Here is a 230686-nt window from a genome sequence, read left to right on the forward strand (position 1 = left end):
CAAATTCAGGTCAACGCCCAATGACCGTACTCGTGAAAGTGCTGTGTTGGTATTGTTTTATCCTTCCGATGGCGAAATTTATTTGCCTTTAATTTTACGTCCAGCCTACGATGGTGTACATGGTGGCCAAATGGCTTTTCCAGGTGGGAGAAAAGAAAAAGAAGACGAAAACCTGATAAGAACTGCTATGCGAGAAGCTCAGGAAGAAATCGGTATTCGGCTAACCGATGTCAAGGTGTTGGGGCAGTTATCGAAGCTCTACATTGCAGCCTCCAACTTTTATGTACAACCTGTAATAGGTGTTATGAACTTCAAGCCCGATTTTTATCCTGACCCACGTGAAGTAGACCACGTGATTGAAGTTCCTTTAAAGGAATTACTCAATCCATCTATTATAGGAAGAAAAATCCTACAAGTACGTGGTAATGAAGTGGATGCCCCATTTTATGACATCCAAGACCATACCGTTTGGGGAGCTACCGCTATGATGATTGCAGAAATTATTGCGTTGATAGAATAATAAAAACCGTTATTCGTCGTATTATTGTAGTATTTTTAATCTCAAGTATCGCCGAATGACACCGACTCTTAAACTCAAAAATCTATTAACCCTTTTTTTATTTTTTTGTTTTGTAGTTATAAACTACCATTTTGCCTATAACTTTTTCTATGCTGACGACTATCACCTTATTCGATATGTAACCGACCAGCAAGATGCTCAAGGCTTTCTTAACCAATGGAACTTGTTGTTTGACCTGCACAACGAACATCGCATCATCTTTCCTCGACTCTTTACCTTATTGCATTATTGGCTCAATGGCAATAGTATCAACTGGCAAATATTTAATAGTATTTCGCTGTTGTATTATTTAGGTATCTGTTGGCTTTTTTATCAGTTTTTTACACAACTCAAACTTTCGTACTGGTACTTTTTGCCTATACCTTTCTTGCTTTTTCAGCCACAAGCATACGAAAATATTTATTGGACTATCTCGGTTTTACAACAAGTAGGCAATTTGTTTTGGGCGATGTTGCTTTTTTGGCTTATTTGTACCCAAAAACCTCAACATTTTATCTGGGCCTTTATTATTGCGTTTGTCTTGACCTTTACCCACGGAAATGGCTTATTTGGCATTTTTGTGGCAGGAGTAATATTATTGCTTCAAAAAAGATACAAGCAACTTTATATTTGGGTAGCCTATATGCTGCTCTTATTTGTTTTGTATTTTGTTACTTACAAAGCTGGTCAAAACTCCAATATCAAGGGTAGTCTAAGCAACCCAATTCAGCTATTTAGGTGTATGTTTGCCTTCTGGGGTAGTTTTGTTTGGGAAACTATCAAAAGCTCGTTTACCAATAACATTTCGGCTGTATTAACAGGTATGGTACTTGTTGGCACTATGGCATTTGTTAATATTCGTTTTGTCTTACAAAAACTTTTTCCTATAAAATATCAAATAGCCGACCGCCAAGTTTTCTTAATGGCTTGTTTTTTGTATTTGCTTATCACTTCGCTATTGGTGGCTTTAAGTAGGTCGTGGATTGGGGGCGACTCAGGTATGGATATACGCTATATGCACAATTCTATTTGGGCTACGGTATTATGGTATCTAACGGTTTTGTCCAATACCAAAGCTCCTCTACAAAAATATTTGATGGGTAGTTTTGTGATATTTGGTATAGGCTTCAACCTTTTGTCGTGGTACAACCATGTCGATAGGCTCGAATACCAGTACCAAGCCAACCGTGCCGAAGCTTTCAATTATCGTAATTATGGCACTATTGTTCGTGAAACAATTGCCTTTAACCGAAACATAGAAAAAACATTGCAGGCATCCTTCCAAAAAGGAGTAAGCCAGTATACCGATAGAGATTTGGATAGAATTTTACAAAGTAATGCTATCACTATTACACAAGACACCTTATTATTGCAGATAAAACAGCAAGTACAATACCTCCAAGACCCCAAAAATCCACATCGAATGGATAGCTATTATATCGATAATAACACCTTGCCTTATTCAAAAGATGCGTTGTTTGTGCTAAAATCAAATACTCGTACTTTGCTCGTACCCATGCTATTTAAAAGGACTTCCAAAGGACAATTTATCAGAACATGGCAGTATTTTGACAAAGGGTTTATTACCTCCTTTATTACAGAATCTATTCCGTCAGACAATTATCAATTGGGTATTTTGACACAAAAAAACGACAAATATCATCTGCATTTGTTGAAGAATAGTATAGCAATTTAAGTTTCAAGCAATTAGAAAACAGGAAGCTTCCCCAAGCCAAAGTTGAACGTATTGCTGTTAGATTAAATATTTTTTTACACCGCAATTTTTCCGTAAATTAGGGTTTTGATATAACCACAATCTTCCTAATCTTGGGAAATACGCTGTAAATGGAAAACGAGAATCAGACAGAAAATTTCGACGAAAACAACAACACAAAGAACGGGGAGGCATTACATGAGCAAGTAGCTGTGGCTGGTTTGTACGAAAACTGGTTTCTGGAATATGCTTCGTATGTAATTTTAGAACGTGCCGTACCAGCCGTAGAAGATGGCCTCAAACCTGTACAAAGAAGAATATTACATGCCCTTAATGAAATGGACGATGGCCGTTTCAACAAAGTTGCCAATGTAATAGGTCAAACCATGCAATATCACCCGCATGGCGATGCCTCTATCAACGAAGCTTTGGTAAATATGGGCCAAAAAGACCTACTCTTTGATTGTCAGGGCAACTGGGGTGATATTCGTACGGGCGACAGTGCCGCTGCTGCTCGTTATATTGAAGTTCGCTTATCTAAGTTTGCTCATGAAGTAGTATTTAACCCTCAGACTACCGAATGGCAACTCTCTTACGACGGCCGTAAAAAAGAACCGATTACCCTTCCTGTAAAATTCCCCCTTTTATTAGCACAAGGAGTAGAAGGTATTGCTGTTGGTTTGGCTACCAAAATTATGCCTCACAATTTTTGTGAACTCATTGAAGCGTCTATTGATATTCTGAAAAATAAACCTATCGAAATCTTCCCCGACTTTATGATGGGGGGCTATGTCGATGTTACCAATTACAACGATGGCCAACGAGGTGGCAAAATCAGAATCAGAGCCAAAATCGAAGAATTCGATAAAAAAACACTCATTATCAAGGATATTCCTTTTAGTACCACAACCACAAGTTTGATTGATTCGATTATCAAGGCCAACGATGCTGGAAAAATCAAAATCAAAAAGGTAATTGACAATACCGCCAAAGACGTAGAAATACAAGTACAGCTTGCCCCAGGTACATCGCCCGATGTTACTATCGATGCCCTTTATGCTTTTACCGATTGTGAAATCTCTATTTCGCCCAATGCCTGTGTGATCATTGGCGATAAGCCTCACTTTGTGGGTGTAAGCGAAATATTAAAGGTATGTACCCACCAAACTGTACAGTTACTTGAACAAGAGCTTCAGATTCGTAAAGGTGAATTAATGGAAAAAATCTTGTTCAGCTCTTTGGAAAAGATTTTTATCGAAAACCGTATTTACCGTAAAATAGAAGCTTGCGAAACTTTTGAAGAGGTACTCGAAACAGTTGATAAAGGATTGAAGCCTTTCAAAAAACAGTTTTATAGACAAATCGTTGAGGAGGATTTGCTCCGTTTGCTCGAAATCAGAATCAAGCGTATTTCTAAATACGACTCCTTCAAAGCCGACGAGTTGATGCTTCGTCTTGAAGAAGAATTGCGTGAGGTAGAAGATAACCTAGCCAATATTATTCGCTATTCTATCGACTATTATAAAAACCTTTTGAAAAAATATGGCAAAGGGCGTGAACGCAAAACCGAAATTCGCAACTTCAATACTATCTCGGCTGCAGTGGTGGCTGCCGCCAACCAAAAACTGTATGTTGACCGTGAAGGAGGCTTTATTGGCTATGGCCTAAAGAAAGAAGAATATGTCATGGACTGCTCGGATATCGACGATATTATTATCTTTAGAAAAGATGGACATTGCCTAGTCACTAAAATACAGGATAAGGTTTTCGTAGGAAAAGACATAATTTACTGCTCGGTATTCAAAAAGAACGACGACCGCAAAGTTTACAACTTGGTGTACTTCGACGGAAAGTCGGGCATTAGCTATATAAAACGTTTTAAAGTAACAGCCGTAACCCGTGACCGCGAGTATAACCTAACAGCAGGAAACCCTAAATCGAAGGTGTTACACTTTACAGCCAACGACAATGGCGAAGCCGAAGTAATATCGGTAAACCTAACAGCATCGTGTACAGCTCGTGTAAAACAGTTTGATTTTGATTTTAAAACCTTGCTTATCAAAGGCCGTGACTCGATGGGCAACGTATTAACCAAATATCCTGTCAGAAAAATAACTATCAAATCGGCAGGGGTTTCTACATTGGGTGGACTCGACATTTGGTACGACCCAACTATCGGTCGATTAAACCGTGATGAGCATGGCAAATACTTAGGGAATTTTGAAGCTAAAGATAACATCTTGGTAATTTACAACAATGGGCAGTATGAACTCACCAATTTTGAACTTACCAATCGTTATGAACCTAAAGATATTGCTGTTTTAGCAAAATTTGTCCCAGAGAATATTATCACAGCGGTATATTTAGATGGTGGAACAAAACAATATTTTGTTAAAAGATTCAAGATAGAAACAACGACTGTCGATAAGAAGTTTTTGTTTATTTCGGATGAAAAAGGTTCTAAACTACAATTTGCCTCAATTGATGTATATCCGAGAATCCAACTTTCGTATAAAAAAGACGAGAAAGGGGCAGTTGTCGAAACCGAAGACCTTAATTTAGATGAATTAGCCGACGTAAGGGGCTGGAAAGCACAAGGTAGCAAACTAACTCCGTACAAAGTGCAGCTTATAAAACCATTAGCATCTAAAGTAGTTGAAATAGAGACTTCTAGCGATGAACCCGAAGGTGCAAATGCTATCGTAGTAAATATTCCAGTGGCAGATAAATTAACCCCTCCCGAAGAAATCGAGTTTCCAGATACTGTAGACTCATCGACGGGCGAACAGCTAGGGTTGTTTTAGTGAGTTAGTGAATTGTGAGTTAGGTGATTAGAGTAGTTCGAGGTAAATAATTGATAGCATTCATTATTGTTAGTGATTGAGTATGTACTTGATATGCTTTAATTGGAGTTATCGAATGTACCAGAAATAGCCTTGTTGCAAAATACTCATTCACTAACTCGCAATTCACAACTAAAAGCTATTATATGAAAAATACGCTTGAAATATCTATTCAAGAGCCTATTAATATTACTCGGTTTGTCAAAAGGGTAATAAAAGGCTTAATCGCTATTATTTTTTTAGCGATAGTAGGTATTTTATTGTGTAATATATGGATTGTTCTTACCACAGCTAATCGCAATTACTACGACATTAATAGTTTGCCACCCAACGACTTTGCATTGGTGTTGGGTACAAGCAAATCAGTACATCGGGGCAAAGAAAATCTGTTTTTCAAATACAGGATGGAAGCCGCTGCCCGCCTTTTTAAAGAAGGTAAAGTTAAATTCTTGATTTTGAGTGGCAATCACGATTCGGTATTTTATAACGAACCTGCTGATATGCGAAACGCTCTTTTGCAATTAGGTGTACCTGCCAATGTCATGATTTTAGACTTTGCAGGCTTTCGTACCTACGACTCTATTTTTCGTTGTAAAAATGTTTTTAGTCAACATCGGTTTACCATTGTTTCGCAACCAACGCATAATGCCAGAGCCTTATTTCTGGCCGAACAATTAGGCGTAGATGCCGTAGCTTTTGCTGCACAAGATGTACCTTCGGGCTACAAAACCTACATTCGTGAGTATTTGGCCTGTCCTAAAGCTATTCTTGATGTCTATTTCCTCGAAACATCTAAGTATTCAAAAGATAACTAATGTTTTTTATAAGAAAAACAATGTTCAAAAACCGTCTTTCACCCCTGTTTATATCCAATAATTCATGCTTTATTACGGTATCATTAAGGTTCTTTGAAAGAAAATCAATAAATTTGTCTATTAACTCTATAGAGTATAAACTTTATCACCCGCTGAAACTTTTATAGAATGATATATTCCATCTTGAATGTTCCTGGATTAGCCAATTCAGGGCCAAAACATTGGCAAAGTATATGGGAAAAACAATACCCTCAATCTTTTTTGAGAGTACACCAAGACAACTGGGATTTGCCAGTATGTGAAGATTGGGTATATCAGCTACAACAAACTATTGCTAGCCTCACTCAGCCCACCCTTATTGTGGCACATAGCCTTGGGTGTATTACGGTGGCTCATTGGGCAGAAAAGTTCTATTCTCCTTTTATTGAAGGAGCATTGTTGGTAGCTCCAGCAGATGCCGACCGACACAAAAAGAATATTCTCGACTTTATTGTAGGTTTCAATCCTATTCCTACCAATCCTCTTCCTTTCAAATCGGTAGTAATAGCCAGTACCAACGACCAATACGCTACTATTGAGCGGGCAGAACAAATGGCTCGGCAATGGCAAAGTACTTTTGTAAATATCGGCGAGAAAGGGCATATCAATGCCAATTCGGCCTTGGATGATTGGAAAGAGGGAAAAACTTTACTCAAAACGCACTTTGCCAGACTTTCATTCGACTTTCAGTAATACATGACACATATCCAATCATATAATTATACATTTGTATCTTAGAAAAAGAAACAAAACAATGAATAATAAGAGAAGAAATTTTATTAAAAAAAGCATCGGTACAAGCTTATTGACGGTTTTGGGTACAGAAGTGGTATTTGCCAAGCATCTCCCTGAAGGGATTCAGCCTATAATACTGGACGAAAAGCCCACCGAAGCCCCTGGAAAACATAAAGAGATGTTGGTGCTAAACGAACGCCCTTGGAATGTTGAAGCCCCTCCTCATTTGCTCGACGATGCCATTACTCCTGTCGATAAAATGTTTATTAGAAATAATGGTAATGTACCCGAAGACATCAACCCCGATACTTGGACATTGACCATTGAGGGGGAATCGGCTAAAACTCGTAAGGTATTTACGTTGGCAGAACTCAAAAAGAAATTCAAACATTATACCTACCAAATACAACTCGAATGTGGAGGGAATGGCCGTAGTGGTTTTGCTCCCCAAACAGCTGGTAACCAATGGAAAGAAGGTGCTATTAGCTGTGCCGAATGGACGGGGGTACGAGTAAAAGATGTATTGGCAAATGTAGGTATCAAAGACGATGCCGTGTATGTGGGCTATTATGGCAAAGACCGACACCTCAGTGGCGATACTACCAAAGTGCCTATTTCGAGAGGTGTACCTATCAAAAAAGCCTTGGAAGATGAAAGTTTGATAGCTTGGGCTGTCAATGGACAAGATATTCCTGTGATGCACGGTTTTCCTCTAAGACTCATATTTGGGGGCTGGGCAGCATCGGTTTCGGGCAAATGGGTCGAAAAAATTGTGATTAGAAACAAAGTTCATGATGGCGAAAAAATGGATGGTACACATTACCGTGTTCCGATATTCCCGATTGAACCGGGTAGCAAAGTACCCGACAACGAGTTCAAAATTATTGAATCGTTGCCCGTAAAATCTATTATTACTTATCCTAAAAGTGGTGCTATTATTGAAGAAAGTAGAACCCTAGAATTGCGTGGTCATGCTTGGGCGGGCGATTTGGCTGTTTCGACGTTACAAATCTCGATCGACTTTGGTGCTACATGGCAAAATGCCGAGCTTCTTGCTCCTAAAAATCGTTTGGCATGGCAACACTGGTCGGCCAAAGTGAAATTCCCAAGAAGAGGCTATTACGAAGTTTGGGCAAAAGCTACCGACACAGCGGGTACTTCTCAGCCAATGGTTATGCCAGCATGGAACCCAGCAGGATACCTCAATAATTCTTGTCATCGTATTGCCATTAAAGTGGTGTAAAATTACAATATTATGAAAAATATAGTCAAATTGAGTATGTTATGCTGTTTGCTATATCTGACTTTTGGTTTTAAAAGCCCGCAAATACCCCAAGGTCATTCTACCCAAATGATGGTAGATTCGGCAAAGGGTATCGACCCCGAAACAGGCTTAATCATTGCCAAAGAACTAGATATGGTAAAAGCTCAGTGTACAGGTTGCCATTCAAGCAAAATGATTACCCAATTTAGAGCAACACGTGAAGGTTGGCTAGAACGGATTCGTTGGATGCAAAAAACCCAAAAACTATGGGATTTGGGCGAAGCCGAACCTATTGTATTAGACTATCTTGCAAAATACTATGGCCCTAGCAAACAGTATCAACGTCGAGCTCCACTAAAAGATATTCAGTGGTACAAACTTGATAAATGATGTACAGCTATCAGCCAATGATTGTAGGATTTTGTCAATCGCTTTTCAAATCTTACAATCATTGGTTATTTATACAACCTCTACTCTAATTATTTTGGCAGGTATACCTTATCTATCATTTCTTGATATTCTGATCTGGCATTGGCAAAAATGGTAATTCCCCCACCGCTTTTAAATACCTTGCCATGGGGTGTTTCTTCAATAAACCGAATCATGACGGCACTATCCAAATTTTGTCCATCAAATAGGCCAAATACCCCTGTATAATAGCCCCGTTCGTATCCTTCGGCAGCTTTGATAATCTCTTGGGTTTGAGGCTTGGGAGCTCCAGTAATAGAACCCGCAGGTAGCATTTTGAAAAATAAAGTACCCAATTGTTCATAATAATTGATAGGGAGTTTACCACAAATTTCTGAACTAACTTGTAATAATTCTCCTTCATGTGTAGCGACTTTGTCGATATACCGAAACCTTTCAACCCAAACTTTTTCGGCTATCATACTAATATCATTTCTGATTAAATCTACAATTGTAGCATGCTCGGCCAGTTCTTTTTTATCTTTCAAAATAAGCTCTTCGGCATCGGGTATTTGTGCCGAAATAGTACCCTTCATAGGGTGCGAAGAAATAATGCCATGATTGATTTGTACAAAAGTTTCTGGAGAAAAAAGCACAAAGTCGTCTTTGAAAAGCAACTGATATTTAGAGGTATTTCTCGCAAAAATCTGAGCTAAAGTAAGGTTTACCGAAATAGGCGTTGGCTTGGTTAAATTGACCAAAAAGCTATCGCCCCTTTGCAAATGTTGATGTACTTTATCAAACGATTGCTGGTACTCATCCAACGAAATAGGATATTTATCTAGCTGTATATCAACCGCTTCACTCTTATTAAAATCAAAATTAGTTACATCTCCTATTTTGAAATAAATTCCAGTATTCGCAACTTCGGTCAGTGGTAAAATAACGGGTTTTTGCATTTCATAATCAATCACAAACAAAAACGGAGTACGAGATTGTCCTAATTGATTCATCTTGTCAATGGCTAGTAAGGCAGCCGAAGGAAGTATTTGTTTTTTGTAATTCATTTACTAAGGCCAAAGGCCGAAATATTATTATTTTCTATTCCGAAACTCAAATCGCTAACTATATTACAATAGAAAGACCTGTAAGGTTTCGCAACCTTGCAGGTCTTTTTTAGTATTTCAACAAAAAAATGGTAAGTCGTTATGCTACAAAAGTTCTTCCTTTTTCGATAGCCTTTGCCAAACCGCTTGCATCCGAGCCTCCAGCCGTTGCAAAAAACGCCTGACCGCCTCCTCCACCTTTTACTTCCTTGGCCAATTCACGTACAATCTGACCAGCATTCAACCCTTTTTCTGCTACCAAGTTGTCGGCAATCATAACCGCCAATTGTGGTTTTCCTGCAATTTCTGCTCCCAAAACACAATACAAATCACCTACTTTTGCTTTCAGTTCATAAGCCAATTGCTTGAGGGCATCGGCCGATGCTACTTCTACTACTTCTACAATAGTATTTACAGTACCCACTGCCACAATTTTGTTGAGTAGGCGGTCTTTGGTAGCTTGTAATTTTTCTTGCTCAAAAGCCTCGATTTTTTTGCTAAGTGTATTCTTTTCTTCCAAAAGAGTAGCTACTGCTTTTACCAAATCTTTGGGTGCTTTCAGTAAGTCGTTCAGTTGGTCTAAAATGATTTCTTGCTGACGCAAAATTTCAAAAGCTTTCTCTGACGTAACAGCTTCGATACGGCGTACGCCTGTTGCTACCGAGCTTTCAGCAACAATCTTGAACAAGCCGATATTGCCCGTAGCAGGCACATGCGTACCTCCACAAAGCTCTACTGAATAGTTTTTGTCGAAAGTAATAACACGAACAAAATCGCCATATTTTTCGCCAAACAAGGCCATTGCACCACGTGAAGTAGCCTCTGCAATTGGCACGTTACGTTCTTCGAGCAATGGAATATTTTCACGGATTTTTTGATTAACGATTTCTTCTACCTTGGCTATTTCCTCGTCGGTTACTTTCTGGAAATGCGAGAAGTCAAAACGCAATACTTCGTCATTGACCAATGACCCTTTTTGATTGACATGCGTACCCAATACTTGCTTGAGGGCAGCCTGCATCAAGTGCGTTGAAGTGTGATTGTTATTGGTTAATTTACGACGAGACAAATCAATACTTGCTTTGAGTGGTTCGTCCGACACCAATTCTTCAAAACGCTTGTCATTTACCAAGTGAACAATTAGGTCATTTTCCTTTTTGGTATCTACTACTTGCAAAGCTACACCGCCCAAAGTGATTGTACCTTTGTCGCCAACTTGTCCACCCGACTCGGCGTAGAAAGGCGTTTTGTCCAATACCACTTTGTATTGTGTACCTTGTTTGTTTTGTACTTTTTGGTATTTTACGATAGAAGAAACTGTTTCAAATTCGTCGTAACCCACAAATTCGATTTTGTCAACCTCTTGTAAAATTACCCAGTCTTCGGCCGAAGTGGTAGCATCTTTACGAGAACGTTCTTTTTGAGCTTGTAAAGCCGCCTTATAGCCCTCTTCGTCGATTGATAAGCCATTTTCACGAGCAATCAAGGCTGTTAGGTCGACAGGGAAACCGAAGGTATCGTTGAGCTCAAATACTACTTCGCCATTAATAATGGTTTGGTTAGTAGCTTTTAGGTCAACTGTAATTTTATCTAATAACTTCAAGCCATTTTCGAGGGTACGCAAGAAAGAATTTTCTTCTTCCAAAATCACTTTAGCCACAAAGTCTTGTTGCGAAATTAATTCAGGAAATACGCCATCAAATTGAGCCGACAACAAAGGCACAATTGAATGCAAAAACGGTTCTCTAAATCCTAAATAAGTATATCCATAACGCACAGCACGACGCAAAATACGACGAATTACGTAGCCCGCTTTGTTGTTGGATGGTAACTGGCCGTCGGCAATAGCAAAAGCAATAGCACGAATATGATCGGCAATTACCCGAAGGGCAATATCAGTCCATTTTTCTTGTCCGTAAGTTTTACCAGCTTTGCCAGCAATAAACTGGATAGTACCTTGAAAAACGTCGGTATCGTAATTAGACTGCTTGCCTTGAATAGCCATACAAAGGCGTTCAAAGCCCATACCTGTATCGACGTGCTTGGCAGGAAGAGGTACTAACGAACCATCGGCCATGCGTTCAAACTGCATGAATACGTTGTTCCAGATTTCGACAACCTGAGGGTGGTCGGCATTAACCAAATCTTTCCCTGGTGTATTGGCTACTTCGTCGGCATTGCGTAAATCAATATGGATTTCAGAACAAGGGCCACAAGGACCTGTTTCGCCCATTTCCCAGAAATTATCTTTTTTGTTTCCAAGAATGATACGGTCTTCGCCTACAATGGCCTTCCAGATATCCCAAGCTTCTTGGTCGAAAGGAACGCCGTCTTTTTCGTCGCCTTTAAATACCGAAACATAGATTCTATCTTTGGGTAACTTATATACTTCTGTAAGTAACTCCCAAGACCAAGCCAAAGCCTCTTTTTTGAAATAATCACCAAACGACCAATTGCCCAACATTTCAAACATGGTATGGTGATAGGTATCAAAGCCCACATCTTCGAGGTCGTTGTGCTTTCCCGAAACTCTCAAACATTTTTGGGTATCGGCAATACGCTTTGAAGGTGGAGTACCGTTACCTAAGAAAAAATCCTTGAATTGAGCCATACCCGAGTTGTTGAACATCAAGGTTGGGTCGTTTTTTGCTACTAGTGGAGCGGAAGGAACAATCAAGTGACCTTTTGATACAAAAAAGTCCAAGAACTGCTGTCTTATTTCTCTGGAAGTCATTTGTAATTTTATGATTAAAAAATAGTGATTTTCAGATGATATATGTCACACATATTCACTATTTATATTTTTGTACGAATATGATTCCTTGATTTTTCGATAAAAATTTTATCTTTGCTTAAAATCAATTTTTTGCAAAATTAGTTGTTTTCAAGATGAAGAACGATATTGTTGGTCAATCATTTTCAGTATTGGCTGTACTTTTTATCTGAGCATCTATATTAACCGCTTATAATGAGAATATTAGCACTAAAAATACTTATTCCTAGCGAGTTTATTTTATTGCAATTTTTACTTTGAATAGAGAGAATCAAAGCTATCCATGACTTTATACCCATAGGTTCCTCTCGAATATTTGATATTATGCAAAATCTTACAAAGCGTTATTACTCTATTTCGGAGGTAGCTCAGATGTTTAATATCAACATCTCGAAGCTGCGTTTTTGGGAAGAACAGTTCCCTACGCTCAACCCAAAACGTGACCGTTCTGGGGATAGAAAATATACACAACAAGATATTAATCATTTGAAAGAAATCATTCAACTCGTTAATGAGGATGGACACACGATAGATGGTGCCAAAAAAGCCCTCGAAAGAAATAAGCAACGAAAAACAACTAATCAAAATGTAGTGGATACATTGGTTGGGCTTCGGGATTTTTTTAAAAAACTAAGAGACTCTTTGGATGAAAATGGAGAGGAAAATGACGAACCTTTTTTATAAAAATTTAGTATTATCACCTATTCCTACACAATAATTGATTGATCAAACTTTCTACAAGCATTCAATATTTCTATACCTGACTATGATGTCCTCAGAAAAAATTGCCCAAGTGGCCTTATCGTTAGTTCCTAAAATTGGCGATGTTCTTGTTAAACAACTCATTAGCTATTGTGGCTCGGCCGAGCAGGTATTCAAAACACCCAAGGCAAAGCTCTTGAAGATTCCAAATATAGGCGAAACCCTCGCTCAAAATATCCAAGCTAAAGCCATTTTTGAAAAAGCAACTCGTATTGTAGAACAGGCTCAAAAAGAGCAAGTTGATATTATATTTTATACAGACGAGCAATATCCAAACCGCCTCAAAACTTTGTACGATGCTCCTGCTATTCTGTATTTTAAAGGCAAATGTTCATTGAATACTCCCAGAACAATTGCTATAGTAGGCACTCGACAAATTACCGAGTACGGCAGGCATATTACCGAACAAATCGTTGGAGATTTGGCACAACACAATATCCTTTGTATTAGTGGGCTAGCCTTTGGGGTTGATATTGTGGCTCATAAAGCTTGCCTAAAATACCAGATTCCGACTTTGGGTATTATGGCCAATGGCATCAATAAAGTGTATCCTTTACAGCATAAATCTACCGCTTTACAAATGCTAGAAACAGGGGGTGTTTTGTCGGAACATCCGTTTGGAGTAGAGCCAGAGCCTCCTTATTTTCCTAGAAGAAATAGAATTATTGCGGGAATGTCGGATGCCACCATTGTGGTAGAGGCCGCCATAAAGGGAGGTGCATTAATTACGGCTGAATTTGCTAATAATTATCATCGAGATGTTTTTGCAGTGCCTGGCCAAATCGGGAAATCCTTTTCGGAAGGTTGTAATAAGTTGATTAGAAATAATAAAGCCCAGATTTATACGCAGGTCAATGATATAGTAGAAGCCCTAAATTGGGATTTGGCTAGCCCCAATACCTCGCTACAAATTCCTATTCCCGACTTTTCGGGCTTGTCTACCGACGAAAGCCAAGTAATGGCATTGCTCCACAAAAATGGCACAATGCACATTGACGAACTAAGCTGGCAATCACAAATATTTATGGCAAAGCTTTCTTCTATTTTATTAAGTTTAGAATTTCAGGGCTATATCAAATCACTCCCTGGCAAAAAATATAGCGTTACTTAGCGAAAAGTAAACTGCTTCAAAAACTCGTCTTTATAATTACGACTTAGTGGTATAGCTACGTTGTCTATCATGAGCTCTTGTTCGGTAAATGATTCTACTTTATCTAAATGAATCGCATACGAACGATGTACCCTTACCAGTTTTTCGTAAGGAATGCGTTCTAAAATAGTATTCATAGTAAGCCTAACTACAAATTTTCGTTGGGTTGTTACAATAATAGTATAACTATTGTTGGATTCTAAATAAAGAATATCTACCAAACGCACTTTTACAAATTGATAATGTTGTTTGATAAAGATATAATCGTCTATTTGTAAAATACATTCACGCCCTATTTTGTCTTTTTCTATTTCTAAAGCATTTATAGGCAACTTTTTATGTCGCATTTGGTTATTGTACGCAGCCAAATGAATAGCAATACCGAGGTTGTCATACAAAAAAGGTTTGGTAAAATAGGCCGATGGTAATGTTCTAAGAGCCGCTTTGAGGGTATCTTTATTAGAGCTTTCGACCAAATAAATCAATGGGATTTTCTTCAGTTGTAGCAATTGTTCGCAAATCAGCATTCCTTTTCTCTCTTGTTCATTGGTAATATCACATAATAGCACATCTACCTGATTATTCCGAAATAAATCCATTGCCTTGCTGATTTGATTGGTACAAGCAATAATTTGGCATTGTTCATTTTCTAAAAAATCTATTAGTTTAGAGTCGATAGGAATGTCATCTTCTATAATAAGGATTTTGACATTATCTGTTTTCATGAGTGTGTTATTTTATACTTGCCAGTATCAAGTGAATAATTTAAAACCTTGTCTTTGCAATTGTTTCGGCTTCACTACTTTTATGCTATGATTAAAAACAGGGATTTTTGATTGAAACTTATCAAGCTGAACAATGGTTATTCAGCATCTTCATAAAAATAACTATGCGACAAGGTACTTCCAATTACTACTTTGCTGTATTGATTCAATTTGATATAAAAATACCAAGCACTTTTATAAATATGTTGAATTGCTCAACAATTTTATTTCACAGAATTGGGTGAAGTACTATTGACTATCAAATACTTACAGGCTATTTAGTATTTACTAATTTAGTTAAAATATTGTTATTTAGATAATATCATTATGAGGCAATTTTCAATTGGTCTTTTGGAATATATAGCGTAAAAATTGTGCCATTCTGGTTATGGATATGGTATGTACCCGAAACCTGCTTGCTCAACGAAACGATCAACTGTTTGCCAAAAGATACCCCCTTTTGATTCCATTTGGCTAGGTCAATTCCAATACCATTATCGGCAACATTTAGTGTAATGCCATCGCCAACTTTGAAGCTAATGCTCAAGCTTGGTTTTTGAATACCCTGATAAGCATATTTAAAGGCATTGGTAATTAGCTCATTAAGAATCAGCCCCAAGGGTATTCCCAAATCTACGTCTACTTCTTCCTGTACTACCTCTAGGTTGAGGGTAAAATTGTCACGGTCGTAGCCATAGGAATCCATGATATTTTCTACCAAATCAACGATATATTCTCGCATATTGATAGTGGTAATATGTTCGGTTTGGTATAGTTTCTGGTGAATTAGCGACATGGCTTCTACCCTTCTTTGTCCAGTTTGTACAGCCCTGATGGCATTGTCATCTTTTAGTCCGTATGTTTGTAAGTTGAGCAGACTCGATACAATCGACAAATTATTTTTTACTCGATGATGTAACTCCTTCATCATCAGCTTTAATTTGTCGGCTTGTTCCTGAATTTTGGCGTTTTGTACTATAAGTAAGTCGTTTTTTTGCTCAATTAGCCTTTTTTGCTTGAAAGATACCAATCCAAAAAAGACCAAAATACCAATCAAAATAGCGGCTACTACTAAGAAAACCATTTTTATTTGGTTTTCTTGGTAAAGGTTAGAAATTTGGTGTTCTTTTTTATCGTTTTCATATTTGGTTTGTAATTCGGCAATACGTTGCGAAACATCCTCATTGCGAATACTGTCGTTCAAGGCTGTTTGTTTTTTATGGGCTTGCAACGATTTTTCAAAATCCCCCTGATTTTCGTACAATCTCGACAATACATCATAAGCATCGGCCTGAAAGTATTTGCGTTCTTTAATATTATTGGCCAATTGAATACCTGTTAGTGCCGATTCAATCCCTTTGTCGAAATCTTTTTTACCTAGCAAAGCCCAAGCCATATTGATATATATAGCCGATTGAGAAAAGGTATCATCTGGGCCTATACTGGATAATGCTTTGCGGTATTGTTCAATGGCATTGTTGTATTGATGAAGGTTTTTATAGTGTACTCCTACATTTATCAAACCACTGATATATTCTTCGTTTAAATTTGCCTTTTTCAATAAGGGTAACGCCTTCAGCCCATAGTCGAGTGCCAAATGCGATTTGCCTTGTTTGTCGGCAATAATTCCCAAACTATTATACGCATACCCCAAGATTTCGGGAATTCTGTATTTGCTACCCAATTCTTTGGCTTGGTTATATATTTTAGTGGCTTCATCGAGGGTTTCCTGTCGGTCGTACACATTTCCGATTTTAATCAGTGTACGCCCCATCATGAGGCGGTCGTTCTGTTCCTCAAAAAATGACAAAGCTTTTTGTAAATATTTTAGGGCATCGGCATGTTTTTCTTCGTTGGCTTCGAGTGTACCTAACTTATAATAGGCAGATGCTTCTAAACTTTTCAAGTGCTTTTTTTCACTTATATTCAAGGCTTCATTTAGCAGCCTTACACTATTAACATAATCATGTTTTTTCTCGTGTTGGTCATAGTAGTTTAGTATTGTTTCTACTTTTTCCCTATCAGAAGAAATGCTAGCCAATGCTGTATTTAAGCTATCATAATTTTGGGCTAGCCCGCCCAAGCACCACAATAGGCCCCCTAAAAATATACTTAACTTTCTCATATCAAAACCCTTAAAATACTTAATAATCGTTTTCCAATAGCCCAACAAGTACCCATTACTTGCTATAACCTCAAGCTTGTATTTCAAGTTTTGGAATTATTGACTAGACCTTCATATTTCTATCATATTCGTATTACCATAGGCAATTACCCATCGTATTTATAGAATTCTAGAAATGAAAGACTTACTTTACTTAGGATATAAAACACCTTTACAACAATGAGACGGTATATATGAAAGTGGATGAAGAGTAAAACAAATATATTACTACTACGTACAACAAGGCAATAATATTATATATTAATGAAGAAAAAAATACACAAATGAACAATGCCCTATTAAAGCAATGGTTATTTTCGCTATTACTTTAATAGGACTGTTTTTTATATTGTAATGCTTATACACCCCAAGTAGCAGGGTCATGACGCCATTCTTGTAGAGTAATCAGTTGGCTTTCAGAAACATATTTTTTCTTTACAGCTTCTTCCAACAAGGTTTCGTAGTCGCTCAAAGTATAGAATTTCAAGCCTTTTGCTCCAAAGTTTTCGGTGGCTACCGAAAACCCATAAGAAAAAATAGCTACCATACCCAATACATCTGCACCAGCCTCGCGAAGAGCCTCAGCAGCTTTCAGTGAGCTTCCGCCTGTCGATACCAAGTCTTCGATAAGTACTACTTTTTGGCCTTTTTTAATTTCACCCTCAATCTGATTGCCCATACCATGTTTTTTAGGCTCAGGACGAACATAACAGAAAGGCAGGTCAAGCCAATCAGCAACCAATGCCCCTTGTGCAATACCCGCTGTAGCTACCCCTGCAATAATTTCGGTTTCGGGCCAGTAAGCTTTTACAGCCGCAGCCAATCCGTTTTTGATAGCAGTACGTACTTTTGGATAAGATAATGTGATACGGTTGTCACAATAAATGGGAGAATTCCAGCCAGAAGCCCACTTAAATGGCTTGTCGGGGCTTAATCGTACGGCTTTTACTTCTAGTAGCATAGAGGCTACATCTTGTGCAAGAGTTGCTTGTGTCATGTTTTTACTTTATTTGTCTTGGGCTTTGTTGTTTTTCTATTTGGCTAAAAGAAAATTAGGCAAACCGAATTAATTGACTTACCTTATGTTTACAACGTGATAAATTGAACAGCCTTCTTATCAACTTAAATGCAAAAATAGAAAGAGTCGACCATGTTTTGATAACAAAAATGTAAATTTGCTTTTAATATAGTTTTATATTGTCGCTTTTAAGGCAAACTATATACCAACTAAATAAGACATCAACCCGATAAAATGATTATTTTCATTGATGACCGACCTGTCAAAGTTATAGGTCAAAATAAGGCAAAATCTCTGACCACAACAGAGTTTGACCATTTGATTGATGCAAAACTAGAAGCTATACGCCCTGAAAAATTACATGGCCATGTTCTAATTTTGAATGTATTATTACCAACCATTAATAGACTTTTTTCTATTCTAAAAGAGCATGACTTACCTCATTTTCAATCTATTACGCTTGTTACCGCCGATAGGGATATTACAGAAGAGCAAATCAAAAACCAGTATAAGGTAATTAAAGCCGCTGGTGGGGTGGTTCGCAACGAAAAAGGACAAGTATTGATGATGTACCGTTTGAAAAAATGGGATTTGCCAAAAGGGAAATTAGATAAAGGCGAAAAAGCCAAAGCTGGGGCTGTCAGAGAAGTAGAAGAAGAATGTAATGTAAAAGTAAAGCTCGAAGAAAAAATCTGTACTACTTTTCATACTTATACTTACAAAAACGAGCATATTCTTAAACAAACAAAGTGGTACTCGATGGAATTAATCGATGATTCTAAAATGAGTCCACAAATAGAAGAAGATATTGAAAAATTAGAATGGATGGACCGAAAGCAAATCCATACTGCTTTGATTAACTCGTATTCGTCGATTAGGTATGTAGTAAAAAGATATTTCTATGAAGGCGAAGACCGATGGGATATTTAATAACTATGTAGGGTTACACCCGAAAGTTTATTTTACCATGAAAAAGGCGTTCGAACAACTAGCGTCGAACGCCTTTTTCATGAATAGTCCCTAAATTTCTATTAGTTGAGCAATTGTAAGTCTCTTCGATGTTCTTTTGACAACCTTATAAAAATAGGGGGTGACTCATGTTTTATGGAATATTACTTTTGTTACAACTGGCTTATTGCCTGCTCAATATCGGCCTTTATGTCGTCGATATGCTCAATCCCTACCGAAATCCTCAAGGATGTTGGCTGTACGCCTGCACTAATCTGTTCTGCTTCTGAAAGCTGCGAGTGCGTTGTTGAAGCTGGGTGAATAATCAATGTTTTTGAGTCGCCCACATTGGCTAAATGACTGATTAATTGAAGGCTATTCACAAATTTTTCGGCTTTAGCTCTGTCTCCTTTTAGCTGAAATGATAGCACACCACCAAAGCCACGAGTCAAATACTTTTTGGCTAAGAGGTGATACTTACTACTTTCTAAACCTAAATAATTCACACTTTCTACCTCTGGATGTGCCTGTAACCACTCGGCCAAGGCCAAAGCATTGTCGCCGATTCTCTCTACACGCAATGAAAGTGTTTCGAGTCCTTGCAACAATAAAAATGAATTGAATGGACTCTGTGCTGGGCCCCAGTCTCTTAAACCCTCTACCCTAGCCCGAATAATAAACTGAATGTTGCCGAAAGGCCCACCAACCCCAAATACATCGTTGAGTACCAACCCATGATAACTTGGCGATGGCTCAGTAAACTGTGGAAATTTACCATTTCCCCAGTTGTAAGTACCTGCATCTACAATTACGCCACCCATAGTAGTACCATGTCCACCAATCCATTTGGTTGCAGATTCTACCACTACATGAGCCCCGTGCTTGATAGGCTGAGCAATAGCTCCTCCTGCCCCAAAAGTATTGTCGACTATAAGTGGCAAGTCGTATTTGTTGGCCAAAGCCGCAAAAGCTTCAAAGTCGGGTACACTAAAACTTGGATTTCCGATGGTTTCTAAATAGATAAACTTGGTTTTGTCGTCTATTAGTTTCTCAAAACTCGAAACATCGTCGCCATCGGCAAAACGAGCTTCTACCCCAATATTTTTGAATGAGTTTTTAAATTGATTGTATGTGCCACCATACAAAAATGAAGTAGTAATAAAATTGTCGCCAACGGTAGTAATATTGTTGATAGCCACAAACTGGGCTGCATGACCCGAACCTACAGCCAAAGCAGCTACACCACCTTCTAAGGCGGCGATTCTTTTTTCAAATACATCGCTCGTAGGGTTCATTATACGAGTATAAATATTCCCAAATTCCTTCAATGCAAACAGATTAGCACCATGCTCGGCATTATTAAAGGTATAAGAGGTAGTTTGATAAATAGGTACAGCACGAGAATTGGTAGTTGGGTCTACTTGCTGTCCAGCATGCAATTGAAGTGTTTCAAATTTCATATTTAAACGGTATTTGGATTGTTATTATGGTATTGTTTCTATATCAACCTTTTCAGGTCTTTGATTATTGTTTGTAAAGCTATTGTATAAACAAAAATACTCATTCCTTTTTTATTCTACAAAAACTATAGATTAAATATCTTGTTTTGATAAATATTTAATCTATCCAATAGTGCTGAAATACTATTTTGGGGCAATCGGTAATTATTACCATTGATAGTCGGTTTTGCACCATACTTACTTCCTTTTTCTGCTATACCTTTGGCATATCAAACAAATCTTAATTGTTGTACTTAAGCTTTTGAAATACTCAGTAGTTTGATTAGTAGATTTTTGAATACAACAACTCATACATTGTTCAATTACTTAAATATGTCTGTTACCAAACCTAATATTCCCCTTGTTGATATTTGCACTTTGTCGGAACACAAGGAAGATGATTTTTTGGTGAGTCGTTTTGGGAGCTATCTGGCCAAGCACAAAAACTTGCATTTGGCACACCGTCATAGCTTTTATCATTTGGTATTTTTTACACAAGGTGCTGGCTTTCATACAATTGACTTTAGCCAGTTTGAGGTAAAACCTTATCAGATTTATTTCATGATTCCGGGGCAGGTACATAGCTGGAGTTTTGAGGGGCCAATAGATGGCTATGTGGTCAACTTTTCTCCTGCTTTTTTTCAGTCATTTTTGCTACGCCCTGACTATTTAGACGCATTTTCTTTTTTCAATAATATTGTACAAGACAGTGTTATCAATCTTGAGTTTCCACTTAACCAAAAGATAAAAGGGCTTTTTGAGGAAATCATTGAACATAATACCACAAATGATACTTTTCAGTGGGACATTATAAGGGCTTTGTTGTTACAAATGTTTATTCTGATTGACCAGAAAAACCTTGCTCAAAAACCCCAGAATATCCCTGCTTATAATTACACTTTACTAAAAAATTTCCAGAAGCTGATAGAAAAACATCATACTACGTTAAAGCTCCCTATGGAATATGCTGATTTGCTGTACATTACACCCAATCACCTCAATGCACTCTGCAAAGAGCACCTTGGAATGCAAGCAGGGGAAGTCATCAGAAATAGGATTATTCTGGAAGCAAAAAGACTTTTGATTAATAAGAATACCAGTATTTCGGAAATAGCCTATTTGCTAAATTTTAAGGACAACTCGTATTTCTCTAAGTTTTTCAAAAAACAGGTAGGTATTACCCCCGAAGAGTTTAGGAAAAAAGTTCATTAGTAAGTGAATAGAAAAGATTGACGAGTCAATGAAATAAAACCGTTGAAAGCGTTTTTTATCTTGAATATATCAATCATTATTTCTGTAACCCGGTAATTAATAATTTGTTATCAATATATTTTAGTAGTAATACAAATAAATTTCAAGCTCATGGATTCATATAATAATATTCGTTTTGATGGAGAACGTTCTCGTTTACAGGCTATTGCCGAGTTACGTTGCCCGCAATGTCGTCAGGGAAAGATGTTTAAATATTCTAACTGGCGTATCGACAAGTTTGATGATATGCACAAAAATTGTCCCGTGTGTAATTTACATTTTGAAGTAGAGCCGGGCTTTTGGTATGGTGCTATGTTTGTGAGTTATGGCTTTTCAATCCTTATATTATTGGTATTAGGACTTACCATTTACTGGGGTTTTGGCGACCCATCTATTTGGGGTTATATTATTCCTATTCCGATTGTTTCGTTGCTAGCTGTGCCTTTCAACTTTAGGATGTCGAGAAGTGTGTTTTTGCATTTATTTGGCTTTGTCAAGTACAAACCCGAGTTAGGAAAGGTAGTATTATAAGCAAACGTGAGTTATCCCAACTTGAGTGTTAGCGATACAATTCTTTATGGCTAAAGATATGCCATTCAGATATTTAACATATAAAAGGCGTTCAAAATTAGTTTTTCGAACGCCTTTTCATGAATAGCTACTAAATTTCTATCAGTTGAGCAATTGATAAGCCTCTTCAATATTCACTTGACAACCTGATGAATCCCTACAAATAGGTGGTCTATTACTACCTAAAATTCGGGATGACTCATATTTCATTGTGGGCATTGAGATACGCTTTTTTGAAGCCCTATTATTTACTGATTTCGATATATTGCAAAGGATAATTCCAGCCCTCTACCGATACCTGAGTTTGGGTTTGGGTTGGCTTATAATCTAATATTACCGTTTTTTCAGCTCCAGCAACTACCGATATATAGTTGTTGTCATAAAAAACGGGCAAGATACGTTCTTTTGTTGCGGCATCTACCAGAGAAATTCGGTTGAAAAATGCAACAGGATTGTTACTTGGATTACGTAGTGTCACTTGAATTTTTCCTACACCTATTTGTTTGGCCGATATTGTCAATTTATTGGCCGTAGGTAACTTTTGCAAGCCAGCATAAACGCCCTTGCTATTAGGATACCAATAAAAATTATCACTAACCACTTGTTGTTTTTCATCGAGTAATTGTAACGATAAAAATGACCCATCTTCTGCTCCCATTTCATCCAAAATATTTTTTACAGATAAAATTTTCTTGACAGAACTTGCTTCTATATAAGTAAATACTTGTGTAATAAGCTTTTCTTCACCTTTCATGTTATAGGCTTTGGCCACCAACATCAAGTTGCGATGAGCCTTGAAGTCGTTGTTGACCATCATGAGCATTCCATCTATTGGATTAGCCATAATATGTACCAATTCGCTACCATTTCTTAAACCATACAAACAGGCATTGGGGTCGAGGTAATAATCGTACATCTGGCCACGCATAGCTGTCCATGGGTTTTGGGTTTTCCAGATAATAACACCCGTGTACCAATCCCAAATATGAGCACTAAAGCCCTCAATTAAGCCCCGATACTGGTCGTAATTGACCAACTGAGCCTTCAACCCAAAATCTTTAATATCTTTTGGTTTGCCATAAGGGTCTATAAAATCGTTGTAGCCAACGCCTGTGTAAGTATGGTATGTCCATACGCTATCGGGTTTTGTTTGAGCATCGGCGTATGGAACTTTCATGTTTTCTTTTGGAATAAAACGCCTCAACGATTCATAGTCGCCTGTACCTACCGAACCCACTTCGGAGTTGAAAGGAAAAGTACGTTGTTCCCAAAAAACTTTTAGAGGCTGAATACCATAAGGGCCATCACCATTGCCACCTAATGAATTGTACGACATGGCATCGGAATTAGAATAATCTACAAACCAGCGAGTTCCATCAAGTTTTGGAAGAATTTCATCTCTGAGTGGTACTAAAATATCTTCGGGAGGTGTAATTTCATTGCCTCCGCACCACATAGCCAACGACGCATGATTTCGTACCATTTTAATCATATCGGCAGCCGACTCTAAGAATAATGGGTGATTGTCGGGGTACTGACGACGTGTCCATTGGTCTTCTTTTTTCATCGGGTCTATCCAACGGCCATTGCAGTCACCTGACATCCAAAAATCTTGAAAAACCAATAAGCCATAGCGGTCGCAGGCCTCATAAAACTCTGGACGCTCTACCAATGCTCCGCCCCAGATCCTGATCAAATTGAGGTTCATATCACGATGAAATCTAATTTCGGCATCATAGCGTTCATCCGAAAAACGTAACATTGCATCCGAGATAATCCAGTTACCTCCCTTTATAAACACCTTTTGGCCATTGACATATACCTGACGGCTTTGTGTTGTACTATTCCAATCGGTCTGAATTTCACGTACGCCAACTTTTACTGTTTCTTGGTCGGAAAGTCCTTTTCCTTGTTCAAAAAACTCAAATTTGGTAGTATATAGCTCTTGTTTTCCATAACCTGCTGGCCACCATAATTTTGGATTTTTCAGTGTATAGTCCGACAAAGCTACTGTGGTTGTGGTATGCGGAGCTAGGCTTACATGGGCCGAAACCTTCTGGCCATCGATTGAATAAACCAATGTACCTTCAATTTTTTTATCCGAAGTATTTTCTAGGTCGGCAGTAGCTTTTATAATCGCTGGTTTTTGTACACCTTCGGGGGTTCTTTTCTCAGGAACAAGCGTTATAATGTGCGGGTCTTTTAGGTTAACCTTTCCCGTTTTTTCGATATATACTTTGTCCCAGATACCTGTATTTCTATCACGAATTGGGCGAATCCAGTCCCAGCCAGCAGTATATTGAATAGATACGTTTTTGGCAATAGTACCATCGCCACCTTGTCCTCCATTCGGATTACCAACAGTAGTTGGCGGATATACCACTACAGCAAGGCGATTGTTGCCGTCTTTTGCCAACAATTTGGTAATATTGAATGCCCGACGAAGAAACATTCCCTCAAAAGGTTTTTCATTAACCTTTTTACCATTCAAATAAATATCGCAACTGTAGTTGATACCTCTAAATTTTAACCAAATGGTCTGCCCTTCGACTGCTGAAGTTTCTTTGAAATCTTTTACAAACCAATAAGTATAATACTCACGCCCTATGTGATAAATATCAGGGATTTTTTCGTTATTCAAGCCATAAAAAGGGTCTGGTATTTCTTTGTTGGCCAGCATAGTTGTAAGCACCGTACCGGGTACAACCGCAGGTTTCCAAGTATTCAGCGAAAAGTTGGGGCTAGAAATAGCCTGCCCATTTTCTTTGATATTTTTGATAGGAGCACATTTCCAACCGCTATTTAATTCATATTGATTTTGGGCAAATATGCCTTGCGAAAGCAATAGCAAGCCTATCAAATGAAGAGGTTTGGAAAAAGATGAGGTAATTTTAGATAAATTGAACATTTTTAGAATAGAAAATTGAATAGTTAATTTTGAGAGTGAAGACACCACGCCGTTATTTAGGGTACTAAATAGGGTTTGCCCGCATAAATTTAACAAATAAAGCCTTGTTTTGAGGTATTTGAGCCTATCTCCTCTTAAAAATGAGTAAAAACCATTAGCTATTTTTCAAACTTCGGCAATATATTTCTTAATCTACTTTTTTTATCAAAATACTCTATTCATTTTGGTGGCCATGACCTGTGTTATCATGCTAATATTGGTAATATAGTCGGGTGTTATACAGCAATACCTTATATTTACCCCATAAACTTACCCTTCTTTCTATGAAATCTTTTTCTTTTTTCCTCAAAACCCTATTAGCTGGCAGTTTTTATTTACAGACTTTGACAGGCTTTGCTGAGGTGGTCAATCTGCAATGCGAGCATTTGGTTGCTCCTATTGGGTTAGATGCAACACAACCTAGGTTTTCTTGGCAATTAAAGGCATCACAATCGGGGGCCAAACAAACAGCCTATCAGATTAGTGTAAGCACCGATTCGCTGGCCTTACTAAAGGGGCCTGGTAATATCTGGCAAAGTCCCAAAATATTATCGCAAGATCAATTGGTAATTTTTCAAGGAAAAAACCTTATTCCTTTCACAAAATATTTCTGGAAAGTTACTATTTGGGGAAGTAACGGGGTACAAAGTGCTATTGCCAGTTTTGAAACAGGAATGATGCAAAGCAAAAATTGGCAAGGTGCATGGATTAGCGACTCGCAAGATAGTCAAAATAAAGTAGCTCCGTATTTTCGGAAAACTTTTCAAAATACCAAAAAAGTAGTTTCGGCAAGGGCTTATATTGCCGTTGGAGGCTTGTACGAGTTATCTATCAATGGTCAAAAAGTAAGCAATCATCGCCTCGACCCTATGTACACCCGTTTTGATAGACGTAATTTGTATGTAACTCATGATGTAACTTCGCTGATTCAGCAAGGCAAAAACGCCATCGGAGTACTTTTGGGCAATGGCTGGTACAACCACCAGTCTACGGCAGTTTGGTATTTTGACAAAGCTCCTTGGCGTGGGCGACCTACCTTTTGCTTTGACTTACGTATCCAATACAGCGATGGTACTACCGAGGTTATTGTGTCGGGAAAAGACTGGAAGACCGCTCCAAGTCCTATTATTTTTAATAGTATTTATACAGCCGAACACTGCGATGCCCGCCTAGAGTCGATAGGCTGGAATACGCCAAATTTTGATGATAGTTTGTGGAAAGAGGTTATTTTTAGGGCAGCACCTTCTACTCAAATTATGGCTCAGGCTTTACACCCTATTAGAGCGGTTGAGGAAATTGCTACTAAAAAACTACAGCAATTCAATAATAAAAATTATGTTTTTGACCTTGGCCGAAACATATCGGGCGTTAGCAAAATCACGGTTAAAGGAGCTGAAGGTACTATTATTAGGCTCAAGCACGCCGAAAGAATTTATGATAATGGCCATGTCGACCAGTCCAATATTGATGTACATTACCGCCCCCAAGATGATAGCGACCCTTTTCAAACTGATATTTTTATTTTGCGTGGAAAAGGCGAGGAATCGTTTATGCCAAAATTCAACTATAAGGGCTTTCAATACGTAGAAGTAAGTAGCTCTCAGCCTATTGAACTCACCCAAGAGAGCTTGAAAGGCTATTTTATGCACAGCGATGTACCTGCTCTTGGACAAATATCGTCTTCTAATCCAACCCTTAATAAAATCTGGGAAGCTACCAACAATTCTTATTTGTCCAACCTTTTTGGATACCCAACCGACTGCCCACAACGTGAAAAAAACGGCTGGACAGGCGATGCCCATATTGCTATCGAAACAGGACTTTATAATTTTGATGGTATTACAATTTATGAAAAATGGCTAGCCGACCACCGAGACGAACAACAACCCAATGGCGTTTTGCCGTCTATTATTCCTACTGGTGGCTGGGGCTACGAATGGGGTAACGGCCCCGACTGGACAAGTACAATTGCTATTATCCCTTGGAATATCTATTTGTTTTATGGTGATAAAAAACTCCTTGTCGATAACTACGACAATATTAAACGCTATGTTGACCATATTACCGATATTAGTCCCAACGGCCTAACTACTTGGGGTCTTGGCGATTGGGTTCCTGTCAAGTCTAAAACGCCAGTAGAACTTACTTCGTCGGCTTATTATTTTGTAGATACCCAAATTTTAGCCAAAACGGCTCAACTTTTGGGTAAAAAAGATGATTTTATCAAATACTCACAACTTGCTGATAAAATCAAAAATACCTTTAACCAAAAATATCTTAATGAGGCAACGGGAATTTATGGACAAGGCGTTCAAACAGAACTGAGTGTACCCTTATATTGGGGTTTAGTACCAGATACCTTCAAAAGTAAAGTAGCCCAAAATCTAGCAAAACGAGTAGAGGCCGATGGAAATCACTTAGACGTTGGATTGTTGGGAACAAAAGCTATTTTGAATGCTCTAAGCGAAAACGGATACGCCGATTTGGCTTATAAAGTAGCTTCACAAGAAAGCTACCCTTCGTGGGGCTGGTGGATTGTCAACGGGGCTACTACTTTGTACGAAAACTGGCCTATTGATGCCAAATCAGACATTTCGATGAATCATATCATGTTTGGCGAAATTGGAGGATGGCTTTACAAGGGTATTGCTGGTATCAAACCTGACCCTAGTCAAGCAGGGTTCAAACATATTTTGCTCGAACCACATTTTGTAGAAGGACTCAATCAGTTTGAAGCCAAATTTAATGCTCCTACGGGTCAAATTATTTCTTCTTGGCAAAAAGAACAAGGAAAAATCACATACACTGTTACGATTCCTGCCAACTCAAAAGCAACCTTACAATTACCTTCTGAGCAAGGAAAAACTATTTTACAAAACAAAAAAGCTGTTTTAAACCCTACAATTCCGTTAGAATCAGGAACGTATATTTTTGAAATAAATGCAAAATAGGTAACCCTTAGCCTCAGAATAGACATAATGCTATTGATACTTTTGCTTTTTTTCTATTTGTAGAATCTTTGCATCTTAAAAATCACGATAATAAACTGTGTTTTTCCTATTAGCTAATAGATTAATTAGCAAGCTAATAGGAAAAACTCAAACAGCTTAGCTCTTAAATTTGAGATGACTCATTGGCAAAATATGGTCAAAAATACTAATTCCCCGCAAACGGTGACCCGAAAATACCAACGGCAAGTTCTGCCCAAACAAGCAAAAAGGCTACTAATAACGCTAATCCAATCATCATTCTGAGTTTGATAGTTTTTACTTTTCTCAAAACAAGTTCAAGAGCCAGTCCTACGCTTAGTAGTAAAACCCCTGCCACAACAAAATCGAATAATGTCCAATTTACTTCATTCGTAAATTGCATTGCTGTAAAAGGCACAAGCAATACCATCGGAATTACCATCAAAATCCCAAGAAGTCTTTTGTTTTGCCCAAGCTCAAATACCTGATTTTCTTTCATTTCAGTTCTCTTTTAAAAAGTTTTGTCAATAACGTTTAGCCCTTTTAAGTAATTGTATTGGCATACTCTGTGAACGGGCATAACACAAAGTGATTAGAAGTAGGACAATTTGTTTTATGATTCGGCAGTCAAAAATTTAATCCTTTTTTTGTTATTACTAGGCTTTTCGGCCAGACTATTTTCTTTATTATAAATTTGAAACGCTATTTTTAGCAATGTCTTGAACATCCTCAATGAGCATTTTCCTATTAATTGGCGAATTTATTCTTGTATTACAAAAGTTTAAACAGCTTCAATGTTTACTTTTGTATGATAGCTAGGGCAAAGTAAAGCTTTGTATTGGCTTATTATTTTTAATATAGGCTTGTGATAAGAGCCCCCAAAAGTGTAACAATTTACTGAATAGCATTGAAAAAATAACACCTAAAATGCTATTTCTTGAGAACTTAGCGTTAAATGCTTTAGTTATACAAACAACCATCGACCAACGTACTAAATAAGAAAAGGATTGAATGTCTATTGCAATATTTGGGAAATTGGAACAAACAAACTTAAAAACGAATACAATTTTAATGTAGTAACTCCTATAGCAATAGGTAAGTTGACATTACCTACTTTGCATTCTTGATAATTATTTATGAATAAGCTACAAAATCTATATATCTATATATTATTGCTAACGGGGTTTATGCTACAAGCCCAAATTAGAATTGAAGTACAATTGCCCCTAAAAAACCAACAGAGTCCTCCTCCCTTGTTTATTGCTTGTAGTTTCAACAATTGGTCGCCAGGCGACCCTAACTATAGGTTACAGAAAAGTACCAGTGGGAAGTATTTTATCGAATTGCCCGATACATTAAGCTATTTTGAATACAAGTTTACGCAAGGCTATTGGACTCTCGTAGAAGGCAATGGCCAAGGGCATTCGATACGCAACAGAATATATGACCGAGCCACAGCCCCCAATTCACGACTAGTCACAGCTCAGATTGAAGGCTGGGAGGCACGCCCTACGTATCGTTTTTATATCAAAAGTGTTCCTCTCAACACGCCAAAAGATGCCAGTATTTATATTACAGGAAATTTTAATAACTGGGACCCCGGCAATGAAAGCTACCGACTACAAAAACAGTTTGACGGAACATTTAGGGTAGCTGTATCTACCGATTTAGAACGCATTGAATACAAATTTACACGAGGCGACTGGTCGACAGTAGAGGGACAAGAAAATGGAAAAGCCAAACCCAATAGGGTTCTTTTTAGAAAGGCAGATTTTAACCTTGAAGAAATCCCGATTGATGTAGAAAGTTGGGAAGACCTTGCAGGGACATTCAATTTCTTTTCTATTTATGACCTTCTGTTGTTATTTTCTGCTTTTCAGGGACTACTATTGATTATTGCGATTCCGACCATGCAAGACTACAATCGCAAGGCTAATCAGTGGTTGGTATTATCTATTGCTTTTACCTCTTTTGTCCTGATAATGAAAACTTTAACAGGTTATAGAGTTATTGCCGAGCAATATAGCAAACTACTGCTTTTCCCTGATTTAGCTTTGTTTTTGTATGCTCCCTTGTTTTATTTTTATTTACAAAAACTACTTTTCAAAACGCCCAAATTACCTGCAAGGTGGTGGATACATTTTATTTTGCCAATGGCACAAATTGTGGCGTATCTTCCCTTTTTGCTTATTAATTCAAAGGAGTTTTTGCTAAAATTACTCAACAAAGAACCCGATTTGCATTATTTATCGTTGGCATTAGGGATTATCTCTTGGGGGGTAAATATTTATTATTGGCTTATCAACTGGCGGTCGGTACAAACCTACAACCAGCAATACCCCACTCAGGCATCTAAAGAACAAAATACCGAATACCTCACTACTGTACTGCTGATTCAGGCAGTTTGTTTGGCTTTATGGGCATTTACGGGTGTATTAATTTTTACCAATAATATTTTGGGCTGGAACACCACCCTAATTGCCGACAAGAGTATTGATATTATTTGGCTAGCATTTTCGGCTATTCCTTATTTTCTTGGATATTTTGCGATTCATCAGCCCGAAATATTTAAGATTCCGCATTTGGGCAATAAACCTCTGACAGAGACAAAAGCCCCCCTCGAATCGGATCATATTCAGGAAATAGAGCCTATTACTCCTACTATCAACGAACCCGAAAAAGATGCGAATCATGAGCAAATGGTATTGATGTGGAAAGAGAAAATAGATGTGTACATGACCCAACACAAGCCTTATACCAATGTAGGACTGACGCTCAATGAACTGGCTACCATGTTAAAAATATCGCCTCATTTGCTTTCAAAAGTAATCAATGAAGCTTACCAAAAAAACTTCTTCGACTTTATTAATTCTTATCGGATTGAAGAATTTAAGATTCGTTTTGACGACCCCAAAAACAGACAATATACCATGTTGGCGATTGCCTTCGAGGTAGGCTTTAATTCTAAAACTGCCTTTAACCGTGCCTTCAAAAAAATGACCCAACAAACCCCTCGTGAATATTTCTTCGACTCGCGAGAAGAGGATTAAGTCTTGTTGATTGCAAGCTCCCCAATAGCAACTAATAACATCGGTTTTTGTGCCTGAAAACTTTTTGACTCTGCGTTTTTCAAAACCTTGTCAAAGAGTTTTCGGGCAACCATCTCTCACCTCTGAGTACTGTCCATAAAAGTGTTAATGAATATCCTATTTCCCTTTGCCAGTATCTAGGATCGACAAGCGTAATAATATGGCATTTCCCCTGCCTATTTTATAACCTCCCCTACCTCCTAATCAGATACAATTTCACCTTTATTTAGTACTGTTTCACCAAAAAATAAGTGCCATTTTATAAAGTGGCATAGCTAATGACATAGATATAACACTGAAAATCAATACAATAAAAACACATTACAAGTTTTTCTAAAAATAATGCAGATTTAGGAAAGTGGAACGACACAGCTAGTTTGGCATAGTACTTTTGTAAGAAATATTTAAAACTTTCTAATCCTTTATTTTATGTTTCTGAACATAAAATCCTAGAAAGAACAATATACCAAAACTAAAAAGACTTACTTTCTTCGGAAAGTGGGCTATGTAAGTACCAATTATGATAAAGAAACTATTGCTGAAATGTGCTATTCTAACCACACAGAATGACACATCTTTCTACTTGATGCAATCAACACGACAAGCCCACAGCGTTCTCTCGGTGGTGTATTCTTCTTGGTATTTTCATGATATTATTACAAAGCTCATCTCGTATTTTGGTGTACCCCAATTACCTACAATTATCAACGACATATCTCTTTCTAAGCTTAGATTTTTCCAAAAACTCAAGACAATTCCAATTATATTTTAAACCAATAATCCATTAACCAGTTTCAATTTATGATAAAACAGAACTACAGAGAAGAATCTAATTATTCTCGTTCGGTAGGTAAGTTTTCGTTCGGGAGAAAACTTCTACTTTTGATGTTATTTAGTTGGGCAAGTATTTCGGTTTTTGCTCAAAACAATGTTTCAGGAACGGTAAAAGACGCTAAAGATGGTTCGGGACTTCCAGGCGTAACCGTACAAGTAAAAGGTACAAACAAAGGAATGCAAACCAATGTAGATGGCAAGTTTCAACTAAGTGTACCGAGCAACGCCATATTGGTATTTAGTTTTATCGGAAAAGCTAGCCAAGAAATTACAGTAGGTAATCAAAGTGTGATTGATGTAGCGTTGGAAGACGATGTCAAAACACTCAACGAAGTAGTTGTTATTGGTTATGGTTCTCAGAAAAAGAAAGATTTGACAGGTTCGGTAGCAGCTATCAACTCGGAAGACTTCAACAAAGGGAATATTGCTTCGCCCGACCAACTGGTAGTAGGTAAAGTAGCAGGGGTTCAAATTACCTCTAATGGTGGAGCTCCAGGTGCAGGAAGTACCATTCGTATTCGTGGTGGTGCATCTTTAAATGCCAACAACGACCCCCTTATCGTGATTGATGGTGTTCCTTTGGACAACTCGGGTATTACAGGTTCGCCGAGTGCCTTGAGTATGATTAACCCCAACGATATTGAGTCGATGAATATCCTAAAAGATGCTTCGGCAACGGCTATTTATGGGTCTAGGGCTTCTAATGGTGTTATTTTGATTACTACCAAAAAAGGAGCAAAAGGAAGTGCGTTGAAAGTGAACTTTAGCTCGCAGGCTTCGGCAGCACAAAGTACAGGCTATATCAATGTATTGTCGGCCGACGAGTTTCGTACTTTGATTAATGAAAAAGGAACGACTGCTCAAAAAGCTGTGTTGGGTACAGCCAATACCGATTGGCAAAAACAAATTTACCGTACAGCCATTAGTACCGACAACAACTTGAGCGTTACAGGTTCTTTGCAAAATGTACCTTTCCGTGTTTCGGTAGGCTATACCGACCAAAATGGTATTCTAAAAACCTCTAACATGGGGCGTACTTCGGCATCTATTGGTGTTAGCCCAACTTTCTTGAACAATCACTTAAAAGTTGATGTAAACTTGAAAGGGTCGAGTGTCGATAATACTTTTGCGAATACAGGTGCTATTGGAGCGGCATTGGCCTTTGACCCAACTCAGCCAGTATATTCAGGAAATAATAATTATGGTGGCTATTGGGAATGGCTCAATGCCGATGGCAAACCCAATACGATTGCTCCTCGCAACCCTCTTGGTTTGCTGAACCTTACTAGCGATAAAAGTACTGTTCAACGCAGTATTGGTAATATTCAATTGGACTACAAGTTCCATTTCTTACCAGAACTTCGTGCCAATATGAACGTAGGTTATGATATTAGTAAAAGTGATGGAACAAAATTAGTACCTGCTTTTGCAGCTGTAAATTATAGTACTGCTGGCGAAAAAACGGTATATACACAAAACAAAACCAACAAGTTATTCGACTTCTATTTGAACTATGCCAAAGACCTCACAGCCCTCAAAAGTCGTGTAGATGTAATGGCTGGTTATGAATACCAAGATTTCTTGACCGAATCAACCAACCTCAGAACTAATGCCGAAGGCTCAACTGTACTGACTGACAGCCCATACAAAACGCAAAATACTTTGGTTTCGTTTTTTGGCCGTTTGAATTATACTTTCGACCAAAAGTATTTGTTAACGGTTACTGTTCGTCAAGATGGTTCGTCACGCTTTAGCAAAGACAATCGTTGGGGGACATTCCCATCAGCAGCATTGGCTTGGAAACTCAACGAGATGGATTTCTTGAAAAACTCTAATACTATTTCAGAATTAAAGATCCGTGCTGGTTATGGTATTACTGGTCAACAAGATATTGGTCAAAACTTCGCTTATTTGCCTCGTTACACAGCCAGTTTAGACAACGCCCAATACCAATTAGGTAACACTTTCTATACTACGCTTCGTGCTGAAGGATATGATGCCAATATTAAATGGGAACAAACAGCCACTACCAACGCAGGTATTGATTTTGCTTTCAAAAAAGCCAGATTATCGGGTAGTATCGACTATTACTTCAAAAATACAACCAATCTTTTGAATGTAATTCCTGTAGCTGTAGGTACAAACCTTACCAACCAGTTGTTGACCAACGTTGGTTCAATGGAAAACCAAGGGGTTGAATTAATGTTGAACTACAACCCTATTCATACCGACAAATTTGATTGGAATGTAGCCTTTAACGCTACTTATAACGAAAACAAAATCACGAAATTGACCAACAATAGCGACCCAACTTACCAAGGTGTATTAGTTGGTGGTATTTCGGGTGGTGTAGGTAGTACCGTTCAAATCCACTCGGTGGGCTATCCTGCTTATTCGTTTTACGTATTAAAACAAGTGTATGATGCCAATGGCAAGCCAGTTGAAGGTGTTTATGTTGACAACAAAGCCGATGGTGTTTCAAATGTAGACGACCAATATCGCTACAAATCACCCGCACCAAAAGTATTTTTGGGCTTCAACTCGCAGATGTCATACGACAATTGGAGCTTAGGTTTTGTACTGAGAAGCAACATTGGCAATTATGTGTACAACAACATCAAGTCGTCGAATGGTGCATATATCAACTTCTCTGGCTCAAACGGATACGTTGCCAATATCAATCCTAATGTTTACGAAACGCAATTTGCCAAATCACAATTATTCTCTGATTACTATATTGAGAATGCTTCGTTTTTGAGAATGGAAAATATCACGTTGGGTTATACTTTCAAAAATGTAATGGGTAACAAAATCAACATGCGTTTGAATGCCACAGCCCAAAATGTATTTACTGTAACAAAATACTCAGGTCTAAACCCAGAAGTTTCTGGTGGTATCGACAACAACGTTTATCCTGTGCCACGTACCTATTCATTAGGCTTGAATATCGGTTTCTAAGGAGTGAGTTAGTGATTAAGGGTTGCTAATCAGGATGATACACTCAAACATTTGTATTTTCTTGAATTTACTTTATAGCTACCTCATTTACTTTTATTACTTACTTCAGATACTGGATTAACGGATAAACATTTCATGGTTACGAGCTTTTGAAAAGTTGTTTATGCTTCTTCCTTTCAAAGCGAATCAATCAACATTTAATTACTGAATTTCAGATGAAAACAAGATATTTTAAAAACATAGCAATTCTAGGAGGTTTAGCTGTCGGCTTATGGACAAGCTCTTGTGTAAGCGACTTAGACAGAACACCTTTTATTGAAGTTACTTCTGCTACGGTTTATAATAGCCCTACAGCTTACAAGCAGGCCGCCGCCAAATTATATGCAGGCTTAGCCCTAACTGGTCAAGAAGGCCCAGCTGGAAAACCTGATTTAGGCGGTATCGACGAAGGTTTTTCTAGCTATTTACGTCAATATTGGTCATTGCAGGAGCTTCCAACCGACGAGGCTGTGATTGCTTGGGGCGATGCAGGTTTGCCCGAAATGAATACCATGCAGTGGTCGTCAAACAACCCTTTTGTACGTGGCCTTTACAACCGTATTTTCTATCAGATTGCCGCTTGTAACGAGTATATTCGTGAAGCTAGCGATGCCAAACTAAGCAGCCGTGGTATTACAGGAGCAGCCCTAACCGAAACCAAGCATTTGCGTAACGAAGCTCGTTTTTTGCGTGCTTTAAGCTACTGGCACGCTCTTGATTTATTTGGTGGAAATGTTCCTTTTGTTACCGAAAACGACGCTATTGGCTCTACGTTGCCTAAGCAAACCAACGCCAGTGCTTTGTTTGCATATATCGAAACGGAACTAAAGGCTATCGAACCTGAGTTGGTAGATGCCCGCCAAAATGAGTATGCTCGTGCCGATAAAGCCGCAGCATGGATGCTTTTGGCCAAACTATACCTCAATGCCGAAGCCAATGGTGTTGGTAACAAATACGCCGACGCTGCTACTTATGCCAAAAAAGTGATAGATGCGGGGTATTCACTAGAAACCAAATATGATAATATCTTCAAAGCTGATAATAACAAGTCTAAAGAAATCATTTTCCCTGTTGCATTCGACGGTATTCATACCAAAACATGGGGAGGTATGACTTTCCTTATTCATGCTGCCGTTGGAGGCTCGATGTCGGCTTCTGCCTTTGGTATCGATGGCGGCTGGGGCGGTTTGCGTACAACCAAAGCTTTGGTCAACCTTTTTGCCGACCCAAGTGGCAAAACAGATACTCGTGCCATGTTTTATACCGATGGACAAAAGCTTGAAATCGAAGATTTGACACAGTTCTCGAATGGCTATGCTGTCAGTAAATTCAAAAATATTACATCGACTGGCTCACAAGGCTCTGACATTGTTCATCCAGATACAGACTTCCCAATGTTCCGTTTGGCCGACGCTTATTTGATTTATGCAGAAGCGGCTACTCGTGGAGCTGGCGACCGTGCTTTGGCTTTACAGTACGTAAATGCCCTTCGTACTCGCTCGTATGGCAGTACAACAGGTAATATTACAGCGTCGCAACTGACTACCGACTTTATTTTGGACGAACGTGCCCGTGAGTTATTCTGGGAAGGCACACGCCGTACCGACCTCATTCGCTATAACAAATTTACTTCGGCTAATTATGTTTGGCCTTGGAAGGGTGGCATAAAAGACGGTCGTGCTGTAGGTGATTATTTGAAAATATTCCCTATTCCATCTACCGACCTTACGGCTAACCCAAATCTTAAACAAAACGCCAACTACTAATATCTATTGTAGCTTTTAGGAGGTTCTATTGAATAGCCTAAAAGCTACGTTTATAGCCATAAATTAGTAGAATTTTCAACCGAAAAATGATTTGAAAATGAAAAAGATATTTCATACATATTTACTTGTACTAGCGTCATTCTTTGTACTCACTTCTTGTGAAAAAGAAGAAGAAAAAGCTATTCTCAATGCCTCTGGCTCTGCTCCTGTAGTTCAGCTATCGGCAAGTACTCTTGTTTTGACCAAAGAAAATGCAGATAAAGATGCCCTAACCATTTCGTGGGCCAAACCCAACTATGGTTTCGACGCTCCAGCTTCATATTCTATTTTACTAGATAAAAAAGGTGGTAATTTTATTACACCTGTTTCGGTATTGACCAATACGCTTTTGACCAAAACCTTTAAAGTAGCCGAACTTAATGCTATTTTACTTAGTTTGGGCTTAGCCGCTGGTTCAGCTAGCGACTTGGATGTACGTGTAAAGGCTAACCTTGGCGATAATACATCTACGACAGCCTTTACGTCTTCTACTATGTCGTTCAAAGCTACTCCTTATTTAGACAAACTTGATTTGAGTTCGCCTTGGGGATTGGTAGGTAGTGCTACAACCAATGGCTGGAATGGCCCAGATATGCCTTTCTACAAAACCGATAAAGCCGATATTTTTGTAGCTTATGTAACCTTAGCCAATGGCGAAATCAAAATCCGTAAAGACAACAAATGGGATCTTAACTATGGCGATGATGGTGCAAATGGTACATTGGAAGCTGGTGGAAGTAATATTGTCGTAACAGCTGGTACTTACAAAGTGACTTTCAATGCTGCGTCATTAACTTATACAATTGAAAAATTCTCTTGGGGAATAGTAGGAAGTGCTGCTCCCAACGGTTGGAATGGCCCAGATACGCCTTTAATTTACGACCCAACTACAGATACTTGGAAAGCCACCACTTCTTTAAAAGATGGTGCTATTAAAATTCGTCAAAATAACGACTGGGGTATCAACTACGGTGGTCGTGCTGGTACACTTGTTATTGGTGGCGACGATATTACTGTAGCTGCTGGTAATTATAACATTACGGTTGATTTCAAAAATTTGAAATACGCTATCGAAACCGTAAAACCATAAGATATTAATGCTGTTTAAGCTTACAAACTGGCAAATCAATTTGTCTGTTTGTAAGCTTAAAACGCTCCTGTATCAATATTGCAACTTGTCCTCTAGCTAAAATTCAAAACAATGGGACGATAACTTTTAATTCACTTGATAAATTTCTTATCCCGAACTTGCTTGTAGAACTACAAGTAAATTCGGGATACATTAATTTTCAATATCTTACGTCATGAAAAAACTCCTCTTACTTGTTTTTACATTGTCTTTTATCAATGTACAAGCCCAAAAGAAAACGCCAGAGGTCTGTTACGAGATTTTTGTACGTTCTTTTGCCGACTCCAATGGCGATGGCATCGGCGATATTAATGGAATTACAGCCAAATTAGACTACCTCAAGTCTTTAGGAGTAGATGCCCTTTGGCTTACACCCGTGAACAAGTCGCCGTCTTACCACAAATACGATGTTGTAGACTACAAGGAAATAGACCCCGATTTTGGTACGATGGCCGACTACAAAAGATTGATCTCTGAAGCTCACAAACGTAATATCAGAATCATCAAAGACTTTGTAATCAATCATACTAGTGACAAACACCCTTGGTTTTTGGAAGCTAAAAAAGGAAAAGATAATCCTTACCGTGGTTATTATGTATGGCTTTCACCACAAAAAATCGACTCAATGGGTATTGCTACTCGTGAAAAAACAGGCGATTCGTGGGAAATCAACCCTTGGCACTTTGCCAATCAGGGTGATTCTGAAAAATATTATGCGTTGTTTTGGGGAGGTATGCCCGACCTCAACTACGACAACCCAAAGCTGAGAAAGGAAATTTATGATATTGCTAAGTTTTGGCTAAAAGAAGTGGGTGTCGACGGTTTCCGTTTGGATGCAGCCAAACATATTTACCCAGATTGGGAAGCTGAAAAATGTCATGCTTTTTGGCAAGAGTTCCGTCAAAAAATGACCGCTATCAAGCCCGATGTGTATATTGTGGGTGAGGTATGGACATCTGCCGATAAGGTAGCACCGTATTTTAAAGGATTACCCGCCAATTTCCACATGGATGAAGGTTTTGCTATTCAAAAAATAGTCAATAATCAGAAAGACGACAACCTTATACAAAAAATTCTTGCCGACTATAAAGCTTTTGGAAGCCAAAATCCAGACTTTATCGACGCAACAATTATCGACAATCATGACCAAACTCGTATTGGAAGTGTTGTCAATGGCGACATCAACAAAATGAAAGTAGCAGCACAGCTTTTACTAACACTACCAGGACAACCATACATTTATTATGGTGAAGAAATTGGTATGTTGGGCCAAAAACCAGATGAAAACCTTCGTGAACCTTTTATCTGGAATACCAAAGAAAACGACAAAAGTCGTACTGCTTGGATGAAACCCACATTTAGTACCGATGCTACCATTAAACCACTCAGCGAACAGCAAAAAGACCCGAATTCTATTTATCATGTTTACAAAAATCTTATTGCGTTCCGAAAAAAACAACCTGCTTTGAGTCAAGTCATTAGACCAAATCTCAAAGAAAGTACTATCAAAACTGAAGGTGTTTTAGGGTTTATTCGTACCCATAAATCTGGCGATGTATTGGTAATTCATAATTTGACCAACACGGCCAAAAGTATCGAGCTACCAGCCAATGAGCGAAAATTCAAAACTCTTATTTTTTCGCAAACACCTCAACAAAAAAGCTTAAAAAATAATACTGTCGAGCTTCCTGCATCGGGAGTTGTTATCTTGAAATAACGATTGTCAACGTCTATGAATGGGGTAATCGAAGGTAGTTCGCTTTTACGTTCGGGTTATTCCATTCATAATATAATTGGTACTCAAAATAGTATTACACCTATGGCCATCTTCGGATGGCTTTTTTGTTAAATAGTACTTTCCCGATAATCTGCTCAAAACGTATTTTTTTACTTTTGACGATTGTTGTTAATGTTATTATTTCCTGCAAAATACCACAATCGTTACCGCAAGCGTTTGCAAAATATTTTCAAAAAGAATGAGGTCACAAAACTTGCTTCTTCCTAAAATATCTTTCAAATTCAATTATCAAGTAAAATACTTCATATTTGGTAGGGGTTTACTTATGGAAGCATGTCTTCAAGGTAACATTAAAATATAACTATTTAAAGATTTATGAGAACACTTCAATTATTTGATTTGTCAGGCAAAACGGCATTAGTTACAGGTTGTAAAAAAGGAATTGGTAAGGCTATGGCTATTGCTTTAGCCGAAGCGGGTGCAGATATTATTGGAGTATCGGCCAGCTTAGAGCTAGAAGGTAGCGAAATAGAAAAAGAAATTGTAGCACTCGGCAAAGGGTTCAAGGCTTATCAAGCCGATTTTAGCAACCGAACTTCGTTGTACGCTTTCATAGAACAAGTAAAGACTGATTTTCCAGTAGTCGATATTTTGGTCAATAATGCGGGTACTATTTTAAGAAAACCCGCCGCCGAACATCCCGACGAATACTGGGATGAAATTATGGAGGTAAACCTTAATTCACAATTTGTATTGAGCCGTGAGTTGGGAAAATTGATGCTAGAACGTGGTTCGGGGAAAATAATTTTTACAGCATCATTATTAACATTTCAAGGGGGTATCAATGTACCTAGCTATGCCGCTAGTAAAGGGGCTATTGGTAGCCTTACCAAGGCTTTGGCCAACGAATGGGCAGGAAAGGGTATCAATGTAAATGCTATTGTGCCTGGGTATATTGCTACCGACAACACCGATGCCCTCCGTAATGACCCCGAGAGAAGCCAATCTATTCTGAGCAGAATACCTGCAGGTCGTTGGGGAAATACCGACGATTTTAAAGGAGCTACCGTATTTTTGGCTTCAGAAGCAGCAGCCTATGTTCATGGAACAACCTTGGTTGTAGATGGAGGATGGATGGGACGGTAGTTTTTTAAAGCGATAATACTCAGTTCTTCATACAAGTAGTTTATTATAGGTAAGAGTGTAAATTTAGGCAATACTTTCTATTTTAATAATCAGTTATTAAACCTTTGCACTTACAATTTGGCACTCTTACTGAACTCTTGTATAGCTCTACCCCTAAAGAGCAATAGCTCTTTAGTACTTACTCCAGTCCTTCATTATACTTCAAATACAATAAGCGTCTTCGAGAAACCTCAATCTCTTGCCCGTTGGTTAAAATAAAACTCAAGCTACAACGATTAAACTCTTTGATATAACTTCTGTTGAGTAGCACCTTCCGATGCACTCGTACAAATCCATATTCAGCAAACTGATTGGTTAATGATTTAAGCGTTTGGCATAGCAAAAGGCGTTTCCCATTTTTGAGATACATATAAGTATAGTTAATAGCCCCTTCCATCCAAATTACATCTTGAGGTAAAATCAATTGTTTTGTTTTTCTATTTACAACAACGCCATCAGTTAATGGTTTTTCCATGGTATTACAAGTTTAGCATATAGTATAAAACACCTCCATCAAATAGAGGCTACAACTCACTTAGTTTAACACTGCAATACTCAATAATTTATTTTAATTATGTAGCCATAATTCTTAATTATTTTCTAATAAAATAAGTAATTTTTATTATTCGGCATTATACTATTCCTAACTAACTACTACAATAGCTCAAAGGAAACAATTATCCTACATATAATTAATAATCAATTAATTAGCGAATAACACCTTACCGAATAATAAGTATTATGAACCGTAAAATAAGTATGATTAGGATATAAGGAGTATCCAACTCAATATTGTTTTATTGTTTTTAAATTTTTCACATTTACATCTTGCCCAATCTCATGAATAAACCTTTACTTTTGGTATTACTCATTTTTTTGAGTTTATCAATCCATGCCCAAGTTAGTATCAATAATGATGGTTCTGTTCCACATGCCTCTGCTATGCTGGAAGTCAAAGCCTCCACTACTTCCAATGCCAAAGGCTTTCTTGTCCCTAAGGTTGCCGACCATACCAGCATTACCTCTCCTGCTGCAGGACTTTGGGTTTATAATACCACCACCAATACTCATTGGTATTATAATGGCACTACATGGGTAAACCTAGGAGGTAGCCAGCCTTGGTTAACTAACGGAACTTCTATTTTTTCGCCCAGCAATACTGCTTTAGGCAATTATTCTGTTGCAATGGGTAACAACTCTACTGCTAGCAGTACTACTGCTTTTGCGGCAGGGCATTTAGCTCGTGCCCTTGGTAACTATAGCACAGCTTTAGGTTATAACACTGCTGCCACAAGCACAGCCGCATTAGCCGCAGGATACTCTACACAAGCCACTGGTAACTATAGTACAGCTTTAGGTTATAACACTGCTGCTACAAATACAGCCGCATTAGCTGCTGGGTACTCTACACGAGCCACTGGTGAGTATAGTACGGCATTGGGTTACAATACCACATCTACAGGTCTAACAGCATTGGCAACAGGGTACTTAAGTCAAGCTACAGGTATGTCGAGTACTGCATTGGGCTATAATACCTCCGCTACAGGTATGTATAGTACTGCATTGGGTTATAATACTACCGCTACCAGCACAGCCACCTTTGCGGCTGGCTATTATACTAAAGCTATTGGTTATTCTAGTACTGCTCTTGGAGCATACACAATAGCTTTAGGCCAATATTCCACTTCCTTTGGAGGATATACGCAAGCTATTGGTAATTATAGTATTGCAATGGGTTCTGAAACAATAGCCTCTGGTTTTGCTAGTACCGCATTTGGAAGTACCACGCTGGCTTCAGGCTCGGCAAGTACAGCCTTTGGCTCTTCTACTCAGGCGGGAGGTTATTATACCACCGCAATGGGGTCATCGACAACAGCCACCAGTACGGCTTCACTCGCAGCGGGTTATTACAGTACCTCTTCGGGTTTTAGTAGTATGGCTTTAGGGGGGTACGCTCGGGCTAGTGGGGCGTATAGTATTGCTATGGGTTACAATTCGGCCGCCACTAATACTGGAGCTTTTGCATCGGGAGGTTTTACCTTGGCAATAGGGGCTTATAGTACGGCGATGGGTAGCAATACCTTTGCTTCAAGTACTGCATCTTTTGCTTCGGGTTTTTATTCTTCTGCTTCGGGCGACTACAGCACGGTTATGGGTAGCAATGTCGACGGTAATAACAAAGAAGGAGGTTTTGTGATTGGTGACTCATACAACAATAGCTCTAGGCTATACGCCAATACAAACAATAGCTTTTCTGCTAGATTTAGGGGTGGCTATAGGCTGTTTACCGATTCTTTTAATAGCATAGGTGTTATGCTAAATGCAGGGGCTAATAGCTGGTCGATTATTTCGGATAGTACACGTAAAGAAAAATTTGTTTATACTGACGGAGAATATGTGCTAAGAGAAATCGCTCTTCTAAAAGTAGGAAGTTGGAATTATAAAGGACAAAATCCTGAGAAAAATCGACATTATGGCCCTATGGCTCAGGAGTTTTTTGCTGCATTTGGAAAAGATAAATACGGTACAATTGGTGATAATACCAGTATTGGCTCGGCCGACTTCGATGGGATTAATCTAATCGCTATTCAAGCTTTAGAGAAGCGAACGAAGGATTTACAAACAGAAAATGATATACTCAAAAAACGCTTGGCTAGCCTTGAAAAAAATGAACAACAAATGGCTAGCCTCAAAAGTGAATTAGCCGATATTAAGGCTTTGCTTTTACAACAAAAAGAATCACGGGTACAACCTTCAAAATAAATCTATTCTATTACAAAAACACCGAATATGTTTCTTAATTTGAATAGGGTAATCACTTTTCGATTACCCTATTTCTGTGTTTTAAAAAATACCTTCAAATACCTTAAAACCATAGACTTATGAATGAACCTTTATCTAAACGACTTGTTTTTTTCCTTATTATTCTATCATTATTAACTCCTTTGGTTTCATTCAACCAACTTTTCTTTTCCTTTATTGTAGAAAAAACTCTCTATTCCAGAATTATTATAGGTACAATTCTATTTGTTGGGGCGTGTTCTTGGATAACCGAAAGTCACAGAAGGCTCTCTGTCAATCTACTTGATGTATCTATTGTGTTTTTCTTAGTTGTATTACTACTAATTGATTGGGGGGGTGTTAATTTTCGTAAGAGTATTTGGTCTAATTTTGAAAGAATGGAGGGTTTTTGGACTTACCTTCTGCTTGCTATCTATTATTTTTTTATTCGGCATTATATTACCACTACCATTCGCTGGATACAACTTATGAGTGTTGCGTGTTGTGTTGCCCTAGTGGTAATAGTATTGGGTTTTGTTTATGACAACACTTCTATCGAGCAAGTCGGGCGTATGTCTTCTACACTTGGTAATCCTATTTTTTTATCAGTTTATCTGCTATTTCATATATTCTTCGCCAGTTTTATTCTTTTGTATCTTTTCGATAAACCACAGGCACGTATTTCTCAAAAGATTACTTGGGTATTCTTGTGGCTCATTTTCAATGGCATCTGTACCTATACTATTATATTAACTCGCACAAGGGCTACTATTATTTCGCTAGGTATTGGTATTATCTTTTTTTTGATTTGGCAATTATTTAGCCAAAAAACGCCCTCATTTATCCGAAAATGTGTAGTAGCTATTATGGTATTAGTGCTTTGTGCTATACCATTTTTGTATACATTACATAGCACACATACCCTTGTTTTGCCCAAAACGATTACGAGTATGGTTTCGCAGGACCGCCTCAATAGTATTACATCAAGGTTGGTCAACTGGCAAATTGCCCTGAATGGCTTTAAAGAAAAGCCTTTGTTGGGATGGGGACAAGAGAACTACATAGCGGTTTTTGCCAAATACTATATTCCTGTCAATTACGAAGATGCCCCATGGTATGATCATAGCCATAATTTGTTTTTAGATTGGCTTGTTGCAGGCGGAATCGTTGGGTTTATGGCATTTCTTGCTCTTTTTGTCACAAGTATTTTACTTGTAGTACAATCAAAACAATGCTCGCATAATCAAAAAGGCATATACTTGGCTATGCAGTGTGCATTTTTATTTTCTTGTTTTTTTGCTTTTAATAGTATTACAGCATTGCTATTAATGTTTTTAATATTGGCTTACGCTTCTTTTCTCAACAAAGAGCCTGGTTTCCTTTATAGTATTCTATATCCTCCTAAAGTCCGCTTTATTGCTATTTTACTTGCCGTAGGGTTTTCAATTTTCACCTTTTCGTCACTGATTTTGAAGCCTTTAAAAACCAATAAGAATATTATCAATCTAGTAAAAGAAACCGACCTCATGAGTTTAATAGATAATATCGGCAAATTTTATCGACAAAGCTCGCCTACAGGTAGTGCCGAAATGGCCGAACAAGCTTCTTTTCTTGCCCCGAAGGTATTAACAAGCCAAGTCAACAATGAGCTAAAATATGCTTATTACAATGCCACCAGTGCAGTACTCGACAAAGAACTTGAAACCAATACCGAACAGGCAAAAACACTTTCTATCAGAGGTTCATTGGCTTCTGATTTTAATGACTTAGACAAGGCTATTGTTTACCTTGAAAAGGTAAAAAAACTTGCACCTAAAAGGCATATCAATTTGATGCAACTTGGACTTGCGTACGCCAAAAAAAATGATGTAAAGAATGCGACCGATACCTTTCAGTACCTATTTGAAACAAATCCTGCCAATGAAGAGCCTCTCGTTTATAAGGCTATTGTTTTTATGAATATTGGCGATACCACCAATGCTTATGGCACAATTCGAGAACTCAGCAATAAGGGAATTATCAAACATATAAAGTTGGTAAAATCGGTTTATGAACAAAATAACAACCTTGCTGGATTTTTGCGACAAATGAAAAGGCGAGAATCGAAGGAAACACCTCGCAATCCTTTTGTAACATATTATACCAAAGAGGTATATATAGAATGGGCTCGTGCAAGCTACCAAATCGGTGATAGACGAGAATCTGGGGAAATTATTTTGAGGTATATTTGGCATATTCACCGCCAACACCTTCACCTCATCAAGCCTTTTCGATCTGCTATTGAAGCAGGGGATAATCCAGAGAAATATTTTAAGTATTTTGGCGATTTATAAATTTAGGCTATTCAAAACCTTTGCTTTTAGGATTCTGAATAGCCTTTTACTCGCATATAACAATACATCGGATATGGTGTAATAATACTTGTCTATTAGCGTATCTCGTAACTACTTTTGTAAAATAGCTCAAAATCTGTTTACCCCTCTTTGAAAACAATGCTTTTATTATCAACTTAGGGTTAAACAAGATTATTAATCCAGCATCTTTACTAAACAAAAGCTATTACTCATAAGCTTAATAATATGACAAAACATATCTACTTATTACTGTGTTTAGCACTATCACTTTGCCAAAGTTTTGGACAACAGCCCGCCACTACTCGTAAGGTTATTACCCAATTTTATGTACGTGCTGTAGACGAAAAATCGCAAGAATTACTCCCTGTCGATTTAGAGATTAGACTTTATAAAGCCAAAAAAGAATACAAAGCTCATAACGAGCCTTGGCTTACCCCTTTTATGTTTTTGTTGTATGAATCAGATACTGTAGAAGTAAAAAGTAAATCGGATGGATATTATTCTTATACCGAAATATTAGTAGCTACCTGCGACACCTGCCCTGTGTATCAACATACTATTACGATGGAAAAAAAAACACCTTTGTTTGATAATCTAAAGGTAAACGATGTTATTAAACTTGACCGTATTTATTTTGACCAAAGTAGCTTTATTCTTCGCTCGGAATCGTACCAGCAACTCGAAGACTTATATAAGGCTCTGAAAGAAAACCCTACCCTCAAAATAGAAATTGCAGGACATACCGACAACGTAGGTAATGCCAAACTCAATAAGCTACTATCGGAAAACCGAGCAAAGGTTATCCATAATTACCTGATTGGCAAAGGAATAGACAGTCAACGGCTATCGTATGTAGGCTACGGACAAACCAAACCTGTATCGCCCAATGATACCGAAGAAAATAAATCCAAAAATCGAAGGGTTGAATGTATAGTATTGGCCAAATAGCTATACTCAACACCTATTTTGCTATTTGATAAAATTTGTTAATCCTTCATTTTTTCTATTAAGGAGTTCTATCTTTTTCTTATGTGAATTCATTTGATGCAATACTAAAATATCGTAGTCATTTTGCTCATCCTTGAGTTTACTAACTAAAATAAATAATTCAATACATAGTAAAAAAAATAGCCAAATCAACCATATCGTTAAAGCAACATTTGATTGGAAAAGGATAGTTTTCATAACTTCCAACTCATCAAGAAACCCCACCTTTGAATTAATTTCCTGTTCAACCCTTGGCCTCAATGTAAGAAGTAAACTATCTTTCATTGCCTTTTGTTTTCTCAAATAGCTTAATTGAATATCTAGTGACTTCAACATTTCCATTTTAGGATTCATTATCGAGTTTGTACTAACATTTCGTGTACGAACAACCCTTGTACGATTATAAGTATTCCCAGTAGCAGTATCTCGAATAGATGCAGTTACAGGAGTTTCCTGATTAGTTTCCGTACTCACACGAATTGTGGGATTTCGTGCTATATCTTCACTTAAAGCTGAACGCTCCGTTTCCTTTGTGGTTAATGTAGTTACTAACTCTCTCAATTGCTTTTCAAGCTCATTTGCCTTTGAAGGATAGACCTTTTGAACTTTACTATCAAGTAGTAGAATTTTTTTTTTGTTCTACATCCTCCTTAAAAATAATCTGGTCAATAATAACAGAACCTAATAAGGCCATCATTAATGCAATTCCTCCTCTAAACCAGTATAAGAATGGATTTTTCTGTATCGATAGAATTATCTGTCGTTCAACCTGAATAATAATTATCGATGCGATAATTGCACTAACTATAGAACCGAAGAAACCCGTTTTTAAATATCTTTCAGAAAAGGTAAATCCAATAAAAAACCACAACAATGTTATTATTAATAACGCAGAGGTATAACGCTTCACAGATTTAGCTGCCACTTCGCTACACCCCGATAGGATGTTATAATTATAACCCGTTAAAAAGCAACCAAACTTCAACCACCAATTGTCAAATTTTATGTTCATAGTTATGGCTTGCGTTTTAAAATCGTATCAAATGATATTACTGAAAGGCCATTTCTAAAACCTTTTTTATAGCTCATAAATAGGCTCTGACTCAACCCACTATTTTCATGAGCATCGTTCTCAATCTCTTGAACTGTATCTAGTTCTTTTTGTGCTGACTCCTTTAGAGACTTCAGCTCCCCTACTGTATCAACCATTCCATTTCTTTCACGGCTTTCTATATGAAAATTAATAGTATTTATATGGTTATTATAATATGTCTTTACTTTTGATATGACAATAAAGAGATTAATTTTTATACCCTCAATATTCTCATTCATATTCTGCATATCTGGATTAATAAGGGCATCCTCATATCCTTGCTTTTCTAAGTTCTGTTGTAGATAATCATATAATAAGTTTATATCATTTGATGTATTTACATTGGCGGGAGTATTCATTTCGCTAGTATTAGGGGTATGTTTTTCTATAAATATATTTTCTGGAATTTCAGGTAACGTTTTCTGGATAATTTCCTGAGGCGGAGCTTCATGAGTTAATGGTTCTAAAGACTCTAATTTGTATGCCTCAAAGTCCTGTCTTTCAAATTCAGTTTGCTCTTCTATCTTTTCAGTTTTTTTTTTCAAAAAGTCGAATATTCCCATCTTTTTTAAATTTGAATTACAGGTACTTTATATTTACTGTGTCCTCTTTTATGGCATGATTCACATAGAGTAATTAATAAATAGTCTTCATAATCCCAGGGAGGCTTAAATTTACCCGAAATCTTAATCATATGGTACTGTCGATGATGCACCTGTAATTTCTCTTCATTTAGACAAATAACACACTTATATTCATCTCTTTCCAAGATTTCTTTACGTCTTTGTATCCATCTCTGGTCAAAAAGTAAAGCAGCATAAGTACCATGTGTTTCTTCTACTAATGTGTCGGGGGCTTTCAATGCTTGATTATTATAATCCTTTAACCTACTTGCCAAGGAATTCAAGTATCGACCTTTAGGGTTATAAAATTTATCACTCATTTGTTATGATGTTATGTGTAGTGAGATATTATCAATATTAGATATTTTTTTAAAACAACATCTATCAATTATCAAATTTTTATCGAACGGTGCCAAATAGCCATACCTCTCCTATCCCAAATCTTGGTTCATGATATAACTTAATGCACCACTTGGACATTTTTTGATTTGCTCAACGATTTGTTCTGTTGTGGCATTTTCGGGTTTAATCCACGGTCTTTCTCGTGGATTAAATACTTCTGTCAAGCCCGTAGCGGCACTCCAACAAATACGTGAATGAATACATATATCTGGCTTCCAGATAATGGTAACTTCGCCATTGGTATATTTCTTAACAATTGTATGTTCCATAAATACAGTATTTAAAAAGTGCTAAATTATGTGTGTGGATTGTTGAGGTTAATAACTAAACTCAGACATTTATTTATGCCGTTGTTTGAATAATTATTTTATTTTCCAAAATTTTAGAAACTGGACATTTAGTGGCAATTACCAACAAGCGCTCCTGTACTTGGTGTTCAATACCCTCGCCAAAGAAAATATCTCGCTTGATAGTGGTAGTTAGGCCATTGTCTTGATTTTGTGATAAATTTAGCGTTACCGAAATTTCGGGGATATTCCAACCTTTGCGGTCGATATACATCCTTAACGTAGCAAGGGTGCATCCAGCCAAAGAGGCTAACAGGGTTGTATAAGGGTCGGGGCCAGAATCCTGCCCTCCCGAGCTAACAGGCTCATCCATAATCATTTGCCCATTTCTCCACTCTATAGTACATTGATATTTTTGTATTCCAATTGTACCTTTAATATCATTTTCTAACAAAGCATTTTCCATATTATATTGGTTTATCGATAGTTTTTTCAGGCTAAAAGATTGTTTTGGCTATTTACAGTTGCTTGGCCTGCAACAAGATAATAATTTTATTATGACTTCCCAACTGAGCTACCTTTCTTCTATAGATTTATACGATGAAGTTGTTTTTTTATATAATTTAAGGTAGAATCTGTTTCAACTTAGTAAAATATACGCTAACCTGATGAGGGGTTTGATTTACCCATTCACCTAAAATCATAACTATGAACAATCCAACTATTGCTATTATTGGTGCAGGCCCTGCTGGGTTATCAATGGCACGAGCTTTACAAAAAGCTCAGTTATCGTTTATCATTTATGAAAAGCATTACAAAACTGGCGGATTATGGGACATTGAAAATGAAGGTTCGCCAATGTACGAATCAGCTCATTTTATTTCTTCCAAAACCTTATCAGGGTTTCCTGATTTTCCGATGCCCAACCACTATCCTGATTATCCTAATAGAACCCAACTGCTTGCCTATATTCGTGACTTTGCTCAACATTATGCTCTTGAGCAATATATTTCCTTTAATACGAGCATTTTAAAAGTAGAAAAGCATGACAAGGGATGGAAATTATATAGCCATACAGGCCAGGCTTATTTTCATGAAGAAGTAATTTGTGCCAATGGCACACTTTGGCAACCTAATATAGCACAATATCGAGGCCATTTTTCAGGAATTATTCGCCATTCTTCAACCTTCAAAAAATCCACAGAATTGCTTGATAAACGGGTGTTGGTAGTCGGTGGGGGCAACTCTGGTGTTGATATTGCTTGCGAAGCTGCCAGCTTTGCCCAAAAAGCTTATCTGAGTTTACGAAGAGGTTATTACTTTATTCCAAAACACGTTTTTGGTACTCCTTCCGATGTTTTTTCGCATGGAGGCCCCAAACTTCCTACCAAACTAAATCAATGGATTTTGAAGCATTTGTTGAAAATAGTAGTTGGCAACCAAACAAAGTTTGGTTTACCCCAGCCCGACCACGAGCTTTTTGAATCACATCCACTAATGAACTCGCAAGTGATGCACCATACTTCACACGGTAATCTAAGCATCAAACCCGACATTGACTACCTTGACGAACAAAAAGTGTATTTCAAAGATGGAAGCTCAATAGAAGTTGACGAGATAATTCTGGCAACAGGATATAACTATGCCATACCATATTCAGAGCCTTATTTTGACTGGAAAGACAATCGCCCTCAGTTATATATGAGCCTTTTTAATCCCAAACATGACAATATCTATGTTATGGGCTTTATTGAAACTAACTCAGCCGCCTACGAAATTTTTACAGAAATGGCAGTATTGCTAGTTAATTACCTAAAAACCAAGCAATATAATCCAGAAAAAGCCCAAATATTCAGAAACAAAGTCACCAACGAGTCACTCGACCTATCTGGCGGTATTCGCTTCGTAGCTTCACCACGACATACTGGTTATGTTGATAGCGATACCTACCGAGCTAATCTAAAAAAGATACAAAAACAAATGAATTGGCGTGGGTATAGCAAAGGCGATTATAGGTAAAACCTATTTATTTAAACAAAAAGCCCCTATCAACTTTCGTCGATAAGGGCTTTCAAATCTATACTATTACGCCAATTACTTCACGCTAGCACGGATAATATTCAATGCACCACCTGCTTTAAACCATTCAATTTGTTGGTCGTTGTAAGAGTGATTAGCCAAGATAGTTTCAGAGCTACCATCGGCATGATTCAATACAACTTCCAAAGGCTTGCCTGGTGCAAATTCTGTCAAACCGTTGATGTCGATAATGTCATCTTCAAGGATTTTGTCATAGTCTGCGTCATTAGCAAATGTCAATGCCAACATACCTTGTTTTTTCAAGTTGGTTTCGTGGATACGAGCAAATGACTTCACTAATACAGCACGAACACCCAAGTGACGAGGTTCCATAGCAGCGTGTTCACGAGAAGAACCTTCACCGTAGTTTTGGTCACCTACTACAATCGACCCAATACCAGCAGCTTTGTAAGCACGTTGAGTAGCTGGTACTGGACCATATTCGCCAGTCAATTGGTTTTTAACGTTATCTGTTTTGTCGTTAGCAAAGTTTACAGCACCAATCAACATATTGTTTGAGATGTTGTCTAAGTGGCCACGGTATTTCAACCAAGGGCCAGCCATAGAAATATGGTCGGTTGTACACTTTCCTTTTGCTTTAATCAATAATTTCAAACCTTTGATATCAGAACCTTCCCAAGCTGCGAATGGCTCTAACAACTGCAAACGGTCTGAGGTTGGTGATACTTTTACTTCTACAGTCGAACCGTCCTCTGCTGGAGCTTGGTAGCCTGCATCTTCTACGGCAAAACCTTTTGTTGGTAATTCGTCACCTACTGGAGCATCCAATTTCACTTGCTCACCTGCTTCGTTTGTCAAAGTATCAGTAAGTGGGTTGAATGTCAAGTCACCAGCAATAGCCAATGCTGTAACCAATTCAGGAGAAGCTACAAATGCGTAAGTATTTGGGTTACCATCGGCACGCTTTGCAAAGTTACGGTTGAATGAGTGAACGATTGTGTTTTTCTCACCTTTCTCGGCACCTGGGCGAGCCCACTGACCAATACAAGGGCCACAAGCGTTTGAGAATACTTTTGCACCAATTTCGTTGAAAGTATCAATAAAACCATCACGTTCGATTGTATAGCGTACTTGTTCAGAACCTGGTGTAATTGTAAACTCGGCTTTAGTTTTCAAGCCTTTAGCAGCAACTTGCTTAGCCAAAGAAGCAGCACGAGAAATATCTTCATAAGAAGAGTTGGTACAAGAACCAATCAAACCTACTTCTACTTTGGTAGGCCAGCCGTTTTTCTCAGCCAATTCTTTCATTTTAGAGATAGGCGTAGCCAAATCTGGTGTGAAAGGACCGTTCAAGTGTGGCTCTAAAGTATCTAAGTCAATTTCGATTAATTGGTCGAAATATGTAGCTGGGTCAGCATATACCTCTGGGTCGGCAGTCAAGTGTTCTTTGATACCGTCTGCCAAAGCAGCTACATCTGCACGACCAGTTGCTTGCAAATAACGAGCCATTGAATCGTCATAACCAAATGTAGAAGTTGTAGCACCAATTTCAGCACCCATGTTGGCAATAGTACCTTTACCAGTTGCCGACATTGAAGTAACACCTTCACCAAAATATTCAACAATACAACCAGTACCACCTTTTACAGTAAGAATACCAGCTACTTTCAAGATAACGTCTTTAGCAGAAGTCCATCCGTTCAATTTACCAGTTAATTTTACACCGATTAATTTAGGAAACTTCAACTCCCATGCCAAACCTGCCATTACGTCGCAAGCATCAGCACCACCAACACCAATTGCAATCATACCCAAACCACCAGCGTTTACAGTATGCGAATCAGTACCAATCATCATACCACCTGGAAATGCGTAGTTTTCGATAACTACTTGGTGAATAATACCAGCACCTGCTTTCCAGAAACCAATACCGTATTTGTCGGAAACTGATGAAAGGAAATCATAAACTTCTTTATTTTTATCAACAGCTACAGCTAAGTCAGTGTTTGATGAAACTTTCGCTTCGATCAAGTGGTCGCAGTGTACTGTAGAAGGAACTGCCACTTTTGGACGGCCAGCCTGCATAAATTGCAACAACGCCATTTGTGCGGTAGCATCTTGCATAGCAACACGGTCTGGAGCAAAGTCAACATACGACTTACCTCTTTCAAAAGTCTGAGTTGGTGTACCTTCCCACAAGTGAGAATAAAGGATTTTTTCAGTTAACGTTAACGGTCTTCCTACGAGTTTACGTGCCGCCTCTACGCGTGCAGGCATTCTATCGTAAACCGCCTTAATCATTTCTATGTCAAAAGCCATTTTTATTGAGTATTTAGTATTTAGACATAAGTATAAGCACTTTTGAAAGCCAAAACCAAAAAAAAGTCGTTTTTTTAGAATATTCTCCTTTCTATTTTCACTTCTCCAAGGCTCAATACTTTTTTCATCCTCAAAACTAATACACAAAATCCGTTTTTAGGTAATGTTATGTGCTAAATTAAATATAGACTAAAAAATATTAAAAAATTGCTAATTTTTTTCTGGTTATTCACCCTTATAGTTGTTTTAATTTTAGTACTGATTTTTAGGGCTAAAAACCTATTTGGGGAAGCTAACAGATACTACTTACTCTCAATATAGCCCTTGTTATAATCGATTTGTAGGTTGTTTTGCACTTTATCAAAGGCTTAACTCTTAATCTATGCTCTTTTTATATTGAATTCTAAACAAGCTATTCCTTATCTTTGCTCTAACAACATGCCTTATTAATCTATTTCTATAGTAATTCGATGAAAAAAAACCGCCTTTTTACCTTACTGATTTTATGCGTTACATACGTATTTGCTTGGGGGCAAACAGACAAACAGAAGCTGTTACTACATGAGCTACAAGCCACAAAGCCGCACTCAAAACCCCAATTGACTGCACTAATCAAACTGGCCGATTCTTATAACACTAGCAACCACAAGGTGTTATTTGATTATGCCCAAAAAGCCGACTCGCTAGCCAAGGCCCTACACGACAACGAAGCTCAGGCCAAGGTGTATTCGTTGTATTCTTATTATTACCGTCGTGAAGGCAATTTCCCTGAGGCCCTAAACTTTGCATTACTGTCGTTTAAAGAATCGGAAAAAAAACAAGATGAAAAACGAATGGGTGTAGCCTACAAAGACGTAGGAATGATTTATAAAGAAATGTCGGCCAAAAAAAATAATACCCGAATGCTCAATCTTGGGCTAGGGTATGCTCTGAAAGCCCTCAAAATATCCTTAAAAATCAACGATACCCTCAATATTGTCGACTCCTATAATGTCATTGCGATTACTCATCGTGACCTCAAAAATTATCCTGAAGCATATCGTAATTTACAAAAAGCCTTGTCCCTAGCATTGCTATCGCCAATGGTGATGAAAGTTTCGGGGGCAAAACTCTACAACAACACTAGCCAAGTGTATAACGAGTATTTTAAAGATTACCCAAAAGCTTTGGATTTTTGCCAAAAAGCATTGGCTTTGAATACCGAAAACGAATCGAAAACAGGCATTACACACAACTGTATGACGATTTCTCAGATTTATACTAAGCTCAACAACCATAAAGCTGCCATTGAATACGCCCACCGAGCCTTGGCTGTAAGCCAAGAACTTGACGCACCGCACCGTATTCTCAATAGCTATGTGGTGCTTTCACAGGCTTATCAAGGGGCAAACGACTACAAAAATGCTTTTAAATACGAAATTCTAAACCATCAACTCAGCGATTCGCTTATCAACGTAGAAAGCGACCAAGATATAAACCATTTGTTGGTCAAATACGAAACCGAAAAGAAAGAACAACAAATACGAGCTTTGGATACCCAAAACAAACTCCAATGGATTATTATTGGTATAAGTATTGTAGGAATTGTCTTGTTGGCGTATTTGGGCTATTCGCTTCGCAAAAAGAACCAAATGATTCAAGAATCTAATGAGGTTCTTGAATCAAAAAACCAAAAAATTGAGGCTCAAAGCAACGAGTTGTCGCTGATGATGAAAGAATTGCACCATCGGGTCAAAAACAATTTGGCTATTATTTCAAGCCTTTTGAATATACAATCGTACCAGCTCAAAGACCGTGAGGCTATTCTGGCTGTTCGACAAGGCAAGCAAAGGGTTGAGGCAATGGCTTTGATACATCAACGCCTTTATCAAAACGATACACTTACCTCTATCAATATCCGAGAGTACATAGCTCAATTAGCCGAAAATATCATGCTTTCTTTTGGCTTTAGCCACGAAAATTTTCAGTTAGACATCCATGTCGAAAACGAACAATTAGACGTAGAACAGGCCATTCCGCTGGGGCTTATTTTGAATGAACTCATTACAAATTCGTTTAAATATGCTTATAAAGATATTCCAAATCCTTACCTTAGTATAACCCTACAAGGTAAAAACCACATTACCCTCGAAGTACAAGACAATGGTCATGGCTTTGATATTGCCCTTTGGGAGCAGTCGGGAGGCTCTTTTGGTAAACAACTTATCAAGATGCTGTCGCAACAGCTACACGGCAAGATTACCATTATTAGCCATGAAGGCTTTCAGTTCAAGCTCATTATTCCTAACCGAACACTAGAATGGGCGGCCTAAACCTATCTGAAATTTAATTTATACATGGAAAAAATTAATATCCTTATCATAGAAGACGAGATGATTCTGGCCTACGACCTCCAATTAACCTTAGAGGCCGAGGGCTACGATATTGTCGGTATCGCTCCTAATTATGACGAAGCGATACGCCTGTACACCCACAACCATGTAGATTTGATTCTTTGTGATATTTCGCTCCGTGACTCTCTCAATGGTATCGAAACAGCCAAAAAATTGCAATCTATCAAACCAGCACCCTTAATTTACTTAACGGCTTTGGCCGATAAAATCACCCAGTATCAGGCATTTGAAACCTTTCCTTCGGCTTATATTACCAAACCTTACGACATCGTATCGTTGAGAATTGCCATTGAATTGGCTCTTCGTAATTTTGCCAAGCCAATTCACATAGAAGAATCTGAAGCAACCAAAGAAAAAATAAATTTAAAAAGAGATACAATTCTTTTGCTAGGCGAAGCCATTTTTATCAAAAACAACTATGCCTTTATAAAAATCCCTATCAAAGAAATCGTTTATCTGGAAGCCGACAGTACCTATTGCCACCTTTATACTACTTCCCAAAAAATAACAATGCGGCTTAGCCTAAGCTCGTTTCTGGAACAAGTAAAAAGCCAAAACCTGATTCGGGTACACAAAACCTACGCTGTTAATATCAATTGGATTTATTCATTCAACGAAAAAGAAATGAATGTAAAAGGCATAGAAATTCCGATTGGCAAGAACTTCAAAGAGGCTTTCAAAAACATTTTTTAATGGATTAAATAGGTTCTTATCTGATAAAACTATCGTTTTTTCGGGCATATAAAGGATTTTACAAGGTATTTTTGAATTGAAGTTTATATATTTGGGGCAAAAGAGTATTCATCTATCTACACAATAGATAGAAAATCCTGATTACAGGTATCTGTAAAGTTGTTTTAAAAAGATATGTCGAAAAACTTAGTAATAGTAGAATCGCCAGCCAAGGCAAAAACCATTGAAGGCTATCTAGGTAAAGATTTTACCGTAAAATCTTCTTTTGGTCACGTCCGTGATTTGCCCGACAAAGGCATGGCTATTGATATTGAAAATGGGTTCAAGCCTACTTATGAAATATCTCCTGACAAAGTAAAGGTAGTCAACGAGTTAAAGTCCCTAGCAAAGTCTTCAGAGGAAGTTTGGTTAGCAACCGATGATGACCGTGAAGGGGAATCTATCTCGTGGCACTTAAAAGAAGCCCTAGGCTTGGCCGATAATACCAAAAGGATTGTCTTCCGAGAAATTACCAAAAAGGCTATCCAAAATGCCATTCAGAATCCTCGGACTATCGACATGGACTTGGTAAACGCCCAACAGGCTCGCCGATTACTCGACCGCCTTATTGGTTTTGAGCTTTCGCCTGTTCTGTGGTCGAAAGTAAAAAAAGGACTTTCTGCTGGGCGTGTGCAGTCGGTTGCTGTTAGAATTATCGTAGAACGTGAACGTGATATAGAAACTTTCGACAGCAAATCGTCTTTTAAAGTGGTGGCTCAGTTTTTATTGGAAGGCAATAAAGTCTTACAGGCCGAACTTCCCAAAAACTTTGAAACTGAAGACACGGCTCGTAGTTTCTTGGAAAAATGTATTGGAGCTAGTTTCAAAATTAAATCTTTAGAAACCAAACCTGCCAAAAAATCTCCTTCTCCTCCTTTTACTACTTCGACACTCCAACAAGAGGCTTCTCGAAAGTTAGGTTATTCAGTAGCATCTACCATGCTTTATGCTCAAAAGCTTTATGAAGCTGGTAAAATTTCTTATATGAGAACCGACTCTACCAATCTTTCGGAAGAGGCTATCGAAAAGGCAAAAGCTGCGATTATCGACCAATTTGGCAATCAATACGTACAGACTCGTCAATATAAAACCAAAAACGAATCGGCTCAGGAAGCTCACGAAGCCATTCGTCCTACCGATTTTTCGGTAACATCTGCTGGTGCCGACCCCAAAGAAAAACGTTTGTACGAACTTATCTGGAAGCGTTCGATTGCCTCGCAGATGGCCGATGCTCAGCTAGAGCGTACAACAGCAAGTATCACGATTTCGAGTACCCCCGAAGAGCTTATTGCACAAGGTGAAGTAATCAAATTTGATGGTTTCTTGGCGGTATATTTGGAAAGTAAAGATGACGAAGAAGATGAAGAAAACTCAAAAATGCTTCCTCCGCTCAATGTCAACCAAATCCTCAACTTAGACACCCTCAAGGCTACACAGCGTTTTAGCCGCCCAGCTCCTCGCTATACCGAGGCCAGTTTGGTAAAAGCTCTTGAGGAAAAAGGCATTGGCCGTCCTTCTACTTATGCACCTACTATCTCTACTATTATCAAACGTGAGTATGTTGTAAAAGAAGATAGACCAGGCAAAGAACGAGATTTTAAAGAATTGGTTTTGAAAAGTGATAAAATTACTGAAAAAACCAGCAAAGAAACCTACGGTGCCGAAAAAAGTAAGCTATTCCCAACGTCGGTAGGAATGGTTGTCAACGATTTCTTGGTAAGTAATTTCAAAGGCGTTGTTGATTTCAAATTCACCGCCGATATGGAAGATGAATTTGACGAAATCGCTCAGGGAAATATAGAATGGTCAAAAATGATTGACAATTTCTACAAAGATTTCCATAAAACGATTGAAGAAAGTAAAAACGCAGAAAGAAGTTCGGCTTCGTCAACCCGTGAACTTGGCATAGACCCCAACACTGGTAAAACTGTTTCGGTGAAATTGGGTAAATTTGGGCCTTATGCTCAATTAGGCGATACCAAAGACGAAGAAAAGCCTATTTTTGTCAACCTCCCCAAAGACAAGCTCCTTTCGTCTATTACCTTTGAAGAAGTATTAGAGCTTTTTGAAAAACCTCGCTTACCCCGTGAAATTGGTTTTTATGAAGACAAACCAATCATTATCGGAGCAGGCAAGCTAGGGCCTTACGTAAAACACGACGACAAATTTGTAAGCCTAGAAGCAACCGACGACCCTTTTACCATTGAAGAACCTAGGGCTATCGAGTTGATTCTGGCCAAAAGAGCTGCCGATGCAGGCGGTGCTTTGGGCGAATTTGAAGGACAGCCTATTTCTACAGGAAAAGGTAGATTTGGCCCTTACGTAAAACACGATGGCAAGTATTTCTCATTGGGCAAAACAGATTCTTTGACCAGTATTACTTTAGAAAGAGCTATTGAAATTATTCTTGCTAAAAGAAATCAAGAAGCTAATAAATATATCAAAGAATTCCCTGAAAATGAAAGCATTAAGGTCGTCAATGGCGTATATGGCCCCTATATCCAAATTGGAAAACGAAACGTGAAAATACCCAAAGATATGGTTGCTGCCGACCTTACCCTAGAAGATTGTATTAAGCTAGGTGAGGAAACTCCAGCCCCAACCCGAGGACGTAAAAAATAGTGTTTCCCCAAAACCTTACCAAAGGCATAGAAGTACAAAATCACGTTGTATTTCTATGCCTTTTTCATTAAGTTATAATATATTTCTATTCATAAATAAAAAACTCTCAACTCATAATTGACTAACTTCCTCTATCACTTATGGTAAAGAAACAAAAAATCGTTGTGTTAACAGGAGCAGGTATATCGGCCGAAAGCGGTATAGCTACCTTTCGAGATGCCAATGGGCTATGGGAAAACCATGCTATAGAAGAAGTAGCCACACCCGAAGGTTGGCATAAAAATCCAGCATTGGTATTAGAATTTTATAACCAACGCAGAGCCCAACTAGCCAAAGTAGAACCCAATCGAGGACATTTGATTCTAAAAACGTGGGAGGAGTATTTTGATGTTCATATTATTACCCAAAACGTTGATAACCTTCATGAGCGTGCAGGTTCTAGCAATATTACACACCTTCATGGCGAACTAACCAAAGTAAGAAGTACCTATAACCCCAATTTGGTATATGATATTGGCACAAAGCCGCTACATTTAGGCGATAAATGCGAAAAAGGCTCACAATTACGCCCACATATTGTATGGTTTGGCGAAGGTGTTCCGATGATAGACCTTGCCATAAAAATTACCCAAGAAGCCGATATTCTTGTCATTGTGGGTACATCGATGCAGGTATATCCTGCCGCAGGACTCATCGACTATGCCGGTAGCCGTGTTCCTATTTATATTATTGACCCTCACAAGCCCAACGTATCATTAAAGAGAAATATGACTTTTATTGAAGAAAAAGGAAGTCTTGGCCTACAACAGCTCTCTAATATTTTACGCCCTACCCAATAAAACACCTGTGTATCAACTAGATACAACATAAACGTACCTTTTTATACGTATTCATCCCGATCAGTTTTTCATTATTATGTAATTGAGGTGTCCTATGCTGGGATGTACAAAGTTTTACAGATATTTTAGGTGATAATTTTCAATCATAATTAGTACTTAAAAGTGATTACAAACTCTGTCCCTTCCTGCTCTTTGCTCGAAACCGAAATGGTAGCATTATTCAGTTCTACAAACTTCTTTACTAGTACCAAGCCTAGTCCTATTCCTTTTTCGTTTTTTGTACCATAAGTAGAAACTTTTTTGCCTGACTCCTGAAAAATCTGTTCTAATTTAGCTTCCGACATCCCTACGCCAGTATCTTTCACCGAAACACTAATTGTTTTTTCACCCAGTAGGTAACTTACTACAATAGTACCTTCGGGTTGTGTAAATTTGATAGCATTAGCTACTAAGTTCTGAAATATAATACGTATTTGGTCGGGGTCGGCTAGGATTAGCATGGGGTTCTCATCGTGCTGATGAACAAGCTGGATTTTCTTTTCATTGGCAACAGCCACCGATACTGCTATTACTTCATCAATAACCTGCGTCAACGACAGGCTTATCATTTCAGTTTTTAGTCCTTCTCTTTGGCTATTAGCCCATGTCAAAAGGTGTTCAAGCATAGCCGAAGTCACTGTTACCTGCTCAAAAAGTCGGTCAAACATAAATTGTTTTTCCTTTTCATTGAGCATTCCAGCCTTTATTAACTGTAATGTACCAATCATAGCACCAAAAGGGCTTCGGAGGTCGTGTGCTATAATAGAAAACAGGCGGTCTTTGGTCTGATTTGAATTATTGAGTTCATCATTTTTTTGTTCTATCAACTGCTTTTGAGCAACAATATAATCTGATTTCTTTTGCAAATCCTGATACAATTTTTTCATTCTTTCGGCCCCTCTAAAAGTCATAACCGTAATAATCATCAAAAACAAAGCTATCAATACAATAATAATAATAACCATTCGGTTGGTAGCTTGCTGTTGTTGTACGATTTGGTTCTTTTTTACCAGTACTTCATATTCAGCTTGTTTTTGCTTGAGATTGAGAGCATTGATTTCTTTTTCTTTCGATTCACTAAACAAGCTATCGCTATACTGCTTGTCCATCAAAAGATACATATAGGCTTTTCCTGAGTCGCCAAGGGCAGTATAAGACTTATAGAGTACATTCAATGCCCGTTCGATGTCCCATTTGGTATTGGTTTTTTTGGCCAACCAATACCCCTTTTGGCTATATGATACCGCCACTTTATATTTCCCTAATTTGTAATAACAGTTAGCAAGCCCCGTATAGGCAAAACTATTTTCCCAATCGTTTTGATAGGCACGATTTTGTAGTACAGAAGCATAAAATGAGATAGCCTTTTGGGTTTGGCCTTTTTGTAAATAAAAATCACCAAGCCTATTATTGGTCATGGCCAACAAATGCTCGTCATGAATTTTGGTACTAATAGATTTTGCCAAATGCAGATAATAAATAGCACTATCCGACTTTATTTCTAAAAAACATAACCCTGCATTAAAGTAATTTCCCGCTAACTTATTCTGAATATTCAAGGCTTTATTGATACTTGCAGCTTTCAAAAATTCCTTCAATGCCAAAGTATCTTTTTCTTGAGCAAGGTATATCAACCCGATACTATTGGTAGCTGTTGCCACACCACTAATGTTTCCATTTTGGCTACTTAACTTCAATGAACGTAAGGCTTGGGTCAATGATAGGTCGTAGTTGCCTTTCATGTAGTGCATCTTAGCAATCGTTGCACAGGCTTCTGAAATACCTTTGGGATATTTTAGCGACTCTGACAAGCTCAGGGCTTTATTGGCACAAATATAGGCACTATCAGACACGGTATGTAAGTATTCATCTCCTAGAGCATTCAGGATATTGATTGCTACTGTATCTGATTGAAGCTTTCCATTAGCCGAAAGCCTCTTCCAGTCTGAAAGAAGTTGATTTATTTTTTTTTGTTGAGAAAAAACAAAGAAAGGATATAAAAAAGAAAATACTAATAAAGTAAGGACTTTAGGGAATATAGTCTTTGTGTATATCATACCAAAACTGAATTGCTTAAACATGCACACTGCCTTTGATAAAATACAAGAGATATATAAATTATAAAAGAAAGTTACTCGAGTACAAAAACTTATATTCGATAACTTTCAGTAAAATAACCTTTTAAAATATCATCACAATATTTTAATTAGCTCCTCAAAACACTGTTTATCCCTTCATTTGGCGTTGTATTCATGAGCAATCAACATAGCAAAACTGGGAATATCTTTATGTTTAGCATGTACAGGCCTCTCATTTACAATAACTTGAGTGCTTCCTGAATATACCCTAATCCCTTTGCTGAATAGTCTAATTGTAAAGCAAAACTATGCCCGTGGGCATCCATTTTCAGCAATGATTTTTTCAGAATTTCTATCACCTTTTCGGGTTCGTGTTTGGTATGAAAATCTTCGTATTGAAATTGAAGAAATACCAAACATAAAGCATTTTCTATGGTTTGCACATCGGTATCCTGTTTAATTTTTTGCTTGGTAATAATTTGTCCAACTCTTGCTATCTGAGCAGTATCATAACCCACCTGAGCCATCAAATTACCCGCTGTTTTTGCATGAAACTTACCTAATTCTTTACGCCAAGTCAAATACCCCGCTTTTCCTGCTGGGTAGGTATTACGGGGAATTTCCCACCGCCCAATATGCTGGCTTCTTGATGCCAACAAAAGTTCGTCGTTGGCTTCTGGATTAAGTTTTAAAACCCACTCATACAAACGAAGAGCCATAAAGTATTCTTGCCGAAAAGATACTCCTTGCCAAATAAAAGTATGTGAATCTTGTTGGTTATAAGCATCAAATAGCTGAAAAGCCTGTTCTAATTTTGTCATCTGTATCAAACTTAAATATTCATTTGGTCAACTTAATCCAAAATTTAGCATAAAATCAAGTTTTTATCAGCACATAGCCTTATTTTATTCTTGATGTTATCCAAACTTTTATTTTTCAATAAGCTATTGTTTTATATTGACACACAAAAACGTAGTTTACCGTATGGCCATTGAATAATTGATTATAAGACATATACCCCCTAAATTATAGGTTATCATGATTACCATTCATACCTTGATAGGATTCTAAAAATACTACTTGAGAAGTTAAGTGCAGGGCGGTACTAAAATAACACAAGCCCTCAAAAAGGCATTGTATCAAAATTATCTTTTTCATAAGTGTGTATGTATATGTTATAACAATGCCTTTGGGGCAGTAGTTGACCCAAACAGCTTATCTATTGGGTCATTTATTATCACATATTGGCTTAAAAATATCTATTTCCCTACTACAATCAAAGCATCTATAGCAATAAAATTTTTTATAAAATCTTAATAACCTCAAAACACCCTGCTCCTTCCTGATATTTCCGCATTCATACTTATCAGTTCTGGACACTTCTTATCCTTCCAAATATCCAATCGTCCTTTATCTGCTAGGAAAGCTCATTTCAAAACCCCTAAATTTCATCACAAATCAACCAAAACAAATCTGTTCTATGTGGACGAACCTCTTAAAGAGAATCTTCAATATCGGAAAAGCTGAAGCTCATGCTGCCCTCGATGAAATAGAAGACCCCGTAAAAATGATGAAACTAGCCGTAGGCCAATTGGAAGAGGCTATTGCTAAAGTAACCAAAGCTTTGTCGGTAGCTATGGCCAATCACCAACGACTAGCCGACGACACCGAGCAGTTTAATTTAGAATGTATTTCTTGGTATCAAAAAGCGAGATTGGCTTTGCAAAATGGACACAGTGAACTAGCTCAAAAAGCCCTTACTCAAAAAAGCTTTGCTGATAAAAAACATACTGAATATACCCTCTTGACCCAAAATTCGGCTCAAATGGTAAAACAGCTGCAAGAACAAGTAGAGGATTTGAAACTCAAACTTGACGAAACCAAAACCAAGCAACGAATCTATGCGGCCAAGGCCGAAACCGCCAAAGCTCAACAACAAATTGCGGCTTCGTTAGGAGGACTCAACCATTCGGCACTGGCCAATATGACACATTATGAAGATAAAATAAAACAGTGGGAAGCCGAAGGGAATGCTCTGACGCAAATCAATAGTATGGAGAATCACCTTGATAAATCTTTGAGAGGTATACAACAAGAAATCAATATTCAAGAGGATTTTGAAAGGCTACAACAAGAATTAAAAGCTCAAAAAGCGAAAGAGAAAAACCAAAAAATGGCTGACCTACAAACGAAGTTTGACGAGATGAATCAAACCCAAACACCACAAAAACAGCCTGTTGATAAACTATTAAACGATTTTTTTAATAATGCTAGCTAAAAGTTGAGCAATACCACATTGTCCAGAATATTACTAAACCTACAATGGCACTACTCATTATTTATTTTTCAACTATTTAAACTTCCAAAACTATGTCTATCAATCTCAAAAAAGGAGGTTCTATCAACCTTTCAAAATCAATGACCAAACTCAATAAAGTGATGATTGGGCTTGGCTGGGAACAGAACCGTATTCCTGTCGATTTAGATGCCTCGGTATTTATTTTAGGAGCTAATGAAAAACTCTTGTCTGATGAATACTTTGTTTTTTATAATAACCTCAAATCACCCGACGGAGCGGTACAACATACAGGCGACAACCGCAATGGTTCGGTAGATGACGACGACGAAATCATTTTGGTCAACCTCGAAACCATCCACCCCAATGCTCAAGAAATAGGCATTTGTGTGTCGATTCACGAAGCCATAAACCGTGGCCATAATTTTGGGCTACTCAAAGATGCCTACATCCGTATTGTGGATGTGGCTACGCAAAAAGAAGTTATTCATTACGACTTAGATGTTTCGCACAGCCAAGACAATGCCGTTATTTTTGCAAAAATCAAAAAAGCTGTTAATGACTGGTTTTTCTATGCCGATTCGCAAGGTTCTTTGGCCGAATTACAGGGTTTTGTTGACCAATACGTTTAAACACCTTTTCTATGATAAATCTTAGTAAAAACTCCCAAATATCCTTAGCCAAAAATGGTATAGACTTAAAAGAAATCACCATTGGGTTAGACTGGGGAAGTATTCAAGAAAGCTCGTTTTGGGGCTTGCTCAAATCTACCCAAGGCGTAGATCTCGACGGCACGGTGTCGGTATTCGATGCTCAGAAAAAAGAAATCGAAACGGTTTTTTTCAATAATTTAAGGTCAAAAGACGGGGCTATCAAACACAGTGGCGACGACCGAATAGGCGACGGGTTGGCCGACAACAAAGATAACGAGGTGATTAGTATCAACTTAGAAAAGGTAAATCCAATGGCACAGAGCATATTTATTTACCTCAATTCGTACAAACAACAAGACTTTGCTACGATTCCTTATGTAAAAATAAAACTCGTAGAAGGTAAGAATCATAACCCTACTCAAACTTTTGCCACTTTTAGTTTGGCTAGCAACGACGCCTACAAAGGCTTTGTGTCGATGCTGATGGCAAAAATTCAGAAAGTAAATGGTCGATGGGAGTTCACGGCTTTGGGCGATGCGATTCCGTGCAAAAATATTGCCGAAACAATTCGCCTGATTAGTCAGTCGTACCTATGAGATAAGTAGCTTTTTCGTTCAATATCGGATACATTGGTTTATATATTCTCTAAAACCATATAGAATAACATTTATTGGCTTGGTAGATTATTGTTTCAATTATCATAATTCCAAGCCAGTAAAACCTTGGTTATTTTTTATCGTAAGTATAAATGTTTTTTTAGTCAGCATCTACGGTTTTCATAGCCTCAATGGCCTGCCCAAAAGTTCCTATATAACTGCTAGGGTGTCTTGTATATCAAATACGAAATTATATTCTTTTACTCCACATCACTATTTTTTATCCAGCCTTCGATAGTTTTTTTACCATAATAACGAATTTTGAGCCATTCTCCTTTCTCTTCTAATATCTCTACTTCATCGCCTTTGATTAAGTACATTTTGGTGGGTATAACCCTATTACTGTATAAATAAGCTTTAATATTTTTGATATATGAAGTATAATAGAGTAGTTCTCTAAAATAATTATACTGTTCACCAGAAAGCACCTTTATAATCCGAGAATAAGTTTCTCTATTAAGGTTTTTTTTGAAGTTAAAATCAAATATGTCAGTCCCAGAGAAAGAAAAACTTGTATCTGACGTCGAAAAATCTGGAAAATCACATAATAAAAGAGAGTCTTTTTTATTACAAAAGCACAGATATCTTCCAGAACTTCTTAAATCTGTAGCTTTCAATATCTCGTCTTTTATATTTGAGTACCCTTGAATATTTTCGCCATAACTTACTATCTCTTTATTATTTATTGTGATCAGAAATACACGTGGAAATTTAATCAGACTGTAATACTCTAATTTTGATGATACATCTGTCGTAACGGTACCTTTCCATATCCCTAATTCGAATATCTTTTTTGGATTTCCCACTTGCCCTTTAGCTGTAAGGGATAAAAGTATAAATAATGGTAATAAAAAAAGTTTCTTCATAAAAATTAGACTATTTTAAAATGTTAAATGCTCCTTTTGTAATACTTCGTCTAGAGTCATATCCATTAGGTAAACTCGGATAAATAACTCCGTTTACCTTGCCTCCAAGTTTATCAATATCAATATTTTCAATTCCATTATCAGCAAAATCATTTAACTTTTTTTTCTGCCAAAAATACATACTTGCTTTCATAGCTACATCTAGGTTAGTTGTGAGTAAATCTATATCTCTACCATCAAATTCCATCTTATTATTAGCATTTTCGGAATCACTATTCCATAAAGTGGTAATAGTTTGATACTGTCCTTTACCTGTTAAATGAATAAACCCTTTTCCTAAAAAAGTTGAACCATCTTTGGTTGAGGCAGGGCCGTTGCCCATCCTACATGAGTAAGTATAGTCAAATAGATTACTAGAACAAACATATTTATCCTTTACTACTAAATCAGAAGTGATTTTTTTTAAGGCTGGATTACATGATTTAGGTGTCTCATCGGAATCACATTCCGTTAAATCAGATTCATATCCCTCAAATAAATCACAGTATTTAATTTTTCCAAAAACCTCTTTGATTCTGTCTTTTGAGGAATAACAAGTACTTTCTTGGAGTTTTTTTAATCCAACTGTTTCTGTGCCTATCTGTCCTAAAAAATGTGCCATTCTCAGAGGAGTATTTATCTCAAATTTATCTGAATATTTATTAATAATACTTGCCACTTCGTCGCATCTCTCTTGTGAAGTTCCCGAAAATATCTCATGCAACTGTGCTCCAGTAATAGGGAAAGTGGCTTGATGCTCTGGAACTTTACCTCCCAAATATTTCCAAACGGCGTCTATTTTAATATCCTTATTTTCAGTATCCTGTATGTCTATTTTAAATTTGTTGGTAGAATTACTAATATCAAACTCTACTCCTATCGTTGTTTTCTTTTTACTTTGGAGTACTACCTCAAAACTTGGGCTTTCTTGCTATTGTACTCTCGTTACTTTTGATGGTTCGCTTAAGTTGTTCAAGATTCACTATAACCGTCTGACAGTTGCCAATCATTAAGGGGTACATTGAAAGGTGGACATCCACATTCTACACTACTGCCTGATAGTAAACCCTGAAAGTTGGTCCATGCTCGAAGATGGGTCTCTATGCTATTAGCCAAATCAGTAGTATTATCCAGAAGACCGCCTGTATCTAAACAATCTATAAGCTTTAATAGCTTCAGTTTACTGCCTATGGCACTCTTTTTGCTGCTACTTTCCACTGCTTCAGACGACACACAGTTTTCCAGTTGGGTCAATGATGCTAAAATACTTTCGCTCTGGCTAACAAAAAGTCTCCCGTCGGTTGGTAGATTATCTATGCTACTATAACTTAAAAGCATATTACTCTTAATATCTCCGATTCCTTTTTTGCTGGCTTTACTTACACTCCCTAGTAATTTAAGATGCTCTTGTGTGCGTTGGCTTGGGTCTTTTAATAAAGTGGATAGGCGTTTGAGTTCCTCAATGGCCTGCCCAAACGTTCCTGTATAACTCCCAGGGCTGTTTAGGGAGTTATAGAGTGCCTGTATTTGAGCATTTAAGTCGCTGCTAAGGGTGGTGTTGTCTGAGCCTATGGCTACTACATTCCCCGAAACTATACAACCGTATTCGCCTTCGCCTTTAAGAATACTAACTCCTTGCCATTCTACGGGGATACGCTTGCCCAAATAGGGAAAATACAATAAACCTTGATGACTCCATTGATATAAATGGTGCTATTGACAAGGCTTGTAAATGGGGTAGTGCTATTTGGTAATTAAAAGAAAAGCAAGCCTTTCGACTTGCCTTAACTTATTCTATATCACTCTTTTTTATCCAACCTTCAATGATTTTACTACCATAAAATCGTATTTTCAACCAAATATTCTTTTCTTCTAAGACCTCAACCTCATCACCCTTTTTCAAATAATTCTTCGACATAGTGTTTGGAGAAGTATAGACTAACGTTTTTAGAGACAATATATTCCTGAACCTAACTTTCTTGAAGATACTTTCTTTCTTCAAAATTTCATTAGGAACATTTTTAGCCTTTCTGAATGTAAGCCCATTTTGAGGTTGACCAGGAGTCCAACCGAACCCATACTGTACAAAAGTATCTTCATCATAAAAATCATAGTTATATAAATGAGCATCAATAATTTGTTCAGAATTACTAATAATATGAACAACATGAGCTACATTTATTTTTTTTGAAAAGTCTAATGGAACTTCAGAGGATAGAAGTTTTTTATTTTTAGCATTATTAAAAAAAATAATAATTAGACTATCGTTATCATAGTTGTTTGAAGTAAAAAAATTAAAAACAGTATCAGGTAAGAAATAGTATTGTATTGTAGAAATATTGCCTTTGAAAGCTTTAACATCTTTTGGATAAAAATTTGCTTGATATCTTATATTTTTATCAAATGTTATAAACTGTTGATAGTTCTCATATTTATATTTGGGATAAAGATTTACAGTATCTAAATACCATACATTATTTAATACTTTTTCTGTACTGGTTTTTACTTGTGATACAACTTCTAAAGAGGAAAAAAGTAGTATCAGTATTAGAATTTGGCTTATTGTTTTCATTTCTTTAAAATAGAATAAGAGTTTTCAAATATTTCTTTACGTTTATCACTGGCATCTAATCCAGTATTATTTTTTTTTGTAATTTTATCAAATTCGCTTTGTGTAGAACCACTTTCAATTGTATCAGCGGTGTTGTTACAATCAGCTTTATTCCAAAACCACATTCCCGATAGTACATTCAACTCGGTGTTCTTAAAACCTTCATCTGGATCAGATAGGGATTTATTATAGTCTGCTACAAAACCTTTAGATTGAAGCCATTTATCAAATGCAATATATTGTTTTTTCCATGTTAGTTGCATAATTCCATGACCTCGATATCGATATCCATCACAAGAATTTTCATCGCCATTTCCTCCTTCGCAACGATATACAAAGCAATAAAGTCTTTTTCCAGCCTCACTTGAAGAAACCTCTCCTCCATCGCAAATATATCTCTTAGGTACGTCTTCAATTTTGTCCCAACCATTTTTGAGTATTTTTTCTTTTGATTGATTGTCATCTGGAGCATCAGAACATTCTTTGCTAAATGGTATTTCTTTCCACGTTTGTCTAAACCATATATTATTCCATTGACCACTCGCTTTTTTAAAACAGGTTCCCTCCCCATTTCCCTCTCCCATAGCCTTAAGTTGATTTGATTCCCACCCAATTTGCCCTAAAAAGTGAGCCATTCTTAACGGGGTGTTAAGTTCAAATTTATCAGAATACTTATTAATAATATTTGCTACTTCAGTACAACGACTTAAGTCTGTTCCCTGAAATATATTGTGCAATTGCTCACCCGTTATTGGGAAGGTTGCATTGGTTTTATCCCCACTCAAAAACCCCCAAACGGCATCCACTTTTTCTTTTTGTCTTTCCGAATCTTGTACATTTACACTAAGTAAGATATTCGTTGAGTTTGGTTCTGAAAAATTGATACCTTGATTTGTTTTTGTTTTACTATTAGGGTCTATTTTGAAAGGCCCGTCGGTAGAAAACTTTATTTGTAGATTGTCAATACAAACATTATTGATTTGTACTTGCCCAACTCCTCCCAAGGTTTGCCCTTTTAGATAGGCAATATTTTTACCTGACTTCAAATTTAATTTTATTCTTTCTAATTCTTTGATTACCGTTTGGCAGTTTCCATCTCCTGTTAGATAGTCAATCAGACCATCACAACCAAGTCAATTACTAATGGATTATACATAAAAAAAGCCAAGCTTACTTATTTTCTTAAGCAAACTTAGCTTGTTTGAGCAATACTCCTTTAAAACTGTAACTTCCTATTTTTTTTATCCCATTTATTATAACTTCCAATAAAAAATTTACAAACTACTATACAGTACAGATAGGAAATGAAGATACCTAAATAATAATCCATTGAGTATTCAATAAAGTATTTTACATCTGTGTTTATACTATTTATTATACTTTCTGGATGTTTGAATTTAAAAATTACTTGCCAAAATAACACATGAAATAATGAAATAAATGTCAAATTTTTGAATACAGATTGGTTTCTTATAAACACATATACACATAATATAAAAGCATTAATAACTCTACGCATATTTGCTTCGTAAGAACCTTTTACTCCAATTGAGAATTCTTCAGGATATACATGATTAGATCCATAAGTTCCGAATCCTTTAGATAAAATAACTATTATGTCCGTAGAAAAAGTAATAATGATAGATATTACTATTACTGTGATTGTTAATAAAATTTTTTTCATCTTTTTAGTCTTAAAAATTGCAATTTATAATCATTATCAAACTCTCTTACATTATCAAAGGGAACATTTGTATCACATTTTTCTACTCCATCAATTTGTCCTCCAAATAGCCTATCTAAAAATGAAATACTTCTACCAGCTCCACGAGAGCAAAATGTATTATTATTTCTATCAACTGAAGTAATAATTTCAGCATGATATACTCCACCACCTCCATCAAAAGATACAATATCTCCTTTTTTTATTTATATGGGCAAAGAGTGAGCTGTTTCGTAATTCCAAAGCAGACAGATATTTACTTTGCGTAGTCAATAATCCCGATTTGTAAAGACATTCTCCCACAAAAAAACTACATGTTGCTCCATTTGCTCCAAGATAATAGACATCATATCTATCAGGCCAATCTGCGTATGCTTGCTTTAATTTGTCAAAATCACCCAAAGTTGCATTATTATCCGCACCGATGCCTGCAATATCTTTTAAAACTCGCTTTTTCCTCTCATCTAAGTTTTTTAAATAATCGGTCAACTTATTAGCATTTTCTGGAAAATAGCTGGGTTTAGAAATATTGTTTTGTAAATTTTTATTTTGTGCGAAGTGCCACACTCTATCATTATCATCAAATAATTCTAAACTTTTTATATATGCTGGATTATCAGCCAATTGTGCTGCTACATCAGCAAGATTGGGGTGTGGAGCAGGTCTTTTAAGTTCGTTATAATCTCCCAAGAGTTTTGTCAGTTTCGAGGCATTTGCCTTCCCAAGTTCTAAATTACATTTAGTTAGCAAAAAAACTCCTAAATCTGGAATATGAATAGGCATTTTAGGAGGTTCAAGCGAGGCATAGAATAAATCTGTTTCTTGATGTAAAGCTGGACAATAGCCTGTACCATCACAATCTACATCTTTCAAAATGTCTGCTTGAACCGCAGCAATATCATTATAAAGTTGTTTGATAGCTGGAACATCAGAGTTTGCTCCTCCGTATTGTTCATCTAATTGGGTTTTCCAAGCTTTTAAACCTTTGTCAATGGCTTTACAAATACTGCTGTAGCCTTTATAGTCTTCTTTAGTGGGAGTTTCTCCTCTTGCAATTTTATCCAATAACTCCTGAGCCTTGGTTTTCATCGCCTCAATGGCCTGCCCAAACGTTCCTGTATAACTCCCAGGGCTGTTTAGAGAGTTATAGAGTGCCTGTATTTGAGCATTTAAGTCGCTGCTAAGGGTCGTGTTGTCTGAGCCTATGGCTACTACATTCCCCGAAACTATACAACCGTATTCGCCTTCGCCTTTAAGAATACTAACTCCTTGCCATTCTACGGGAATACGCTTGCCCAAATAGGGAAAATACAATAAACCTTGATGACTCCATTGATATAAACGGTGCTGTTGACAAGGCTAACGAAAGATAACTGGTTATTAAAAAGAAAAGCAAGCCTTTCGACTTGCCTTAACTTATTCTATATCACTCTTTTTTATCCAACCTTCGATGGTCTTGCCAATCCATTGTCCAGTTTTTTCAGGATAATATTTAACTTTTAACCAACCGTTTTTTTCTTCTACCACTTCAACAGGGTCGTTTTTGAGTAGGTACATTTTACTGGGCGAACTTAGCTCCTCAAAAATAAATGTTTTAGGGACTTTTATCATAGCATACTTGATTTTTAAGAACATTTCTACTTTGATTTTTTCTGTACTATTACGACAAAGAGCTTGCACAATTAAATTAGGTAAATGATGTATTTGTTGATGATATTCATTTTCTCTTCCATTAAAATTAAAGGTAAAATAATTGGGTTTACCTTTTTCAGGTGGACTAAATTCTTCCTCTCCAGCTATACCGTTGTACATAGCCAAACAACTAGGACTTGCTTCCTCAAAGTATTTTATACTATCATTGGGAGCTTTGGGATTGGGTGTAAAAAAATACATTCGTGTACCAACTTCAACTAAATCTGATAACCTTTGAATTTCCTTATTCTGAGGAGCAAAACCGATTAGCATGGAATCTAGATTTACTTTTTCGGATTTCTTCCAATAAAAAATATTGAACCTGATATTATTTTTTAATACTTTTATCGAAGTAAAAGTTGTATCATTACTCCAATCAGGTGGAATAAAAAGCCATATTCCTTCAAAATCTTTGAGATTTGAGGAAATATTACTACTATTTTGTCCACAACCAATATTTGCTATAAAAAGCAAAACTATCATTAGTTTATTTTTTAAGTGTTTCATACGCTTTGTTTGTATAGTTTATTCTTTGTGGTAATCCAATTTCTTGGCCATTAACTGCATTTGTTACTTTTCTGATACTTGATTCATCAACTATATTTGCCTTTTCATTTGTATTACCTGCCTTCCAGAAAGTTAGTGATATAAGCATTGAGAAATCTAAATCATTGGCAATTTCATCTAGATTTTTGTCACATTCCGTGCTTCTACACATAAAATCTTTTGTGCCTGACCCATGTACCTGATTCCACTTATTTTGTACCATTGTTTGGTAGTTGGATTGCCCTGTGATTTGTATGAAACCTCGTCCTCTAAAACGATTCCCATCTCCAGTTTCGATACCACCATTATTTAACTGACAAGCATATACCACGCTAAAAAAATTGGGGTCACGAGGTAATTCATCTACCATGATACTCTTTACAGTTTTGCCCATTCCTTGCATAAATGTTGTAGTTGCATAATTACCACTGTAGCTACCCTCAGGAACAACTATATCTTCATCACAATAAGGATATGGACAGCCCGTTCCATCTGAGGAATATCCTTCAAAAAGCGAGCAATATTTTAGCACCTTTTTCCCATTGTGTGTTCTTAGCGTCCTTGTTTTATCGGCCGTTAAAATTCTTGAAGCCGAATATGACTTTTCATCCAATGTTTTTAATTGTGTTTCTGCTCCTATCTGTCCAATAAAATGACTCATTTTTTCGGCATTATCAATTCCATATTCATCGCTGTACTTATTAATAATACTTGCCACTTCGTCGCATCTCTCTTGTGAAGTTCCCGAAAATATATCATGCAACTGTGCTCCAGTAATAGGGAAAGTGGCTTGATGCTCTGGAACTTTACCTCCCAAATACTTCCAAACGGCATCTATTTTAACTTCTTTAGCTTCGGTGTCTTGTATGTCTATTTTATATTTGTTCGTAGAATTACTAATATCAAACTCTACTCCCATCGTTGTTTTCTTTTTGCTTGACAGTGATACCTCAAAGCTTGGGCTTTCTTGGGTATGTATATATACTTTGTCGATACAAACATCTCCTATCTTTATTTGACCTACCGCTAGAACGGGTTGGCTTATGCGTATTGTACTCTCATTACTTTTGATGGTTCGCTTAAGTTGTTCAAGATTCACTATAACCGTCTGACAGTTGCCATCATTAAGGGGTACATTGAAAGGTGGACATCCACATTCTACACTACTGCCTGATAGTAAACCCTGAAAGTTGGTCCATGCTCGAAGATGGGTCTCCATGCTATTAGCCAAATCAGTAGTATTATCCAGAAGACCGCCTGTATCTAAACAATCTATAAGCTTTAATAGCTTCAGTTTACTGCCTATGGCACTCTTTTTGCTGCTACTTTCCACTGCTTCAGACGACACACAGTTTTCCAGTTGGGTCAATGATGCTAAAATACTTTCGCTCTGGCTAACAAAAAGTCTCCCGTCGGTTGGTAGATTATCTATGCTACTATAACTTAAAAGCATATTACTCTTAATATCTCCGATTCCTTTTTTGCTGGCTTTACTTACACTCCCTAGTAATTTAAGATGCTCTTGTGTGCGTTGGCTTGGGTCTTTTAATAAAGTGGATAGGCGTTTGAGTTCCTCAATCGCCTGCCCAAACGTTCCTGTATAACTCCCAGGGCTGTTTAGAGAGTTATAGAGTGCCTGTATTTGAGCATTTAAGTCGCTGCTAAGGGTCGTGTTGTCTGAGCCTATGGCTACTACATTCCCCGAAACTATACAACCGTATTCGCCTTCGCCTTTAAGAATACTAACTCCTTGCCATTCTACGGGGATACGCTTGCCCAAATAGGGAAAATACAATAAGCCTTCACCACTATTGATACTATTCACTTTCGTGATTCGTATATCATAGCCATTGATATAAACAGTACCGTTGACAAAGCTAACGAATGGGGTTGTGCCGCTGTAACTACTACTTGGAGCTACTTCGCAACTATTGGTACTATTGACAAGGCTTACTCCACAGCGTTGCTCTGTCGGTGAGCCATTGCCTGGTACTTGAGCAAGCTCATTTTCCAAAGCTCGAAGGGCCTCGGGGTTTATATCGGCACCATTAACCCACAATTCTAGTGGATTGCTTAGTCCTGTGGCGGTGTTGGTTATTGAGTGGCTAGCATCCGCATTTTTTTTCGTGGATATACTCTGAAGACTTCGAGTGACTTGTGGATAGCTCAGTGGATCGCTCCAACTGCTATATTCGCCATTGTTGCAATGTGCCTGTACCTCAAAACGATAGCTATTGGGTAATGCCAACACCAAGTTTAAATAACTAAATTGTGTACTTTGGCTTTCGTAGTCGTTGTTGGGAGATATTTGCCAACGAATATTGTAACGACTGGCATGCTCTACATTTTGCCAGCTTAATTGTGAAAAACCACTACCAATCCCTTCTAAAACAATGTTTTGTGGCGTAGCACAAGTCTGCCCGTATCGAAACTGCCAGACTTCGCTATAGCCATCGTTGTCGAAGGTTGTACCGCCACCTGCATCTATGGCTTGTACTCGCCAAGCGTAATGCCGCCCTGCTACCAAAGGGGGATTCGTGGCATCGTATAAGAGCGATGGCATATTAACCATTTTCGTAAAAATAGGCGACTTGCCATTGGCAGCATCGTTGGGGTCTTCGTCTGTGCCAAGCTCCCACAAGTCGTAACGATAAGCCATACCTGCCGCTCCGCCCAAGGCCGAGGTACTTCGTGGCTGCCACTGAAATAGTACATTGGGGCTATACTGGATGTCGATTTCGCTCCCTGTTGAAGGGGCTAGTAACAGAGGGGGGTGTCCATTATAAACAGTTAAAGGGGCAAGGGCTTCATCCGATATTTGACGATAACCTCTGGAGGCATCATATTCGTAAAATATCACCCGAAGTGTCCAGTATCCGCTCGGTAAAGAACCCCCTTGGCTAAAAATACGCTCGTCGATACCCGATGACTGAATGTTTTGGAACAAAAAGTTTTCGGATAAATCAGCCCCACTGAGAATAACAGGCTGTCCAAAACTAACAGGAATACCTCGTGTAGCTACAAAATCATCGGGATTTTGAATAACTATTCCTGTACGTTCTAGTTTGATACGGGCAAATATCCGCACATTCCCCGACATTTGAGCGTTATCTTTTAGTAAGACTGTCACCTTCAAAAAATCGGGTGAATAGAAATTACCCCAATAGGTATTCCCTTTGGCAAGAAGTACTGCTTGTACACTTACAGGGTAGTTTTGTGCCAAGGTTGTATAATAAAGCAGTATGAATAAAAATGTAAATAGATGTCTTCTCATGAAAAGCGTAGATAGCGTTGTATATAGAGTTTGAAAACACTTAGGACATTAAGCAAGAGCTCCTGACTTGAAAATAAACAACAGATTATCAAATAATTACCTCTGAAATCTAAGTTTACACAATTACTATAGTAGTAGCGGTTTAAAATTTTATAATTTCCCAATGGGCCAGCATTTATACAACCATGTATTTTTTTATTTTGATAGCATCCTTGCGGCAAATCCAAATTTGTTTAAACAGCTTCATTAAACTCTTTGTCAAGGCGAAGCTCCTGCACCATTGGGTGTACTTTGGGGCTTCCATAATTTCCCTTGAAAACTATACTGATAGCCAAAGGTAACGGTCATGTCCCAGTAAGTACTGCCAGCAGTTTGTGCCGATAGTATATTACGGTACATCCCAAGAACACCCAAGGATAGGTTATGCTGTTTGTTAGGAGTATAACCTAGGCTGATACGAGTGTTGAACAAGTCGCTCGACTGGTTATTGCCTTTGAGGTTTTTTAGGTACGTGAGTATCCCCTGAGCTTTGAGGAGTTTGTTTAAAAAGCTATAAGTGTAATTAAAACTTGGCCCCATAAGCCATTCTTGAGACACCACCAAATCGTTGCGGGTAAGGGTTATTCCAAAAGCATAGCTCCGTTGATTAGCAGTTAAAGTATTGCTATACTGAGCATTGAGACTAGCAATATCAATATTCTGTTGTAGTCCGCCTTGCTGATTGCTTGAGCCTTGGTATAATCCATTGATAGACAACATTTTGGTGTGTTCTTTGGTACTATTAGGTAATTGACCAAGTAACATTATTTGTAGGTTTTGGTTAATTTGTCGATAATTAAGTGTATCTAAACCTGCGTAAGGGCCGATACTCGTAAGATATTCTAAGTCACTACGGAGATTGGTATAACTCTGGAAAGTTGAATAGTTGATCGAAGCCATAAGTTTTTCGGACGGGGCATAACTTAGCCCCGCACTGCCTACCCATTGCCAAAGCGTTTGGAGGTTGGCACTGTTGTTGTCTAGATTATTGTGCTGGCGACCTAATGATAAATTGTATGACAGCTTTCGTTCAAGAGCTTGTCCACTAACATTGGTGGCGATATTTTCAAGGTCATTTACAAAAAAATAAGCTCCATGAGTAGTATAATCGGGGTCTACTCGGCTATAATCCAAACCCACCTTAAAACCTTTTCCGTCATATTGTATTCCTGTTTTAAGAGCTTTCCGTAATACAGTACTGCGATTAACAAGTAACAATCCTCCAAAATCGAAGTTATTACTGAGAGGTTCGTTATTGGCATTGCGGATGTCTTTGGTAAGCCCCGAATAAGCTATATCAACAAGCACATTCCATTTTTTAAATAGAGTAGCTTTACCTTTCAAGCCCAATACGACATTAGCCTGAGGTAAAGCAAAGGCATCGATAGTATAGGGCAAAGAGTTGAGGGCATCCAGTGAACGTAAAAAAGATATTTCACCTGTGTACAATTTAGACTTATAACCAACCTGCCCCCCCCAAGCATTACGGGTATAAGCTGGGCGGTTGTTGCGGGTTTGACCAGAAGTATCTATCAAAACATTTTTCTGAAATACTCCTTTCATGAAGCTGGCATAATATGGCTTCTTTTTGGGTTTGAATAATACACCTATACCTTCAAAGCGATGACCATTGAGTGTATAAGGGGAAAATGTCATACTACTAACACCCACTAACACTGTTAGGCTTTTGTAAGTCGGCTTAAACTGATAACGATTGAAGGGTTGTTGAAAACGTAAACGCTCATCAAATGGGCTTTTGAATGATACATTTTGACTGTTTAGGGTAAAAGTAAAAGGCATTTTGACTTTTCCAAAAAAGTCAAAAGTCATATTTCCTGATAAAATAGATTCAAAAGGGAGTCTACCATTTTCATCTAAAATATTGTTTTGGTAAAATGTGGTATTGCTACTAAGTCCCCCACTAATTTTGATACCCTCTTGCCATATTTTCGAGGGCATTCCTCCTAATTCACGGAGTTTTTTGGCTTCTGCCTCCAAGTCTTGTCCATGTGTTGGATTAAATAAACTTCCTAATAGCACAAAAAACAAGGACGCATAAAGTAGAACTAACTTAGATGTAGGCATATATGATATGGTTAGCTAGATTAATTGTATTTTGTTCTATTTTATTTCACTTTGAGGGTAATAGCTTTACCCTTTATCGAAATAATGTTGTCGGTACTATGAGCCATCAAACGATAAGTATAAAGCCCTGGTTGAAGATTTTCATCCCAAAACTCAAAGATTTGCCCCGACAAAGTGCTGATTTTAACCAAATCGCCTTGGTCTTTTTGTCGATATACATAGAAAGCCTTGATAGCCCGCCTATTGGAGTATTGCCATGTAAGGTGTGCTCGGATATTTTTGGCATCATAAAGAATCCGCACGTTGTCGACACCAGCCAATCTATGGGGGCGTGGCACTGTAACATTGAGAGCACAAGAGTCGTTTGATACGAGCCCTTCGCTGTCGACGGCTCTAATCGTATACCGTATAGGCTTTTGTTCTTCTACTTGTGTATCTTCAAAACTTAGTGTATCTGTGGTACGATATATTTTTACCAACAATTTGGCTGTATCGGGCAATAATTGTTTGTAGAGCTGATAAACGGAAACATCTTCACTAATACTGGCAGACCACTTCACCGTTACACTGGTATCGCCCAGAGATAAGTAATTAATCTTGGGAGGGTACGGCGGTGTTATATCGGGGCGTATAAGCACTAAAGTGTCGTGTTGTCTAGCAATATTGGAATGGTAGTCGAGTGGTACAATAATATATCGTACTTTTCTTGAAGATGCGTGAAGTGCTATCGTGTCTATTAAATTAGTATCGGGAGAAGTAATAACCTTTACTAAAAAAGTTTGGTTGGGAGTATCACCTTCGGCTCTAAAAACATTGTAACCAAACAAATCTCGCTCACCTGATGTACACCAACCTATTTTGACAACCCCTTTTTTATCAATTTTACCATGAAGTTTCGTTACCTTTTTGGGAGGGATACTATCAATAATCGACACGAATAGGGGTTCTGATTGTGTTTCTTTACCTCTCAAATCTACAGCACTGACAATATAGTAGAGGTTTTCATCTCCATCGGCTACTTTATCGAGCATAATGTGTGTATTATAACCCAAAGGAGAAGGCGTAACCTTGGTAAGGTCAGATAGATTTTTGGTTTTGTACACCATAAAACCTTTGAGGTTACGCTGTAGCGAGTCGGGATATTCCCAATTAATGGCTACGGTATTTTTAGCCGGGAAACTTGCCTTGAGGTTTTGTGCTCCTACTAGCTGGGTTTGATAAGCATATACCTGTACTGTATTTGAGGGTTTACTGGGCTCAGCAAATGGGTCGAGCCCTCTTACCCGAAACCTATAATTTTTGTGTAAAATAGGTACTTTACAAGCATATACAATTCCACTGGCTTGGAGTGTATTTTCGACAGGAACAAAAGGTGCTTTGTTGACACGGGTAAAGGTACTCCCATTATCGTCAGAGCGTTCGATAATATACCCCGAATAAATATTATAGGTACTTTCATCCCAATGTAAGGTAACAGTACTATCTGCAAAATCCACATCGCTCAGATGCTCGGGTGCATATTGAGGGATATTGAGCTGTAAGCCTGCTGTTAGCTGATTATAGGCTTTCAATGTCTGATAGCTAGGATGATTTACCCGTACACGATAAAGATACTCTTCATTGTTTTTTACACTCGAATCATGATAGCCTAAACGCATTAATGTTGCTACATTGGGCGATAGGTCGGCACAAATCACCGAGAATGCGTATTTGCCCTTGAGTGTTCCGCTGACAACAGCGGTATCGGTTTCCATTCTTTCTTCTTGGGTTTCAAAATATATTGGCTCAGTTGCTTTGACATAATCATCTTGTGGGTAACGTTTGTGCCATTCCATTTGATCAATCGGTTCAAGCAAAATAGGCTGGTTCACTTCAGGGGTTGTAAGCAACTTGCCATCTCGTTTGATGGTACTTTTTTCGAGTATATAGCCATACTGCTTGCCCAACTGCCAAATAGCCTGTGTCAGTGGTGCCCAACGAAGAGATATGGAGTTTTTTTGATGCTTAGCCACTATATACAGCCCTTCAGAAGCCTTGGTAGGCTTTGAAGGAGCTGGCACAACTTTTAAAGGTTTGTCTAAGGTTTTGCTTGAAGAGGTATTGGTTTGGTGGCGATTCTGCCCAAAAACCACTACACTACTAAAAATAAGAATTCCACTAAAAATATATTTTTTCATACTATTTTGATGTTGTTTTAAGGCATAGTTCCTTTACTTGTTGTACCACATTTATTTGTACATTCAACTTTTACAGCTTGATTTTCCCGCCATCTTAACATTGGTCCCCGACCAATAGCATTTTTGCTATTGGTATCGCTTGCTAAGAACCATTTTATGGTTGAGGTATCACAATTACTATTATCATCTGGGGCTATTTCATATCTATCAGGGTCAGCAGGAGAATTACCCATAATACGAACAGGAATCGTGTGACTACATACTTTGGTTACAATATCCTTTTTCTGTCCATAAGTAGGAGAATAGATGTTCTGGTCTATATATTTTTGAACACAGACTGTTTTGCTTATTTCATCACTACATCTTTCTATTTCACCCTCTACTACCTGATAATTAGGGTCACAATTGAGGGTTTTCCATAGAATTTCTTCTACTTCGTTGAAAGTACTCGAACATGGATTTATATCTTTCTTCACATGGTACACCTTACAATCAACGGTTGTATCACCTTGGTCTGCCCAATCAGGCTTTGTACTCAAAGCTGGAAGTTCCTTAGTCGTTTCGGCTATACACTCTCCTTGTACGCATTTTGCTTTATAGGTAACAGACAACGGATTACCGACTGTGATAGATTGCTCCTCCCCTTTGTCTGTTTCTATCCAAACAGTCGACCACCGCATCTCTGTCCAATTTATTTTGCCGCCACATCCTGAAGCAGTAAGGGTATAGCCACACCCAGACAACTTAGTATAGTCAATTGTAGGAGGATTAGGAGCAGGTTGGTAAGTATATGGCAATGACACCTCAGAACCTGTACAGCCGTCTTTTGTACAGCGAGCATAAATAGTTTTTGATTGGTCGATTTTGAACCTTCCACGATTAGAGCCTGATGACCAAGCTCCATTATCAACCTTCCATTCTATGATGTTACCATTACAGTTTTTTACTGACAATTCAACGTCTCCACTTCCGCATTTATTTGTACGGGTATCTTTCTCCAAATTAAGGGTTATTGCATTAGGTTTTTGCTTGATGTCTAATGTTACTTTGCTTACTTCAGAACTCACACAGCCATTATTATTACAGCGTGCTTTGTAGGTAGTCTGACCCGATGATATGGTGATTTTTTGAGATTTCTCTATAAGCTTGTCCAATGAATTATACCAGCTTAAATCACCATACTCACAACTACTACTCAGAATACTTTCACCACATTTTCTTTCTTCTGCTATTGTGGTAGGAGTATTTACCGATACCTTCGATAAAGTAATAGTGTTGGAATAATCACTATTACAATCGTCTGATGATACCAAAGCTTTGTAAACCCCTGCTGTTTGGTTATCCAATGATTCTCCAGAAGAAACAACTTTATCATTTTTATACCAAATAACATTGCTAGCACTGGTAAAGCTTCGGGATTCATCATTACAAAGATTTATTTTAATATCACCCTCTTCATTATTGGTCGTTTTAATTTGAGGCTTGATTGGAGTTATTCTGATCTTGCTTATATTGATGGTTTTCGATGAACTACAACCATTACTAGTACAAGTGGCAGTATAATCTCCTGTCTTTTCTACATCAATAGCATTGGTAGTTGCTTCTGTAGACCAGCTGAGCGTTCCATTGCAATTACTTACTGACAAGGTTGTATAATCACACTTGGAGGTAATACTAATTTCTGGTGTTGGGGGATAATCATAAACGGTTTGGGTTTTAGATGCTTCATCGCTAGCACAGCCATTGTTGGAACAAACAGCCTTATAGGTAAATGTACCAACGGTACCTTTTAGGTTTGGAGAAAAACCCTCACTCCATGTAAAAGCATCTTGTTTATTACTACATGAATATGTTACACCAGTAGCTTGTCCATCACAAATATTGCTAGCATTGAGAGTCGGAGCATCAGGTTTACGTTTGACTTTAACTGTTATGGTATCGCTTGGTAAGCTTTCACAATCATTCTTTATACATTTTGCTGTGAAAGTATGCTGTCCTAAATCCGATACACTGATACTCTTGGAGGTCTCGTTATTAGACCAGAGCACCTTATTATCACATCCTGATACCGTAAGTGTAATACTACCAGGAGCACAAACTTCGGTATTGTTAGCCGCAATACTAGGTTTATCTGGGCGATTATAAACTTTTATAGGATGATCAGTATAACTACTTTTACAACCTAGAGCTTCGCAAAGAGCTCGATAATTATAATCTCCCTCTGATAACCCTGTTTTGGTTAAGCTTTCCTTCAGATTCTCCCAAATAGCACTACTGTTTATACATGAGGCACTTAGCACTGTGGTTTCATACTCACACATGTTATTACGAGATAAGCTATTGGTGATAGTTGGCTCAGCAGGAATGGGATTTACCTGTACTGTAATATTGGCAGGTGTCTGTGTCTGACATTCTTTGTCGCTACGACATACAGCAGTATACTCGGTAGTTGAGGTTAGGGTAATTGTATTTTTTGATAAATTATTCCAAATAATCGACCCTAATGAACAAGTACCTGATAAGATAATCGTTTCTCCTGCACAAATGGTATGTGAAGTTTTATCAGTTGTTAAGTTTGGGGCTGTTGGCTCAGGATTCACAACAAGTGAACGTTTTATCTCGTTAGACGTATCATGTTCAGTATTAAAACAGTTATTATTTAGGTTACAACGTACATAATAGTCACCCGCATTACTAGTCACTAGCGGATTACTGTTTGTAGCCCAATTATCATCACCTTTTTTCCATTCAATAATACCATACTTACATCCTGTAGCTGTTAAAGTAGTATTTTGGTAAGCACATATTGAAGATGATGAAATAGCCAAAGATACAGCCATCTGGCTTGAAGATACTGCTCTAATCGACATTTCGTCTGACACCAAACCTTCACACCATCGCTTTTCGGTAGAACTTCCTATATTTCTTGTACACTTCGCTGTAAAAAAGGTAGAGGTTGTCAGGGACGTTTCTAAACTTGTACCTTCATGAATGGCTGTGGGCTGGCCATTCTTATACCATCTTACCACATCTGTAGCATCACAGTTATTGACCGACAAGGTAAAAGAGGTATTATTACACACATTATTGTTGTGTAATGTATGGGTAATTACTGCCTTTTTTAAGGAATTAACCAATAGCTGTACTGTATTGGAGCGTGAGCTACTACAGAAATTATCTTGGCAAGTAGCAAAGTACGTGGCATCACTATTAGGCATAACAGTAATGGTATTTGTTTGAGCTCCTGTAGACCATAAAATAGACGCATCAGCATCCCGACAAGCCTGAGTCAAGCTAAGAACAACACTATTGCCATCACAAATTCTATTTTGTACTACAGACTCAAGGTTATGAGTAATACTTGGTACTTGAGGGATATTTCTAAATACGATTTCTTTTTCGTCATACCTACTACTTTTGTTACTGACTGAACATTTTAGTTTGAATGTAGTTGTTTTGGTTGGCCTAACCAGCACTTCTTTCTGAGAAGGCAATACTAGATTAGGGTCATCGCTAGTCCAAGTAATTGCGGCGGCACAATTACTTGCCACAAGCGTCAAGGCTTCTCCATCACAGGCATAGTTTTTTTCGGTTGTAATACCTACGGCCTTGGTCATGATGTCGATAGAGGTAGGCAAACTCAAACAATTGGTTTGGGGATCAAGGCATTTTACGCTATAGCTGGCAATATTAAGAACTTGTACCGAAAGTGTCGGAGCTTTTGAGTCGTCGTACCATCGTAAAGCATTATTGGGGCATCCTTGAGCCGTTAGAGTAACATGTTCGCCAAATGCGGCCGCAGTTGTGGACGCTACAATACTTGGTTGGGCTGGCTTGGTCTCACAATCGCTTTTAGGAGGTGTTATAATAGTTATGCCTTCTCCCAAATTAGAACTACTAACCGTTTGGCAAGTAGCTCCTTCTAAAAACTTATAAACTGTTGAACTCTTTACCTCTGATGGCATTAGGGTTATAACTTGCTGATTAGATAAGGTAAAGCTATACCCTTGATCGGGAACATTCCAAGGAATCATAAATTTGTTATGACTGGCATCTGTATAAAAAGTAATGGTATAATTAGCTCCTCCTTCATCGCTTTGTATATCTTGACAAGAAACCTCTACCTCAGGTGTAGATATACAGTAGTTTTCGGTTTGATAAACCCCATTTTTAAATGCCAACCATTTTCTATTCGCGCCTGTTCCTTGAGCATAATATGCAAATGATAGGGCTGTTAAAGGCTTAATCTCAGCATAAAACTGAGAAACATTTTCCTGCAACTCATTCACATCACTTTTGGTATAAAGGACGACACTCTTTGCCGAACTACAGGCCTCTAATGGTGTATTCCCTTCGCCATCTACAGGCATTGGGTTGTAGGCTATAACATCGTCATTTACATTATCGCCACATATAAATGGACTATCGGCTGTTACATCAATTTTCAAAAGTTCACTAAGTTGGCTAGCTTCAGCCAAAGTCAACGATATTTTTTTGTAGGTATTACCTTCCTCTATTGTTACCATTTTTCCATTAGACAACCTCAATGTCATGGTTGAAGGTACTTTTTGAGCTCCGATTTTTAAGTCACTCTCCCAGCTTTCTATGATATAGTCTATAGAGTTGCTACTATAGCTATAGTTACGCATTTGAGCTTTACATTCATTACAAGCCCCTTGATTAATAACTTGGCCTGCCGCATCTATAGCACATGCTTGCTGACATACTTTAGTAAGTACATCGTTGGCTTGGCTATCTTCGTCTTTTCGAATGGTAAGACATGGCTTAATAATAGGCTTTTCTAGCTGAATCACTTCAAAACTATATTGCAAACTATTGGCATCTACTGAAAAATCGCTGGCTACTGGACAGCCCTCTACGCTAGTTCTTATAGAGCCAAATAGAATAGGGTCACGTTCACTTTTGGCTTGTACATTGGTGAATTTTTCAAGCTTCTTGTCGCTTGTTAGTTTATAGGCAGTTGTATTTTTGTTGTATATGGTAAAATTATTAGGAAAAGAGATAGTGTTTCCATCTGGTAACTTCATGTCAAAATTAAGTATGATAGTCTGGCTATCACGAGGTTTTAACTGACAGTATACGACTATCTTTTTTTGAAGTTTGCTAAAGTCACGGAAATCTAGCATTTCAGGATTTTTAAAACAAAGACTACCTCTCAGTGTTCCAAACTCAGTAGGAAGACCAGCCCACGAGCGCCCTTTGAAGTAAGAATAAGCCTTAATATTATGAAACCAGTCAAAACAGATGCGTTCATTTTCCTCCATTTTGAGTAACTCTTCATTAAAATTGCCCCCTGTTCTAATCACCTCAACCAAATCAAATATCATCTTACCAAAACCAGCCAATTGAAATACTGGGACTTTGTTGACTAATTGTACATTATTGCCTTTTTGATTAGTAATAGAGGCATTGTTCATGTGAGGAAATCTATTTTGACTAAGCAAAACGCTAGGTATATCCAAATCACCTACGTAATTGGCATCGAACCCGTTTCTAAATCTAGTATATTCATTTTGGAGATTATTTAGCCAGTTGGTTTGTGAGAGGCTTATTGCTCCGGCCATCTCGGCATACTCCTCTTCGGAGAAAACTTCATCGACAGATTCATTGGCTACAATATCAAAAACATTAGCTTCGGTGTTCCAAGAACCCTTTGCACCACCTTCATACGCTAGCATTTTGGCTTGGTAAGTACTAAATTCGCTTGTTCTAAAATAATGATTTTGATAAATGACAGAGGTTGTGCCACTGTTATTGGCCAAGATTCTTAATTCGTATATCTCATTATTACTAAGTGTATTAATGGGAAAACGAACAGATTGAAGAAGATCGAATGTACTTGGCTGTCCTACAACTTGGTTATTGTTAAAAACTCCTATTTGAAATGTACACCCTACACATTTAGCCGCAATTTTTTGTGCAATTTGAGGTTCTACAACAACATACGCTTGTCCACCGTAATCTTCTTTATATGTATTGTACTGATTTTGGGCAGGATATGCCAGTATATCTGATGCAGTAAGGGCAAACTCTGTATTGTTTGTGGTAAACTTAAACTCATAATTTTGAGCTAATTTGATAGTAACACCTTGCTCGTTTCTGTATTTTACAACATCTCTTACGTTGTTGTTATCATAAATAATGATACTGACTTTTGCTATATACTTTGTATTTTTTTTCAACCCACTTGTTGGAAAAGGAATAGTCCCATCCCAATTAACTTTAGGGTCGATATTATCAATACTATAGGCATTCAACCAACTAGGGGTAGTCCAATCCCATTCTGATGATGGGTCGGTACTTTCTCCATTGTCCTCAACATATCTTACACGGATAGCCTGTTTATAGGTATTAGAACTGGCCTTATTGAGCTGGTCTTGAGGGTATTCACATTTTAGATGGAAATTGGACATAGGACTTACTATTCCTGTAGGAATAATAGATTTAACAAATTTCCAGTTTTCAACAATCTCAGCATTATTTGGGTCAAGACATCTACTTTCATCGCCCAACTTAGCATGAATGCTTACCGAAGCACTTGCTTTCCAGATACGTACATAGGCGGCAAAAGTACCTTCGGCATAAATAGGCGAAGGGATTTTTGCTTTTAATAAAAAGCCTACGCCCATTTCTAACAGCGAAACCCCAAGGGCATTTAACTCGGCCGAGGCATAACCGTAAACTTGTGCTTGAGCATTCCAAGTAGAAGCACTATTACTCGACATCCAACCTTCATTGGGACATAGATTACTATTGACAAGAAGGGCATCAAATCCAGCACCCGCTTTACCATTTATTATTGGTACACCAAGTATTTTCATTCCCACCGACACCGACAAAGCTGCGCCAAAAGCTAATCCACTACCACTAACGAGTTTTTCGGAAAGAGGGTCTAATTTCTCTATACTACCAATATCATTACTTTTACTTCTAAACAATCCCATGAAATTAGCAGGCACAATAGGGTCAGGAATCTTGTCTGCTAGTTTATCTCCCAACATAAAATAAGCGTTTATACCGACAGAAGCATTAATGAACGTATTGGACATGTTAACATATAATCCTAATCGATCATTGATAGAATTAGACTTGCCAAGGTGGAGGAATTTCGTTGATTCAGAAATATACAAAAGACCAAAGCCTGTGGTGGATGCTGAAGAATTGGTAATTCCAGTACTTAGATTCAAATATACATCAGGATACATTTTTACAGAAAAAGAAGCTTCTTCTGAATTATTTCCGAAATTGTAGGCCATAATCAAGCCTGCAGCGATTCGGTTGCTACCTTGGTTGACAGAAGCTACGTTAAACAACCCTGCTAAACTCTCAGAGCCATTATCAGTACCTGTAGCATTGGCTTTATCAGCCTCAAGCGACTGGAGGTTGTCCAAATCGGGCATTACGGTATTCGTGACTTTTGATACCTTATCCTGTATTTTCTTAAACGACGTTACCATTTTGTCTGATACAGGAGGCAAAAGGTCGGTAATAGTATTCAACTGAAACCTTGCATACCCCGCAGCTTGAATAAACTGAAGTCCCGAATTAATATTCCCTTGTACTGCCAGCATAGCCGAAATATCAACACTTTTTGCTGTAGTTAAATCAAGCCCAAAGTTGAAGCCCCAAATATTGGGACTCCATTTGTACTTGAGTCCTGTGCGCGAGCCAGCCTCCGATACCTTGGCAATAGGGCTTCCATCTATACTCAGATTACTATATGCCCCTCCATAAATGCCTTTAAGGTCTGTTGTTCCGATAGGAATACCGCTAGGAAAGGCTAGGTCTACATCGACACCCCATGCGTTTTCGCCATTAGCATTTTTAGCAAAAACCATATATACTCCTCCTCCTATTGCACTCGACGATTTAGCTTTAAATTCTGCTTGAGACTTTTCTTTATTCAAGAAGTTGAACCAGAATACTCCTTTTCCTTCTATGCCTGTAAGGTTACTAACCCCTAGCCTATCAGCATCTTGGAAAACATCTAAAGAACCCTTAAAGCCAAAACTCGACATATTACCTTCTACATCAATCTTATCAAAATCAAGTTTGCCAAACTTAAATTTAGATTTTCCGTCAACAACAGCAGCTCGGGCTTCAAAGTTAATACCAACCTTAGCTGTAATAGACTGTTGAGCACCACTAACAAGATCCAATGCCCCTTTTATTTCGGCTCTACCTAATACCTTTCCATCAGCATTCACATTAATAGCTAGCGAGTTTAGCCCTAAACTAAAGTTGGCAATTTTGAGTTGATTAGAATTACTTGGACTTAAAACAAATGACTCTAAGTATGGGTATTCGTTCTTTATCTTTAATTCTTCAAATTTGAGACTAAATACAGAAGCCTTTCCCAGAATACTAAATTGCCCTTTATATATCCCCAAGCCTACATGTTCTAATTCTCCTGTGCTTAGGTTAAGCTCGCCCGAGGCATTGATAAAGGAAGATGTATTGGTAACTCCTTGTGAGCTTACTTGGGCTACATTAAAAATATTAAGTTCTACGGTTTTCTTATTGGCCTTGAGTCCTGCCTCCAATGATAGTAAGTCATTACCCTTTTTATTTGTTGACTTACCTAATTTAAAAGTTAAATCATTTTTATTTGCATTCAGAGGTGACTCCAAATCTCCTTCTATCAAAAACGTTTCGAGCTTATTCTTTATGATTTCTACCTCCACATGTTTAGCCCCTATTGTTAATGCCTTAGAAATACTAGCTTCAAAAAGTTCTCCGGTATGATACATCTTTGTATTTACAGTACCATCATCATCTATAAAGAAATACTTTAATTTTAGTTTTTGTGGAGCACCATTAGCATCAACAATTTGCCTTGGCAAGCGTATATTAAAGTTTTGAAAGATAACTCCTTTAATATTGTTGAATGTTTGGTTGTCAACAGAGAACGAAGACCCCGTATCGGTAAAATCGAGTACAATATTTTTTGAAAAAGCCGTTGAGGGGTTACATAAAATATCACTAGCTACTGGAGGGGCAACCGTGTTTTTCTCTGCCCAAAAACCAATATAGGGGAATCTAGTTATCTGAAGCCCATATGTTGAAGGAAGTGTAGCTTCAATTCTAAATTTATTCCAAGAAGGTACTTGAATACCAAATTGTAATTTGGCAACCTTTGCATCGTCGGTGATTGCTTTACCATCTGCACGTTCAGCTACAGCAAAAGAAGGATCAAATACAATTTGTCCCACCAGATTTAGTAAAAAAGCATTGCTATTGGCACCATTTGAAGCTCGACACCCAAAACAAACTCCTGTTCCTGCTGTAAGATTAATTTTTGCGATACCGTTCAACGACAAGAGTTCGATTTCTCGTGGAGCAATCAGTACAAAAGCTCCATCGAGGGTTCCTCCTTTGCGTAAGGCAATATCAGCACCAAAATACAACGAGGTTGGTTCGTTATTTTGACTGGCTTGCATGATATTGTTCGACATTTGACTTACTATACCAATTTGAGCCTTGGTATCTGTCTGAGAAAAAGTTAAGGACAAAATAACAATCTTGGCATTGAGTCCAGCATGGTCACCACCTACGTTAATGACAATAGGCAGTTTCTTGAAATCAAGAGACTCCCACCCACCACTAATCAACTCGCTTATATTGGAAATATTAATAGTGGTTACATCTTGTCGATGAATTATTTCGGTTATCTTACTTACTTTTGGCAATTCTTCGGCACGGCTATTGGGTTCTGGGGTGTTATCTTTGATAAAATAATACTCGCCATCGTGCTTAGGCATAATCACTTGTTCAGATAATTGCAATGGCTTAATACCTGTACGTTTACAGTCTTCTGGTGAATATTCAATAGCATAATTATCTGTGTTTTTGCCAAACACTATTGTTAGATTCATCAAAGCTCCTAACAAGAGCATGATTTGTAGAAAAAACTTTCTCATATTTCCAAGTAGATAGGGTATTAATAAATCAATAATCGGTTATAATAAGCTGTTTGACAATCCGTTGTGTGCCTCCGTCAAGAATAAGAGAATATACCCCAATCCTTAGGTTTAAGTCAAACAAGTATGTATGATTAGCATTCAAATCGGTAGTTTGTGGAGCTAATGTAGCCTGATGAACCACCTCGCCAGACACTACCCTGACTATTCTAATAGAAAGATCGGCAGGTATTTTTGTTCTTACTATCAAGCTAAACTTCCCTTGATTAGGATTCGGGTAAATCGATGCCGAAGTAATAGGACGAGCCTTATACTGATAAAGAGAATCTGTTTGATTAATATCTTCGGGTTTAAAAATTTTGATATTCCTAAAAAGAAAGTTCTCACAACTTCCTGCGTATGCGTACATCCCGATTCTTTTTTCACCATCTACTACAGGAATAAACATGGCTTTGTTGTTGTCTCGATACACGATTTGTATATCTGAAGGCAAAATCCAGATAATTCTGTCGGGGATAGGCTTTGTTATATCCAAAGCCACAATTGTATCACCAACAAATGCTTGCGTTGGTAAGATAAAATCAGCTTTTAAGGCATTTTGATTATTGGTTAAACGAAAACTTTTTTCAACAACGCATCCAGTATTGTTACTTACTTTAGCCTTATAAATACCCGGATTAACAACAGTATATTCTGTTTTATTTTTTTGAGCAAGATCTTCTATTTCATTAAAAAACCATTGTATTGATTTCCCATGATTCTTGACATTGAGTGTGATAGCTTGCCCAATACACAGGGTATCGCCGCCCTTTCCTGTTCCTAGCTCAAACATTTCTAGGCTATCAGTTTCTACAATTGTACTTGGGATTAGCAATTGACAGCCGTTTCGGTCGCTCAACCGCACCCGATATTCTCCTGCTTTTAATAAGTCAAATCGAATAGTGTCTCCCTTTTTTTCATTTAATACATTGGTCTGGTTTTGCATCAGTTGAGCCACATAGCCACCTACTCCTCCTGAGGCGTTGAGTTGCAGGCTAGCTGTGCGTGTACCATAGCATATAGGTTGGCTTTGTTGTATTTGAGCTTTTAGTGCTGTTGGCCAGCGTAGCTGCACTAGCCTAACCGTGTCGAGACAGCCTTTTCGGTCAACTACCTTGAAGGTGTAGTCGCCTTGTGACAAGCCCTTAAATTGACTATTTTGGTACTGTTCTATCACATTATCTTGCCAAAAAGTATTTGCACCATTCCCTCCTTTGGCTATTAAGGTAACAATACCATTTTTTTCACCAAGGCATAATGGGTTTTGTTGATGTTCTACCGTCAGTTCTAATAAAGTTGGTTCTGTAGCATCTAGTAATGTACTTGTTGTACAACGATGGGCATCTTTTACCCAGAAGTGATATGTTCCTTTTGAAAGTTTCGAGAATAAACTATCTGTATAAAAATTAGTATTATCTTTTGAGTACAGATACGATGGCGTTCCACCACGAGCCTTTATCAGAATTGAGCCATTACTTTCTTGAAAACAACGAACGGTATCTTGGTAAATCGGTGTTAGCACCAACTGTGTTGGTTGTAATACTTCAACCTGCTTGCTGAGTTTACAATTATTGTTATCATACACTGTAACGGTATATTTTCCAGCAAATAGCTTATCAAAAGTACCCGTAGAGTCAAATAGTTCTTTTCCCGACTTTTCATAGGCATATCGGTAAGGGGGCGTAGCTTGTTGTGCTACCACTTGAATTCGACCAGTTTGGTCGCCAAAACAGTCATTACTTTTGAGTGTAATTTGGCTACTTAATGGCGTTGGTTGGTTTAAGGTATATTGTAGTGTATCTACACAGGCATGAGTATCTATTACATAAAAAGTATAGCGTTTTGCTCCAAGCTTTTCAAATTTATATTGATGCAATGTATCTACTTTATACAATTGGTCCTGAAATCGAATTTGATACCCTGGCGTTCCACCTGTCATATTAATCGCCACTTCACCATTCTCATTACCAAAACAAAGTGGCATTACACCAGTAGCATTGCTCACTATCTTAGTAGGTTCGGTTAGTTGAATACTATTTACTTGTGCTTGACAACCTTTGCGGTCGCTTACCTGTATAGCGTAGATTCCCTTGGGTAGGTGCTCAAATGTTTCCTTTGACTGTATCACAGAGCCAATATCAAGTTTAAATACGTTTGTGCCATTGCCCCCTGTAGCTTGCACTCGAATACTGCCATCGACACTGCCAAAACAAAGCGGATTTCTGGTTTCTTTCAATGCTAAAGCTAAAACAGCAGGTTCTGTAATACTCAATTCTTTTGAACGCACACACTGATTATTGTCTTTGACATAAAGTTGATAAATACCTTTGGCCAAATTATCAAATAGCTCTGAAGCAAAATAATTAATACCATCCTTTGAATATGTATAGGTTGGCGTTCCTCCTGTGGCTTTTACAGCTATTGTACCGTTGGCTTCGCCATAACATCGGATGGTATCTTGATACATAGGTGTTACAACAATTTGCGAAGGCTGTATAAGTGTAGTTGCCTTACGAAGTGTACAATTATGTTGGTCTTTTACCACGATGGTATAATCTCCTTTGGTAAGTTGGCTAAAGGTATTGGATGTTTGATATTGTGTTCCATCTATTGAGTATTGGTACGGTGCTATACCTCCGCCCGTTGCTACTTGTATTTCTCCTGTACTATCGCCAAAGCATAAGTTATCTTTCTTACTAAGTACATTCGTTAAAGCAGTTGGCTGGCTTAGTGTTACCCTAATGCTGTCTTGACACCCCATTGCATTCAATGCGGTGATTTTGTATGTACCTATTACCAAGCCCGAAAAAATATTTGACGTTTGCCATGCCCCATTATTCAAAGTGTATGTAAATGGTGCTTGATTATTATTGCCAAGCACCTCTATACGGCCACTATTTCCACCAAAACATAAAATATTGTCTTTTTGTACTAACTGTAAATCTGCTCGATTTTGTTCTTTTATCTCAACACTTAAAACCGTTCTACAAGATACAGGCGTATCTACTATTGTTATGGCATATACATTAGGTGATAAATTGGTAAATCGTTGTGTCGAACTTGCCTCTCCACCATTGAGCGATAATTGATAATTACCATTTCCACCAGTAATGGGTTGTATTAGTAAATTGGCTTCGGGCGTATTACAGCTAATACCACTAATACTATATGCTGCTCGAATACTATTATTGTTTCTTAAATCGACTGACTGTCGGTAATAGCATAGTTCATCGCTAACGGTAACGACATACGTACCATTAAGAAGACTAGAAAACGTATTATTGGTACTAGAGTTTGTTTGAGTTGATAGCTGATAAAAATACCCATTTCGCCCTCCTTTTACATTTGTAATACTAATGACACCGTCTGTAGATGTACAGGTAGTAGGTATGCTCTTATTTATATCAAAAGTTATTTTACTATTTTTAGCAATAATACTTATAGGATAAACTTTGCTACAACCTATATAATCGGTAGCCGTAACCCGATAGTCTCCAGCAGGCATGTCCACAAAAACACCAGAATTGTTATTAATAGGCGTTATACTCCTATGTTGATTATCTATTCCTGTTAGGGTATAATTAAAATTACCATTTGACCCTGTAGCCAAAATGGTAGCTTCACCTTTGGTATAATAGTCGCAATCAACATCTTTTTTATAGAGTGTAGCAAATTGTATATCTGTTGGTTGAGTTAATACAATTCCCGACAAGCTAAACCTGCAATTATTACCATCTTTACCATATAGTTGATATGTCCCTGCATCTAATTGACCAAAGGTTGTACCAGATTGAAATGTTTGATTGTCTAGCGAAAGCTGATAAGATGGTGTTCCTCCATGATGCGATAGTACAATCTGTCCAGTTTTATTATCAAAACAAGAAAGATTGGTTTTGCTTGCAAGAGCTATCGTATAAGCAGAATCGGGTTCAATAACGGTAGTATTTGTGGTAGCAGCACAGGCATTTTCATCCTTTACCGTAAATGTATATCGTTGGCTGGTAAGCTGACTAAAAACTGGTGATACCTGAAAACTCAGGCTATTTTTAGCATATTGATAAGTACCAGTACCACCTGTTGCACTTAACCTTACCTGCCCATCGTTACCAGCTTTGCAAGTAACATGCTTAATTTGTTCTACCAACAAAACTAGGTTTTCTGGCTGAACAACACTGACAGCCGAAGATATACCAACACACCCTTTAGCATCTTTTATCCATATTTTATAACTGCCAATACTCAAACCTTCAAACAAGCTATCGGCCTGATAAATAGTGCCGTCTTTTGAAAATTGATAGGGCAGTGTTCCTCCAGTAGCAAAGCCAATCATATTGCCAGAAGATTCTCCAAAACATTTTACTTGCTGTGCAATTCGAAGATAAGGTACTAAATCGTTGGGTTGGGTAATAGTAAAGTCATTGTTACTTACACAGTTATTGGCATCTTTGATATAAATTTTATGCCTTCCTTGGGGCAGCCCTGCAAATATTGAGTCCGATACATAATTTATTCCATCGTTGGAATATTGAAAATTTCGAGTTCCTCCACTTCCTACAATCGTAATTTTACCATTAGTACCACCATAACATGATACATGCTCTAGGGTAGCTCCAACAACCAATGATGCTGGTTCTGTAATTTTAGTAGAGGTGTTATTGAGACTATTAGTACATCCATTAACGTCTTTAACGTACATGGTATAACTGTCAGCAACTAATGTATTAAATCGATTAGAGATTTGATAGGTATTTCCATCTTTACTATAACTCAATGCTCCTGTACCTCCTGCTGCTGTAAGTAACATCACACCGTTGTTTCCTCCATGACAAGTAACTTGTTGCTGAATACTAGCACTAAGTGTAATAGCTGGTGGTTCTAATATCTCTACAGATGCGGTAGTATTACATTGGTTTGCATCTTTTATTTGTATGGTATAACTCCCTGCACTTAAACCAGAAAAAGTACTTTCTGAACTGAAAGTACTTTGTGTAGTCAACTTAAACGTATACGGAGAAGTTCCACCACTTGCAATTACATGAGTATTTCCATCGCTTCCTCCAAAACAAGTTACGTCTGTCTTACGAACCACCGAATCCGCTAGAACTCTAGGCTCAATTACTGTTAAGATTCCAGACTCTCGAATACAGCCATTATTGTCTTTTACCCAAATTTTGTAATTCCCTGCTGACAAATCGCTAAAGGTATTATTAACAGAATAAGTAGAATTGTCTTTTGAATAGGTATACGGAGCATTGCCTCCTGAAGGATTAGCTTTTATTACTCCATTTTGCAAACCATGACAGGTAATTTGACCACTGACTATAGCGTTTGTAATAATAAGGCTAGCCTCAGCAATTTGCCAATTAGTAATATTTGAACAAAGAGCGTCTTTGATTACTACGGTATAACGGCCTGCTGATAGCTGGCTAAAAACTGAATCAGCTCTAAATGTTTGTCCATTATCAATAGAATATTGTATTGTACCAACGGGATTAGAGTTGCTCGCAGAAATTTCCATACGCCCATTTGAAGCTCCATTGCATGATACATCCGTAATACTCACTACTGGATTCCGAAGAACACTTCTGGTATTAACAACCTGATTATCAATTGTTTTCACACAACCTACTGCATCTTTCACATAAAATGTATACGTACCGGCCTCTAACGATGAAAACTCATTTGTAGCTCCATAATGTGTTCCATCTAGCGAATAACTATATGTGGGTAGGCCTCCAGAAGCCGTTAGAGTGGCACTACCATTATTACCTCCAACACACGTAACATAGGTCAAGGCTACAGTCAGTGTTAGTTCAGGATTCTGCGATACAGTAACCTGCCGAGTAATGTCGCACCCAGAAGCATCTTTTACTTTAACAGCATAACTCCCCGCCGACAAATTACCAAAGGTGGCACTAGATTGAAATGTACCATTATTGAGCGAGTAACTATAAGGAGGTTTGCCTCCGCTGGGTTCCATTGTAATACTTCCTGTACTGCCTCCCGAACAACCTGCATTCACTACGCTGCTAGTCGCACTAAGGTCTTCTGCTATATTAAATCTCTGATAGATATTCAGTGCTCCATCAACGACAGCATTAAGTAATTGCCCCCCCGTATTGCTTGGAGAAAACGTAACTCCTGTGCGATAAGGAAGTGTATTGGTATTACTCAGAGAGCCTCCTGTAAAACTGTACTTTACAAATCTAGCTAGAGAGCCATATTCCACATTATTGACATATACACGATAATAGTTTTCATCGAATGTTAATTTAAAAGTAGCATTCGAGAAATCTCCATCGTAATGACTAATATCTACTTCTCCTAGATAATTCCTTTTCCATATTTCAAAGCTGTTGTTATGGATAAACCTAATTTGTACTCCTCCTACTCCAATCGTAAAATCGAAGTCATTAGTATTACTTGCATTATGTGTATATTCGAGTGAATAAGGTTGAGCCCCCGAATAATAGGTATTGGCAGTAAGCTTCAAAAAGTTACTTGTTGTAACTTCCCCTTGAGCATTAATACTATACGTAGTAGAATTACCTGCCGTGTAGCTACTAAAACTACTACCTGTAATAGGCACTCCATTCACTTTAAAACTACCTAGATTTATGGGGTTTCCTGTAGTTATATCTATTACTGTAGCCATCAAAACATGAGCGTTGATAGATACTGGCTCGCATTTTCCTACTTCTACTGATGTAGCTAATTTGGTATAAGCTGGCGAAGAATAATTAGGGTCAATACCATTACCTGAAAAACTATTACCATTAGGCACCTCTATATAAACATAGTCATCCGATACAACTACAGGGTCTGATACTTCTCCTGTACATTTATCCCGAACAGTCAAAACATCGTTGGGACGTAAAAAGCCAAAATCTACTTCAACCTGATAAAAGCCTCCTCTTGTACCACCTCCAACAAAAAAATATGAATTAGGATAACTCGATCCGATAAAATAGTCTGTGCCTTCTTGAAGCACAGCTCCATTTTTCATCAACTCATAACATGAACGATCAACAGACATCATTTGACGTACCGTAATTGTTCTGTCAGTAAATTTTTTCAAATCTAAAACTGGTTTATTTACCTGTCCAAATACTGGCAGATAGCATGAAACCAAACAAATACTTATTAGTAGTAGTTTTTTCATAAATAATAAGGTGCAATTAATGGATTGGTAAGTGTATGTTTGTCTCAAAACTGTAAAGAATACCTTGTTCATTGGCAAGGTTCATCTTTACTTGATAATTTCCTAAACTAATATTGTCGGGTAATATCAGGGTTAATTGCTGGGTAACATCATCATAATTTGTATTTAGGTAATAATCGGACGTTTTGCTTTGAAGATGTACCTGAAAAAATCGTGCTTTGACTTTTAAAAAATTGATTGTTCTAAACACAATCGTATCGTTAGGCTTGTAAAAACTACGAGGAGAAACAATAGCCAATAAATACGGAAGCGTATTATCAAATACATGGAGTGGTTTTGTCAAAAAAATGCTTTGTTTTTTTTCAGTAAGATTTCTTACGCCAACCAATACCTGCCCAGCAAGAACAGACTGACTTATGGCAACCTCTAAGCTATGTCCTTGTACAGTGGCAGGGAGTTCGATAGGTAGAGAGTTTCCTCCCATACCAAAAACTACCGAATACCTATACTTTGGCTCAATATATTTTCCGTAAACCAAAAGCTTTTCTCCTTGTAAAATACTGTAGTATGACAACGAGTCTAGTACAGGAGTAGGATAAGTTATAACTACTCTCTGAGATGAAAGAACCTGCTGTTTACGTATTTTTAGCTGTACTCGATACTGACCAGGCGTTAAGTTATCAGGTAAAAATAGTTTTACCTGAGTGGTATCTATCAGTTCCGATTTTACGGCTACAGTATTACCTTCTCTGACCATCCAAGCCTGAATATCTAGGCTAAACGTACCAAAGTTTCGACCATTAACCTTTATACTTTGCCCTGCCTCAATAGTATCCTTTTCCATTTTTTCTATTATTGGAATAGGCTGAAGTGCTGGTTTTACAATAACAGTATAAACAACTTTTTGTCCAGAAGAAGAAGTTAAGGTATAATAGACAGGCACATCAAAATTCTGTCGAGCTCCCGATACAGGAACTATTGAACTCAACTCCGATACTGTAATTTGGGGTTGTAAACCTTTTAAGTTGGTTTGATAAGGAACTTCTATGACAATTGTTTTGGTATCGTTATTTAACTCAATACCATTCACATGTACATCAGCAATAGTAAAGGAAGTTATTTTGGGAGCTTCCAACAGTGTTTCGTTGGGGTTTTTACAAGAAAAAAATATTGTCCAAAATGCTAATAGTGGTAGAATTTTACACATAAGTAACTTATGATTTATATAGAACTTGATGGTGTTTTGAGTATAATAACGAAACTATCATATTTATGTCACATTTTATTTAGCAATACAGCAAAATTTCAAAGTAAAAATATTGCCAAACCTATGAGAACAGTTGCATTTTCTTGCGGCACCTCAGTTTATTATTGTTTGATAGACAGTAATTTTATTTTATCTATTTGAGACATTAAATTATTTTAATACATTTGTTTATAAAATAAATCTAAATTATTATCCAAAAAATGAATACTAGAAGAGAATTTGTCAAAAACTCGGCAGGCTTGCTTATGGCGAGTCTGCTACCTTGGAATACCCTGGCCCATCAACTCGGGATAGTCGACAAAGTCGGTATCCAATTGTTTTCGTTACCCAAAATGCTTGAAAAGGATTTTGCTGGCACAATTGAATTTTTGGCGAAAATGGGTTACAAAGAAGTAGAACTTTTTGGACCATTTCCATTTAGTGCACAAGTAGCACAAGACCGTTGGAAATCAATTACACCCATGTTGGGCTTTAGTGGTAGTGGTTATTTTGGCAAAAGTCCTAAAGAAATCAAGAGTATCTTAAAAGCTAATGGTATAACAACACCTTCGGCTCATACCGACTTAGATACCCTTGTTAATAATATGGACAAGCTAGGCGAGGCGGCCAATGTTCTTGGCCATAAATATGTGGTGCTGCCTTCGATACCCGACGATAAAAGACAAACTCTTGATGACTATAAGCGGATTTCGGAAACATTCAATAAAATTGGGGAAAATGCCAAAAGGGTAGGATTGAAATTTGGATACCACAATCATGGCTATGGCCTTAGTCCTTTAGAAGGCCAAATTCCGTTGTATTTGATTATGGAACAAACCGACCCCAATCTGGTATTTTTTGAAATGGATATTTATTGGACTTCGGCAGGGGGTATCGAGCCTATCAGTTTGCTAGAAAAATACCCTAATCGCTATCATCTTTTGCACCTCAAAGATATGAAAGAGAAAAAACATTTCTCTGGCGATGGCAATACTGCTCCACAATGGTTTGAGTTGTTTCCTTATATGACTTCGGCTGGCGATGGTGTTTTGGGTGTGAAAGAAATTGTAGAAAAAGCTAAGTCTACAGGCGTAAAACATTTCTTTGTAGAACAAGATTTGGTAGCTGACCCCGATGTGGCACTCAAAAGAAGTATTGATTTCTTGAAAAAAGTATAAAAGCAAATCCACACAAATACTTGATTATCAATACCATACCCCTCATAAATATATTTCATAACACAGCGTTACTTAGCCTTGTATAAAGTGTTTTTTCTCTATAAAACAAGATATATGCTCGATAACGCTGTGTTTCTTTCTATACTACTCCCTTACAGTTATTACTTTTCTATCGTAATGGTTTTGGGTATAACCAGTTCAATACGAGGTTTTGGGGCTGGGTTCATGCCTTCGCCCAAATAAAAACTAGGATGTGGAGGCTGATTATAGGCTGAGTTTTGCCACGCAATAGCCACTCTATATTGAGGGTCGTGCATCAAGGTATAAATCCGATTATTAGTAGGAATCGTAGTCGTAAATATTCGCAAAGCGGTATTATCTGTTTTTCTGAAAATAACCTCTTCTCGCCAATCGCCCAGTATATCGGCACTCAATGCTGGGGTAGATTTTGTACCATTATTCGACGAACAATCTGTTGCCGTAAAAAGGCGATCAGTTTTGTTATTCAGATAATCCCACTTATCGATATGATTCCCGTCAAGCAATTCGCGGGTCAAGTCGGCATCCCACCATACTGCAAAATTTGTTGATGAAGGTTTTGCCTTGGCGATTTCAATGCCTTTACAATTATATAAAGCTCCTGTTGCCCCCCAACATTCATAGCCTTTATGGCGTGGGTCTATATCTACGGCCAAACAACGCCCAATATCTTTTCCATTACCTGTTACCCCCCAAATAGTTTTTCCTGTTTGGGCATCTCTAAATTCTAAGCCATATTGGCCATAATGTTCTGGTTCTTCATAACATTGCCAAATTTCTTGACCTGGGTGTTCGGGGTCCATATCGGTCATGTGCAGGGCATCGCCATGCCCTAAGCCCTTGGTATAAAGCCCTCGGCCGTTGTCGTCGATAGCCGATGCTCCGTTGATAATCTCATCGTTACCGTCACCATCAACATCGCCTACTGTCATTTGGTGATTGCCCATACCAGCGTAATTTGTATTTTCTTCGGTATTGCTATCAAATATCCAACGATGGTGAAGTTTTCCTTCTCGCCAATCCCATGCCACACGTACCAAACGGGTATAATATCCCCGACCCATTACCAAGCTCGGACGTTTGCCATCTAAATACGCCACTGCTGCAACATAGCGGTCTACTCTGTTTCCATAAGTATCGCCCCAAGCGGCTACTTGCCCACGAGCAGGTAAGAAATCGGCTGTGGCCATAGCTTTACCAGTTTTTCCGTTAAAAATCGTCAAAAACTCAGGACCATCCAATACATATCCGGCTGTATTGCGGTAGTCAGCTTGTACATTGCCAATTACGTTGCCTTCACCATCAATAGTTCCGTCGGCTGTTTTACAGGCTATTTCAGCTTTTCCGTCCGAATCAAAATCATATACCATTATTTGGGTATAATGTGCCCCAGCTCTAATATTTTTGCCTAAATCTATTCGCCACAAGCGAGTACCATTTAGGTGATAGGCATCAATTAGTACATGGCCCGTGTAGCCTTTTTGTGAATTGTCTTTGGCATTGGACGGCTCCCATTTCAGTACAATTTCGTACTGTCCATCGCCATCTAAATCACCTACACTACAATCGTTGGCATTATAGGTATAATTTATACCGTCGGGCGTTGTACTCCCTTGTGGTATTTGTAGTGGTATTTCTAAATAGTTTTGTTGCCATACAACCGCACTTTCACTTACATTAGCCAGTTCTTTGCCATTCACCACTGCACGAAGGCTGTATTTTTCATTACTGGAGCTATTATCTTCATAGCTGGTAACTGTCTGAATAGGCGTTTTATTAAGTTTGATATTGCCTCTATATACATTAAATGCTATTTCGGCAGGGTCTGTACCCAACAACCGCCATCCAATATATACATGCGTAGGGCTAGTACGCACTGCAATAAGCCCACGATTGAGGTTTTCGACGTGGTATTGGCTAAATCCCTGCAAAATTGCTACCCCCCATACCAATATCGCTATTACTACATTATATTTTTTCATGAATAACAACTAGGATTACTTTTATTGATTTTCTTTCTTTTTTACCTTTAGTTCGTCGGGGGCATCTTTGGTATAGGTATTATAATTAGGCTGGTATTTTTTGTCAAAAAGCCCTTTTACGGCCTCAATAGGCACATTTTCTTTTGGAGCAAAAGCCCCAGACTGCATATATTGAGCCATACTATATAATAACTGCTTGGCCACAGGACGGGTGTCGAGGTTGGTTGTCAAATCGACACTAGTAATAATCAATTTTCCTTTACCTACTTTTGCTTCAACAATTAAACCCAAAGGACGATTCAGAAACCACGTGTCTATAGGCTGTACAATTGGAAGAAAGCCTTTCGGGAAATTATCTAATAGCATTACCTGAGCTTTATGACTCAACTCCCACCATTGTAAATTGGCATGAAAGTCGGTTGGGAAGTCCTTAAAAACAGGATGTTGGGGGTCGCAAACAAAACCTAATGTATGTGGCGGTCGCATTTTAAACCATGAGGTATTCCAGAACACAGGTTGTAAATAATTAATAACCTCTTTGCCCCTTTCTATTTTACCAGCAGCTTGTAACAGAACATTTCCTCCTTGATTCAAAACTTCCTCGGCCTTGGCATCGAAGCTTGTACATACATATACCTTAGGAAATAGTGCTGTTGGCAAAGTGGCAGGATACACCCAAAAATCCCAGTCATTTTGGAAGTCGGTTTGGTCGATAGCTACTGACAAATTGAGCTTTGTTGCCTTTGTAATAATATTGAGAGGCATCTGTACTTCCCCAACGATTTGGTTATTGCCTATGGCTATAAGCTGTTTTTCAAAAATACCATTGCCCAATACCGTCCCTTGGCTGTCTGTTACCTTCCACAAAACGGTTGCATTGTTCATTGGCTTTTCGCCAAAATGATATATTTCTACAGGTATTTGTAGGTTTTCATTATTTTGAAAAACAAATTTGGGAAAACGAGTTAAAGGTACTGTTGTATTACAAAACCGTCGAAACGCAATTGAATCTATATAGCCTTTTTCTTCCCAAAAACTATCTAACAAACCCACCAATGCCGTTCCTTGCCCAGAATAATCGTTGAGTCCGAGCATCTGAAATCCTGCTGAAATAGGCGTTCGTAAAGCCATTTCTATTTCAGTTTTATAGCTAATAGCCTGTAATTTACCCGAAGCCATCAAAAATGCTTCTGCCCTATTACCCAAGCCTCGTTCTTGTAGGTCGTGTTCAAAAAGCTCAAAATTACGGGCTTGATAAAGTCCTCTATATTTTTTGATTTCTTTAAAATTGGGAAAAACACACCACTGCCCCAGCTCGTGGGTGATATACGGTACAGTAAAATTCTTGACTTTATCGCCAAAATCGGTATTGCTCGAAGGCAGTTTATCCCAAGGTAAGCCTCTTGGCCCCGACTTTATCATATATTCATTGGCAGGTACAAGCGGCCAGCTCATAGCTACCGAAGCCCCCGTGTACTTTCGGCGGGGGTCTTTAGCTTGCCAATATTTCACAAATTTGGTGAGGTATTCTACTTGTTTTCCTCCACGAGGCTCGTTGCCATAAGCCAGCATACAATACGAAGCATAATTGCCATATACTTTTGCCATACGATTGGTTTCGTCCATAATATATTGGTCTATCGGGTGTCCATCGCCCAACGACGAGCCATGATTTGCCCAACTTGGGCCTTCGGGTTGTAAATAGATACCTACTAAATCAGCAGCAATAAAGGCAGCTTCGGGTGGACAATACGAATGGAAACGGAAGTGATTGAGTCCGTAAGATTTGGCTTTCCTAAAAACCTTTTCCCATGAAGCTATATCCATTGGTGCGTAACCCGTAAGAGGAAACTGACAGTTTTCGACTGTACCTCGGAGAAATATAGGGCGGCCGTTGATTTCAAAGCGTGTTCCCTTAATCGTAAAATCACGCATGCCAAATTGTACAGAACGCTTGGAGGTATGTCCGTTATTGGTTTGTAAATGAGCTGATAACCTATACAATGCAGGCGAAAATTCGTCCCACGTGAGGAAATTCTGCCCCATTGGCAAATCCACCTCGATTGTTTTTGTTCCTTCAGAAACTTCATAGGTTATAGTAATCGCTTGTGTTTGGTGCTTTTGCTGGCTATTAAAGCTTTGAGCCTGTAAAATAATCTTTCCAGCCACAGCCTGAGGCAAATCATTAACGATATTGATTTTGAGCTTGGCCATTTTTTTGGCTAAATCGGGGTATACCTGTATATCTTCTAACCAAACTTTCCCTTCGGCCATAAGCTCTATCTTACCAACAATCCCGTTCCAATTGCCCTGTGTGTGGTCGGTAATACTATGTGAATCTTTACCAACATTAATTTCCTTGGTACGATTGTCTACTCTTATGGTAATAGTATGCTTACCAGCCGATAGCCTATTTGACAAATCGAAGGTATGCGGTACACATAGCGAATTTTGTAAACCTATCTCCTGATTGTCGATCCAAACCCTTGTTTCGGTATGTGGGCGTTCTAGGTGAAGGCTGATTTTTTGGGTTGTCCAATGCTGAGGAATTGTCACTTCTCGCTGATACCATGCAGCCCCGACATAATGCTTTTGAGGTGTCAGCCAAAAGGGAAACTTGAGGTTATTGGGCAATCGGTATTGGGCCATACGAGGATTAAAATACCAAGAACTATCATAAATACTCCCTGTCCATTGGGTATGAATGGTGACGGGATTCCCTTTTCCATTTTCGAGCATAGAAGCAGGCAGTTTTACTTTTTCAAGCAGCTTTTTTTTGAACCACTGTTCATGAATACCTTTGTCGAGCGAGTCGATTTGAAAACGCCATACCCCTTTTAAGTCAATGGTTTGCTGTGCTATTGCTTGCGTTGAGCCCCACAGCAGGCATAACATTATAGTGATAATGACTAAAAACTTATTTTGTTTGTACATTATTGAATGATAATTAAGCTTTGATTTTGAATAAAAAACCCGATGCTGTGCCATATTGGCCTCCTTGCATGGCCGTAAATAAATAAGCAGGGCGATCATTTTGCATTAAAATTTGGGGTCGTTCAAAACGTCCATAACGTTTTAGATAGGCTGGCGGTGGAGGCTCGCTGATATAAGACGAAGCTGGCAAATATGCTACTTGGGGTTTATTCCAATTTTTACCATTTTTTGAGTCCATCCATAAGCCTACTTCATGATTAAAATACCCCATATCGCGTGTTATCATATAAAAATGCTTGCCCCTTCTAAAAGTAAAGGCATCTTCGACCTGCTGATTTTGTCCCATTCCCGAAAAATCAACAATTGGGTTACCTTCAAAACGGATATAAGGGCCATGCAATTGCTGGGCTATTGCCAATCCATATTTCCGATTACCCCGAATAGCACCCTGAGCGGCAGCATATTCGCTAGTATTCCATGATTTGTAATAGAGCCAATATTCGCCATTGGGGTGCTTGACAAAGGAAGGATTTGTAGTACAATGGTCGTCCCATGAGCCTATTGTTCCAGCTTCTAAAAGGGGGTTGTCGGGGCGAGTCCAAGGGCCATCCAAACTTGGGGCTGTGGCTAAACCAATGCGTTTGGTGTCGGTTTTGCCATTGGCATTTCCCATATAAAACAAACAATACTGTCCATCAATATACTGAATATGAGGATTATGACAAGTAGTAGCATCCCAGTGATTGGCCCCACGAGGAGCTAATATTGTGTCGACATATATCAAGGGGGCTTCGGGCGAGTTGGCTACAGCATGGGCTATTTCACTTTTATGAATCCATCCTCCCATTTTGTATTCTTCTTTCCAACGAGAAAAAAATACATGAAGTTTGCCATCAGGAGCCAAAATTGGGGCACAACACCATACATAATACCCTTCCATTTCGAGGCGACGGCCAAGAGGCTCTAATTTTTTAGCAAAATCAGATAAAGGTAATTCGGGTTGCGGAAGAAGTCGACCCTGCCATTTTATCAATGGTATAGCAGATAAACTTGCTAGAAAATCTCGTCGAGATGTCATAGGTTATGGTTGTTAATAAAAATCCCCTCTGTGAACTGCGTTTTCATAGAGGGGATAAGGTGTTGGGGTATTACTAGACTTGGAGACAATCAATATTATTGAGGGTGTCGGGTATTTTCAATGCCCTAATAATGACAAAATGAAAATATGCTTATCAGGAAATTATTAATTTTCTTCAGCCCTTTAACTCCCACTACTTGCCTAGGTATTTTTCATACTTTTAGTAGCCTGCATTTTGTTGCCAAAAACCAGGGTTAATAAGCATTTCAGACTGAGGAATTGGGTAATACAAATCGTTTTCGTTGACAGGTTTTGCCATTTTATAGGCATTTCTTGTAACAAAAGCATTCATTACCTCTATAGCTCGGCCAGTACGCACAAGGTCGTGCCAGCGTAAACCTTCGGCTGCAAATTCGATTCTACGTTCTTTTTCAATGGCCAAACGAAATTCTTCTTTGGTGGTTGGATTTACTTTTGGTGCTTTTGCAAATGTTCTGATTCTATTCAAAATAGCTACTGCTTCGGCAGTTGGGCCACTTTCTTCATTCAAAATTTCGGCATACATCAACAACACGTCATTATAGCGTATTACTGGAAAATTGGTTGGATAGTCACGGTTATTAATCATTCCGGCATAACCTTTTTCCAAAAATTTAGTAAACTGAATACGATTACTGCTTGCTCCTGTTTTGATTTCGACATATCCCGAATCTAGGGTGGCGGCTTTGCGTACATCGGTAGAGGCATAGCTCGACAACAAGGTAGGCTCTGGCTGGCCGTCGAAACCATCAATTGGTGTAAAAGCCGACCATTGAGAGGGGTATTGAAAAGCTTGTACTCCTGGTACTGAACTACCCAAACCAACACCTCCCGACAAATATTGCACCTCGAAAGGATTAGATTTGTTTTCGCCTGCTACCGTAAACAAATCTCTGTAATTTGTGGGAAAAGTAAAATAAGCACTTTCTTTGGCAATAACATCGGCCAGCTCTTTTTTGGCCAAAGCCAACTTATCGGTTTGTTTTAGCGGATACCCTGCCATTGTTAAATAGACCCTCCCCAAGATAGATTTGGCAGCGTATTTGGTAGCACGCCCTTTATCGGCAGTGGCATACACATCGGGCAAATTGGTACTTGCAAATACCAAATCTTCTACTATTTGTTTGTACACATCGGCTTTGGCTGTACGAGGCATTGCTTTGGCTTCGGCAATTGACAATGGCCTGATTACCAATGGTACATCGCCCCAAAAACGAACCAAATCAAAAAAGGCCAATGCCCTAAAATACCGAGCTTCGGCTTGGTATTGGTTTACTTTGGCTGAGCCTTCAAATTTGACACCATTGGCTAGTACCAAATTGGCTCGATACACCACCGAATAAAGGTTTGTCCAAGCTGTGGCAAATGCCCCCGTTTGGCTAGTAGCTGTAAAAAAGCCAATATCAGCCCAGTCACGTTGAGCTCCTCCTCCGTTGATTTCCAAGGTATTATCAGAACGCACTTCCGACAAATACCAGTTTGAACTTACAGGAATAGGCATATAGGCATTATAAACTGCCATAACGGCCTGATTCATTTGGTTTTCGTCAGCGTAGAAGCTATTAGCGGTATTGTTGGTCAGTGGGTTAATATCTATAAGGTCTTCGTTACAAGACATAAAAGATACACTTGCTCCAGTGATAAGTATATAGGTAAATAATTTCTTGATTTTCATTGCTTACAATAATTAAATAAATATCATTCGAGAATAGTACTGCATGGATTGTACTAGAAGGTCAGGTTCAAACCAAGTGAATAGGTTTTTGACTGAGGATAGCCACCATAATCGCCTCCATCGGCAGGGTTTGGCGATTGGGCTTCGGGTGTATATCCGCCGTAGTATTTATGCCAAATGAAAGGGTTTTCGACCGACACATATACCCTAGCCGAGCTAAACCATTTCATCTGAGGTACAGAGTAGCCCAAGGTAATATTTTTAACACGCAGATAATCAGAGCTATACAACCATCTGGTGTCATAATATGAACTGGTAGTAGCGTACAAACTTGGTACCATACCGTTGCCTGGTTTTTCGGGCGACTGCCATCTATCTAACCAAATAGCAAGGCGGTTGTACAAAGATTCGGAAGTAGAGCGGTCGATACTACGGCCAATCATTGAGTAGATTTTGCCTCCTGTCTGAGCATTCATTAAGATATTCAATGAAAAGCTTTTGTAACTTAACTCGGTTTTGAAACCATAATAGAATGGAGCTTGTGGATTACCGACAATGGTACGGTCGTTGTCGTCGATTTTGCCATCGCCATTTACATCTCGGTATTTTGAATCACCAGGCAATGTACGAGCCATGTGCGGATTAGCATCTATATCAGCTTGGTCTTTGTACACGCCAATTACATCGTACAACTTAAATGCGCCAATAGGCTGACCCACTTGAATAATAGATGTCAAACCACTAAAACCACTTGGAATTGGCGTATTGTCATAGCCTAAGCGAGTAACTTCGTTGGTATTGTATGAAATATTAAAAGTACTGTTCCAGCGTACTGCACCAAATTTCTTTTGGGTAGAAAGGCTCAACTCAATCCCTTGGTTTCTGATGTCTCCAATATTTTGCCAGCTATTGGTAAAACCCGTTGTCGATGCCACAGGTGCACGTAAAAGAAGGTCGCTTGTGGTACGATTATAGTAGTCGATACTGGCCTGTATGGTATTGCGAAGCACGCCAAAGTCTAAACCTACATTATAACTTTTGTTGGTTTCCCAGCCCAAATACGAGTTTTCAAACGAAGTTGGGGCATATCCTTTTATTACGGCAGTACCTCCGCCTAGATTATAGTTGTAGTTGCCCAACAAAGCAAACTGTGCATTATCGACAATACGGTTGTTGCCAGATACCCCATAACTAGCACGTACTTTGAGGTCGGAAATAGCATTGATATTAGCCATAAAAGGCTCTCGGCTTACTTTCCATGCTACCGATGCGGCAGGAAAAATACCCCACTGGTTATCGCCTCCAAATTTTGATGAACCATCTCGTCGGATACTCGCCGAAAGCAAATATTTGTCTTTGAAGTCATACTGAACACGCCCAAAATAGGAAATCAAGGCATTTTTGCCACTCGAAATTGTATTGATAGTAGTTGTAGCTACGCTCAAATCAAACAAATTTGACCAGTCATTCGGAAAATTATTGGCACGTTGTACGCTTGAATTAAACTTGGTAGTTTCAACAGCATAGCCCAATAGCACATTCAAATCGTGGTTTTTCCCAATTTTCTTGTTATAATTCAACGTTGTTTGTCCTAAATAATGATAGGTAGAACCCTGCGAGCGGTCAGAATATGAGGTTGCTGCTAAATCGCTACGAAGTGCCGACGATGGAACCCATGTTTCGTCTAGGTTTGAATAAATATCAGACCCTCCCAATACCTTCAAAGTTAGGTCTTTGGTCAGGTTAAAGTCTAAATATAAATTGGCATTCAATTTGGTTCTTGTTCTGTTGGCTACAACCCTGTCCATATAACCAATTTGGCTTGTATATCGTCCCGACCATTTGTAAGTTGGATACCCTCCTAGGCCAGCGTCAGTACCAACCCCCAAATCGCTAATTGGCGGGGCACCCACAGCGGCCATCCCCGAGCGGTCTTTACCGTCGGTTTGGCCTGAGCCTGTTCTCCATTCAATCGACGGAGCTAAGGTCATACCAAATTTGATATATTTATTCACTTTTGCATCAAAATTAGCCCTTAATGTAGCACGGTCGTAACCCGTATTTCGGACAATCCCCGTTTGGGTCAAATACCCTCCCGACACGCTATAATTAACATTATCTTGGCCACCCGAAAGCGTAATCTGGTAATTATCTAACACACCCGTATTGCCAAAAAAGGCCTTATTCCAGTCTACATAATCCAAACTGTCACGACCATACGCCCAACGTGGGTCGTACATCAATGTAGCATTGGCCGTTGTTGAATTAATAGGCCCCGTAATACCCAATTCGGCAGCCCTAAATGCCTGCGAATCTGTTGCTTTATAGTCTTTTTTCAAAGAAATACCACGATTCACCCATTTTACATCAATATCATCTTTCCTAAATTGAATCCATTGTTCGGGGTTCATCACATCTAATTTGCCCTCAATTTGCGAGAAACTCTTATTGGCGTTGAACTGAATCTTTACTTTACCTTTATTGCCTCGTTTGGTAGTAATAATAACAACCCCATTAGACCCCCTCGAACCGTAAATAGCCGCAGATGCTGCATCTTTTAGGACATCTAGCGATTTAATATCGCCAGGATTTAGCCCTTTTATGTCATCAACAGGCACACCATCGACTACATAAAGTGGGTCGTTCGACGAGTTGATAGAGCCTGTACCTCTTACTCTAATCTGAATATCAGAGCCTGGCTCGCCCGAAGTGGTACGAACATCTACCCCTGGCAACTGACCCGCAAGGGCATTTTCTAAACGTGGAACAGGGCGTTCTTCAATATCTTTCGACGAAATACTTGCGGCTGCACCCGTCAGGTTATTTCTTTTTACTTCACCATAACCCACCACAACTACTTCGTCGAGGGCTTGTGTGTCGGACGACAACACCACCGTTAAAACCTTACGGCCTGCCAAGGCAACTTCTTTGGTAGTAAAGCCAATCGAAGAAAATATTAACGTAGCGTTTTCGCTCGAAACCTTAATTTGGAATGTACCGTCGGCTTTGGTAGATGTACCAATTTTAGTACCTTTTACCAGTACATTTACTCCGGGTATAGGTTCGTTATTGTCTGAAGAAAGTACTTTTCCAGCAATAGTAACTTCGGCCAGTCGATGGGTAGCAGTTTTGGCCAAACGAATTGTGGCCAGTATTGCCGAATCGGCAGTAGCGATTAAAGCCAAAACTGCACAAGTTGACAAGAAAATTTTACGTAGATTAGTAAACGAGTACATACATAAAGGATTGTTTGAAATGATAAACCTTTTCTAAAAGCAATAGCTACCACCCAACCATTTTATCAATGGTTCATCATAAATAATAAGCTCTTGATAGAATAGTTTTGGATGGATTAAACTTGTATTGAAGTATATTTTACCATGTTTCTTAGCTACTTTCAGTTTTTAACACATAGAATTCCAATACTAAAATTCTTCTTTTCAAAATTATTCAATTGCTATACCGAAACCATCATGCAGCATCCTGTCAATACAGAAATTTATTGGAATAATACAATAAAAATAGACTTTATCAAGATTTAATTCAATTTTTTGCCCTATTTATAGTATTTATCAGGAATATCTTGAGATTGCTACTCTTACAATATTTTTTTACCAAAAGTGTTCGCACACTCATTTTTAGTTATTATTTCGTGTATTTGAAGCACCAAAAAGGGTTGGATATTTTCTTAATTCACATTACATTGCTAACAACCTAAAAAACTAGCCTATTTTGGGGCAAATAGGCTCATATAATGTGCTTTGTGGTAAAACACCCTACCAAAACCGATTAAATATAACGGCGTTCTGAACCAGAAAATAATTGTTTTTTTTATTCCTAATCCACTACACTATTGTCTTTTCAACCATCTTTAAACACTCAATCCATGAAAAAATCACTTTTACTTTTTTGCATATTACTAGGAGGGTCGTCGTGTTCGCCTATTTTGCAAGGCACAAAAGTTAAGAACTTGTCTAATGACTTTTGTAGCCCTGCGGTATTCTATGATTATTCACAAATTGAACATAATCACGAAAATACTGACCAAATAGACAGTATTCTAGCCCTTCACCTTTCCGAACATGACCGCTTCATTAGCCAAGCAATTGGTATAGCCCCGTATCTTAGTGCCTTGTATTTGCCCCAAACCGACACCCTGAAAGCGTTGGTAATGCAACAAAAGATTGACAATAGGCTCACCCTCACCAATATAGAAATAGCCGCTATTGCTGCCGAATTAGATTGCAACGGCGAGCGGTTTGGGCAACTTGCCGATTACGTCGAAAATATCAATAATCAAAAAAACACTCGACTTACAGTAGCCTCTGTAGCACTTGGGGCTTTAACTACCGTAGCAACTGTGCTAATCAGCGACAACAGTGCCAATACTGCCGTTGGGGTTGGTGGTGGTTTGATTAGTGCTGGGCTAGGTGCTTTGACTATAGCACCCAAAGGCAAAAAAGTACAACTAAGCTTTCAGCGAAATCTTTTAAGAAATATCTGGACAGGCAACAACGATAATCATGACTATCCTGTGTCGATTTGGAATATTCTGAACGAACGAAGCCTGAGCAATTCGGGCAAAATAACACTTCGTGAAAACATCAAAAAAAGATGGACTGAATACAAATTTGAGAACAAGGTTGATCAGCAAGAAGAACACCTTTTTTTTGACAACGGAGGTATTTATTCGGCCGAAGACCTTCAAAAAAGAGCCAATATGCTCAACGAACTACAGGCAACGATTCGGTCTATCAACCAAGATTTGAGAAGCTTAACGATTAAACTCAATATGGCCAAATAGCCCTAGCTATCCTATAATAACCATAAAAAACCCCTTCAAGCCCTTTGGTTTTGGAGGAGTTTTTGTTTCTTGCAAAAAATTTCACAGTACACGATTTATTTTATGAAAAACACCAAACATTGGGCTATATTCTTGTCGAACAATGCCAATAAACAAGTATTTATTCAACAAGTATTAGCTAAAAAAGCCACTGGAATTCTAGCAGATTTGAACCAAACAGAAGGTTTATTGTTTTCGAGTCTGACAGTAAATGAGTTTATCGACGAAGAAAACAGACATGGTTTTACGGCTTTGACCAAACACCTCGACAGAAGTTTGAAGTCGATGTCGAGTGGCGAACAAAAAAAGGCTTTACTACACTATTTGGTAGCACAAAAGCCTAATTACTTGATTTTGGATAACCCTTTCGACAACCTCGACGTAGCCGCTCAGGAATCGCTATTGGCTATGTTGCACAAAATTGCCGAGCATACATCTTTGGTACAATTAATCAATCGTGAGCGAGATTTATTACCATTTATTACCCATGTTGCCAGTATCGAAAAAAACAATCAAATTGTTTTTCATGAAGACATTCAGGTATTCCTTGAAGAATACCGACAGGCTCAGGCTTCTACTTTTGTAGGCATACTGCCTCCTCCTATCAAGCAATACAACCTTGAAGGACAAGAACTTATCAGATTCAACAAAGTAAATGTAAGTTATGGCGAAAAGCATATCCTCAAAGAAATTACATGGACTATTCATAAAAATGAATTTTGGCATTTGATTGGGCCAAATGGTTCTGGCAAAACTACCATCTTGTCGATGATTACAGGCGACAACCCCAAGGGTTACGGACAAGATTTGGTTCTATTTGGTAAGAAAAAAGGCTCTGGCGAAACCGTTTGGTCAATCAAAGACAAAATTGGTTATGTAACTCCAGCCATGACCGATTTGTTTAGTACCAGCCACACCCTCGAACAAATGCTTATTTCGGGTTTTTTCGACTCAATTGGGCTATATATAAAACCATCCGAACTCCAAATCAAATTGGCTCAACAATGGTTGGTTTTGATAGAAATGGACAAACTAGCCAAAAAACCATTCTTTATGCTATCGACAGGGCAACAACGCATGGCTTTGGTGGCACGTGCTATGGTAAAACACCCACCCCTTTTGATTTTGGACGAAGCCATTGCAGGACTCGACGACCACAATACGGCTTTGGTGGTATCGCTAATCAATAAAATTGCGAATGAAAGTACCACAACTATTTTGTATGTTTCGCACAGAAATGAAACTGGGCTTTATCCTAGAAACATTTTTCAGCTAACCCCAAGCCAAGAGGGTTCTACAGGTGTAATAATGAAATAATTCGTAACTTAATTGGGCAAAGGCTTTTGAGCTATTGCCCAATCCCGTGACCTTAGGGGTCTTTACAGTAAAGAAACATGAATGCACAGAAAAAAATACTTTTGGTCGAAGACGAAACCAATGTGGTGGCCTTTATCAAAAAGGGCTTGGATGAAGGAGGGTTTGAGGTATCGGTGGCACTCGATGGTAATACCGCCCTTAGTATGATTTTTGAATCGACTTTCGACCTCATTATTCTCGACATCATGTTGCCCGACAAAAATGGCATTGAGGTTTGCCGAACTATTCGTCAACACCATATCAAAACACCTGTACTTTTTTTGACAGCCCTTGGTACATCCGAAAACATTGCACTGGGCCTCAATACTGGTGCTGATGATTACTTGGTAAAACCCTTCAAGTTTATTGAGCTATATGCCCGCATCAATGCCCTTCTTCGGCGTACTTCTTATGGCGAACAGGTTTCGGAAGAAAAATCTAAAAATGTGTATATTATCAGCGATTTGGTAATCGACGATGATGCCAAAACGGTTTTCAGAGGAAGTACCCCTATTCTACTTACGGCTACTGAATACCGTTTGCTGCTGGTTTTGATTAAAAACCGAGGCAGGGTTTTGTCGAGGGTCGATATTCTGGAAAGTGCCTGGGATATTAATTTCAATATGGGAACCAATGTCGTAGATGTATATATCAACTATTTACGTAAAAAAATAGATGCCGACTCAGAAAACAAACTGATTCATACTGTTGTTGGAATGGGTTATGTGCTAAAAGAACGATGAAAACACAAACAAAACTAGCCTTGATTCTGGGTTTTCTGAGTACGCTATTGGTAGTGGTATTTGGAATAGCCATTTATTATTTTCTGAATCAATTCTCTTATGTAGATTTCTACAAAAGGCTAGAAGCACGTGTGAGTATTTCGGCACAATACACCCTCAATGCCGATACACAAAACAGTATTTATCTAAAAAAACTACGCAATCAATATCTCGAAAAACTAGAAAAAGAAAAAGAGTATTTAGTAGAGGTCGTACCTGATATGTCATTAGACAGTATCGCTACCAAACGAAATATTCCTGTCAATTTTTTAGAAAACCTCCTCAAAACAGGTAAATACAAAGAAAAAGATGGCAATCTTTTTTTTGTTGGAGCAAAGCACTACAAAAAAGGTCAAGAATACCTCGTGATTGTTTCGGCCGAAAACTACTACGCATCACACCACCTTAGTTTTTTGCGTACCATACTTATTGGTGGGGTGTCGATGGTTATTTTGATAGTTTTCTTCTTTTCTGTTTATTTCTCAAAACATATTTTTGACCCTATCAAAGAAATCACCGACAAAGTAAAACAAATTAGTACCGAAAATATTCATCTTCGTTTAGAGAATAGCAACGGCTCCAATACCGAAATTAGCGAACTTACTAGTACTTTCAACGAGCTTCTGAACAGAATAGAAACGGCTTTTGAAACCCAAAAAAACTTTATTAGCAATGCCTCACACGAGCTAGGGACTCCCCTAACAGCCATTATTGGCGAGGCCGATGTTGCTTTGTTGAAAGTACGAACCTCCGACGAATACATCAGGTCTATACAGAATATTCTCCAGCAGGCCGAACGCCTGAATGAAATTACGAGGTCGTTACTCTTTTTGGCACAAACAGCCTACAAAGGCAATACCATTGTTTTTGAAAGGGTACGTATTGATGAAGTTATCTGGGAAACCAAAAGGCTAATTGATAAGCTAACGCCCAATAATAAGATTTTTGTAGATTTACATTTACTTCCCGAAGACCCCAAAAAGCTAAAAGTAAAAGGCAATCAGCAATTGCTTCAATTGGCTTTTGCCAATATTTTAAGCAACGCCTGCAAATACTCCAATAATAGCCCCGTAACAGTACATATAGCATCGAGCAACTCGCAGGTAATTGTACTTGTTGAAGACGCTGGCATTGGTATCCCCGAATCGGAATTAGCCTTTATCTATGACCCATTTTTTAGGGCTTCTAACACCAATTTGTTTGAAGGATACGGTATTGGCTTGCCCTTAACACGCAATATTGTACATCTTCATAAAGGCACACTCATTGTCAGTTCGGCCATCAATCAAGGCACTAAAGTACAAGTAAAAATCCCTTTAATGCAATTATAACCGAAAGTAGTATATTCTTATCAAATTCTAATCTAACTCTTAAAAGGCACTAATATCTAGCCGATAGCTTTGCAACCATATCTTACGAATAAAGAATTATGGCAAAAACGATATTAGTTCCTATTGATTTCCGTATTGTATCGCTCAATACCCTCAAGATCGCTCTTGAATCGCATCAGTACGAGGCTATTCGAGTTGTGCTTCTTTATGCCGAACATTTAGACGACTCTATTTCAGACTTGTTGTTCTATTCACCTCACAGAACCATACATTCGCTGATTACTCCCGAATTTAAGGAGGCGTTAGAAATCATTAAAAATAGGTTTGAAGATTCGTTGAGAAATATCAAAATAGAATTGTTTCATGGACGTACCAGCAATGCTATGTGTTCGTTTCTGGATGCACACAATATCGACGAAATATATGTACCCAAAAACCATGAATTCAATACAACCAAAAAAGCTTTCAATCCTGTGCCTCTATTAAAAAAGTCACAGTACCCAATCTTTGAAATTCCGCTCGAAAGCATGAGTACTCAAACTGAGCATGGGCAATTATTAGAGCTTTTTTATTAATTAAGAAAACCACATACAAACCGAGTGCGAAATTGAGAAGGCGGTACTAGCCCTAGTACTAAATTCTCAATCTAGCACTTATATATTGATTATCAAGGCACAAGCTATCACCTATCTAATTATGTTATTAGATTTATTGTTATCTTTAATCTTATAGAATAGCCCTAAAAATCCATCACTTACGGCTAATTCTCTGTGATTAAAAAACTTTAAATCCAACAAATATGAGAAACTGGCGTATTGTATTATTTTGGGGTATCGTACTTGGATCTTGCCAAACTCAAGTTCAGGAAAAACCACACTTAGAGGCATTTATACAGCGATATTTCACCTATTTCAATCAACATGACTGGAATAAATTGGCAGAAATGTATATCGAAAAGGCTCAATTCAAAGACCCCTCGTTAGGGAAAGGCATTGTAACACAAACTCGCCAGCAAACCATCCAGAAATATAGCGAATTACAAAAAGTATTCCCCGATATTCATGATACAATCATAGCGATTTATCCATCAGGAGAAAAACATATCATCGTCGAATTTATCTCGACAGGTACATCTCCCGACAAATCAAAATTTGAACTCCCTGTCACCACCATTTTCACTATAGAAAACAATCTCATAAGCAGCGATTTTACCTATTACGATAATTTCTAAAACCCAAAACGCTGTTTGTCATAACATGAGTCATCCCAAATTTTGGGATAATTTGCAATAGAGACCTCTTGTTTGCATTTATTGGGATTCACGAGATAGACCATCGTGCTTTTTATCCAATAGGGGACAACTTATTATGGTTTCATGTTAAATTTCAGAATAACTCATTCACTAAATTTGAGATGACTCATGTTTTTTTAGTACCCTCTCCAAAACCATCAAAACACGCATTACAGCAAACGCATTTTCCAAACACATTTCCACCGACAACTTTCATTTCGTCATACCCGTTTTTCCCCTCCCCAAAACCTTCATTATTCATCACTTTATTATTCATCCCTTCATTATCCATTACTTCATTATTTCATTACCCTATACCTTCTATTTAATTTGTACAATAAAATCTTTAATTCTGAAAGATATTTAGTACAATTTAAAGGCTTGTAGGGGTAATGTTGGGGCAAAAAACCACCCATACATACTATTATGCAGGTTTTGTTGTAGTAATGTAGTAACAAAACATTGGACTATTTGAAGCAAAGCCCTCTACCTTTGCAACAGGTTAACCGAACAAACATTTATCCAAGAAAATGATTGAAAGCCTCAATCATCTCACAATCCCTAATAAAAGCTTTTGCAAAATGAACAGAAAAATTGTACTAATCTTTAGTATTTTACTGCTATGTAGTGTATTCAACACACTAATGGCACAAACCCTTCGGGTAACAGGTAAAGTAACCTCCAAAACGAATGGCGAAGCCTTAGTAGGAGCAACAGTTGCTGTACTTGGAACATCAAAGGCAACCATCACAGACTCGCTTGGAAAGTACACCCTTAGCGTAACACCAGGAGCAATTATGGTTGTTAGTTACTTAGGGGCATCAGGCCAAAACTACACCGTAAAAGCAGGAACAACAGTCGTAAATTTTCAATTAGAAGAAACCTCCAACAACCTCGACGAAGTAGTAGTAGTGGGTTATGGTGCTCAGAAAAAAAGCGTTGTAACAGGAGCTATTTCAAGCGTAAAAGCATCTGACCTCGAAACCATGCCCATCAACCGTGTAGAAGAAGCCCTACAAGGTAGAACCTCTGGCTTAACGATTGCCTCGAGCTCGGGACAGCCTGGCTCTGGGGCTACAGTGCGTGTTCGTGGTGTTACAACTCTCAATAACAACGACCCCCTATGGGTTGTCGATGGCGTAGTAGTTGACAACGGCGGGGTAGGCTATCTCAATCAGTCGGATATTGAGTCGATAGAAGTACTAAAAGATGCCGCTTCACAAGCGATTTATGGAGCTCGTGCTGCAGCTGGAGTAATTTTGGTAACTACCAAAAAAGGAAAAGCAGGTAGTATTCGTGTTAATTACAATGGCTTTTATGGCACATCTGCCCCTGCCAAAAAATTGAACCTCTTGAACGCAACCCAATATGCAACCATTCGCAACGAAGCTTCGGTAAATGCTGGCGGAGCAGCGGTATATCCTAATCCACAAGCTTTGGGACAAGGTACAGACTGGCAATCGTTGATTTTTAACAACAGTGCTCGTCGCCAAAATCATGAGTTAAGTATTAGTGGTGGCAACGACCGCTCTACGTTTTACCTTTCGTTTGGTTACCTCGACCAAGAGGGTATTGTGGCTACAGAAATTTCAAAATATACCCGTGCCAACGTTCGCTTGAACAGTACCCACAAGCTATCGAAATGGATTACAGTAGGCCAAAATCTAGGATATGCCCATGATAAATCCATAGGTTTGGGTAATACCAATAGCGAATTTGGGGGGCCTTTGAGTTCGGCTATCAACCTCGATCCTATTACACCTGCTGTCGTAACTGACCCCGCTATTTATAACGCAGCACCTTATCGCAACACTGGAATTCGTAGAGATGCACAGGGCTTCCCTTATGGTATTTCAACGGCTGTAGGACAAGAAATGATTAACCCACTGGCGTATATTCAAACACGTTTGGGCAATTATGGTTGGAGCGACAATATTGTTGGTAATGCGTACTTAGAAGCCCAACCTATTATAGGCTTGAAGTTTCGCTCTACTGTAGGTACAAAAATTGCTTTCTATGGTAGCGAAAGCTTCACTCCTATTTCTTGGCTCAACTCTTCTAATATTACTTCGCAAACCTCATACAACAGGTCGATGAACTCTCGTTATGACTGGAATATTGAAAATACGGTTTCTTATGCAAAAGATTTCCAAAAACATAACTTCAATTTGTTGCTTGGACAAGGAGCATATTCAGAAAACCGCACTTATTCAACCAGTGTGACATTCTATAATATCCCTGCCGACAATTTTAATGATGCCTCACTCAACTTCAAAGTACCAAACGACCAACGTTCGTCTGATGCAGGAGAAGGCTCTTTACATACGGTTTCTTCGTTATTTGCTCGCTTAAATTATAACTATGATGAAAAGTATTTGGTACAAGGTCTGATTCGTAGAGATGGTTCTTCTCGCTTTGGAGCTAACCATAAATATGGTATTTTCCCTTCTATTTCTTTGGGCTGGGTTGCTTCTCGTGAAAACTTCTTTCCTGTCAACAACGTCGTAAACTTCTTGAAAGTAAGAGGTGGCTATGGTGTTGTAGGAAACGATGCTATCGGTGACTTTGCGTTCCTTTCTACGGTAGGAAGCGGCCGCAATTATGCGATTGGTAATTCGGGAAGCTATATTATTGGTTATAGCCCCAATGCTCCTGCCAATCCCGATTTGAAATGGGAACAAACAAGCCAAACCAACATTGGTATAGATGCTACATTGTTCAACAACATGAGCGTAACCCTAGAATGGTTTAAAAAAGTAACCAAAGATATTTTGCAAAACCCTCGTATTCCGGGTTATGTAGGGGCTATTTCAAACCCTGCTGCCAATGTGGCGGATATTCAAAATACAGGTATTGAGCTGGAATTAGGTTATCGCAAAAAACTTGGCCAAGTCGACTTTTCAGTAAATGGTAACGTTTCGTATATCAAAAACGAAGTTACCAACCTTGGTAATGGTATTGCTTATTTGTCGGGTGGGCAGTCGTTCCAAGCTAGTACTTATCCTATTACTAGAACTGCCGTTGGACAGGCGATTAACTCGTTCTTTGGTTTCCAAACATTGGGTATTTTCCAAAACCAAGCCGAAATTGAAAACTATACAAAAGATGGCAAGAAAATTCAGCCAAATGCCAAACCTGGCGATTTCAAATGGGCTGATACCGACAATGATGGTGTAATTACTGAAAAAGACCGTACTTTCTTAGGAACTCCTACACCAACGGTTTCTTATGGTTTTACGGTTAATTTGGCCTACAAAGGTTTCGACATGGTGTTGTTTGGACAAGGAGCGGCTGGTAACAAAATCTTCCAAGGACTTCGTCGTTTGGACATTGCCAACGCCAACTGGTCAACCAAAATCCTTGACCGCTGGACTGGCGAAGGTACATCTACGACCTACCCGAGGGTAGTCAATGGTGACCCTAACAAAAACTTTGGTAACCCTTCTAATTTCTATTTGGAAGATGGCAACTACTTCCGTATCAAAACCCTTCAGTTTGGTTATACATTACCCAAAAATGTATCGGATAAGTTAGGTTTACAGAAAGCTCGTATTTATGTAATGAGCCAAAACTTGTTGACATTCACCAAGTATACTGGCTACGACCCCGAAATCGGTGGTGGTGTAATGAGTATCGACCGAGGTATTTATCCACAGGCTCGTTCGTTTATGCTTGGCTTAAATCTTGGATTTTAGGTAATAAAAAAACATACCTTCCCCCTAAATACCCGATGGTTTTAGGGGCAATACCAACAAGAACTTTTGTTCATATTTCAAACAAAATATTATTTTAGCAATGACCATCAATTATAAAAAATACCTTGCAGGCTTGGCAATTGGCGTACAATTACTAAGCTCATGTACTACCGAATTCTTGGAAGTAAGCCCAAGAGGCACTAACCTCGAAGCCAACTATTACCGCAACCAAACTGAGGCATTCAACGGCCTAGTGGCTGTTTATGACGTAGTAGGCTGGCAAGGTGGGGGTTTTGTTACCAAAATAGGAGCTTTAAATGCCGCCTCCGACGACCACTACGCTGGCGGTGGTGGCCCCAATGATATTTCTGATTTTCAGGTTTTTTCTAACTACACCCTTACCCCCGACAGAGGGCCACAGGGCGAATTATGGAGAAAAGGCTTTTCGGGCGTATTCCGTGCCAATGTGATTCTTCAAAAACTGCCAGGTGTACCTATGGACGAAGCCTTGAAAAAAAGATATATCGCCGAGGGTAAATTCTTACGTGCCTATTTCTATTTCGACTTGGTGCGTCTTTTCAAAAACGTTCCTTTGTTTGTAACACCTGTGGCTACATCAGAAATGTACAACGTTTTGCAGGCCAACCCTACCGAGGTATATGCTCAGATTGAAAAAGATTTGAAAGAATCTTTGGCAGACTTGCCAAGTACCGTACCTGCTAGTACCGAGGGCGGCCGTGCCACTCAAGGAGCAGCCCGTGCTTTATTGGGAAAGGTATATTTGCAACAAGAAAAATTTGCTGAAGCAGCCCAAGAGCTAGCCGCCGTCAATGGTACTCCAGGTGGTACAAGTCAGTATGGCTACAAGCTTTTGAGCAATTTCGGAGAGTTATGGAATGTAAAAAATAAATATAACTCAGAATCTATTTTTGAAATTGCTTATACCAATACTTCTGCTGGTAACTGGGACTGCGTAGCCTGTACTGAAGGTAATGTTTTGAATATTATGGTTGGCCCTCGTGGATACCGTGCCAATACTGCCGATGCTCCTGATTACGTTTCGGGCTGGAGTTTCTTGCCTGTTACCCCTGATTTGTTCAATGCTATTCATTTTGACCCACGTTATAAAGCAACTATCGCTAATTTGGATAGCTTAGAAAAAAATGGTATTGCTAGCTACGAAAAAGGGTATATGAATACAGGCTATTTCTTAGAAAAATTTGCAGGAAGAAATTCAAATAAATGGACTGGTGCTGGAAATATGGAATTGAATTTTCCACAAAATATGTACGACATCCGTTTGGCTGATACTTATTTGCTCGAAGCCGAGGCGTTGGTTCGTAGCAATGGCGATTTACAACGTGCGGCAGCTCTTATCAATGCTGTTCGTGACCGTGCTTACAAAGACAACAAACATCATGTAGCAGCTACTTTCGACAATATTATCCTAGAAAGAAGACTCGAATTGGCTGGTGAAGGACATCGTTGGCTCGACCTTGTTCGTTGGAAAAAAGCAGGAACAATTTTGGCTTCAAGAGGTTTTAAAACAGGTCAACACGAAATATTGCCTATTCCTTTGTTAGAAATGGAAAATACCAAAATCCAACAAAGTAAAGAATGGGGTGGCACAAAATAATAAGCACATGGAGGGAGTACCAAATTATAAGTCAAAACTAAGCAACTGATAATCAATCTTAAAGTTCAAAAAGCAACACTTACTATTTGGTACTCTTATTCAATAGTCTACTTTTCTGTTAAGCTGAAATACGGCTAAACAGTGTCTATCTTCAACTGGTATTTTCCCAAGCATAGCCCTTTGAGGAAATACCAGTTTGGTTTTATATCTTATCAACAATACCTTCGTATAACTATACTTTTTCTTTATTTGTCAACATCATTTTAATTCTTTATATTTCCTGATATTGTTGTAGGTACTAAGTAGATTACTATTAAAGGCCTACAATCAGTTCCTTTAGGTTTATGTAATAATCTATCAAAATATTAACTCTTATTGATTTAGCTTATGAAAAAAATACATCAACTGGCTTTTTTATTGGTATTGGGAAGTATTCTTTCGTGTTCGGGACAAAGCAAAAAAACACCCACACCCGTTGTAGCCCCTCCATTAGTACCATTAGAAGACAAAAAGTGGTCGTTTGAAACATCGCCAGTATGGGCCGACGAATTTGATAATGAGGGTGCTCCTGACCCTAAAAAGTGGGATTATGATATTGGCGGCGGAGGCTGGGGCAATAACGAACTACAATATTATACCAACAGCACGGCCAACTCGAGTGTATCGAATGGCAAACTAACGATTTCGGCCAAAAAAGAGAGTATGGGTGGTCGTGATTATACTTCGGCTCGTTTGGTAACTCGCAACAAAGGAGATTTTTTGTATGGTCGCTTTGAAATCAAGGCAAAACTACCCGCAGGCTTAGGCTCATGGCCTGCTATTTGGATGCTCCCTACCGACTGGGCGTATGGTGGCTGGCCAAATTCTGGCGAAATAGATATTATGGAACACGTTGGCTACGACCCCAATGTAGTACATATTAGTACACACTCGCTGGCCTATTACTTTAAAATTAATACCCAAAAAACAGCCGTAAAAACCGTTCCGACAGCCATAACTGATTTTCATAAATATCGTGTTGATTGGACACCCTATGCTATCAGAGGCTTTATTGATGACGAACAGATTTTTGAGTTTGTCAACGAAGGAAAGAGTTTTGCCGAATGGCCTTTCGACAAACGTTTTCACTTACTGCTCAATATTGCCGTTGGTGGCGACTGGGGCGGAGCAAAAGGACTCGACCCTACTATTTTCCCTGCCAAAATGGAAGTAGATTATGTGAGGGTTTATAAAATGATTGACAAATAGCTTGTTTATCAGTAGTATCGATTATGAGTCGGTCGAAATTAGTTCTTCGACCGACTTGTTTGATTATTCGGAATGACTTGGGTTTTCATGTTAAATTTCAGAATCACTCATATTTATTTTATCTAACTCCTTATTCCTTAATACTCAGGAAGTAATTAAAGAAATTTACTTCGCTAGGCAACTGTAGTTTTTTGCGAAGACGATAACGGCTTACCTCTACACTCCTCGACGAAATATTCATTAATTGAGCTATTTCTTTGGTCGATAAATTCATCCGTAAATAAGCACAAAGCTTTAGTTCACTTGGACTTAGGTTCGGAAACTTTTCTTTGAGCAGTACCAAAAAATTACTATGTACACTATCAAAATGTACCGAAAACTGGCTCCAGTCTTCGCCTAGTGTATTTTCATCATCAACTACCTTTATCATTTTCCGTAAATCTTCTTTCATTTCATCAAGATTTTCGGTTTTGGCCATTCTTGACAAATCGTGTTTGAGTTTCGACAATAATTCGGCTTTTTGCACCAAGTGCATCGCCGACGATGCCAAATCAGCATTTTTATGAATAATTTCGGCTTCTAATTTTTCATTTCTAAGGCTAACTATTTCTTTTTCACTTTGTTCTAGTTCCAACTGATGTAAATACAACAAGCGTTTTTGTTCTTCTTGGTATTGAAGTTGTTGTTGAATAAACTTTTGTTGTTGCCACAAAAACAACCAATAGAACATACCCATCAACAGCAACGTATATACCAAATATGCCCAAATGGTCAAATACCAAGGTGGCAAAATAACAAATGTATACATTGCTACTGGCGATTCTTTCCCAAAATTGTTACGAGCTTTTACCTTGAAAGTATAAGTGCCTGCTGGCAATTGTGAATATTCTTTACTGGTTTTTTTGGACCACCCCGACCACGTTTTATCAAATCCATCCAATAAGTAAGCATACTCAATGGTTTCTTGCTGATTGAATAATGTAGATGAAAACTCAAAGCCAAGCCCATTGAAGCTACTCGCTATACGAGGAATCTGCTGTTCTTGTTGCCCCAACAAAGTATTTATTTCGGCCCAATATCCCCCAAAAAATAAGCTATCGGCTTTGCCCGTTGCTGCAACAGCACGGATATTCACATTCACATTGTTTTGCTGAAGCTTGTAGGCATTATAATTGATATGAAAAAAACCTCTTTCGCTACCTACCAATATATTCTGGGCATCGATCGGATTAATAGATTCAAAACCTGCTACCATTTTATTGGTTAGCTCAGGCAAATAAATAATTTTGGGTTGTTTGCCCGATAAATCCAGTACGCCCAATTTGTTATTGGCAATAAACCAGATATTGCCTTGCGAATCTTCTTTTAGGTAATATACATTCAGCTTACCAAAATACTTTTTCAAATACACCGATTCTTCAAATTTGTCGGTACGGTCATTGTACTCAAACAAGCCTTTTTCAGATGCCACCACTACCCTATTTTTGATAGCATATACAAAACTGTTATTGAGTGAAAGCGTTAAACCTTGTTTTTCGGAATAGAGCTTTATATCGGCATTAAAGCCTTCTTTTAGCGTAATTTTAAATACACCTTGATAGGGATGAGATGTCCAAATTACTTTTTCATTGTGATGGTCTAAGCAGATAAATCTCGATGAAATATGAAAATTAGGTACTTGCCCAGCAGGCACAAAAGTATTGTTTTGGTACTTAAAAAAGCTCAATCCATTATAATTACCTGCCACAATAAAGCTAGCAGGCATAATATTGCCTAAAGGCAAAAACGACCAATAGCCATTATCTAGCAACTTGGTAGCTTGGTTGGGATTTACAACAAAAGCCCCTTCGTGATGCCCCATAAGGAGTTTCCCATTGATTTCGTTTAAGCCCCACACTTGCCCCGTAGAATTGGGTACTGCACTAAAATGGGCTTTTACGTAGCTCAAATCGGTAAACTGACCTAGCGGTGCTACAAAAAGGCCATTGGATGTACCCAAATACAGCTTGTTTTGGTAAATGGCACTGGCATAACCCGCACCTTCATTGTCTATTTTGGGATAAATATTTTTGATAGCATTGTTGGTAGCTACAAAGGCAATTCCGTTGTCGAGACCAAGCCATAGGTTTTGGTGGTTATCAATAAAATTACTTAGGACATTATTATTGATAAGTCCTTCGTCTTTAGAATAATGCTGAATAAATTCGCCTTTTTTATTGATAATAAAACATCCATTCAAACTGGTAGAAAGGGCTATTCTGTCGTGGCTAACCCTTGTGGCGTTGTAGATTCTGTACTTAGCTACTTTTTTCATAAAATCGGTAGACAAAGCCATTGTTTGATTACCCCGAAGCCAGTAAGCCCCGTGTTCGAGGGTTACTACCAAAGCACTGTCTTTATTGACAGGTATAAGGGCCGTAATGAGGCTTTTTTTAGAAAAATCATCGGTTTTCAAAAATGTTTCCCAACGTCCTTGATTAAATTTCAACAAACCTTTTTCAAAATCTTGTGCTAATAAATACTGCTCGGTAGCCCCCATAAATCGCCAATGTGATTGAGGCCTGTAGATGGACACTTTGTTGTCTCGATACTGAAAAATTTTATTACTAGCTCTAAAAAATACACTTTTTTGATACCCACAAACATTCCAAATATCAGAAAAGGAATGTTCTTTTTCTGATACTAAATTTTTGAGAGAAACAAACGACAAATCGCCCGAAGCATTGGGCTTGTAGTACCCAAATTCGTTTTCGCCTCCAGCATACAAGCGATTGTCTGTCCCAAATTCGAGCGAACGCACTTTGGTTTTGTTGGGTAAAGCATACCTTCGCCAAAACGAACCATCAAATGTCAATAACCCCTCGTTATTAGCAAAATACATAATTCCTTTTTTGTCTTGACGGATACTCCAGCTTTGTGTTCCTGCTTGGTATTGTTGTTTGGTATAGTTATGAATATAGGGAAGACCAATCGTATTTTGGGCTTTTACAAGCTCAACTCCTCCAATAATAAGTAATACAAGAATAAGATGTTTCATAGAATTTAGGGTATCCAAATCAAGCAAAAACTAGTAGAATTATCGATTAATATGATTTTTATACTGATTTTTCTTCTTTTTAAACAGTTTGTTGGGGTAATGTAGGGGTTACTTTTTACCATTTCTCCGCAAGTTATTCCTACTTTTGACATCGAAAGATATTACATTTATTTGAAAAACTTGTCTGATTCTAACCTTCACCTAATAAGACTCTTTATTTAATACAAAGTTTACAGTGAATCTTTATGCTAAATTGATATAGTGTACAAAAGGTTCATTTTTACTAAAAAAAGAACATAATCCTTGTAACGTGAAAAAAATTATTGGTTTAATAAATGCCCTCATCTGCGGTGTACTAATAACCTTTATGGCACAAGCCCAAGGTTTTTTGAAAGCACAGGGCAAAATTATAGTTAACGAAAAAGGCGAAAAGATTATTCTGCGAGGAATGGGCTTGGGTGGGTGGATGCTGCAAGAAGGATATATGTTTAAGCTGAGTAATATTGGACAGCAATATCGAATAAAAGACAAAATTGAAGCCCTTGTTGGCCCCCAAAAAACAGAAGCGTTTTACCAACAATGGTTACTAAATCATACTCGTAAAATAGACATCGACTCGATGGCCGCTTGGGGATTTAATTCGGTAAGATTGCCTATGCACTACAATTTGTACACGCTACCTATCGAACAAGAACCCGTGGCTGGACAAAATACATGGCTCGACAAAGGTTTTGCTATGACCGACAGCCTTTTGGCTTGGTGCAAGGCAAACAAAATGTATTTGATATTAGACCTACACGCCGCCCCAGGTGGACAAGGAAACGATTTGCCTATTGCCGACCGTGACCCTGCCAAACCTTCGCTGTGGGAAAGCCAAGCTAATCAAGAAAAAACCATTGCTCTTTGGCGAAAACTCGCAGAACGCTATGCCAATGAACCGTGGGTGGCAGGCTACGATATTATCAATGAACCCAATTGGGGTTTTGAGAATCCGACAAAAGACTTTAGAGGCACTGAAGAAAATAAAAACGAGCCGCTACGTAAACTTATGGTGGCAATTACAAGGGCAATTCGAGAGGTAGACCAACAGCATATTATCATTATTGAAGGTAATGGCTTTGGAAATAACTATCGTGGAATTATGCCTCCTTGGGACAACAACATGGTTCTGAGCTTTCATAAATACGGCAATTTTAATACCCTCGATGCTATTAAAGGTTTTTTGGCAATCCAAGACCAATATAATGTACCTCTGTGGCTAGGCGAATCAGGAGAAAATTCAAATAATTGGTTTACTGAGGCAATCGCTTTGGTAGAAAACAAAAATATTGGCTGGGCTTGGTGGCAACTCAAAAAAATGGGTATCAATAATCCACTTGAAATCAAAATAATGCCTTCTTACCAAAAATTACTCGACTTTTGGAATGAAAAAGCTCCTCAACCAACAAGCCAAGAAACTCAACAAGCCTTGGATGAATTAATTGAGTTGCTAAAACTAGAAAACAATATTTACCACAAAGATGTGATTGATGCGATGTTTCGTCAGGTGACAGAAAAGAAAGCAAAACCTTTTAAAAACCACTTCATCCAACAACCTAGTACGGTTATAGATGCCATTGATTTTGATTTGGGCGGACAACGGATTGGGTACTATGACAAGGATACAGCCAGTTATCAATATACTCCAGGGGTTAATACCCAAGGTAACAGAGGCCGTGCTTATCGCAACGATGGTGTAGATATTCAATATAACAAAGCGTCCAATCGTTACCATGTATTTTCTATAGAAACCGATGAATGGCTCAATTACACTGTCAATGTTGCCAAAGCTGGCAATTATCAAATCAGTGTTGAGGTAGCATCCGAAAAAACGGAGGGAGCTATTGAGCTAAGCCTTGACGGAAAACCTTTGCCTTCGTGGCTCGGCACTCCTGCTACAGGTAGTGACGACACTTGGCAAAAGGTTTCCTTCGGCAAGGTTAAACTAAAAAAGGGTTTACAGCAAATCCGTATCAAAGCGGCCAAAGGCGGTTTTTTACTACGTACTATCCAATTCAATATATAAATTCAATATCCCTTCTATGAACATGGCCAACCCAACAATTGGGTTGGTTTTTTTGTAATTTTAATAATCAATCAAAACCAGTACATTAGTTGTTATATTAAACAGTCTGGTTATTAATCGATTATTGGTTTCAAAAGGGTACTCTACCGCCTCCCTGAGGCCCTCCAGAAGGTGGCCCACCATTACCTTTTGGGGTATTTTTTTCTAAACTTTTGGCAAGGTCTTCACGTCTTTTGAGGTATTTCTCAAATTGCTTTGGAGCAAGTACCAAACTCATTTCCTTGTCTTTTTCTGCCATCAACGCATCTATACGTTCTTTGAGCAGCTTCATTTCTTTTTCTGAAGGGCGAGAAGCTGAACCTTTGTTCATATTTTTTTGCCTCAAATCAAGTTGGGCAAAAGCATATTTAGTAGAAATATCAGTAACGTGGTCGGTCTGTTCGGGCGACAATTTGAGTTTTTTCTTCATCCATTTTACTTCTTGGTCTACCATTTTTTCGGGGTCTGGAGGCTCAGGAGCATTACGTCCTCCTTCCATATTGGAAGGCATACCACCTCTACCTGGGCCTCCTCCTCCTATTTGTGCCACCGAACTAAACGAAACTACAACCGCCACTATCATGACTACTGCACTCAAGCATTTTTGCATTTTTTTCATATCAAGATTATATTATTTCAAACATTGAAACGGCCTATTCTCGAAAATATGCTTTTGTACACTACCAGAAGGGTTTTTCTGTAGAACTTCAGTGAATTTATGTATATCAATATTATTGCTTGTAATTGACAAAGCGGCTTGTTAGTTGCTAGAAAAATACATTCAGCTTGAACTACAAGTTAAAATTGATACCCCAATTAAGGATATTTGCTCTTATCTTGGTATTGAATTCTTGATTTTTCATCCATGAATTCAAAGAACCTTGAGTAGTACCTTCTACAAATATGCCTAGTATTGGTGAAAACTGCCAGCGAATACCAAGGCCAAGTCGTGTGCCAAATACTACCTTTGAAGCATTTTCGAGCTGGCTGACACTCTCAGAAAGTATCCCTTTCTGTGCGATAACCATCGACGACGATAACGATGCCTGTACGTCTATAACCTCATAACTATAGTGGATTGGTTGCTGAAAAGTAAAATCAGCAATGGCATAGAGTTTTAGATTGAAGTATTTTTTCTTTTTGTTTTGTAGTGTTATTAGATCATTTTGTGTTGTGATGGCTAAGCTGATGGTATTCATGATATTGTTATCCGAGAAGATAACTTGTCGGGTACTGTCGAGCGTATTAGGTGATTTTGTGGGTAAACCATTGAACCTTTCTACAGGAATATTGGCTGTCCCCAAAGGGAGAACAGCACGGTAATATTGCCCTTCTGGGCTTAGCGATACCGCTGGAACACCCCAGTAGCTACTCCAAGGGGGGATATTATAATAGGGAACACTAAGATTGTAGTTGGTATAGGCAACGGCTATTCCCATTCTTGATTTTTCAGTAATTTTCCAAGCAATCGTTAATTTTAGTTGCTTGGCTGAGCTTTTTTCAGGATATAGTATTTTGTTATTCAGCGAGTTGCTAGAGCTTGGGTTATAGCTTATGGTATTAGATAACAGCCCGTAGTCTAACGAAATGGTTGGGTGTTTTAAACTGAGCTTAGCCCCACCCGATTTGCTATTGGTATCGCTGTCGATTGCTAACTGAATAGGAAGTACTTTTTCGCTCAGAAGTTGCTGATACTTCTCAGATAAATCAATGGGTACTATGCCTTTTTGAAGCATCATAGTTGGTGAAACACTGGCTATTTGCTGCTCTGGGACAAAGCTAATGTCATCGCTGTTTTGTTGACTATACACATCTGTACGTTGCTGTATTTTAGCACTTTGAGAAGTTTGTAGATACCTCTTTTGGGGTGTTGAATAATAGCTTGGAGAAGTATTGGCTATCATATTACTTTTGCTCGTTACCTCTGTAGAATTGCTTAGTTGACTTATCGTATTTTGGTAAATTCGACCTACTCTATTAGCAGGATTAATCCCCTTTGTACCTGTCAATGCCTGATTGGCCAGCATACTCGCATTATCTTTTACAGTCTGATTGTCAGGCGTATGTGTATCATTCACTAACCAAAACACCCATCCTCCAATGACCAAAAGCCCCAAAGAGGTCATATACTTTAGCCGCGGACTTATCCCTTTATCCTTTTTGGCAATCGTTTCGGCTGCAATATTTGCCCAGAGGTTTTCGGGCGGTGGGAAAGCTTGATTTTCAAGAGATTTTTTAAAAAAGCTATCTATTTTATGTTCTTGGTTATTTTCCATTGTCTGTATTTATTTCGTTACCCCCAATAATTTTTTTTGTAGAATTTTTCTGGCATCTGCCAAGTTTGATTTAGAAGTCCCTTCACCAATGCCTAATTGTTCGGCTATTTCACGATGTTTTAATCCTTCAAAAACATACAGGTTAAAAACCAGTCGGTAAGAAGGTGGTAACTCTTGAATCAGGTGTAGAATGTCTTGATTTGACAAATAGCTCAAAATATCGTCTTCACTTTCTATGTCAAAAATCTCATCGCTATCTTCTAAAGCAATATTTTTCCATTTTGTATTACTTCTAAAATATGCTAAGGCTGTGTTGACAACAATTCGCTTTGCCCAACCTTCAAAAGAACCTTCGTGCCGAAAGGTGTTGAGTTGATGGTATATCTTGATAAAGCTTTCTTGAAGAATATCTTTGGCTTCATCTCTATCTGACGCATAACGCAAGCACACGCCAAACATTTTGGGCGAAATAACTTGGTAAATCTTCTCAAATACAAGATGATTTCCCCCTTGAAATTGGTCTATATAAGATGAAAGTGTATCGGGCATAATATTAATGAATGTATAGATAAAGGAATCGATTTCTATTAATAAGATGCTACTGGTGGGGAAATGGTGGGGCGGAGATGTTATTTTTTATTTTAATGTTTCTTAGAGACGTTGCATTGCAACGTCTCTAAGAAACATTTATTTATCATGTTGTTGTGAAACCAATTTTTCTACAGGGTAACCTCGGGCTTTACAGCGTGCCATTATTTCATCGAGTTGCTTTGGGGGCAATGCTTTTCGACGACTCATAATAAACAAATACTTGTATTCGGGGTGGCCAACTACCACATACGAATAATCGTCGGCTAGCTCAATTACCCAATAGTCTACTTTATAAGGCCACAAAAACTGTGCTTCCATTTGGGCATTATTAGTTCCAGCTACCTGAAATACCTTAGACTTTACCGAATGAATATCCTCATCATTTCCCTTTTTATAGCTTGTTACTACATCATAATACCCTTTGGGGTTCCATGTATAAAAACCCGTTGTTTCTCGGGTATTTTTATCAAAAATGGTGGGAATAGAGTACAGCGAGTACCATACTCCAGCATATTGTTTTATGTCTACCCGCTCGACAGGCTTATTGGGTAGCGACCAAGAAGATAACAAAGCAAAAAGGATTATACTGGTTAGTTTCATATTGGTAATATTTTTTTTTACAAATACGAAATTTTCAGAAAATCAGATTGCTAGCTCTTTATCCTAGAAAATATCAATCAAAAAATTCTTGGTGAAAATTTACCAAAAATACTTCATGAGTAGCCCTTGTAACGGCTGTATAAAGCCACCGCACAAAATCCTCGTTGATTTGTTCGTCGGTCAAATAACCCTGTTCTACAAAAACGGCATTCCACTGCCCCCCTTGCGACTTATGACAAGTAAGAGCATACGCAAATTTTACCTGTAAGGCATTCAGATAAGGGTCTTTTCTGATTTCGGTCATACGGTCTCTTTTGTTGACAATATGCTCATAATCTTGCGAAACCGATTCATAAAGGGCTTTACTTTCGTCCTTATTCAGCGACGGATTATTAGAGTAAAGCGTATCTAATAGTACTTTAGCTTCTATATTGGGGTGGTCTTCGTAGTCTAGTAGGCGAAGGTGCAATGTCGCAAATCTAAAGCCGTGTACCTCCTCGATACCCCTAATTTTCATGACTTCTACAAAATCACCATTGGCCAAAAAGCCCGCAGGAGAATCTTCTCCGAGCCAGTGATAATTGTTGCGAACAATCATCAGCAAGTCACCAACCGAGAGTTCATCTTCTAAGGCAAAGATTTGCTGACGAATATATCGATTGTAAAGAACAGCCGTTTTATTGGAACGAGTAAGAATAATGGTATTTTCTCGCCCAAACTTTCGGTAAGCATAATTGAGGCCATCTTCAAGTTTTTCGCCCGTCATTTTAAAAAAATCCCTAAAGCCTTTGGTAATAAAACTAATCGCAGGCTTTTCAGAAGCCAACGTGCTTCGCAGTCGAGTAGCATTGAACAAAATTCCTGATTCGGCATCCTGACGCATCACTTCGGTTAGCTCTTGTTCTAATACGCCCAAATGAAATTGTCCTTCCATATAGCCTTTTTCTAGGGCAGGCGACATCAGCTTGCCAACGGGTGGTAGCTGTGCCGTATCGCCAACAAAAATGATTTTATTGCCATTGTAGTCCATTTCAGGATGTGAAAAAACGTATTCCATCAGGTCGGTCAATAAGCCTGCCGTACCAAATTCAGCATCGTCAGAAATCATTGACGATTCGTCGACAATATAAATGGTATTGGTGGCATAATTATTTTGTCGCTGAAACTCCAAGCTACCTGTATATTGATTGGCTACTTGCCTGTATATTTTTTTGTGGATAGTCAAAGCTGCTTTTTTCGAGTAATTAGACATTACTTTGGCGGCTCGCCCTGTAGGGGCTAGCAATACCGATTTGTAACTAAATTTGGGTAATACCTTTATTATAGTAGATATTACGGTGGTTTTACCCGTACCAGCGTACCCTTTTAGTAAAAAACACAAAGGGCCAAAATCGTCTTGATTCGTAATAAATTTATCCATTTTCTCAAACAGCTCGGTTTGGCCAGAGGTTGGCTCAAATGGAAATTTTTGACGCAGTAAAAAAGCAGGTGTTATATTATCGTTTGCCACAATGAATGATTGCTGGTTTATTTTAAACGTTTTAAAGTAAGGTTTTAGGCTGTTATCTCAAAATACCTGACTTATGTCTATGGCATTTTCAATCAACAAATCCCTAAAGGTATTGATTAAACATACTTTTTTGTACGAACGTATTTCTTCTAATCGAATAGCTCGTTGGGTAATTTTTCCCGATTCCAACAAAGCTCGTCTTCTTGTACCTTTTAGCAAAGGTGTATCGGGCGTAAACCAGTGCGTACCGTCCCAAAAGGCCAAATTAGCAATAGTAGCATCGGAAACATAGCCGTTTTGACCAATAATAAGTTCATCAAAAGCAGTATTATTGGCTAGTAGTTCGCCAAAATCGGTTCTATCAAGCCATTTTATAGCATAGTCGATAGGCTTGGCCTCTACCACTTTTAGTGTTTTTATCTGTTTAAATACATAAGGTACAAAACCGACTTCCTCAATCTCTTGCTCATAAATAACCCGACAACGTACTATTCCTTGCTGAAATTCGGCAGGAATTAGAAGGTAATCAGATAATTGTATAGGAGCAATATCACCAAATAGCTTTTGACGAGCATCGTTTAGTCGGGCTTCATGAAGGTCTATTTGTTGAACAGCCCCATCTTTTATTTGTATGGTTTCTAATATTTTCATAATACACTGTAAATTTAGTCTTTCATTTTAAATAATGCCTCATGAAACAACTAAAAGACCTACTCTTATTGGGCGACCCTCGTCTTTATGAGGTTTGCGAGCCTGTACAAGTACACGAACTACCTTTGGTACACGAATGGGTGACCGATTTGCACCATGTTATGGAGGAAATCCGAGCAAAATACCATTTTGGAAGGGCAATTGCTGCACCACAATTGGGTATTATGAAGCGGCTAATTTATATGAATATCGATCGGCCAGTGGTATTTATTAATCCAATTTTTGAAAATCTTAGCGAAGAAATGTTTGAGCTTTGGGACGATTGCATGAGCTTTCCGCAACTGCTCGTAAGGGTTAAAAGACATAAATCTTTAACGATTAAGTATTGGGATGAAAATTGGGAAGAGCAAGTTTGGTCTATGGAAAACGACCTTGCAGAATTACTTCAACATGAATATGACCATTTGGATGGTATACTTTGCACAATGCGTGCTATTGATGAAAAAGCGTTTAAATGGCGGGATATTCAGGGCGTATAAAACCTCACTGATTCAATCGTTGAGGTTTTCACAATCCTTCTTACAGCTCTAATCAACAAGACAAAATGCTATTATCAGGCAAATACTCTCGCCTGACAATAGCATTACTTAATTTAGAAAATCCCTTTTCCCTATAAATAATCGGTAAATCCTTCAGCTCCTGCTGTATAGAATAAATCGTATTTAGGAGGTGTTAATTCTTGGCCTGTTTGTAGTTTTTCTACCAGTGTTGGATTACTAATAAACGGACGACCAATGGCTATTAAGTCGGCAATTCCACTAGCTAAATCGGCTTCGGCACGAGCGGTGTCGTATCCTCCTGATAAAATTAATGTACCCTTGAATGCCTCACGAATATTGTTGATAACAACTGGTGAAACCGCTGGAGCTCCCATCGACTCATGGTTAACAATGTGTACATATACCAAGCCTAAATCATTGAGCTTTTCGGCCAAATATTGATAATCAGTATCGATTGTATCGAACAACTCGGTATCGTTGAATACCCCATAAGGCGACACCCGAATCCCTACTTTTTCTTTACCGATAGCCTCCACTACGGCCTTTGCCGTTTCTAACACAAATTTTGCACGTCCTTCTATTCCTCCGCCATATTCGTCTGTACGGATATTTGATTGTGTATTCAAAAATTGATCAAGCAAATAGCCATTGGCAGCATGAAGTTCAACACCATCAAAACCTGCTTCGATGGCATTGAGAGATGCCTGAACATATTCTTGTTTTGTTGCCTGAATTTCGTCAAGGGTCATAGCTGCTGGCACTGGATAATCTTGCATACCCTCGGTATCAGTCCAGATTTGTCCTTTTAGGCCTACCGCCGACGGAGCAATGATTTTGCTACCTGATGGCATATTGGCCGAATGCGACACACGTCCTGTGTGCATCAACTGAATAAAAATCTTTCCTCCTTTGGCATGTACGGCATCGGTTACTTTTTTCCAAGCGGCCACTTGTTCGGCCGAATAAATCCCCGGGATACGGGCATACCCCACGCCATTAGCCGACGGAGCAACCCCTTCGGTAATTAATAATCCTGCCGAGGCTCGTTGTTCATAATAAGTAACAATAAGGTCGTTAGGGAGGTTACTAATAGCTCTTGAACGAGTCATTGGAGCCATTGCAATATGATTTGATAATGTTATTGTGCCTAATTGGGCAGGAGAAAATAATTTAGAAGCCATAGACTGAGTTTTTATATTTACATATCGAAATGTATCAATATAAAACCTCAATCAGCTAAGAAAGTTCCTGAAAGAATAAAGAAAGTTGGGAAAAACTAGTTTTATTAAGTGAAAATTTATGAAATTTCCCCTCTTTTCGGCATACAATAAGCTCGCTGTCGGAAAGGAGCTTGAGGTGATGTGAACACGTAGGCTGCGATACACCTATCAATGCTTGTATTTCGCCACAGCTCATTTCGCCTTGTTGCGATAATTCAAGCAATATTTTGAGGCGTAGGTTATCGGCTACGGCATTGGTGGCTTTTTCAATAAATTTTAACTCAGACGACATAATTGGGTACGTATCATGGAACAATAAAAAAATAGCAACAAGCCATAAGGGCTACTGTGTAGCTTATAGCTTGTTGCTAAAAATCATTATACTGTAGCAGCATAAATACCCGAAACGGCATCTTGCTTGAACGATTTCATAATCCATCCACCACCAACAACATCGTTACCTTCATAAAAAACTGCCGCCTGACCAGGGGCAATACCCGATACTTGTTCGTGGAAATGCACTTTCATTTTTTCGCCTTCTTGTACAATCGTTGCTGGTGTACCTGCATCTTTATAGCGTACTTTGGTCACAGTCTCGATAGCATCGGGAATACTAGCGTATTTAGAAAGGTTCAACTGCCCTACTATCATACCGTCGCGTTCCAGATCTTTGTCACGGCCCAACACCACTTCATTAGTTTCTTTTCTGATTTCGGTAACAAAAGCAGGATAACCCAAAGCTATACCTAAGCCTTTGCGTTGGCCAATAGTATAAAAAGGATACCCCTCGTGTTTTCCAAGAATTTTTCCTTCTGTATCTACAAAATTTCCTCCTCTTACACGGTCTTCGAGTCCTTCTACTCTGCGTTTCAAGAAGCCACGATAGTCATTGTCGGGTACAAAGCAAATTTCATAACTTTCTGATTTGTTGACCAAATCCATAAAGCCACGCTCAGTTGCCATTTCACGAATCGTAGATTTGGTTAAATGCCCTAAAGGAAGTTTGGTACGAGAAAGGCTTTCTTGCGACACCCCCCAAAGCACATAACTTTGGTCTTTCCACGTATCTACACCCTTCGATATTACAAAACGTTCGTTTTCTTCACGAATATTGGCATAGTGCCCTGTTGCGATAAACTCACAATCTAGCTTGTCGGCACGACGCAAAAGAGCATCCCATTTAATATGCGTATTGCACATTACACACGGGTTGGGCGTACGGCCTTCCAAATATTCTCCGGTAAAGTGATTGATTACATAATCGCCAAATTCTTCTCGAATATCGAGAATATAGTGCGGGAAACCCAATTCAACGGCAATATTACGGGCATCGTTGATAGAATCTAGTGAACAGCACCCTGTTTCTTTTTTATTGCCTCCCGACGAAGCGTAATCCCATGTTTTCATGGTCATTCCTACTACTTCGTAGCCTTGCTCGTGTAACATGACGGCTGCTACAGAGCTGTCGATGCCGCCACTCATGGCGACCAAAATTCTTCCGTGTTTACTCATTTGAATGCGGCGAGGGTTCAAAGTCCTCCGTTTTGAAAATTAAAAATACCTACAGCGACCTTAGCCGACTGTTTTGCAAAATTACAATATTTTTTTTAACACCGCTCTTAGCTTTTTGGTTCTATGTACCTCAAATCGTACTTTTGCAGAAATATGACGGCCAGTTGGCTGGTCACAAAAGACGGAATAGAATATTATGTTAAAAACAATCGTAAAGGTTTCGCAGGTTTCTAACCTTTCTGATGCACGTTATTGTGCAGGAATGGGCGTAGAATACATCGGTTTTTCGATGGACGAAGTTCCATTTGAGCAATACAAAGAAATGCGTGGCTGGTTGGCGGGCGTTCAGATTGTGGGCGAAACAGACACTAAAGATATTAGCCAGATTTTGGACTTGGTAGAAACTTTCCAACCTGATCTTGTACAGGTGTCGGCACAAAATTTGCCAGATTTGGAGCAATTACAAAGAGTTGGCTTGCCTATTATCTTGAAAACAGATTTTGCTACAGCCAATTTGCCTGCATTGTTCCAAACAACGGCTGGCTATGTAGAATATTTTTTACTAGAAAATACAGATGAGTTTGCTCAATTAGACGATGCGGCATTGAGCCAAATCGACGCTTGGGCTTTTCAGTACCCTATTTTACTGGCTTTCGGGATTAAAGAAGATTCTATAGGCCAGCTTATCGACGACATACCCGTAAAAGGTATTGCCTTGAAAGGAGGGCAAGAAATTAGGCCTGGATTTGCCGATATGGACGAGCTAATGAATATTTTGGAGGCTATCGAGTCGGAAGATTAATAGGCTGTAAAATTAAGGCACAAAGTGTTTTTTTTTAATATGTTCGCTTTGTGCCTTTTTTATCATTAACGACAATATACTTTATTTGTAAAAATTATCTTTCTGTGGATTACTCACTGCAAATGAAAGGTACACTCCCATACCCAACAATATAAGGGCAAATATGACAATCGACATAGTTAAGTTAAGATGTAAGTAAGGTTAAAATTTGAATAATCTTTGGTCTTCTGATGACAATCAACAACAAGCAAACCCTAATCTTTTTATGATATTTTTTGAGTTTTTTACTATATCACTCAAAATGTTCTTTCTTTTTACTTAATCAAATGTACGATTTTCTGCTATTAGTTGCTACAACATTGCTACTAACTTAGTGAACGGTTCATTATCCAACCAATTGATAATTAGGCCGTCACGTTCCATTTTACGAAAATAGGTCATTTGCCTTTTTGCAAATTGATGAATGGCTACATTGAGCCGTTCTACCATAATTTCATACGAAATATTACCCGAAAGGTATTCGGTAATAAATTTATATTCTAACCCATAATAAATCAGTTTTTCGGCAGGTACACCCGCTTCTATCAGGTTTTGTACCTCTGTTACCATTCCTTCTGCTAGTCGTTGGTGGAGGCGTTTGGTAATATTTTGCCGACGAGACTCCACAGGAGGATTTAATCCAAAAATGATAGAGACAGGAACGATTTTGGAAGGAAGTTGAAAATCGGGATTAGCCTCCAAATACCGATTTATTTCAATAGCCCTTATTAATCGTTTTCGGGTAGAAATATCGGCCGTAGCCGAATATTGCTTAGGAACAGCCTCAAATAATGCCAATAGCTCGTCGGATGTGCTATCTTCAAGGCTTTCACGGAAAGGCAAATCAATCGGTACTGCCGTAAATTGAAAACCTTTGAGTACCGCTTCGAGGTACAAGCCGCTCCCACCACACAAAATAGCTATTTTGCCCCTTGATATAATATCGTTGAAGGCTTTTTCAAAATCTTGCTGAAACTGATAAATATGATAGCTATGGCCTGCATCGACAATATCTATCAAATGATAAGGAATTTTTTGCCCATTCCATACATATTCGTCCAAATCTTTACCTGTACCAATATCCATGCCCCGATATACCTGTCTGGAATCGGCACTGATAATCTCGGCATTGAGATAAGCGGCCAATTGTACTGCCAATTTGGTTTTGCCAGAGGCCGTTGGCCCCAAAATTGTAATTAAATTATACTTCATTATGGCTAAAAGTGCTTTATTTCGAGAGCGATTGTTACATAATTACGCTATTGTTTTTACGTATTTTAGGCTACCTGCATTCCAAATTTTTATCCAATGAGCTTCTTGTAATGTTTTTTCGCTTTTTTCTCCTAAAATTTTATTGGCAAAGTGTCGTTCGAGGGTCATTGGGTTTATCCAATACACTTGAGGCTGTAAAAGGGTATCAACAGGCTCAAAACCTAGAGTTTTGTAACTGCGTCCATCCGACCAATCTCTATCGGCATAGCTCATAATATCGTCGGGGTGTAATTCGGCAATAAATGCTTTGAGAAGCTTATCCATTCCTCCTACCACAACATACCCTTGCAAGGTAGCAAAGCGTAATAGCTCAAAAGAACGATGGTCTTTGCGGTCGCCCCACTTCATGGTTCGTCCGCCACTAAATGAGGCTACTCCTACCAAATAATCGGCTTCAGCTGAGGCATCATGATTGATATATTTAGCCACATATTGTTTTTTCAGAAACAACCCATACTTATACTTAGCCTGAGTAGTTCCTTGCAAATGATTGTTTATGAGAAAGTTATCTAATGTAGGCTTATCTATTCTTGTTATTATACAATGACGAGCATTGATACGATAGAATTTACCCAAAATACTCCTTAATCGAGCTTTTATTAAATCTTGTTGCGTAACCCAGAGGTCTTCCCAAAGGAAAATGATTTTCTGGGCATTCGCTTTGGCCTTATCAGCAAGCTGTTGCCAATAATCGAGTGATAAACTACGGGCATTCCAAGTATCTAAACTTATCATCAACAAGCAAATTCGCTGTTGGGGAAATGCCAAAACAGGCCAGTGATTATTGTCGAGGGTTGTGTTGGGTATCTCGAAAGGAATTTGCTCATTTTCGAGCCATGTTTGGCAATCTTCTATCCAGTTCAATCAAAAGGGTATTTAAAATACAAGAATACAAAGATAAAGCTCGTCCAACAATTTTGTTCTATAAGCCTCATATTGCTATGATTTATCTTTGTTTTGAAAGATGATTTTTTCTTCTAAAAATGTTATCAGCGTTTATGAAAGAATTTATTTGCAGAAAATAGCGTCATTTATCATAAAATCATTCAATTAATTTATAAAATCATTAAATTTGCTTAACCCCTCCAAACTTATCATTATCAGCCAAAATTTATATCTATATCCGCCCCAACTTAATACTTATTCACTATCACACTTAGTTAATATATGTACAAGTTTCATTGCTATTTTTTATTCATATTATTGGGGATACTGGATCATTCGGTAAATGCACAATCGTGTCAATGCGATTTTACGATTACTCAAGCAGGGAATTATTCTCCCAACGAAATCAACGCCAAACCAGGGCAAACAATCTGCTTACAAGCTGGACAATACAGCGACATCAGATTCAGTAATTTTAGTGGAACACCCGAAAAACCAATCAAGCTAATCAACTGTGGAGGCTTGGTTTCGGTAAAAGGCTATGCCAATGGTATGCTTTTTTCTAATTGCCAGTATTTTAAGCTCACTGGCACTGGCGACAGTGCATTAAAGTACGGTATTAGTGTAGAAAGTGAAGCAAGCAACTCGATGGGAATTAAGGTAACCGACAAAAGTTCGGACTGTGAAATAGACCATGTTGAAGTTCATAATGTAGGCTTTGCAGGAATGATGATTAAAACCGACCCTAGCTGCGATGGTAGTACTTGGAAAGACCAGTTTACCATGTATAATGTAAAAATTCATGACAATTATATTCATAATACAGGCGGCGAAGGCTTATATATTGGTAGTTCTTTTTGGAATTATGGCCAAAACATTATCTGTTCGGGGACTCCTCAGGTAGTATTTCCTCATAGTATTGTAGGCTTGGAAATACACCATAATATTGTCGAAAATACTGGGGCTGAAGGAATTCAGTATGGTTGCTCGCCTAATGCCAAAGTGCATCATAATCGAGTATCAAAAACGGGAAATACCCCTTTTGCCGACTTTCAAAACAATGGTATTCAAGTTGGGGGTGGCTCGGGTGGCGAATGCTATAACAATTCGGTAGAAAATATTCCAGGTGTGGGTATTATCATGATTGGTGGCTTGGGCAACCAAATGGTTTATAACAACCTGATTGTATCGACAGGCAATAGTGGGATTTTTTCGGATACCCGCCCTGGCTCGCTCGAAAACACCTATGTCAGAATTGCCAATAATACCATTATCAATACCCAAACCGAAAGCATCAAAATCTATAGCCTTATTCAAAACTACCATGTTGTCAACAATGCTTTGATTAATCCTGCTACCAAAAAGTATATCAATACTCCCGACGGAGTTCAGTTTATAGAGGAGTATAATTTTAAAAGTTTGAATATCAGCGATGCTCTTTTTCAGGATACGTTCAACAATAATTATCAGCCTAGACCCAGCTCGCCTTTGTTCAAAAAAGGTAAAAACCTTACAAGTTGGAATATCAAGACCGATTTGAATGATACCTTGCGATTAAAAGAAGACTTTGATATTGGATGTTTTGAATATACGGGCTTTGGGAATGATGATGGCTTTGGGTCGCTTGAGATATTACAGTTATACCCCAATCCTAGCAACAAAACAATCAATATCCAATTACCTATTAATGAGCAGTTTGTACTTATTGATGTTTTTAACAGTCTAGGAGGGTTAGTTTTACAAAACGAAATAATTCCTTTGAATAATAATTTGTATCGGATAGACATTTCGACATTACCCATAGGAGCTTATTATATTAAGCTCACGCAAAATACAGGAGCAACTAATAGTAGACCGCCCATTTTTCAGGGAAAGTTTTATAAATTTTAGGGTAGAAAACACCCATTACAGCCTCCAACATGAGTCATCCTGAATTTTAAATAGAGAACTCTTGCTTGTCTTTGTTGGGATTCATGAGGTTGTCAAGTGAACATTGAAGAGGCTTATCATTTGCTCAAATGAAAAAGGCATTCGAAATTAGTTTTTCGAATGCCTTTTTCATCTTAAATTTCAGCAAGACACATCTTTAGCCGCAAAGCATTGTATCTCTACTGGTAAAAATCATATTTAACAATAATCACCATTCTCTAAATTCGAGATGGCTTATGTTTGAGATTATGCCGACATTTTTGTTTTGTCTTCACTATGAAGTGAAATTTTGCGATATAACTCGTCTGGATTGAAAGGCTTGCTAATATAATCGTTCATTCCAACAGCAAAAGCCTTATCTTTAATATCTAACATAGCCGAGGCCGTTAGGGCAATAATCGGTAATTGGCTATAATATTCGTTGCCTAAGCTCCTGATTTGTCGGGTAGCCTCATAGCCATCTAGCTCGGGCATTTGCAAATCCATTAGTACCAAATCGTAGTCGGTTTGTTGTACCATTTGTAAGGCCAATAGTCCATTTTCGGCTACATCGCACTCCACTTCCCATCTTTTGAGGAACTGTTTTGCTACAATAATATTAATCTGATTATCGTCGGCGATAAGCAATTTTAGACCTTTTAGGCTTCTATATTGTTGTTGAGGAGTCAAAGTTTCTATTCGTTTAAATTGGAAAGAGCTATTTCTAAGTTTTAAATCAAAATAAAATACAGAGCCTTCGTTTGGAGTACTCTCTAAATTTATTTTACTGCCCTGCATCTCCAAAAGTCGTTTGGTGATAGTAAGGCCCAATCCAGTGCCACCATATTTACGGGTTGTTTCGGAGCTGGCTTGAGTGAAGCTCTCGAAAATATGCTCCCACTTTTCTTGTGGAATCCCAATACCTGTATCTCTTACCTCAAAATTAATCGTTGTAAATTCGCTATCTTTCTTAACCAATGCGGCCGAAATCGTAACTTTGCCTTTATCGGTAAACTTCACGGCATTACTTACAAGATTCGTTATAATCTGTCCTATTCTTACCGAATCGCCTTTTACGGCTTCTGGCAAATCATCGTCTATCATTAGTTTGAGCTGAATACCCTTGTCGACAGCTTTCTGGAGTAATGCCGCCCGAATATTGCCCAATAAATCTTTTATACTAAAATCTACTTCTTCAAACTCTATTTTCCCAGCCTCAATTTTGTTGAAATCCAAAATATCATTGATGAGTACTAGCAAATTTTCGGCTGAAAACTTGAGTATTTTCAAATACTCCAACTGGTCTTCACGCGAATTCTGCATCAACAAATGCGTAATACCAATTACAGCATTCATAGGCGTTCGGATTTCGTGACTCATGGTCGACAAAAACTGTGTCTTGGCAATTGCCGCCTGTTCGGCCTGTTCTTTAGCTTTTATCAGGGTACTTTTGGCCTCTATTTGTTCGGTTATTACTTCCGTAAACATAATGATACCACCAATTTCATCTTCTTTCTCGAACCAAGGGCGAATCTCCCATCGTAACCATTCTTCTCGCCCATCAAGCCTTGTAAAAGAATCTTCATTAGAATTCAAGACCTCTCCTTTCAAACAACGCTGATGAATAGCTTTCCAAGTATCATTAATTTCAGGAAAAACCTCGTAGTGATTTTTCCCGATAATTTCTAGGTCATCCAAACGATAAGATACTTTCCAGATATTACTAGCGGCAATATAATTCATATTTTTGTCGAACATAGCAATAGCTGCTGGAGTATATTCGATAAAATTTCTTAGCTGTTCTTGTTTTAGATGAATAGCCTGCTCTATTTTTTTACTTTTTGTTACATCTAATATTGCACCATATATTTTCTTGATATTACCTTGTGTATCAACGGTTGGTTTACCAATTTTCTGCAAATATTTAATATGCCCATTGGGCAAAACAATGCGTAAATCTATACTAAATGGCTCGCCCGACATACTCGCATGCTGAAGTGTTGACAGGTACAAGTCCCTATCATTGGGGTGAATCAGGCTAATAGTTTCTTCTGCCGACAACGCCAACGAGGGCGTATTTAGCTCAAAAATCCGAAAAGCTTCAGCCGAGTAACAACTTATATGACTTTCCAAATCAATCACCCAGCTTGCACTATGAGTAAGCGACTGTGTTTCAGACAAAATAGTTTCGCTTTGTTTCAGTTTTTCCTCCGCTATTTTGCGTTCAGTAATATCATGCCATACCACCAACAAAGCCCTTTTATCATTGATTTTGACAGGATTTAGCGATACTTCTGCCAAAAAAATCTCACCATTGAAGCGCGTATGTAGCCATTCAAATCGGTGATAACCTTTCTGGGTTGCTAAGGCATCCATTTCCCTTGATTTTTCGTCCGAGCGACGGCCATCTGGCTGAAACTCTGGTGAAAATTGGGCAGGATGACACGCCAGTAACTGCTCTTTGTTGCTACAGCCAAGCATTTTTACAGCGGCTGTATTACAATCGAGAATACCTGTTTCATCAAAAAGCAAGTGGGCATCGGTAGAATACTCAAAAATTACATTGAGCCTTTCTTCGGCCTGTTTTTGCTTGGTAATTTCTTGAAAAACGCCTATTATTTTGTCACAAATACCCCCTACAATATGGGCTTCGCCTGTGGTTCTTATCCAAATATTTTTTTGTTGAGCGGTTATTATTTCAAATTCCAGTTCAAAAGATTTATGTTCTTGTTGGGCTATTGCGATGGCTTCAAGAAACCGCTGTTTATCAACCTCTTTTTTGCAAAAAGCAAGTATTTCCTCTAACGCTGGCGTATAATACTCGTCTAAACCCATGATTTGTTTAGCGATCTTAGTGCTAAACAAGGTTTTAGAGGCTATTTCGAGTTCCCAACCGCCAATCCGAGCCAGTTCGCTTGATTTACTATACAGGCTTTCGGTTCGTTGTAAAGTTGTCGTCCATTGTTTTTGAGCAGTAATATCCCAAAAATTACCCGTAATGCGCTGAACCTTACCTGCCGAGTCTTTTTCCAAAATATTAAAACATACCATTGTGTCGACAACCCTCCCCGACGGATGCAAAAAACGCAACCCACAGGTAAAAGTTGTGTCGTGAGATTCAGTCAATAATGCTTGGAAATAGGTTATAAACAACACCTTATCTTCGACTACCAAGGTATCTAACCAAAATGCAGTGGAAGTCGAAACACTTGGGAGTTGTATCCCTAATATTTTTGTAAAAATAGCATTACAGTACTGTATATTTTCGCTGATATTCCAATCCCAGAAACCAACATTTGTATCCTCAACAATATGATTTACAATATTTTGCATGATAATACATTCACGATGAGTGTTCAAGTAGGTTTGTTGCCCTTAGGCATAACAACAATCTCTTTCTAATATCAATTATGGAGGTAAAACAGAACTCTAGTAAACATACAATTGCTGATATTGTATGCAAATTATCTTAGTTAAGTTGAATGAAGAACGGAACATAAAACACTTCTTAAAAATGCCACAATAATCATACCAAATAAAATTAACATTTGTTAAATGTACAAAAATCACCTACTAATCATCTATTTACTACGACTATACCAAAAAATGTTTTTTTTTATTTTAGCAATCCCGTTTAAAATTGGTAAAATATATGAAGAATAACAGAATTGAATTATGAATATTTGAGCAATGCTTGATTTTAGCGAAAAGTGTAATAATTATCAAGGCCTATTGCAACCTACTACAAAGGCTAATCTAATATTATCGTACAAATGTTGTATTGAAAAGGTTGCAATTTACCTAAAGCAAGCAATAAACGAGCATTGTACCCAACACCAACCTTTATTTACGCTTATAACATACCAAACACACATGGTAGCTTGGGTGTGCCTGTTCGCTAATGGTATAATACTCTGAGGCATCGGCCGAAAACGTTACGGCTTCACCCTGTGGTTCTTTTTCGTATGGAATTACTTTGGCTGGCCGCTTGAGTGCTTGGGCAATTGTTTCTCCTTTTTGTCTTTTCCAATAAAAAATATTAAGGTAATTTTTTACCAAAATTTCGTCGCCTTGGGCAGAAATATCGCCCGAGGTAATATATAAATCTTGGCGAGTTTCTTTAGAATCGTTGGGTTGTTCTTGTGAAATACTGATATCGCCCAAATACTCAGCTTCCTGTACTTGGGTAGTTGATTGGGGATATTTAAGCCGATATATTTGTTTGATTGCCTCACGATTCGACACCAGATAAATATCTTTGCTAAGTGGGTCTACCATTAGGCACTCGGTATCTTTTATTCCATTGGGAAGCGTAAACACAATTTTATCGTATTTTTGAATAACATTGTGTACAGGCATACTGCTCGTAATGGTGGGTTCTTGAAAACGGTATATAGTTTTTTGAGAATGCCATTTAAAATTATCACCAATGTCGCCCAAATAGACTGTTGCCCCTTGTTGATTACCAACAATAGCCATATCTTCCCAATCTCGATTGTCGGCCTCTTCTAATTCAAATTCGAGATACCCTTTTCCTTTGGCATCCATTACATACAAAATACTCTTGCCCCCACTATCGTTGTGAGTCCAGAAATAACCTTTATTTTTCTTACTAGATGCAAGCCCCGAAGCCTCGTTTATCGCAAGGTTTTCGATAGGATACCAAATAGCTGTACTCACAAATAAGCTAGAGTCGCTAATGGCTAATTTAATATCACGGTGTTGCTTTTGTTGGCAAGAACATACAAAGAATAAACTCATAACAAGACAAGTACAAGCAATATATTTCATAGAAAAACTCACAATAATTAAGTAGTGATAATGCAAAAAAACATATAATCCAATTGAGGTTATAAGTTACTTTATTTTTCGGTTTTTTTTGCAATAGGCTTCAAATCTGCTTTGGCGGGGGGATTTTTTGTGGTTGTTGGTTTTACCGCTGTATTGGTTTTGGGAGCGGTTGGTTTAGTCGATAAACTATTGGTTTTGGTATTGGCAGGAGTATTTTTTGATTTGATGACCTTAGCTGTAACTAGTGCTTTTTCTTCTACTTTTTCTGCTTTTCCTGGGCGAATTTGGTCTTTTTCGGGTGCTGTTCCTGGTTTTAGTTTTACAAAGGGCTTTGTAGCTTCAGCACTTTGTTTCGCGGGCTTGGCTTCTGTTTTGGGCGAAGCCTCTACCACTTGAGATGTCAATACTACACCTTTTTGTATTTTTCTGATATACAGAATTTTCTCGTCTTTTAAGGTATTCAAAATCACCTCGGTCGGGATTGTCATATACACCAATTTTTCTCGTGCTACGATTTCGTTGGTGTGGAGGTTTACGGCTCGTAATACCACAGAAGCCCAAGGGTCGAGGGTCAACTCGGTGCTTTCTTTGATAGCTACTTTTACGCCTTTATTGATGGTGTAGAATTCGTATTCAGGAAACTTAAATATTCCTCGAAATACAACTTTGGTTGGCTTTGGTGAGTCTTGCTGCTGGTTAGCAAAGGCGTTTGTACCCCATAAGAATAGAGTAATGAGATATAGGTTTTTCATACAATAATTGTTTAGCTGTATAGAATCTTATCAGATGATTTATTATATACATTAGGCAAAATATTTCAACTAAATTACGATAAAAATGGCCTTTCAGCTAAATTAAAAGCTTTTTTTAGCAATTAAAATATGTTTTATTTTTTATACAAAATGGTATTTCGACTAAATAAAAAGAGGTTTGAGAAGTTTTTTTTAGAGAAGCGAAGAATTTTTGTATTTATAGCCTAAATTCACAAACGAAACGAAAACCCATTGCTAATCTACTATGAATATACCGTCGTTACTGAACCTACGAGGCTACCTAAAAAATGACTCTCTCGACACCACAAAACCCTTACTGAGCTTATTACTCACCTGTTGTATACAGGCTATCCTGACAGGAGGGTTGCTATACTGGGCCCAAAATGAATCTATTCTTGTATTTGGCAAAGTGTATTTTGCAGGCAAAACATGGAGTACCTGCTGGTTTATTTTCAAAATAAACATCCTTTTTCTTACTCCTCTCCTTTTTGTCTTTCGTAAATCTAGCTCTATATTCCTGTTTATACTGGCTTTTATTCCTTATTTTTTACTGGAACTGGCCCTATTTCAATCGCATCAGGCTCAAAAAAATGTGTGGCTCGATTGGACACTTAACCAGACAGTATGGCTGGGGGCAATCAATAATCCTTTTTTAAAAATCATTGCTTGGGTATCATTTAGTTCGTTGATATATACCATATTAACATTATTTCTATCAAGATTCATTGCCAATTTTGTATTACAATACCTTCCTGCTCGTGGGGCTAGCCATGCCCAATACCAAGCCCTATTTGGCCAAGCATGGGCACAAGAAAGTATCCCAACACCACAACGAGATATTGGCTTTTGGTTGCTCCGTTTGGCAGGCTTTGGCTATTTGGGTTTTTGGGCTGTTTTGGCCATCGGGCAGCTTGGGGCAAGCCCATGGCCCGAGTCGCTGCAATACATGATTAATATGAGCAATGCCAATCCTGCTTTGGCACTGAATACCTATATCAAAGAGTGGATTATGATTATGCTTACGTTTTTGGGAGCTTATAATCGTAGCCTCCGCTATTATGTATGTGTAGTTTTGGTGGCTGGTCATTTGTTTTCTACCACTTTTACTTTACTGTTTTACCTGAACCCATCAGATACTATTACCTATCGAGACTATCTGCTCACATCTACTTTTGTGGAAGGCTCGTTAATGTCGATTTTTATCTTTGTACTTTTCAAATACCGCAGTTATCGGCAGCCATTTATGGCACAAAACGACTTCCCTATCAACTTCTCTATTCCGATGACCCTTACTCAATGGTTATATATTGGCTTGACTGTTGTGTTTTTTGGAATAGGTTTGGGCATTTTAATTACTCGAATATGGGGAAATCTCACCCAAGGGTTTGGTATTATTTTCTCTGAACCCGACCCTATGGTTGGTAATACTATCACCCTATATGTTACCTTAGGAACAATTACATTACTGCTTATTAAGCGAGACAAGCTTCGGCAACATTTTACCAATCTATTGGTATTTCCATTGCTACTGGGTGCTGTGGTATCGATTATATGGATTATTTTTGCCGATATTAACATCCAAACTCAGCACGGTATTTTCTCGGATATAGACTGGTATTTTGGCTTGTATGCATTGGTAAGTATGGCTATTGCAGGAATTACTGTGGCTATTCGCCAAATGTATTATCGTATAGACTGTGGCGTAAATACCCTTAGCTCTGCGGCGGCTGTTAATATTGCGGCACTGGTACAGGCATTAGGGGCAGAAAAAAATATCTTGATTGACGATGCCAAAAATTTAGCAGCAATCCTGTCGTCTGTCGACCAATATATTGGAGGTATCAAGGGTAGAAAAAGAGGTTTACTCAACCTTCCTTTTGGTTTGCTAGAGCATATATTCAATACTCTTTTTGGAATGCACCCTCCATTTTCGTCGATGGAACGCAGCGAACAACGGTATTTTCTGAATCAATATTTGTTTAGAAATGACCTACAACGCCAACAGTCGGCTGTGCCATTATTGGCGGATTTGGCTTATCAGATTGGCCTTTCGCTGAATGCCCTTACAATGTTTGCGTATTATTCTAACCAAAATATACGACACCATATTGGTTATGTACCTGTAGATGCCCGTGACCGCCTACAAGGGAATACTGCTTCGGCCAATCCACCCTTCAAACAGGTAGCACAATTGCCCAAAGACGAAAATGACCCACTCAATTTTGCTGAAGTGCAGCAAGAACAGCTTGTTGCACCAAGAGTAAGTACCCCTACACATGAGGCTAACTTGCCTACCGAAGTCGATTATCTTATTATTGGCTCAGGAGCAGGCGGTGCTACCGCAGCGTATAGGTTGGTAGACTGTATTCGTCAAAAATATACCGATACGTCGGGGCGTGTCGATGAAACAGCTGTAAAACAAGAAGCTGCAAAAATATTGGTTATTGAACGAGGAAACCGCCTCCAAGCTTTACAGGATTTTCAGGACAATGAACTTGAAATGATGAAAAAGATATATAAAGAAGGAGGACTTCAGCAAACCAAAAAGTTTACTATGACCCTTTTACAAGGCGAGTGTGTAGGTGGTACAACTGTAAGCAACAATGCTGTGTGTTTTAGAATGCCTGATGAGGTTAGTGAGAATTGGCAAAAAAACTTTGGTATTGATACCAAAAAAATCATAGCCGAATACGACCAAATAGAGCAAGAACTTCATATCAAAGAATTAAGTGAACGAGGTATTAATCAAGCCGTAAAACAGAAATTTGTAGCGGGTATTGCAGGATATAACCTAACAATGGCCTCTAAAGACCAGCTCAAGCCTGCGGCTGTACTGAAGGTAAACCACCTCCATAATATAGGCGATGGTAATTGGAATTTGGGAAATAAACGACTTCGTAAACGCTCGATGCTCGAAACCTATATTCCTTGGGCTGAATATTGGGGTGTTCAGGTAATTTCAAACTGGACAGCAGCACGTTTTACGCCCGATGCTTCAGCAACCAAAGCCGAGTATGTATTATTACGAGCCGACAATGGCGAAATCAGACAAGTAAAGGTCAATAAAGCCCTAATTGTGGCGGGTGGAGTTATAGCAAGTAGCCATTTCCTGATGCGAAGCCAAGTTAATAATCCTCAAATCGGACAGGAAGTGAGTTGTAATTTTGGTATGCCGCTGGCATTTCAGTTCGACACTACCATCAATGCTTTTGATGGCGAACAAATTACCATGTATACTGAAAGCCTAAATCCTGAGGCTTCGACTATCAAAAGTGGCGTTGTGTTTGAAACCTATTTCAATCCTCCTGCAGCCTTTGCATTGGCTTGTATGCCTTTCTTTTTTGAAAAAAGAGATGCCTTTATGGATCAATACACCAAGCTCCTCAACTTTGGTAGCCTTATTGGCTCGGAAGCCAAAGGCAGTATTCAGGCCAAGGCTGATATATTCAATGGACAAGCTTTTAGCTGGGAACTGGGCGAAATAGATGTAGAAAGAATTAAATATGCTATTATTACGCTTATTAAAATAGGGCAAGCGGCCGGGGCAAAAAAAGTAATTGTACCTACCAAGCCCGGTATTTTGCTCGACCTACAAAATGCAGGCGAAGTAAACGACTTTATTGAGGCTTTCAAGGATTATCCTCTTCAAATCACAGATTTATTTGTAGGAACAGCCCATCCACAAGGAGGCAATAAAATGGCTGGCGAACGATTTGCTGGACATCGAGTTGTCAATCAAGATTTTCAATTAGAAGGTTACAACAACGTATTTGTGGCCGATGCGTCGGTGTTTCCTACAAGTATCAATGTAAACCCACAATTGACAATTATGGCTATGAGTTCGCTGGCAGCCAAGAAAATTTATGCCAAATTTGGCTGATAATCTAGTCTAAAAAATAAAAAGCCTCGTAGCTGACTACGAGGCTTTTTTTGTGATATAATAATAAAACGACCATTGGTAGTAAAAAGTTTCAGGAATGAAAAATAGTTAAATTATTTTTCAAATTATTAAAGATAATTTTCTGAAAGCCCTAAAAACAAAAATCCACCGTAAAACAGTGGCTTTTGGTACAATCATCAGCTATGGTACTTAATTTGGGTTGATTGAATTTCTGAAAATTAAATCAAGGTCTAAGCGTTGACAAGCTAAGGTCAACATATTTCTAAATTCTATTATTTCGCTACTGCTCAAGTAAATACCCGCAGCGGCTACTTGTGTTACAGAACGTGAATCTTCTTTCGAGTGTAATAATTCAACAATATAATAGGACTCGCCTGTTGGAGCATCATTAAGCCTTTTCAAAAAGACCATCAGGTTGGCCCATTCAAAAGCTAATAAAATATTTTTATATTGTACCTGAACATCGGTACAGCAAGTACATTGGCTAACAAAACCATTGGTGGTATTGACTAATATTTTATGTGTTTTTTTGCTTTCAGATTTCATATTATCATTAGGTTAAAGAAGTATATAAATACTATTTTGGATATAAACAGGCAGGACATTTTATTGTTTCTTCAAAACAACACACACAAAATCCCTCTCCTTTATTTATGCTATTTCCAATTACACTTCGCTGTATTAATTAAGATGATAAAGGAACGTTTTCAATAAAATTGAAGCGTTGCCCCAATACTATACTCTTGGACGCAGTTGGCTTTTGAAAACTACGTTGGTCGATATGTTACGATTTGTCAATCCTTTTCCATTTGAACGCTATATTATATATGCCACACCCAATTATTATCGTCAATATTTTTGATGACAATACTTCTTTGGATTTCTGAAACAAATATAAGCTATTATTTAGAAACATTCCAAATAGTCAAGCAAATTATTTATAATTATTCTAAATAACTATTCAAAACATTACTATTCCATGTAAAACCTATACTAATCAAATACAACAATCATTTGGTAATGTATCTCTTTTACAATTAATCTATCCTTAACATTGAGGTAGTATTCACATAAAAGTCCAGCGGTACTTTTGTACAAACCATAAAATTATTGCAAATGAAAAAAATTATTACTTCTTTGTTGTTAGCAGCAACCCTACTAAGTTGTACCGAAAGTGAATCTGAGTTTTTTGTAAATGAAGACCCTGCCACTTTTGCAGAGGTTGGTTCAATTGATATTGGTGATGTTGGTGCAGCCGAAATTTCGGCTTATGACCCACAAACCAAAAGGCTTTTTGTGGTTAATAATGGCACGGTCAATAAAATTGATATATTGGATTTTGCTGACCCTAGCAATATGAAAGTTATTGGCTCGATAAGTATGGCTCCGTATGGAGGGGCGGTCAATAGTGTGAGTGTTTCAAATGGTAAATTGGCGGCGGCGATCGAGTCGGTAGATAAACAAGCTGCTGGTAAAGTAGCCATTTTTAATACAAGCGATTATAAAGAAATCAAAGTGGTTACGGTGGGAGCATTGCCCGATATGATAACTTTCTCGCCAGATGGTAAATTTATTTTAACAGCCAACGAAGGCGAGCCAAACGCTAGCTATACCAACGACCCCGTTGGTAGTATTTCTATTATATCTGTTGATGAAAACTATGCTGTAAATACTGTAGATTTTTCGGGATTTGCTAGTCAGCAAGAAGCTTTAAAGGCCAAAGGGTTTAGGGTTTTTGGACTAAATGCCAGCTTTGCCAAAGATATTGAACCTGAATACATTACCGTTTCGGGCGACTCTAAAACGGCTTGGGTAACGCTTCAAGAAAATAATGGTATTGCCAAAATTAGTCTTACGTCAAAAACCATTACTCAGATTTTTCCCTTGGGTTTCAAAGATTATAATGTAGATGCCAATGGTATCGACCCTAGCGACAAAGATAATACGGTAGCTTTTGGAAAATGGAATGTAAAAGGTATTTACCAGCCCGATGCCATTGCTTTGTACGAAACTGATGGCGTGCCGTATTTATTTACAGCAAATGAAGGTGACGTTCGTGAATATGATGCCTATGTCGAGAACCTTAGAATTGCCAAAGCTAAATTAGATGCTACGGCTTTTCCAAATGGAACAACCCTAAAAGCTGATGCACAATTAGGCCGTTTAAATATTACCAGTACTTTGGGCGATACCGATGGCGATGGTGATTTTGACCAATTATATTCGTTTGGGGCTAGGTCATTTAGTGTTTGGAATGGCAACGATGGCAGTTTGTTGTTCGACAGCAAAAATGAATTGGAAACCAAAACTTTGGCAGCAGGCCTTTATGACGATACCCGCAGCGATGACAAGGGAGTTGAACCTGAGGGTATTGCTGTAGGGTCGGTAGGTAATAAAAAAGTAGCTTTTGTAGGTATGGAACGTGCCGATGCCGTGGCTTTGTATGATATTTCTAACCCGAAAGCTCCTGTATTTTTACAAATATTAAAATGTGGTGATGCTCCAGAAGGCATTTTATTTATTGCAGCCAAAGATAGCCCAACCAAGAAAAGTCTTTTGGTGGTTAGTAGCGAAAATGATGGCGTAGTAAAGGTGTATCAACCCAAAACACTTCTATAGTTTTATCTAATACTCAAAGTAGGCACAGCTACAGAATTATTCCTATTAGCTGGCAAATAAATTCGCCAGCTAATAGGAATATTATCACCTGATTGAATAATATATACACTTGACAAATATGAATACCATTAAACTTGATAAGCTAAGTTTTACAACTATCCCATAACCTTAGTCCAAAATAAGAAGATTCGACTTCATTAATTATTCAAATACATAATTTTCTCATTCCATTCTTGTTTGCCATTGGTCATTTTTAAAAAATAAAGCCCAAAAGGTAAAGCCATTTCTTTAAACTTAATCAGCTTTTGTTGTACACGATTGCTAGGTACTTGCCAAACTTCATGGTGTACCGACATACCTAACATATTGTGTAATATCATTTCTACTTTTGTACTATTGCCCGAAGCAAATTCTACGGTAATATCGTTATTACATGGATTTGGATACAGTTTTAGTTGGCCTAGAGTACCTATTTCGTCTTCTGTAGCTGTTACCAAAGCTCCTTCGTAAGTAAGTTGTATGGCTAGTGCTTTTGAAAAATCAGGCAGTTTTAGTGCTTTCCCTGTTGAAATAGCATTGGTTATGTCAGTTTGTGAAACTTCTCCTGTAGCCGTATTGACAAACTTAGCTTTATATTTTCCTTCTGGTAAATCAGTCAACAATAAATTGGCATTACTCAAATTATTCCTATTTTGAGTATCATAAACTAACACATACGCATTTTTGTCGCTCTTAAATCCAAGTGCATCCAATAAGGTTGAAGTATAGCTTGCCGTCGGATTCCAGTTGGTTAATGTACCCTCTTTTACAAAATCACGGTCTTTCAGAAAGGCCGCAGGATATTGGAAAAGGTTTGCCCAATCAGCTTGTTTGTAGTTATCCCAAAGCCACATCAAATGCGGTACTTGCGACATAATACCTGTCCAGATAATAATACGTTGCATATCGAAAGGAACATCGGCCGTAGTTACGTCTAATCCATATTCGCCATTGATGATTGCAGTACGGGTTAGTTTTTCTTTAAAGCTTTTGTCTAGGGCATTTTGGGCTGTCAAAAGCTTGGTATTGTACAAGTGATATTGTACTACATCGAGCCCTTGTAGCTTATCCATGTCTAAGCACTGATTGTCATCAGCACTGGTTGTTACAATATGCTTAAAGGGGTCGATACTTTTTAGGTATTGCCCCATTTCGTCATGCCATGCTAGCACACCTGTACGCCAAGCAGCCGACTGGTTGGGGTGCATTCCTGTAAATTGTACCTCATTGAATAATTCCCAAGCAAAAACATTGGGCGAATACCCCCAACGGGCCACAATATAACGCAATAGTTTTTTGACACCTTTTTTGGCTGTTGCATTATAAAAAAACTCTTCTGCCCTACCTAAAGGCCCACCTAAAGCAGCATTATAAGGATTATCAGCCCAATTAGAGTTGACATTTTCAGAGAACATCCCATGTTGAAACAATGTTAACTGTAGTTTAAGTTGACGTTTTTCGGCCAAATTCAAAATAGAATCCTGCATAGCAGCGGCCTGCTGACTGTACATGCCTAGGCCAAGTGTATAGTTATCGTTTTTCCACTCTAGGGCTTGGCGATTAAAAGGAACTTGCCAATAACGCACCAAATTGGCATTGGCATCGGCCAAGTTATTCATGATAGTACCATAATTGACTTGGCTATCCCATGCTACATTGATACCCAATGGATAATAAGGTTCGCCTGTTTGGTGTCGATAATATTGCTTGTTTTGTGGGTCTATTCCTACTATTCCCATAAGTGTACTTTGTTGTATATCAACCTGATATAACGTTGAGATTGATATACCATTTTTATCCGTCAATTTCAACGAAATCAAATGTTTACCTACTTGGGGCGAAGAAAAACGGACTGCCCAATGCTGCTGAGTAGAGTCTATTTTCCATTGGTTATTTTGAAAAGTAGACTTGATAAAGTAAAAACATGGCACAAGTATTTTGGTATTGTTGGGCAACGTAATTTCGGCATCAATACTTACCTCTTCTGGATTGTAGGGGTTTTGGTAGGTATCTAACACCACAAAATTACCTTCTATTTTTTGGTTGGTTCTAAAGGCTGTATTCAACCATTTAGGCTTACTAACTTTCTGATTTTGAGGTAGTACATAAATATCTATTATCTTTTTTGAAAATAACCCCAAAGCATTTGTAACAGTTACCTCTACCGAATAAACACCTTCATTTTGAAAAGTATGCGATACCCTTGAACCTGTCGCTTTTGTGCCATCCTTAAAGTCCCATGCAATCGACTGGAGGGTTGAGGTTATATCGTACGAATCGGAGGCATCGAAGGTAATCGCCTGATTTACATTTACTTTATGGCTTGTTGTAGATACTACTACAATTGGCTCGCCATTGGGCGATGCGGTATTGAATAGCCTGAAATTATCTAAATACACTTTAGCCTCAGCTTCGTTGTCGACAGATGCCGCTATTTCGATGCGGTCAAATTGCTGGCCTGAAACATTCGACAAATCATACTCGCAAACTGTCCACTTGTCGGCTTCGGGCATAAAACTATATGCTTTCGACCAATTTTCGGTAACTACACTTTCACCATTCCATAACTTGACATATACCCTACCTTTGGTAGAGCTTCTTAGATAAAAAGTCATGATATTGTTTTTGCGAATAGCTACTTTTTGAGCAAAAGAAAGGCTTATAAATTTCCAGTTGCCTGCTTCTTTTAGGTAATAAGCCACCTTGTCACTGGTATTGCCTTGATTGTCGGGATTGCTGGTTATCTGGGCATTTTTTCCATACGAAAAACTAGGTGTAGTGGTAGCAGTTTCAAAATCTGCAATAACTTGGGCTGTAATATGGTAAAGGCTCATGAAATACATGAGTCCGAGACAAAGCATTTGTTTCATTATCCAGAAAAGTTTAAACCCTATAAAAGAAGAAGAAAAAAGAAAGCTCATTCATGGTTGGTGTATGAGCCTATGAGTTCTAATGCGGAATCAGGAATAGTATATTTCTTAGACTTAACACCTGACTATCAGTCAATTACCAAACCACTTATCTTCTTAGCTATTCCCATCAATAGATTTATGATTTTTATTACGACTTTTTCAATGAGGGTGCAAATTTACTCGCACCCACATTGAAGATACCTCTTTTTTAAGCAAGCCAACTAATCGTACTACAAAAGTTAGCTCAACAACTTGTTGATTTAATACTATTTAAAAACAGCACCTTCGGTAACCCCTTTCCAGTTGTCGGTACGGAATGGGCAAGCAGGAAAGCCTTCTTTATTGAATAAATTAGCATCTTCGGGGGCATCGGCCCAAGCGTAGCGTACCGAGCTTGGTTTTTGTCCTTTTGGATAATAAACAACCACTTTGTTATCTTTGATTTCTGCTTTGGCATAATAAAAAACTTTATCGTCGCCTGCTATTTCAAACCCTTTCAGATACCCAAATTTATCTTTTATTACTAATCCAGTTCCAACGTTTTCAAATGTTAAAGTTGCTTTTCCTTTTTCAAAAACAAATGACTGAATCATTGGCCCAGCCGATACCAATTGTTGATGATACGTTTTTTTCAAAGCTTCAGCAGCCAATCTTTTTCCAACATCTTGCTTATTGGTTGGGTGAATATCTTTGGGATTGCCAATATCGGTTGTAACAGCCATACCTGTTTTGGGCAAGCTCAGGGTCATGGTTTGGGCTTCGCGCAATTCAGCCCAACCACTACCTTGGTTGCTATTTTGGTACGAACCATAACTAGACAACTGTACAAAATAGAAGTCAAAATCATCATTCCACTTTTTACGCCAATCTTGAATCATTAGCGGAAACGTTTTGCGATATTGATACGAACGCCCTGCATTGGTTTCGCCCTGATACCACAAAGCCCCTTTCAGAGCAAACGGAACAAGTGGAGCAATCATGGCATTGTACAAGGTTGTACCAACATTATTGCTTAAATGAGCATACGTATGAGGTTCGGCAAATGAAGGCATTAGTTTCCAATCGCTACCACCAAGCTGAACTTTTTGGGTATTCGAGCTTACATACAGGTCGTCGGGCGAACCCGCCATACCCATACCATACCAAGCAGGGTCGATTGTTTTTTTCATTTTGATAACCAAGCTATTTTGACCAGCCTTCCATGTATTGGCAGGAACAATAATTTTACGAACGCCTTTTAGAATACCCGAAAAAACCAATTTTCCATTGATATAAACCTCATTTTCAGAAAAACTTTCAGCCAAAGCCAAGGTAGTTATTTCGGCAATCATTTCGCTCGGAATACTTACCGACTTGGCAATAAAGCCATTGCCTCGCCAAGCCCAAATACCCTGCCAGTCCCACTGACCTATGGCATTGCCTGTGTGCCATTTAGAAAAATCGTAACCCGCTGCCGTATATTTTTGCTCATCGGCCAAAGTAACTTGTATTTTAGGGTTTCCCAATAGTTTTTCTTTGATACTTTCGTCGAGTAGAAGGTCGGCTTCGTCCCATGATACAGGTATTTTTTTTACATATCCTTTCAATTCATCCGACGACTCCATACCCTCTTTGCTGACCCAGCCTTCTAGTTGAGAACCACCCCAAGACGAATGAACCAGGCCAATAGGAATATTTGTTTTTTGAAAAATATCACGAGCAAAAAAGAATCCAACCGCTGTAAAATCGCCTACCGTTTGGGCCGAACATACTTTCCAATCACCAGATTTTAAATCGGCTTGTGGCTGTAGTGTTACATCATGTTCTACAAAAAAGTGCCTAATCTGGGGGAAATCGGCATTTTTCTTTTCTTCTTGAAAGTTATTAGCCTGCCTTACTGGCCATTCCATATTTGACTGCCCTGAACAAAGCCAAACATCGCCCAGCAGAATATCTTTGACGGTAGCCTTGCCCGAAGCCGCCGAAGCCTCTAATTGAAATGGGCCACCTGCTTCCATGGCCAAAAACCTAACAATCCATTTACCCGAAGCATCGGCTTGGGCAGTTTGGGTTTGTCCAGCCAAGGTAACCGTTATATTTTCGGCAGGCTTTGCCCAACCCCACACAGGAATAGGTTTCTGACGCTGTAATACAACGTGGTCAGAGAAAAGACGAGCCAATTTGACTTGGGCAAAAGACGTACTTGTACACAACAACAAAAAGGATAAACAAAGCTGTTTCATATTTAAGATAGATTGTTTTAAGTGAAAGCCCCAAAAGGCTTTATTGCATTGTTAAATTCGGTTTAAAATTTCTATACAAGCACGGGCATTATGGTAAGGACATTTCCAAAAGCCCATTTTATCTTCGCTGTTCATGGGTGAATAGTCGTCAAAAACGCCCCAAATCCATTCTCCACGTTCTTGGTCGATAAGGTACTTTTGGGTAAACAGCCAAAGTCCTTGAATTTTCTGGAGAAAATGTTCTTCTTTCGTAATCTGATAAGCATTCAAAAAACCTACCATTCCTTCGGCTTCAACCCACCATTCACGGTGGGTATCATAATGCTGAGTAGTAGGGTCAAACTCATGAATCATGCTACCGTCGGGCTGAATCCCCTCGGCCGAAGCATTGGCCATTGTTACGGCTATTGCTTTAAACTGAGCTATTAGGGCTTCATCGTGCAGCACTTCGGCAGCTTCTAACAACAGCCATGCTGCCTCAATATCGTGTCCATAAGAAATTCCAGCCGACTGAGCTTGCCAGTTTTTATCAAAAAACAATTTCATGTGCCATGTAGACGAATCTATAATTTTATGGGCAAAAATAGCTAAAAGTTGTTTGATTTGGTGGGCAAGTTGACTATCAGGCCAAACTCGGTACAAATTGGCATAAGCTTCCAGAATATGCAAATGGGTATTCATGGTTTTGGGGTCGTTGCGGTCTTTTTCGCTAAGGCGAAGGTCGTCGAGCAACGTCCAGTCTTGGCTAAAAGCCTCCCAATATCCTCCTTGTTGGGTGTCGAAACTATATTTTTCTATCAGTTCAAACAACTCGATTGCCCATGTTAGGGCTTCTGGGTTTTGAGTAGCACGATAGTATTCCGACAAAGCATAAATCATAAACGCTTGGCCATAGATTTGCTTGCGAGTACTGGTTGGATTGCCCTGATAGTCGACTGCCCAATAAACGCCTCCATAGATATTATCATCAAAAAACTGGCGGATATATTGATACGAACGATGAGCCATTGCCAAATATTCGGACTGAGGTGTATGGTTAAAAGCAGCAGAAAATGTCCATAAAATACGGGCGTTTAGCACCCCTCCCTTGTCGGCATAAGGGTGAATAACGCCTGTACTATCCATTTTGCCAATAAAACCTCCAAAAGGTTTATCGATGGCATTTTCAAGCCAAAAATTGAGGATATTTCGTAATTCTTGTGCTATCTCTTGCGGGTAATTTTCTGATAAAATACGCATTATATGTTATGTTAAAAGAGTCGAATACAGGCAACGACTCTATTATCTATTTCACCAAAAAAGAGAGAACCGTTAAATTCTCTCTTCTTATTGGGTTAAAAATATAAGTAAGAAAACCAAATGCATTCATACTTGTATCTTTATTTATAGTGGTTGTAATCAGTTTTTATTGATTATCATTGAGCGAATTGAGGATAAAAAAATCGACGATTCACCCTTGCGATTAAACAGCCTCAGTAGTATTTTTTAAATAAGCCTGATTGGTATCAATAATCTTATTCAAAGTAGCTACCGATGCAGCCGAACGTAGGCCATCGGCAGGGGTATTGATAACATAATCCAATAGCCTATCAATCGTAGAAGTAGCTACGTGCATACGTGTATCTGACGATGCGTAATAAATAAATACCTTGCCATCTTCGTCGGCAATCCAGCCATTGGCAAACGCCACATTAGACACATCGCCGATACGTTCTTCCCCTTCGGGAGCAATAAAATATCCCGCTGGCTTATGGGTTACTTGTGTAAGATTACTGAGGTCGGTCAAGAACATATACAAAACGTATCTTAATCCTGCTGCTGTATTACGCACACCATGAGCCAAATGCAACCATCCTTTGGACGTTTTGATAGGGGCAGGGCCTTGGCCATTTTTTACCTCATAAACGGTATGATAGTGTTTTTCATCGACAATATATTCTTTTTCAATAACCGCTTTTTCCATTGAATCGGCATAACCAAAGCCAATACCTCCGCCAGTACCAGCTTCAATAAAGCCGTCTTGAGGACGGGTATAAAAAGCATATTTGCCGTTCACAAATTCGGGGTGTAATACAACGTTACGTTGCTGAGGCGATGGCGTTACCAAATCGGGTAAGCGTTCCCACGTTTTGAGGTCACGAGTACGAGCCATTCCACACTGAGCTACCGCCGACGACTCATCGCCTTTTTTGGCATTAGGGTCTTTGCGTTCGGTACAAAATAAGCCATAAATCCAGCCGTCTTCGTGCTGTACTACACGCATATCATACACGTTGCCATCAGGGTTTTCGGTTTCGGGCATAGTAATAGGGTAATCCCAGAAACGGAAATTATCAATTCCATTAGGACTTTCTGCTACCGCAAAAAAAGATTTTCGGTCGATTCCTTCCACACGAACTACAAGTAAATATTTTCCATTGAGTTTGATTGCTCCTGAGTTAAAAGCCGCATTGATACCAAAACGCTCCATCAAATAAGGATTTGTTTCGGGATTTAGGTCGTAACGCCAAAAAATAGGCGTATGCTGTGCTGTTACAATTGGAAACTTGTAACGGTCATAAATACCATTTCCCAAAGCAACTACTTCATTTTCACGAGTAATTAAATCAAAATGGGTATTTTGTAATTGTGAGAGTCTTTCTTGAAACAAAAAGTTCATACAGGTTAATTTATTTTGTTAGTTTTTACTTTTTAAAACAGCCCAATCTTATCTTACTAAAAGGCTATTCTCTATTTTAATTAAGGAGTGGAGCGTTTGTTTATTTAGTGAGTTGTGATTTAGTGAGTTATGAATTAACCACCTTCTAAAGGTTAATAACTAATCATTTGCCCAAAAGTATAACTCAAACAGTTACTAAATAAGAAAATAGCATGACCAGTATGCACAAAAAGAATGAGCCATTAATAGCCAATCATTATCCCAATAAATCACAATTCACTAATTTATTAATCCTCCAACTTATTCCACCAAGTACGTTTTAGGACAAAAATCACTCCTATCATCACTGCAATATCAATCAAAAGTGGGGTATTCATACCAAGTACAAAGTACATAGGCAATAAGGTTAGACATAGCTGAGCCAAAATTCCCAACGCTACATTCAACATATCTAATTTGAAATTTTTGTTCGCCTCAAAACTAGGGTTCTCAGCTTGGACAGCTTCCAAAACAGGTTGCCAAAAACCCCAAGGACGAACCGTCATGTAGAATTTTCTCAAAACCTTAGCATCGGTAGGCGGTGCCGATAACGTACCCAAGATTGAGGCCGTCATCGAAATAGCAAACAATAATGGCCACCAATACAAAGGCAAGCCCGTTGTAAAATAGGGCATTATCAAGGCCGCTACAATACCCGCAGTCATTCCCCAAAAAAAGCCATTGGCATTGAATCGCCACCAGTACCATTTGAGGCAGTTGGCAGCCACATATCCGCCATAAAGCCCTCCTACTATCCACTGAAGAATATCGTTGACACTTGTAGCCATAAAGCCCAACAAAATACCAATTACTACCACCACAAGCCCTACGATATAATTCATCTTGATGGTTTTCTTTGTACCAGCATTAGGATTAATATGTTTGAGATAAATATCGTTGACAATATACGCCTGAGCAGCGTTGAGCGTACCGCTAAAAGTACCCATAAATGCTCCCATTAAACCCGTTATAACAATTCCTAGAATACCCACAGGCATAAAAGCATTGATAGTGCCAGGAAGCAGTAGCTCAAAATCATAATGCCCCGATGGGTCTTTTACATTCAGTTGATTATAATATAGAAGTGCCAAAACCGTTAGGCCTACTATCATAGAATAGCGAATTGGCAAAAGAATAATGCTCACAAAACCTGTCATTTTACTTGCTTCCTTCGGACTTCGGGTACTCAGTACTTTTTGCATATCGTAGTTGGGAGCTGGCCCAGCCAACGAAGCAAAAATGCCTTTGAGTAACATCATTCCAAAAAACAACCCAAATACACTATAACCATCCGACTCAATTTTCTGATTTACTTCTGGCAAAATAGTAGACCAATCTAAACCCAAATTCCAGCCAAAAAATGGATTGTCCCAACCCGCAGGAAGATTAAGCGTTTGGCCATCCAAATGCGACATCGCAATAATAGCAATAGCAATACAAGCTACTGTCATAATGGCATATTTGATTACATCGCCCAACACAATACTGTGCATACCACCCAATACCGAATAAAATGTAGCAATAATAGTAAACACTACACCATAAAAATGAGGTATGTACTTGGTAGGTATCTCGAATGGAATATACGGATGCACAACCTCCCAGGGAATAAATATTTCGACAAACTTACCTAAGCCTACAAACCCATACGCCAAAAAGCCAAAACAACTCAATAATGCAAATGCAATAACAATTATCTGCGAAGCTTGTACACCTTTGCCTTCAGTACCAAAGCGTGTAATCAGCCATTCGGCACCAGTATTGGCATTGCTTCGGCGAAGCCATTTGCTCAAAAACATCATCATAAACACTTGGTTGAACGAAGGCCACAACCAAGGAATCCAAATACTTTTTAGGCCATATACAAAACATAAACTTACCATCCACATCGTACCGCTAATATCAAACATATCGGATGCGTCGCTTAGGCCAAGCATATACCAAGGCAATGACTTACCCCCCATCAAATAGCTATCTTTATTGGCTTTGGCTTTTTTCCGCATATAAAAGCCAATAAAAATCATTGTGGCTAGGTATGCTACAAGAATTAAAATGTCTATTAATTGTAATTTCATTAATTGATAATTTTTAGGGTTGTCAACTACTTGTATCAAATACATTTTACCATGAGCCTGTCTTGGATTTTGAGCCTATTTGGCCAAAACCATCCCTTTTTTTCTTTACCACGGCTCATCGTTTTGCATTTTTACTTATACAGCTTTTTGACATCTTTAGTAAATAAGGTTTGAGGTAGGCGATAAAACATAACAAAATCTTTGGCACTTTGTTGACCTTGATAAGGAGCATAAAAATGGTCGGGACGGCCATTTCGCCAAACAAGTATATAACTCAAATCAGTTTTTTGAATAATTGGCCAAACAATACCAGTCCACCAGTCGGCTACGGTGATTTGTTCGAGCCCCATTTCGGTAATAGCGGTTAGCTTCTGTTTTTCTGTACCTATGGTTTTGAGGGTTTCGACCATACGAATAGCCTCTTTTTTGAAGGTTTCGTTACTAGCAGGAGCATTTCGATGATAAAAATCAAAGCCTATCAAATCGACATTGTCATCGCCTGGGAAACGCTCTAAATAATGTTCTTTTGAGGTAAATCGGTCGGTAGAATAGCCATACAAAATATTATGAACACCCTTTTTGTTCATCAAATAATCGACGGTAAAGTGCCATATTTTTTGGTATTCGGTAGGTGTACAGTAATTGGCTCCCCACCAAAACCAAGAGCCTGTATGCTCATGAAATGGGCGAAACAACACAGGAACTAGCTCGCCTTTGCTCCCTTTGAGGTTCGTTACAAAGGTGGCTACTTTATCGAGCCACAAGGTGTAGGTTTGAAGGGCTTGAGGGTTTTCAAACAAATGTTTTATGGTCGAATCGGCTTTGTCCCACGACGACCTTGTGGGATCAACTGGGTTATTCAAATGCCAGCTAATTGTATTGAGGCCTCCTCTTTTATAAGTATCCTCAATATCTTTTTTGATTTTGGAAAACGGCACACCGTCAAGATTGCGAACCGAATCAAATTCTATACGCCCCAAATCATATCCAATAACTGCAGGGTAATCGCCCACAACTGTTTTGACATCACTACGCCCCTCGTCGCCTATCCACCTTGTAGCGTCGGCATTAAGGCCATAAGCTAAGGCATCTTGCTGCCCAAACATAACGCCCTTTTGTCTGATTTTCCATAATTTTTGATACAGCTTTTGGGTTTCGGCTGTTGCTTTTGGGTCAATTGGCTGGCCTTGTCCAAACACCAAAACACTACAGCATACCTGTACGACCCATATAAAAAGAAAGTTTTTCATGATGATATATCATTATTGGTAAAAAGAATGTTGGGGCAAGATACGGTATTTCCATTTTTGCTTTGCCCCACATTACCTCATTAACCATTTTTTTAAAGGACAATTTGCTTTTATTTTATTTCCTAAAAAAGCTTTTTCTACACAGCATTTTTGTATTGAATATGTGGTAATAATGTATCACAAAATTACAAACTTAAATAGCCTATATTATAATACTATTTTATCAAATCATAACACTCTATATACTAACAGATATAAAACATAGCTATAATATTAGTTATTTAATTAAACTATACAATTAAATAATACAAAAAATAGGTATTTATACGATTTTATTGAAAATTCAGTATAAGTAAAACATAATGATATATTTTTAACATAAAAAAATCACTTTTAAGACGTTTCTGTATTTTTTATATACCGTTGCTAAATCAAAAAACATGAGTTATCCCAAATTTAGTGAATGGTAGTTGAGCGAATGAGTGATTATTTTGAAAATGCTTTGCGACTAAAGGTATGTCACTCTGACATTTAACATGTAAAAGGCGTTCGAAAAACTAATTTCGAACGCCTTTTGCATGAATAGCCACCAATTTTCTATCATTTAAGCAATTGATAAGCCTCTTCAATGTTCACTTGATTACCTCACAACAAACACCAATATGAGGTCTTTTTTAATATTACCTAATATGTGGGGAAACTCATGCTTTCAATTGATTGGCTGTACAAAATAAAACCACTTGTATGACGTAAATTTTGAACAACTCGCTTATTTCTTAGTACATTGGGCCATCTGAAATATAAATATCATCGATATTTACTTCGTAAGGAGCAGCCGTTGTATTACCTGTCGAGAAGCCGATTTTTAAGTAATCCAATATACCTTTTGTATCCAAAGCTTTTGAAGTACCACCCCAGTTACCCCAGCCCAATTCTTTGAGACTAAAGTTGAGGCGTTGCCAGCCATTGGTTTTGATAGAGTAATTGGCATCGTCGATTCCAGCCCCCCACTTGGTATCACCCTGAACTGTTTCGATTTGGAAGAATCCGCTCTTACCATTGGTGTTTACCCAGAAGCTAATGTATGGATTTTTCAATGCTGCTAAGTTTATTGGCCCTGGAGCTTGGATTTCGCCTGTCCAGTTCCATGAATTAGCATTATCTAATCTAACTGTCAAATATTTATCACCCGAAATAGTAGGGATTCCACTCAAGTTGATACCCGACCTAGCTGTACCGCTGTAAGGGTTTACGCTATTTTCAAAATCAAAAGCTTTGAACGACGGTTTGATTGGCCCATCAGTAATTTGGACTTGGTCGAGGTTAATTTCAAAATAGCCCTTACCATTACCTTGTTTGAAACCAAATGTAATTCCTTCAATAATACCCTGAGGGTTGAAGTTTAATTTACCACTTCCCCAGTTTTCCCAGTTGAAGTTTTTCAGGCTAATACTTCTCAACTCCCAACCGTTGGTTTTTTCAAAATTGTAATTATCTGTTTCTACACTTGAAGTAGTTGGCGTAAAGTGGCCGCCCGATTTTACACCGCCCATTGTCATTTCTAATTGGAAATACCCCTGCGAGCCATTGGTATTTATCCAGAAAGTAAGGTGTGGGTCGTGGAATTTCGCCAAGTTGATAGCTGTATTAGAGCTAATCGAACCTACCGATTTGTTCCAGCCATCGGCTTTGTCGGTTTTGATAGTCAAATAATTCTGTCCTCTCAATTTTGGAAGCTTACTTACATTGATTCCCGAAACAGGTACGACATCGCCATTCACTACAGGGTTTAGGCCATCCTCAAAATCCCAAACTACAATAGGTTGTTCGGCTTTGTATGAAGCATTAGGGTTGTAATCTTTGGCAGTAATCGAGCCAGACGTTCCGTTGATAATACGACCATACGCTTTGGTTACTTTAATCACAACGGCATCGGCAATAGTTACCCCTTGAGTATTTACAATAGCCTGTTTTTCGGTAAGGCTAGTAGGGTCGAGCTTAACTTTGGTAGTCCCAATGGTTACTTCCTGAATTAAGTCCATGTTGTTGCCACCCAATAAAAACACTTGTCCTCTTTCTATTTCGGTTGGATATGCGAGTACCTCTATATCTGGGAAAATCGGTTCGATAGTTGCTTCCGATACCGATGTTTGTTTGTATGAGTTGGTTACAGTAAAAGGCCCTTTCGAGAAAACTCTTGGCAATTGTACGGTAATTGAAGTCGCTGTTTTTTCGATAATTTTACCCTCCGCTCCTTCTGCTCCTACTTTTACGCTGGTAACTTTGTCGAAATTAGTACCGTTTAATGTAACAGTTGAACCAATTAAGGCACTTTTAGTAGAAACAGTTGCGACAGTTGGCACAGGAAAATTGATGTCGTAATCTTCGCCAAATATTTTTTCTTTCTGACAAGCCCATAAAGTGGAAAATCCGACTAAGGCCAATAGCAAAGAAAATAATCTTGATTTTTGTAAGAATATCTTTGTCATGATGGTTTGCATTTTAGGGTTTTCTCCTTGCAGTTTTTGGGTAAAACCACAAGGAGAAAGTAAATTTGATTAATAACCAGGGTTTTGGGCAAGCCCCCAGCTTTGTTGTTCGTTCAATGGAATTGGCAAAACAGGCACAGGGTTTACAACACCATCTTTAATAGTGTGTTTTTCGCAAGCCACACGACGAGTTGCTGTCAATGCGCTTAAATAACGTCCTGTTCTTACCAAATCCCAGAAACGAAGAGCTTCCATGCCAAATTCGACACGTCGCTCATGCCAGATAGCCTCTAACAAGGCTTTGCCTGTAACAGAAGTACCAACCAATGGCAAAGTTCCAGAAGAAACCACTAGGGCATCGTAAGTCATAGAACCTTCTTTTGAGCCTTTTGGAGCGGTAGCATTTTTGGCACGTGTACGAATCTGATTAACCAAATCACGAGCTTCTTGTTCTTTTCCTGTATTGGCGGCGGCCTCAGCTTTTAAAAGAATCACATCGGCATAGCGTATTTTACGGATATTTTGGCCAGCCTCTTTTCCTTCGGAAGGCTTCACAATAGCAGCCTTGCGATTGAGGTAGTTAGTCATATTGCCAGAAGGATAAAGAATATCCTCCACCTTAGTACCTAACACAACATCGCCTTTTGTATAAACGGTTACGGCTTTTCTTGGGTCGCCGTTTTCAAATTCAGCTACCAACGACGTAGTAGGGTTGTTGAAGCCCCATCCCCATGTACTACGGTTATTTTGGAAGATATTACTTGATGTACCTATTTTGATAGCTCCCCATGAATTAGTTGATTCAGCTTCTTGAATTTCAAAAATAGATTCTACATTATTTTCGCCTTCATCTTCCTGAATTTCGGCATAGTTAGCTGTCAAACTGTATTGTCCAGAAGCAATAATAGTACTGGTTACATCATATACATCTTGCCAAGTATGCTTTGCGGTGTTGTCTGTACCAATCTCGTATGCAATTAAGCGAGCCAAATAAGCGTTAGCCGCACCCTTGGTAGCACGTCCTAAATCGGCTGGACTATATTCGCTTTTTTCGGGCAACAAAGTAGCAGCTTTTTTGAGGTCGTCTTCAATAAACTTGAATGTTTCGCCCAAAGTAGCACGTTTAGTTGTTGTATATTCAGATGGCTTTACGGGTTCGGTAAACAAAGGCACACCACCATATACACGAGCCAAGTAAAAGTAAAAATAAGCACGTAAGAAAGTAGCTTCACCTGTAAGTCGGTCTTTTAGCGAGGCCGAAATATTGGCTTTTTCAAGGTTTTTCAATACGTTGTTGGCTCTATATATACCAGCAAAGGCATTTGACCAAAGTCCTTTGGCTATATCATTGGCCGAGTTGGCAGTCCAGTCTTTGAGTTCTTGTAAAGCTTGAAAGTCGTTGGTAGTACTCCCTTTTTCGGCATCGTCCGACATCACATCGCCGTACATCCACTCAAGGTTAGCCCCTACGCCATTATTGTTATATCCTGGGCCTTCTTCCCATCCTGTTACATCGTAAATGGCATTTACGGCTAAAACGGCATTGTTGGGGTCGTTAAAATACGTTTCTTCGGTTTCTTTCCCTAGCGGTTCTTTATCTAAAAAGTCAGAACAACTTTGCCCAATAAGCCCTAAAGCTATTAATAGACAAACTTTTATATATCTTTTTCTCATTTTTACAAATAGTTATAATCTTACAAAGAATTGATTTTTGGCTGCTGCTAAGTAGTTAGCTCAATTAAAAACCAAGATTTAAACCCACACGGAATGTACGAGCAGGTGGATATGTACCTACATCAACACCGTATCCTAGTGGACTTCCATAGTATGAACCAACCTCTGGGTCATAACCTTTGTATTTGGTGAAGGTAAATAGGTTATCGGCCGACACATATACACGTGTAGTACGTACCCCAATTTTAGAAAGAAGAGCATTGGGCAATGTATAGCCTATTGTTACGTTTTTGAAACGGAAATAAGAACCATCCTCTACGTATCGGTCGCTAAAGCGGTAGTTGTTGTTAGGGTCAGCTTCTGTTACTCTTGGCTCGTTGGTATTGGTATTAGTTGGTGTCCAACGGTTCAAGCGTTCAGCAATCATATTTGCGCCTAAGTTTCCTTTTTGGTTAGTAAATGTCAAAGCATTTACTACTTCTGCACCTTGTACACCTTGGAAGAAAAGTTTTAGGTCGAAGCCTTTATAAGAAAAATTAGTAGTAATACCATACGAGAAATCAGGTGTTCCCGAACCTAAATAGGTACGGTCTTTGCCATCAATAGCGCCGTCGTTGTTCAAATCCACAAATTTCACATCGCCTACACGAGCTTCTGGCTGAATTGGCTCACCTTTGCTGTTGACATAAGCTTTTAATTCTTCTTCAGTATGGAAAATTCCGTCGGTTTTAAGGCCATAAAAAGTAGCAATAGCTTGTCCTACCTCAGTAATAGTCGTATTACCTACTTTAGAAACGTTTCCAGATTCAATTGGAGCACCGCCACCCAACGACGTTACCTTGTTGTTAATTTTAGTAAAGTTACCTGTTACTTCATATCTAAAATCACCCACTTGATTACGGTAAGTAAGTGCCAATTCAATCCCTTTATTTTCTACGCTACCTGCATTTACATTAGCTGCCCCAATACCTGCATAAATAGGAATAGGTACTGCTACAATCATGTCGGATGTAGTTTTGATAAAATAATCGGCCGTCAAAGAAAGTTTGTTTTCTAAGAACGAAGCATCTACCCCAATATTTGAGCTTGTGGTAGTTTCCCATTTCAATTCGGGGTTGCTAGATACCTCTGGTGCAAAACCTGCAACAGTTTGTCCATTGAAGGTATAAAGGTTATTGCCCTGCATTGTAGTTACATAGCCATAATTACTTGCACTGTTTTGGTTACCTACTTGTCCCCATCCTGCACGTACTTTTAGGTTATTTACGGCAGTTATGTCTTTCATAAAATCTTCTTCTGTTACGTTCCAGCCAAAAGCAAACGACGGAAATGTACCCCAGCGATTAGCCCCCAAGAATCGAGAAGAACCATCACGACGAATTGTGGCTGTTAATAAATAGCGGCTTTTGTAGTTGTAGTTGGCTCTACCAAAAAACGACAAAATTGATTCGTCCGATTGGTTACTTTTTACAGTGTATTCGCTAGCATTTTTGGCAGCCGACAAATAAAACTGCGAGGCATCGTTAGGTACGTCGTATGCCGTAACCTCCATATCTTTGTATTGATTTTGTTGAGCTTCAGTACCCAACATTACCCCAAATGAATGGTCTTTGATAGTTTTGTTGTAAGTAGCATAGTTAGACAACACCCACTGAGCCGACTCGCCACGGCGTTCCCACAACGAGCTTCTATCGCGTGCTTCGTCGGTTGCAATAAAAAACTTAGGCGAATAGCTTTTGTTATGTGTATTGTTATAATTGATACCCAATTGGCTACGGAAAGTAAAGTCTTTCAAGAATTTAGCTTCTGCATAAATATTACCATTGATTAGGCTACCGTACCCTTTGTTGTTTTTTAATTCATCCACCGATCGGGCAGGGTTGTTGGTAGCAGACATATCGGCACGTCCCCAGTTGTTGGTATTTTTGTCCCAAGCAGGTGTAATAGGGTCTGCGGCTAACGCTGTTGTCAATACGCCAGAGTATAAATCGCTGTTATAATAGGTTTTATCAAATCTTGAGAAAGCAATAGATACTCCTGAAGTCAACCATTTGGCCAATTGCAAATCGTTATTAAAACGTAAGAAGTATTTTTTCATACCTGAGTTTTTAATCAAACCATCTTGCGAGAAAATCGTTCCTGTTAGGCTATAACGGCTTTTTTCTGTACCACCCAAAACATTTAAGCTATAATTGCTAATCAAAGCTTGCGAGCTCATCACTTCACTTTGCCAGTCGGTACCCCTAAAACCACCCTCTTTGGCGTAAGTTAAACGGTTCAATATATTGTTGTCGGCAGGAAGAGTAGTACCATCATTGGCAAAAGCTTCCAAACGCAATGTAGCATATTCAGAGGCATTCAACATCTTGATTTTACGAGCGGCATCTTGTACACCCGAATAAGCATCGAAGGTAAACTGAGCTTTTTCAGATTTTTTACCTCTTTTGGTTGTAATCAGCACTACGCCATTGGCTCCACGCGAACCATAAATAGCTGTAGCCGAAGCATCTTTCAATACCTCCATTGTTTCGATATCGCCAGGAGCTAAAAATGAAATATCACCTGTTTGAAAACCATCTACTACATATAATGGGTCAGAGTTGTTGATAGTACCTACCCCACGAATACGAATACGAGCTCCAGCACCAGGCTCACCCGACTCAGAAGAAACATCTACCCCAGCAACACGTCCTTGCAAAGCTTGTACTACATTGGGCGTAGCCACTTGAACCAACTGCTCAGACTTTACGGTAGCTACCGAACCCGTTAAATCGCTTTTCTTTTGAGTACCATAACCCACCACTACCACTTCGTCGAGTGATTTGGTGTCGCTTGCCAAAGCTACATCTATGGTAGAACGCCCACCAATAGCTATTTCTTTTGACTGAAAGCCCACCGAAGAGAATACTAATGTTTTGGCGGTTTCAGCAACTTTGATGGTAAACTGTCCTTGAACATTGGTAGCTGTTCCTACTTGTGTTTCCTTTACCCTAACTGTTACTCCTGGTAGAGCCTCACCGTTACCATCTGTCACTTTTCCTGTGACGGTCTTTTGCCCCTGAGCCAAAGTAGTAATAATACTACTCAAAAACAGAAAACAAAAGAATAGTAGTTTTTTCATGTTCATGATTATCTGTGTATAATTTATTGATATTTTAACAAGACAAAATTATACACTTAACAGGGTACTCACATAATACTATTTTATCTTTTTATAACATTTATTATACAAATTATCACTCCAGAATATGCTTTTTCTAATATAAACTTAAAAATTTTGGTCATTACAAAAAGATAAATCCAAAATATTATGTATTTTTGACAAATAATCACTAATACAAATCATATTATTATTAATATTTTTTTATCCTCTTTACAATACAAGTATTATCCAAAAAGTAACTATCTTAACATATATTATGACAAAAATTATACGTGAAATAACACCACTAACACAAAGTGACTGCTTCACATTCTTTTCTAGGGTAAAAAAAGAATTTAATTTCCCTTTACATACCCACGAAGAATTTGAACTAAACTTTATCATGAATGCCAAAAATGCAAAACGTATTGTAGGCGACCATACCGATGTTATCGAAGATTTAGAGCTGGTATTGGTGGGTAGCAACTTACCTCATGCTTGGTTTACGCATCAGTGTCAGAGCGAGGAGATCAAGGAGGTTACCATTCAGTTTCACCGTGATTTATTTGATGATAAATTCCTAAAACGCAATCAATTAAGCTTTATTCGGGCTTTGTTAGAGCGTTCGGCAAAGGGTATTTTGTTTTCGCCCGAAACGGCTCTGGCTCTTAAACCAAGGTTTCTAAACTTGCACCAAAAAAGCGGCTTTGATTCGGTTTTGGAATTGATGTCTATTTTGCACGATTTGTCGATTTCTAGAAATATGCGAACCTTGTCAAACACTTCTTTTTCTAACGAATCGCTTTCATACAATAGCAGAAGAATTGAAAAGGCTTTTGAATACATGCAGGCTAATTATGATAAAAATATTACCCTAGAAGAAATGTCGAAGCTAGTAGGTATGACCGAGGTATCTTTTAGTAGGTTTATAAAAAAACGTACTGGCAAAACCTTTATCGACAGCCTAAACGAAATAAGAATAGGACACGCTTCTCGCCTTTTGATAGATACTACTCATACGATTGCTGAAATATCCTATCAAACGGGTTTTAATAATTTGTCATATTTTAATCGAATTTTCAAAGCCCGTAATGGCTGTACTCCAAAAGAATTTAGAGAGGATTTTTCTGGTACTCGAACTTTTATTTAGGCTACTTTTACCTAGCATACTTCAGTTTATTTGCTTAGTGATATTGTCCTATTAGCAAGCAAATTGCTAATAGGACAATATATTATTTTAAAGAGCGTCGATACTTTCCAATAGTATTTGACAAGCTTTTCTAATTTCTTCGTCGGAAATAATCAACGGTGGAGCTATTCGCATAGAATTATCACAAAACAAGAACCAGTCGGTAATAACGCCTTTTTCAATTGCACGGTCGATGACTGGTTTGAGTACGTCAAAATTTTCAAACTCTACGGCCATCATCAATCCTTGGTTACGAACTTCCCTGATAATTGGATGCACCAATAACGATTTAATCAAATCGGCTTTGGGAGTTACGTATTCATATAGCTTTTCTGACTGAATAACCTGCAAAGTAGCCAATGAAGCTGCCGCCGACACTGGATGCCCTCCGAAGGTAGTAATATGTCCTAAAATCGGATTATTTTTAAACACTCCCATTACCTCATGGTTGGCAATGAACGCTCCAATAGGCATACCGCCTCCCATTCCTTTGGCTGTAGTAAGAATATCTGGATAAGCACCAAATTGTTCAAATGCCCAAAAAGTACCTGTTCTTCCAAATCCCGACTGAATCTCGTCGAATACCAGCAACGTACCTGTTTCGTCACATCTGGCCCTTAGTGCTTTAAAATATGCTTTATCGGGTACACGCACTCCTGCCTCGCCTGCAATAACCTCGATAATAACCGCAGCCGTTTGAGTAGTAATATGAGTAATATCATCAAAATTACCATGCCTGATATTACGCATCATGGGCAACAATGGCCTAAAATTGCGCTTAAAGTTTTCGCTCCCCGACAATGACAATGCACCTTGTGTAGCTCCATGATAAGCATTGTAGCACGAAATAATTTCGGGTTTGTTGGTATATCGCTTGGCCAATTTCATTGCACCTTCAATAGCTTCAGTTCCCGAATTCGTAAAATAAACATTATCTAAAGGGGCTCGTTCGCCTGCCGATGCTTTTAGGGTTTCGGCCAAAGCTGCCGCCAATTGTACTTGGGGCGTTTGCACGTATTCGCCATAAACCATCAGGTGTAGGTACTTGTCAACTTGGTTTTTGATAGCTTCAACTACCTTTGGATGCCTATGCCCAACATTAGAAACGCCAATTCCCGAAATCAAATCCATATAAGGCTTGCCATTTTTTCCGTACAAATACAGTCCTTCGGCACGCTCTATTTCCAACGCCAAGGGAAAATCAGACGTTTGGGCAACATTCTTTAAGAATAACTCTCTCTGCGTAATCAAAATCTTCTTTTATTTTATGATGAATTTTGCTACAAAAATACAACATTTTAAACGAAAGGCATTGCTCTGGCTTATGTATCCTACAAGTGAATATGTTTACGATATAATTGACAAAACTACGCATACAAGATTAACAATCGGCAGAATATTACATTTTATTGACAAAAAAGCGTTACCCAATATTCGTTCGGAATTCTACAAAGAATATAAAAATCACTTTGTGAAAGTCCTTAAAAACATTGTGTAACGCTGTTAGGCTAAAATACTCATCAATAGGCTGTTATACAAAAACCCTTTGATCCATACACGTAGTATTATTTGCTTATTTTTCCATAAAACAAACCGTTCCTCCTACCCAATCAAAATCTTTGTTGTATCGTACTCCAATCATTTCGCCACGCGACAACCGAGCCAGATTAGTCATTAATAGCGGCTTCGGTTCGTTTTTATGCCAAACATACAACAATCGAATTTCGCATTTTACCTTACTTCCATCAGTAGTTTCTATGACAGGCACATAATTCACTTTTCGTTGTAAAATATATTCTTCTGGTTTGTCGATAGCTTCTAAATCGGCCTTTGTTACATTGATAATTACGCCACTTCCTGCAAATGAAAACAAGGGTTTTAGTACATAATTATGCAAATCTGCGGGAAAATCACCTGCAAAATCGCTCAAATAACGACTCTCGGGAATATAAGGACTCTTGAGCAGTGGCAAGATATACTTACTAATTCTAAAAAACCAATTAGGATGCCCTACCCATTCTACATCCACATCGTCGGTAAAAGTAAACTCTGTAGTAAGGTCTGGAAAACTGGCTAAGTCATCAAATATCAATCTATTATAAATCCTTTTGATAATTATTTTCTCGCCTGCTTCCTCATAAAAAAGAGTTCGTCCTTCTTTTTTGATACGAGTTAGGCATACGGCTTTTACACCCAACAATTTTTCTGTTACAGCAAAATCTATTCGTGTTTTCTGAATTTCTGGGTAAATTTCTAGTAAAATCACATTTTTAGGGTCTTCTTGGCCAATAATCAATGCTTTGAGCTGAGCAAGATAATCTGCTCGGCTAAGGTTATTGAACAAAAAATCAAAATGCTCGGGTATAGGAAAATGTTGTTGAAATTGCTGAGAAAGATAATATTGAAATCCAAAAAGAGAAGGAAAGCCCTGTAATTCAATCAATTGAGGCTCTAGCTCGCCTTGGTCATTTTGGCAAACAGCAAAATCTATCGCCAAAAATGAAGTATGGTCGTTTTCGTTTGGAACATTCTGATAAACAGGAATTGCTTTTTCGGTAAGTTGTCTAAACTGCTCGTTGGTGAGTACCTCCACAATACTTTCGCAAGCATTGAGGAGTTTATTCCGAAAAGCTTGAGGTACAAAAACGGGTGTTTCGGCCACTCTAAAATCCAAAGAATCGGGATACTCTGCTTGAATAGATGCTAAAAACGCTTGGTATTTAGGGGCTGTAAAAAAGCTATTATATTGTAGTCTTGCTTCGGAGTGCATAATTCAAATCAAATCGGATGGCCCTATCCGAATCTAAAGTGAGAAACGGACAGGGCCATCCGTTGATTATTGAATCGTTGTATTTTGTAAAATAGCATTAGCTGCATTTTTCAAAAATCGGGGAATAATTACCGATTCGGTCAGCATAATTTTATCGGGGTCGGCCAGATGCTCAACCATACTATTATATTTTGCCAACCCATGCGATTTTACGACTGCATGACGCTTTTCGTCTGTTTGCAAATAACGCAACATACCTTCACCGTCGGCCTCGGGATGAAACTGTGTCCCAAACACTTCATCAGAAAAGCGAATCGCCATGATAGCTCGCTCTAAGTTAACGTGTGGGCGTTCTTTTTCTAATCGCAAAATACTAATTCCCAACGACTTAATCCTCTTTAAGTTGGGACGTACCAACTGATAATCCCTAGAGTCGACAACATAAAATGGCTCGGGCAAGCCTTCAAAATAAGGTTCTGAACCCGAAGCCTCAATCCGATGTACAGGAAATACGCCAAAAGAAGTACTTCTACGTTTAGAAACTGTTCCTATGCCCAAATAACGCGACACCAATTGGAAAGAATGACATATCAAAAACATGTATTTTCGACTAGCTTGTCCTTTCAGGACTACATCGGAAATATTATGAGCAAACACAGCGTCGATAAAATCGAAATAGGGCTTTTCCCAAGGTTCGTCGGAAGGCAACGGACTACCCGGCCCACCTGTAGAAATATAAATATCGTAGGTTAAATCAGGAACAGTATTTTCGGCTCTTACATTAAAAATTTGATAATCTATTGCAATATGCTCGTGTTCTTCAAAGCTTTTCAGTAAATTCAAAATACAACGCATTCCTTCATTTGGAACGTTGTTATACATATCTAAAATCGCAATACGAAGTGGTCTTTCTTTCATCACTCATACAAAATTTAACAGACAATAACCTTGATAATCTTTTTATTGCCAAACACTTAACAAATCGTTTAAGGTACAAAATTAGGCATTTTGATTATCAAAACTTTGTTAAATTTTAACAATTCCATAATTTGAGGAATCATCCTGATAAACGAGCGACAAAATCATATTGTATCTTATTTCTTTCCTAAAATATGCCCTGCTTGGTTTCTTCTACGATATAATCTACGACTTTTTTCAAATCTTGTGTTTGCTCGAACACCGCCAATTGTCGGTCGGCACCAGTACCATGATCTAGGATTTGTTTGATATACTCTACTTCCTGTCGACTTCCTAGGTCGTCGAGAACGTCATCTACAAAGTCTAACAGTTCATCGCACAAATTTCGATAAGGCACTTCTTCTTGCTTACCAAAGTCGATAAGCTTGCCCTGAATACCATAACGAGCCGCACGCCATTTGTTTTCGTTGATAAGTACACGGCGGTAGCTTCTAAAATTGAGGTTTTGTTTGAGCAATTTATATATTTTGGCAACCAAAGCCTGCATCAATGCCGCCAGGCAAATCGTTTCATCGGCACGCATTGGTATATCACAAATTCTAAATTCGATGGTATCGAAATAGGGGTGCAAGCGAATATCCCACCAGATTTTTTTACCGTCGTCGATACAGTTGGTTTTTACTAACAAATTCACATAATCGTCGTATTCGCTTGCCGAACTAAAAAATTCGGGAATACCTGTACGAGGAAACTTATCAAAAACCTTTGAGCGATACGACTTAAAGCCTGTGTTACGCCCACACCAAAATGGTGAATTGGTAGATAAGGCGTAAATATGGGGTAAAAAATATCGCACAGCATTCAAGATTTGTAACCCCTGATTACGGTTTTCGATACCTACGTGTACGTGCAAACCAAAAATAAGATTTCCTCTGGCAACATCACGCATTTCGTCGATGAGGGCATCGTATCGTGGGTTGTCGGTAATGAGTTGGTCTTGCCAATCGGCAAAAGGATGCGTACCCGCAGCGGCTACTTGTAGATTTTGGGCATCGGCAAGTTCAATAATATGTTTTCTTAAAAAGATGACCTCTTCTCTTGCTTGCTGGATATTGTAACAAATATTCGTACCAACCTCCACTACAGCTTGGTGCATTTCGGCCTTTACTCTTTCTTGCAACGATATTTTACCGCCTTCCACAATTTTACTCATGTGCGAACGCAAATCTCTAGTAACAGGGTCGATTGTCTGAAATTCTTCTTCAATTCCTAGTGTAAATAAAGGCATATTGGTTTAATGATTAAAGGCTTGGACTACTGTTTAGCTATACGAAAGATTGGAGATATTCCGAAGTCTGCAATAACATTCAACCTTTCGTACAGGATTATTAGTGAATGGGTAATTGTAAGATGAATTACCTTTGCATTTGTGTAATTTCAATACTTTTACATATCAATAAAAACCTGATAATCAATACATTCATTACAAAACTACTCACCCACAAATGATGATATACAGGATTATTTTTTCCCAAATGTTGCAATAGAACTTCTATCGGCACCTACTACCGACGACTGCACAAATGTACCCCAAGTAAGGTTGTCCTTGCCAGGTTTATGCTTTTTGGCACGATCTATTGCAAACTTGGCTGCGGTTTCAACCACCCAATCGAAATTTTCTTGTCCAACCGAATTAACATCGGCATCAGGAGCAGGGTTACAAAAATCAATTGCATAAGGGACACCGTCACGTACAGCAAACTCTACAGTATTGAAGTCGTATCCTAAAGCTTTGTTCAGCAACAAAACATATTCTTTTACGGTAGCAAGCAGCTTTTTAGCGGCTGGCCCAGTAGGTAATTGAGCATCATATCGCAAATGATGTGGGTTACGAGGCTCGTAAGGCATTATTCTCACGTCTTTTCCACCAATACAGTAGCATCTAAAATAATCAGTAAAAAGAATTTCCTCCTGAAGAAGCATTACTAATTGACCAGTTTCGTCGTAGGCATTAAATAATTCATCAGGATTTCTTACTTTATAGACATTTTTCCAACCTCCACCCGAGTGTGGTTTCATATAGGCAGGAAATCCTATATAGTCAAAAACATCGCCCCAAGGCATCGGGAACTTGAGATTTCGGAACGACGTATCGGAAGTGTCGTCTGGACGTACTTTTGATGGCAAAATAACCGTTTTGGGGACTGGTACACCCACATTTACAGCAAGGGCATTGTTAAAAAACTTTTCATCGGCACTCCACCAAAAAGGGTTATTGATAACAGCTGTACCTACCATTGCCGTATTTTTGAGCATAGCTCTATAAAAAGGAACATCCTGCGAAATACGGTCAATCAACACATCATACCCCGACGACTCCCCTTGTACCACTTTATCAATAATTGCTCTTTCAGCAATGATTCCTTTTGGAGCAATCTGGTTCACTCTTTCTACAAATGCCTCTGGAAAAGTGCTTTCCATTCCATGAAGGATACCAATTTTTTTCATAGTAACTCTATTAAATTAAGATTTATACCACCTACTTACAATGAGAAGCGTACGAAAGTTGAGATATTACATCAGGTTAGGGATTTTTTATTTCAGAATAACATTGAAATCGTTTTATTTTCCCAAAATCAAATATCCGATAGCTGAAACGTTCCAACTCTTACTTACACTACCAACTTCTCATAATTATTGTGTGATAATGGATTGGTTAATAACTATATTCTACTTAAATATTCAGGAAACATTTCTCGCCAAATCGGCCAATCGTGTGTACCATGCCAGCGAATATCGAGCCAATGGCTAATACCTTTGCTAGCCAAAATTCCCGAAAGGCGTTCGTTTGAGGGTTTACAGAAATCGGCATTACAAGTACCCAATACAATATTCATTTGCCAAAGATTAGGATTATTAAGATTGGGCAAATAGTCGGGTGGGTTGTTGTAAAAAACGTTATCGTTGTAAAAGCCATCCATAAATGAGCGTATATCAAAAGCAGCTCCCATTGTAAACAAATGAGATACTTTTTCGGGATGGCGAAAGGCAAAATTAGCCGCATGAAAACCACCAAAACTACAGCCTGCTACTGCCACTTTGGCTACGCCACATTCTCGTTGAATAGCAGGAATAAGCTCATCGTTGAGGTAGTTATCGTAGTATATATGGTTTTGGATGCGTTCGGATGGATGTAGATGCTTGCCGTACCATGAATAGCGATCGATACTATCGGGGCAGTAAATTTTAACTTTTCCCCCATCTATCAAGCTTTTGGCAGAATCTATCAGCTTAAAATCTTTGGCTTCATAATAACGCCCCATAGTGGTAGGAAACACAATTACGGGATATCCCCAATGGCCATAAATCAGCATCTCATTATCGGCCCCCAAGTGGTGAGAATAGTACTTGATATAACGTTCTTGCATAAGGTTAATGGATTTTGTGAAAACTAATAAAAAACGCAGACAAGTATCTGTCTAAAATCGGAGGCATTCAGTTGTATTTCGGAGCAGTTATATAGGGTTTATAATGAATTGATGAAAAAACGTCTACTTATTTTTCTTTAAAAATAGGCATTGTTTTTTGTTTTCAAAATAATTACGGCGATAAAGTTTCGCTATTGCTCAAAATACAAAAATGAATATCCTCAAAACTGCTCTTAACTTTTACGGGCTGACGGGCTTTAACTATTGCTCAAACTCGATAATATGTTCAGACGCATATTCATCGTCGCCTGGTTTAATTCTTTTAACAAAAAATCTGGCTTTTTTCCCTAGCCTCAAACACGTGTTTTTTGCCCGAATATCTTCAGGTGTATTTAAGGGCTGCAACGACGGATACCATAAAATATACCCAGGTTTTTCAAATACCAGTTGAGGGCTGCTCCACTCCTGTGTATTGAGGGCTTGGCTCAAATCTTTATTTTTATTGAATGATATATATACTTTGCTTCCCTGCCACGATTTCCCTTCCGACTTAGCCATCATCATAACCCAACAATTCAAATAGGTATTCCAACTTACAGAAGGCCCCCAATGATACCCTGCTGTTGGTGATGAAGCCGCACCGCCTTTTTGTGAGATGGGTATTTGCAAAGACTGAATGGGTTTTCCTATGCCATTGTAAGGTATTGTAAAACCCGTGCCATCCCAGCGTTTGGCCTTACCAACAGGATTGTCGAGGTCTTGTAGGGCTATTCGTGCTACGCTAATACACTGGCCAGCCCACTCGGTTTGGGTATTATAGGTTTTTTCGTTGTAATCGGCAGGATACCCATATTCTCCATAAAACAAATAAAGGTAATCGCCACTAGCTACTGCCGAAGGGTCGCCAACACCTCCTGCAAAAGTGTTGGAAGTATTGTGGGGTTTCAAAATCATACGGGCGTTGAGGTCTTCAATAAAAATCCCTTTGTTTGCCCAACTTCTTCCTCCATCTATCGACTTCATGATACCAATTCTACAAACAGCGGCTGGGCTAGTTTCACCCGTTAGTCCTTGTGGCCACTTTTCATTTTTATATCCTTCACCTGTCGACGGGTTATAAGGTAATGTAGCAGGGTAATTTTCGTTATGATATACTGCAAAAAGAGTTTTGCCAGATGAGTCTTGGGGGCTTTGAAATACCGTTTCAAACCACACTGCTCCATGCAAACCTACCTGCCCTACGGGTACATTGGGAGGCATAAGAGGGTCATGAAAATCTTGGGCTGTACTTTTAAAAACCTCTTCAGCATTTTTGCCACTAGCAAACTTTAAATTTTTTGAATATCCCCAAAGTGGGTCTTCGCCGTACTTCCCCGGAAAAATCCTAAAGGTATCGCCAATCCAGACCTCCGCCATATTGCAGTCAACAAAAGAATTAAACTTGATTTTTTCGGCCTTGAGCAGCTTAAAATGCGGTATCCGTTCGGTCTGCTGACATCCTATCAAGTAAAATACGGTACTCAAAAAAAATACAATAAGTACTAAACTTTGTCTGTTGGTATGCATAATTTGTTGATGTTAGTTCTTTCTATTTACTTTACAGAATCAGTATTTGAGCCTATTTTTAAAGAAAAATTTACATTAAATATAGTAATATTTAAAAACAAATCTCTAATTTCTCAAATTTCTCTTGTGTTATTAGCAAAAAATATTGCGTTTAAGCATTATTCTGAAAAGTGTAAAACTCCATTTTTATGAAATTTTATTTTCAATTCATCTTAATTTTATTTTCTTTTACAACTAGCTTCTCACAACAAAAAAAGAAAAACGTGCAAATAACCACATTTAAAGAAGACAGTATTTACTCTCATTATCTCCAACGACAAGTACAGCTTAGTCTCATTATACCTAATAAAGTCGGGCATTCAATGGAACTATTGTTGTGCAATGATGGGCAAGATTTTCCTGCATTACACCTTCAGCCTACGATTGATTCACTGTTGGCTCATCATCATACAAAAGCTTTTTTGACAGTGGGTATTCACGCCAACGATAACCGTATTAACGAATATGGTACAGCAGCACAAGCCGACTACAAAAATCGAGGAAATAGAGCAGGCTTGCATGCCTTATTTGTTATCAATGAATTAATTCCCTATTTAGAACACCACTATGCTATTCAACGCAGCTCGGAGGCTAGGGTTTTTGCGGGGTTTTCGTTAGGTGGCCTTTCAGCATTCGATATTGTGTGGCATAATGCACAGGTTTTTGCCAAAACAGGGGTTTTTTCGGGGGCTTTGTGGTGGCGACAAAAAGCTGAGGAAGATGGATATACCGACGAACATGACCGTATTATTCATAAATTAGTAAAGGCGGGCTTGTACAAGCATGGACTTAAATTCTGGTTTCAGGCTGGTACAAACGATGAAAAAGACGATAGAAATAACAATGGTGTTATTGATGCTATTGACGATACCCTCGACCTAATAGCGGCTTTAAAAGCAAAGGGATACCACCACAATGACGTTCATTATCATGAAGTGGCTGGCGGCGAGCATAATCCTCACACATGGGGAAAGGCGATGCCTCATTTCCTGAAATGGGCTTTTGGCAGTGAGTGATTTAGTGATTTAGTGATTTAGTGATTTAGTGATTTAGTGATTTAGTGATTTAGTGATTTAGTGATTTAGTGATTGAGTGATTGAGTGATTTAGTGATTTAGTGATTTAGTGATTTAGTGATTTAGTGATTTAGTGATTTAGTGATTTAGTGATTTAGTGATTTAGTGATTTAGTGATTTAGTGATTTAGTGAAACGGCAGCTCAATATTTTGAGTTCCCCAAATAGCTTCTTTTTTTCAAAATAATCACTCAATCACAATCACTAACTGAAGAAGGCTATCTCTACGAAGATTTTTGTCAAATACGTTTTTTTCTTCATTTTAACATTTTTTCACATAATAAATTATCGTGAAACAACCTTTTTATCCTTTCTTGCATCTACAAATCACAAAACCTCCCACATTTAAAGCTCACTCAACCTATGATTTTATTCCGTTACTATTTTACTTTATCATGCTTTCTGCTTATTTCATTAACTACCTTGGCCGATTCGGGTGTAAAAGGCTCTATTAAAAATAGCAAAGGTGAAGCTCTTTCCTTTGCTTCTATCTTGGTAAAAGGGGCATCTAAAGGAACTATGGCCAACGAAGATGGTCAATATGAACTTTCGCTTCCTTCAGGCAATTACACACTTGTATTTCAGTACCTAAGCCATAAAACCTTAGAAAAAAACATAGAAGTAAAGGACGATTATCTGACCATAAATGTCAGCTTGGAAGAACAGTCGATTAGCCTAAATGAAATCAAATTTTCGGCACAAAAAGAAGACCCCGCCTACACCATTATGCGAAAGGCTATTTCAATGTCCAGATTCCATATTCTCGAAATTAGCAGTTATTCGGCACGTACTTACGTAAAAGGTACTGGTAAAATCAAGGATGTAACAGGCATAGTAAAGCTGTTGGCTGGCAAAAAAATTGAAAAAGAAACTGGTCTTAAAATCGGACAAACCTATATTCTGGAATCTATCAATGATATTGCGTTTGCTCAGCCCAATGTTATCAAAGAAAAAATTATTTCAAACCGAAGCAATTTTCCTCCTCAACTTCAATCTAACAGTGGCAACCTCATTACTTTTGCCCGCACCAATTTTTACGCTCCTAAAATTGGCCCTATGATTTCGCCACTGTCGCCTTCGGCTTTGGCGTATTATCGCTTTAGCTACGAAGGAATGTTTGAAGACCGTGGTGTACAGGTCAATAAAATTCGGATTACGCCTAAATCGTCGGGAGAAGATGTTTTTTCGGGAACAATCAATATTATTGAAGACTCATGGGCTATTCATAGCCTCGACCTCCGCTACAAGGATGAAAATGGCGATTACACCCTCAAACAACTTTTTTCGCCCTTCAAAGATGTTTGGATGCCTGTATATTTTGATGCTGGGTTTTCGGTATCAGTTTTGGGCATAGAAGCCGAAGGCCGCTACGTAACCAATGTCCGAAACTATGCTGTAAATGTAAACCCAAAATACCACCAACAACCTGTGGTAATTGATGAAAAAATTGATAAAGCCGAAGCAAAAGAGTTGAAAAAACAAGGAGTCGATAAAAGTTTGGCTCTAAAACAGCAACAACTGACTCGCAAACAGCTCAAAAAGGTATTAAAAGATTTTGAGAAAGAAGATAAAAAAGAAAGAAAAGCCCAAAATGAAGACATAACCATTGTTCGTGATTATAGCTTAGAGGTTGATTCTCTTTCCAAAAAACGAAGCAATGATTTTTGGAATACCGAACGCCAAGTTCCTCTTACCGATTTTGAGGTAAAAGGTTATCAGCAAGCCGATAGCCTCAATAAAGTGAATGAAGATAAAAACAAAAAGGACTCTATCCGAAATTTACCTAAGTTTAAGTTGTCGCATATTCTTACAGGCAAATATTATAATTATGGTAAACGAGATATTTTGTTTGGTTATCAGCGTACACTCAGTTATAACTCGCCATTGACCAACAATATTCCTCCTTTTGGAAGCTTTGCCAATGCTGTTGAGGGCTATTATTTAGATGCCAATATCCGCTATACCCAACGCAATAAGTTACTTAGTCGCATGGAAATTGGAGCAGATGCCCGTTATTCGTTGGGTCGTCAACGCCTCAATGGCACAGTTGAATGGAATTATATCAAAAACTATACGCAGTATCGTTTCAAATCAGGACGATTTGTGTACCAATTCAACGAGCAACAGCCTATTACTCCTTTTGGAAATTTATTATATACCTTGCTTTGGGAACAAAATTTTATGAAGGTTTATGAAAAAACGTTTGTCAATGCTGAATTCAGGCATCAACTTTCGGCCAAACTGACGGCTCTTACTGATATAGAATGGTCGGAAAGAAGTCCACTTGAGAATCTTTCCAACTTCAAATCGTGGATAGATGTAAAAGACCGTGTTTTTGAAAGCAATACTCCAGCAATTGCAGAAGCCAATAATGCTAATTTTCAACAACATAATAGTGTTATCTGGAATGTAGGCTTAACGATTAGGCCATTTGCCAAAACCTCTAAATTTAATGGACGAGAGTACATTTCTAATTATAGAAATCCTATTTTTAGAATCAAAAATAGAATGGGGCTTTCGGAAAGCAATAAATTTCATCGCCTCGAAGCAGAATATGAACAGGTATTTGATTTGAAAAAAATAGGCGACTTGCATTTGTTTCTTTCTGGAGGTGGATTTATCGACAAACCAACCTATATTACCGATTACAAGCATTTTAATGGCAATCAGATTTTCTTTAGACGTGACGAGCTTTTCAATTCTTTCCGTAACCTTAGCTATTATCAATTTAGTACTACAGGAAATTATTTTCAAGCACACGCCCAACAAGACTTTAGAACGTTGTTGTTAAGCAAAATCAATGTATTAGGATTATATGGTATCAAAGAATCTGTTTTTGCTAACTATTTGCACGTGGCTAATCAAAAGCTCAATTATGTAGAAGTAGGTTATGGTATTTCGGGAATCGGCAAATTCTTGGGCTTGGAAGTTGTAAGCAACTTTATGAATGGCAAATACGACGCAACGGTTTTGCGTGTGAAGTTTAATAGATAATGTGATTAAGAGCTTAAATTGATTTTACCGATGCTCTAAATCAGGTTTTTCCTATTAGCTAGCAAACAAAGTCGCTAGCTAATAGGAAAGATGTTCAATACAAACCCTTTAATTCTACAAATACACATTCGGAACTCAATGCTTTTCCTTATTTGCCTACCGAAATCAAATTGGCAAATAACCTAAATGCTCCAGAAACCCCCGCAGGTAATTGACGAAAGAAGGCATATCCTGTAAATACATAATGTCCTTTGCCATATTTGGTATACAACAATCCACCATCTAAAGGCTTTTCGTTGGGGTCATTTGAAGAAATCACAGTTTCATATTTAGCATCCCATTCATTCGAGAAATATAGCCCCCTTTCCTGAATCCACCCTTCAAAATCCTTTGAAGTAATTTTGTTAGGTGTATTTAATAAAGGATGGTTGGGCTTCAAAAATCGTACTTCGGCTTCTTCTACGGTAACTCGTTCGCGTGATAATTTGAATTCGTAAGGGCCCATTCCTCCATCTATTTTCTGAAGATTATTATTTACCTGATATTGCACTACAACGTTTCCTCCGTTTTGAACATACTCCATCAGCTTTTTCTGATACAACTTCAAATGAGCTTCTGTATTGTAGGCTCGTACCCCTATTACAATGGCATCGTACTTACTCAAATCATCGTCTAGCTCTTTGTCGCCAAGCATAGTTACTTTATAGCCAATTTGACGCAATGCGGCAGGAACTTCATCGCCTGCCCCCAAAATATATCCAATTTGTGTTCCCTTTTTCTTAATATCTAATTTCACAAGCTTGGCTTCGGCCGTTGGGAATAGGGTTTGAGGCGGAATATGGTCGTATGCTACTGTTAGCATACCTTTGTCCGATACGCCATTGCTTGTTTGAACAACCGCTTTCATTGTTCCTTCCAAAGCCCCAATGTTGGTAATATCGGTTGGAAATACCTTGAAAGTAACTTTTTGTTCTTGGTATTTATTAGAAAACTGAAAAATCGTAGTGGTGGGGTCTACTCGCCAGCCTTTGGGTACTTCAAGGGCAATACTTCCTTTGGCATCGGCTTTATTGGCTTTTAGTGTAACCTCTACCGTTTTGGGCTGATTATCAGCAAATACATATACTTTATCGGCAATATTAGCTGCTACTTCAGGGCGAATCTCGAATGTACGATACAACTCGCCACGAACTTCGTCGGTATATTTATAAATGATAGGACTCGCCCATGTGATTTTTTGTCCTGCAATATTAAAGGTAAATTGAGCTTGCAAATCGGCAGGCTTTTCGGGTAATCCAATCAACTGTTGGTCATTGACAGTATACATCCCTTTACCCATTTTTTTCTCGGCTAACCAATAAGGCTGAGTGAGTGGCTGATTCTGAGGAATAATAACAGAAAAATTAATTCGATTGAGTTCATTATTTCCCAGATTTTGATTCAGTGTGGTATCTTTCCCCAAACCTACCATTTTGATTTTCTCCAATACAATTGCCTGATTACTGCGTTTAATAAAAGTAGCGGCGATATTGACGTTTTCCCCTCCTACGGCAGCATATTCATTAGGATTAGCTTCAAAATAAAGCCCCGTACAGGCTACAATTAAGTTTTCAAGTTCTTTCTTTTTCTGTGCTTTCCAATACTCATCGTCTAGGGTTTCTAGTTTTTGATAAGCCTTTACCAAAATAGGCACAATTGTTTCGGGTGTTTCGGGCTTAAATTGCTGAATAGCCTCGTTGATAATAGCCTGAATAGCCTCGCCCCCTTTTACCCTACTCCAAGAAATATCTACACCATCGAAAGCATCCTGTATCGCTTTTTCACCAAATTTATGCACCAAGTACTCAGGGCGAGCTCCACGCCCACGAGGTACACCAAAACCCTGCGACTTGTGTTGAGAACGGCTTTCGGCAGCAATTTCATTATAGGATTTTCCCAACAATGGGTTATATACGCCAATATCTACTTGAATAAAGTCTTTTTCAGCAGGCTTCTGCGTTTGCGATACCGTACCAAAATTAAAGGTATTCCACACTACCCTTTTGGCCTGCCAAGGTTTTACAAACTTCAATTGTTCAGGAAACTGTGAAGGGTCGGCAGCAGCGTGAAAAGCCTCTTCAGCTAGTACCGCCGAAGCCGAGTGATTACCATGCCCTGCACGAGCATCTGGCGGAAAACGACAAATAATAATATCAGGGCGTAAATTTCTGATTCGCCAAACTACATCCGACAAAACGGCTTGTTTGCCCCAAACCTCTAGTGTTTCTTCTGTATTTTTAGAAAACCCAAAATCATTTGCACGAGTAAAATACTGTTCGGGGCCGTCTATAGCACGAGCAGCAAGTAGCTCTTGTGACCGAATCAACCCCATCAATTCGGCCTGTTCCGAGCCTATAAGGTTTTGCCCTCCATCGCCACGGGTAATAGACAAATACGAAGTACGTACTTTACGCTCTTTGGCCAGCCACGATAGCATAATGGTGTTTTCGTCGTCGGGGTGAGCTGCTATATACAAGGCCGAGCCTAGTACATTGAGTTTTTTTAAGTTGAGCAAAATGTCGCCAGTAGGCATTGGCTTGACAGGCTGAGCCTTTGCCGATACAATACCCAAGGCACAAATACCAACCCATACCAATAGTGTTCTTGTAAGTTGTAACATATAATGAATTGAGAATATTTAATCAATTAGTTAAAATACGTGTAAAATGCTTGTGTAAAAACCAATTGAATTTGTGTTTTAATAGGAAAAATAAGCGGTTTTTTTGAGCTATATCCCAATATTAGCCCAAAAGTAATCAACAACCGATAAACCCTTGTTATTAAAAGGTAAATAACGATATATCAGCTATTGTTATACAATACCCATTGTAGGTTTGGGAGAAGAGATAAAAATCAATTTTGTCCAATAAAATATTGGAATAATTTTTTTATACCAACACAAAAAGTATATTTGTACAAATGGTATTTTTTTAATTTTAGCTTTAACTAAAACGAGAATCCATTTTGTAATAATCAATATCTCAACTATTTATCCAACCAAACTATTTAACCCACATGAATGATATTATCTATTTAGTACCCGCTTTTGGTGTTATTGGATTACTTTACACATTTTGGCGTTTCAACTGGGTATCTAGTCAGCCCGCAGGCGATGCCAATATGCAAAAACTCTCAGGTTATATTGCTGACGGAGCAATTGCATTTTTGAAAGCTGAGTGGAAAATTCTCGCCTATTTTGCTATTCCTACGGCAGTCTTATTGTTTTGGTTAGGCTCTGATGAAGGCACAGTCGAGCGTCCTATTCACTCCTCTCCAGTTATTGCATTAGCTTTTCTGATTGGGGCTATTTTTTCGGCAACGGCTGGTTATGTAGGTATGAAAATAGCTACCAAAGCCAACGTTCGTACAGCACAGGCAGCTCGGACATCGTTAGCCAAAGCCCTGGAGGTATCATTTACTGGTGGCTCGGTAATGGGCATGGGGGTAGCAGGCTTGGCAGTATTGGGGTTGGGTGGTCTTTTTATTATTTTTTATCACCTTTTTGCTGAAGGACAAGGGCTTACTTCAGTAGAGATGAAAAAAGCTATCGAAGTATTAGCAGGTTTTTCATTAGGAGCTGAGTCTATTGCCTTATTTGCTCGTGTTGGAGGTGGTATTTATACCAAAGCCGCTGATGTTGGTGCTGATTTGGTTGGAAAAGTAGAAGCGGGTATTCCTGAAGATGATGTCAGAAACCCCGCCACTATTGCCGATAACGTAGGCGATAACGTGGGCGATGTAGCGGGTATGGGAGCCGATTTGTTTGGCTCGTATGTGGCTACGATTCTGGCAACAATGGTACTGGGACAAGAAATAGATGTGATTGATAATTTTGGAGGGTTTTCGCCAGTGTTGCTTCCTATGCTGATTGCAGGTGTTGGCTTATTGGCTTCGTTGGTTTCGACCTTTTTTGTACGCATCAAAAGCGAAGAGGCTTCAGTACAAAATGCCCTGAATCTTGGTAACTGGATGTCTATCATTATTACCTTTATTACTTCATATTTTTTGGTAAAACATATTCTTCCCGAAACCCTAAATTTACGAGGATTTGAATTTTCGTCGAATGGTGTTTTCTATGCTATTATAGTAGGCTTGGTAGTAGGGGCACTTATGTCGGCTATTACCGAATATTATACCGCAATGGGTAAGCGTCCTGTTCTTTCTATTATCGAAAAGTCAGGCACTGGGCATGCTACCAATATTATCGGGGGGTTAGCCGTAGGCATGGAGTCGACGGTATTGCCTATTTTGGTTCTAGCAGCAGGGATTATTTTGTCATACAAATTTGCGGGACTTTACGGTGTGTCTATTGCAGCGGCGGGTATGATGGCCACAACGGCTATGCAATTAGCCATTGATGCCTTTGGCCCTATTGCTGATAACGCTGGCGGTATTGCCGAAATGTCGCAACTTCCTCCTGAAGTTCGTGGCCGCACCGACAATTTGGATGCCGTTGGAAATACCACTGCCGCTACTGGAAAAGGATTTGCTATTGCTTCGGCGGCACTTACTTCGCTGGCATTGTTTGCAGCATTTGTGGGTATTGCAGGTATCAAGGCCATAGATATTTATAAAGCCGATGTACTGGCAGGCTTGTTTGTAGGCGGTATGATTCCTTTTATTTTCAGTGCTTTGTGTATTTCGGCAGTAGGAAAAGCTGCTATGGAGATGGTCAATGAGGTACGTCGTCAATTCCGTGAAATTCCAGGAATTATGGAATATAAAGCCGAACCTGAATATGAAAAATGTGTGGCTATCTCGACAGAGGCTTCTATTCGTCAAATGATTTTGCCGGGGGCTATTGCTTTGATTTCGCCCGTGGTGGTTGGCTTTACTTTTGGGCCAGAAGTGCTTGGTGGTATGCTGGCTGGCGTAACAGTTTCGGGTGTTTTAATGGGCATGTTCCAGTCAAATGCTGGTGGTGCTTGGGATAATGCCAAAAAGTCCTTTGAAAAAGGAGTGGTTATTAATGGAGAAACATTTTATAAAAAATCAGAACCTCATAAGGCTTCGGTTACAGGCGATACGGTAGGTGACCCATTCAAAGATACCTCTGGCCCTTCTATGAATATTCTTATCAAACTAATGTCGATTGTTTCGTTGGTTATTGCTCCGTATATCGCTGTTACATCGGACGTTACAGTCAAAGAGCCTATTCCTACTGTGGAGACACTCACCCCTCAATTAGCAACAGAAATGCCTGTTTCAGATTCTGTAAAGAATCTTGAAGGAAAAGTAAAAAAATAATGTTTGATTAAAATTTTACATTCCTTAGCAAACTTATTTGTTTGCTAAGGAATGTGTATAGACTGGCAAATAAATTTTGTTACTCCTTAAAATTAGGCACTATCAACAATGTCTGCCCAAAATTCTCTCTAATTATAAGTTTACTCTGAGGCTATCATTTTTTTAAGATAAAAATTAAACTAAGTATTTTGCCTCATACTTTGAGGTATTTACTCCATGTACAAAGGATAATAAACTGATTATTTGGCCTGAACAAATTTTTTCAACTTGCACTTTTTGAGTCCTTGAATTTGCTCAACAACAATCGAAGCTGTTAGTTGTGAGCCTTTGTAGTTGGGATGTGTGTGGTCGGTTGGGAAAAACTTTTTCACTTCATCTTGTCCTAATGCTTCATATTTCTGCGATATTACTTCGTTTAAGTCGATAAAATACGCTCCTGTCTCTTCTGCAATTTGCTTAGCCCATAAGGCATAGCTTTGAGTGGCTCGTTCTACTTTTCCTTCTTTCCAAACATTGCGAGGTACAAGCGAGCAGATGATTGGCGTAGCTCCCTTTTCCTGAGCTTCTTTTACGTACTTTCGCATATACCAGCCATAAGAATGTACTATTTCGTGTTTTTTGGTTAGCATATTATCAATTTCCTGTATGTCGTCGCCAATACCTTTGATTGAGCCTCTGGCACGTGAGGTATCGTTGATAGCTCCACCATCGTTGTGGCCAAATTGCATAATTACATAATCGCCTTTTTTGAGTTTTGCCATAATCTTGTCCCAACGCCCTTCAGTAAGAAAGGTACGGCTGCTACGACCACCAATAGCATGGTTTTCGACACTGATTTGGGTGGTATCAAAATGCTGATCCATAAAACTTCCCCAACCCCAAAGACCATCGCTGCCTTTGCCCGAACCGTTACGTACAGTAGAATCACCAATGATAAAAATAGTAGGTTTGTCTTTTTTAAAGAGCGTAAACGAGAAGGCCATTAAGGCCATAAAGAATAATAAATAGGTCTTTTTCATAAAGTATTGTATCATTTTGGTATGAGCAAAAAGGAAGTTCCTTACCGATTATGTGTAAGGAACTTGACCCAAATCTCCCCTAATCAACTGTTTAATTCAAACTATTATTGCAAAATGTTGCTTGTATAAAGAGGCAACAATGGTATGTTCGTAGTCAATTTTACTTTTTTATTCGGGTTAATTCTGCCCCTGCCAGTAAGAAACAACCCAAGCCATAATCTTCAAAATCAGGAATTTTGTCGATAGCCAATGGTTGGCCATCTTTGGGTTCTTTACCTGTACCTTGTACCCAGCCCAAAAAGCCTGTTGGTTGTACTGACTCTTTTACCATGGCATCCCAAGCTTTTTGGATAATGGGTTTATACGTTTTTGCATCCAAATACCCGTGGTTTATCCCCCAAGCCATTCCATAGGTAAATAAAGCCGTACCTGTCATTTCTTTCCCCCCAAAATTATTAGGGTCGTGGAGGCTTACATTCCAAAATCCGTCGGTTCTTTGTAAAGGAACAAGTGCTTTGGTCATGGTTTTAAACATTTGTTCGTATTCGCTGCGATGAGGAGCATTCTGGGGCATAATTTCTAAAACTCGTACCAAAGCCGCCACAATCCAACCGTTTCCTCTCGACCAATAACAATCTTGTCCATTGGGTTCTTTATAAGGAGGCACAAAATCTTTATCTCGCCACCAAAGGCCGTCTTCAGGATTAAATAGCCCTCCTCCTTCAATCGTTTTGGTATGGTTGTACATTTGATACATTTTCTCATAATAGCGGTCGTCTTTGTACAAAACACCTAATTTGGCAAACACAGGCATTGCCATCTGCAAGGCATCTATCCATGTCCAGTACGAGCAATTGGGGTTTAGTACCAGGCTGTCCATAGAAGCCTTAATATCATGAATACGCTCTTCATTACGGTCGATCAGATACAAATCAATGTACGTTTGTCCACAACATTGGTCGTCGGCATTATGCGTTTTAATACCCGACCGAAGTCCCCATTTGTGGTTTTCGCCCCACGAAACAGCATAATCATAATAGCGTTTTTGAGGGTCTACTTTATACAATTCCATTAGTCCTTCATAATATACGGCACGAGTCCAGATATTACTAGGGCGAGTTTTGTTGGTAACAATGGGTTTGCCTGTATCAGGCCATTTTTGCATAAAATAATCATTGGCAACTTGCATCACCTTGATAATTTCCTTTTTGGAAGGCTTTTTTTGAGCCCACGAAGGCATACTCAATGCCATACAAATCAATAATGCTACTTTTTTCATTTGCTATATGGTTGTGAATACTAGCTAAAATTTGCTCCAATAACAGAACAAATGCTTGGAGGATATAGAATTGGTGTCCAGTAATAGAAACTTTTACTGACTAATTACCATCGGGTTTGATTACATTTACTAAAGGGCTATTAGGAAAATCCCATTGCTCAACTGCATCTGGAAAAGCAGGGTCAAATACAGGTAAATCCTTTCGGAGATACATCGCCAAAGGTAATTTAGTAGCTTTGATACCTTCTACTATACATTTGGCCAATTGGTACGCTCCGTAATTACTAAAGTGGGTATCATCATGAATCGCCTTGGTTTGTTCGGGAAATGTATTGGCTTCGTAATGAACAAACGCTTTCATGGATTTTTCTGGCCCCATTGCTTCAAACAAGGTTTTGCTCAATTTATTCAAATCTATCAAAGCAACATTTTCTTCTTTTGCTACTTTTATCATAGCTTCAGGAAAATCGCCTAAGGTATTAACCAAATGTCCTTCCTTGTCAAAATTGCGGCGGTACATCGAAGTTACCAATACAGGAATTGCTCCTTTGCCCCTTACTTGGCTAATATACTCTTTTAGATAAGTCTGATATGTTGAATGGGCATCAACCCCACTGCCAGCCTTTTGGTCATTATGGGCAAATTCAATAAAAAGATAGTCGCCTTTTTTTATTTGACTCATTACTTTGTCAAGGCGTTTTTCAAGGATAAAACTGCGAATGGTTTCTCCCGATTCGGCATAATTAGCGACTACAACCTTTTGATTATTAAAAAAACTAGGAATCATCTGCCCCCAAGCAGCATACGGCTCAATCGCTTGGTCAACAACCGTAGAGTTTCCTGCCAAAAATACCGTTGTCACTTTTCGACTTACAGGCTTAATTGTTAAACCACAAACTTTGGGGGCTTTGTCGCCAAACTCAAAAGTAAGTTGATTGTCCCAATGCAAATAGTTGAGCTCTCTAGGTTTAAGTTTAACACTTTCGTTAGCATTGATTTGAGCATTACGAATATGTACAAGAAAGCTTTTTGTAAGCACTTCGCCTTGCTTTGTTATCGTTTTTTCGAGCATCAAACGCCTATTTTCAACCTTAATAGTGGTTTGGCTTGTACCTTGGGTATCACCTAGCCATACTTTTACCTCATAAATACCTTCGGGTAAATCGACCGTAAAGAAAAAAGGCTTATTGCTTGTGATGTAATCGGCAGCAAGCTTATTTTTTCCGCCTCTATCAGTAGCACTCACTTCCGACTCTACCATGAAGCCATACCCACGCTCTTGGGTAAATGTGGTACTAGGAAGTACTGGTATAAAACCTTTGGCACTTCTACCAATACCAAAATCAAACTTTCGTGTGGTATTTTGAGCCAAGCCGCAGGTCGAAAACCCTACCAAACAAAGCCATAAGGATGTGTTTAAGCATAAATTAAATCGCATATTATTTTTTCTTAATCAGTAATTGTACAGAGCTATCGTTAATTTCAAACTGGTGTGTTTTGAGCAACGTAAGTATTTCGGCACCTGCATAAATCACTGGCCCATAGCCATGAGCTGCAAAAGGGCTGATTGGGCGGTGGTGATAAAACGCAGGGTCAAAGCCCATGCCTGTACCTACACATGTTCCTTCTACATGGCCTTTTTCATTTACTTTGGTACTTACAGCGTTCCATGCTAGCAATGTGGCAGGTGCATACGCCAATGCGTCAATCCAGCCTTTGTTGATAGCCTTGGCAAAGCAATAGGCATAAATAGCAGTGGCCGAAGTTTCTAAATAAGAATCGTTTTGGTCGAGTAGCTGATGCCAAAAGCCAGCACCCGATTGGTATTTGGCCAAGCCTTTTACATGTGCTTTCAATAATGCCAGTATTTCGGCTCTGCCTGGGTGGCTCTCTGGCAATACCTCTAATAACTCTACTTTGGTTAGAATAGCCCAGCCGTTGGCTCTTGCCCAATGAAACTGAGGGTGTTCGGTCATGCCTTCTACCCAGCCGTGCATATATACACCCTTGTCGGTATTAAACATTCTTTTTGAAAACTGCTTTACTTGTTTGACAGCTTCGTCGTAGTATTTTTTATCGCCTGTAAGTTTACCCATTTGAGCTAGTGCAGGAATACCCATAAACATGTCGTCGAGCCATAACGTATTAGCTTGTGGACGATTACGAGCCAATGTACCGTCCGACAAACGATGCTCTTTTTTCATGATATATTCAATATGGCTATCTATTAGCGGACGAAAATTCGTTGTACTTCCTGCTATCGTAGCCTTAATCATGGCAGCACTCATAGCTCCGCAGTCGTCCAATGCGTGCGGAGTTAATAAGCCACGCAAAGGGCCTTTTGTACCCCAGTCGGCATGGGCCTCGGTGGTTTTCTTGAAATATGGCACAGCATCAGCAATAAATTTTAGGCGTTTTTCAGAGTATTCTTTATAACGATTGTCGCCAGTAGCCTGAGCTGCCAACAACATTGCGGCGTAGGTAACGCCCCATTCGTAGCTTACCAAGCGAAAATCGCCTTTTTGTAAGGTTGTATTTTCATCTATTTTACTCAAATCGGTAATCACTTCATTGGTTTTGACATTAACAAAGTTGGTGGGTGTTACGGTGTCCAAATAACCATGTATTCTTTGCAAAGTACTTACTACATCTTCTTGTTTGACAATACCATAAGGAACAGGATAATCGGGCTGAATTAAATGCAAAGGCGTATTGGAATCGTTGGACTTGGTTACATTTTTTTGAGCAAAAGCCCCTGTTGTGACCGATGACAATACTAATGAAGCAAAGAGTACTTTAGTGAAATGGTTATTTTTCATGTGTTTGCTAAAGGTTTTTGGATACCAAAATGTTGAATATTTCCTGCTTAAAAGCACAGGACAAAGGCTTTCTACCCTTCTTTGTTTTGTACAACTTCCTCAAAGATAAATTTCATTTACAAACTATCCATCCTGTAGCATCCAGTTGTAGCAAGTAATGGTTGTATATTCCCATAAATTTGAAGATACTATCATGGTTTATATCTTAGAATTATTCAATTTTCTTGCTCCTTATTTGTGTGTAAATAGTAGTAAAAAATACGAAGTTATAAGGTAGACTATAGGGAAAATGCCCTTAAAAATGGCTTATCTGGGTGGATTGGCAACGTTCCCGATAACGATTGCATAAAAATTTATACTGTATTTATTGAATAAGACTCTGGGATAGCTTAACCTTGATTAAAGAATAGCAATACCTTTTATTTATAAATTATTATTATATATAAAAATATTACCATTCTATCCAATCTGTAGATTTCTTTCTAATATACCTTAAAAACAAGATTTGAAGATGTATGAGTAAGCCCAAAAGCATCATAAATTAAGTACAGAGTACGCAAGGTGTCTTCTAAAAAATTGGGCCTTTATACCCAAACCAAATACATGATGACATTGGGCTATAACCCGCAATTGAAACAAAATAGTGATTCTTAAAGGCTTTATTTCAAAAATCTCATTCAGCACCTTACTTGATGAAAATTACATCAGCTTAAACTTAAAAGAAAGATGATTGCGAAAAAACAGAAAATATGGGATGTAATTAGGGTAGATGATATTTCGGCTACTCCTAAGTATTTGCAAATTGTTCATTCTACCATCAAGGGCATCGAATTGGGGCATATTATGGTAAATGACAGGCTGCCTTCTATCAACGAAGTTAGCTTCGAGCTAGACGTATCGCGTGATACTGTCGAAAAATCGTATCGTCAACTCAAGCACATGGGTATTCTGGAGTCGGTACCAAGCAAAGGGTATTACATAAAAAATACAGATTTTGAAAAGCCTGTAAAGGTGCTTTTGCTTTTCAATAAACTCTCGGCTCACAAAAAAATTATTTTTGATGCCTTTGTCAAAGAATTAGGCCAGCAAGTGGCCATTGATTTTTATGTGTACAACAACGACTTTTCGTTGTTTAAGAAAGTACTTACGGCCAAAAAAGATGAAGATTATTCTCATTTTGTCATTATTCCTTATTTCTTAGACGATAATGGCAAAGTAGAAGAGGTTGTAAATATGATTCCTAAAGAGAAACTAATTATTCTTGATAAAATGGTGTCGGGCGTACATGGCGAGTATGGAGCTGTTTTTGAAAATTTTGAACAAGATATTTATATGGCCTTGTGCCAGGTGGTTGATCGCCTTCGTAATTATTCAAAACTCAAATTGATGTTTCCTCGCAATAGTTGCTATCCACAAGAAATCAGAACAGGTTTTCTGAATTTTTGTCAAGATTATGCTTTTGAAGCATCGGTTGTCGATAATATCAAATATGAGGACGTACAAGAAGGCGAAGTTTATATTAATCTGATGGAGGATGATTTGGTTATTCTTATCAAAAAAATCTTGAATAATAATCTCAAAATTGGCCAACAGGTAGGTATTATCTCGTATAATGAAACCCCTCTTAAAGAAATTATTTTGGATGGTATCACTACGATTTCTACTAATTTTAAGGAAATGGGCAAAACAGCAGCCCGACTTATCTTAGAAAAAGACAAAAGCCATATTGCTAATCAGTTTGAAGTAAATTTGAGAAAGTCATTATAACTCAAACATGAGTCATCCCGAATTTAGTGGTGAGTAATTATTTTTGAATATGATTTTTACTAATAGAGAAGCACTGCTTTGCGGCTTGTATGATACTGACATTTAATATGCAAAAGGCGTTCGAAAAACTAATTTCGAACGCCTTTTGTATAAATAGCCCCTAATCTTCTATCATTTGAGCAAATTATAAGCCTCATCAAAGCTCACTTGACAACCTTATAAATCATAATAAACACTAATAGATGCTCTCTTTATAATATTACCTAAAATCATGTTTTAAGTTACACCAACATTAATACATATTTTTTGACGTAACGTTCAAAGAGAAAAATACCTACAATAGCACAAGTAATACCAGCGAGTACGTCAATTACATAATGATGACCTGTATACACAGCCGAACTCCAGATACCAATACAGAAAATCACGAAGAAAATCAAAAACCAACCTACTCTTTTCTGGATAGCATAAAATAATACAATCAATGGAAAGGCTGAGTGCATAGAAGGCATTGCAGCAAATACATTGGCATTTTTTTCGTACATTCCATGAAATAAATTGACATTGAGCAATTCATCAAAATATTTTAAACCCGCTACATTTCCAGGAATAGAGAAATCAGGTTCAAATCCATACTGAGCTACATACCAAGGCGGAGCCGCTGGGTAAGTATAATAAATAATAAAACCTATCAGATTGACAAATACAAAACAGTAGGAAAAACGATAGTACATAGCACGGTCTTTCACAAAAAGATACACCCCAAAGGCCAATGGAACAGGTACCCAGTTGATATAGAATATTCCTGCCACAATGTCCCAAAAGGGTTTATGAACTTTGGCAAAATATTCGTTGAGGGTTAGCAATTGTCCTTCAAAATGGATACCAAATAGGCTTTTATCTAAATCATAGGGCTCTCGGATATGAATAGGATTCACCTCATAATTGGGTAATACCCGCAGGGAGTCGTAAATAATCCAATAAATCGCAAAGATGACAAAAGCTTTTACAAAATCGCGTGTAGTCCGATTCCCAAAATAAGAACCCACTAAAAGAGCATACATAGTAAAGTGCTCTGAACGCCAACCTACTACTTTGATATACCAAGCAAAATATACAATACTAAAAATGATAGTTCCAATAATATTCTGAGCCGAAAAACGTACAAAGCTCCACTCCTCGACAGCCCAAACACTATTACGGTTTGATTTTTTCATAAACATTTTCTCCAGTGATTAAATCTTTGCCAAAAACTTCTACATACTGTACTTTAGGGCGTAAATTACTGCCTTCAATTTGTACATATACGTGGTCCAATTTTGCCAATTGGTTGTTGATAGTAAGTGAAGCGTAAGGCTTTCTGTTTTTATCAAGACCTAATTTTATCTTTCTTTTTTTGTAGGAAACCACAGCCGCTTCATAGACATTACTAGCTTCAGAAACAGTCTTTACGTCTATTCCATAAGCCAGTACTTTCTGAATCCATGAAAGCTCTTTGCGTTTGCCATCTTCCTGATACCTCAGCCAATACACATCTACGGGGTTTTCGGCATCGAATGAACCGTTGGGTAGCAAATTAGCGTCGTATACAATGGTATTGATATTAGAACTACGTTGTATATAAAACAAGCGTTCTTTTGAATCAGGCACTTTGGGGTAGTGTGCAGGCGAAAAAGAAAAGCAGACTATTAAAACACCCAACATGCCCCACCAACTATTTTTCATTTTTATTCAATTCTTTTTGAGTGTGTTCGATGCGTTGCACGGCCGTATAGTTTGACAATATGGCCACAATAGTAAGCGGAATAGTAAAAATTGAGATAGTCTCGAACCAAGGTACTCTGGTAGCAGGCCCTTCTATCCTAAAATCGTTGCCAATAATAGGAGCTAAAATACCACACAACAAAGCCGACCCACCAATGATCACAATTCTTTCGGGACGTTGCATCCAGCCTATATCGCATTTGATATTAAGCCCTTCGGCACGAGCACGGGTATAGCTTACCATCGACGAACCAATCAAAGCTAAGAAGGCAAAGAATGAACTAAAAAGGTAATGATGAGCCACAAGATAATAGCAAATACCCAAAAACATAAACATTTCGCTGTAGCGGTCGAGTACCGAGTCGTAAAATGCTCCAAATTTGGAGGAAGTATTACTTACACGAGCCAAGCGACCATCTATCATGTCGAAAACTCCTGCAAATAAAATCATAGCCCCACCCCACCCAATAATACTCATATCGCCACGCTTAGAGGCTTCGGCACCATACACAAAGATACCCGCTGCTACCAAATTGAGAATCAAACCCATGGTAGTTACCATATTGGGCGTTATTTTTAAAGCAATTAATAGATTAATAAATGGGTTGATGATTTTATAAATCACCTGTTGTCCCGCTGATTTTAGTGCATACATAAGTAGCCGAGGGTTAAAAATTCACTAAAAATCAAACTTAAATCTACCACGAATACCATATTCAGATACTTGTGGATTGTCAAGATAAGTAAGTCTTTTTACTAAATCAACTCTAAAAAACTTCAAAATATTACCTATACCAACACTTGCTTCAAGGTATGGGCCATTTGATAACGCATAGGTCAATGGCTTGCCGTCTATACCTGTTGCAAAACGATATAGGTCATCGTTATAAGCTGGATTATTTTTATCGCTCAAACTACCATATAAGGCTTTCAAGGTGATAATTTCTCTTAGTTTGAGTTTTTTCAACAAAGGTACTTTATTAAAAATAAATCCATTAAAATAGTGGTCCACAAAAATACCTGCGTACTGGTCGCTCACAAATTCTAAAAAGTTCATCAAGTTGTATGATTCTAACTGGTACGAGTACGACTGGTTAGCTCGGTGAATCATCAACAACGGATAAGGTACTGTTCCGTATACTTTGCCCGCTTCGGCAGTTACATCGGTAAAACCAATAGGCGATACAAAAAAACGTTTGTTGGCTCGTAAGGTCAAATTATGATAGTTATAATCTCCCTTCAGAAAATTGGCAATACCCAATGAGTATCGTACCTGAAAAATCGGATACTTGTTGATAATAGGAATCCGATAGTTTTTGCCTTGATAAAATTGTTCGTTTGGTGCAAACCGTAGGTTTACCGACAATTCAGAACTGGTAAGGTCTTTGTCTTGAATATATTTACCTTCCACTTCCGACGAGCGTTCAAATTTCAGTGCTCCTGCCGCTTCTTGCGTTAAATGCTTGAAGCCCAACTCATAGCTGATACCCGAACGAGATTCTTTACGATAATCAATTCTAGCAATTTTGTTGTAGGTCATTTTGTCGTTGACACCACGCTTGAATGATAGCAAAAAGTTGTCTTCCTGAATAAATTGTAACTCTTGCCCCGGAATCCTCACTTCATCCTGATACGAGAACCTTAAATAGTGGTTAGGAAATTGATAAATAGAGTTTTTGCCTAAGTTATAGGTAAAACCTGCATAGCCTTTCCAACGCTCGTCTTTAAAGCCATACGCCAAATAGCTTTCTAAGTACAACCGTGGATTTAGCTTGGCCATTGTACGGCCACCCAAACGTAGACGAAAACCTTCTACAGGGTTAAAGCTATAAAACGTATTGACAGGCCCAACTTCAAATTTGCCAAAATCATGATACCCAAACAACACCAAACCTGCAATAGTCATGAATCGCTTGAATGCTGGCACTTTTTGAATGCTATCGGCCATCATATAGATATTGCTTTCAACCTTGCTGAGCTGCTCGTGTCGGGCTTTTTGCCAAAATGTATCATCTCGCTCTAGTGCCATATCCATCAAAACATTTTTTTGAATAGGCTTGAATATCGAATTATTGATGGGCGTATTTAATACATAATTTTGGTACGATACCGACCTTTTCCCTATAATACCTCTTGTGTTTTCGCTTTTGAGCAAATTAAACTCTACTACAATTTCATCTTTAGATAACATCAGAAACTTCTGAGATGTAGGCTTAAACTCTTGCTCAATCTGCATATCTAGCACAAAGTTCAAATTGATGCTTTTGGGAACACCCATTTTTACTTTACGCACAGAATACGACGAATCGAGTGCTATATACATACTTCCGACAAATGCAAAATCGGCTTGATTGCGTGGCGAAAAGCCCAAGTTGACGCACTTTACATCCTGAAATTGCAAGGTATCGATAATAACAAATCGGTAAAATGTTGGGGAAAGTGTAGATATTGGACTGATAAACTGCTGAGTAAGTAAGCTGATGTTGTTGTCGTAAATATTAACATCTTCATACATTCTGTTGAGGTATGCTCCCATACCATCATTATCCAAAAACTGTTCAAGACCCACTTTTTTCTCCCCTTTAATATAGGATTTCTCTTCACGAGGATTTTTCCTAAAATAAACATCTGCAACAGTTTCCTTTAAATACAACGGAAGAGAAACTTTTCCTGTAATTTGGGCAGTGTCGAGGTTATCAAAAATGAACTGAAAGTTTTTAAAGATTTTTTTATTCTTGTAGGCTTCGTCTACATTGCTCAGGTCGAGTTGTAGCTTTTCGTATTTTTCGTATTGGTAATACGACAGCCCATCTTTTTTGTTTTCGTCTTTATGCTCAATTACCTTTCTAATCAAAGTAACCGCAGGATTGTCTTTGTTGCGGTATTTATCTTTTTTACCCTTTACTGTTACTTCCGCAAGGTTTTGGGTGGTCGATACCAGTTTTATATTGATAGTTTGGGTAGCATCCTTTTTATAAGAACGGGTTTCGGTACGATAGCCCACCGACGAAAACTGAATTTTGCCATTGCCAAAATCCTTTACCGTCAACACAAAATTACCATTAATATCGGCCTGTACCCCTTGGGTAGTTCCCCCAACAGTAACATTGACAAACGGAATAGGGTCATTAGTTTTATTTTCAACAACACGTCCTTTAACGATTGTTTGTGCCTGAGCTACATTAAGACCAAAAATGACTATAAGTCCTAATTGGAATACTCTATTTTTAATATTCTTAATTTCCTGACTGAAATTATAAAGATAAGTTCTCATGATTTTTTTCCTTAAACACAAACCACTGATTCAATCCGTAGCTGTACACGACAAAAACGAATATCCCAATAATAACCCTAATGAGTAAATAATTCCATGACACCCAATTGGTCAATAATGTTACGCCTGCAACATTCATAAATGAATTTCCGATAGCAACCATCGTGTATTTAATAGCTTGCGAAGTCATTTGGTTAGAAGACTGAGCCTTAAACACCCATGCCCGACTGATAAAAAAGCCCACAACCGCCCCCAAGGCATTTCCAATGAAAGTTGCCCATGCAAATTGTACATCAAGACCCTGAACTAATGAATAGGCCGCTCCAAAATCCACGCCTGTTGCAATACCCGATGCCGACATGAATCTTACAAAAACCATTAAATACTTTGTCATTTCGCTATATGATTAAAAGAATTACTTGTAAGGTGAGATTTGCCCATACTCCTGCCGCAACGTCATCGAGCATTACCCCCCATCCATTTTCGTAATTTTCAAACTTTCGGATGTTGAAAGGCTTAAAAATATCGTAAATTCTAAAAAACAAGAGTCCTAAAAGGAGGTTTTGCCATGAAAATGGAATAAAACAAAGTGTGAGCCATTGCCCTACCACTTCATCTATAACAATCTTGGAGGAATCTTCTCCCCAAATTTTTTCTGTAATCATGGAAGACCACCGACCCAGAAACATAAAAACAGCCGTAAGAAGCAACAAGCAACCCTGATACCATATTGATGAATACCCAAGGTAGGTATCCAAAACGAGAACGACAAAACATGCAAGAATAGCACCAAATGTGCCTGAACCTTTGGGTATATACCCCAAACCAAGAGCAGAAGCTACAGCAATATGAAACTTTGTGTATTTCATGGAAAAGAGAAAGCGTTGATTCGTAACACTGGCAATGTTGTAGGTATTGCCAATGTTACTGTATCATTGAATCAACCTTGTATGTATTTGGTAGAATAATTATAATTCAACGTCTTCTTCAACATTTTCATAATAATCCATTCCAAGATTGGTAATAAGCTCTTCACCCATCAAATAACGTAATGTATTTTCAAGCTTCTCCAATTGTTTGAACAAATCGTGGATTGGTTCTAATTCTGGTAAAGTTTGAGGAGCTTTCCAGTAGAATGAAAGCCATTCTTGGATACCAGAAAGGTTTGCACGCTTGGCAAGGTCTAAGAACAATGCTAAATCAAGTACAATTGGAGCTGCCAAGATTGAGTCACGGCACAAGAAATTGATTTTGATTTGCATTTGGTAGCCCATCCATCCAAAAATATCGATGTTGTCCCATCCTTCTTTGTTGTCGCCAAGTGGTGGGTAGTATTCAATTCTTACTTTGTGGTGAATATCGCCCCATAGTTCAGGGTTTTGTTCGCCATCCAAAATACCTTCCAGTACGCTTCCTTTTGAAACCTCTTTGGTTTTGAAGTTTTCTGGAGCATCTAACACCAAGCCATCTCGGTTGCCAAGAATATTGGTAGAGAACCACCCTCTTACGCCCAATGCTCTGGCTCTAAGACCAGGTGCAACAATCGTTTTCATTAAAGTTTGACCTGTTTTGAAGTCTTTACCTGCAATTGGCGTGTGAGTCAAAGCAGCTAATTCTTCCAAAGCTGGAATATCCAAGCAAAGGTTTGGAGCACCCATTGCAAATGGCACACCCGATTTGAGGGCAGCATAAGCATACATCATTGAAGGGGCAATATCAGCATCGTTGTTGGCTAAGCCTTCTTCAAATTTTGCTAATGACGAGTGTACTTCTTTTGCTTCATGATAAATTTCGGTAGAACCACACCAAACCATCACCAAACGCTCACAATCATTAGCTATTTTGAAGTTTTCAATATCTGCCAATAGCTCATCTATCAAAGCTAATTTGCTTGTTTGTGGCTTCACATTCTGGCCATCAAGGTTTTTTACATAACGCTTGTCAAATACCGCTTTCATCGGCACAATAGTCTGCAACTCGTCACGTACTTGCTCTACCATGTGGCGTTCCAATACTCCCGCTTTTACGGCAGCTTCATACATATTGTCGCCAAACACATCCCAGCCTCCAAATACGATATTTTCAAGAGGAGCTAACGGTACAAAATCCTTAATTTTTGGATTACGATTTTCTGTACGTTTTCCCAAACGAATATTTGCCGTTTGTGTCAATGAGCCTGTTGGGTGAGCTATACCCTTACGAGCAGCAATAACGCCTGCTACTAAAGTGGTTGCTACAGCACCCATACCTGGCAATAAAATACCTAATTTGCCCGTGGCAGCCGAAACTGTATGATTGATATTCATAATCTATTTGTATAAAATATGGTGAAATATTCTTTGATAAGCTGATGCAACGTTTTTCATAAAATGCTTGTCTTACTATATACCTCCACTAATTCACATTTCTGCTTATATTTTGCCATTCTTGTATATGTCTTTCATAGTTTAATCGACAAAAAAACCTGTTATATCGACATACTCTCAAAACTTATCGACCAAAATCGTATTTTAGTCTATTTTTATATACAATTAGAAACTTGCTACATTTTTTTTAAAATTATTAACAAGTTGATTTAAACTGCAATAACAGAAGTTAGGAAAAAAAAATTAGTGAAGCCGGTATTTTACTAATAAACACAATTGTAGTAAAAAAGTTTCAATCTTGATTATTTAGCATTAAAATCTATTTTACACACAATTACAACTCAAAAAATTACAAAGCAAACTAACCGTTCTTTTGTCCAAAACCTTCAATAAAGGTTTCAATCATAAAATCGGTATAAGTACTAAAATCTTTAGGTAATTCTAATATCTCTAAATTAGGCAATTCAAAGCCTCGGAATGTAGCTACGATAATTTTGGCAAGAATATCGTAATGTTCGTCGGAAAGAACTCTAAACTCACCAGACTTTACGCCGAATGCCAAAAACTCACGTACAAGGTTTATTTCTACATTGCTATGCTTCTTTTTTAGCTGAAAAATCGTGCACGCATTGTCCATGATGTCTTCTTTGAGTACTTGGCTCAAGTTACACATCATGGCTAATTTTTCAAAACGAGTTGTACAATACACTTTTAGTTTTTCACGAGCTGTTGGGGCATTTTCGGCTGCTATCTCAATAGAACGAAAGAGTTCTTTCATTTCATGCTCTACTACAGCTTCAAATATTTCCTGTTTGCTTGGAAAATAATAGTACAATGTACTTTTGCCTTTTCCTACATATTTGGCAATATCTTCCATAGTGGTTTTCTTCAAACCATATCGCTTGAATAATTCTTTAGCAGCTGTTATAACTTCTTGGATTATTAGCTCGTCTTTTTGAAGTAATTCACTCATGACTTTTCGACCAAATTTGTATTTGAGTCCAAAACTAGCATGGGAATTTATAAAAATCAAATTTTACGTGAATTTTATTTAATTGTTAAGCACCTAAAAAACTGGGGGGCTTGATTAAAGGCGTTTTCTATCCTTTGAGTTGGCTAGCAAACTAAGAAAGCCATAACTTCAAAAGCGAATGTCTGGGTCTACTCCTTATTAAAAGTCATTGACCCAGATATTCGCTTTATTACTTATATTTTTACTTTATTTGAAAATGCTGGACAAAGTCTTTGATAGGTTGTATAGCAGCTTGTACAAAATCGGCAATATAAGTATTGTGAGTTTGTTTGAAAATATTATCAGGTGAATCTATCATTAACAAATTTCCTTTTTGCATCACGGCTATTCTGTCGGCTACTAGCAAAGCTTCAATCATATCGTGGGTTACAAATACACAAGCTATTTCTTCGTGCCTGATGATTGTCACTAATTTTTCACGAAGACGCTGTTTGTTGACCGAGTCGAGGTTACTGAAGGGTTCGTCCAAAAGCAAAGCAAGGGGTTCTTCGGCAATAGCTCTAGCAATAGCAGTACGTTGCTTTTCGCCACCCGATACCTCTTTGGGCTTTTTGTCTTTGATATGCGTAATACCACATAGATCAAGCAGTTCGGCCACTCGTTGAGTACGGTATTCACGAGTATATTCGGTCAACGAGAGGTCTATATTTTCCCAAATTTTGTGTTCGGGTTTTAATTTATAATCTTGTGGTACTAATTTGATATTGGGTAATTCACGAATCAAACGGTTGAAGAAAAGGTCTATTTCTTCATTTTCCAACCACAATTGTCCTTTTTCGGGTTTAATATTGCCCGACATCATATTGAGTAAAGTAGTTTTTCCTGAACCGCTTTCTCCTACTATTGCCAATATTTCGCCTTGGGCAACTGTCAACGAAATATCATTTACTACCGTTTTTCCTTCATAAACCTTGGTTAGGTTTGCCACCTTCAATAATCCCATCGTATCCTTTTAAATAATCGGTGAATATTTCACTGATTGGCTTTCTTGTGTAAATTGATTAATTGTTTGACAAAGGTATGGCTCAAATCTTGATTCTGTCCCAAGAAATATATTTATATTGATTAAATAAAATAATGGATATAATATAAAAACCTGACCCCACTACTAATGTACCCGAAAGTGTCTGAGCAATAAAGTAATGCACATACCCCATGACAGGTAATACAAACACAATAACAGCAATACGTACCCAGTTAGCTCCTTTTTTGCTGGCGCTGTCGTTTTCGATAGAAAAAGGCAGTTTAAACCTTTCCTGAAAAACGCCTGCCGATAAATACAACAACGTAACCGAAATATTCAGAAAAATATCGTCAAATACACGTACTCCTTCCCGATAGTAAAGTGCCGCACCAACCAACAAATAAAGCGGTAAGATATATTTCAATATCACTGATTTATAAGCTCCTATCAAAATCTCGCCAGGGTTGGCAATCGGGGCAACACGATAAATCCAAGCCGCCTTCCAGTCGTCCGAAACAAAAATTTGCTGTGTTATTACATACAACGTAAATGTGGCATAATACAAAACCAATAAACGGCTGACACCAATTGTATTGGCATCGCTGTAATATTTGTACATAAAATACACCAGCATACCAAAAGTTGGATAAGTCCGCAATTTGAACCTGCGGTCTCGGGAAATAATTTTCCAGACTAGCTCAAACGACGAGCGTTCTAAGAGCGATTTGGTAAAAACATTTTTGAAATACGTAAAAATTCCTATTCGTTGCCCCAAGGTTTCGTTGGCATTTGCTATAATTGACTCCGAAAAGCTGATAGCAGATAAGCCTTTGGCAAAAAACGGAGCAAGAAAACGATTGAGAAAATACAAAGACAAAAATGGAATAAAAACAACCATACTCCAAAATATAGGATAGGGCATTCGGAAGGTATGGAACACAAACGATTCGATACCAATAGCAAACCATGCAGGTGGCACAAAGTAATGCCAAGTACTAATATCGACAGGGCTTTGTAGGTCGTCAAGGTCGCCTTTGTTGATACGAGCAATAAACTGATAGCCAATAGAAAGGCCTATCGTAAAAAAAATCTGAAGATAAATAATAATATCTTTGAGTTTTTCGGGATGAGTTAAACGAGTAAGAGCCAAGTACAAAATACTTGATAAAAAAACCGTTAGCAAGCACAAGAGCAATACAAACACAAAGAATAACACCCCCACAGCCAAGCCCAGTTTTATTGAAATAAATACAATTAGCCCTACCGAATTAGCTACAGTCAAAATACCAAGAAATACCAAAATATGAATCAGCCGAGCCGTCCAAATTGTGCGGCTGTCGATAGGTTTCGGCAATAGAATTACGTTATCGTTGGTATCAAATAGTATTTCAACAAAGTCAGAAATCATGTTGAAGGCTATCATAAACATGATAAACGCAAAGCTCATGAGCATCATATTGAAGACTTTTTGTTGTACAAAAAATATTCCAAGCCCATAAATAAAACTAAAGAAAACCTGCACCAATACCATTTTTAAAAATGTTTGGTTATCGGGGTCTTGCTTTTGTTGTTTTTTGTGAGTGCTTTGTAGCCTTCTATTCTCGGTAATAAGTTTTATTTCTACGATTGCTTTGAGGGCAACAAAATCAATTTTAAACTTCACAAATAACCATGCGAATCTGTCTAACAACCACAATACAGCTTTTGTCATAGGCTTCAATTTTTTATACTCCGAGAGCCCGAATAAAGTCATCGGCTTTCGAGTGGGTTTCCTCAGTATTTCCTGTTAAGCTACTAAAAATACTTTCCAACGACCCCGATGCTTGGCTACGAAGTTCATCAAAAGTACCATCTGCTATAATCTCGCCGTGGTTCAATACCACAATGCGGTCTGATATTTTTTCTACAACATCCATCAAATGCGATGAATAAAAAATCGTTTTGCCATGATTTTTGAGTTTGCCTAAAATTTCTTTTACCAAAATTACGGCATTGGCATCGAGCCCCGAAAGAGGTTCGTCCAGAAAAATAATATCTGGATTATGAATCAAGCCTGAAATCAAAAGCACTTTTTGCTTCATTCCTTTAGAAAAAGTATTCATCCGTTTGTCGATACTATCCGACAAATCAAAAAGATAAAGCAATTCTAGTGCTGCTTTTTCTAGCATACTTTCCTCCATTTTGTACAACCGCCCCACAAAAGTCAGGTATTCGAGCGGAGTAAGCTGTTCGTACAACGAAGCATTTTCGGGTACATAACCTATTCTTCTTTTTACTTCTAGGGGATTTTTTTTTACATCATAGCCTAACACACGCACATACCCCTCAAAATCCGATAGCATACCTATCAAAATTTTTAGGGTTGTACTTTTTCCTGCACCATTAGGGCCAATATATCCTACGATTTGCCCCTGATAAACCTCAATGTTTATACCTTTTAATACTTGATTATCACCATATTGCATATACAAATTTTGTATATCAATTACAGGGTTCTGGGTGTCCATATTTTAAAGTTGGTTAGCATGACACACTACATTTTCAGCAATGTTTTTCAAGATTTTTACTAAAGTTAACAGGTTTTTTAAAAACTATATTTTTTCATGAAAAAATACCGTAAAATTTAGAACAGTTTAGAACAGTTGTAAGTATCTTTTTTTATCTTTGTTCCGTATAGTATTTTGGCTATTAAGTAAGAAAATATATTCTCTACTTTGAACACAAAACAATCCTTTTCCCTTATCTCATAATATATGTTACTTTTAGGCATCGACATTGGTACATCATCCATCAAAGCATCGGTAGTAGATGGTACTACTGGACAAATTATTGCTTCGGCACAGTATCCTGATACCGAAAATACGATTTCGACACCACAAACTGGCTGGGCAGAACAAGACCCCGAAATGTGGTGGGAGTGCGTTCAACAAGCTGTTTTTCGATGCCATTCATCTGGCAAATATAATTCAAAAGATATTCATGCCATCGGGATTGCTTATCAAATGCACGGATTAGTAATGGTAGACCGCGACCACCGTGTTTTGAGACCTTCGATTATTTGGTGTGATAGCCGTGCCGTTGAAATTGGCAATCAGGCTTTTAAAACTATTGGTGAAGAAAAAAGTCTTGCACATTTATTAAACTCTCCTGGTAATTTTACTGCATCAAAATTGGCATGGGTTAAGGCCAACGAACCTCGCATATATGGCTCGGTGTATAAAATAATGCTCCCTGGCGACTTTATTGCCATGAAACTTACGGGTACTATTACTACCTCGAACTCGGCCTTGTCGGAAGGGATTTTCTGGGATTTTCAGACCAACGCTGTTTCGGAAGATGTTATGAAAACGTACGGTTTTTCTCATAATATTTTACCCGAACTTCGTCCGTTATTTTCTAATCATGGTGAAGTCACTAGCTCAATTGCCGACTTGTTGGGGCTTCAGGCTGGCACACCTGTTTGCTATAAGGCTGGTGACCAACCCAACAATGCTCTTTCACTCAATGTACTTGAGCCTGGTGAGGTAGCTGCTACAGCAGGCACTTCGGGGGTTGTGTATTCGGTGTCTGACCAAGTGAGCTATGACCCACTTTCACGAGTAAATACTTTTGCCCATGTAAACCACCAGCTCAACAACCAAAACCGTTTGGGAACTTTGTTGTGTATCAACGGCACGGGTATTTTGAATCGTTGGGTACGTGACAATGTGGCTACCAATATGAGCTACCAACAGATGAACGATGCGGCTTCGCAGGTACAAGCTGGTGCCAATGGTCTTTTTGTGTTGCCATTTGGTAATGGAGCTGAACGAGTACTTGGCAACAAAACTATTGATGCTACTTTTACGGGTATCAACTTCAATATTCATAGTAGTGCCCATATTATTAGAGCCTCTCAAGAGGGTATTGCGTTCTCTTTAAAATACGGTGTAGATATTATGGCTAGTAATGGCAGTTCGCCAAAGGTTATTCGTGCAGGCAAGGCCAACATGTTTTTGAGCAACGTATTTACGGAAGCGTTAGTAAATGCTATTGGGGTGGCTGTTGAGCTTTATGACACTGATGGTGCCAAAGGTGCGGCTTTAGGAGCTGGTATTGGTCAAGGTTTCTTTAGTAATCCTAAAGATGCCTTTAGCAACATGAAATCAATAGGATTGGTAGAGCCTACTCCTCATTTGGTAGCACAATATGCTGAAGTATATGCTCAATGGAAAGCTATTTTAGATGCTCAACTCTAAATAATATATTAGAGAATGTATCAATATAAGTCGTTGTGTTATTAGTAGACCTTGTTACCTGCTAATAACACAACATGATATTATATGTTCTGGATTTATTCAACAGAAGGATATTCCCAAGGTTTGCGGTATTCACGTCGTAGCAATGCGTTGGCTGAGGGGTCGTTCAAAATCACCTCTTTTTCGCCGTCCCAAATAATACTTCGCCCTGCTTTGGCCGATAACATACCTAGCAGACTCATATTGGTAGAGCGATGTCCTATTTCAATGTCGCAAATAGGGCGTTTGTGTTGCTTGATTGACTGTAAGAAATCTTGCCATAACTCCCGAATATTTTGGTCGTCGGGTTTATTTAATTGTGGCTCTTGATGAATAATAGATTGGTTTTTGTTGGCAGGGTAAAAAGTCCATCCATCTTGCCAGCCCATGTGGAAAGTTCCTTCTGTTCCATAAAAATAACAACCGACATTGGCTTTTTCGGCTTCGTTGGCGGCATACAAACGGTGCTCCCACGATACCTGAAATGACTCAAATTCAAAATTCACGAGTTGTGTATCGGGCGAGTCAGTATTGTCTTGCCTGATATGCCTAGCCATAGTAGAATAAACCTTTTTGGGGTACTTTTCTTCAGTCCACCACAAAATTTGGTCCATCCAATGAATCCCCCAATCGCCTAATTGCCCATTGGCAAAATTCAAAAACTGCCGAAATCCCTTTGGATGAATCATTTTGTTGTAAGGAATCAGTGGTGCTGGCCCACAGTACATGTCCCAGTCGAGTCCTTGGGGTGGTTCAGAATTGGGTACTACAGTACCTGCACCTCCGCCATAATGCACAAAAGCCCTAACCATTCCTATTTTACCAGCTTTTCCAGATTTCAAGAAATTTATACCCGCTATATTATGAGGCGAAACCCTTCGGTGTGTACCAACCTGAACAATTCTATCGTATTTTCGGGCGGCATTTACCATAGCTCGGCCTTCCATTAGGGTATGACCAATGGGCTTTTCAACATAGACATTTGCTCCTATTTCCATAGCGGCAATTGCTATTAAGGGATGCCAGTGGTCGGGAGTAGCAACAATGACTATTTCGGGTTTTTCTTTGAGCAACAATTCTCTAAAGTCACGGTAGGTTTTGGGCGTATCACTTGTCATTTTTTTTACTTCTTCCAAGGCTAAGGACAATTGGTTGGAATCGACATCACATAACGCTACCACTTTGGATTCGCCTGCACGGATGGCTTCACGAAGAATATTCATGCCCCACCACCCCGAACCAATCAAGGCTGTTTTGTAGCGATATGCCTTATTGCCTAAAGCAGACAGCAAAGGCAAATGAGAAAAAGCCAAACTGGCAGTAGCAGATTGAATAATAAAGTTTCTTCTTTTCATGTTAAGATTAAGGTTTTGAATTGACAAGTTAGCGGCCAATTTTTGCATTTGATTTTTAATTTAAAGCATATCTTTTTTAGCTGTATGATTGTTTATCTGTAACGGGCTTATTATGCTCAAAATTAAGTATTTGCATAATGTAACAATCGGGCTGATCAATGAATCGGCACAATACCACGTTCACTTTACTACACTTTGTTTATTACATACCCTTTTGATGATAAAGTGTATTCAATTGGCTACTCAGAAAATCTTTTTGGTACTGAATTATTACTATTTCCCCAAAATTTTTCTTTACTATTGACACCCAATAATTCATCTTTGAAATAATAGACCACACATCACTAAAATTCAACTTTTACGCTTATATTACACTCATTAAGAGTTATATCCTACTGTCTACACATCTTACACTAAATCAGTAACTTAATACAATTCTATTTTTTCACATTGTCACTTAGACTAAAAAATCCTCATTTAAGCTAAGATTTTCTATCTTTTAAAACTTTTTTTTAGTGAAAAATTATATCTTTACGTATAGGCTTACCTTAAATCAATAGATATTATGTTCCAACAAGCCCTTACTATTGTTAGTAATTATGAAAATTCAGTTTTTTTCACAACTCAGTTGCAGCGTATTGGAGTCTTTCCTACCATCAAAGAATATTACTGGCAAAATATTACCGATAATTTCCCTTCACAGAATGACTTTACACCAGATCTTGTATTGGTTTTTGTCTACCCTGATGTTGTAAATAGGGCTATTACAATGATAGAATTGCTCAGCAAAAAATTTCCTACGGCTTCGATTATTGTAGTTAGCAACACTATTATCAAAGAATCTGTTCGGGCTATTATTTCGGCAGGAGCTCAAGACTATATCAGTACCGAGCAATTTGATGCCAACACACTTGAAAAAGTACTATTATTTGCCAAAGAGAGGCAAACGCTACGAAGTAGGTTCAAAAAAGTAGCCAACGATTACAAACAGTTATTTGATGCCAATCCTATGCCCATGTGGGTGTACAATAAGCAAACCGACCAATTTATAAAAGTAAATGAGGCTGCTTGTATCAAATATGGCTATTCACTCAGGGAATTCCATCAACTCAAATACCAAGATTTACTACAAAAAAACACATCAGTACATCACTCTTTATCGTCTGGTTACGAATCCCATAAAACCAAAGATGGAAGTACGATTTATGTAGAAATTACAGCCCATGAAACTTCTTATAAGGGTACTGATGCTATTTTGGCACTGGCTCATGATATAACACCAAGAATCTTGGCTGAAAATGAGCGAAAAAGAACATCAGAGCAACTTTTGGCTATTTTTGAGAACGCGACTGATGCCATTTTGCTGAGCGACGAAAAAGGAAACTTCCTAGATGCTAATCAAGCAGCCGCTGGTTTATTTGAATATTCGATTCCCGAAATCACCCATTTCTCAGTCAATCACTTTATCCATAATAGTAATACGCACCGCTTAGAGCGTTTTTGGGATATTCTTACTCAGATTGGTAGGTTTCGAGGCAAAATCAATGTTAATAGCAAACATTCACAAAATAAAATTGTAGAGTGGCGGGCTGTAGCTAATATTCGAGAAGGAATTCATTTGCATATTCTCAGCGATATTACCGAATCGGAGCTAAAAGCACGTGAAGACGAACTCAATAGCATGATTTTGGGTAGTATCAAAGACTCTTTTTCGCTCAAGCAAACCCTTACTGCTATTGGTAATAATATCCGAATGTTTACGGGATGGCAACTTACAGAGTTTTGGATGCCCGACCCCAAGAAAAAACAATTGTTTTTGGCAAGCTCGTCGGTAGAACAAAAGGCAGCCGACCTAGTGTATTTTGTCGAAAACTCAAAGGCTCATGTGCGTAAATTTGATAGCCAAGGTTTACCTATTATGAGTTGGCAAAAACAGCAAAGTGTTTGGTTTAATGATTTAACCCATAATTCTCATTTTAATAGAGCCAAATTACTTGATACTACCAAAATCTATACAGCTATCACCGTTCCGATTCTCGAAAACCCCAACGCCAGCAATGTCTTGGGTGTGCTGGTATTGCTCGACAACAACGATATACCTGAAGACAATCATTTAATTACAGTGCTGAGCAATGTTGCCGCTTCGCTAGGAAGCCTTATTTTGAAAGTAAAAGCCCGTGAAGAACTCTCAAATCTATTCAACTACTCGGCCGACTTAATTTGTATTACAGATAAAGATGGCTATTTTGTCAAAGCAAATCCTGCTTTTACCCGAGTATTGGGCTATTCGTTTGAAGAACTTCAGGCCTGTAACTATACGCATTTTATCCACCAAGACGATTTGGAAGAATCGCTAGAACAGGTTCAAAAACTCTACCGAGGCGAAATTGTGTATGCCCATAGCAATCGCTACAGAACCGCCAACAACGATTATCGGCATATTGAATGGGTTGCAGTACCCGACCCCAATGGCAAACAGGTTTTTGTGATTGGTAGAGATGTAACCGAGCTAAAAAGTAAAACAGCGGAAGCCCTCAAACATGCCGAGGCTGTAAAAAATACCCTTGAAAGTATTACTGATGGTTTTTTTACAGTTGATAAAAATTGGATAGTTACTTATTGGAACTCTTCGGCCGAAAAGATTTTTCAACAAAGCCGAGACTCCATTCTTGGCAAAAGCCTTTGGGTATATTTTAGCCAAGAAGCTACGCCCGTTTTTTACCAAAAACTCCATGAAGTACTTCAACAAAATGCTTCGCAGTCGTTTGAGGCCTATTTTCAGGCATTCGATTTATGGATAGAAGCATCGGTATATCCATCTACTGAAGGTTTATCTATTTATTTTAAAGATACAACCATGAGCAAAAAACAGGCAATAGCCCTACAAAATGCCCAGCAAAATCAAGAAGCTATTATTAATTCTACTACCGATATTATCTGGTCGGTCAATAGAGATTTCAATCTGATTTTGGCCAATAAACCATACCTCAACGCCATGTCCAACTACCTAGGCGAGCCTTTTCAGATAAATCAGGCAGGCTTTGAAGACAGGCTACCCAAACACCTAGTAGATAAATGGAAAGGTTATTACCAAAAAGGTATTTTGGGCGAATCGTTCTCGGTACTAGAACGGCTAGAATCATTTGCTGAACCCAAGAGTGTTATTATCAACTTTAACCCTATTTATGACCATGAGGGTAATATTACAGGAGTAGCGTGTTTTTCTAAAGATATTACAGATTTGAACCAAAAAATAGAGATAATTGCTAAGCAATCTAATCAGCTCGAAGAAATTGCATGGTTTCAATCGCATCAACTTCGAGCACCTGTATCTCGAATTTTGGGCATTATCGAATATTTTGATTTGGTAGAAATCCCTGCCGATGACATATTAAGTCAAGTGATTCAGGATTTAAAGATTTCGGTATTAGAACTAGACTCTATCATTAAAAAGATTGTTAATAAAACGTACAAACCCTAATTAGCATTTGATACCATCCCAAAGAATCTGAAAAATAGCAGCCCATTCGTTGCTAGAAGGCTTCACTTTTTTGAGCATCATCAGCCTTGCATATTCGGCTAATGCTCCACAGATAAGTGTAACGAGTACCTCTGGGTCTATGGGCTTAATGATATTAGCTTGTTGTCCTTTTAGCAATTGATGATAAATAGGTGCTAAAACTAAAGCCTCTTGCCGCTGTAATTCTTCGTCAGACTCATAGTAAGGCGAGCGAGTATATTGTTCAAAAAAAGCGGCATGTTCTGGATTTTGTAGGGTATTGGCCAGATAATAATAACAAAGTTGTTCAAGCTGATTTTTGAGCGGTTCGTGGGTTTGCATCAAAGCCAAAGAAGCTGCCGCTTCTTTCTCAATCAAATATAAATACAGCTTTTTTATCAATGCCTCTTTATCCTTGAAATAGATATAAATTGTACCAGCGGCAATACCAACTTCTTTGGCCAAATTGGTTATTTTAAAGCCCGACAAGCCCACTTTGGCAATCATTGATAAGGCACTGTCGAGTATCATTTGTTCTTTGGCTTCGTCCTTAGTTCTCATAATAAGGGTGGGTATTTTTAAGGGATAATCATAAAAATCACTAAAGTAGCTCTTGTAGCAAAAAGCGTATTGTTATGGTTGTATCTTCAGCAAATATTTTGTAAAAATGGCTTCAATTCATGGTATTTTTGGCTATATAATTAGATTGATTCCAAATTTCTTGAATTTTTCTTAGACAACAAATGCTTTATTCTAGTTAACTGTTAATATTGTAATCAATAATAAATTCCATAGCATTATGAAAGATTTAATGAGACAACGTACTTCTTTGAAAGAAGAGATTGAAATAGCACTTAATGCACAGTGTAAAATGGAAGCTGAGGCTTCTCAAAAATACTTAGCTATGGCTTCGTGGTTAGATAGAAATGGATTTGAAAAGTCGGCAGAATACCTTTATAAGCAAGCCGAAGAAGAAAGAGAGCATTTCCTTAAGCTGTTTAAATATATTAATGAAGTGGGTGGTTCAGCTATTACGCCTACCATTGGCGAAGTAACACAAGAATTCCCGACTTTCAAGAGTGTATTTGAGGCAGCTTTGCAAAGCGAAATCAATGTTACGAATGCTATCAATAAAATTGTGTTGAAGTGCCGTGAAGAAAACGATTACGCAACCGAGAATTTTATGATGTGGTATGTAACCGAGCAAAGAGAAGAAGAGAAAAATGCTCGCAGAGCATTAGAACTATTCGATTTAATCGATTCGGAAAGCCCAACTGGCAAATTTGTTCTTGACAAAGAAATTGCTAAAATTGGAGAATAATTTTAGCTGATTATCTCAAAAACCTGATAGTGTCTATCAGGTTTTTGGATTTTATACGGCCTAGGTTTCTACCACTTTGGTTTTGATACCCTGCCAGTTACCTGCTTGGCTTTTGCCCAACAAATAAACATCTATTTCTATGCTTCCTAATTTATACCCAACAATATCTGTCAACTGAGAAGTCATCAGTGTTTTTAGGGCTTCTGCACTTTTTACCCAAGCCAATTCTTCTTCGCCAAACCAATCTTCTGTTTTTAATAATGGGGCAAAAAATTCGTCTAAACTTATCTCTGAAGCTACTGTATCGGGCAAGATGCCTAAAAACATTTTAAAACTTGATAATGCAAAAGGTGTATCGGTAGGCAAGTCCACTTCCACAAACGCTATCTTTTCATCCGATTCGCTAGGATAATACAAATCGGCTATCAAACGGTTTATTTCGTCTTGTAAAGATAAATTATTATTTTCAAGTGACGCAAGAATGGGGTTTTCTGTCATAATGATGTTTTATTTATATTTTAAGCATTCAATGGTTGAATATATAAAATCTCTTCATATAATTGTAAAAGAACACAAAGCAATTTAAAACCCAATAAAAAATGTTAGAACAATTAATGGGTCTGATTAAAGACCATTCGCAAGACGCTATCGTTAACAACCCTGCAATTCCTAATGATCAAAACGACTCTGCTATGGAAACGATTTTGGGGGCTATTACAGGTGGGCTTCAGCAACAAGCTCAAGGAAATGGTATTGCAAGTGTCATGGGTCTTTTGGGCGGACAAGGTGGTGCTTCTGGCTCTACAAGCTTGATGTCAAACCCAATTGTCGCCAACATTGCTCAACAAGCTGTAAGCAGCCTTATGCAGAAATTTGGAATTGGCAATAGTGCTGCTTCCAATATCGTATCACAGGTTTTGCCTGGCGTTATTAGTTCTGTTATTTCAAAAACTAATGACCCTAACGATTCTTCTTTGAATATTCAAGATTTTGTAGGTGCATTTAGCGATGGTAAGCTCGATATGAACGATATTAGCAATATTGCTGGTAAACTAATGGGTGGCGGTGGCCAACAAGGACAAGCTGGTGGCCTAGGTGGTTTGCTAGGAGGATTGTTCAAATAAGCAATATTTACGCTGAACTTTTTAAGGAGGTATAAGGTTTCTTATACCTCTTTTTTTGTGATTTATGGTACTTTTTATGGAAACTATTCTACCCCAAAAAATGTCTTAGAATGGATTATGAGTGCTTGCCGATTGAAAATACGCATTGAGGGCTTTGGCGATTATGCCAAAACAATTCTTTTATTCTTTTTATCTTAACAATCCTCCTCACTAGTAGTATTACAAAGGTGTCAAGCCTATTTTATAATAATCTAAACAGCTCCTCTATATTGTAGCAATAGGTATTTGCTCAGTATTTCAAATAAAGACGTTTATTATTTTTCATAATTTCAGCCATTTAACCGATTATTTACCCTTGAAACTTCCTATTTACCTAGACTATAACGCAACCACACCCGTCGATACAAGGGTTTTGCAAGAAATGTTACCTTGGTTTAGCGAAAACTTTGGTAATGCTGCTTCACGAAGCCATTTGTACGGCTGGAAGGCCGAAGAAGCTGTGGCTACTGCAAGGCAACAAGTAGCCCATTTATTGCACGCCAACGACAAAGAAATTGTATTTACAAGTGGTGCTACCGAAGCCAACAACCTTGCGTTAAAGGGTGTTTTTGAGGCTTTGGCTCATAAAGGTAACCATATTATTACTATTGCTACTGAGCACAAAGCAATATTGGATGTATGCGAACATTTAAAACACCTCGGAGCTGAAATTAGCCTTTTATATCCTGATAATCAGGGACAAATTAGCCTTGAACAAATTCAGGGGGCTATTCGCCCAAGTACCATTTTGGTGTCGGCGATGTATGCCAATAACGAAACGGGCGTAATTTTCCCGATTAGAGCAATTGGGGCATTGTGTCAACAGCACCAAATTATTTTTCATACCGATGCCACACAGGCGGTTGGCAAAATACCCATAGATGTCCAAAATGACCATATCGACTTACTAAGCTTATCGGCTCATAAACTGTACGGTGCAAAAGGAGTTGGGGCTTTGTATATAAATCGAAAAAACAAAAACTTACACCTTGTAGCTCAGATGGATGGTGGCAAACATGAGCGAGGTTTACGCTCAGGAACACTCAATGTGCCGGGTATTGTAAGCTTGGGAACAGCCTGTGTAATAGCTCAACAAGAAATGCAAAGCAATGCCCAATCAATAGCATTACTAAGGGATGTTCTCGAAAATGGTCTTTTACAAATACCCCAAACGTCGGTCAATGGCAATACTCAATGCCGTTTGCCTCATGTATCGAATATAGCCTTTGGAGGGGTCGATGGCGAACTTTTGCTAATAAGCCTACACGATATTGCCGTATCATCGGGTTCGGCTTGTACATCGGCATCTGTTTTACCATCACATGTTTTAAAGGCAATGGGTGTAGCCGACCAACTAGCCTACAGTTCGATTCGCTTTAGCCTTGGGAAATATACTACCGAAGAGGAGATTTTGTACACTATCAATCACGTAAAAGAAGTGATTGCCAAATTGCAGCAATAAAGGAAGATTTAATACAGTTTAAGAAACAATTGATAGGTTATTATAAAAAATATCAGTCGGTGAATTAACCCACCGACTGATATACCCACTTAACTATTCCCTTTAAAATTGCGGATATTGTAGGTAAAAGTCAGCATAAAATATTGACTTAATACTTTTGAACGAACGTCCTCGATATAGGTATCGGTCAAATTTCGAGCAATACTATTATTTTGTTTCAACACATCAAATATCGTAAGTTTAATTTCGCCTTGTTGCTTTTTAAACAACTTCTTGCCTGCCGATATATTCCATAACACAAACTGCTGATTGAACGAATCTGACAAACCATTGTAGCGATAATAATTCAAATCGGTTTGGAATAAAAACCCTTTTCCAAAAAGTAAATTGACACGCCCTGTACCTGTATGAACAAAGTATTTATTGTTGAGCTGTGGCTGAATAGAGTTTTCTACTTTGTTGAAATTGAGGGTATAATTCAAACTAAAGTCGATATTGGTACTAATATTACTACCCAATGTAACGCCTTGGTTAAAATTATATTGGTTACTGGTGTTTTCTTGGTTGTTGATTTTGCCTGGCAAACGAGAATAGCTGTAGCCCGATGTTAAGTTCACGTTGGTTTTGATAAACGACAATGGAGCACCAATTACCATAAACGAACGCACATTCAACGAATTATCGAAGTTGACTGGCTGTGTTAGTTGTGCACCTTTTCGCAACAATACTCCACTTGGCAAAGTAATGTCTGATTGAGCAATAGTTACGGCATTTCCAATGGTATTCAAATTATACGTTACGTTGGCAATGGCCATAAATGTTAGAGCTTTGGCTGGTTTGCTCCACGAATAACGGGCGTTGATATTATGGCTATATTCTTGGTCGAGATTGGGGTTACCACTTGTTAGGAACAACGGATTGGTATTATCAATTACATTTTGCAACTGGGTAATACTTGGGGCATTGGTATTTGTTCGATAATTTACTCTTAAACGGCTATCGGCCGTAAAGCGGTAGTCCCACTGTAAATATGGCAATAGGTTTTCAAAAGATGTTCGTACAGAATTGACACGAGGAAATAGCTGATCGCCCGACAATTCGGCTCTTTGAAAATTAGTACCAAAGTTTAAGTTGCCATTTTTACTTCTGAGGTTATAGCCAACACCTGCACGATGAGTAACATAGTCATTATCGAATTTATTAGACAACAACGAGTCCAATATTGTGTACTCATTTGAAATAGAATTAATTCGATTGGTGGTTTTATTGCTATTATTGTGGTTGTAATTAATAGAATAATTTAACTGTAACAACCCTGTACCGATAGGCTCGGTATACACCAAATTTGACGACAAGCTATAGCCACGGGTATCAGTTTCTGAAAGCTGTTTTACTGTTACATCAGACGTTGTTCCCGAAAAATATTGGTTGTTAGAAGCCAAATAGCTAGTTCCCGACCTATCATTAACATCTGTACCCAAATTGAGGGAAATACTTCTTCCTCTTTTGGCAAAGCTATGGCGATACAAAATACTATTATTGAAGGTATAACCTGTACGATTGGCTGTGGTTAAGTTGCTGCTTTGATTAAGTTTTTGGTTATCGGCCAAAGTAGTCAAGCCTTCTACAGCACTTGTCGAATTGTTGGTTTGGATACTCAAACGAGGTGTAAATATAATCGTATTTTTGGGGTCGATGGTATATTCAACTCTTAAATTAAAGCGATGGTTGTAGTTGTTGCTCGTATTACTCGAATTTTCGTCGTAGTATTGGCTAGTATTCTGATTAAGAAAATACGTTCTATAGACAGATTGTTGGTTGGCATTATTAGAGTTATTGAAGAAATAGCTTCCTTTTACGGCTACTTTTTTACTCCAGTTGTCCGAGTAGTTTATCCCAAAAGAATTGGTTGTATTAATACCGTTTTGTTGTCCAACCATAAAATTATCTTGACTACCGCCCATTGCACCACGAGCACCACCGCCTCCGCCACCACGAGCACCACCACCACGAGCACCACCGCCAGCACTACCACTATTTACTCCTAATAAATCCTGACTAGAAAAATTTTGTTGGTTAATATTGTTGCTCATCGCCACAATCGACAAACGCTTTTCACCATTAAATAAGTTAATATTTCCGCCAGCCGAATAGGTATCGTTGGTACCTGCCCCGCCATATACCTTGCCAAACTGCCCATTTCTACGGTTAGGATTGGTAATAATATTAATAGTTTTGGTGGTTTGGCCATCATTAAAACCAGTCAATTGCGACTGGTCGCTAAGTCTGTCCATAATTTCTATTTTATCAATCAACTCGGCAGGAAGGTTTTTCAGAGCCACATTGGGGTCATCACCAAAAAAAGGCTTACCATCTACCAATACCTGTGCTACGTTTTCGCCCTGAGCCTTGATTTGACCGTTTTCATAAGTAATACCTGGCATTTTCTTGATAAGCTCGTCGGCATTGGCATCAGGAGCAGTCTTAAAGGCATTGGCATTATACTGGAGCGTATCGCCTTTTTGTACCATAGTGGCGGCCTTGCCTTTTACCACTACCTCCGACAGCTCGTTGACGGCCTCAGCCATTACAACCTGCCCAAGGTTTACCAAATCTTTGTTGATTTCTACGGTCTGAATGAGGTCTTTATAACCTACAATAGAAGCCTTCATGGTATATGATGCCGTAGATATTTTGGAAATCATAAACCGACCATTCACATCGGTTGGGCCAAAGTGCTTGTCTTTTGCGTCTTTTAGATTCGTCAATACTATATTTACACCGATTAGAGGTTCGCCTTTGTTATCAACAATTTTGCCTGTCAAGCGGCTATTTTGCCCAAAAGCCGACAAGCAAATAGTAAACAAAAAGGATAAGGTTAATAATTTTTTCATGTTGTAATGCTTTATATACTGCTGAACTAAGATAGAATATGTCTCCCTTAGATAGCCCTTATACAAGAATTGTTTAGTGAGTCGGGTACTCAAAAAGAAGTGAAAGCGTCTAAATTGAATAATTTATAGACAATCTTCATGATATCAGAGATATAACCATCATAAATTAAAGTTTCGCTCCTACATTTCAAGAGCAAAATCATAGAATAGGCCATAAAAAAAGCCTATTAAATTAAGAATTCAACGACATCCTAATATATCTTACAAACGTATAACTCTATTTTTTCCGCGGTAATAAGCCCTAATAATAAAAACTTTTGAATATATCTAAGTTATGATATTGGTATAGTACAATCATTTATAATTGTACTATTAGAAGAATCTAGTCTATTTTTTAATTAAAAATAATCTAAAAGATAACAAATCTTAAAATCTACTCAGAGCGCAATTACCTATATATAAACACAATACTTTCTCTCTTATATTTACCCTTTATCAATAATTTTCCGCTTCAAATGATTGCTTTTTAGCAATTTATTTTGCAACTTTGGGATATTACAACCTTAATTAAGTTTTTGCTTCACTTGCTACATACCAATATTTCATTAATACTTGACCGCTGCTGCCTGTATAGTATTTTGTAATATTTTCTTTTCAATTTATATCACTTGTTTCTTATACCATTGGATATTTTTTCACTATTCCAAGAAAAGAGCGTATATAAACCTATAGTCGTTAATCCAACACACTTTTATAATATGTTTGAAGAATCAGTAAATCCACTCGTAATTTTAGCATTCTTGTATCTTGTGATTCAAGTATGGGTAGTCGTATTCTATTTGGTAAGACGCACCAACTCAAAAAAATGTCCTGTATGTAGCAATCCTTATGGTTCTCGGACAAAAAGACCTCTTTATGTAAAACTTTTTTTATTTTTCATCCCCAACGTCAAATTTTACTCTTGCCTTAACTGCGGAAGCAAGTATTTCTATTTATCAACAGCAAGCGAAAAAAGAGAAGTTGTAAATGAAAAATAAAAGTAAAAGTCTTCCTCGTTAGGTAGGAAGACTTTTGCCTTTCAAGTTATTCTTGTTATTTGTATATTTTCTGAGAAGGAATTCTTCTTATTAGTACCCATCCAATCGCAAAAATCGCTGATAGGAATAATACACTCATCCGCATACTTCCAGTTATCTGATTAACCAAGCCAAACATAAATGTGCCTAGTACTGTCGACAGGCGGTCACATACATCATAAAAGCTAAAATATGATGCTGTATCTTCTGTTTCTTCTGGAATCAGCTTGGCATACGTTGAGCGTGACAGCGACTGAATCCCCCCCATCACAAAACCTATGCCAGTAGCCAATGCAAAAAACTGATTGCGAGTGGTAACATAATAAGCCGCTATACATATTACAATCCAGATAACCACAATCCACGAAAGCGAGCTGGTATTGCCGATTTTATTAGAAAGCCTTGCAAAAATATAAGCCCCAGGAATAGCCACTAATTGAATCAATAAAATGGTGATAATCAGGGCATCGGAAGGTAACTTTAGCTCTTCGCTACCAAACAAAGCCCCCAAATACATTACCGTTTGGGCTGCCATATTGTAGAAAAAAAATGCCACCAAAAACTTCTTGGTAATTTGTAATGACTGCAATTCGCCAAAAACTTTTTTCAATTCTTTAAAGCCATTAAAAATCCAACTTCCTCCTCTTTTCTGTGGTTTTTGGGTTTCTGGCAAGTAATAAAATGGAATCTGAGCAAATACTATCCACCAAATTCCTACCGACAAAAACGAAATCCGTGAAGCCTGACCACTCGAAATACCCCCATACCATTCGGGTTTTAGTACCATCGTAAGGTTTTGCAACAGCAATATCACACTACCGATATACCCCATACTAAACCCTTTGGCGCTCAGGTTGTCGAAACGGTCTTCGGTAGCAATTTCGGGCATATACGAATTATAAAAACGATACTTCCCCCCCAGCCTACAATAGAAAACAAAAAGGCAAATGTACCCAAATAATAACGCCCTTCTGTAAAAAAATAGAGCATCATACAACTGATAGCTCCAAAGTAACAATACATTTTGAGAAATGCTTTTTTCTTGCCCGTAAAATCAGAAATAGCCGAAGTAATAGGTACAGAAAAAGCCAACAACAAAAAGCCCAATGAAACCGCATAAGAATATACCACTGTATTTTCGAGCTGAAAGCCCAAAAAATCCAACATGGTACTTTTGGAAGGCATCATTACGGCCGCTGCAGGAAAATAAATAGGGAAAATAGCAGAAGTGATGGTCAAAGAATGTACCGAATTGGCCCAATCGTACATTGCCCAAGCATTCAGCACCTTTGGATTATTTTTTATCATGGATTTAGGGACGATTATACATCTATTTAGAATGCCAATATTAGCTAATTTTATTGACATTTTAAACGATAAAACCATCATTAGCCATTTTGTAATAACATAAAAAATGTTTTGGCTGAAAGAAAGCAATTAGCTTGTCAATGGTATATCACAAATAGTGATTTTAGGTATAAAAGAGGTGATATTTTGAACTCAATTGAGGTTATCTGACGTCCAACCTAGAAATATCGCGTTAAAAAACTTACTATTGATTAACCTAAAAGCTGACCAGCTTTCGCTATTTTTATTATGAATTTGTACTTGAGAACTTCTTGACATAATGCAAGAACAAATACTTTTTAAGAATCTGACAGTCTCAAATAATGCTTTCAACTAAAAAGTTTTGAGAAAAAACTATAGATAATCTTGCTAAATTTCTTCGCCAATCTTTTCAAAGAATAAACTAACCTCTTGATCTACTGGAAATAGATCTTCCATTTTTTCAATATTTAACATTTTTTCAAAAAAAACACTTGCGTTTCCATACCAGATATGAATCTGAGATGTATTCTCTAATTCCAATTGATTCCTATACCATTCTTTATGATTTTCATTATCTTGAAGTCCTTGTTCTTCTTTCGGTAAGTCTTGCCATTTGCAAATCAATATTTTCTGCTCAGGATGAGAAATTAAAGATTGAGTAAGAATTTTATTTATATGTGAATCAAAAAAGCCATATCCACAAATAACAATTAGTTTTGATTTTAGAGAAAACGTTCTGAATTGATATACATAATATAAATATGGGTCATGGGCTTTTACTTTTTGTTCTGTTCCAAATATTAGTTCTGTTATGCTCTGACCATTAATTCTTATTAGTTCTTGTTTTGTGTTCCTTCCCCAATCTATACTACCATGCATCTTATATAAGAAAAGTATTTTAGACGATAAATTATCCGCACTTTTATCAAGGTCATTTTTTTCTTCAAAGTTTTCAGGCCTCCAAACCATGTTCTGCTTTTCTTTGACACCAAATCCTCTTTCTAACTCCAAGCCCTCATGCTCAAAATCTCTAAATGCCTCCTCTATACACTTATCATAGTTTAAAGTAAAAACCCTTAATCCTGAACCAGGGTTAGTTTTTGCAAACCTTAGTAGATATTCATAATAGGATAACTCTAAATTTTGGGGTACAATCCATTCTTTTAATTTTTCTTCAATTTTATCCCTAAAATCTTTTACATCCTGAAAGCCATAAAGGTTTTTAAATAAGTCAATCCAGTTTTTAAAGAATTGATATAAATTATGCTTACCGTCAAGTAAAGAAATTAACTCATCTAATTGACTGAATAATTTTTCAATATTTAAGTCATCATAAGTGATGTTACCAGATTCATCTTTATTTTCTTTTCCAAAAAGCTTCCTTAGATGCTCATATATAGGTTTGTATTTTTTCCAGTCACCATCAAGCATTTTATTTATGTCCTCAATCATTTTTTGAGTATGTGGAACTCCAGCGTCTACACTTGCCCCTGCTCCAAGAAGAATGATTATACTTCCACTAGTTCCTGATAGAATATTGTTATTCATAAATTTTATAAAAACCAAGGGTTACTAAATTCATTTTTTAACTCTTCAATATTCAAAACTTCTTTAAAGTCTTTTATATACTCAGAGACTAATTTACAATAATACACAGATACAGGTACAGCTTTGGCATTCAGTCCTCGCCAGTTTGCTCCAGAGAGATTGAGTAAATCTTGTAAATAAGTACGTTTGTCATTTTCCTCAAGGGTTTTAGAGGTATAAAAAAAATCAACATACATGGGACCTGAATATCTTTTTTCAGGAGAATCAAAATCACTCTTTGTCCCTTCTAGCCAAATTAAATATTTTGAATCAGCAATTGATATACAAGTATTTCGGGATGGAGTAAGATGATGTTGTGTTTGATCGTATCCCCAAAAACCATTTTCCGTATTTATCCTAATAACAACAAAATCAATTTCGCTATCAAATCCACTAAGAGTTTCTTTAATAATATTTAATTCTTTAATTTTTAGTTTGAAGGTAACATGTAAGACTACTTTCTTATATCTCTTTGTTTCCTCGGTAAGAACCTTCTTCAGACTTATTTTTAGTTTTGCAAAGTACGACTCTATGTTTTCTTCATTACTTAAAACTTCTAAACTTTTGTAAATACCACCCGTATCAAGTAAAACAGAGTATGCGATAAATTTTTTAGCTTTAGACCCAGTCTTTCTATAGATAGTTTGACTAATTCCTAACACTAAACAATCTTCACCAGCAGATTTTACTTTCCATGGCTCTCCTCCAAGTTTTGAAAAAACTGCTAATGCTATATTAGGAATGGAAGACTTTAAAGCATAGGGACTTGTGACGGTACTATATTGAACAAATTGTACTGGAATATT

147 protein-coding genes and 1 pseudogene (2 of these 148 cut by a window edge) are annotated in these 230686 nt (G+C 38.2%); 56 read left to right on the forward strand and 92 right to left on the reverse strand.

The features are described from left to right. From FLEMA_RS0113340 to FLEMA_RS68485, 7 genes are all read left to right on the forward strand, one after another. Window positions 1-520 carry the 3' portion of an NUDIX hydrolase gene (locus FLEMA_RS0113340; RefSeq protein ID WP_026997720.1) on the forward strand. Its footprint begins 101 nt before the window's first position, so 520 of the gene's 621 nt are visible here — the last part of the coding sequence; its start codon lies beyond the left edge, outside the window; it ends in the stop codon at window positions 518-520. A gap of 55 nt (window positions 521-575) precedes the next feature. Next, complete coding sequence (locus tag FLEMA_RS68465; RefSeq protein WP_044171348.1) at window positions 576-2255, forward strand: hypothetical protein; 1680 nt, start codon at window positions 576-578, stop codon at window positions 2253-2255. Window positions 2256-2404: 149 nt separating this feature from the next. Next, the gene (locus FLEMA_RS68470; RefSeq protein WP_044171350.1) at window positions 2405-5077 is read left to right on the forward strand and encodes a DNA gyrase/topoisomerase IV subunit A; all 2673 of its coding nucleotides are present in this window, start codon (window positions 2405-2407) and stop codon (window positions 5075-5077) included. Window positions 5078-5262: 185 nt separating this feature from the next. Continuing rightward, on the forward strand, window positions 5263-5931 hold the full coding sequence (locus FLEMA_RS0113490; protein ID WP_026997721.1) for a SanA/YdcF family protein: 669 nt from the start codon (window positions 5263-5265) through the stop codon (window positions 5929-5931). A gap of 168 nt (window positions 5932-6099) precedes the next feature. Continuing rightward, window positions 6100-6663 (forward strand): RBBP9/YdeN family alpha/beta hydrolase, encoded by a 564-nt coding sequence (locus FLEMA_RS68475; RefSeq protein WP_044171352.1) that lies wholly within the window; start codon window positions 6100-6102, stop codon window positions 6661-6663. A gap of 61 nt (window positions 6664-6724) precedes the next feature. Next, a complete protein-coding gene (locus FLEMA_RS68480) occupies window positions 6725-7948 on the forward strand; it encodes a sulfite oxidase (protein WP_044171354.1) in 1224 nt (407 codons plus the stop codon). 12 nt (window positions 7949-7960) lie between these two features. Then, entirely contained in the window at window positions 7961-8359 is a 399-nt protein-coding gene (locus FLEMA_RS68485; RefSeq protein WP_044171356.1) for a hypothetical protein, read from the forward strand. An 89-nt stretch (window positions 8360-8448) separates the two neighbouring features. Here the strand turns inward: FLEMA_RS68485 and FLEMA_RS0113585 are convergent, their stop codons facing one another. Continuing rightward, entirely contained in the window at window positions 8449-9444 is a 996-nt protein-coding gene (locus FLEMA_RS0113585; RefSeq protein ID WP_174395949.1) for an aminodeoxychorismate synthase component I, read from the reverse strand. Window positions 9445-9583: 139 nt separating this feature from the next. Further along, window positions 9584-12217 (reverse strand): alanine--tRNA ligase, encoded by a 2634-nt coding sequence (gene alaS, locus FLEMA_RS0113595; RefSeq protein WP_026997723.1) that lies wholly within the window; start codon window positions 12215-12217, stop codon window positions 9584-9586. 363 nt (window positions 12218-12580) lie between these two features. On the opposite strand from alaS, the gene FLEMA_RS0113610 reads away from it, so the two are divergent. Continuing rightward, the gene (locus FLEMA_RS0113610) at window positions 12581-12940 is read left to right on the forward strand and encodes a MerR family transcriptional regulator (protein WP_026995609.1); all 360 of its coding nucleotides are present in this window, start codon (window positions 12581-12583) and stop codon (window positions 12938-12940) included. 82 nt (window positions 12941-13022) lie between these two features. Then, complete coding sequence (dprA, locus tag FLEMA_RS68490; protein WP_310587212.1) at window positions 13023-14129, forward strand: DNA-processing protein DprA; 1107 nt, start codon at window positions 13023-13025, stop codon at window positions 14127-14129. On the opposite strand, the gene FLEMA_RS0113655 is transcribed toward dprA, so the two are convergent. The 3 genes from FLEMA_RS0113655 to pyrE form a co-directional block, all read right to left on the reverse strand. Continuing rightward, window positions 14126-14893 carry a LytR/AlgR family response regulator transcription factor gene (locus FLEMA_RS0113655; protein WP_026995611.1) on the reverse strand — a complete coding sequence of 256 codons (768 nt, stop codon included), beginning with the start codon at window positions 14891-14893 and terminating at the stop codon, window positions 14126-14128. The two genes, dprA and FLEMA_RS0113655, sit on opposite strands and share 4 nt — an antisense overlap. Before the next feature lie 364 nt (window positions 14894-15257). Next, window positions 15258-17144, reverse strand: a complete 1887-nt coding sequence (locus tag FLEMA_RS0113670) for a histidine kinase dimerization/phosphoacceptor domain -containing protein (protein WP_044171361.1) — start codon at window positions 17142-17144, stop codon at window positions 15258-15260. A gap of 310 nt (window positions 17145-17454) precedes the next feature. After that, window positions 17455-18093: an orotate phosphoribosyltransferase gene (gene pyrE / locus FLEMA_RS0113690; RefSeq protein WP_026997724.1), complete on the reverse strand. Its 639-nt coding sequence runs from the start codon at window positions 18091-18093 to the stop codon at window positions 17455-17457. 255 nt (window positions 18094-18348) lie between these two features. Here pyrE and FLEMA_RS0113705 point away from each other — a divergent pair, with 255 nt between their 5' ends. Next, on the forward strand, window positions 18349-19044 hold the full coding sequence (locus tag FLEMA_RS0113705; protein ID WP_026995613.1) for an NUDIX hydrolase: 696 nt from the start codon (window positions 18349-18351) through the stop codon (window positions 19042-19044). A 191-nt stretch (window positions 19045-19235) separates the two neighbouring features. Here the strand turns inward: FLEMA_RS0113705 and FLEMA_RS0113715 are convergent, their stop codons facing one another. Next, window positions 19236-20522, reverse strand: a complete 1287-nt coding sequence (locus FLEMA_RS0113715) for an O-acetylhomoserine aminocarboxypropyltransferase/cysteine synthase family protein (protein WP_026995614.1) — start codon at window positions 20520-20522, stop codon at window positions 19236-19238. Window positions 20523-20894: 372 nt separating this feature from the next. Here FLEMA_RS0113715 and FLEMA_RS0113745 point away from each other — a divergent pair, with 372 nt between their 5' ends. Further along, a complete protein-coding gene (locus tag FLEMA_RS0113745; protein WP_026995616.1) occupies window positions 20895-21773 on the forward strand; it encodes a helix-turn-helix domain-containing protein in 879 nt (292 codons plus the stop codon). A 150-nt stretch (window positions 21774-21923) separates the two neighbouring features. After that, the gene (locus tag FLEMA_RS68495; protein ID WP_044171363.1) at window positions 21924-22343 is read left to right on the forward strand and encodes a DUF983 domain-containing protein; all 420 of its coding nucleotides are present in this window, start codon (window positions 21924-21926) and stop codon (window positions 22341-22343) included. A gap of 283 nt (window positions 22344-22626) precedes the next feature. Here FLEMA_RS68495 and FLEMA_RS0113785 read toward each other — a convergent pair whose 3' ends face one another. Beyond that, window positions 22627-25290, reverse strand: a complete 2664-nt coding sequence (locus tag FLEMA_RS0113785; protein ID WP_044171365.1) for a glycoside hydrolase family 2 protein — start codon at window positions 25288-25290, stop codon at window positions 22627-22629. A gap of 323 nt (window positions 25291-25613) precedes the next feature. Here FLEMA_RS0113785 and FLEMA_RS68500 point away from each other — a divergent pair, with 323 nt between their 5' ends. Further along, the gene (locus FLEMA_RS68500) at window positions 25614-28280 is read left to right on the forward strand and encodes an alpha-L-rhamnosidase (RefSeq protein WP_044171367.1); all 2667 of its coding nucleotides are present in this window, start codon (window positions 25614-25616) and stop codon (window positions 28278-28280) included. A gap of 205 nt (window positions 28281-28485) precedes the next feature. Here the strand turns inward: FLEMA_RS68500 and FLEMA_RS0113895 are convergent, their stop codons facing one another. Further along, on the reverse strand, window positions 28486-28797 hold the full coding sequence (locus FLEMA_RS0113895) for a hypothetical protein (RefSeq protein ID WP_026995626.1): 312 nt from the start codon (window positions 28795-28797) through the stop codon (window positions 28486-28488). Window positions 28798-29434: 637 nt separating this feature from the next. Between FLEMA_RS0113895 and FLEMA_RS68505 the strand changes: the two genes are divergently transcribed. The 6 genes from FLEMA_RS68505 to FLEMA_RS68530 all read left to right on the forward strand — a co-directional run bounded on the left by FLEMA_RS68505 (window position 29435) and on the right by FLEMA_RS68530 (window position 41036). Then, window positions 29435-31348 (forward strand): helix-turn-helix domain-containing protein, encoded by a 1914-nt coding sequence (locus tag FLEMA_RS68505; RefSeq protein WP_044171369.1) that lies wholly within the window; start codon window positions 29435-29437, stop codon window positions 31346-31348. Between the two features lie 840 nt (window positions 31349-32188). Further along, window positions 32189-35179: a SusC/RagA family TonB-linked outer membrane protein gene (locus FLEMA_RS68510; RefSeq protein WP_052354071.1), complete on the forward strand. Its 2991-nt coding sequence runs from the start codon at window positions 32189-32191 to the stop codon at window positions 35177-35179. Between the two features lie 215 nt (window positions 35180-35394). Then, window positions 35395-36984 carry a RagB/SusD family nutrient uptake outer membrane protein gene (locus FLEMA_RS68515; RefSeq protein WP_044171371.1) on the forward strand — a complete coding sequence of 530 codons (1590 nt, stop codon included), beginning with the start codon at window positions 35395-35397 and terminating at the stop codon, window positions 36982-36984. Window positions 36985-37081: 97 nt separating this feature from the next. Then, window positions 37082-38113, forward strand: a complete 1032-nt coding sequence (locus tag FLEMA_RS68520) for a SusE domain-containing protein (RefSeq protein WP_044171373.1) — start codon at window positions 37082-37084, stop codon at window positions 38111-38113. 214 nt (window positions 38114-38327) lie between these two features. Then, a complete protein-coding gene (locus tag FLEMA_RS68525) occupies window positions 38328-39869 on the forward strand; it encodes an alpha-amylase family glycosyl hydrolase (RefSeq protein ID WP_081681305.1) in 1542 nt (513 codons plus the stop codon). 396 nt (window positions 39870-40265) lie between these two features. After that, a complete protein-coding gene (locus FLEMA_RS68530; RefSeq protein WP_044171375.1) occupies window positions 40266-41036 on the forward strand; it encodes an SDR family oxidoreductase in 771 nt (256 codons plus the stop codon). A gap of 178 nt (window positions 41037-41214) precedes the next feature. Here FLEMA_RS68530 and FLEMA_RS0114285 read toward each other — a convergent pair whose 3' ends face one another. After that, on the reverse strand, window positions 41215-41550 hold the full coding sequence (locus FLEMA_RS0114285) for a LytR/AlgR family response regulator transcription factor (RefSeq protein ID WP_026995645.1): 336 nt from the start codon (window positions 41548-41550) through the stop codon (window positions 41215-41217). Between the two features lie 365 nt (window positions 41551-41915). On the opposite strand from FLEMA_RS0114285, the gene FLEMA_RS76110 reads away from it, so the two are divergent. The 3 genes from FLEMA_RS76110 to FLEMA_RS68545 all read left to right on the forward strand — a co-directional run bounded on the left by FLEMA_RS76110 (window position 41916) and on the right by FLEMA_RS68545 (window position 47158). Then, entirely contained in the window at window positions 41916-43838 is a 1923-nt protein-coding gene (locus FLEMA_RS76110) for a phage tail-like protein (protein ID WP_052354072.1), read from the forward strand. A 119-nt stretch (window positions 43839-43957) separates the two neighbouring features. Next, window positions 43958-46189: an O-antigen ligase family protein gene (locus FLEMA_RS68540; RefSeq protein ID WP_081681306.1), complete on the forward strand. Its 2232-nt coding sequence runs from the start codon at window positions 43958-43960 to the stop codon at window positions 46187-46189. A 246-nt stretch (window positions 46190-46435) separates the two neighbouring features. Continuing rightward, complete coding sequence (locus FLEMA_RS68545) at window positions 46436-47158, forward strand: OmpA family protein (RefSeq protein WP_044171378.1); 723 nt, start codon at window positions 46436-46438, stop codon at window positions 47156-47158. Window positions 47159-47179: 21 nt separating this feature from the next. On the opposite strand, the gene FLEMA_RS77275 is transcribed toward FLEMA_RS68545, so the two are convergent. The 6 genes from FLEMA_RS77275 to FLEMA_RS0114450 form a co-directional block, all read right to left on the reverse strand. Beyond that, window positions 47180-47824 (reverse strand): DUF4407 domain-containing protein, encoded by a 645-nt coding sequence (locus tag FLEMA_RS77275; protein ID WP_081681307.1) that lies wholly within the window; start codon window positions 47822-47824, stop codon window positions 47180-47182. After that, on the reverse strand, window positions 47811-48209 hold the full coding sequence (locus FLEMA_RS77280) for a DUF4407 domain-containing protein (RefSeq protein ID WP_044171383.1): 399 nt from the start codon (window positions 48207-48209) through the stop codon (window positions 47811-47813). Before FLEMA_RS77280 ends, FLEMA_RS77275 begins: the two co-directional genes overlap by 14 nt. Before the next feature lie 2 nt (window positions 48210-48211). Beyond that, window positions 48212-48853 (reverse strand): hypothetical protein, encoded by a 642-nt coding sequence (locus FLEMA_RS68560; RefSeq protein WP_052354073.1) that lies wholly within the window; start codon window positions 48851-48853, stop codon window positions 48212-48214. A 5-nt stretch (window positions 48854-48858) separates the two neighbouring features. Beyond that, entirely contained in the window at window positions 48859-49233 is a 375-nt protein-coding gene (locus tag FLEMA_RS68565; RefSeq protein ID WP_026995652.1) for an HNH endonuclease, read from the reverse strand. A gap of 111 nt (window positions 49234-49344) precedes the next feature. Beyond that, on the reverse strand, window positions 49345-49584 hold the full coding sequence (locus tag FLEMA_RS0114440) for a (4Fe-4S)-binding protein (RefSeq protein ID WP_026995653.1): 240 nt from the start codon (window positions 49582-49584) through the stop codon (window positions 49345-49347). A 73-nt stretch (window positions 49585-49657) separates the two neighbouring features. Beyond that, window positions 49658-50068, reverse strand: a complete 411-nt coding sequence (locus FLEMA_RS0114450) for an OsmC family protein (protein ID WP_026995654.1) — start codon at window positions 50066-50068, stop codon at window positions 49658-49660. A gap of 242 nt (window positions 50069-50310) precedes the next feature. On the opposite strand from FLEMA_RS0114450, the gene FLEMA_RS68570 reads away from it, so the two are divergent. Next, window positions 50311-51621 (forward strand): flavin-containing monooxygenase, encoded by a 1311-nt coding sequence (locus FLEMA_RS68570; protein WP_044171384.1) that lies wholly within the window; start codon window positions 50311-50313, stop codon window positions 51619-51621. A gap of 75 nt (window positions 51622-51696) precedes the next feature. On the opposite strand, the gene FLEMA_RS0114485 is transcribed toward FLEMA_RS68570, so the two are convergent. Then, window positions 51697-53961: an aconitate hydratase gene (locus FLEMA_RS0114485; RefSeq protein ID WP_026997725.1), complete on the reverse strand. Its 2265-nt coding sequence runs from the start codon at window positions 53959-53961 to the stop codon at window positions 51697-51699. Window positions 53962-54431: 470 nt separating this feature from the next. Here FLEMA_RS0114485 and FLEMA_RS68575 point away from each other — a divergent pair, with 470 nt between their 5' ends. The 4 genes from FLEMA_RS68575 to FLEMA_RS0114645 all read left to right on the forward strand — a co-directional run bounded on the left by FLEMA_RS68575 (window position 54432) and on the right by FLEMA_RS0114645 (window position 60547). Beyond that, window positions 54432-56273: a tetratricopeptide repeat-containing sensor histidine kinase gene (locus FLEMA_RS68575; RefSeq protein WP_044171387.1), complete on the forward strand. Its 1842-nt coding sequence runs from the start codon at window positions 54432-54434 to the stop codon at window positions 56271-56273. 24 nt (window positions 56274-56297) lie between these two features. Beyond that, window positions 56298-57047, forward strand: coding sequence for a LytR/AlgR family response regulator transcription factor (locus tag FLEMA_RS68580; RefSeq protein ID WP_044171390.1), 750 nt, complete (start codon window positions 56298-56300; stop codon window positions 57045-57047). Between the two features lie 174 nt (window positions 57048-57221). Beyond that, complete coding sequence (gene topA / locus FLEMA_RS68585; RefSeq protein ID WP_044171393.1) at window positions 57222-59708, forward strand: type I DNA topoisomerase; 2487 nt, start codon at window positions 57222-57224, stop codon at window positions 59706-59708. A gap of 140 nt (window positions 59709-59848) precedes the next feature. Continuing rightward, complete coding sequence (locus tag FLEMA_RS0114645; protein WP_026997726.1) at window positions 59849-60547, forward strand: SIR2 family NAD-dependent protein deacylase; 699 nt, start codon at window positions 59849-59851, stop codon at window positions 60545-60547. Between the two features lie 149 nt (window positions 60548-60696). Here FLEMA_RS0114645 and FLEMA_RS68590 read toward each other — a convergent pair whose 3' ends face one another. Continuing rightward, entirely contained in the window at window positions 60697-62667 is a 1971-nt protein-coding gene (locus FLEMA_RS68590; protein WP_044171395.1) for a tetratricopeptide repeat-containing sensor histidine kinase, read from the reverse strand. 233 nt (window positions 62668-62900) lie between these two features. Continuing rightward, complete coding sequence (locus FLEMA_RS0114690) at window positions 62901-63485, reverse strand: DUF4202 domain-containing protein (RefSeq protein WP_026995665.1); 585 nt, start codon at window positions 63483-63485, stop codon at window positions 62901-62903. A 659-nt stretch (window positions 63486-64144) separates the two neighbouring features. Here FLEMA_RS0114690 and FLEMA_RS68595 point away from each other — a divergent pair. The 3 genes from FLEMA_RS68595 to FLEMA_RS68600 all read left to right on the forward strand — a co-directional run bounded on the left by FLEMA_RS68595 (window position 64145) and on the right by FLEMA_RS68600 (window position 66209). Beyond that, a complete protein-coding gene (locus FLEMA_RS68595; protein WP_044171398.1) occupies window positions 64145-64942 on the forward strand; it encodes a PspA/IM30 family protein in 798 nt (265 codons plus the stop codon). A gap of 92 nt (window positions 64943-65034) precedes the next feature. Further along, a complete protein-coding gene (locus FLEMA_RS0114760) occupies window positions 65035-65592 on the forward strand; it encodes a TerD family protein (protein ID WP_026997727.1) in 558 nt (185 codons plus the stop codon). An 11-nt stretch (window positions 65593-65603) separates the two neighbouring features. Continuing rightward, entirely contained in the window at window positions 65604-66209 is a 606-nt protein-coding gene (locus FLEMA_RS68600; protein ID WP_044171401.1) for a TerD family protein, read from the forward strand. Window positions 66210-66469: 260 nt separating this feature from the next. Here FLEMA_RS68600 and FLEMA_RS68605 read toward each other — a convergent pair whose 3' ends face one another. The 14 genes from FLEMA_RS68605 to FLEMA_RS0115015 all read right to left on the reverse strand — a co-directional run bounded on the left by FLEMA_RS68605 (window position 66470) and on the right by FLEMA_RS0115015 (window position 99670). Beyond that, entirely contained in the window at window positions 66470-67135 is a 666-nt protein-coding gene (locus tag FLEMA_RS68605) for an SH3 domain-containing protein (RefSeq protein ID WP_044171404.1), read from the reverse strand. Between the two features lie 10 nt (window positions 67136-67145). Beyond that, window positions 67146-67952 carry a hypothetical protein gene (locus FLEMA_RS0114800; protein ID WP_026995671.1) on the reverse strand — a complete coding sequence of 269 codons (807 nt, stop codon included), beginning with the start codon at window positions 67950-67952 and terminating at the stop codon, window positions 67146-67148. Window positions 67953-68146: 194 nt separating this feature from the next. After that, a complete protein-coding gene (locus FLEMA_RS68610; RefSeq protein ID WP_044171406.1) occupies window positions 68147-68839 on the reverse strand; it encodes a hypothetical protein in 693 nt (230 codons plus the stop codon). Between the two features lie 124 nt (window positions 68840-68963). Further along, window positions 68964-69746: an SH3 domain-containing protein gene (locus FLEMA_RS0114830; RefSeq protein ID WP_026995675.1), complete on the reverse strand. Its 783-nt coding sequence runs from the start codon at window positions 69744-69746 to the stop codon at window positions 68964-68966. Beyond that, window positions 69743-70831, reverse strand: coding sequence for a glycoside hydrolase family 19 protein (locus FLEMA_RS68615; protein ID WP_044171410.1), 1089 nt, complete (start codon window positions 70829-70831; stop codon window positions 69743-69745). The genes FLEMA_RS0114830 and FLEMA_RS68615 overlap by 4 nt, the downstream gene beginning before the upstream one ends. 170 nt (window positions 70832-71001) lie before the next feature. Continuing rightward, window positions 71002-71469, reverse strand: coding sequence for a hypothetical protein (locus FLEMA_RS68620; protein ID WP_044171413.1), 468 nt, complete (start codon window positions 71467-71469; stop codon window positions 71002-71004). Window positions 71470-71685: 216 nt separating this feature from the next. After that, on the reverse strand, window positions 71686-72807 hold the full coding sequence (locus FLEMA_RS68625) for a hypothetical protein (RefSeq protein ID WP_144080087.1): 1122 nt from the start codon (window positions 72805-72807) through the stop codon (window positions 71686-71688). Between the two features lie 117 nt (window positions 72808-72924). Next, the gene (locus FLEMA_RS0114915) at window positions 72925-73707 is read right to left on the reverse strand and encodes an SH3 domain-containing protein (RefSeq protein WP_026995679.1); all 783 of its coding nucleotides are present in this window, start codon (window positions 73705-73707) and stop codon (window positions 72925-72927) included. Next, entirely contained in the window at window positions 73688-76969 is a 3282-nt protein-coding gene (locus tag FLEMA_RS0114925) for a hypothetical protein (protein WP_144080088.1), read from the reverse strand. The genes FLEMA_RS0114915 and FLEMA_RS0114925 overlap by 20 nt, the downstream gene beginning before the upstream one ends. A gap of 309 nt (window positions 76970-77278) precedes the next feature. Continuing rightward, window positions 77279-79144, reverse strand: coding sequence for a hypothetical protein (locus FLEMA_RS0114960; protein WP_144080089.1), 1866 nt, complete (start codon window positions 79142-79144; stop codon window positions 77279-77281). A gap of 41 nt (window positions 79145-79185) precedes the next feature. Then, window positions 79186-81321: a fibronectin type III domain-containing protein gene (locus FLEMA_RS0114970; RefSeq protein WP_026995684.1), complete on the reverse strand. Its 2136-nt coding sequence runs from the start codon at window positions 81319-81321 to the stop codon at window positions 79186-79188. A 17-nt stretch (window positions 81322-81338) separates the two neighbouring features. Then, entirely contained in the window at window positions 81339-91262 is a 9924-nt protein-coding gene (locus FLEMA_RS0114980) for a hypothetical protein (RefSeq protein WP_026995685.1), read from the reverse strand. Between the two features lie 28 nt (window positions 91263-91290). Continuing rightward, the gene (locus tag FLEMA_RS0114990) at window positions 91291-98463 is read right to left on the reverse strand and encodes a T9SS type A sorting domain-containing protein (RefSeq protein ID WP_044171425.1); all 7173 of its coding nucleotides are present in this window, start codon (window positions 98461-98463) and stop codon (window positions 91291-91293) included. Between the two features lie 16 nt (window positions 98464-98479). Continuing rightward, window positions 98480-99670: an SGBP N-terminal domain-containing protein gene (locus FLEMA_RS0115015; protein ID WP_026995687.1), complete on the reverse strand. Its 1191-nt coding sequence runs from the start codon at window positions 99668-99670 to the stop codon at window positions 98480-98482. 260 nt (window positions 99671-99930) lie between these two features. On the opposite strand from FLEMA_RS0115015, the gene FLEMA_RS0115035 reads away from it, so the two are divergent. Next, entirely contained in the window at window positions 99931-100887 is a 957-nt protein-coding gene (locus FLEMA_RS0115035; RefSeq protein WP_044171426.1) for a sugar phosphate isomerase/epimerase family protein, read from the forward strand. A gap of 161 nt (window positions 100888-101048) precedes the next feature. On the opposite strand, the gene FLEMA_RS68630 is transcribed toward FLEMA_RS0115035, so the two are convergent. The 5 genes from FLEMA_RS68630 to FLEMA_RS0115090 form a co-directional block, all read right to left on the reverse strand. Further along, window positions 101049-102908 carry a rhamnogalacturonan lyase gene (locus tag FLEMA_RS68630; RefSeq protein WP_044171428.1) on the reverse strand — a complete coding sequence of 620 codons (1860 nt, stop codon included), beginning with the start codon at window positions 102906-102908 and terminating at the stop codon, window positions 101049-101051. Window positions 102909-102929: 21 nt separating this feature from the next. Continuing rightward, window positions 102930-105842: an exo-beta-1,4-galactosidase gene (locus FLEMA_RS0115055; RefSeq protein ID WP_026997728.1), complete on the reverse strand. Its 2913-nt coding sequence runs from the start codon at window positions 105840-105842 to the stop codon at window positions 102930-102932. Window positions 105843-105855: 13 nt separating this feature from the next. Then, a complete protein-coding gene (locus tag FLEMA_RS0115060) occupies window positions 105856-106920 on the reverse strand; it encodes a glycoside hydrolase family protein (RefSeq protein ID WP_026997729.1) in 1065 nt (354 codons plus the stop codon). A gap of 220 nt (window positions 106921-107140) precedes the next feature. Next, window positions 107141-108634, reverse strand: coding sequence for a RagB/SusD family nutrient uptake outer membrane protein (locus FLEMA_RS0115075; RefSeq protein WP_044171433.1), 1494 nt, complete (start codon window positions 108632-108634; stop codon window positions 107141-107143). Window positions 108635-108687: 53 nt separating this feature from the next. Beyond that, window positions 108688-111870, reverse strand: coding sequence for a SusC/RagA family TonB-linked outer membrane protein (locus tag FLEMA_RS0115090; RefSeq protein ID WP_052354074.1), 3183 nt, complete (start codon window positions 111868-111870; stop codon window positions 108688-108690). A gap of 650 nt (window positions 111871-112520) precedes the next feature. Here FLEMA_RS0115090 and FLEMA_RS68635 point away from each other — a divergent pair. The 9 genes from FLEMA_RS68635 (at window position 112521) to FLEMA_RS68670 (ending at window position 124816) form a co-directional block, all read left to right on the forward strand. Further along, window positions 112521-113438: a glycine zipper family protein gene (locus FLEMA_RS68635; protein WP_044171445.1), complete on the forward strand. Its 918-nt coding sequence runs from the start codon at window positions 112521-112523 to the stop codon at window positions 113436-113438. A gap of 102 nt (window positions 113439-113540) precedes the next feature. After that, a complete protein-coding gene (locus FLEMA_RS68640; RefSeq protein ID WP_044171455.1) occupies window positions 113541-114794 on the forward strand; it encodes an ATP-binding cassette domain-containing protein in 1254 nt (417 codons plus the stop codon). 77 nt (window positions 114795-114871) lie between these two features. After that, window positions 114872-115576 carry a response regulator transcription factor gene (locus FLEMA_RS68645; protein ID WP_044171457.1) on the forward strand — a complete coding sequence of 235 codons (705 nt, stop codon included), beginning with the start codon at window positions 114872-114874 and terminating at the stop codon, window positions 115574-115576. Further along, a complete protein-coding gene (locus tag FLEMA_RS68650; RefSeq protein WP_044171458.1) occupies window positions 115573-116946 on the forward strand; it encodes a sensor histidine kinase in 1374 nt (457 codons plus the stop codon). The genes FLEMA_RS68645 and FLEMA_RS68650 overlap by 4 nt, the downstream gene beginning before the upstream one ends. 98 nt (window positions 116947-117044) lie before the next feature. Further along, entirely contained in the window at window positions 117045-117521 is a 477-nt protein-coding gene (locus FLEMA_RS68655; RefSeq protein ID WP_044171459.1) for a putative universal stress family protein, read from the forward strand. 224 nt (window positions 117522-117745) lie between these two features. Continuing rightward, window positions 117746-118177 (forward strand): nuclear transport factor 2 family protein, encoded by a 432-nt coding sequence (locus FLEMA_RS0115275; RefSeq protein ID WP_026995705.1) that lies wholly within the window; start codon window positions 117746-117748, stop codon window positions 118175-118177. A gap of 641 nt (window positions 118178-118818) precedes the next feature. Further along, entirely contained in the window at window positions 118819-121932 is a 3114-nt protein-coding gene (locus FLEMA_RS68660) for a SusC/RagA family TonB-linked outer membrane protein (RefSeq protein ID WP_044174655.1), read from the forward strand. A 100-nt stretch (window positions 121933-122032) separates the two neighbouring features. Next, a complete protein-coding gene (locus tag FLEMA_RS68665) occupies window positions 122033-123568 on the forward strand; it encodes a RagB/SusD family nutrient uptake outer membrane protein (RefSeq protein WP_044171462.1) in 1536 nt (511 codons plus the stop codon). 387 nt (window positions 123569-123955) lie between these two features. Continuing rightward, window positions 123956-124816, forward strand: a complete 861-nt coding sequence (locus FLEMA_RS68670) for a glycoside hydrolase family 16 protein (protein WP_044171465.1) — start codon at window positions 123956-123958, stop codon at window positions 124814-124816. Between the two features lie 130 nt (window positions 124817-124946). On the opposite strand, the gene FLEMA_RS0115490 is transcribed toward FLEMA_RS68670, so the two are convergent. After that, entirely contained in the window at window positions 124947-127853 is a 2907-nt protein-coding gene (locus FLEMA_RS0115490) for a triple tyrosine motif-containing protein (protein ID WP_026997730.1), read from the reverse strand. A 310-nt stretch (window positions 127854-128163) separates the two neighbouring features. On the opposite strand from FLEMA_RS0115490, the gene FLEMA_RS68675 reads away from it, so the two are divergent. Further along, complete coding sequence (locus FLEMA_RS68675) at window positions 128164-129918, forward strand: cellulase family glycosylhydrolase (RefSeq protein WP_044171468.1); 1755 nt, start codon at window positions 128164-128166, stop codon at window positions 129916-129918. A 130-nt stretch (window positions 129919-130048) separates the two neighbouring features. Here the strand turns inward: FLEMA_RS68675 and FLEMA_RS0115570 are convergent, their stop codons facing one another. The 6 genes from FLEMA_RS0115570 to FLEMA_RS68685 form a co-directional block, all read right to left on the reverse strand. Further along, window positions 130049-130576: a DUF4890 domain-containing protein gene (locus tag FLEMA_RS0115570; protein WP_026995720.1), complete on the reverse strand. Its 528-nt coding sequence runs from the start codon at window positions 130574-130576 to the stop codon at window positions 130049-130051. Window positions 130577-130748: 172 nt separating this feature from the next. Continuing rightward, window positions 130749-132233 carry a hypothetical protein gene (locus FLEMA_RS0115585; RefSeq protein WP_026995722.1) on the reverse strand — a complete coding sequence of 495 codons (1485 nt, stop codon included), beginning with the start codon at window positions 132231-132233 and terminating at the stop codon, window positions 130749-130751. A gap of 9 nt (window positions 132234-132242) precedes the next feature. After that, window positions 132243-132782: an RNA polymerase sigma factor gene (locus FLEMA_RS68680; protein ID WP_044171470.1), complete on the reverse strand. Its 540-nt coding sequence runs from the start codon at window positions 132780-132782 to the stop codon at window positions 132243-132245. 138 nt (window positions 132783-132920) lie between these two features. Then, the gene (locus tag FLEMA_RS0115600; protein ID WP_044171472.1) at window positions 132921-133424 is read right to left on the reverse strand and encodes a lipocalin family protein; all 504 of its coding nucleotides are present in this window, start codon (window positions 133422-133424) and stop codon (window positions 132921-132923) included. A gap of 73 nt (window positions 133425-133497) precedes the next feature. Further along, window positions 133498-134934, reverse strand: coding sequence for an ATP-dependent DNA helicase (locus tag FLEMA_RS0115610; protein ID WP_026997731.1), 1437 nt, complete (start codon window positions 134932-134934; stop codon window positions 133498-133500). A 57-nt stretch (window positions 134935-134991) separates the two neighbouring features. Beyond that, complete coding sequence (locus tag FLEMA_RS68685; RefSeq protein WP_044171475.1) at window positions 134992-135585, reverse strand: aminotransferase class IV; 594 nt, start codon at window positions 135583-135585, stop codon at window positions 134992-134994. Between the two features lie 41 nt (window positions 135586-135626). Between FLEMA_RS68685 and FLEMA_RS68690 the strand changes: the two genes are divergently transcribed. Then, on the forward strand, window positions 135627-136124 hold the full coding sequence (locus tag FLEMA_RS68690; RefSeq protein ID WP_044171478.1) for a peptide deformylase: 498 nt from the start codon (window positions 135627-135629) through the stop codon (window positions 136122-136124). 131 nt (window positions 136125-136255) lie between these two features. Here the strand turns inward: FLEMA_RS68690 and FLEMA_RS0115640 are convergent, their stop codons facing one another. From FLEMA_RS0115640 to mnmA, 3 genes are all read right to left on the reverse strand, one after another. Beyond that, a complete protein-coding gene (locus tag FLEMA_RS0115640) occupies window positions 136256-137326 on the reverse strand; it encodes an alkene reductase (protein ID WP_026997732.1) in 1071 nt (356 codons plus the stop codon). Window positions 137327-137381: 55 nt separating this feature from the next. Further along, window positions 137382-137657, reverse strand: coding sequence for an ArsR/SmtB family transcription factor (locus FLEMA_RS0115645; RefSeq protein WP_026995726.1), 276 nt, complete (start codon window positions 137655-137657; stop codon window positions 137382-137384). Between the two features lie 86 nt (window positions 137658-137743). Beyond that, on the reverse strand, window positions 137744-138877 hold the full coding sequence (gene mnmA, locus FLEMA_RS68695; RefSeq protein ID WP_044171481.1) for a tRNA 2-thiouridine(34) synthase MnmA: 1134 nt from the start codon (window positions 138875-138877) through the stop codon (window positions 137744-137746). Between the two features lie 196 nt (window positions 138878-139073). Between mnmA and trpF the strand changes: the two genes are divergently transcribed. Beyond that, window positions 139074-139679 carry a phosphoribosylanthranilate isomerase gene (gene trpF / locus FLEMA_RS68700; protein WP_052354075.1) on the forward strand — a complete coding sequence of 202 codons (606 nt, stop codon included), beginning with the start codon at window positions 139074-139076 and terminating at the stop codon, window positions 139677-139679. Window positions 139680-140030: 351 nt separating this feature from the next. Here trpF and miaA read toward each other — a convergent pair whose 3' ends face one another. Both miaA and FLEMA_RS68705 read right to left on the reverse strand, forming a co-directional pair. Beyond that, complete coding sequence (miaA, locus tag FLEMA_RS0115700) at window positions 140031-140930, reverse strand: tRNA (adenosine(37)-N6)-dimethylallyltransferase MiaA (RefSeq protein ID WP_026995728.1); 900 nt, start codon at window positions 140928-140930, stop codon at window positions 140031-140033. 42 nt (window positions 140931-140972) lie between these two features. Then, complete coding sequence (locus FLEMA_RS68705; RefSeq protein WP_052354076.1) at window positions 140973-141854, reverse strand: hypothetical protein; 882 nt, start codon at window positions 141852-141854, stop codon at window positions 140973-140975. Between the two features lie 303 nt (window positions 141855-142157). On the opposite strand from FLEMA_RS68705, the gene FLEMA_RS68710 reads away from it, so the two are divergent. Beyond that, on the forward strand, window positions 142158-143765 hold the full coding sequence (locus FLEMA_RS68710; RefSeq protein ID WP_044171486.1) for a T9SS type A sorting domain-containing protein: 1608 nt from the start codon (window positions 142158-142160) through the stop codon (window positions 143763-143765). Between the two features lie 285 nt (window positions 143766-144050). On the opposite strand, the gene FLEMA_RS76115 is transcribed toward FLEMA_RS68710, so the two are convergent. The 3 genes from FLEMA_RS76115 to FLEMA_RS0115825 all read right to left on the reverse strand — a co-directional run bounded on the left by FLEMA_RS76115 (window position 144051) and on the right by FLEMA_RS0115825 (window position 149326). Continuing rightward, complete coding sequence (locus tag FLEMA_RS76115; protein ID WP_052354077.1) at window positions 144051-147116, reverse strand: PAS domain S-box protein; 3066 nt, start codon at window positions 147114-147116, stop codon at window positions 144051-144053. 510 nt (window positions 147117-147626) lie between these two features. Further along, window positions 147627-148544 (reverse strand): YjiK family protein, encoded by a 918-nt coding sequence (locus FLEMA_RS0115815; RefSeq protein WP_026997733.1) that lies wholly within the window; start codon window positions 148542-148544, stop codon window positions 147627-147629. Between the two features lie 101 nt (window positions 148545-148645). After that, on the reverse strand, window positions 148646-149326 hold the full coding sequence (locus tag FLEMA_RS0115825) for a hypothetical protein (protein ID WP_026995733.1): 681 nt from the start codon (window positions 149324-149326) through the stop codon (window positions 148646-148648). A gap of 265 nt (window positions 149327-149591) precedes the next feature. Between FLEMA_RS0115825 and FLEMA_RS68720 the strand changes: the two genes are divergently transcribed. Then, complete coding sequence (locus FLEMA_RS68720; RefSeq protein WP_044171489.1) at window positions 149592-153227, forward strand: GMC family oxidoreductase; 3636 nt, start codon at window positions 149592-149594, stop codon at window positions 153225-153227. Between the two features lie 210 nt (window positions 153228-153437). Here the strand turns inward: FLEMA_RS68720 and FLEMA_RS0115960 are convergent, their stop codons facing one another. Continuing rightward, window positions 153438-153794 carry a DUF6686 family protein gene (locus FLEMA_RS0115960; RefSeq protein WP_026995740.1) on the reverse strand — a complete coding sequence of 119 codons (357 nt, stop codon included), beginning with the start codon at window positions 153792-153794 and terminating at the stop codon, window positions 153438-153440. 570 nt (window positions 153795-154364) lie between these two features. Here FLEMA_RS0115960 and FLEMA_RS68725 point away from each other — a divergent pair. Next, a complete protein-coding gene (locus FLEMA_RS68725) occupies window positions 154365-155867 on the forward strand; it encodes a choice-of-anchor I family protein (RefSeq protein ID WP_044171491.1) in 1503 nt (500 codons plus the stop codon). Between the two features lie 197 nt (window positions 155868-156064). Here the strand turns inward: FLEMA_RS68725 and FLEMA_RS0116035 are convergent, their stop codons facing one another. From FLEMA_RS0116035 to FLEMA_RS0116145, 9 genes are all read right to left on the reverse strand, one after another. Then, window positions 156065-158776, reverse strand: a complete 2712-nt coding sequence (locus FLEMA_RS0116035; RefSeq protein ID WP_159102685.1) for a PKD domain-containing protein — start codon at window positions 158774-158776, stop codon at window positions 156065-156067. 308 nt (window positions 158777-159084) lie between these two features. Beyond that, a complete protein-coding gene (locus FLEMA_RS0116045; protein ID WP_026995747.1) occupies window positions 159085-161040 on the reverse strand; it encodes a sialate O-acetylesterase in 1956 nt (651 codons plus the stop codon). 51 nt (window positions 161041-161091) lie between these two features. Continuing rightward, complete coding sequence (locus FLEMA_RS0116055) at window positions 161092-162279, reverse strand: AGE family epimerase/isomerase (protein WP_026995748.1); 1188 nt, start codon at window positions 162277-162279, stop codon at window positions 161092-161094. A gap of 223 nt (window positions 162280-162502) precedes the next feature. Next, window positions 162503-163699, reverse strand: a complete 1197-nt coding sequence (locus FLEMA_RS0116075) for a glycoside hydrolase family 130 protein (RefSeq protein ID WP_026997734.1) — start codon at window positions 163697-163699, stop codon at window positions 162503-162505. A 287-nt stretch (window positions 163700-163986) separates the two neighbouring features. Then, window positions 163987-165813 (reverse strand): sodium:solute symporter family protein, encoded by a 1827-nt coding sequence (locus FLEMA_RS0116090; protein WP_026997735.1) that lies wholly within the window; start codon window positions 165811-165813, stop codon window positions 163987-163989. A gap of 131 nt (window positions 165814-165944) precedes the next feature. Further along, window positions 165945-167063: a glycoside hydrolase family 26 protein gene (locus FLEMA_RS0116105; RefSeq protein ID WP_052354078.1), complete on the reverse strand. Its 1119-nt coding sequence runs from the start codon at window positions 167061-167063 to the stop codon at window positions 165945-165947. A 776-nt stretch (window positions 167064-167839) separates the two neighbouring features. Further along, window positions 167840-169552, reverse strand: coding sequence for an IPT/TIG domain-containing protein (locus FLEMA_RS0116130; RefSeq protein WP_026995749.1), 1713 nt, complete (start codon window positions 169550-169552; stop codon window positions 167840-167842). Between the two features lie 69 nt (window positions 169553-169621). Continuing rightward, entirely contained in the window at window positions 169622-171226 is a 1605-nt protein-coding gene (locus FLEMA_RS0116140; RefSeq protein WP_026997737.1) for a RagB/SusD family nutrient uptake outer membrane protein, read from the reverse strand. A gap of 64 nt (window positions 171227-171290) precedes the next feature. Beyond that, window positions 171291-174347: a SusC/RagA family TonB-linked outer membrane protein gene (locus FLEMA_RS0116145; protein ID WP_026995750.1), complete on the reverse strand. Its 3057-nt coding sequence runs from the start codon at window positions 174345-174347 to the stop codon at window positions 171291-171293. Window positions 174348-174645: 298 nt separating this feature from the next. Between FLEMA_RS0116145 and FLEMA_RS68730 the strand changes: the two genes are divergently transcribed. Continuing rightward, on the forward strand, window positions 174646-175518 hold the full coding sequence (locus tag FLEMA_RS68730) for a helix-turn-helix domain-containing protein (protein ID WP_044171499.1): 873 nt from the start codon (window positions 174646-174648) through the stop codon (window positions 175516-175518). An 87-nt stretch (window positions 175519-175605) separates the two neighbouring features. Here FLEMA_RS68730 and FLEMA_RS0116185 read toward each other — a convergent pair whose 3' ends face one another. The 7 genes from FLEMA_RS0116185 to FLEMA_RS0116265 form a co-directional block, all read right to left on the reverse strand. Continuing rightward, entirely contained in the window at window positions 175606-176805 is a 1200-nt protein-coding gene (locus tag FLEMA_RS0116185; protein WP_026997738.1) for an aspartate aminotransferase family protein, read from the reverse strand. Window positions 176806-177130: 325 nt separating this feature from the next. Then, entirely contained in the window at window positions 177131-178327 is a 1197-nt protein-coding gene (locus tag FLEMA_RS0116200; RefSeq protein WP_026995753.1) for a hypothetical protein, read from the reverse strand. A gap of 66 nt (window positions 178328-178393) precedes the next feature. Next, entirely contained in the window at window positions 178394-179245 is an 852-nt protein-coding gene (locus tag FLEMA_RS0116210; protein WP_026997739.1) for a type 1 glutamine amidotransferase, read from the reverse strand. A 187-nt stretch (window positions 179246-179432) separates the two neighbouring features. Continuing rightward, the gene (locus FLEMA_RS0116220; protein WP_026995754.1) at window positions 179433-180533 is read right to left on the reverse strand and encodes a carboxylate-amine ligase; all 1101 of its coding nucleotides are present in this window, start codon (window positions 180531-180533) and stop codon (window positions 179433-179435) included. Window positions 180534-180766: 233 nt separating this feature from the next. Further along, the gene (locus FLEMA_RS68740) at window positions 180767-181753 is read right to left on the reverse strand and encodes an ATP-grasp domain-containing protein (RefSeq protein WP_044171506.1); all 987 of its coding nucleotides are present in this window, start codon (window positions 181751-181753) and stop codon (window positions 180767-180769) included. A 215-nt stretch (window positions 181754-181968) separates the two neighbouring features. After that, the gene (locus FLEMA_RS0116250) at window positions 181969-182673 is read right to left on the reverse strand and encodes an esterase family protein (protein WP_026997740.1); all 705 of its coding nucleotides are present in this window, start codon (window positions 182671-182673) and stop codon (window positions 181969-181971) included. Between the two features lie 261 nt (window positions 182674-182934). After that, window positions 182935-184239 carry a hypothetical protein gene (locus tag FLEMA_RS0116265; protein WP_026995755.1) on the reverse strand — a complete coding sequence of 435 codons (1305 nt, stop codon included), beginning with the start codon at window positions 184237-184239 and terminating at the stop codon, window positions 182935-182937. Between the two features lie 263 nt (window positions 184240-184502). Between FLEMA_RS0116265 and FLEMA_RS68750 the strand changes: the two genes are divergently transcribed. Next, on the forward strand, window positions 184503-185294 hold the full coding sequence (locus FLEMA_RS68750; RefSeq protein WP_044174665.1) for an alpha/beta hydrolase: 792 nt from the start codon (window positions 184503-184505) through the stop codon (window positions 185292-185294). Between the two features lie 421 nt (window positions 185295-185715). Next, the gene (locus tag FLEMA_RS68755) at window positions 185716-188346 is read left to right on the forward strand and encodes a DUF5686 and carboxypeptidase regulatory-like domain-containing protein (RefSeq protein WP_081681312.1); all 2631 of its coding nucleotides are present in this window, start codon (window positions 185716-185718) and stop codon (window positions 188344-188346) included. A 148-nt stretch (window positions 188347-188494) separates the two neighbouring features. On the opposite strand, the gene FLEMA_RS0116380 is transcribed toward FLEMA_RS68755, so the two are convergent. Continuing rightward, window positions 188495-191005, reverse strand: a complete 2511-nt coding sequence (locus tag FLEMA_RS0116380) for a PIG-L family deacetylase (RefSeq protein ID WP_026997741.1) — start codon at window positions 191003-191005, stop codon at window positions 188495-188497. Window positions 191006-191400: 395 nt separating this feature from the next. Here FLEMA_RS0116380 and FLEMA_RS68760 point away from each other — a divergent pair, with 395 nt between their 5' ends. After that, window positions 191401-193632 carry a sodium-translocating pyrophosphatase gene (locus FLEMA_RS68760; RefSeq protein WP_081681313.1) on the forward strand — a complete coding sequence of 744 codons (2232 nt, stop codon included), beginning with the start codon at window positions 191401-191403 and terminating at the stop codon, window positions 193630-193632. 239 nt (window positions 193633-193871) lie between these two features. On the opposite strand, the gene FLEMA_RS0116440 is transcribed toward FLEMA_RS68760, so the two are convergent. From FLEMA_RS0116440 to FLEMA_RS0116460, 4 genes are all read right to left on the reverse strand, one after another. Continuing rightward, window positions 193872-194651, reverse strand: coding sequence for a rhamnogalacturonan acetylesterase (locus FLEMA_RS0116440; protein ID WP_044171515.1), 780 nt, complete (start codon window positions 194649-194651; stop codon window positions 193872-193874). 160 nt (window positions 194652-194811) lie between these two features. Next, window positions 194812-195930 carry a glycoside hydrolase family 88/105 protein gene (locus FLEMA_RS0116450; RefSeq protein ID WP_026997742.1) on the reverse strand — a complete coding sequence of 373 codons (1119 nt, stop codon included), beginning with the start codon at window positions 195928-195930 and terminating at the stop codon, window positions 194812-194814. 100 nt (window positions 195931-196030) lie between these two features. Then, complete coding sequence (locus tag FLEMA_RS0116455; protein WP_044171519.1) at window positions 196031-197368, reverse strand: rhamnogalacturonan acetylesterase; 1338 nt, start codon at window positions 197366-197368, stop codon at window positions 196031-196033. Between the two features lies 1 nt (window position 197369). After that, window positions 197370-198749 carry a glycoside hydrolase family 88/105 protein gene (locus tag FLEMA_RS0116460; protein ID WP_026995762.1) on the reverse strand — a complete coding sequence of 460 codons (1380 nt, stop codon included), beginning with the start codon at window positions 198747-198749 and terminating at the stop codon, window positions 197370-197372. Window positions 198750-199475: 726 nt separating this feature from the next. Between FLEMA_RS0116460 and FLEMA_RS68765 the strand changes: the two genes are divergently transcribed. Further along, a complete protein-coding gene (locus FLEMA_RS68765; protein WP_044171522.1) occupies window positions 199476-200516 on the forward strand; it encodes a GntR family transcriptional regulator in 1041 nt (346 codons plus the stop codon). 281 nt (window positions 200517-200797) lie between these two features. Here FLEMA_RS68765 and FLEMA_RS68770 read toward each other — a convergent pair whose 3' ends face one another. From FLEMA_RS68770 to FLEMA_RS0116615, 11 genes are all read right to left on the reverse strand, one after another. Continuing rightward, on the reverse strand, window positions 200798-201733 hold the full coding sequence (locus FLEMA_RS68770) for a phosphatase PAP2 family protein (RefSeq protein ID WP_159102686.1): 936 nt from the start codon (window positions 201731-201733) through the stop codon (window positions 200798-200800). Further along, window positions 201714-202241 (reverse strand): DUF4833 domain-containing protein, encoded by a 528-nt coding sequence (locus FLEMA_RS77210; protein ID WP_052354081.1) that lies wholly within the window; start codon window positions 202239-202241, stop codon window positions 201714-201716. The genes FLEMA_RS68770 and FLEMA_RS77210 overlap by 20 nt, the downstream gene beginning before the upstream one ends. Then, on the reverse strand, window positions 202231-202935 hold the full coding sequence (locus tag FLEMA_RS77215) for a CDP-alcohol phosphatidyltransferase family protein (RefSeq protein WP_026997743.1): 705 nt from the start codon (window positions 202933-202935) through the stop codon (window positions 202231-202233). Before FLEMA_RS77215 ends, FLEMA_RS77210 begins: the two co-directional genes overlap by 11 nt. Window positions 202936-202959: 24 nt before the next feature. Continuing rightward, window positions 202960-205554 (reverse strand): DUF5686 and carboxypeptidase-like regulatory domain-containing protein, encoded by a 2595-nt coding sequence (locus FLEMA_RS0116555; protein WP_081681314.1) that lies wholly within the window; start codon window positions 205552-205554, stop codon window positions 202960-202962. Beyond that, entirely contained in the window at window positions 205535-205948 is a 414-nt protein-coding gene (locus tag FLEMA_RS0116560) for a GtrA family protein (protein WP_026995763.1), read from the reverse strand. Before FLEMA_RS0116560 ends, FLEMA_RS0116555 begins: the two co-directional genes overlap by 20 nt. Before the next feature lie 4 nt (window positions 205949-205952). Beyond that, window positions 205953-206423 carry a phosphatidylglycerophosphatase A family protein gene (locus FLEMA_RS0116565; RefSeq protein WP_026995764.1) on the reverse strand — a complete coding sequence of 157 codons (471 nt, stop codon included), beginning with the start codon at window positions 206421-206423 and terminating at the stop codon, window positions 205953-205955. Between the two features lie 99 nt (window positions 206424-206522). Continuing rightward, entirely contained in the window at window positions 206523-207860 is a 1338-nt protein-coding gene (locus tag FLEMA_RS0116575; protein WP_144080090.1) for an inositol-3-phosphate synthase, read from the reverse strand. A gap of 421 nt (window positions 207861-208281) precedes the next feature. After that, window positions 208282-208893: a TetR/AcrR family transcriptional regulator gene (locus FLEMA_RS68780; protein ID WP_052354082.1), complete on the reverse strand. Its 612-nt coding sequence runs from the start codon at window positions 208891-208893 to the stop codon at window positions 208282-208284. Between the two features lie 241 nt (window positions 208894-209134). After that, on the reverse strand, window positions 209135-209896 hold the full coding sequence (locus FLEMA_RS68785) for an ABC transporter ATP-binding protein (protein ID WP_052354083.1): 762 nt from the start codon (window positions 209894-209896) through the stop codon (window positions 209135-209137). 82 nt (window positions 209897-209978) lie between these two features. Beyond that, entirely contained in the window at window positions 209979-211628 is a 1650-nt protein-coding gene (locus FLEMA_RS0116605; protein ID WP_044171527.1) for a hypothetical protein, read from the reverse strand. Between the two features lie 13 nt (window positions 211629-211641). Then, window positions 211642-212424, reverse strand: coding sequence for an ABC transporter ATP-binding protein (locus FLEMA_RS0116615; protein ID WP_026997745.1), 783 nt, complete (start codon window positions 212422-212424; stop codon window positions 211642-211644). A gap of 246 nt (window positions 212425-212670) precedes the next feature. Here FLEMA_RS0116615 and FLEMA_RS68790 point away from each other — a divergent pair, with 246 nt between their 5' ends. Further along, window positions 212671-214155 carry a xylulokinase gene (locus tag FLEMA_RS68790; RefSeq protein ID WP_044171529.1) on the forward strand — a complete coding sequence of 495 codons (1485 nt, stop codon included), beginning with the start codon at window positions 212671-212673 and terminating at the stop codon, window positions 214153-214155. A gap of 95 nt (window positions 214156-214250) precedes the next feature. On the opposite strand, the gene FLEMA_RS0116665 is transcribed toward FLEMA_RS68790, so the two are convergent. Then, window positions 214251-215549, reverse strand: coding sequence for a Gfo/Idh/MocA family protein (locus tag FLEMA_RS0116665; RefSeq protein WP_026995771.1), 1299 nt, complete (start codon window positions 215547-215549; stop codon window positions 214251-214253). Window positions 215550-216114: 565 nt separating this feature from the next. Between FLEMA_RS0116665 and FLEMA_RS68800 the strand changes: the two genes are divergently transcribed. Next, on the forward strand, window positions 216115-219030 hold the full coding sequence (locus FLEMA_RS68800; protein WP_044171536.1) for a PAS domain S-box protein: 2916 nt from the start codon (window positions 216115-216117) through the stop codon (window positions 219028-219030). On the opposite strand, the gene FLEMA_RS0116775 is transcribed toward FLEMA_RS68800, so the two are convergent. Beyond that, window positions 219031-219609 (reverse strand): TetR/AcrR family transcriptional regulator, encoded by a 579-nt coding sequence (locus FLEMA_RS0116775; RefSeq protein WP_026997746.1) that lies wholly within the window; start codon window positions 219607-219609, stop codon window positions 219031-219033. It lies immediately after the preceding gene. A gap of 238 nt (window positions 219610-219847) precedes the next feature. Between FLEMA_RS0116775 and FLEMA_RS68805 the strand changes: the two genes are divergently transcribed. Beyond that, window positions 219848-220369: a ferritin gene (locus tag FLEMA_RS68805; protein ID WP_044171538.1), complete on the forward strand. Its 522-nt coding sequence runs from the start codon at window positions 219848-219850 to the stop codon at window positions 220367-220369. 60 nt (window positions 220370-220429) lie between these two features. On the opposite strand, the gene FLEMA_RS0116800 is transcribed toward FLEMA_RS68805, so the two are convergent. Further along, window positions 220430-220867 carry a nuclease A inhibitor family protein gene (locus tag FLEMA_RS0116800; RefSeq protein ID WP_026995773.1) on the reverse strand — a complete coding sequence of 146 codons (438 nt, stop codon included), beginning with the start codon at window positions 220865-220867 and terminating at the stop codon, window positions 220430-220432. A gap of 101 nt (window positions 220868-220968) precedes the next feature. Here FLEMA_RS0116800 and FLEMA_RS68810 point away from each other — a divergent pair, with 101 nt between their 5' ends. Together FLEMA_RS68810 and FLEMA_RS68815 are read left to right on the forward strand one after the other, a co-directional pair. Then, on the forward strand, window positions 220969-221493 hold the full coding sequence (locus FLEMA_RS68810) for a DUF937 domain-containing protein (RefSeq protein WP_044171540.1): 525 nt from the start codon (window positions 220969-220971) through the stop codon (window positions 221491-221493). Between the two features lie 355 nt (window positions 221494-221848). Then, complete coding sequence (locus tag FLEMA_RS68815; protein ID WP_044171543.1) at window positions 221849-222994, forward strand: cysteine desulfurase family protein; 1146 nt, start codon at window positions 221849-221851, stop codon at window positions 222992-222994. 89 nt (window positions 222995-223083) lie between these two features. Here the strand turns inward: FLEMA_RS68815 and FLEMA_RS0116875 are convergent, their stop codons facing one another. The 4 genes and pseudogenes from FLEMA_RS0116875 to FLEMA_RS0116910 all read right to left on the reverse strand — a co-directional run. Beyond that, window positions 223084-225888 (reverse strand): TonB-dependent receptor, encoded by a 2805-nt coding sequence (locus FLEMA_RS0116875; RefSeq protein WP_026995776.1) that lies wholly within the window; start codon window positions 225886-225888, stop codon window positions 223084-223086. Between the two features lie 1092 nt (window positions 225889-226980). Then, window positions 226981-228353, reverse strand: a pseudogene (locus FLEMA_RS77420) (MFS transporter). A 327-nt stretch (window positions 228354-228680) separates the two neighbouring features. After that, a complete protein-coding gene (locus FLEMA_RS0116905; RefSeq protein WP_026995779.1) occupies window positions 228681-229841 on the reverse strand; it encodes an SIR2 family protein in 1161 nt (386 codons plus the stop codon). A gap of 5 nt (window positions 229842-229846) precedes the next feature. Beyond that, on the reverse strand, window positions 229847-230686 hold the final stretch of the coding sequence (locus FLEMA_RS0116910) for a Piwi domain-containing protein (RefSeq protein WP_159102687.1). Its footprint extends 1044 nt past the window's final position; only the last 840 of its 1884 coding nucleotides appear in the window; its start codon lies off the right edge, out of view; its stop codon occupies window positions 229847-229849.

The organism is Flectobacillus major DSM 103, assembly GCF_000427405.1.
Lineage (GTDB): Bacteria > Bacteroidota > Bacteroidia > Cytophagales > Spirosomataceae > Flectobacillus > Flectobacillus major.

What these genes read in the sequence shown, in the direction of transcription:
- FLEMA_RS68630 (WP_044171428.1), bottom strand. Translation starts at nt 102,908, where the DNA reads ATGAAAAAATATAATGTAGTAATAGCGATATTGGTATGGGGGGTAGCA.
- FLEMA_RS0114960 (WP_144080089.1), bottom strand. Translation starts at nt 79,144, where the DNA reads ATGCCTACATCTAAGTTAGTTCTACTTTATGCGTCCTTGTTTTTTGTG.
- FLEMA_RS76110 (WP_052354072.1), top strand. Translation starts at nt 41,916, where the DNA reads ATGAATAAACCTTTACTTTTGGTATTACTCATTTTTTTGAGTTTATCA.
- FLEMA_RS68670 (WP_044171465.1), top strand. Translation starts at nt 123,956, where the DNA reads ATGAAAAAAATACATCAACTGGCTTTTTTATTGGTATTGGGAAGTATT.
- FLEMA_RS0115035 (WP_044171426.1), top strand. Translation starts at nt 99,931, where the DNA reads ATGAATACTAGAAGAGAATTTGTCAAAAACTCGGCAGGCTTGCTTATG.
- FLEMA_RS0115275 (WP_026995705.1), top strand. Translation starts at nt 117,746, where the DNA reads ATGAGAAACTGGCGTATTGTATTATTTTGGGGTATCGTACTTGGATCT.
- FLEMA_RS68740 (WP_044171506.1), bottom strand. Translation starts at nt 181,753, where the DNA reads ATGAAAAAAATTGGTATCCTTCATGGAATGGAAAGCACTTTTCCAGAG.
- FLEMA_RS0116045 (WP_026995747.1), bottom strand. Translation starts at nt 161,040, where the DNA reads ATGAAACAGCTTTGTTTATCCTTTTTGTTGTTGTGTACAAGTACGTCT.
- FLEMA_RS0113785 (WP_044171365.1), bottom strand. Translation starts at nt 25,290, where the DNA reads ATGTTCAATTTATCTAAAATTACCTCATCTTTTTCCAAACCTCTTCAT.
- FLEMA_RS68510 (WP_052354071.1), top strand. Translation starts at nt 32,189, where the DNA reads ATGATAAAACAGAACTACAGAGAAGAATCTAATTATTCTCGTTCGGTA.
- FLEMA_RS68725 (WP_044171491.1), top strand. Translation starts at nt 154,365, where the DNA reads ATGAAAAAAATTATTACTTCTTTGTTGTTAGCAGCAACCCTACTAAGT.
- FLEMA_RS68685 (WP_044171475.1), bottom strand. Translation starts at nt 135,585, where the DNA reads ATGAAAATATTAGAAACCATACAAATAAAAGATGGGGCTGTTCAACAA.
- FLEMA_RS0115090 (WP_052354074.1), bottom strand. Translation starts at nt 111,870, where the DNA reads ATGTACTCGTTTACTAATCTACGTAAAATTTTCTTGTCAACTTGTGCA.
- FLEMA_RS68560 (WP_052354073.1), bottom strand. Translation starts at nt 48,853, where the DNA reads ATGGGAATATTCGACTTTTTGAAAAAAAAAACTGAAAAGATAGAAGAG.
- FLEMA_RS68590 (WP_044171395.1), bottom strand. Translation starts at nt 62,667, where the DNA reads ATGTTTAAGCAATTCAGTTTTGGTATGATATACACAAAGACTATATTC.
- FLEMA_RS68595 (WP_044171398.1), top strand. Translation starts at nt 64,145, where the DNA reads ATGTGGACGAACCTCTTAAAGAGAATCTTCAATATCGGAAAAGCTGAA.
- FLEMA_RS68485 (WP_044171356.1), top strand. Translation starts at nt 7,961, where the DNA reads ATGAAAAATATAGTCAAATTGAGTATGTTATGCTGTTTGCTATATCTG.
- mnmA (WP_044171481.1), bottom strand. Translation starts at nt 138,877, where the DNA reads ATGAGTAAACACGGAAGAATTTTGGTCGCCATGAGTGGCGGCATCGAC.
- FLEMA_RS68635 (WP_044171445.1), top strand. Translation starts at nt 112,521, where the DNA reads ATGAAAAAATCACTTTTACTTTTTTGCATATTACTAGGAGGGTCGTCG.
- FLEMA_RS0116615 (WP_026997745.1), bottom strand. Translation starts at nt 212,424, where the DNA reads ATGGACACCCAGAACCCTGTAATTGATATACAAAATTTGTATATGCAA.
- FLEMA_RS68785 (WP_052354083.1), bottom strand. Translation starts at nt 209,896, where the DNA reads ATGGGATTATTGAAGGTGGCAAACCTAACCAAGGTTTATGAAGGAAAA.
- FLEMA_RS0116380 (WP_026997741.1), bottom strand. Translation starts at nt 191,005, where the DNA reads ATGTTACAACTTACAAGAACACTATTGGTATGGGTTGGTATTTGTGCC.
- FLEMA_RS68545 (WP_044171378.1), top strand. Translation starts at nt 46,436, where the DNA reads ATGACAAAACATATCTACTTATTACTGTGTTTAGCACTATCACTTTGC.
- FLEMA_RS0114915 (WP_026995679.1), bottom strand. Translation starts at nt 73,707, where the DNA reads ATGAAACACTTAAAAAATAAACTAATGATAGTTTTGCTTTTTATAGCA.
- FLEMA_RS0114450 (WP_026995654.1), bottom strand. Translation starts at nt 50,068, where the DNA reads ATGGAAAATGCTTTGTTAGAAAATGATATTAAAGGTACAATTGGAATA.
- trpF (WP_052354075.1), top strand. Translation starts at nt 139,074, where the DNA reads ATGTTAAAAACAATCGTAAAGGTTTCGCAGGTTTCTAACCTTTCTGAT.
- FLEMA_RS68780 (WP_052354082.1), bottom strand. Translation starts at nt 208,893, where the DNA reads ATGAGTGAATTACTTCAAAAAGACGAGCTAATAATCCAAGAAGTTATA.
- FLEMA_RS68620 (WP_044171413.1), bottom strand. Translation starts at nt 71,469, where the DNA reads ATGAAAAAAATTTTATTAACAATCACAGTAATAGTAATATCTATCATT.
- FLEMA_RS0114760 (WP_026997727.1), top strand. Translation starts at nt 65,035, where the DNA reads ATGTCTATCAATCTCAAAAAAGGAGGTTCTATCAACCTTTCAAAATCA.
- FLEMA_RS68765 (WP_044171522.1), top strand. Translation starts at nt 199,476, where the DNA reads ATGATTGCGAAAAAACAGAAAATATGGGATGTAATTAGGGTAGATGAT.
- FLEMA_RS0114970 (WP_026995684.1), bottom strand. Translation starts at nt 81,321, where the DNA reads ATGAAAAAATATATTTTTAGTGGAATTCTTATTTTTAGTAGTGTAGTG.
- FLEMA_RS0115645 (WP_026995726.1), bottom strand. Translation starts at nt 137,657, where the DNA reads ATGTCGTCTGAGTTAAAATTTATTGAAAAAGCCACCAATGCCGTAGCC.
- FLEMA_RS0116565 (WP_026995764.1), bottom strand. Translation starts at nt 206,423, where the DNA reads ATGAAATACACAAAGTTTCATATTGCTGTAGCTTCTGCTCTTGGTTTG.
- FLEMA_RS68565 (WP_026995652.1), bottom strand. Translation starts at nt 49,233, where the DNA reads ATGAGTGATAAATTTTATAACCCTAAAGGTCGATACTTGAATTCCTTG.
- dprA (WP_310587212.1), top strand. Translation starts at nt 13,023, where the DNA reads ATGATGTCCTCAGAAAAAATTGCCCAAGTGGCCTTATCGTTAGTTCCT.
- FLEMA_RS68680 (WP_044171470.1), bottom strand. Translation starts at nt 132,782, where the DNA reads ATGCCCGATACACTTTCATCTTATATAGACCAATTTCAAGGGGGAAAT.
- FLEMA_RS68525 (WP_081681305.1), top strand. Translation starts at nt 38,328, where the DNA reads ATGAAAAAACTCCTCTTACTTGTTTTTACATTGTCTTTTATCAATGTA.
- FLEMA_RS0116130 (WP_026995749.1), bottom strand. Translation starts at nt 169,552, where the DNA reads ATGACAAAGATATTCTTACAAAAATCAAGATTATTTTCTTTGCTATTG.
- alaS (WP_026997723.1), bottom strand. Translation starts at nt 12,217, where the DNA reads ATGACTTCCAGAGAAATAAGACAGCAGTTCTTGGACTTTTTTGTATCA.
- FLEMA_RS0116800 (WP_026995773.1), bottom strand. Translation starts at nt 220,867, where the DNA reads ATGACAGAAAACCCCATTCTTGCGTCACTTGAAAATAATAATTTATCT.
- FLEMA_RS68800 (WP_044171536.1), top strand. Translation starts at nt 216,115, where the DNA reads ATGTTCCAACAAGCCCTTACTATTGTTAGTAATTATGAAAATTCAGTT.
- FLEMA_RS0115055 (WP_026997728.1), bottom strand. Translation starts at nt 105,842, where the DNA reads ATGTACAAACAAAATAAGTTTTTAGTCATTATCACTATAATGTTATGC.
- FLEMA_RS0114440 (WP_026995653.1), bottom strand. Translation starts at nt 49,584, where the DNA reads ATGGAACATACAATTGTTAAGAAATATACCAATGGCGAAGTTACCATT.
- FLEMA_RS0114645 (WP_026997726.1), top strand. Translation starts at nt 59,849, where the DNA reads ATGGTAAAGAAACAAAAAATCGTTGTGTTAACAGGAGCAGGTATATCG.
- FLEMA_RS0116560 (WP_026995763.1), bottom strand. Translation starts at nt 205,948, where the DNA reads ATGACAAAGTATTTAATGGTTTTTGTAAGATTCATGTCGGCATCGGGT.
- FLEMA_RS0116220 (WP_026995754.1), bottom strand. Translation starts at nt 180,533, where the DNA reads ATGCCTTTATTTACACTAGGAATTGAAGAAGAATTTCAGACAATCGAC.
- FLEMA_RS0113490 (WP_026997721.1), top strand. Translation starts at nt 5,263, where the DNA reads ATGAAAAATACGCTTGAAATATCTATTCAAGAGCCTATTAATATTACT.
- FLEMA_RS0116605 (WP_044171527.1), bottom strand. Translation starts at nt 211,628, where the DNA reads ATGACAAAAGCTGTATTGTGGTTGTTAGACAGATTCGCATGGTTATTT.
- FLEMA_RS0115075 (WP_044171433.1), bottom strand. Translation starts at nt 108,634, where the DNA reads ATGAAAATCAAGAAATTATTTACCTATATACTTATCACTGGAGCAAGT.
- FLEMA_RS77210 (WP_052354081.1), bottom strand. Translation starts at nt 202,241, where the DNA reads ATGAAAAATAGTTGGTGGGGCATGTTGGGTGTTTTAATAGTCTGCTTT.
- FLEMA_RS68755 (WP_081681312.1), top strand. Translation starts at nt 185,716, where the DNA reads ATGATTTTATTCCGTTACTATTTTACTTTATCATGCTTTCTGCTTATT.
- FLEMA_RS0116145 (WP_026995750.1), bottom strand. Translation starts at nt 174,347, where the DNA reads ATGAAAAAACTACTATTCTTTTGTTTTCTGTTTTTGAGTAGTATTATT.
- FLEMA_RS0116105 (WP_052354078.1), bottom strand. Translation starts at nt 167,063, where the DNA reads ATGAAAAACTTTCTTTTTATATGGGTCGTACAGGTATGCTGTAGTGTT.
- FLEMA_RS68760 (WP_081681313.1), top strand. Translation starts at nt 191,401, where the DNA reads ATGAATGATATTATCTATTTAGTACCCGCTTTTGGTGTTATTGGATTA.
- FLEMA_RS0115600 (WP_044171472.1), bottom strand. Translation starts at nt 133,424, where the DNA reads ATGAAACTAACCAGTATAATCCTTTTTGCTTTGTTATCTTCTTGGTCG.
- FLEMA_RS0116555 (WP_081681314.1), bottom strand. Translation starts at nt 205,554, where the DNA reads ATGAGAACTTATCTTTATAATTTCAGTCAGGAAATTAAGAATATTAAA.
- FLEMA_RS0116075 (WP_026997734.1), bottom strand. Translation starts at nt 163,699, where the DNA reads ATGAACTTTTTGTTTCAAGAAAGACTCTCACAATTACAAAATACCCAT.
- FLEMA_RS68575 (WP_044171387.1), top strand. Translation starts at nt 54,432, where the DNA reads ATGAAAAAAAACCGCCTTTTTACCTTACTGATTTTATGCGTTACATAC.
- FLEMA_RS68810 (WP_044171540.1), top strand. Translation starts at nt 220,969, where the DNA reads ATGTTAGAACAATTAATGGGTCTGATTAAAGACCATTCGCAAGACGCT.
- FLEMA_RS0115960 (WP_026995740.1), bottom strand. Translation starts at nt 153,794, where the DNA reads ATGAAATCTGAAAGCAAAAAAACACATAAAATATTAGTCAATACCACC.
- FLEMA_RS0113745 (WP_026995616.1), top strand. Translation starts at nt 20,895, where the DNA reads ATGTCTGTTACCAAACCTAATATTCCCCTTGTTGATATTTGCACTTTG.
- FLEMA_RS68640 (WP_044171455.1), top strand. Translation starts at nt 113,541, where the DNA reads ATGAAAAACACCAAACATTGGGCTATATTCTTGTCGAACAATGCCAAT.
- FLEMA_RS68710 (WP_044171486.1), top strand. Translation starts at nt 142,158, where the DNA reads ATGTACAAGTTTCATTGCTATTTTTTATTCATATTATTGGGGATACTG.
- FLEMA_RS0116210 (WP_026997739.1), bottom strand. Translation starts at nt 179,245, where the DNA reads ATGAAAGAAAGACCACTTCGTATTGCGATTTTAGATATGTATAACAAC.
- FLEMA_RS0116265 (WP_026995755.1), bottom strand. Translation starts at nt 184,239, where the DNA reads ATGCATACCAACAGACAAAGTTTAGTACTTATTGTATTTTTTTTGAGT.
- FLEMA_RS68650 (WP_044171458.1), top strand. Translation starts at nt 115,573, where the DNA reads ATGAAAACACAAACAAAACTAGCCTTGATTCTGGGTTTTCTGAGTACG.
- FLEMA_RS0116250 (WP_026997740.1), bottom strand. Translation starts at nt 182,673, where the DNA reads ATGCAAGAACGTTATATCAAGTACTATTCTCACCACTTGGGGGCCGAT.
- FLEMA_RS68805 (WP_044171538.1), top strand. Translation starts at nt 219,848, where the DNA reads ATGAAAGATTTAATGAGACAACGTACTTCTTTGAAAGAAGAGATTGAA.
- FLEMA_RS68660 (WP_044174655.1), top strand. Translation starts at nt 118,819, where the DNA reads ATGAACAGAAAAATTGTACTAATCTTTAGTATTTTACTGCTATGTAGT.
- FLEMA_RS68605 (WP_044171404.1), bottom strand. Translation starts at nt 67,135, where the DNA reads ATGAAGAAACTTTTTTTATTACCATTATTTATACTTTTATCCCTTACA.
- FLEMA_RS0116140 (WP_026997737.1), bottom strand. Translation starts at nt 171,226, where the DNA reads ATGAGAAAAAGATATATAAAAGTTTGTCTATTAATAGCTTTAGGGCTT.
- FLEMA_RS0115815 (WP_026997733.1), bottom strand. Translation starts at nt 148,544, where the DNA reads ATGAGTTTATTCTTTGTATGTTCTTGCCAACAAAAGCAACACCGTGAT.
- FLEMA_RS76115 (WP_052354077.1), bottom strand. Translation starts at nt 147,116, where the DNA reads ATGCAAAATATTGTAAATCATATTGTTGAGGATACAAATGTTGGTTTC.
- pyrE (WP_026997724.1), bottom strand. Translation starts at nt 18,093, where the DNA reads ATGACACAAGCAACTCTTGCACAAGATGTAGCCTCTATGCTACTAGAA.
- FLEMA_RS68770 (WP_159102686.1), bottom strand. Translation starts at nt 201,733, where the DNA reads ATGAAAAAATCAAACCGTAATAGTGTTTGGGCTGTCGAGGAGTGGAGC.
- FLEMA_RS0115015 (WP_026995687.1), bottom strand. Translation starts at nt 99,670, where the DNA reads ATGTGTAAAATTCTACCACTATTAGCATTTTGGACAATATTTTTTTCT.
- FLEMA_RS0113715 (WP_026995614.1), bottom strand. Translation starts at nt 20,522, where the DNA reads ATGAAATTTGAAACACTTCAATTGCATGCTGGACAGCAAGTAGACCCA.
- FLEMA_RS0113610 (WP_026995609.1), top strand. Translation starts at nt 12,581, where the DNA reads ATGCAAAATCTTACAAAGCGTTATTACTCTATTTCGGAGGTAGCTCAG.
- FLEMA_RS68540 (WP_081681306.1), top strand. Translation starts at nt 43,958, where the DNA reads ATGAATGAACCTTTATCTAAACGACTTGTTTTTTTCCTTATTATTCTA.
- FLEMA_RS68475 (WP_044171352.1), top strand. Translation starts at nt 6,100, where the DNA reads ATGATATATTCCATCTTGAATGTTCCTGGATTAGCCAATTCAGGGCCA.
- FLEMA_RS68730 (WP_044171499.1), top strand. Translation starts at nt 174,646, where the DNA reads ATGACAAAAATTATACGTGAAATAACACCACTAACACAAAGTGACTGC.
- FLEMA_RS68580 (WP_044171390.1), top strand. Translation starts at nt 56,298, where the DNA reads ATGGAAAAAATTAATATCCTTATCATAGAAGACGAGATGATTCTGGCC.
- FLEMA_RS0116200 (WP_026995753.1), bottom strand. Translation starts at nt 178,327, where the DNA reads ATGCACTCCGAAGCAAGACTACAATATAATAGCTTTTTTACAGCCCCT.
- FLEMA_RS0116460 (WP_026995762.1), bottom strand. Translation starts at nt 198,749, where the DNA reads ATGAAAAATAACCATTTCACTAAAGTACTCTTTGCTTCATTAGTATTG.
- topA (WP_044171393.1), top strand. Translation starts at nt 57,222, where the DNA reads ATGTCGAAAAACTTAGTAATAGTAGAATCGCCAGCCAAGGCAAAAACC.
- FLEMA_RS68600 (WP_044171401.1), top strand. Translation starts at nt 65,604, where the DNA reads ATGATAAATCTTAGTAAAAACTCCCAAATATCCTTAGCCAAAAATGGT.
- FLEMA_RS0114690 (WP_026995665.1), bottom strand. Translation starts at nt 63,485, where the DNA reads ATGACAAAATTAGAACAGGCTTTTCAGCTATTTGATGCTTATAACCAA.
- FLEMA_RS68480 (WP_044171354.1), top strand. Translation starts at nt 6,725, where the DNA reads ATGAATAATAAGAGAAGAAATTTTATTAAAAAAAGCATCGGTACAAGC.
- FLEMA_RS68665 (WP_044171462.1), top strand. Translation starts at nt 122,033, where the DNA reads ATGACCATCAATTATAAAAAATACCTTGCAGGCTTGGCAATTGGCGTA.
- FLEMA_RS0114980 (WP_026995685.1), bottom strand. Translation starts at nt 91,262, where the DNA reads ATGAGAAAGTTTTTTCTACAAATCATGCTCTTGTTAGGAGCTTTGATG.
- FLEMA_RS68655 (WP_044171459.1), top strand. Translation starts at nt 117,045, where the DNA reads ATGGCAAAAACGATATTAGTTCCTATTGATTTCCGTATTGTATCGCTC.
- FLEMA_RS0116455 (WP_044171519.1), bottom strand. Translation starts at nt 197,368, where the DNA reads ATGCGATTTAATTTATGCTTAAACACATCCTTATGGCTTTGTTTGGTA.
- miaA (WP_026995728.1), bottom strand. Translation starts at nt 140,930, where the DNA reads ATGAAGTATAATTTAATTACAATTTTGGGGCCAACGGCCTCTGGCAAA.
- FLEMA_RS0114990 (WP_044171425.1), bottom strand. Translation starts at nt 98,463, where the DNA reads ATGAAAAAACTACTACTAATAAGTATTTGTTTGGTTTCATGCTATCTG.
- FLEMA_RS0116875 (WP_026995776.1), bottom strand. Translation starts at nt 225,888, where the DNA reads ATGAAAAAATTATTAACCTTATCCTTTTTGTTTACTATTTGCTTGTCG.
- FLEMA_RS0115640 (WP_026997732.1), bottom strand. Translation starts at nt 137,326, where the DNA reads ATGGCTTCTAAATTATTTTCTCCTGCCCAATTAGGCACAATAACATTA.
- FLEMA_RS68690 (WP_044171478.1), top strand. Translation starts at nt 135,627, where the DNA reads ATGAAACAACTAAAAGACCTACTCTTATTGGGCGACCCTCGTCTTTAT.
- FLEMA_RS0116440 (WP_044171515.1), bottom strand. Translation starts at nt 194,651, where the DNA reads ATGAAAAAGACCTATTTATTATTCTTTATGGCCTTAATGGCCTTCTCG.
- FLEMA_RS0116450 (WP_026997742.1), bottom strand. Translation starts at nt 195,930, where the DNA reads ATGAAAAAAGTAGCATTATTGATTTGTATGGCATTGAGTATGCCTTCG.
- FLEMA_RS68570 (WP_044171384.1), top strand. Translation starts at nt 50,311, where the DNA reads ATGAACAATCCAACTATTGCTATTATTGGTGCAGGCCCTGCTGGGTTA.
- FLEMA_RS68530 (WP_044171375.1), top strand. Translation starts at nt 40,266, where the DNA reads ATGAGAACACTTCAATTATTTGATTTGTCAGGCAAAACGGCATTAGTT.
- FLEMA_RS0113705 (WP_026995613.1), top strand. Translation starts at nt 18,349, where the DNA reads ATGATTATTTTCATTGATGACCGACCTGTCAAAGTTATAGGTCAAAAT.
- FLEMA_RS68720 (WP_044171489.1), top strand. Translation starts at nt 149,592, where the DNA reads ATGAATATACCGTCGTTACTGAACCTACGAGGCTACCTAAAAAATGAC.
- FLEMA_RS0116035 (WP_159102685.1), bottom strand. Translation starts at nt 158,776, where the DNA reads ATGAAACAAATGCTTTGTCTCGGACTCATGTATTTCATGAGCCTTTAC.
- FLEMA_RS0114485 (WP_026997725.1), bottom strand. Translation starts at nt 53,961, where the DNA reads ATGGCTTTTGACATAGAAATGATTAAGGCGGTTTACGATAGAATGCCT.
- FLEMA_RS68790 (WP_044171529.1), top strand. Translation starts at nt 212,671, where the DNA reads ATGTTACTTTTAGGCATCGACATTGGTACATCATCCATCAAAGCATCG.
- FLEMA_RS0115060 (WP_026997729.1), bottom strand. Translation starts at nt 106,920, where the DNA reads ATGACATCTCGACGAGATTTTCTAGCAAGTTTATCTGCTATACCATTG.
- FLEMA_RS0114830 (WP_026995675.1), bottom strand. Translation starts at nt 69,746, where the DNA reads ATGAAAACAATAAGCCAAATTCTAATACTGATACTACTTTTTTCCTCT.
- FLEMA_RS68465 (WP_044171348.1), top strand. Translation starts at nt 576, where the DNA reads ATGACACCGACTCTTAAACTCAAAAATCTATTAACCCTTTTTTTATTT.
- FLEMA_RS0113585 (WP_174395949.1), bottom strand. Translation starts at nt 9,444, where the DNA reads ATGAATTACAAAAAACAAATACTTCCTTCGGCTGCCTTACTAGCCATT.
- FLEMA_RS0115490 (WP_026997730.1), bottom strand. Translation starts at nt 127,853, where the DNA reads ATGAAACATCTTATTCTTGTATTACTTATTATTGGAGGAGTTGAGCTT.
- FLEMA_RS68515 (WP_044171371.1), top strand. Translation starts at nt 35,395, where the DNA reads ATGAAAACAAGATATTTTAAAAACATAGCAATTCTAGGAGGTTTAGCT.
- FLEMA_RS77280 (WP_044171383.1), bottom strand. Translation starts at nt 48,209, where the DNA reads ATGAACATAAAATTTGACAATTGGTGGTTGAAGTTTGGTTGCTTTTTA.
- FLEMA_RS68505 (WP_044171369.1), top strand. Translation starts at nt 29,435, where the DNA reads ATGAATAAGCTACAAAATCTATATATCTATATATTATTGCTAACGGGG.
- FLEMA_RS0116775 (WP_026997746.1), bottom strand. Translation starts at nt 219,609, where the DNA reads ATGAGAACTAAGGACGAAGCCAAAGAACAAATGATACTCGACAGTGCC.
- FLEMA_RS0116575 (WP_144080090.1), bottom strand. Translation starts at nt 207,860, where the DNA reads ATGAATATCAATCATACAGTTTCGGCTGCCACGGGCAAATTAGGTATT.
- FLEMA_RS0115825 (WP_026995733.1), bottom strand. Translation starts at nt 149,326, where the DNA reads ATGAAAAACCTATATCTCATTACTCTATTCTTATGGGGTACAAACGCC.
- FLEMA_RS68500 (WP_044171367.1), top strand. Translation starts at nt 25,614, where the DNA reads ATGAAATCTTTTTCTTTTTTCCTCAAAACCCTATTAGCTGGCAGTTTT.
- FLEMA_RS0114285 (WP_026995645.1), bottom strand. Translation starts at nt 41,550, where the DNA reads ATGGAAAAACCATTAACTGATGGCGTTGTTGTAAATAGAAAAACAAAA.
- FLEMA_RS77215 (WP_026997743.1), bottom strand. Translation starts at nt 202,935, where the DNA reads ATGTATGCACTAAAATCAGCGGGACAACAGGTGATTTATAAAATCATC.
- FLEMA_RS0113655 (WP_026995611.1), bottom strand. Translation starts at nt 14,893, where the DNA reads ATGAAAACAGATAATGTCAAAATCCTTATTATAGAAGATGACATTCCT.
- FLEMA_RS0115570 (WP_026995720.1), bottom strand. Translation starts at nt 130,576, where the DNA reads ATGAAAAAAATGCAAAAATGCTTGAGTGCAGTAGTCATGATAGTGGCG.
- FLEMA_RS68520 (WP_044171373.1), top strand. Translation starts at nt 37,082, where the DNA reads ATGAAAAAGATATTTCATACATATTTACTTGTACTAGCGTCATTCTTT.
- FLEMA_RS0113895 (WP_026995626.1), bottom strand. Translation starts at nt 28,797, where the DNA reads ATGAAAGAAAATCAGGTATTTGAGCTTGGGCAAAACAAAAGACTTCTT.
- FLEMA_RS0116055 (WP_026995748.1), bottom strand. Translation starts at nt 162,279, where the DNA reads ATGCGTATTTTATCAGAAAATTACCCGCAAGAGATAGCACAAGAATTA.
- FLEMA_RS0115585 (WP_026995722.1), bottom strand. Translation starts at nt 132,233, where the DNA reads ATGGAAAATAACCAAGAACATAAAATAGATAGCTTTTTTAAAAAATCT.
- FLEMA_RS68645 (WP_044171457.1), top strand. Translation starts at nt 114,872, where the DNA reads ATGAATGCACAGAAAAAAATACTTTTGGTCGAAGACGAAACCAATGTG.
- FLEMA_RS68470 (WP_044171350.1), top strand. Translation starts at nt 2,405, where the DNA reads ATGGAAAACGAGAATCAGACAGAAAATTTCGACGAAAACAACAACACA.
- FLEMA_RS68495 (WP_044171363.1), top strand. Translation starts at nt 21,924, where the DNA reads ATGGATTCATATAATAATATTCGTTTTGATGGAGAACGTTCTCGTTTA.
- FLEMA_RS0116090 (WP_026997735.1), bottom strand. Translation starts at nt 165,813, where the DNA reads ATGAAATTACAATTAATAGACATTTTAATTCTTGTAGCATACCTAGCC.
- FLEMA_RS0116905 (WP_026995779.1), bottom strand. Translation starts at nt 229,841, where the DNA reads ATGAATAACAATATTCTATCAGGAACTAGTGGAAGTATAATCATTCTT.
- FLEMA_RS0116665 (WP_026995771.1), bottom strand. Translation starts at nt 215,549, where the DNA reads ATGAAAAGAAGAAACTTTATTATTCAATCTGCTACTGCCAGTTTGGCT.